General features: G+C 63.9%; 213 protein-coding genes, 2 tRNA genes and 2 pseudogenes (2 of these 217 only partly in view). 112 read left to right on the top strand and 105 right to left on the bottom strand.

Annotated features, from left to right (window positions below; all coding sequences use genetic code 11):
• Positions 1-735 carry the 5' portion of a helix-turn-helix transcriptional regulator gene (locus ABIA96_RS06220; protein WP_354136137.1) on the bottom strand. Its footprint begins 105 nt before the window's first position, so the window shows 735 of its 840 coding nt (coding positions 1-735); it begins with the start codon at positions 733-735; its stop codon lies beyond the left edge, outside the window.
• A 9-nt stretch (positions 736-744) separates the two neighbouring features.
• Complete coding sequence (locus ABIA96_RS06215) at positions 745-1,323, bottom strand: methylated-DNA--[protein]-cysteine S-methyltransferase (protein ID WP_354136136.1); 579 nt, start codon at positions 1,321-1,323, stop codon at positions 745-747.
• Positions 1,324-1,502: 179 nt separating this feature from the next.
• Between ABIA96_RS06215 and ABIA96_RS06210 the strand changes: the two genes are divergently transcribed.
• A tRNA-Gly gene (locus tag ABIA96_RS06210) sits at positions 1,503-1,576 on the top strand.
• 37 nt (positions 1,577-1,613) lie between these two features.
• Positions 1,614-2,039 (top strand): ribose 5-phosphate isomerase B, encoded by a 426-nt coding sequence (rpiB, locus tag ABIA96_RS06205; RefSeq protein ID WP_354136135.1) that lies wholly within the window; start codon positions 1,614-1,616, stop codon positions 2,037-2,039.
• 9 nt (positions 2,040-2,048) lie between these two features.
• On the opposite strand, the gene ABIA96_RS06200 is transcribed toward rpiB, so the two are convergent.
• Positions 2,049-3,041, bottom strand: a complete 993-nt coding sequence (locus tag ABIA96_RS06200) for an alpha/beta fold hydrolase (protein ID WP_354136134.1) — start codon at positions 3,039-3,041, stop codon at positions 2,049-2,051.
• 172 nt (positions 3,042-3,213) lie between these two features.
• Between ABIA96_RS06200 and ABIA96_RS06195 the strand changes: the two genes are divergently transcribed.
• The 11 genes from ABIA96_RS06195 (at position 3,214) to ABIA96_RS06145 (ending at position 13,607) form a co-directional block, all read left to right on the top strand.
• Positions 3,214-3,795 (top strand): helix-turn-helix domain-containing protein, encoded by a 582-nt coding sequence (locus tag ABIA96_RS06195; RefSeq protein WP_354136133.1) that lies wholly within the window; start codon positions 3,214-3,216, stop codon positions 3,793-3,795.
• Positions 3,795-4,307, top strand: coding sequence for a GNAT family N-acetyltransferase (locus ABIA96_RS06190; RefSeq protein ID WP_354136132.1), 513 nt, complete (start codon positions 3,795-3,797; stop codon positions 4,305-4,307). The genes ABIA96_RS06195 and ABIA96_RS06190 overlap by 1 nt, the downstream gene beginning before the upstream one ends.
• A gap of 2 nt (positions 4,308-4,309) precedes the next feature.
• Entirely contained in the window at positions 4,310-4,774 is a 465-nt protein-coding gene (locus ABIA96_RS06185) for a GNAT family N-acetyltransferase (protein WP_354136427.1), read from the top strand.
• A gap of 86 nt (positions 4,775-4,860) precedes the next feature.
• The gene (locus ABIA96_RS06180) at positions 4,861-5,904 is read left to right on the top strand and encodes a LacI family DNA-binding transcriptional regulator (RefSeq protein ID WP_354136131.1); all 1,044 of its coding nucleotides are present in this window, start codon (positions 4,861-4,863) and stop codon (positions 5,902-5,904) included.
• A gap of 145 nt (positions 5,905-6,049) precedes the next feature.
• Positions 6,050-7,504, top strand: a complete 1,455-nt coding sequence (gene xylB / locus ABIA96_RS06175) for a xylulokinase (RefSeq protein WP_354136426.1) — start codon at positions 6,050-6,052, stop codon at positions 7,502-7,504.
• Positions 7,505-8,827 carry a xylose isomerase gene (gene xylA / locus ABIA96_RS06170; RefSeq protein WP_354136130.1) on the top strand — a complete coding sequence of 441 codons (1,323 nt, stop codon included), beginning with the start codon at positions 7,505-7,507 and terminating at the stop codon, positions 8,825-8,827.
• Between the two features lie 8 nt (positions 8,828-8,835).
• A complete protein-coding gene (locus ABIA96_RS06165) occupies positions 8,836-9,594 on the top strand; it encodes an ATP-binding cassette domain-containing protein (RefSeq protein ID WP_354136129.1) in 759 nt (252 codons plus the stop codon).
• Positions 9,594-10,664, top strand: coding sequence for an ABC transporter permease (locus ABIA96_RS06160; protein WP_354136128.1), 1,071 nt, complete (start codon positions 9,594-9,596; stop codon positions 10,662-10,664). The genes ABIA96_RS06165 and ABIA96_RS06160 overlap by 1 nt, the downstream gene beginning before the upstream one ends.
• A 93-nt stretch (positions 10,665-10,757) precedes the next feature.
• The gene (locus tag ABIA96_RS06155; RefSeq protein ID WP_354136127.1) at positions 10,758-11,690 is read left to right on the top strand and encodes a sugar-binding protein; all 933 of its coding nucleotides are present in this window, start codon (positions 10,758-10,760) and stop codon (positions 11,688-11,690) included.
• A gap of 87 nt (positions 11,691-11,777) precedes the next feature.
• On the top strand, positions 11,778-12,758 hold the full coding sequence (locus tag ABIA96_RS06150; RefSeq protein WP_354136126.1) for an aldo/keto reductase: 981 nt from the start codon (positions 11,778-11,780) through the stop codon (positions 12,756-12,758).
• A 3-nt stretch (positions 12,759-12,761) separates the two neighbouring features.
• A complete protein-coding gene (locus tag ABIA96_RS06145) occupies positions 12,762-13,607 on the top strand; it encodes an amidohydrolase family protein (RefSeq protein WP_354136125.1) in 846 nt (281 codons plus the stop codon).
• Between the two features lie 64 nt (positions 13,608-13,671).
• Here the strand turns inward: ABIA96_RS06145 and ABIA96_RS06140 are convergent, their stop codons facing one another.
• The 3 genes from ABIA96_RS06140 to ABIA96_RS06130 form a co-directional block, all read right to left on the bottom strand.
• A complete protein-coding gene (locus ABIA96_RS06140) occupies positions 13,672-14,037 on the bottom strand; it encodes a nuclear transport factor 2 family protein (protein ID WP_354136124.1) in 366 nt (121 codons plus the stop codon).
• Positions 14,038-14,149: 112 nt separating this feature from the next.
• Positions 14,150-14,500 carry a RidA family protein gene (locus tag ABIA96_RS06135; protein WP_354136123.1) on the bottom strand — a complete coding sequence of 117 codons (351 nt, stop codon included), beginning with the start codon at positions 14,498-14,500 and terminating at the stop codon, positions 14,150-14,152.
• Between the two features lie 104 nt (positions 14,501-14,604).
• On the bottom strand, positions 14,605-16,275 hold the full coding sequence (locus tag ABIA96_RS06130; RefSeq protein ID WP_354136122.1) for an FAD-binding dehydrogenase: 1,671 nt from the start codon (positions 16,273-16,275) through the stop codon (positions 14,605-14,607).
• Between the two features lie 249 nt (positions 16,276-16,524).
• Here ABIA96_RS06130 and ABIA96_RS06125 point away from each other — a divergent pair, with 249 nt between their 5' ends.
• The 5 genes from ABIA96_RS06125 (at position 16,525) to ABIA96_RS06105 (ending at position 21,274) form a co-directional block, all read left to right on the top strand.
• Positions 16,525-16,995 (top strand): hypothetical protein, encoded by a 471-nt coding sequence (locus ABIA96_RS06125; RefSeq protein WP_354136121.1) that lies wholly within the window; start codon positions 16,525-16,527, stop codon positions 16,993-16,995.
• Between the two features lie 197 nt (positions 16,996-17,192).
• Entirely contained in the window at positions 17,193-17,387 is a 195-nt protein-coding gene (locus ABIA96_RS06120) for a hypothetical protein (protein WP_354136120.1), read from the top strand.
• Between the two features lie 24 nt (positions 17,388-17,411).
• On the top strand, positions 17,412-18,002 hold the full coding sequence (locus ABIA96_RS06115) for an SCO family protein (protein ID WP_354136119.1): 591 nt from the start codon (positions 17,412-17,414) through the stop codon (positions 18,000-18,002).
• Positions 18,003-18,498: 496 nt separating this feature from the next.
• A complete protein-coding gene (locus ABIA96_RS06110) occupies positions 18,499-19,446 on the top strand; it encodes an ABC transporter substrate-binding protein (RefSeq protein WP_354136118.1) in 948 nt (315 codons plus the stop codon).
• Positions 19,447-19,630: 184 nt separating this feature from the next.
• Positions 19,631-21,274 carry a lysine--tRNA ligase gene (locus ABIA96_RS06105; protein ID WP_354136117.1) on the top strand — a complete coding sequence of 548 codons (1,644 nt, stop codon included), beginning with the start codon at positions 19,631-19,633 and terminating at the stop codon, positions 21,272-21,274.
• Positions 21,275-21,399: 125 nt separating this feature from the next.
• Here the strand turns inward: ABIA96_RS06105 and ABIA96_RS06100 are convergent, their stop codons facing one another.
• Complete coding sequence (locus ABIA96_RS06100; protein WP_354136116.1) at positions 21,400-22,053, bottom strand: S24 family peptidase; 654 nt, start codon at positions 22,051-22,053, stop codon at positions 21,400-21,402.
• A gap of 181 nt (positions 22,054-22,234) precedes the next feature.
• Between ABIA96_RS06100 and ABIA96_RS06095 the strand changes: the two genes are divergently transcribed.
• A complete protein-coding gene (locus ABIA96_RS06095) occupies positions 22,235-22,579 on the top strand; it encodes a DUF952 domain-containing protein (protein ID WP_354136115.1) in 345 nt (114 codons plus the stop codon).
• The gene (locus tag ABIA96_RS06090) at positions 22,576-23,673 is read left to right on the top strand and encodes a quinone-dependent dihydroorotate dehydrogenase (RefSeq protein ID WP_354136114.1); all 1,098 of its coding nucleotides are present in this window, start codon (positions 22,576-22,578) and stop codon (positions 23,671-23,673) included. Before ABIA96_RS06095 ends, ABIA96_RS06090 begins: the two co-directional genes overlap by 4 nt.
• Before the next feature lie 88 nt (positions 23,674-23,761).
• Here ABIA96_RS06090 and ABIA96_RS06085 read toward each other — a convergent pair whose 3' ends face one another.
• From ABIA96_RS06085 to ABIA96_RS06070, 4 genes are all read right to left on the bottom strand, one after another.
• Positions 23,762-25,087, bottom strand: a complete 1,326-nt coding sequence (locus ABIA96_RS06085) for an MATE family efflux transporter (protein WP_354136113.1) — start codon at positions 25,085-25,087, stop codon at positions 23,762-23,764.
• Positions 25,088-25,167: 80 nt separating this feature from the next.
• Positions 25,168-25,470 (bottom strand): DUF6460 domain-containing protein, encoded by a 303-nt coding sequence (locus tag ABIA96_RS06080; protein ID WP_354136112.1) that lies wholly within the window; start codon positions 25,468-25,470, stop codon positions 25,168-25,170.
• A gap of 283 nt (positions 25,471-25,753) precedes the next feature.
• Positions 25,754-27,415 (bottom strand): cisplatin damage response ATP-dependent DNA ligase, encoded by a 1,662-nt coding sequence (locus ABIA96_RS06075; protein WP_354136111.1) that lies wholly within the window; start codon positions 27,413-27,415, stop codon positions 25,754-25,756.
• Positions 27,412-28,449 (bottom strand): ligase-associated DNA damage response exonuclease, encoded by a 1,038-nt coding sequence (locus ABIA96_RS06070; RefSeq protein ID WP_354136110.1) that lies wholly within the window; start codon positions 28,447-28,449, stop codon positions 27,412-27,414. Before ABIA96_RS06070 ends, ABIA96_RS06075 begins: the two co-directional genes overlap by 4 nt.
• A gap of 64 nt (positions 28,450-28,513) precedes the next feature.
• Between ABIA96_RS06070 and ABIA96_RS06065 the strand changes: the two genes are divergently transcribed.
• The 4 genes from ABIA96_RS06065 to pdeM all read left to right on the top strand — a co-directional run bounded on the left by ABIA96_RS06065 (position 28,514) and on the right by pdeM (position 34,205).
• Positions 28,514-29,440 carry a class I SAM-dependent DNA methyltransferase gene (locus tag ABIA96_RS06065; RefSeq protein ID WP_354136109.1) on the top strand — a complete coding sequence of 309 codons (927 nt, stop codon included), beginning with the start codon at positions 28,514-28,516 and terminating at the stop codon, positions 29,438-29,440.
• Positions 29,441-29,557: 117 nt separating this feature from the next.
• Complete coding sequence (locus tag ABIA96_RS06060) at positions 29,558-30,787, top strand: ABC transporter substrate-binding protein (protein ID WP_354136108.1); 1,230 nt, start codon at positions 29,558-29,560, stop codon at positions 30,785-30,787.
• A gap of 98 nt (positions 30,788-30,885) precedes the next feature.
• On the top strand, positions 30,886-33,480 hold the full coding sequence (locus ABIA96_RS06055) for a ligase-associated DNA damage response DEXH box helicase (protein ID WP_354136425.1): 2,595 nt from the start codon (positions 30,886-30,888) through the stop codon (positions 33,478-33,480).
• Between the two features lie 53 nt (positions 33,481-33,533).
• Positions 33,534-34,205: a ligase-associated DNA damage response endonuclease PdeM gene (gene pdeM / locus ABIA96_RS06050; RefSeq protein ID WP_354136107.1), complete on the top strand. Its 672-nt coding sequence runs from the start codon at positions 33,534-33,536 to the stop codon at positions 34,203-34,205.
• Positions 34,206-34,342: 137 nt separating this feature from the next.
• Here pdeM and ABIA96_RS06045 read toward each other — a convergent pair whose 3' ends face one another.
• Positions 34,343-35,206: a LysR family transcriptional regulator gene (locus ABIA96_RS06045; protein WP_354136106.1), complete on the bottom strand. Its 864-nt coding sequence runs from the start codon at positions 35,204-35,206 to the stop codon at positions 34,343-34,345.
• 94 nt (positions 35,207-35,300) lie between these two features.
• On the opposite strand from ABIA96_RS06045, the gene ABIA96_RS06040 reads away from it, so the two are divergent.
• Positions 35,301-36,209 carry a DMT family transporter gene (locus ABIA96_RS06040; protein WP_354136105.1) on the top strand — a complete coding sequence of 303 codons (909 nt, stop codon included), beginning with the start codon at positions 35,301-35,303 and terminating at the stop codon, positions 36,207-36,209.
• Positions 36,210-36,221: 12 nt separating this feature from the next.
• The gene (locus tag ABIA96_RS06035) at positions 36,222-36,995 is read left to right on the top strand and encodes an MBL fold metallo-hydrolase (RefSeq protein WP_354136104.1); all 774 of its coding nucleotides are present in this window, start codon (positions 36,222-36,224) and stop codon (positions 36,993-36,995) included.
• A gap of 83 nt (positions 36,996-37,078) precedes the next feature.
• On the opposite strand, the gene ABIA96_RS06030 is transcribed toward ABIA96_RS06035, so the two are convergent.
• On the bottom strand, positions 37,079-40,594 hold the full coding sequence (locus ABIA96_RS06030) for a tetratricopeptide repeat protein (protein WP_354136103.1): 3,516 nt from the start codon (positions 40,592-40,594) through the stop codon (positions 37,079-37,081).
• A 369-nt stretch (positions 40,595-40,963) separates the two neighbouring features.
• Entirely contained in the window at positions 40,964-41,563 is a 600-nt protein-coding gene (locus ABIA96_RS06025; RefSeq protein WP_354136102.1) for a PadR family transcriptional regulator, read from the bottom strand.
• Between the two features lie 202 nt (positions 41,564-41,765).
• Between ABIA96_RS06025 and ABIA96_RS06020 the strand changes: the two genes are divergently transcribed.
• The 4 genes from ABIA96_RS06020 to ABIA96_RS06005 all read left to right on the top strand — a co-directional run bounded on the left by ABIA96_RS06020 (position 41,766) and on the right by ABIA96_RS06005 (position 47,613).
• On the top strand, positions 41,766-42,161 hold the full coding sequence (locus ABIA96_RS06020; protein ID WP_354136101.1) for a nuclear transport factor 2-like protein: 396 nt from the start codon (positions 41,766-41,768) through the stop codon (positions 42,159-42,161).
• Positions 42,162-42,197: 36 nt separating this feature from the next.
• Positions 42,198-43,988 (top strand): acyl-CoA dehydrogenase C-terminal domain-containing protein, encoded by a 1,791-nt coding sequence (locus tag ABIA96_RS06015; protein WP_354136100.1) that lies wholly within the window; start codon positions 42,198-42,200, stop codon positions 43,986-43,988.
• A 48-nt stretch (positions 43,989-44,036) separates the two neighbouring features.
• The gene (locus tag ABIA96_RS06010; protein ID WP_354136099.1) at positions 44,037-45,245 is read left to right on the top strand and encodes an acetyl-CoA C-acetyltransferase; all 1,209 of its coding nucleotides are present in this window, start codon (positions 44,037-44,039) and stop codon (positions 45,243-45,245) included.
• A 154-nt stretch (positions 45,246-45,399) separates the two neighbouring features.
• A complete protein-coding gene (locus ABIA96_RS06005) occupies positions 45,400-47,613 on the top strand; it encodes an FAD-dependent oxidoreductase (protein ID WP_354136098.1) in 2,214 nt (737 codons plus the stop codon).
• An 89-nt stretch (positions 47,614-47,702) separates the two neighbouring features.
• Here the strand turns inward: ABIA96_RS06005 and gstA are convergent, their stop codons facing one another.
• Positions 47,703-48,317, bottom strand: coding sequence for a glutathione transferase GstA (gene gstA / locus ABIA96_RS06000; RefSeq protein ID WP_354136097.1), 615 nt, complete (start codon positions 48,315-48,317; stop codon positions 47,703-47,705).
• A 127-nt stretch (positions 48,318-48,444) separates the two neighbouring features.
• Between gstA and ABIA96_RS05995 the strand changes: the two genes are divergently transcribed.
• From ABIA96_RS05995 to ABIA96_RS05985, 3 genes are all read left to right on the top strand, one after another.
• A complete protein-coding gene (locus ABIA96_RS05995) occupies positions 48,445-48,942 on the top strand; it encodes a MarR family winged helix-turn-helix transcriptional regulator (RefSeq protein ID WP_354136096.1) in 498 nt (165 codons plus the stop codon).
• A gap of 98 nt (positions 48,943-49,040) precedes the next feature.
• Entirely contained in the window at positions 49,041-50,411 is a 1,371-nt protein-coding gene (locus tag ABIA96_RS05990) for a glutamate--cysteine ligase (RefSeq protein WP_354136095.1), read from the top strand.
• A 112-nt stretch (positions 50,412-50,523) separates the two neighbouring features.
• Positions 50,524-51,102 carry a PAN domain-containing protein gene (locus tag ABIA96_RS05985; RefSeq protein WP_354136094.1) on the top strand — a complete coding sequence of 193 codons (579 nt, stop codon included), beginning with the start codon at positions 50,524-50,526 and terminating at the stop codon, positions 51,100-51,102.
• Between the two features lie 17 nt (positions 51,103-51,119).
• On the opposite strand, the gene ABIA96_RS05980 is transcribed toward ABIA96_RS05985, so the two are convergent.
• The 4 genes from ABIA96_RS05980 to ABIA96_RS05965 form a co-directional block, all read right to left on the bottom strand.
• Complete coding sequence (locus ABIA96_RS05980) at positions 51,120-51,686, bottom strand: nucleotidyltransferase family protein (protein WP_354136093.1); 567 nt, start codon at positions 51,684-51,686, stop codon at positions 51,120-51,122.
• A 13-nt stretch (positions 51,687-51,699) separates the two neighbouring features.
• Positions 51,700-52,476, bottom strand: coding sequence for a signal peptidase I (gene lepB / locus ABIA96_RS05975; protein WP_354136092.1), 777 nt, complete (start codon positions 52,474-52,476; stop codon positions 51,700-51,702).
• Positions 52,473-53,900 (bottom strand): metalloprotease TldD, encoded by a 1,428-nt coding sequence (tldD, locus tag ABIA96_RS05970; protein WP_354136091.1) that lies wholly within the window; start codon positions 53,898-53,900, stop codon positions 52,473-52,475. The genes lepB and tldD overlap by 4 nt, the downstream gene beginning before the upstream one ends.
• 99 nt (positions 53,901-53,999) lie before the next feature.
• Positions 54,000-54,533 carry an invasion associated locus B family protein gene (locus tag ABIA96_RS05965; protein WP_354136090.1) on the bottom strand — a complete coding sequence of 178 codons (534 nt, stop codon included), beginning with the start codon at positions 54,531-54,533 and terminating at the stop codon, positions 54,000-54,002.
• A gap of 446 nt (positions 54,534-54,979) precedes the next feature.
• On the opposite strand from ABIA96_RS05965, the gene coxB reads away from it, so the two are divergent.
• The 9 genes from coxB to ABIA96_RS05920 all read left to right on the top strand — a co-directional run bounded on the left by coxB (position 54,980) and on the right by ABIA96_RS05920 (position 62,078).
• Positions 54,980-55,834, top strand: coding sequence for a cytochrome c oxidase subunit II (gene coxB, locus ABIA96_RS05960; RefSeq protein ID WP_354136089.1), 855 nt, complete (start codon positions 54,980-54,982; stop codon positions 55,832-55,834).
• 87 nt (positions 55,835-55,921) lie between these two features.
• Entirely contained in the window at positions 55,922-57,547 is a 1,626-nt protein-coding gene (gene ctaD / locus ABIA96_RS05955) for a cytochrome c oxidase subunit I (protein WP_354136088.1), read from the top strand.
• Between the two features lie 66 nt (positions 57,548-57,613).
• Entirely contained in the window at positions 57,614-58,558 is a 945-nt protein-coding gene (locus ABIA96_RS05950; RefSeq protein WP_354136087.1) for a heme o synthase, read from the top strand.
• Between the two features lie 7 nt (positions 58,559-58,565).
• On the top strand, positions 58,566-58,730 hold the full coding sequence (locus tag ABIA96_RS05945; RefSeq protein ID WP_148754405.1) for a cytochrome c oxidase system small membrane protein: 165 nt from the start codon (positions 58,566-58,568) through the stop codon (positions 58,728-58,730).
• Positions 58,731-58,735: 5 nt separating this feature from the next.
• Entirely contained in the window at positions 58,736-59,383 is a 648-nt protein-coding gene (locus ABIA96_RS05940; protein ID WP_354136086.1) for a cytochrome c oxidase assembly protein, read from the top strand.
• A gap of 64 nt (positions 59,384-59,447) precedes the next feature.
• Positions 59,448-60,344: a cytochrome c oxidase subunit 3 gene (locus ABIA96_RS05935; RefSeq protein ID WP_354136085.1), complete on the top strand. Its 897-nt coding sequence runs from the start codon at positions 59,448-59,450 to the stop codon at positions 60,342-60,344.
• Between the two features lie 97 nt (positions 60,345-60,441).
• Positions 60,442-60,843 (top strand): DUF983 domain-containing protein, encoded by a 402-nt coding sequence (locus ABIA96_RS05930; protein WP_354136084.1) that lies wholly within the window; start codon positions 60,442-60,444, stop codon positions 60,841-60,843.
• On the top strand, positions 60,840-61,604 hold the full coding sequence (locus ABIA96_RS05925; RefSeq protein WP_354136083.1) for an SURF1 family protein: 765 nt from the start codon (positions 60,840-60,842) through the stop codon (positions 61,602-61,604). The genes ABIA96_RS05930 and ABIA96_RS05925 overlap by 4 nt, the downstream gene beginning before the upstream one ends.
• 108 nt (positions 61,605-61,712) lie before the next feature.
• Positions 61,713-62,078 (top strand): nuclear transport factor 2 family protein, encoded by a 366-nt coding sequence (locus tag ABIA96_RS05920; RefSeq protein WP_354136082.1) that lies wholly within the window; start codon positions 61,713-61,715, stop codon positions 62,076-62,078.
• Here the strand turns inward: ABIA96_RS05920 and ABIA96_RS05915 are convergent.
• Positions 62,075-63,406 carry a histidine kinase gene (locus ABIA96_RS05915; protein WP_354136081.1) on the bottom strand — a complete coding sequence of 444 codons (1,332 nt, stop codon included), beginning with the start codon at positions 63,404-63,406 and terminating at the stop codon, positions 62,075-62,077. The genes ABIA96_RS05920 and ABIA96_RS05915 overlap by 4 nt on opposite strands.
• A gap of 87 nt (positions 63,407-63,493) precedes the next feature.
• Between ABIA96_RS05915 and ABIA96_RS05910 the strand changes: the two genes are divergently transcribed.
• The 5 genes from ABIA96_RS05910 (at position 63,494) to ABIA96_RS05890 (ending at position 68,778) form a co-directional block, all read left to right on the top strand.
• On the top strand, positions 63,494-64,135 hold the full coding sequence (locus tag ABIA96_RS05910) for a response regulator transcription factor (protein WP_354136080.1): 642 nt from the start codon (positions 63,494-63,496) through the stop codon (positions 64,133-64,135).
• A gap of 525 nt (positions 64,136-64,660) precedes the next feature.
• Positions 64,661-66,079 (top strand): threonine synthase, encoded by a 1,419-nt coding sequence (gene thrC, locus ABIA96_RS05905; RefSeq protein ID WP_354136079.1) that lies wholly within the window; start codon positions 64,661-64,663, stop codon positions 66,077-66,079.
• Complete coding sequence (locus tag ABIA96_RS05900; protein WP_354136078.1) at positions 66,076-67,365, top strand: M16 family metallopeptidase; 1,290 nt, start codon at positions 66,076-66,078, stop codon at positions 67,363-67,365. Before thrC ends, ABIA96_RS05900 begins: the two co-directional genes overlap by 4 nt.
• A gap of 39 nt (positions 67,366-67,404) precedes the next feature.
• Entirely contained in the window at positions 67,405-67,992 is a 588-nt protein-coding gene (locus tag ABIA96_RS05895) for a GNAT family N-acetyltransferase (protein WP_354136077.1), read from the top strand.
• A 132-nt stretch (positions 67,993-68,124) separates the two neighbouring features.
• Positions 68,125-68,778 (top strand): hypothetical protein, encoded by a 654-nt coding sequence (locus tag ABIA96_RS05890; protein WP_354136076.1) that lies wholly within the window; start codon positions 68,125-68,127, stop codon positions 68,776-68,778.
• 104 nt (positions 68,779-68,882) lie between these two features.
• Here the strand turns inward: ABIA96_RS05890 and ABIA96_RS05885 are convergent, their stop codons facing one another.
• The 5 genes from ABIA96_RS05885 to ABIA96_RS05865 all read right to left on the bottom strand — a co-directional run bounded on the left by ABIA96_RS05885 (position 68,883) and on the right by ABIA96_RS05865 (position 71,520).
• Complete coding sequence (locus tag ABIA96_RS05885) at positions 68,883-69,368, bottom strand: F0F1 ATP synthase subunit B family protein (RefSeq protein WP_354136075.1); 486 nt, start codon at positions 69,366-69,368, stop codon at positions 68,883-68,885.
• A gap of 5 nt (positions 69,369-69,373) precedes the next feature.
• Positions 69,374-69,937, bottom strand: coding sequence for a F0F1 ATP synthase subunit B (locus tag ABIA96_RS05880; protein ID WP_354136074.1), 564 nt, complete (start codon positions 69,935-69,937; stop codon positions 69,374-69,376).
• Positions 69,938-69,999: 62 nt separating this feature from the next.
• Positions 70,000-70,230, bottom strand: coding sequence for a F0F1 ATP synthase subunit C (locus ABIA96_RS05875; RefSeq protein ID WP_200457466.1), 231 nt, complete (start codon positions 70,228-70,230; stop codon positions 70,000-70,002).
• Positions 70,231-70,283: 53 nt separating this feature from the next.
• Complete coding sequence (locus ABIA96_RS05870) at positions 70,284-71,033, bottom strand: F0F1 ATP synthase subunit A (protein WP_354136073.1); 750 nt, start codon at positions 71,031-71,033, stop codon at positions 70,284-70,286.
• 112 nt (positions 71,034-71,145) lie between these two features.
• Positions 71,146-71,520 (bottom strand): AtpZ/AtpI family protein, encoded by a 375-nt coding sequence (locus ABIA96_RS05865; RefSeq protein ID WP_354136072.1) that lies wholly within the window; start codon positions 71,518-71,520, stop codon positions 71,146-71,148.
• A 385-nt stretch (positions 71,521-71,905) separates the two neighbouring features.
• Here ABIA96_RS05865 and ABIA96_RS05860 point away from each other — a divergent pair, with 385 nt between their 5' ends.
• Both ABIA96_RS05860 and ABIA96_RS05855 read left to right on the top strand, forming a co-directional pair.
• Positions 71,906-72,424 carry a hypothetical protein gene (locus ABIA96_RS05860; RefSeq protein WP_354136071.1) on the top strand — a complete coding sequence of 173 codons (519 nt, stop codon included), beginning with the start codon at positions 71,906-71,908 and terminating at the stop codon, positions 72,422-72,424.
• A gap of 150 nt (positions 72,425-72,574) precedes the next feature.
• A complete protein-coding gene (locus tag ABIA96_RS05855) occupies positions 72,575-73,048 on the top strand; it encodes a secondary thiamine-phosphate synthase enzyme YjbQ (RefSeq protein WP_354136070.1) in 474 nt (157 codons plus the stop codon).
• A gap of 65 nt (positions 73,049-73,113) precedes the next feature.
• Here the strand turns inward: ABIA96_RS05855 and ABIA96_RS05850 are convergent, their stop codons facing one another.
• Positions 73,114-74,799 (bottom strand): MFS transporter, encoded by a 1,686-nt coding sequence (locus ABIA96_RS05850; protein WP_354136069.1) that lies wholly within the window; start codon positions 74,797-74,799, stop codon positions 73,114-73,116.
• Positions 74,800-75,103: 304 nt separating this feature from the next.
• Between ABIA96_RS05850 and ABIA96_RS05845 the strand changes: the two genes are divergently transcribed.
• From ABIA96_RS05845 to ABIA96_RS05835, 3 genes are all read left to right on the top strand, one after another.
• Positions 75,104-75,775 carry a response regulator gene (locus ABIA96_RS05845; protein ID WP_354136068.1) on the top strand — a complete coding sequence of 224 codons (672 nt, stop codon included), beginning with the start codon at positions 75,104-75,106 and terminating at the stop codon, positions 75,773-75,775.
• A 1,198-nt stretch (positions 75,776-76,973) separates the two neighbouring features.
• A complete protein-coding gene (locus ABIA96_RS05840) occupies positions 76,974-78,005 on the top strand; it encodes an alpha/beta fold hydrolase (RefSeq protein ID WP_354136067.1) in 1,032 nt (343 codons plus the stop codon).
• A 71-nt stretch (positions 78,006-78,076) separates the two neighbouring features.
• On the top strand, positions 78,077-78,628 hold the full coding sequence (locus ABIA96_RS05835; RefSeq protein ID WP_354136066.1) for a cytochrome P460 family protein: 552 nt from the start codon (positions 78,077-78,079) through the stop codon (positions 78,626-78,628).
• A 59-nt stretch (positions 78,629-78,687) separates the two neighbouring features.
• Here ABIA96_RS05835 and ABIA96_RS05830 read toward each other — a convergent pair whose 3' ends face one another.
• From ABIA96_RS05830 to ABIA96_RS05805, 6 genes are all read right to left on the bottom strand, one after another.
• Entirely contained in the window at positions 78,688-82,197 is a 3,510-nt protein-coding gene (locus ABIA96_RS05830) for a PAS domain-containing hybrid sensor histidine kinase/response regulator (RefSeq protein ID WP_354136065.1), read from the bottom strand.
• Between the two features lie 423 nt (positions 82,198-82,620).
• Positions 82,621-83,850, bottom strand: coding sequence for a 5-aminolevulinate synthase (hemA, locus tag ABIA96_RS05825; RefSeq protein ID WP_354136064.1), 1,230 nt, complete (start codon positions 83,848-83,850; stop codon positions 82,621-82,623).
• 215 nt (positions 83,851-84,065) lie between these two features.
• Positions 84,066-85,127 (bottom strand): MBL fold metallo-hydrolase, encoded by a 1,062-nt coding sequence (locus tag ABIA96_RS05820; protein WP_354136063.1) that lies wholly within the window; start codon positions 85,125-85,127, stop codon positions 84,066-84,068.
• Positions 85,128-85,270: 143 nt separating this feature from the next.
• Positions 85,271-87,424, bottom strand: coding sequence for a methyl-accepting chemotaxis protein (locus tag ABIA96_RS05815; RefSeq protein ID WP_354136062.1), 2,154 nt, complete (start codon positions 87,422-87,424; stop codon positions 85,271-85,273).
• A 168-nt stretch (positions 87,425-87,592) separates the two neighbouring features.
• Entirely contained in the window at positions 87,593-88,315 is a 723-nt protein-coding gene (locus ABIA96_RS05810; protein WP_354136061.1) for an outer membrane protein, read from the bottom strand.
• 224 nt (positions 88,316-88,539) lie between these two features.
• Positions 88,540-88,860 (bottom strand): hypothetical protein, encoded by a 321-nt coding sequence (locus tag ABIA96_RS05805; protein WP_354136060.1) that lies wholly within the window; start codon positions 88,858-88,860, stop codon positions 88,540-88,542.
• A gap of 191 nt (positions 88,861-89,051) precedes the next feature.
• Here ABIA96_RS05805 and ABIA96_RS05800 point away from each other — a divergent pair, with 191 nt between their 5' ends.
• Positions 89,052-89,336 carry a hypothetical protein gene (locus ABIA96_RS05800; protein WP_354136059.1) on the top strand — a complete coding sequence of 95 codons (285 nt, stop codon included), beginning with the start codon at positions 89,052-89,054 and terminating at the stop codon, positions 89,334-89,336.
• A 17-nt stretch (positions 89,337-89,353) separates the two neighbouring features.
• On the opposite strand, the gene ABIA96_RS05795 is transcribed toward ABIA96_RS05800, so the two are convergent.
• The 3 genes from ABIA96_RS05795 to ABIA96_RS05785 all read right to left on the bottom strand — a co-directional run bounded on the left by ABIA96_RS05795 (position 89,354) and on the right by ABIA96_RS05785 (position 90,765).
• Positions 89,354-90,289 carry an AEC family transporter gene (locus ABIA96_RS05795; protein WP_354136058.1) on the bottom strand — a complete coding sequence of 312 codons (936 nt, stop codon included), beginning with the start codon at positions 90,287-90,289 and terminating at the stop codon, positions 89,354-89,356.
• Between the two features lie 105 nt (positions 90,290-90,394).
• Positions 90,395-90,604, bottom strand: coding sequence for a hypothetical protein (locus ABIA96_RS05790; RefSeq protein WP_354136057.1), 210 nt, complete (start codon positions 90,602-90,604; stop codon positions 90,395-90,397).
• The gene (locus ABIA96_RS05785) at positions 90,601-90,765 is read right to left on the bottom strand and encodes a hypothetical protein (RefSeq protein WP_354136056.1); all 165 of its coding nucleotides are present in this window, start codon (positions 90,763-90,765) and stop codon (positions 90,601-90,603) included. The genes ABIA96_RS05790 and ABIA96_RS05785 overlap by 4 nt, the downstream gene beginning before the upstream one ends.
• 369 nt (positions 90,766-91,134) lie before the next feature.
• Between ABIA96_RS05785 and ABIA96_RS05780 the strand changes: the two genes are divergently transcribed.
• Entirely contained in the window at positions 91,135-91,404 is a 270-nt protein-coding gene (locus ABIA96_RS05780) for a hypothetical protein (protein ID WP_354136055.1), read from the top strand.
• 144 nt (positions 91,405-91,548) lie between these two features.
• On the opposite strand, the gene ABIA96_RS05775 is transcribed toward ABIA96_RS05780, so the two are convergent.
• The gene (locus ABIA96_RS05775) at positions 91,549-93,099 is read right to left on the bottom strand and encodes a winged helix-turn-helix domain-containing protein (RefSeq protein ID WP_354136054.1); all 1,551 of its coding nucleotides are present in this window, start codon (positions 93,097-93,099) and stop codon (positions 91,549-91,551) included.
• Positions 93,100-93,232: 133 nt separating this feature from the next.
• Here ABIA96_RS05775 and mddA point away from each other — a divergent pair, with 133 nt between their 5' ends.
• Both mddA and ABIA96_RS05765 read left to right on the top strand, forming a co-directional pair.
• The gene (mddA, locus tag ABIA96_RS05770; protein WP_354136053.1) at positions 93,233-94,021 is read left to right on the top strand and encodes a methanethiol S-methyltransferase; all 789 of its coding nucleotides are present in this window, start codon (positions 93,233-93,235) and stop codon (positions 94,019-94,021) included.
• A gap of 106 nt (positions 94,022-94,127) precedes the next feature.
• Positions 94,128-94,550 carry a GFA family protein gene (locus ABIA96_RS05765; RefSeq protein WP_354136052.1) on the top strand — a complete coding sequence of 141 codons (423 nt, stop codon included), beginning with the start codon at positions 94,128-94,130 and terminating at the stop codon, positions 94,548-94,550.
• A 48-nt stretch (positions 94,551-94,598) separates the two neighbouring features.
• Here ABIA96_RS05765 and ABIA96_RS05760 read toward each other — a convergent pair whose 3' ends face one another.
• Together ABIA96_RS05760 and ABIA96_RS05755 are read right to left on the bottom strand one after the other, a co-directional pair.
• Positions 94,599-96,158, bottom strand: coding sequence for a winged helix-turn-helix domain-containing protein (locus ABIA96_RS05760; protein WP_354136051.1), 1,560 nt, complete (start codon positions 96,156-96,158; stop codon positions 94,599-94,601).
• Between the two features lie 220 nt (positions 96,159-96,378).
• Complete coding sequence (locus ABIA96_RS05755; RefSeq protein ID WP_354136050.1) at positions 96,379-96,786, bottom strand: BA14K family protein; 408 nt, start codon at positions 96,784-96,786, stop codon at positions 96,379-96,381.
• A gap of 346 nt (positions 96,787-97,132) precedes the next feature.
• Between ABIA96_RS05755 and pcaB the strand changes: the two genes are divergently transcribed.
• From pcaB to ABIA96_RS05740, 3 genes are all read left to right on the top strand, one after another.
• Entirely contained in the window at positions 97,133-98,494 is a 1,362-nt protein-coding gene (gene pcaB, locus ABIA96_RS05750) for a 3-carboxy-cis,cis-muconate cycloisomerase (protein WP_354136049.1), read from the top strand.
• Positions 98,495-98,606: 112 nt separating this feature from the next.
• Positions 98,607-99,863: an aminopeptidase gene (locus ABIA96_RS05745; protein WP_354136048.1), complete on the top strand. Its 1,257-nt coding sequence runs from the start codon at positions 98,607-98,609 to the stop codon at positions 99,861-99,863.
• A 392-nt stretch (positions 99,864-100,255) separates the two neighbouring features.
• A complete protein-coding gene (locus tag ABIA96_RS05740; RefSeq protein WP_354136047.1) occupies positions 100,256-100,711 on the top strand; it encodes a cupin domain-containing protein in 456 nt (151 codons plus the stop codon).
• A gap of 75 nt (positions 100,712-100,786) precedes the next feature.
• On the opposite strand, the gene ABIA96_RS05735 is transcribed toward ABIA96_RS05740, so the two are convergent.
• From ABIA96_RS05735 to ABIA96_RS05695, 9 genes are all read right to left on the bottom strand, one after another.
• Entirely contained in the window at positions 100,787-101,839 is a 1,053-nt protein-coding gene (locus tag ABIA96_RS05735) for an amidohydrolase family protein (RefSeq protein ID WP_354136046.1), read from the bottom strand.
• A 111-nt stretch (positions 101,840-101,950) separates the two neighbouring features.
• Positions 101,951-102,472, bottom strand: a complete 522-nt coding sequence (locus ABIA96_RS05730) for a hypothetical protein (RefSeq protein WP_354136045.1) — start codon at positions 102,470-102,472, stop codon at positions 101,951-101,953.
• A 65-nt stretch (positions 102,473-102,537) separates the two neighbouring features.
• Positions 102,538-103,350, bottom strand: coding sequence for an MBL fold metallo-hydrolase (locus tag ABIA96_RS05725; RefSeq protein ID WP_354136044.1), 813 nt, complete (start codon positions 103,348-103,350; stop codon positions 102,538-102,540).
• A gap of 60 nt (positions 103,351-103,410) precedes the next feature.
• On the bottom strand, positions 103,411-103,815 hold the full coding sequence (locus ABIA96_RS05720) for a type II toxin-antitoxin system VapC family toxin (protein WP_354136043.1): 405 nt from the start codon (positions 103,813-103,815) through the stop codon (positions 103,411-103,413).
• On the bottom strand, positions 103,812-104,066 hold the full coding sequence (locus ABIA96_RS05715; RefSeq protein ID WP_354136042.1) for an AbrB/MazE/SpoVT family DNA-binding domain-containing protein: 255 nt from the start codon (positions 104,064-104,066) through the stop codon (positions 103,812-103,814). The genes ABIA96_RS05720 and ABIA96_RS05715 overlap by 4 nt, the downstream gene beginning before the upstream one ends.
• An 80-nt stretch (positions 104,067-104,146) precedes the next feature.
• Positions 104,147-105,673 (bottom strand): permease, encoded by a 1,527-nt coding sequence (locus tag ABIA96_RS05710; protein ID WP_354136041.1) that lies wholly within the window; start codon positions 105,671-105,673, stop codon positions 104,147-104,149.
• Complete coding sequence (locus ABIA96_RS05705) at positions 105,670-106,419, bottom strand: ABC transporter ATP-binding protein (protein ID WP_354136424.1); 750 nt, start codon at positions 106,417-106,419, stop codon at positions 105,670-105,672. Before ABIA96_RS05705 ends, ABIA96_RS05710 begins: the two co-directional genes overlap by 4 nt.
• Before the next feature lie 127 nt (positions 106,420-106,546).
• On the bottom strand, positions 106,547-107,671 hold the full coding sequence (locus tag ABIA96_RS05700; protein ID WP_354136423.1) for a lysozyme inhibitor LprI family protein: 1,125 nt from the start codon (positions 107,669-107,671) through the stop codon (positions 106,547-106,549).
• A gap of 86 nt (positions 107,672-107,757) precedes the next feature.
• Complete coding sequence (locus ABIA96_RS05695) at positions 107,758-108,510, bottom strand: transglutaminase-like cysteine peptidase (RefSeq protein WP_354136040.1); 753 nt, start codon at positions 108,508-108,510, stop codon at positions 107,758-107,760.
• A 617-nt stretch (positions 108,511-109,127) separates the two neighbouring features.
• Between ABIA96_RS05695 and ABIA96_RS05690 the strand changes: the two genes are divergently transcribed.
• The 11 genes and pseudogenes from ABIA96_RS05690 (at position 109,128) to ABIA96_RS05640 (ending at position 126,298) form a co-directional block, all read left to right on the top strand.
• Complete coding sequence (locus ABIA96_RS05690) at positions 109,128-115,424, top strand: VCBS domain-containing protein (RefSeq protein WP_502918800.1); 6,297 nt, start codon at positions 109,128-109,130, stop codon at positions 115,422-115,424.
• A gap of 76 nt (positions 115,425-115,500) precedes the next feature.
• The gene (locus ABIA96_RS05685) at positions 115,501-117,735 is read left to right on the top strand and encodes a CHASE2 domain-containing protein (protein ID WP_354136038.1); all 2,235 of its coding nucleotides are present in this window, start codon (positions 115,501-115,503) and stop codon (positions 117,733-117,735) included.
• Between the two features lie 15 nt (positions 117,736-117,750).
• Positions 117,751-118,056, top strand: a pseudogene (locus ABIA96_RS05680) (oligopeptide/dipeptide ABC transporter ATP-binding protein); the annotation flags it as partial.
• Positions 118,053-118,250, top strand: a complete 198-nt coding sequence (locus tag ABIA96_RS05675; protein WP_254134802.1) for a hypothetical protein — start codon at positions 118,053-118,055, stop codon at positions 118,248-118,250. The pseudogene ABIA96_RS05680 and the gene ABIA96_RS05675, both read left to right, overlap by 4 nt.
• Positions 118,247-119,662: an amidase gene (locus ABIA96_RS05670; RefSeq protein WP_354136037.1), complete on the top strand. Its 1,416-nt coding sequence runs from the start codon at positions 118,247-118,249 to the stop codon at positions 119,660-119,662. The genes ABIA96_RS05675 and ABIA96_RS05670 overlap by 4 nt, the downstream gene beginning before the upstream one ends.
• A gap of 204 nt (positions 119,663-119,866) precedes the next feature.
• Positions 119,867-120,136: a GlsB/YeaQ/YmgE family stress response membrane protein gene (locus tag ABIA96_RS05665; RefSeq protein WP_354136036.1), complete on the top strand. Its 270-nt coding sequence runs from the start codon at positions 119,867-119,869 to the stop codon at positions 120,134-120,136.
• Positions 120,137-120,417: 281 nt separating this feature from the next.
• Positions 120,418-122,166, top strand: coding sequence for a type I secretion system permease/ATPase (locus ABIA96_RS05660; protein WP_354136035.1), 1,749 nt, complete (start codon positions 120,418-120,420; stop codon positions 122,164-122,166).
• Positions 122,163-123,497 carry an HlyD family type I secretion periplasmic adaptor subunit gene (locus ABIA96_RS05655; RefSeq protein ID WP_354136034.1) on the top strand — a complete coding sequence of 445 codons (1,335 nt, stop codon included), beginning with the start codon at positions 122,163-122,165 and terminating at the stop codon, positions 123,495-123,497. Before ABIA96_RS05660 ends, ABIA96_RS05655 begins: the two co-directional genes overlap by 4 nt.
• 206 nt (positions 123,498-123,703) lie before the next feature.
• Positions 123,704-125,173 (top strand): AMP nucleosidase, encoded by a 1,470-nt coding sequence (locus ABIA96_RS05650; RefSeq protein ID WP_354136033.1) that lies wholly within the window; start codon positions 123,704-123,706, stop codon positions 125,171-125,173.
• Between the two features lie 143 nt (positions 125,174-125,316).
• Positions 125,317-125,937: a tetratricopeptide repeat protein gene (locus tag ABIA96_RS05645; protein ID WP_354136032.1), complete on the top strand. Its 621-nt coding sequence runs from the start codon at positions 125,317-125,319 to the stop codon at positions 125,935-125,937.
• An 85-nt stretch (positions 125,938-126,022) separates the two neighbouring features.
• On the top strand, positions 126,023-126,298 hold the full coding sequence (locus ABIA96_RS05640) for a DUF1488 family protein (RefSeq protein WP_354136031.1): 276 nt from the start codon (positions 126,023-126,025) through the stop codon (positions 126,296-126,298).
• 222 nt (positions 126,299-126,520) lie between these two features.
• Here the strand turns inward: ABIA96_RS05640 and ABIA96_RS05635 are convergent, their stop codons facing one another.
• Positions 126,521-127,003 (bottom strand): CinA family protein, encoded by a 483-nt coding sequence (locus tag ABIA96_RS05635; protein ID WP_354136030.1) that lies wholly within the window; start codon positions 127,001-127,003, stop codon positions 126,521-126,523.
• A 168-nt stretch (positions 127,004-127,171) separates the two neighbouring features.
• On the opposite strand from ABIA96_RS05635, the gene ABIA96_RS05630 reads away from it, so the two are divergent.
• From ABIA96_RS05630 to ABIA96_RS05620, 3 genes are read left to right on the top strand one after another with little or no spacing between them, the layout of a single operon-like run.
• Positions 127,172-128,230: an amidohydrolase family protein gene (locus ABIA96_RS05630; protein ID WP_354136029.1), complete on the top strand. Its 1,059-nt coding sequence runs from the start codon at positions 127,172-127,174 to the stop codon at positions 128,228-128,230.
• Between the two features lie 24 nt (positions 128,231-128,254).
• Entirely contained in the window at positions 128,255-129,364 is a 1,110-nt protein-coding gene (locus ABIA96_RS05625) for an amidohydrolase family protein (RefSeq protein ID WP_354136028.1), read from the top strand.
• Positions 129,364-129,777, top strand: a complete 414-nt coding sequence (locus ABIA96_RS05620) for a Rieske (2Fe-2S) protein (RefSeq protein ID WP_354136027.1) — start codon at positions 129,364-129,366, stop codon at positions 129,775-129,777. The genes ABIA96_RS05625 and ABIA96_RS05620 overlap by 1 nt, the downstream gene beginning before the upstream one ends.
• Before the next feature lie 117 nt (positions 129,778-129,894).
• Here the strand turns inward: ABIA96_RS05620 and ABIA96_RS05615 are convergent, their stop codons facing one another.
• Together ABIA96_RS05615 and ABIA96_RS05610 are read right to left on the bottom strand one after the other, a co-directional pair.
• The gene (locus tag ABIA96_RS05615; RefSeq protein WP_354136026.1) at positions 129,895-131,241 is read right to left on the bottom strand and encodes an MFS transporter; all 1,347 of its coding nucleotides are present in this window, start codon (positions 131,239-131,241) and stop codon (positions 129,895-129,897) included.
• A gap of 144 nt (positions 131,242-131,385) precedes the next feature.
• Positions 131,386-132,285, bottom strand: coding sequence for a transcriptional regulator GcvA (locus ABIA96_RS05610; protein ID WP_354136025.1), 900 nt, complete (start codon positions 132,283-132,285; stop codon positions 131,386-131,388).
• Positions 132,286-132,395: 110 nt separating this feature from the next.
• Between ABIA96_RS05610 and ABIA96_RS05605 the strand changes: the two genes are divergently transcribed.
• The gene (locus ABIA96_RS05605; protein WP_354136024.1) at positions 132,396-132,599 is read left to right on the top strand and encodes a DUF1127 domain-containing protein; all 204 of its coding nucleotides are present in this window, start codon (positions 132,396-132,398) and stop codon (positions 132,597-132,599) included.
• 69 nt (positions 132,600-132,668) lie between these two features.
• The gene (locus ABIA96_RS05600) at positions 132,669-133,292 is read left to right on the top strand and encodes a GNAT family N-acetyltransferase (RefSeq protein WP_354136023.1); all 624 of its coding nucleotides are present in this window, start codon (positions 132,669-132,671) and stop codon (positions 133,290-133,292) included.
• A gap of 140 nt (positions 133,293-133,432) precedes the next feature.
• Here ABIA96_RS05600 and ABIA96_RS05595 read toward each other — a convergent pair whose 3' ends face one another.
• A complete protein-coding gene (locus ABIA96_RS05595) occupies positions 133,433-134,263 on the bottom strand; it encodes an enoyl-CoA hydratase (protein WP_354136022.1) in 831 nt (276 codons plus the stop codon).
• 122 nt (positions 134,264-134,385) lie between these two features.
• A complete protein-coding gene (locus ABIA96_RS05590; RefSeq protein ID WP_354136021.1) occupies positions 134,386-135,087 on the bottom strand; it encodes an SDR family NAD(P)-dependent oxidoreductase in 702 nt (233 codons plus the stop codon).
• 220 nt (positions 135,088-135,307) lie between these two features.
• Between ABIA96_RS05590 and ABIA96_RS05585 the strand changes: the two genes are divergently transcribed.
• On the top strand, positions 135,308-137,092 hold the full coding sequence (locus ABIA96_RS05585) for an acyl-CoA dehydrogenase family protein (protein ID WP_354136422.1): 1,785 nt from the start codon (positions 135,308-135,310) through the stop codon (positions 137,090-137,092).
• 44 nt (positions 137,093-137,136) lie between these two features.
• The gene (locus ABIA96_RS05580) at positions 137,137-138,225 is read left to right on the top strand and encodes a Zn-dependent alcohol dehydrogenase (protein WP_354136020.1); all 1,089 of its coding nucleotides are present in this window, start codon (positions 137,137-137,139) and stop codon (positions 138,223-138,225) included.
• A gap of 18 nt (positions 138,226-138,243) precedes the next feature.
• Here the strand turns inward: ABIA96_RS05580 and ABIA96_RS05575 are convergent, their stop codons facing one another.
• The 3 genes from ABIA96_RS05575 to mbfA all read right to left on the bottom strand — a co-directional run bounded on the left by ABIA96_RS05575 (position 138,244) and on the right by mbfA (position 141,262).
• Entirely contained in the window at positions 138,244-138,597 is a 354-nt protein-coding gene (locus tag ABIA96_RS05575; RefSeq protein WP_354136019.1) for a nuclear transport factor 2 family protein, read from the bottom strand.
• Positions 138,598-138,724: 127 nt separating this feature from the next.
• A complete protein-coding gene (locus tag ABIA96_RS05570) occupies positions 138,725-140,197 on the bottom strand; it encodes an amidase (protein ID WP_354136018.1) in 1,473 nt (490 codons plus the stop codon).
• Between the two features lie 93 nt (positions 140,198-140,290).
• A complete protein-coding gene (mbfA, locus tag ABIA96_RS05565) occupies positions 140,291-141,262 on the bottom strand; it encodes an iron exporter MbfA (protein WP_354136017.1) in 972 nt (323 codons plus the stop codon).
• A 159-nt stretch (positions 141,263-141,421) separates the two neighbouring features.
• On the opposite strand from mbfA, the gene ABIA96_RS05560 reads away from it, so the two are divergent.
• Positions 141,422-142,144 (top strand): hypothetical protein, encoded by a 723-nt coding sequence (locus tag ABIA96_RS05560; protein ID WP_354136016.1) that lies wholly within the window; start codon positions 141,422-141,424, stop codon positions 142,142-142,144.
• 69 nt (positions 142,145-142,213) lie between these two features.
• On the opposite strand, the gene ABIA96_RS05555 is transcribed toward ABIA96_RS05560, so the two are convergent.
• The 6 genes from ABIA96_RS05555 to ABIA96_RS05530 form a co-directional block, all read right to left on the bottom strand.
• Positions 142,214-142,567 carry a hypothetical protein gene (locus ABIA96_RS05555; RefSeq protein WP_354136015.1) on the bottom strand — a complete coding sequence of 118 codons (354 nt, stop codon included), beginning with the start codon at positions 142,565-142,567 and terminating at the stop codon, positions 142,214-142,216.
• A gap of 89 nt (positions 142,568-142,656) precedes the next feature.
• Complete coding sequence (locus tag ABIA96_RS05550) at positions 142,657-143,814, bottom strand: alpha/beta hydrolase (protein WP_354136014.1); 1,158 nt, start codon at positions 143,812-143,814, stop codon at positions 142,657-142,659.
• Between the two features lie 125 nt (positions 143,815-143,939).
• On the bottom strand, positions 143,940-144,806 hold the full coding sequence (locus ABIA96_RS05545; RefSeq protein ID WP_354136013.1) for an MBL fold metallo-hydrolase: 867 nt from the start codon (positions 144,804-144,806) through the stop codon (positions 143,940-143,942).
• A gap of 15 nt (positions 144,807-144,821) precedes the next feature.
• Positions 144,822-145,433 (bottom strand): glutathione S-transferase family protein, encoded by a 612-nt coding sequence (locus ABIA96_RS05540; protein WP_354136012.1) that lies wholly within the window; start codon positions 145,431-145,433, stop codon positions 144,822-144,824.
• 136 nt (positions 145,434-145,569) lie between these two features.
• Positions 145,570-146,412 (bottom strand): fumarylacetoacetate hydrolase family protein, encoded by an 843-nt coding sequence (locus tag ABIA96_RS05535; protein WP_354136011.1) that lies wholly within the window; start codon positions 146,410-146,412, stop codon positions 145,570-145,572.
• Between the two features lie 186 nt (positions 146,413-146,598).
• A complete protein-coding gene (locus tag ABIA96_RS05530; protein WP_354136010.1) occupies positions 146,599-147,459 on the bottom strand; it encodes an MBL fold metallo-hydrolase in 861 nt (286 codons plus the stop codon).
• A 133-nt stretch (positions 147,460-147,592) separates the two neighbouring features.
• Between ABIA96_RS05530 and ABIA96_RS05525 the strand changes: the two genes are divergently transcribed.
• Positions 147,593-148,024: a DUF3775 domain-containing protein gene (locus ABIA96_RS05525; RefSeq protein WP_354136009.1), complete on the top strand. Its 432-nt coding sequence runs from the start codon at positions 147,593-147,595 to the stop codon at positions 148,022-148,024.
• A 3-nt stretch (positions 148,025-148,027) separates the two neighbouring features.
• Here the strand turns inward: ABIA96_RS05525 and ABIA96_RS05520 are convergent, their stop codons facing one another.
• From ABIA96_RS05520 to ABIA96_RS05500, 5 genes are all read right to left on the bottom strand, one after another.
• On the bottom strand, positions 148,028-149,017 hold the full coding sequence (locus tag ABIA96_RS05520) for an NADPH:quinone reductase (protein ID WP_354136008.1): 990 nt from the start codon (positions 149,015-149,017) through the stop codon (positions 148,028-148,030).
• Positions 149,014-149,796 carry an SDR family oxidoreductase gene (locus tag ABIA96_RS05515; RefSeq protein WP_354136007.1) on the bottom strand — a complete coding sequence of 261 codons (783 nt, stop codon included), beginning with the start codon at positions 149,794-149,796 and terminating at the stop codon, positions 149,014-149,016. The genes ABIA96_RS05520 and ABIA96_RS05515 overlap by 4 nt, the downstream gene beginning before the upstream one ends.
• Before the next feature lie 126 nt (positions 149,797-149,922).
• Positions 149,923-150,435, bottom strand: a complete 513-nt coding sequence (locus ABIA96_RS05510) for a CvpA family protein (RefSeq protein WP_354136006.1) — start codon at positions 150,433-150,435, stop codon at positions 149,923-149,925.
• A gap of 178 nt (positions 150,436-150,613) precedes the next feature.
• On the bottom strand, positions 150,614-152,206 hold the full coding sequence (locus tag ABIA96_RS05505; protein ID WP_354136005.1) for a GMC family oxidoreductase: 1,593 nt from the start codon (positions 152,204-152,206) through the stop codon (positions 150,614-150,616).
• 114 nt (positions 152,207-152,320) lie between these two features.
• Positions 152,321-153,766: a coniferyl aldehyde dehydrogenase gene (locus ABIA96_RS05500; protein WP_354136004.1), complete on the bottom strand. Its 1,446-nt coding sequence runs from the start codon at positions 153,764-153,766 to the stop codon at positions 152,321-152,323.
• 309 nt (positions 153,767-154,075) lie between these two features.
• Between ABIA96_RS05500 and ABIA96_RS05495 the strand changes: the two genes are divergently transcribed.
• Positions 154,076-154,152 (top strand) — tRNA-Met (locus ABIA96_RS05495).
• 108 nt (positions 154,153-154,260) lie between these two features.
• On the opposite strand, the gene ABIA96_RS05490 is transcribed toward ABIA96_RS05495, so the two are convergent.
• From ABIA96_RS05490 to ABIA96_RS05475, 4 genes are all read right to left on the bottom strand, one after another.
• Positions 154,261-154,854, bottom strand: a complete 594-nt coding sequence (locus ABIA96_RS05490) for a DUF1349 domain-containing protein (RefSeq protein ID WP_354136003.1) — start codon at positions 154,852-154,854, stop codon at positions 154,261-154,263.
• Between the two features lie 141 nt (positions 154,855-154,995).
• Positions 154,996-155,913 carry a substrate-binding domain-containing protein gene (locus ABIA96_RS05485; RefSeq protein ID WP_502918802.1) on the bottom strand — a complete coding sequence of 306 codons (918 nt, stop codon included), beginning with the start codon at positions 155,911-155,913 and terminating at the stop codon, positions 154,996-154,998.
• Between the two features lie 37 nt (positions 155,914-155,950).
• A complete protein-coding gene (locus ABIA96_RS05480; protein WP_354136001.1) occupies positions 155,951-157,288 on the bottom strand; it encodes an ABC transporter permease in 1,338 nt (445 codons plus the stop codon).
• Positions 157,285-158,925: a sugar ABC transporter ATP-binding protein gene (locus ABIA96_RS05475; protein WP_354136000.1), complete on the bottom strand. Its 1,641-nt coding sequence runs from the start codon at positions 158,923-158,925 to the stop codon at positions 157,285-157,287. The genes ABIA96_RS05480 and ABIA96_RS05475 overlap by 4 nt, the downstream gene beginning before the upstream one ends.
• A gap of 169 nt (positions 158,926-159,094) precedes the next feature.
• Between ABIA96_RS05475 and ABIA96_RS05470 the strand changes: the two genes are divergently transcribed.
• Positions 159,095-159,808, top strand: a complete 714-nt coding sequence (locus ABIA96_RS05470; protein WP_354135999.1) for a GntR family transcriptional regulator — start codon at positions 159,095-159,097, stop codon at positions 159,806-159,808.
• Between the two features lie 318 nt (positions 159,809-160,126).
• Here the strand turns inward: ABIA96_RS05470 and ABIA96_RS05465 are convergent, their stop codons facing one another.
• Complete coding sequence (locus ABIA96_RS05465) at positions 160,127-160,798, bottom strand: transposase (protein ID WP_354135996.1); 672 nt, start codon at positions 160,796-160,798, stop codon at positions 160,127-160,129.
• A 54-nt stretch (positions 160,799-160,852) separates the two neighbouring features.
• Between ABIA96_RS05465 and ABIA96_RS05460 the strand changes: the two are divergent.
• The 3 genes and pseudogenes from ABIA96_RS05460 to ABIA96_RS05450 all read left to right on the top strand — a co-directional run.
• Positions 160,853-161,326: pseudogene (locus ABIA96_RS05460) on the top strand (beta-barrel domain-containing protein); the annotation flags it as partial.
• 258 nt (positions 161,327-161,584) lie between these two features.
• A complete protein-coding gene (locus tag ABIA96_RS05455) occupies positions 161,585-162,469 on the top strand; it encodes a hypothetical protein (protein ID WP_354135998.1) in 885 nt (294 codons plus the stop codon).
• A complete protein-coding gene (locus ABIA96_RS05450) occupies positions 162,432-163,193 on the top strand; it encodes a hypothetical protein (protein WP_354135997.1) in 762 nt (253 codons plus the stop codon). Before ABIA96_RS05455 ends, ABIA96_RS05450 begins: the two co-directional genes overlap by 38 nt.
• On the opposite strand, the gene ABIA96_RS05445 is transcribed toward ABIA96_RS05450, so the two are convergent.
• A complete protein-coding gene (locus tag ABIA96_RS05445; RefSeq protein ID WP_354135996.1) occupies positions 163,144-163,815 on the bottom strand; it encodes a transposase in 672 nt (223 codons plus the stop codon). The genes ABIA96_RS05450 and ABIA96_RS05445 overlap by 50 nt on opposite strands.
• A gap of 353 nt (positions 163,816-164,168) precedes the next feature.
• A complete protein-coding gene (locus tag ABIA96_RS05440; protein ID WP_354135995.1) occupies positions 164,169-164,669 on the bottom strand; it encodes a hypothetical protein in 501 nt (166 codons plus the stop codon).
• A 295-nt stretch (positions 164,670-164,964) separates the two neighbouring features.
• On the opposite strand from ABIA96_RS05440, the gene ABIA96_RS05435 reads away from it, so the two are divergent.
• From ABIA96_RS05435 to ABIA96_RS05425, 3 genes are all read left to right on the top strand, one after another.
• Positions 164,965-168,012 (top strand): ATP-binding protein, encoded by a 3,048-nt coding sequence (locus tag ABIA96_RS05435; RefSeq protein WP_354135994.1) that lies wholly within the window; start codon positions 164,965-164,967, stop codon positions 168,010-168,012.
• A gap of 273 nt (positions 168,013-168,285) precedes the next feature.
• Complete coding sequence (locus ABIA96_RS05430; RefSeq protein ID WP_354135993.1) at positions 168,286-169,479, top strand: OpgC domain-containing protein; 1,194 nt, start codon at positions 168,286-168,288, stop codon at positions 169,477-169,479.
• A gap of 12 nt (positions 169,480-169,491) precedes the next feature.
• Complete coding sequence (locus ABIA96_RS05425) at positions 169,492-169,980, top strand: DUF2059 domain-containing protein (protein WP_354135992.1); 489 nt, start codon at positions 169,492-169,494, stop codon at positions 169,978-169,980.
• 10 nt (positions 169,981-169,990) lie between these two features.
• Here ABIA96_RS05425 and ABIA96_RS05420 read toward each other — a convergent pair whose 3' ends face one another.
• From ABIA96_RS05420 to ABIA96_RS05395, 6 genes are all read right to left on the bottom strand, one after another.
• Complete coding sequence (locus ABIA96_RS05420) at positions 169,991-171,487, bottom strand: sugar ABC transporter ATP-binding protein (protein WP_354135991.1); 1,497 nt, start codon at positions 171,485-171,487, stop codon at positions 169,991-169,993.
• Positions 171,484-172,581 carry a hypothetical protein gene (locus ABIA96_RS05415; RefSeq protein WP_354136421.1) on the bottom strand — a complete coding sequence of 366 codons (1,098 nt, stop codon included), beginning with the start codon at positions 172,579-172,581 and terminating at the stop codon, positions 171,484-171,486. The genes ABIA96_RS05420 and ABIA96_RS05415 overlap by 4 nt, the downstream gene beginning before the upstream one ends.
• On the bottom strand, positions 172,578-174,701 hold the full coding sequence (locus tag ABIA96_RS05410; protein WP_354135990.1) for an ABC transporter permease: 2,124 nt from the start codon (positions 174,699-174,701) through the stop codon (positions 172,578-172,580). The genes ABIA96_RS05415 and ABIA96_RS05410 overlap by 4 nt, the downstream gene beginning before the upstream one ends.
• Positions 174,702-174,778: 77 nt before the next feature.
• A complete protein-coding gene (locus ABIA96_RS05405; RefSeq protein ID WP_354135989.1) occupies positions 174,779-175,795 on the bottom strand; it encodes a sugar ABC transporter substrate-binding protein in 1,017 nt (338 codons plus the stop codon).
• A 40-nt stretch (positions 175,796-175,835) separates the two neighbouring features.
• Complete coding sequence (locus tag ABIA96_RS05400) at positions 175,836-176,807, bottom strand: ABC transporter permease (RefSeq protein WP_354135988.1); 972 nt, start codon at positions 176,805-176,807, stop codon at positions 175,836-175,838.
• Between the two features lie 41 nt (positions 176,808-176,848).
• A complete protein-coding gene (locus ABIA96_RS05395) occupies positions 176,849-178,744 on the bottom strand; it encodes an AMP-binding protein (protein WP_354135987.1) in 1,896 nt (631 codons plus the stop codon).
• Positions 178,745-179,012: 268 nt separating this feature from the next.
• Between ABIA96_RS05395 and ABIA96_RS05390 the strand changes: the two genes are divergently transcribed.
• The gene (locus ABIA96_RS05390; RefSeq protein ID WP_354135986.1) at positions 179,013-179,957 is read left to right on the top strand and encodes a helix-turn-helix domain-containing protein; all 945 of its coding nucleotides are present in this window, start codon (positions 179,013-179,015) and stop codon (positions 179,955-179,957) included.
• Positions 179,958-180,001: 44 nt separating this feature from the next.
• Here ABIA96_RS05390 and ABIA96_RS05385 read toward each other — a convergent pair whose 3' ends face one another.
• Positions 180,002-181,207: an ABC transporter substrate-binding protein gene (locus ABIA96_RS05385; protein ID WP_354136420.1), complete on the bottom strand. Its 1,206-nt coding sequence runs from the start codon at positions 181,205-181,207 to the stop codon at positions 180,002-180,004.
• Positions 181,208-181,370: 163 nt separating this feature from the next.
• Here ABIA96_RS05385 and ABIA96_RS05380 point away from each other — a divergent pair, with 163 nt between their 5' ends.
• The 3 genes from ABIA96_RS05380 to ABIA96_RS05370 all read left to right on the top strand — a co-directional run bounded on the left by ABIA96_RS05380 (position 181,371) and on the right by ABIA96_RS05370 (position 184,844).
• Complete coding sequence (locus ABIA96_RS05380; RefSeq protein WP_354135985.1) at positions 181,371-182,138, top strand: FadR/GntR family transcriptional regulator; 768 nt, start codon at positions 181,371-181,373, stop codon at positions 182,136-182,138.
• A gap of 69 nt (positions 182,139-182,207) precedes the next feature.
• Positions 182,208-183,821, top strand: a complete 1,614-nt coding sequence (locus tag ABIA96_RS05375; protein ID WP_354135984.1) for an acyl-CoA synthetase — start codon at positions 182,208-182,210, stop codon at positions 183,819-183,821.
• 15 nt (positions 183,822-183,836) lie between these two features.
• Entirely contained in the window at positions 183,837-184,844 is a 1,008-nt protein-coding gene (locus ABIA96_RS05370; protein WP_354135983.1) for a zinc-dependent alcohol dehydrogenase family protein, read from the top strand.
• A 12-nt stretch (positions 184,845-184,856) separates the two neighbouring features.
• Here ABIA96_RS05370 and ABIA96_RS05365 read toward each other — a convergent pair whose 3' ends face one another.
• A complete protein-coding gene (locus ABIA96_RS05365; RefSeq protein WP_354135982.1) occupies positions 184,857-186,056 on the bottom strand; it encodes an MFS transporter in 1,200 nt (399 codons plus the stop codon).
• Between the two features lie 183 nt (positions 186,057-186,239).
• Between ABIA96_RS05365 and ABIA96_RS05360 the strand changes: the two genes are divergently transcribed.
• From ABIA96_RS05360 to ABIA96_RS05350, 3 genes are all read left to right on the top strand, one after another.
• The gene (locus ABIA96_RS05360) at positions 186,240-187,043 is read left to right on the top strand and encodes an MBL fold metallo-hydrolase (RefSeq protein WP_354135981.1); all 804 of its coding nucleotides are present in this window, start codon (positions 186,240-186,242) and stop codon (positions 187,041-187,043) included.
• A 150-nt stretch (positions 187,044-187,193) separates the two neighbouring features.
• Complete coding sequence (locus ABIA96_RS05355; RefSeq protein WP_354135980.1) at positions 187,194-188,213, top strand: alpha/beta fold hydrolase; 1,020 nt, start codon at positions 187,194-187,196, stop codon at positions 188,211-188,213.
• 15 nt (positions 188,214-188,228) lie between these two features.
• Positions 188,229-189,176 (top strand): fatty acid desaturase, encoded by a 948-nt coding sequence (locus tag ABIA96_RS05350; RefSeq protein ID WP_354135979.1) that lies wholly within the window; start codon positions 188,229-188,231, stop codon positions 189,174-189,176.
• Between the two features lie 56 nt (positions 189,177-189,232).
• Here the strand turns inward: ABIA96_RS05350 and ABIA96_RS05345 are convergent, their stop codons facing one another.
• Positions 189,233-189,469: a hypothetical protein gene (locus tag ABIA96_RS05345; RefSeq protein ID WP_354135978.1), complete on the bottom strand. Its 237-nt coding sequence runs from the start codon at positions 189,467-189,469 to the stop codon at positions 189,233-189,235.
• A gap of 137 nt (positions 189,470-189,606) precedes the next feature.
• Positions 189,607-190,587: a helix-turn-helix transcriptional regulator gene (locus ABIA96_RS05340; protein ID WP_354135977.1), complete on the bottom strand. Its 981-nt coding sequence runs from the start codon at positions 190,585-190,587 to the stop codon at positions 189,607-189,609.
• 88 nt (positions 190,588-190,675) lie between these two features.
• On the opposite strand from ABIA96_RS05340, the gene ABIA96_RS05335 reads away from it, so the two are divergent.
• Positions 190,676-191,320, top strand: a complete 645-nt coding sequence (locus ABIA96_RS05335) for a glutathione S-transferase family protein (protein WP_354135976.1) — start codon at positions 190,676-190,678, stop codon at positions 191,318-191,320.
• 17 nt (positions 191,321-191,337) lie between these two features.
• Positions 191,338-191,772, top strand: a complete 435-nt coding sequence (locus ABIA96_RS05330) for a DUF6157 family protein (RefSeq protein WP_354135975.1) — start codon at positions 191,338-191,340, stop codon at positions 191,770-191,772.
• 3 nt (positions 191,773-191,775) lie between these two features.
• On the opposite strand, the gene ABIA96_RS05325 is transcribed toward ABIA96_RS05330, so the two are convergent.
• The 4 genes from ABIA96_RS05325 to ABIA96_RS05310 all read right to left on the bottom strand — a co-directional run bounded on the left by ABIA96_RS05325 (position 191,776) and on the right by ABIA96_RS05310 (position 195,599).
• Positions 191,776-192,561, bottom strand: a complete 786-nt coding sequence (locus ABIA96_RS05325) for an enoyl-CoA hydratase/isomerase family protein (protein WP_354135974.1) — start codon at positions 192,559-192,561, stop codon at positions 191,776-191,778.
• 12 nt (positions 192,562-192,573) lie between these two features.
• Positions 192,574-193,683, bottom strand: a complete 1,110-nt coding sequence (locus ABIA96_RS05320; RefSeq protein WP_354135973.1) for a cyclic nucleotide-gated ion channel — start codon at positions 193,681-193,683, stop codon at positions 192,574-192,576.
• Between the two features lie 135 nt (positions 193,684-193,818).
• The gene (locus ABIA96_RS05315) at positions 193,819-194,037 is read right to left on the bottom strand and encodes a hypothetical protein (RefSeq protein ID WP_354135972.1); all 219 of its coding nucleotides are present in this window, start codon (positions 194,035-194,037) and stop codon (positions 193,819-193,821) included.
• 116 nt (positions 194,038-194,153) lie between these two features.
• The gene (locus tag ABIA96_RS05310; protein ID WP_354135971.1) at positions 194,154-195,599 is read right to left on the bottom strand and encodes a TAXI family TRAP transporter solute-binding subunit; all 1,446 of its coding nucleotides are present in this window, start codon (positions 195,597-195,599) and stop codon (positions 194,154-194,156) included.
• A 403-nt stretch (positions 195,600-196,002) separates the two neighbouring features.
• Between ABIA96_RS05310 and ABIA96_RS05305 the strand changes: the two genes are divergently transcribed.
• Both ABIA96_RS05305 and ABIA96_RS05300 read left to right on the top strand, forming a co-directional pair.
• Positions 196,003-196,350, top strand: a complete 348-nt coding sequence (locus ABIA96_RS05305) for a DUF3307 domain-containing protein (RefSeq protein WP_354136419.1) — start codon at positions 196,003-196,005, stop codon at positions 196,348-196,350.
• A gap of 144 nt (positions 196,351-196,494) precedes the next feature.
• Positions 196,495-196,893: a hypothetical protein gene (locus ABIA96_RS05300; RefSeq protein ID WP_354135970.1), complete on the top strand. Its 399-nt coding sequence runs from the start codon at positions 196,495-196,497 to the stop codon at positions 196,891-196,893.
• On the opposite strand, the gene ABIA96_RS05295 is transcribed toward ABIA96_RS05300, so the two are convergent.
• Positions 196,890-197,213 (bottom strand): YkgJ family cysteine cluster protein, encoded by a 324-nt coding sequence (locus ABIA96_RS05295; protein WP_354135969.1) that lies wholly within the window; start codon positions 197,211-197,213, stop codon positions 196,890-196,892. The two genes, ABIA96_RS05300 and ABIA96_RS05295, sit on opposite strands and share 4 nt — an antisense overlap.
• An 18-nt stretch (positions 197,214-197,231) precedes the next feature.
• Positions 197,232-197,930, bottom strand: a complete 699-nt coding sequence (locus ABIA96_RS05290; protein WP_027530661.1) for a helix-turn-helix transcriptional regulator — start codon at positions 197,928-197,930, stop codon at positions 197,232-197,234.
• Between the two features lie 112 nt (positions 197,931-198,042).
• Here ABIA96_RS05290 and ABIA96_RS05285 point away from each other — a divergent pair, with 112 nt between their 5' ends.
• Entirely contained in the window at positions 198,043-198,306 is a 264-nt protein-coding gene (locus ABIA96_RS05285) for a hypothetical protein (RefSeq protein ID WP_354135968.1), read from the top strand.
• A 38-nt stretch (positions 198,307-198,344) separates the two neighbouring features.
• Positions 198,345-199,073 (top strand): glutathione S-transferase family protein, encoded by a 729-nt coding sequence (locus ABIA96_RS05280; protein WP_354135967.1) that lies wholly within the window; start codon positions 198,345-198,347, stop codon positions 199,071-199,073.
• A 77-nt stretch (positions 199,074-199,150) separates the two neighbouring features.
• Here the strand turns inward: ABIA96_RS05280 and ABIA96_RS05275 are convergent, their stop codons facing one another.
• The 9 genes from ABIA96_RS05275 to ABIA96_RS05235 form a co-directional block, all read right to left on the bottom strand.
• Positions 199,151-200,302: an ABC transporter substrate-binding protein gene (locus ABIA96_RS05275; protein WP_354135966.1), complete on the bottom strand. Its 1,152-nt coding sequence runs from the start codon at positions 200,300-200,302 to the stop codon at positions 199,151-199,153.
• 90 nt (positions 200,303-200,392) lie between these two features.
• A complete protein-coding gene (locus ABIA96_RS05270; RefSeq protein ID WP_354135965.1) occupies positions 200,393-200,812 on the bottom strand; it encodes an acyl-CoA thioesterase in 420 nt (139 codons plus the stop codon).
• Between the two features lie 13 nt (positions 200,813-200,825).
• A complete protein-coding gene (locus ABIA96_RS05265) occupies positions 200,826-201,587 on the bottom strand; it encodes an SDR family NAD(P)-dependent oxidoreductase (protein ID WP_092230819.1) in 762 nt (253 codons plus the stop codon).
• Between the two features lie 22 nt (positions 201,588-201,609).
• Positions 201,610-203,493: a feruloyl-CoA synthase gene (locus ABIA96_RS05260; RefSeq protein ID WP_354135964.1), complete on the bottom strand. Its 1,884-nt coding sequence runs from the start codon at positions 203,491-203,493 to the stop codon at positions 201,610-201,612.
• Positions 203,490-204,299 (bottom strand): crotonase/enoyl-CoA hydratase family protein, encoded by an 810-nt coding sequence (locus tag ABIA96_RS05255; protein WP_354135963.1) that lies wholly within the window; start codon positions 204,297-204,299, stop codon positions 203,490-203,492. Before ABIA96_RS05255 ends, ABIA96_RS05260 begins: the two co-directional genes overlap by 4 nt.
• 134 nt (positions 204,300-204,433) lie before the next feature.
• A complete protein-coding gene (locus ABIA96_RS05250; RefSeq protein ID WP_354135962.1) occupies positions 204,434-204,895 on the bottom strand; it encodes a DUF3237 domain-containing protein in 462 nt (153 codons plus the stop codon).
• An 11-nt stretch (positions 204,896-204,906) separates the two neighbouring features.
• Positions 204,907-206,226: a TRAP transporter large permease gene (locus ABIA96_RS05245; protein WP_354135961.1), complete on the bottom strand. Its 1,320-nt coding sequence runs from the start codon at positions 206,224-206,226 to the stop codon at positions 204,907-204,909.
• 2 nt (positions 206,227-206,228) lie between these two features.
• Entirely contained in the window at positions 206,229-206,738 is a 510-nt protein-coding gene (locus ABIA96_RS05240) for a TRAP transporter small permease (RefSeq protein WP_354135960.1), read from the bottom strand.
• Between the two features lie 253 nt (positions 206,739-206,991).
• Positions 206,992-208,008, bottom strand: a complete 1,017-nt coding sequence (locus ABIA96_RS05235; RefSeq protein ID WP_354135959.1) for a TRAP transporter substrate-binding protein — start codon at positions 208,006-208,008, stop codon at positions 206,992-206,994.
• 261 nt (positions 208,009-208,269) lie between these two features.
• On the opposite strand from ABIA96_RS05235, the gene pobA reads away from it, so the two are divergent.
• Positions 208,270-209,439, top strand: a complete 1,170-nt coding sequence (gene pobA, locus ABIA96_RS05230; protein ID WP_354135958.1) for a 4-hydroxybenzoate 3-monooxygenase — start codon at positions 208,270-208,272, stop codon at positions 209,437-209,439.
• 230 nt (positions 209,440-209,669) lie between these two features.
• Positions 209,670-210,089 carry a PaaI family thioesterase gene (locus tag ABIA96_RS05225; RefSeq protein WP_354135957.1) on the top strand — a complete coding sequence of 140 codons (420 nt, stop codon included), beginning with the start codon at positions 209,670-209,672 and terminating at the stop codon, positions 210,087-210,089.
• Between the two features lie 2 nt (positions 210,090-210,091).
• Here the strand turns inward: ABIA96_RS05225 and ABIA96_RS05220 are convergent, their stop codons facing one another.
• Positions 210,092-210,976 (bottom strand): LysR family transcriptional regulator, encoded by an 885-nt coding sequence (locus ABIA96_RS05220; protein ID WP_354135956.1) that lies wholly within the window; start codon positions 210,974-210,976, stop codon positions 210,092-210,094.
• 123 nt (positions 210,977-211,099) lie between these two features.
• Here ABIA96_RS05220 and ABIA96_RS05215 point away from each other — a divergent pair, with 123 nt between their 5' ends.
• On the top strand, positions 211,100-211,729 hold the full coding sequence (locus tag ABIA96_RS05215; protein ID WP_354135955.1) for a pyridoxamine 5'-phosphate oxidase family protein: 630 nt from the start codon (positions 211,100-211,102) through the stop codon (positions 211,727-211,729).
• Here ABIA96_RS05215 and ABIA96_RS05210 read toward each other — a convergent pair.
• Complete coding sequence (locus ABIA96_RS05210; protein ID WP_354135954.1) at positions 211,726-212,811, bottom strand: AbrB family transcriptional regulator; 1,086 nt, start codon at positions 212,809-212,811, stop codon at positions 211,726-211,728. The two genes, ABIA96_RS05215 and ABIA96_RS05210, sit on opposite strands and share 4 nt — an antisense overlap.
• 100 nt (positions 212,812-212,911) lie before the next feature.
• Positions 212,912-213,208, bottom strand: coding sequence for a PsiF family protein (locus ABIA96_RS05205; protein ID WP_354135953.1), 297 nt, complete (start codon positions 213,206-213,208; stop codon positions 212,912-212,914).
• 187 nt (positions 213,209-213,395) lie between these two features.
• On the opposite strand from ABIA96_RS05205, the gene ABIA96_RS05200 reads away from it, so the two are divergent.
• On the top strand, positions 213,396-213,893 hold the full coding sequence (locus tag ABIA96_RS05200) for a hypothetical protein (RefSeq protein WP_354135952.1): 498 nt from the start codon (positions 213,396-213,398) through the stop codon (positions 213,891-213,893).
• 50 nt (positions 213,894-213,943) lie between these two features.
• Here the strand turns inward: ABIA96_RS05200 and ABIA96_RS05195 are convergent, their stop codons facing one another.
• Positions 213,944-214,492: a TetR/AcrR family transcriptional regulator gene (locus ABIA96_RS05195; RefSeq protein WP_354135951.1), complete on the bottom strand. Its 549-nt coding sequence runs from the start codon at positions 214,490-214,492 to the stop codon at positions 213,944-213,946.
• A 107-nt stretch (positions 214,493-214,599) separates the two neighbouring features.
• On the opposite strand from ABIA96_RS05195, the gene ABIA96_RS05190 reads away from it, so the two are divergent.
• From ABIA96_RS05190 to ABIA96_RS05180, 3 genes are all read left to right on the top strand, one after another.
• Complete coding sequence (locus tag ABIA96_RS05190; RefSeq protein ID WP_354135950.1) at positions 214,600-215,028, top strand: acyl-CoA thioesterase; 429 nt, start codon at positions 214,600-214,602, stop codon at positions 215,026-215,028.
• Positions 215,029-215,031: 3 nt separating this feature from the next.
• On the top strand, positions 215,032-215,475 hold the full coding sequence (locus ABIA96_RS05185) for a PaaI family thioesterase (protein ID WP_354135949.1): 444 nt from the start codon (positions 215,032-215,034) through the stop codon (positions 215,473-215,475).
• Positions 215,476-215,548: 73 nt separating this feature from the next.
• Positions 215,549-216,208, top strand: a complete 660-nt coding sequence (locus ABIA96_RS05180) for a DsbA family protein (protein ID WP_354135948.1) — start codon at positions 215,549-215,551, stop codon at positions 216,206-216,208.
• A 79-nt stretch (positions 216,209-216,287) separates the two neighbouring features.
• Here the strand turns inward: ABIA96_RS05180 and ABIA96_RS05175 are convergent, their stop codons facing one another.
• The 3 genes from ABIA96_RS05175 to ABIA96_RS05165 all read right to left on the bottom strand — a co-directional run bounded on the left by ABIA96_RS05175 (position 216,288) and on the right by ABIA96_RS05165 (position 218,639).
• Positions 216,288-216,494: a hypothetical protein gene (locus tag ABIA96_RS05175; protein WP_354135947.1), complete on the bottom strand. Its 207-nt coding sequence runs from the start codon at positions 216,492-216,494 to the stop codon at positions 216,288-216,290.
• A gap of 82 nt (positions 216,495-216,576) precedes the next feature.
• Positions 216,577-217,647 carry a carboxylesterase family protein gene (locus tag ABIA96_RS05170; RefSeq protein ID WP_354135946.1) on the bottom strand — a complete coding sequence of 357 codons (1,071 nt, stop codon included), beginning with the start codon at positions 217,645-217,647 and terminating at the stop codon, positions 216,577-216,579.
• Between the two features lie 20 nt (positions 217,648-217,667).
• On the bottom strand, positions 217,668-218,639 hold the full coding sequence (locus ABIA96_RS05165) for a S1C family serine protease (protein WP_354135945.1): 972 nt from the start codon (positions 218,637-218,639) through the stop codon (positions 217,668-217,670).
• 297 nt (positions 218,640-218,936) lie between these two features.
• Here ABIA96_RS05165 and ABIA96_RS05160 point away from each other — a divergent pair, with 297 nt between their 5' ends.
• The 5 genes from ABIA96_RS05160 to ABIA96_RS05140 all read left to right on the top strand — a co-directional run.
• Complete coding sequence (locus ABIA96_RS05160; protein WP_354135944.1) at positions 218,937-220,355, top strand: M20 family metallopeptidase; 1,419 nt, start codon at positions 218,937-218,939, stop codon at positions 220,353-220,355.
• A 260-nt stretch (positions 220,356-220,615) separates the two neighbouring features.
• Positions 220,616-222,406 (top strand): peptide ABC transporter substrate-binding protein, encoded by a 1,791-nt coding sequence (locus tag ABIA96_RS05155; RefSeq protein WP_354135943.1) that lies wholly within the window; start codon positions 220,616-220,618, stop codon positions 222,404-222,406.
• A 29-nt stretch (positions 222,407-222,435) separates the two neighbouring features.
• Positions 222,436-223,395 (top strand): ABC transporter permease, encoded by a 960-nt coding sequence (locus ABIA96_RS05150; RefSeq protein ID WP_354135942.1) that lies wholly within the window; start codon positions 222,436-222,438, stop codon positions 223,393-223,395.
• The gene (locus ABIA96_RS05145) at positions 223,361-224,278 is read left to right on the top strand and encodes an ABC transporter permease (RefSeq protein WP_354135941.1); all 918 of its coding nucleotides are present in this window, start codon (positions 223,361-223,363) and stop codon (positions 224,276-224,278) included. Before ABIA96_RS05150 ends, ABIA96_RS05145 begins: the two co-directional genes overlap by 35 nt.
• Positions 224,278-225,202, top strand: the 5' portion of a protein-coding gene (locus ABIA96_RS05140; RefSeq protein WP_354135940.1) for an ABC transporter ATP-binding protein. 71 nt of this gene lie beyond the right edge of the window; only the first 925 of its 996 coding nucleotides appear in the window; the start codon lies at positions 224,278-224,280; the stop codon falls past the right edge of the window. Before ABIA96_RS05145 ends, ABIA96_RS05140 begins: the two co-directional genes overlap by 1 nt.

Below are 225,202 nucleotides of genomic sequence, written 5' to 3'. Positions count from 1 at the left end.
GTTGGAGAGATCGCCGAAGCCGACGTCATAGGCGATGTCGGTGACGGCGACGTCGTCGTCAGCGAGCAGGCGCACTGCGTGCCGCAGCCGCGAGCGTACCAGATATTGATGCGGGGTCACGCCGAGCACGTTGGAAAACAGCCGCAGGAAATGAAATGGGCTCAAATCTGCCAGGCGTGCAGCCTGTTCGAGATCGATCTCGGCATGCGAGTTGTCGTCGATCCACAACGCGGCCTCGACCGCGCGGCGACGATCGCGCGCTGTCGGCGCACCCCGCTTGCGCGGCTTGCCCGAGGCAAGTTCGACAAAACGGCCGGCGAGGATCTGGCCGGCCTCGTCGAGGCCCAACTCGCTGTTGCCATCTGCCGCCGTCTGCGCGAGTTCGCCCAGCACCATCAGCTCGGGCAGTGGCGGCGTCGCGCCGACCCGCCAGACGTCGTGCCGCCCGCCCAGCGCCTCGACCAAATCCTCGCTGAAGAAAAAGGACAGGCAGACGTCGCCGCAGACATGTTCGTGCGTGCAGGTGTATTCGTCGCCGGGCGCGCCGACCAGCAGCGAGCCCGCCACCAGCTCGAAGAAGCCGGCACGGCAATGGCAGCCAAAGCTGCCCGAACGGACATAGGCGATGGAATGGCCGGTGCGGCACTCCGCAAACGGCTTGTCGCCCGGTCCCGCGTCGCAGCGAAACTCGGAGACCGTCATCGTTTGTGACGTCAGCAGCGTGGTCGCATCCATCCAGGCTATTTAGGAGGGCGAGCGCGGCGGGGCAACGGGCAGCAGCACCTCGAACAGTGTCTTGCTGGTGATCGGGTGGGCGCCTTCGAGCGCCAGCAACCGCCGCTTGGAGATCACTCCGCCATAGGGCGAGATCGGGTCGGCATAGTTGCCGGCCTCCAGCACCCGGTGGCAGGGCACGATGATCATGTAGGGATTTCGCGAAATCGCTTGCGCCACCGAATGCGCGGCGCCCGACGCACCCAGCGCCTTGGCGATCTCGTGATAGGTGCGCGTCTCCCCGCGCGGGATGGTGCAGGAATATTCGTAAACCCGCCGGTTGAAGGCGGGGACGCCGTCGGCATCGAGGCTGACGTCGGAAAAATCAGGGTCGTTGCCCTGCAGCAAGGTCACGATGCCCTCAATCGCAAGCTCGGTGTTGAGCGAGACCGCCTGCTCGCGCGCCTCGGGATGGACCTGAAAGATCCGGCGGCGGGTGTCGATCTCCCGCGCCTCTGGCAATTGCACGGCCACCACGCCCGAATTGCTCCAGACGATTCCGCAACGGCCTACGGCCGTGTCGAATATCGCGTAAGCACGCCCCACCATGCGCACGCCCCCAACTCACCGCACGTTTCTCAATCCCGGCAGCGATCATAACACCGCCACAATTCGGCGCACCTGGAATCTTACCGAGACGTTAACAACCGTCCGGCCTGACGCGCCAAAGCGCTTGGCGCCGGACACCGTCTCGGCTAATCAGGACGGGCGTCGGCTACCGCGCATCCGCGGGCGTAGTTCAATGGTAGAACGGCAGCTTCCCAAGCTGCATACGAGGGTTCGATTCCCTTCGCCCGCTCCAAATCTCTGCATAGCATAGAGCACCCCGAGGCATGGACATGCTCGATACCGTCGCCATTGCCTGTGATCACGGGGGCTTTGCCCTCAAGGAAGTCCTGAAAGTCGCTTTGCCAGATGTGAAATGGCTGGATCTCGGCACGGATAGCGCCGAGTCCGTCGACTATCCCGATTTCGCCGGCAAGCTGGCCGATGCCGTCAAGGACGGCAAGGCCGCGCGCGGCATTCTCATCTGCGGGTCGGGCATCGGCATCTCGATCGCCGCCAACCGCCATGCGCACGTCCGTTGCGCACTTGTCCACGATGTCACCGGCGCGCGGCTGTGCCGCCAGCACAATGATGCGAATGTCCTGGCGCTGGGCGGACGGATGATCGGCGAAGCTGTTGCGAAGGAATGCGTCGAAGCGTTCCTGAGCACGACCTTCGACGGCGGTCGCCATCAAAAGCGCATCGACAAGCTGGGATAGCGACCGTCCTCAGTTCGGCAGGGCCCGCAAGAATTCGACGAGCGCCGCGTTCACCTCGGCCGGCCGCTCCTGCTGCGTCCAGTGTCCGCAGCCTGGCAGCATCTTGATCTCGCGCAGCTGCGGCACAGACTGCTTCATGTTGGCGATCTGCTCGGCGGCGCCGGGGAAGGCGACGACCATGTCGTGATCGCCGGCGATGTAGAGCGAGGGTACGACCACCTTCACGCCCTCGAACGCTCCCATCAGCTCCCAGTTGTGATCGATGTTGCGGTAGTAATTGAGCGGTCCGCGGAAACCGCTGCGGGCGAATTCGCCGCCGTAATAATCGAGGTCGGCGGCGCTCAGCCATGACGGCAAGGGCACTTGCACCTTCGGCAACATGCCGTCCTTGCGCGAGACCATGCCGACGCCGACGGTTCTGCCGGCGCGCTCGGCATTGGCGCGGATCGCTGCCGCCCCCTCGCCGGAACCGCCGAACAGCATGGCCCCGAGAGTTTTCCGCGGGTCCGCCTCGAATTCAGCTTCGGCTGCGCCCGGCTCCTGGAAGTATAGTTGATAGAACAGTGCGTCCTCCGTCTGCGGCATCACGCTGGTCGGCCGCACCGGGCTTCGCTGGCGATAGGGCACGCTGAGGATGGCGGCGGCGCGGAACCGATCGGGCCGCAGACGCGCTGTGTGCCAGGCAATCGTCGCACCCCAATCGTGGCCGACGATGACGGCGTCCTTTTCCGCGTAGGCGTCGAGCACGCCGACGAGATCGCCGACCATGTGCAAGATCGTGTACTGGTCGATCGCCTCGGGCTTGTCGCTCTTGCCGTAGCCGCGCATGTCGGGCGCGACGGCGTGGTAGCCGGCCGTGGCCAGCGCTTCGAGCTGATGACGCCAGGAATACCAGCCCTCGGGAAAGCCGTGGCAGAACAGCACCAGCGGGCCCTCGCCCTGTTCGGCGACGTTGAGGTTGATGCCGTTGGTCTTGATGATCCGTTGCGTCGGTCCGCTCATGTCATCGCCTCCCGGTGCATTGTCGTTGGACGCATCCTAAACGTTGCTGCCCGCCGCGCAAAGATTCCAATATATTAGCCTCTCGCTTCCGGCACGTCCCGCTTCGTCGGCCTAAGCTCTTCCAGTCCGGCGGATGTGGTCCATGCGTCGGGCAATGTTCGGATCAGAGACCATGGACCAGCAAAAACTCGACAGGGCGATCGGTCGCCGATTGAAGATACTGAGGACACAGGCCGGCATGACCTTGAACGAACTCGCTAGCCGCTCGGGTGTCAGCCGGGCCATGATCGGGCGGGTGGAACGGGCGCAGAGCAGTGCCACTGCGGCGTTGCTCAACAAGCTCTGCGCGGCGCTCGATGTCTCGCTGAGCGACGTGGTCGCGCTCTCGGAGAAGCCGCCCGAGCGGCTGACGCGGCTGGCCGACCAGCCGCAATGGCGCGATCCCGACAGCGGTTACCGGCGGCGTCATGCCTCGCCGGCCGATGCGGCGAGCGGCATCGAGATCATCGTCGTCGATCTGCCGGCCGGCGCGCGCGTGTCCTACAGCCCCTGGGGCCGCAACGCATTCACCCAGCAGCTTCTGATGCTGGAAGGGACGGTCTGCGTACATATCGATGCCAAGACCGTGCGGCTGCGCGATGGCGACTGCCTCGACTTCGACGTCATGCGCGCGGTGACCTTCGAGAACGAAACCAAACAGGATGCCCGCTACGTCATCATCACGCGGCGCGGCAGCTCTTACGGGAAGATGTGATGTCGCTGATCGTACGGGACGCTACGCTCGAAGATGCCGGGGATATCCTCGCCATCTACAATTTCGCTGCGATCAACACCACGGCGGTCTGGACCGACGGGCCGGCCGATCTCGACTCGCGGCGCGACTGGATCCGCGCCCGGCAGCAGGCGGGCTATCCCGTGCTGGTCGCGATGAAGGGCAGGGACGTCGTCGGCTTCGCTTCCTTCGGCGATTTCCGTCCCTTTCCCGGCTACCGCCACACCGTGGAGAATTCGGTCTATGTCGACGAGCGGCATCATCGCGCAGGCATCGGCCGCAGCCTGGTGGCCGCGCTGATCGAGCGCGCCACGGCGCTGAACAAGCACGCCATGATCGCCGGGATCGAGGCCCTCAATGCCGGTTCGATCGGCCTGCACGCCTCGCTCGGTTTTACCGAGGTCGCCCGCATGCCGGAGGTCGGCTGCAAGTTCGGCCGCTGGCTCGATCTCGTCTTCATGCAGAAGCAGCTTGCAAGTGACGTGAGACCATGACGATGCAGATCCGCACCGGAGACACTTTTGACCCGAGCGTAGTCGCGCTGCTCGATCATCACGTCACGGCGGCGCGAGCGCAGACCGCGCCGGGCAGTGCGCATGCGCTCGATCTCGCCGGCCTTCGCGCCAGCGATGTCGCGTTCTGGACCGGCTGGGACGGCGAGATGCTGGTCGCGACCGGTGCGCTGAAGACGCTCTCGGCTGACCACGGCGAGGTGAAGTCGATGCACACCCTCCAGACCACGCGCCGCCGCGGCTTTGGGGGTCTGATGCTCCGCCACATCATCGCCGAGGCGCGCAAGCGCGACATCGAGCGGCTGAGTCTCGAGACCGGCTCGTGGGGCTATTTCAGGCCGGCGCATGCGCTCTATCAGGCGCATGGCTTCGTGCCTTGCGGCCCGTTCGAGGGCTATGGCGAGGACCCCAACAGCCTGTTCCTGACACTCGATCTGAGCGGCCGCTAAGGCGAGGCGCAACCGGCGCTCGAAAATATCGTCTTGCCCCTCAAAATGAGTTGCGTACCTCAAAAAACCTCTGCTAGCCTTCAGGCATGGCCGAAGAGACCGTCTCCGCCGCGTTGACGCTGAAGGACATCGCCCGCGAGGCCGGTGTCAGCCTGGCTACTGTCGATCGCGTCCTGCACAACCGCCCCGGCGTGCGGTCGGATACGGTCCGGCGCGTCAAGGAGACGATCGCGCGCAACGCCTTCCAGCCGCATGTGGCCGCCGCCGAACTTGCCCGCGGCCGCGCCCGCCGGTTTGCCTTCGTCATGCCGACGGGGGCGAACCCGTTCATGCAGCAGATCGAGGCCTATCTCGGCGAGATGTCGGCCTGGCTTGCGGCCCGCCGTCTCAACGTCGAGATGGTCAATACGGATGTGTTTGATCCGTCCGTGCTCGCGGCATCGCTCGAGACGCTCGCGGGCAACTACGACGGCGTTGCCGTGGTGGCGCTGGATCATCCCGGCGTTCGCGCTGCGATCAACGATCTGGTCGAGGCCGGCACCAAAGTGGTGACGTTGGTCTCGGACGTGCCGTCATCGCGCCGCCATCATTATGTCGGCATCGACAACATCGCCGCGGGGCGCACCGCCGGCGCGCTGGTCGGGCGGCTGGTTGGCGAAAAGCCTGGCAAGGTCGCCATCATCGCGGGATCGCAGGGCCTGCGCGACCATGCCGAGCGCATTTTTGGCTTCAATCAGGTGATGGCGTCGGAATTTTCGCACCTCGACATACTGCCTCTGCTCGAGGGGCGCGACGAGGACGACCGCTCCGAGCAGCTGATATCGCGGCTACTCGGCAAGCATCCTGACATCATCAGCCTCTATAATGTCGGCGCCGGCACGCAAGGCGTTGCCAAGGCCCTGACCGAGGCCGGCCGCGAGAAGCAGATCGTGTTCATCGCCCACGATCTCACGGCGATGACGCGAAAATTGTTGCTGCAGGGTACGCTGGATGTCGCGATCTCGCAGAACCCGGGGCACGAGGCGCGCGCCGCCGTGCGCGTGCTGCTGTCGCTTGCGCGTAACGAGCCGATCTTGAGCGAACAGGAGAATATTCGCATCGACATCTTGATGCGGGACAATCTGCCGTAGCCGCAAGGCGCGCGGTGCCTTGTGTTTTGAAGTGAGTGATTGCGGAAAGCGCGACGTCAGTTCGTGCACCGCGGCAGCGTGATCCGGAAAAGTGTGCAGCGGTTTTCCCAGCGGATCACGTTCAAACGAAGAGGGAGGGATGAGTTTGTATCTCGGAATAGACATCGGCACGTCCGGTGTGAAAGCGGTGCTTGTGAACGAGGCTGGCGCGGTTGTCGCGACGGCCGCGCGCGAGCTTGCGCTGTCGCATCCGCAGCCGCTGTGGTCCGAGCAGGATCCGGATGCCTGGGTCGAGGTTGCCATCGGCGCCGTCGACGATCTCGCCGCCACCCATCCGCGTGATGTTGCCGGCGTGCGCGGCATCGGGCTGTCAGGCCAGATGCATGGCGCGACGCTGCTCGGGGCCGACGGACGCCCGCTGCGGCCGGCGATCCTCTGGAACGATGGCCGCTCGCATGCCGAATGCGTCGAGCTCGAGCGCCGCTGCCCCGCGCTGCACGCCATCGCCGGCAATCTGGCGATGCCCGGCTTCACCGCACCAAAGCTGCTCTGGGTGGCGCGGCACGAGCCAGGCATCTTTGAACGCGTCGCAAAGGTGCTGCTGCCAAAAGCCTATGTGCGCTATCGGCTCACCGGTGAGATGGTCGAGGACATGTCGGACGCCGCGGGAACGTTGTGGCTCGATGTCGGCCGGCGCAACTGGTCGGAGGAACTGCTCAAGGCCACCGGGCTCGATCTGCATCACATGCCGCGCCTCGTCGAAGGCAGCGAGATGAGCGCGTTGCTTGCGCCTGAATTCGCGCAACGCTGGGGCATGGCGAAGGACGTCGTGGTCGCCGGCGGCGCCGGTGACAACGCCGCGAGCGCGATCGGGCTCGGCGCAATCGCGCCCGGCGATGCGTTTTTGTCGCTCGGCACTTCCGGCGTGGTCTTCCGCGTCACCGATCGCTTTGCGCCGGCGCCGGCTGCGGCGGTGCATGCGTTCTGCCACGCGCTTCCGGGTCTCTGGCACCAGATGGGCGTGATGCTGTCGGCGGCGGCCTCGCTGGCATGGCTCTCGGGCGTCATGGAGACGCCCGCCGCAACGCTGCTCGCGCCGCTCGGCGAACGCGTCGACGGACCGAGCCCAATAAAATTCCTGCCCTATCTCGACGGCGAACGCACGCCGCACAACGATGCCGCCGCGAGCGGCGCTTTCGTCGGCCTGCGCGGTACGACCGGTCGGAGCCAGATCGTGCAGGCCGTGCTCGAAGGCGTCGCCTTCGCCGCGCGCGACAATCTGGCGGCGCTGAGCGCGGCTGGCGGAGCAATCGCCGAGCTCGATTTGGTTGGCGGCGGCTCGCGCTCGCCACTGTGGGCGCAGATCTGCGCCGACGTGCTCGGAATTCCCGTGCACCGCGTCGAGGAGGGCGAGGTCGGTGCGGCGCTTGGCGCTGCGCGGCTCGGCCGGCTTGCGGCCACCGGCGAAGATCCCGCGCAAATCTGCACCCGGCCCCGACGGCTCGCCAGTTTCGTGCCCCGCGCCGCCGCGGCGTCCGCCTACGACGAGGCCTATCGCCGCTGGCGTGAACTTTATCCCGCATTGAAGGAGAGTCTTTAAGTGAACGCGCCAGCTAAATTCTTCGATGCAAGCACGCCCGTGGCCTTTGCCGGCAAGAATGCGGGAAATGCGCCCGCCTTCCGCTGGTACGACAAGGACCGCATGGTTCACGGCCGCAGGCTGGAAGATCATTTGCGCTTTGCGGTCTGCTACTGGCATTCGTTCTGCTGGCCAGGCGCCGATCCCTTTGGCGGCGAGACGTTTCTGCGGCCCTGGCACCACGGCTCCGATCCGATGGCGATGGCGCGCGCCAAGGCCGATGTCGCCTTCGAGCTGTTCCGCCTGCTGGATGTGCCCTTCTTCACCTTCCACGACGTCGACGCGGCGCCGGAAGGTGCGTCGCTCAGCGAATCCGTCGCCAATCTCAACGCCATCGCCGATCTCTTTGAAGCGAAGATGGCCTCGGCCAAGGTCCGCCTGCTCTGGGGCACCGCCAATTTGTTCACGCATCGCCGCTACATGGCGGGCGCCGCGACCAATCCGGACCCCGAAATATTCACCTATGCAGCCGGCCAGGTCCGCGCCGCGCTGGAGGTGACGCACCGGCTCGGCGGTCAGAATTATGTGCTGTGGGGCGGCCGCGAGGGCTACGAGACGTTGCTCAACACCGATCTCAAGCGCGAACTCGACCAGCTCGGTCGCTTCGTGTCGCTCGTGGTCGAGCACAAGCACAAGATCGGCTTCAAGGGCCCGATCCTGATCGAGCCGAAGCCGAAGGAGCCGACCAAGCATCAATATGATTTCGACGTCGCCACCTGTTACGGCTTCCTCGCGCGCTACGACCTGCTCAAGGACGTCAAGCTCAACATCGAGCAAAACCACGCCATTCTCGCTGGGCACTCCTTCCATCACGAGGTCGCGCTCGCCGAGGCGCTCGGCGTGTTCGGCTCGCTCGACATCAACCGCGGCGACGATCTGCTCGGCTGGGACACCGACCAGTTCGCGATGAACGTGGGTGAGCTGGCGCTGGTGTTCCACGAGATCCTGAACCGCGGCGGCTTCACCTCGGGCGGGCTCAATTTCGACGCCAAGATCCGCCGCCAATCGATCGATCCTGACGATCTCATCCATGCTCATGTCGGCTCGATGGACGCCTGTGCGCGGGCGTTCCTCGCTGCCGCCGACATGGTCGATGCCGGCGCCCTTACGGCGCCGCTCGCCGAGCGCTACGGTGGATGGGCAGGCGCCGAGGGCCATGCCATTCTCGCCGGCCAGCGCTCGCTCGCCGATCTTTCCGATCGCGCGCTGGGCCCCGGCTTCGACCCGCAGCCGCGCTCGGGACGGCAGGAATATCTGGAATCGCTCGTCAACCGTTACGTCTGAGGTCGCTGATGCCAAGTGCTGACACAACACCGGTCCTCGAACTCTCCGGCATCGGCAAGGAGTTCGGTGCCATCCGCGCGCTGCATGGCGTCGATATGCATGTCCACCCGGGCGAAGTGGTCGGCCTGATGGGCGACAACGGCGCCGGCAAGTCGACGCTGGTCAAGATTATCGCCGGCAATTTCCGTCCCAGCCATGGCGAGATCCGCTTTGCCGGCAACGCCGTCAACTTCAGCCGGCCCATCGATGCCCGCGGGGTCGGGATCGAGGTCGTCTATCAGGATCTCGCGCTGGCCGACAATCTGACCGCTGCCGCCAATGTGTTTCTCGGCCGCGAGCTGAAGCGCAAATTCGGACCCATCGGTTTGCTCGACCACAAGGCAATGGCATCGCGTGCGCTGGAGCTGTTCGGCGAGTTGCGCTCGGAGACGCGCCCCTACGATCTCGTCAAGCAGATGTCCGGCGGCCAGCGCCAGGCGGTCGCGATCGCGCGGACGCGGCTGTCAAACGCAAAACTCGTGATGATGGACGAGCCGACGGCCGCGATCTCCGTGCGCCAGGTCGAACAAGTCCTGAGCCTGATCCACCGCCTGAAAGAGCAGGGCGTCGCGGTGATGCTGATCTCCCACCGCATGCCCGACGTGTTCGCGGTGTGCGACCGCGTCATCGTCATGCGCCGCGGCGAGAAGCGGGCCGACAAGCCGATCCACGAGACGTCCCCCGAGGAAGTCACCGCCCTCATCACCGGCGCGAAGGAGGCGGCATAATGGCCATGCCCTTGGAATCCCCGATCACCTTCTCGAACATCAGCAAGGTGAAGTGGTGGCAGCGCGGCATCTTCGCCTCCCAGACCGGCTACGTCATATTGGCGCTCCTGGTGCTGATGGTCGTGATGCATTTTGCCAGCCCCTATTTCTTCACCGAGGGCAACATGCAGAACGTGGCGAAGAACTTTTCCTTCATCGCCATTGCCACGCTCGGAATCACTTTCGTCATCATCACCGGCGGCATTGATCTCTCCGTCGGCTCGATGATGTGTTTTTCCGCGATGATCACCTCTATGGTCATGGTCGAGCTGTCGGCGCCGGGATCGTCGTTCGTCCACTTGGCCGCCGACGGCAAGACCGCCGTCGCCAATGTGCCCGGATTGATCCTTGTGATCTCGGTGATTGCGGGGCTGTGCGCCGCGTTCATCGTCGGGCTCGTCAACGGCTTCTGCATTGCGGTGCTCGGGCTGTCGCCCTTCGTCACCACGCTCGGCATGCTCTCGATCGTGCGTGGGCTCGCCTATGTCGTCTCAAACGGCCGCGGCAGTTTTCCGGGCGGGCCGGACGCCGACTATTTCTACGCGCTGACCTCGGGTGACGTGTTCGGCGTGCCCGCACCCTTCATCTATCTTTTGATACTCGCCGCTGTGATGGCGGTTGTGCTGCACCACACCAGTTTCGGCCGCCATGTCTTCGCGCTCGGCGGCAATGAGAAGGCGGCGGAGCTGACCGGCATCCCGGTCGTGCGCGTGAAGATCGAGGTCTACGTGCTCTGTGCGCTCGCTGCCGGCCTGCAGGGCATCATCATCTCGGGCTGGCTGGGATCTGCGCCCGCGAACATGGCGACGTCCTACGAGCTCAACGTCATTGCCGCGGCGGTCATCGGCGGCGCCAATCTCGCCGGCGGCATCGGCGGTCCGCTCGGGGCCATCGTCGGCTGCGTGCTGCTCGAAGTGATCCGCAACGGCCTCGTGCTCGCGCAGGTCAACTCCTACTGGCAGCAGACGCTGGTGGGCGTGATCATCATCCTTGCCGTGCTGGTGGACCGCATCCGCTCGCGCATGACTTGACCAGTTACTCCGGAAGGACAACGAAAGATCGTCTATCCGCCTGCCGGGGCATCACATCACAAATGGATAGGCAACAAAGTGTGGAGGGAAGAAATGAAGAAGCTTCTGTTGGCCGGCGTGACCATCGCGATGATGGCAACCCCGGCATTTGCCCAGACCTACAAATTCGCTGTCGTGCCCAAGGCGATGAACAATCCGTTCTTCGACGTGGCGCGTGACGGCTGCATGAAGCGAGCCAAGGAACTCGGCAATGTCGAGTGCATCTACAAGGGGCCGATCGAGCACGAACCGGCGACGCAGGCGCAGATCATCCAGGACTTCATCACCCAGAAGGTGGATGGGATGGCGATCTCCGTCTCCGACGTCGCGGCGATGACCAAGTCGATCGAGGCGGCGACCGCTGCCGGCATCCCCGTCATCACGTTTGACGCGGACGCGCCGGGTTCCAAGCGGCTCTCCTATATCGGCACCAACAACAAGGACTTCGGCCTCGCGCTGGGCAAGCAGTTGCTCCAGCTGCGGCCCGAGGGCGGCAAGTACGCCATGGTCTCCGGCGGCCCGGGTGCGAAGAACCTTGCCGAACGCGTCGATGGTGTCCGCGAAGCGCTCAAGGGCTCGAAATGGGTCGAGGCCCAGGGTTCGCCGACCTTCTGCAACGACGATTCCGCGCTTGCGATTCAGCAGATGTCGGACCTTCGTACCGCGACGCCCGACCTCGCCGCGATCGTACCGGTCGGCGGCTGGCCGATGTTCGCGCCGGAAGGCTTCAAGGCTTTCGTCAACAAGAACAAGAAGGATATCGACTCAGGCAAGCTGACGCTCGTCGTCGCCGACACGCTCAAGATGCAGCTTGAGCTGCTGCGCGACGGCTACTCCAACGCGCTCACCGGCCAGCGTCCGTTCGAGATGGGCGAGAAGTCGATGGACACCCTGTTGGCGATCAAGAAGGGCCAGAAGGTGCCGGAAACGATCTACACCGGCCTCGACCTGGTGACGAAGGATAACGTCGCTAAACTGTTGAAGTAGGAGCGTTACCAGCCCAACGTTCCTGCGCTACACTCCCTCCTCCGCTCGCGGGGGAGGGAGTGCTGCTTTTGCGGGAAGGAGATTGCAATGAAGCGTACGCGGTTGGCTAACGGTCTCGATGTTACGGCAATCGGCCTCGGCTCGGCGCCGCTCGGCGGCCTGTTTTCGGCGGTCAGCGATGCCGATGCGGCAGCGACGCTTGCGGCCGGCTGGTCGGCCGGCATTCGCTTCTACGATACCGCGCCGCTCTATGGCTTTGGCCTGGCGGAACGGCGGCTGGGTGCCTTCCTGCGGCAGCAGCCGCGCGAGTCCTATGCGATCTCGACCAAGGTCGGCCGCCTCCTGCGCGCGCCTGATGGTGCAGCGGCCGAGGACGATCACTACAAGGGCGCGCCTGCGTTGCGGCCGCAATTCGATTTCAGCTATGACGGTGTGATGCGTTCGCTCGAGGAAAGTCTCGCCCGCCTCGGGCTGGATCGCGTCGACGTGCTGCTGGTGCACGATCCCGACGATCACTATGTCGCGGCCGTCAGCGGTGCCTTCCGCGCGCTGACGCGCTTGCGCGAGGACGGTACGGTCAAGGCGATCGGTTCCGGCATGAACCAGTCGGAGATGCTCACGCGTTTCGCCGAAGCTGTGCCGGTCGACTGCTTCCTGCTCGCCGGCCGCTATACGCTGCTCGACCAGGGCGCGCTGGACGCGCTGTTTCCGGTCTGTGCGACCAGGAACATCGGCATCCTGCTCGGCGGCATCTACAACAGCGGAATTCTCGCCAATCCGCACACGAGCGCGAAGTTCAACTATCAGGACGCCGACGCGGCACTCGTGGCGCGCGCGATCGCGCTCGACGAACTCTGCCGCAAGCACGGCACCGAGCTGAAGGCCGCCGCGCTCCAGTTCTGCATGGCCCATCCGGCCGTGACGGTCGCCGTGATGGGGGCGCGCAACGCCGCCGAAGTCGCCGACAACATCGCGATGTCGGAGCACGCGGTGCCGCAAGCCTTCTGGCAGGAGCTGCGCGCGCGAAACTTCGTCGACGCACGGGCGCCGCTGCCGGGCGGGGCGTGAGATATGGCCATCGATGCTCATCAGCATTTCTGGGATCCGGCCCGCGCCGACTATCCTTGGATGGATGCTTCCGAGCTCGCGCCGATCCGTCGCGCCTTCGGCCCCACCGATCTTGCGCCTCTGCTGACGGCGAACGGCATCGATGCAAGCATCGTGGTGCAATGCCGCTCCGCGCTCGCGGAGACGGAGGAATTTTTGCGGATCGCGCAGGCCACGCCTTCCGTCGTGGGTGTCGTCGGCTGGGCCGATCTGACCGATGCCGCGCTCGGCGACACGCTCGATCGCCTGCGGACCTTGCCGGGCGGCGCAAAACTGGTCGGTATCCGCCATCAGGTCCACGATGAGGCCGATCCCGACTGGCTGTTGCGCGCGGACGTCCGGCGCGGGCTGGCGGCGGTGTTCGCCCGCGATCTCGCCTACGACTTCCTCGTCCGTACCCGCGAACTCCCCGCCGCGATCGCAACCGCAAAAGCCTTTCCGCAGGCGCGCTTCGTGCTCGATCACGCCGCAAAACCGCCGATCGCCGATGGCGGCAGCATCGAATGGTCCGATCGCATCGCGGCGCTCGCGGCCTGCGGCAATGTCTGGTGCAAGATCTCGGGGCTCGCGACGGAGGCGAAGTGGACCGATTGGGACGCGGAGCGATTGTTTCCGTTCGTCCAGCACGTCGCGAATTGTTTTGGCGAGGATCGGCTGATCTTCGGCTCGGATTGGCCGGTGTGCCTGCTTGCCGGCAGCTACGGCGAGATCAAGGGCGCGCTGGAGGCGTGCCTGGCGAAGTTAGGTGCGAGCGTGCGTGAGAAGGCGTTTGGGGTGAATGCGAAGCGGGCGTATCGGTTGGCCACGTAAGTTGGCGCGAAGCGCCGGGTTGCCATCCTCCCCTGGAGGGCCCTCCAGGGGAGGATAAGGGTCCTCACGCCCCCGCAGGCACCTGATCCAGAAATCCCGTGATGCTCTTGATCCGCCCGTCCTTCAGCACGGCGAAATCGGTCCCCTTGATCGGGCTGTCGATGCCATCGGGGCCGAGGCCCCAGCTGAACCGGACATGGTCGCCGTAGCCGTTGGGCTCGCCGATCAGCCTGAACCTGAAGTCCGGAAAACGTTCCTGCACGCCGGCGATCAGCGCGTCGATGCCGTCGCGGCCGTCACCCTTCATCAGGGGGTCGACATAGCTCGCATCGGTCGTCCAGTTCTCGCTGAGCAATTCGCGCCGACGGCCGGTCGCGCGTTCGTTCCAGAGATCGATATAGCGGCGAGCGATGGTCATGTGGTCGGTCATGAGACTCTCCTTCGATAGCGCCGTATGGTTCGGCTGACCTGACTATCGAAGGTTCACGCACGCTGATCGATTACCTCTGAGGTCATCAGCGCGCGCGAATCTTTTGCGCGAATTACTTCGCAGCGATCACCATGATTTCGACGGTGTACTGGGGCGCGGCCAGCCTGGCTTCGACGGTGGCGCGGGCCGGGGTGTTGCCGGGCGACACCCAGCTGTCCCACACCGCGTTCATTTCCTGGAACGTCTTCATGTCGGTGATGTAGATGGTGGCCGACAGCAGCTTCGACTTGTCGGTGCCGGCCTTGGCGAGATGGCCGTCGATGGTCGCCAGGATGTCCTGGGTCTGCTTCGTCACGCTTTCGCCGGCCGCATTGTTGGCGACGACACCGGCGAGATAGACGGTGTTGCCGTGCACGACGACCTGGCTCATGCGCGGGCCGGGTTCAAAACGCTGAATGCTCATTTAGGGGATCTCCTGATGGGAATGGCGGCTCTGTCTAGCGCAGCAGCTTGCTATGTGCCACCCCACGCAACGCATGCGCGGGCGCTGATCGTCACATCCTTTGCTTATTCCGCCGCTTTCGCCGCGGCGCGGCCCGCATTGCGGCCCGAGAACAGGCAGCCGCCGAGAAAGGTGCCTTCCAGCGAGCGATAGCCGTGCACGCCGCCGCCGCCGAACCCGGCGGCTTCGCCGACCGCATAGAGCCCGGGGATGATCTGTCCATCTTCGCCGAACACGCGCGAATCGAGGTCGGTCTCGAAACCGCCCAGCGTCTTGCGGGTGAGGATGTTGAGCTTGACCGCAATCAGCGGCCCTTGCGCGGGATCGAAAATCCGATGCGGCGACGCCGTCCGGATCAATTTGTCGCCGATGTAGCGCCGCGCATTGTGGATGTTCATCACCTGCGCATCCTTGACGTAGGGATTGGCGATCTCGCGGTCGCGCGCCTCGATCTGCATCCTGATCTCGTCGAGCTTGAGCAGATCGTTGCCGGCGAGCTTGTTCATGGCGGCAACGAGGTCTTCGATCTTGTCGCGCACGATGAAGTCGGCACCGTGGCTCTTGAACGCTTCCACCGGCGCCGGCGCACCCTTGTTGATGGCGCGGCGCAGGGTCATGCGCCAGCTCTTGCCCGTCAGATCCGGATTCTGCTCCGATCCCGACAGCGCAAACTCCTTCTTGATGATGGCCTGCGTCAGGATGAACCAGGAATAATCATAGCCGGTCGACATGATGTATTTGAGCTGGCCGAGCGTGTCGGACCCCGGGAACAGCGGCGCCGGCAGCCGCGTGCCTGTTGCGTCGAACCACATCGAGGAGGGGCCGGGCAGGATGCGGATGCCGTGGCGCGGCCAGATCGGTGACCAGTTCCGGATGCCCTCTACATAGTGCCACATGCGGTCGCGGTTGATCAGCCGCGCGCCTGATTTCTCGGTGATGCCGATCATGCGGCCGTCGACATGCTCGGGCACGCCGGAGATCATGAACTTCGGCGGCTCACCGAGCCGCTTCGGCCAATTCGCCCGCACCAAATCGTGGTTGCCGCCGATGCCGCCGGACGCCACGATCACGGCCTGCGCCTTCAGCACGAACTCGCCGACGATGTTACGCGACGAACTCTTGCCGCGCGCGGCGCTGTCGGGCGCGAGAATGGCGCCGCTGACGCCGTCCACCGTGCCGTTGGTGATGGAGAGCGCATCGACGCGATGGCGGAACCTGAAGATCAGCCGGCCGCTCTTGGCCGCTTCGCGCGCGCGGCGCTCGAACGGCTCGACGATGCCGGGCCCGGTGCCCCAGGTGACGTGGAAGCGCGGCACCGAATTGCCGTGGCCCATCGCGTCATAGCCGCCACGTTCGGCCCAGCCGACCACGGGGAAGATACGATGGCCCATTGCGCGCAGCCAGTCGCGCTTCTCGCCGGCCGCGAACGCGACGTATGCCTCGGCCCATTTGCGCGGCCAGTGATCCTCGTCGCGGTCGAAGCCGGCGGTGCCGAGCCAGTCCTGCATCGCGAGGTCGAAGGAGTCCTTGATGCCGAGCCGGCGCTGCTCCGGCGAATCGACCAGGAACAATCCGCCGAACGACCAGAACGCCTGGCCGCCCAGCGATTGCTCCCCTTCCTGGTCGACCACGATCACACGCTTGCCGGCGTCGGCAATCTCGGTCGCCGCCACCAGTCCCGATAGTCCTCCGCCGACGACAATGACGTCAGCCTGCTCAGTCGAACGCTCGGCCATGAGTTCCCCCCTGTAGTTGCCCGGATTGAAGCCAGCGGTTGCAACTGAGATCAAGGGCTTGTCGCGTAAGACATCGTTAACTTGTTCCACTTTGGGATTGAGGCCGAGCGAGTGCAGCGCGGACGCAACACTGGATTTGAATTTGTTTTGAGCAAGCCGGCCTGCCTAGACAAAACCGCGGTTACGACCGACGCTAGGCGCGCATCACCACCTGACACACAGATTCGAAGTCGACTGGGGCGGGGGCCAATGAAGTTTCTGACGGGGTTGCTTGCGGCGGTTCTCTTGATCGCTTGCATGGGGGCGTCTCGCGCGGTGGTTCGGATCGCGGATGACCGCGGTGGCCGGATCGGAACCTACGTCGACAAATACCAGGACCTGCGCCAGTCCGGCGACACCGTCATCATCGACGGCCTTTGCGCCTCGGCCTGCACCATCGTCCTCGGCGCTATCCCGCACGATCGCATCTGCGTCACCTCGCACGCGACGCTCGGTTTCCACGCCGCCTGGGATTTCGGCAACAATGGCCGCGCCGTGACCAATGCCGAAGCGACCCACATGCTCTATGCGATGTATCCCTCGCAGGTGAAGCGCTGGATCTCGCAGCGCGGTGGCCTCACGCCGCACATGCTGTTCCTGAAGGGCAAGCAACTCCAGGCCATGTACAAACCTTGCTACATGGACGCGCAGGCCTCGGCGCTCAAGCCGCCGGCTAGGTAAGGTCGACTCCTTCGATTTCGGCAGACTTGCACCGCGGTGGCGGTGCTCTCCCTCTCCCGCAAGCGGGAGAGGTGACCTCACGGCGAGCTCGTGCTGCTAGAACGCTTCATCGTGATGGACACCCGCCCCGTTCCGCTTGCCCGGCCATTCCCGAGCGCCTATTTGAAAGGGAGGGAACCGTCGCCCCGATCGTTGTCATGGCTCAACCACTGCATCCGGCCCGTCAGCTACAGGACAATTCGCCCAATGCCGGCCGGATGCCGTCCGTGCTGCTGTGGGCCGGCGCTTGTGTCGGTGGGCTGATGGTGACCGGGGGGCTCGCGCTCTGGTTCCACTACGGCTCCCAGGTGTTCTTCGAAATGATCAGGACCGGCTTTGCCGCCTGTTTCTGACCCGCGACAGGAAGTTTTCTGCTCATGAGCTCCACTGCCCGTCCGCTGGTGATCGCGACCGCCTTCGCCTCGAGCCTCGTCGTCGGTCTGCTGGTGCTGTTCTGGGCCATGGGCGGGGTCAGCAAGGTGGCGCAGCCGGCTGCGATCGGCGGCCCGTTCCAACTCACCGACCAAGCCGGCAAGGCTTTCACCGACAAGGACCTCAAGGGCAAGCCGACCCTGATTTTCTTCGGTTACACCCATTGTCCTGATGTTTGCCCGACCTCGCTGTTCGAGATGTCGGAAGTGCTGCGCGCGATGGGCAAGGATGCCGACAAGGTCAACGCCGTCTTCATCTCGGTCGACCCGGAGCGCGATACCCCCGCGACGATGAAGGACTACCTCTCGAGCTTCGATCCGCATCTCGAAGGTCTCAGCGGCGATCCCGCCGAGACCGCCAAGGTGATCACCTCCTATCGGGTCTATGCCAAGAAGGTGCCGACCAAGGACGGCGACTACACCATGGACCACACCGCGCTGATCTACCTGATGGACCGCGACGGCCGTTTCGTCTCGCCGTTCAACCTGAAACGCAGCCCGGAAGAGGCCGCGACCGAGCTGAAGCGGTATCTCTAGGTTGAGTTGGGCGGATCGGTCGCGCCTCATTCTCGGTGCAACCTCGCCCGCTTGCGGGAGAGGTCGGCGCGACCGGGCGATGCGAAGCATCGTCCCGCGCGCCGGGTGAGGGTTTTCTCTCTTGGGGGCTCTCGCCCAGTGGAGACACCCTCTCCCCAGCCCTCCCCCGCAAGCGTAGGGCAATCGCATATGGCAGTTTGCGCGATCGCAGCGCGCGCCTCGTCCTTCGAGACGACCGCTTCGCGGTCTCCTCAGGATGAGGCTAAGTGGCATTGGTGCTGGTCGAAACGACGGCCGCACACTCGGTCCTCATCCTGAGGGCCCGCCAACGGCGGGCGTCTCGAAGGATGGCTACGGGGGGAATCGCTCCCATATGCGATTGCCCTGCCCGCAAGCGGGGGAGGGAGCGCACCCAGGCTGCAATCGGCACTCGCGTTCCCGGCCGGATGGTCTATAAGGCCTTCCGATCCCAGTGAAATTCATTAATTCTCGGTCGATGGCTCCATCGCAACAGGCGAAATCGTCCAAATCTGCCCGTGGCTTGCTGACGGGGCTGGCCGTCGCGGCGTGCCTGCTCGCGGGCCTGCCGGTCGCACGCGCGCAGGCCCCGGCCAAGCAGCCCCCCGCGGCGCCCCAAACAACACCTCAAGCGACGCCCCAGGCCGCGCCTCAAGCCGCCCCCCAGGCTGTGCCCGGCTTCTGGGACCCGCGGCGGCGCCCGGAGCGGCCCGACCTGTCGCGCCTGACCGTGATCCGTTTCCTGACCGAGACCGATTACCCGCCGTTCAACTACACCGGCGCGGACGGCAATCCGGCCGGCTTCAACGTCGATCTCGCCCGCTCGCTCTGCGAGGAGATCAAGGTCACCTGCACCGTGCAGATGCGCCGCTTCGAGACGCTGGTCGATGCGCTCACCTCGAACCGGGGCGACGCCATCATTGCCTCGATGGCGGTGAGCCCTCAGCTGCGCGCGCGCGTCGACTTCACCGATCCCTATTATCGCGTGCCGGCGCGTTTCGCTTCGCGCAAGGATGCGGTGATGCCGGAGATCCGTCCCGAATATCTCGAAGGCAAGAAGGTCGGCGTCATCGCCGGCTCCGCGCATGAGGCCTATCTGAAGGCGATGTTCACCGACGCCGAGCTGCACGGCTATCCCAACGACGATGCTTTGCGCGCCGCGCTCCGCAAGGGCGAGGTCGATTTCATCTTCGGCGACGCCATCTCGCTGGCGTTCTGGATCAACGGCACCGATTCCGGCGATTGCTGCGCCTTCTCCGGCGGTCCCTTCGTCGAGAGCCGCTTCTTCGGCGAGGGCATCGGCATCGCCGTGCGGAAGGGCAACGACGTGCTGCGCCAGGCCCTGAACTGGGCCCTGTTCCGCGTCTGGGAAAAAGGCCGCTACACGGATTTGTGGCTGCGGTATTTTTCGGTGAGCCCGTTCTAGATTCTTCGCTGCTCCCTCCGCCGTCATTGCGAGGAGCCCTTGCGACGAAGCAATCCAGAGTGTTTCCGCGGAGAGACTCTGGATTGCTTCGCTTCGCTCGCAATGACGGTGGGTGCGGCAACACCGTCCACAAAATTGCATTCTGCCCGGAAATCGCTATTTTCCGCGACCCGGAGGCCCCTTGATGTCCGTTATCGATCCCAACATGAGCCCGAGCGATCTTCGTGCGCTCGCCGAACAATCCAACGCCTGGCCGTTCGAGCAGGCGAAGGCCATTGTCGCGCGGCTGAAGAAAAGCCCGAAGGACGAGGTGTTGTTCGAAACCGGCTATGGGCCGTCCGGCCTGCCGCACATCGGCACGTTCGGCGAAGTCGCGCGCACCTCGATGGTGCGCCACGCGTTTCGCGTGCTGACCGAAGACAAGATCAAGACGCGCCTGCTCGCCTTCTCCGACGACATGGATGGCTTCCGCAAGGTGCCGGACAACGTGCCGAACAAGGATCTGCTGGCGCAATATCTGGGGCGGCCGCTCACCGCGGTGCCTGACCCCTTCTCGAACGAGCATCCGTCGTTTGGTGACGCCAACAATGCGCGCCTGCGCGCGTTCCTGGATCATTTCGGCTTCGACTACGAGTTCGCAAGCTCGACCGTCTATTACAAGTCAGGCCGCTTCGACGCGACGCTGCTCAAGATGTTGGCTGCCTACGACAAGGTGATGGACATCATCCTGCCGACGCTCGGGCCCGATCGCCGCGCGACTTATTCGCCGTTCCTGCCGATCAGCAAGACCACCGGGATCGTGCTGCAGGTGCCGATGATCCGTCGCGATATCGCCGCCGGCACGGTGACCTATGTCGATCCCGATACCAACCAGGAAATCGAGACGCCCGTCACCGGCGGCAACGTCAAGTGCCAGTGGAAGGCCGACTGGGCGATGCGCTGGGTTGCGCTCGGCGTCGACTACGAAATGGCCGGCAAGGATCTCATCGACTCCGTGAAGCTGTCCGGCGCGATCGCCAAGGCGCTCGGCGGCACGCCGCCTGAAGGGTTTAACTACGAGCTCTTCCTCGACGAGCAGGGCCAGAAGATATCGAAGTCGAAGGGCAACGGCCTCACCATCGACGAATGGCTGCGCTATGCCTCGCCTGAATCGCTGTCGCTGTTCATGTATCGCGAGCCGAAGGCGGCGAAGCGGCTGTTCTTCGACGTCATCCCGCGCCAAGTTGACGACTACCAGCAATTCTCAGACGGCTTTGCCAGGCAGGATGACAAGCAGCAGCTCGGTAATCCCGTCTGGCACATCCATTATGGCCATCCGCCGAAGGCTGACATGCCCGTGACGTTCCAGCTGCTGCTCACGCTGGTGTCGTCGTCGAATGCGGAAAACGCCGAGACGCTGTGGGGTTTCATCGGTCGCTATCGCCCCGGCGTGAGCCCGCAGACGCATCCGAAGCTGGATGCGATGGTCGGCTACGCCATCAACTATTACCGCGATTTCGTCGCGCCGACGAAGCAGTTCCGCCAACCGACCGACACCGAGCGCGCCGCGCTGCAGGATCTGCGCGAAGCGTTGTCGCAGTTGCCGGCGGACGCGTCAGCCGAAGACATCCAGAACATCGTCTACGAGATCGGCCGCCGCGAGCCGTTCCTCGATCAGGTCAAGAAGGGCAAGGACGGCCGCCCCGGCGTCACGCTCGACTGGTTCAACATGCTCTACCAGGTGCTGCTCGGCCAGGAGAAGGGCCCGCGCTTCGGCTCGTTCGTCGCGGTGTATGGCGTGCAGAACGCGGTCAACATGATCGACGGCGCGCTGGCACGGAGCGCGTAGCCGCATTCTCACGGTCATCACCCGCGAAAGCGGGTGATCCAGTATTCCAGAGGCCCCAATAATAGAATCGAGAGGCCGCGGCGTACTGGATTCCCCGCTTTCGCGGGGAATGACAGCGGAGCCCCTCACTGGCTCGCCCACATAATCCTTGCGATCCATGCGACGTCATCCGCTGCCAAATTGCGCTCAGCCTTGGTCGCATCGAGCGACAACAATTCCAGCACTCTCGCGGTGCGGCGCTTGAGCGTCGCGACCATCACTTCGCCCGGCTTCGTCTTCACCACCACGCGATCGCCTTTGCGGATCGGCGTGGCGGGTGAGACCAGGATGACATCGCCGTCGCGATAGGCCGGCATCAGCGCGTCGCCGGAAATCTGCAGCGCGAAGGCGCGATTGTCCTCGGCGCTCGGCAGCGCAATCTCGCTCCAGCCTTTGCCGGACGGAAAGCCGGATTCGTCGAACGCGCTGCTCAAGCTTGCTTGTGCGAAGCCGAGCAGCGGTACGGAGCGGCCGTCGCCGGAATCGTCGCCGATCAGCCTGGCAAAAATGTCGATCGACGTCTCGGCTGCCGCCAGCGCCTTCGCGATCGATTCGGTCGAGGGCCAGCGTTCGCGGCCGTCGGAGGTGACGCGCTTGGACTTGTTAAAGGTCGTGGGGTCGAGCCCGGCGCGCTTGGCAAGGCCGGACGGTGACAGCCCGGCGCGCGCCGCGAGACGATCCAGCGCGCCCCAGATCTGGTCGTGGGTTAGCATCCTCTGCGCTTTGGCCTGTCCGACCATGGAAGGTCCAGCCCGTCGCAACTCAGGAAAACTATCCTCAAATCAACCGGTTTTCCGTTTTTCGCGCAAGGGGCCACCGCTAAGTCTTGAGTTCGGAGGGGGCGGCCTTTACGGTCGCGCCGGGTTTTCAGACCCGTAAGAGACGAAAAAACCCAAGAGACTCAAAGGGCTCCGGTAAGCTTTGGTCAAGATCTACAAAATCTGTCCGGCCTCGGCCTGGCGCGAGGCGGAACGGCAGGGCGTGTACAGCGGCAGCGCGGATGACACGCGCGACGGCTTCATCCATTTCTCGACGGCCGCCCAGGTTCCCGAGACCTTGCGCAAGCACTATTTCGGCCAGCGCGCGCTGTTCCTGGTCGAGGTCGATGGTGACGCGCTCGGCAGCGAATTGCGCTGGGAGCGCTCGCGCAATGAGGAACTGTTTCCGCATCTCTATGGCGAACTCGATCTCGGCGCAGTGCTCTCGGTGGTGAACCTCAACATGCGCTCCGATGGCGGCCACGACACCCCGGAGCTTGCCCCGTGATCCGCGCGTTCGATGCATTCTCGCTGCCGGTGTTGCGCTGGCTCGATCCGGAGGATGCGCACCGCCTCGCGATCCAGGGCCTGCGCTTCCTGCCGCCGGTGAAGCCGCGCACCGACGACCCAAAACTCGCCGTGCGCGCCTTCGGGCTCAACTTTCCCAACCCGATCGGCATGGCCGCGGGCTTCGACAAGAGTGCCGAGGTGCCGGACGCACTGTTGCGGCTCGGCTTTGGCTTCGTTGAGATCGGCTCGGTGACGCCGAAACCGCAGGCCGGCAATCCGCGCCCGCGGCTGCTTCGCCTCGAGCGCGACGAAGCCGTCATCAACCGCATGGGCTTCAACAACGACGGCGCCGAGGTCGCGCTGCGCCGGCTTGCCGCGCGTGCGCAGCATGGCGGCATCGTGGGCGTCAATGTCGGCGCCAACAAGGACTCGCCGGACCGCGTCGCCGACTACATCAAGCTGATCGAGACCTTTGCGCCGGTCGCGAGCTATTTCACCGTCAACGTCTCCTCGCCGAACACGCCGGGCCTGCGCAACCTCCAGGAGGGCGCGCTGCTCGACGATCTGCTCGGACGCGTGATCGACGCGCGCGAGCGGGTGCGGCAGAAGGCAGGCGATACGCCGGTGCTGCTGAAGATCGCGCCGGATCTCAGCCTCGCCCAGCTCGACGATGTCGTGCAGGTCGCGCGTTCGCGCAAGGTCGACGGCATGATCGTGTCGAACACGACGATCTCGCGGCCGAGCACGCTACGCGAGGAACTGCGGTCGAAAGAGCAGGGCGGCCTGTCCGGCCGGCCGCTGTTTCGCTTGTCGACGCGCATGGTCGCGGAGACTTATGTGCGGGTCGAGGGCGCATTCCCGTTGGTCGGTGTCGGCGGCATCGATTCCGGTGGCGCCGCGCTGACGAAAATCCGCGCCGGCGCGAGCCTTGTTCAGCTGTACTCGTCGCTGGTCTACAAGGGCCTGGGCCTCGTCGACGAGATCAAGCGCGATCTGACTTCGACGCTGTTGCGCACGGGCCGGGATTCGCTGTCCGAGATCGTCGGCGCCGATGCGGCCACGCTGACGGCGGAAGACTGGCCGGGGATGTAAGCCCGCGTAGCCCGGATGGAGCGAAGCGCAATCCGGGAATCCCTCCGCAACCACGAAAGGCCCCGGATTACGCTGCGCTCCATCCGGGCTACGGCCTCGGGAACGTCGCCCTGAACAGCGCCGGAAATCTTGCGCCCTGCAATCCTCCGCGCGCGACGTAGAACGCGATCAGCGCGCACCACAATCCGGCATTGCCGAACGATTGCAGGCTCCACCAGACGCCCAAGAAGATCGCGAGCGAGGCCAGCATCAAATTGCGCATCTCGCGCGCCCAGGTGGCGCCGACATAGATGCCGTCGAAGCCGAAGGCGAACACGCCGGGGATCGGCGCCAGCACGATGAAGATGAGGAACTCGCGCGCGGCGAGGCGAACGTCCTCGCTTGCGGTCATGAAATTGATCAGGTTCGGCCCGAACAGCGCGAACAAGACCGCGACGACCGTTGCGAAGCCGAGGCCCCATAGCAGCACCAGCCGGGTCGAATCCGCAAAACCCTTGGCGTCCCGCGCGCCAAACGTGCGGCCGCAGAGCTGCTGCGCCGCGTTGGCAAGGCCGTCGAGGAAGAAGGCGCTGACCAGCAGGAAATTGTTGAGAACGGAATTCGCGGCCAGCGTGACGTCGCCGGCGCGTGCGCCCTTGGCGGTGAAGAACAGGAAGACGGTGATCAGCGCCGCGGTGCGGATCATGATGTCGGAATTGACAGCCAGCAGCCGCATCAGCTTTTCGCGGTCGAACAAAGTCGCGCTGGCGACGGCGAAGCCGCCACGCGCATAACGCCGACAGACGATGACGCCGAGCACGAAGCCAATGCCCTCCGAGAGCAGCGCGGCAATCGCCGCGCCCGCGATGCCGGTGTCGTAGACCAGCACCAGCAGAATCGTCGCCGCCATGTTGATGAGGTTGATGACGACCTGGAGCGCGAGCGCCGGATTGGCGCGGGCCTGTCCCACCAGCCAGCCGAGAATGACATAATTGGCCAATGTGAACGGCGACGACCAGATCCGGATCATGAAGTAGGTCTTGGCGGCGCGCGTCACGCCCTCACTGCCGCCCATCAGGTCGAACAGCGCGGCGGCCAGTGGCAATTGCAGTGCGATCAACCCGGCGCCGATCAGACCCGCGACGATGAAGCCGCGCACCAGGATCACGGTCTGCTCGCGGGCCTCGCCCGCGCCGAGCGCTTGTGCGGTGAAGGCGAGCGTGCTCATGCGCAGGAAGCCGAACAGCCAGAACAGGCAGTCGAAGATGACGGAGGCCATCGCGACGCCGCCGAGCAGCGCGGCATCGTCGAGCCGGCCGATCGCGGTGGTCGAGACCACGCCGATCAGCGGCGTGGTGAGGTTCGCGACCATCGCGGGACCAGCGATGGCGAAGACCTGGCGGGAGCCGACCTGGGGATGAACGGGAGCGTGCATCAGTTGCGTCTACCCGACCATGCGCCCGAATGCATCACCGCGACCGACATGACGTGCCTGCGCGGCTGCGCGCGAAGAACTTAGCGGCGCGGCGAGCCGAACACGCGCGACAGCAGCCAGATCGGGACTACGATGACAGCGCCGAGCAGGAAGTAGCGCCACAACCAGTTGACGGTATCGAAGCCGAGATCCCACAGCCGCCGGAACAGCAGGCGTATGCTGATGAGGATATTCCAGGGATCGAAGCCGATCGCCGCCAGCACGACGCCGACCAGGATCGAGAGCAGCACCAGGCGAAACGCGACCGCCAGCGGCGAGCCGCCGAGAAAGCGGTTCAGCCCATCGCTGCGGCCGGCCGGCAAATCTCTGACGTCGTGGGCCATCTCAAACTCCTTGGGCGGATTCGCCTCGATTATAGGTCACGGCGGGGGACATGGGGAACCCGTATCGGGCCGTCAATCAGCTTACCGCATTTTAATGCGGACAGCACATGCCGCGCGCCGGCCGTAACCTCTCCCGCTTGCGGGAGAGGTCGCGCCGAAGGCGCGGGTGAGGGTTCTCACCTCTGGGGGAAACCCACTGCGGAAATACTCTCTCCCCGGCCCTCTCCCGCAAGCGGGCGAGGGGGCGCACTGCCTTCGTGGACGTGATCGAACCACTTCGCCTTCACGCGTCGACCTCCTCCGCCTCCGCTTTCAGCATTTCTTCCAGCGTTTCCAGCCGGTCGGCCTCCCGCGGCGGCTTGTCCCAGCGGAGCCGGCTGATGCGGGGAAAGCGCATGGCGACGCCGGATTTATGTCGCGGCGAGCGCTGCAGCCCCTCGAAGGCGACCTCCAGCACCAGCCCCTTGTCGCCCTCGTGCACGACATGGCGGACGGGGCCGAACTTTTCCGTGGTGTTGCGGCGGACGAAGCGGTCGATCTGCAACAGCTCCTCGTCGGTGAAGCCGAAATAGGCTTTTCCGACCGGCACCAGCTCGTCGCCGTTTTCTGTCTCGGTCCAGACGCCAAAGGTGTAGTCGGAATAATAGGACGAACGCTTGCCGTGGCCGCGTTGCGCGTACATCAACACGGCATCGATGATGTGCGGGTCGCGCTTCCACTTCCACCACTGGCCCTTCGGCCGTCCCGGCAGATAGGGCGCATCGCGCCGCTTCAGCATCACGCCCTCCACGGCGTCGGCATCCTCGCCCGCGCCGGCGCTTGCGGGATCGGCGCGGGCGGCGGTGAGCGCGTCCCAGCTCGCGAAGGGAATTGTGGGCGAGAGGTCGATGCGGGGATCGTCGAGCTTCCTGATGAAGGTTTCGAGCCGCTCGCGCCGTTCCGCGAACGGCAGCTCGCGCAGATCGTTCTCATCAGCGCCGAGCAGATCGTAAGCGCGCAAGTGGATCGGAAACTCCTTGATCAGTTTTGGCGACACCGCCTTGCGGTTCAGGCGCTGTTGCAGAACATTGAAACTCTGCACGCGGCCTTCGCGCAGGATCAGCAACTCGCCGTCGATCGCGCCTGCTAGCCGCAGCGATGGCACGAGATCAGGAAAGCTGCCGGTGATGTCCTCGCCGGTGCGCGAATAGAGTCGCGCGGTGATCTGTCCGCGCTCGTCGCGACCCGCCACCGCCTGCACGCGGATGCCGTCCCATTTCCATTCGGCGACGTAGTCGGCGGGATTGAGCGAAGCGAAATCGCTGTCCTCGATCGCATGCGCAAGCATCACGGGGCGGAACGGCGCGGGATCGCGATTGACCGGTTTTTCGCCGCGGCCTTCCAGCCACGCGAACAGGTCGAGATAGGGCGGCGCGAGGCCCGGCCAGATCAGCTCGACCTCATGCGGGTCCTTGTCGCCAAGCGCGGCGGCCGCGGTCTTCGCCAGCCGCGCGGAGATGCCGATGCGCAACGCACCGGTGACGAGCTTGAGCAGCGCCCAGCGGCCGGTCTCGTCGAGCTCGTCGAGCCAGCGTTCGAGCTGTTTTGGCAGCTCGATCTTGCCGAGCGTGCGCAGCGTGGTGACGACTTCGGTGAGGGTCGGAGATGGTGGGTTGTTGTGGGCGGCCAGCGCCGTCTTTGGCCACATCAGCGCGACCGTCTCCGAGAGATCGCCGACGTAGTCGTAGGACAACCCGAACAGCACCTCATCTGTACGCGACGCGATCAAATCACGGATCAGCGCCGGCTTGGCGTGCTTGAAACTGAGCGCGCCTGTCAGCGCGGCGAGTGCGTAGCCGCGGTCGGGGTCGCCGACGTCGCGGAAATAGCCTGTGAGCAGCCGCAGCTTGTTGTTGCGGCCGGGCTCGTAGGCGAGGCGGTCGAGAAGTTCGGCGAAGCGGTTCATGCTTCGGCCTCGCCGTGAGGTGGCGTCTCGGCTTCCTCCTCCTCGCCATAGCCGACGAGATCGAGCGGTTGCGCCCGCAAGCCACGCGACTTGCACCAATGCACCAGCGCATCTTCCTGGCCGTGGGTGACCCAGATTTCGCCGGCGCCGGTAGCCGTGATCGTCGCGGTGAGGCCGTCCCAATCGGCGTGGTCGGAGATCACCAGCGGCAGTTCGATGCCACGCTGCCGCGCGCGGGCACGCACACGCATCCACCCCGATGCGAACGCGGTGACTGGATCGGGAAAGCGACGCGTCCAGATATCCGACGTTGCTGACGGTGGTGCCAGCGTGATGGTGCCGGCCAGCGACGCCTTCTTCATGCCCAGCACCGGCTTGAGCTCGCCAAGGTCGATGCCGCGGCTCTGATAGTACTCGGTGATCTCTTTCATCGCGCCATGCAGATAGATCGGCGCGTCATAGCCGGCCTGTCGCAGCAGCTTGATCACGCGCTGCGCCTTGCCGAGCGAATAGGCGCCGACGAGATGGGCGCGCTCGGGAAACAAGGCGACGGAGGCCAGCAGCTTCTTCACCTCGTCCGCGGCATCGCCATGCCGGAACACCGGCAGCCCAAACGTGGCCTCGGTGATGAAGACGTCGCATGGCACCAATTCGAACGGCGTGCAGGTGGGGTCGGGCGCGTCCTTGTAGTCACCGGAGGCAACGATGCAGGTGTCTTTGCAGGTCACCGCGATCTGCGCCGAGCCAAGCACGTGGCCGGCCGGGTGGAATTTCACACGGACGTCGCCGAGCCGGATCTCCTCGCCGTAACTGATCGCCTGCGTCGATCCGGCAAAATTCTCCCCGTAGCGCAGCCGCATCATGTCCAGCGTTTCCTGCGTCGCCAGCACCGCGCCATGGCCGGGGCGAGCGTGGTCGGAATGGCCGTGGGTGATCACGGCACGCTCCACGGGGCGGACGGGATCGATGTGGAAACCGCCGGGCTTGCAACACAGACCGGCAGCAGTTGGCAACAGGATGTCTTGCGGGCGCATGCCTGATATATAGGTTGTTTCACCGCATCTTCGAGTCACCAACCCCTTCGCTTCCTGGTTCCCAATGCCGCTCCGCCTGTTCCTGACCTCCGGCGATCTCATTGCCGACCGCCGTTTCGAGTTCGCGCGCGACCTCCAGCTCAAGGGCGATCTGCCCGCCGCCGCCGATCTCATCGAACAGGCGATCGAGCTCGCCCCCAATTTCACCTCGGCCTGGTTTACGCTCGGCGAAATCCGTCAGCAGCTCGGTGAGCGCGACAAGGCCATCGCGGCGTTTCGCAAATCGCGTGAGTCCGATCCCGACGACCAGCACGGCGCCCACCTCCATCTGATACGCCTTGGTGACGAGCGATTGTCCGAGATGCCCAAGGCCTATGTGCAGGCCCTGTTCGATCAATACGCGCCGCGCTTCGAGCACATCCTGATCAACGATCTCGACTACCGCGCGCCCTCCCTGATCTTCAAGGCGGTGGTGGCTGCACGCGTTGCCGCGAAGAAGCCTGCTTTCTTCAAACGCACCATCGATCTCGGCTGCGGTACCGGACTTGCGGCGGCGGCGTTTGCCAGGCAGGTCGACCATTTCATCGGCATCGATCTGTCGCCCGGCATGATCAAGGAGGCGCGCGCCACGGGTCTCTATGCCGAGCTCGAGATCGCCGACATGATCGAGGGCCTGCGCGCGAAGAGCGATGCGAGTGCGAACCTCGTCGTCGCCGCGGACGCGTTCGTCTATCTCTCCGATCTCGCGCCGGTGCTGTCAGAAGCAAAACGTGTGCTCGCATCCGGTGGCGTGCTCGCCTTCACGCTGGAGACGCATGACGGCGATGGCATCATGCTCGGTGACGGCCTGCGCTATGCCCATTCGGCGGAATATGTGCGCGGCGCCATCAGCAAAGCCGGCCTCAAGCTGCTGTCGCTGGAGCCGGCATCACCGCGCATCGAGAACAATGAGCCGGTGCGCGGCCTTGTTGTCGTCGCCGAGAAAACTTGAGTCTAGGCGCTAACACTCTGCAATTTGGGCGTCATTGCGTCGCAAAGCGACGAACTTCCTACTTGCGAGCCGTGCGACGAAGCCAGCACAATGCGCGCACCAGGGAGAGGAACAACAATGACAAAGAATCCATCGCGGCGCGATGTCAGCGCCGCCGCGCTCGCCACCATTGCCGCATCCGTTCTGCCAGCGCCCTATGTCCGGGCGGCGGAGAAGAAATACGATGCCGGCGCCAGCGACACCGAGATCAAGATCGGGCAGACCGTGCCGCATTCCGGCCCCGGCTCGCTCTACGGCGTGCTCGGGCGCGTCGGCGAGGCCTATTTCCAGATGCTCAACGAAGGTGGCGGCATCAACGGACGCAAGGTCACCTTCCTCACGCTCGACGACGCCTACAGCGCGCCGAAATGCGTCGAGGCGACGCGGCGGCTGGTCGAGCAGGAGGAAGTGCTCGCGCTTTATGGTTCGCTCGGCACGGCGCCACAGACCGCCGTGCACAAATACCTGAATTCCAAAGGCGTGCCCCAACTTCTGCTCAACACCGGCGCGTCGAAGTGGAATAACCCGAAAGAGTTCAAATGGACGATGGCGGGCCTGCCGCTGTATCCGACCGAGGCGCGCATCCTGGCGCGGCACGTCGTCGCCACGAAGCCGAATGCCAAGGTCGGCATCCTCTACCAGAACGACGATTTTGGCCGTGACTTCCTGGGTCCGTTCAAGAAGGTTCTGGCGGATGCCGGCGGCACCGCGCAGGTCATCATGGAGCAGACTTACGATCTCACCGATCCGACGGTCGATTCCCAGCTCATCAATCTCTCCAAGTCGGGCGCAGATGTTTTCTACAACATCTCCACCGGCAAGGCGACGTCGCAGTCGATCCGCAAAGTCGCCGAGCTCGGCTGGAAACCGCTGCAGCTGCTCTCGGCGGGCTCGACCGGCAAATCCATTCTCAGCGCCGCCGGCTTCGAGAATGCCAAGGACATCGTCGCGATCAGCTATGCGAAGGATGCCGGGCCGGGCCGTTGGGAAAAGGACCCGGGCCCCATGGCGTTCGAGGAGCTGCGTAAGAAATATCTGCCGAACGTCGCTCCCGATAACACGATCGCCTATGCCGGCTACGGCCAGGCCGTCACCATGGGCGAGATCCTGCGCCGCTGCGGCGATGATCTGACCCGGGCCAATGTGCTGAAGCAGGCCTCGACCCTCAACGGCTTCCACTCGCCCTTCTTCCTCGACGGCGTCACTTACAGCTACACACCTGACGACTACACGCCGATGAAGACGCTGTTCATCCAGGTCTTCAACGGCAAGGACTGGGAGGTCTCGGACAAGCCGGTGGTCGAGTAGTGCCGCAGGGTGGGCAAAGGCGCTCTTGCGCCGTGCCCACCCTGCGAGACCTTCTCACCCCCTCGACGAACCCGCCGGCACGGCTTACCTGTGATGCCGTGCCGCCCCGCATCCTCAAACTATCGGCCGAGAGGCCAGAGCTGCTGCTGCCCGACCGCTTCCAAAGGTGGTTCGCGGCCCGCGGCTGGTCGCCGCGCGAGCATCAGCTCGCGCTGCTGGAGAAGGCGCGCGAGGATCGGTCGGCCCTGTTGATCGCGCCGACCGGCGCCGGCAAGACGCTGGCGGGGTTTCTGCCGACGCTGGTGGAGCTGAGTTCTGCATCCACGGCTTCCGGGAAAACGGCTCCGGCGAAATCTGTCGTCTCCACCGGTCGCGCCGTGCAACGCAGCGGCGGCCTGCACACGCTCTACATCTCGCCATTGAAGGCGCTCGCCGTCGATATCGCGCGCAATCTGGAGCGGCCCGTCGCCGAGATGGGGCTGCCGATCAAGATCGAGACCCGCACCGGCGACACGCCGGTGTCGCGGCGCCAGCGCCAGCGGCGCTATCCGCCGGACATTCTGTTGACGACGCCGGAGCAGCTCGCGCTGCTGCTCTCGTCCGACGACGCGCCGTTCCTGTTCTCCTCCTTAAAACGAATTGTGCTCGACGAGCTGCACGCATTGGTAACCTCCAAGCGCGGCGACCTGCTGTCGCTCGGGTTGGCGCGGCTGTGGCGGTTGGCACCGCAGATGCGCGCGATCGGCTTGTCGGCGACCGTGGCCCAGCCGGAATCACTGGCGCGCTTTCTCGTGCCGCAACCCGGCGGTCAGGAAGCTGCCGCCGACATCGTTATTGCCGGCGGCGCGGCGCCGCCGCTGGTCGAGATGCTGGATACAAGCGAGCGGCTGCCCTGGGCCGGCCACAGCGCGCGTCACGCGCTTCCTGAAATCTACGAGCTGATCAAGGCGAACAAGACGACGCTGGTCTTCGTCAACACCCGCAGCCAGGCCGAGATGCTGTTCCAGAATCTCTGGAGCATGAACGACGATAACCTCGCGATCGCGCTGCATCACGGGTCGCTCGACGTCGCACAACGGCGCAAGGTCGAGGACGCGATGTCGGCGGGTAGATTGCGCGGCGTGGTGTGTACGTCCTCGCTCGACCTCGGCGTCGACTGGGGCGACGTCGACCTCGTCGTCAATATCGGCGCGCCCAAGGGCGCCTCGCGGCTGATGCAGCGCATCGGCCGTGCCAACCACCGCCTCGACGAGGCCTCGCGCGCGGTGCTGGTGCCGGCCAATCGCTTCGAGGTGCTGGAGTGCCGCGTCGCGATCGATGCCATCGCGGAGAATGCGCAGGACACGCCGCCGCTCCGCACTGGCGGCCTCGACGTGCTGGCCCAGCACGTGCTCGGTTGCGCCTGTGGCGAGCCGTTTTTCTCCGAAGAGCTCTACCACGAGGTGCGTACCGCCGCGCCGTACGCCGATCTCACGCGGCAGGATTTCGACGACGTCGTCGATTTCGTCGCCTCCGGAGGCTACGCGCTGAAGACCTATGAGCGCTTCGCGCGCATCAAGCAGGACAAGGAGGGACGCTGGCGCGTCGCCAATCCAAAGGTGCGGCAGAGCTATCGGATGAATGTCGGCACCATCGTCGAGGACGACATGCTGAAGGTGCGGCTGGTGCGCTCGCGCGGCGGCGGTCAAGGAAAAACAGGCGGCTCCACAGGCGTGATCGCGCGCGGCGGCCGATTGCTCGGCGAGATCGAGGAAGCCTTCATCGAGGGCCTGAGCCCGGGCGACACCTTCGTGTTCAGCGGCGAAGTCGTCCGCTACGAAACCCTGGTCGAGGACCAGGTCTATGTCTCGCGTGCGCATGACAAGGACCCGAAGGTGCCGTCCTATATGGGCGGCAAGTTTCCGCTCTCGACCTATCTCGCCGAACGCGTTCGCCGCCTGCTCGATGACAGCCGCGCGTGGAATGGTTTGCCGGAGCAGGTGCGCGACTGGCTGTCGCTGCAAAAGGACGTGTCGCGCGTGCCCGCGGTGCGCGAGCTGCTGGTGGAAAGCTTTCCGCGCGCCAACAAGCATTACATCGTCTGCTACCCCTTTGAAGGACGTCTCGCGCACCAGACCCTTGGCATGCTGCTGACACGCCGGCTGGAGCGCGCCCGCGCCCGGCCGCTCGGTTTCGTCGCCAACGAATATGCGGTCGCCATCTGGGCACTCGGCGACATGTCCTTCATGATTCGGAATGGCAAGCTCGATCTCAATGCGCTGTTCGACCCTGATATGCTCGGCGATGACCTCGAGGCCTGGCTCGCCGAATCCGCTCTGATGAAACGCACGTTCCGGAACTGCGCGATCATCTCCGGCCTGATCACGCGCCGGCATACCGGTGAAGAGAAGAGCCGCCGCCAGGTCCTGTTCTCGACCGATCTCGTCTACGACGTCCTGCGCAAGCACCAGGCTGATCACGTCCTGCTGCGCGCCGCGCGCGCCGATGCGGCCACCGGCCTGCTCGATTTGCGCCGCCTGAGCGACATGCTCACCCGCATCCAGGGCCGCATCACGCACCGGGAACTCGACCACGTCTCCCCGCTCGCGGTCCCCGTGATGCTGGAAATCGGCCGCGAGTCAGTTTATGGCGAAGCTGGCGACGAGCTATTGGGGGAGGCCGCCGACGAGCTCGTCAAAGAGGCGATGGGATAAGAGCGGGTTTTGACGTGACGGCTGGCGCGCAGGTTTCAGGGGATGTCGAGGACATGCGCGTTTCCACAGTCACCATTAGCGACGTGACCTTCGCCGCCGATCTCTCCGGCGCGCTGTTCTGGGAAGAACAGCGCCTGCTCGTCGTTTCCGATCTGCATCTCGAAAAGGGTTCCAGTTTCGCCATGCGCGGCGTGCTGCTGCCGCCTTACGACACGCTGGCGACGTTGAGCCGGCTCGCTGCTGTCATCTCCCGCCATAACCCCAAATCTGTCATCGCGCTCGGCGACAGTTTTCACGATCGCTCGGCGCATGAGCGCCTGTCGGCGGACGACCGCGATGCTGTCGCTGCGCTCCAGAGCGGTCGCGACTGGATCTGGATCTCCGGCAATCACGATCCGATGCTGCCGCGCGATCTCGGCGGCACCATCGCCGACGAAATCGCGATCGGCCCGATCACCTTCCGCCACGAGCCCACCGGGGCGCATGGCGAGATCGCCGGCCATCTCCATCCCAAGGCCCGCGTCTCCGCGCGCGGCCGTTCAATGGAGCGGCGTTGTTTCGCCAGTGACGGGATGCGCGCCGTGATGCCCGCTTTCGGCGCCTATGCCGGCGGGCTGAGCATCCGCGACGCCGCGTTCACAAAGATCTTTCCGAAGAACGGCTTTGTCGCGCATCTGCTCGGCGACCGCCGCGTGCACGCGATCGCCGCGTCAAGGTGTTACTAAGCCGCGCTCTCGTAGGGTGGGCAAAGCGTAGCGTGCCCACCACCTGCATCATTCGGGCAAAGATCGTGGGCACGGCGCTTCGCGCCTTTGCCCACCCTACGAGACCTTTCGTGTGGCAACCGCGGGCGATCACAAGCTCACGCCGCCTTGGCCTGTACGTCCTCGCAAAACTCCGCGAGCCGATCCGCCAGCCGCAGTGTCGCGGAGCTTGCGTTCGGCGTGGCCATCAGCGCCACCTCGGTGCGGTTGATCGGCGCAAAGCCGTCCTTGGCGGTCAGCACGCGATGGTCGGCCTGGATCGACATCTCCGACAGAATGCTCAGGCCCATGCCGGCGGCAACGGCGGCCTGGATGCCGGCGAGGCTCGATGACGAGTAAGACATGTGCCAGGCGCGGCCGGCGCTTTCCAGCGCGTGGATGGCGCCGGCGCGGTAGAGGCAGCCGAGCGGAAATCCGATCAGCGGCACCGATGAGGCGTTGACGTCGACCGGATGGCTCTTGCTGGTGACCCAGTGCACGCGCTCCGGCCACACCGCAATCGCGCCCTTCGCGCCGGCCTCGCGCTTGAACAGCGCAAGGTCGAGCTCGCCGCGTTCGAGATCGCGACTGAGGTTCTTGCTCTGGTCGGCGCGTACATCGAGCCGCAGATTCGGATGCGAGCGCGAGAACGCGCCCAGCAATTTTGCCAGCCGATACGCCGCAAAGTCCTCGGGAATGCCGAGCCGGATCGCGCCTTCGCCGTCGGGCTCGCGCAGCACATCGCGCGCCTCCTCGGCCAGAGTGAGCAGCCGCCGCGCATAGGACAGCAGCCGCTCTCCGGCTTCGGTCGGGCGGACGTCCTTGCCGTCGCGGTGCAACAGCACCTGCCCGACGTCCTCCTCCAGCCGCTTGATCTGCTGGCTGACGGTCGACTGCGTGCGGTGAACGCGCTCGCTGGCGCGGGTGAAGCCGCCGGCCTCGACCACTGAAACGAAGCTGCGCAGGAGCTCAAGATCGAGCACATCCGCCTCCATTCGAAAATCAACTGATTGCGAGTTAATCATTTAATTTCCAAATAGCAAGCCGTCTCCATACATCGAGGCTCAGGAGAATGCCATGTCCCTTGCCCCGTCGATGTCCGTCCCCAACAGCCGCTTCAACGCGCTGCCTTTTGCCATCGGCCTGTTTTGCCTGCTCTGGAGCTACGCCTTCGTCGCCGGCAAGATCGGCGTCACCCATTGCCCGCCGCTGATCCTGCTCGCGGCGCGGTTCTCTCTTGCCGGCATTCTGATCCTCGGCGCCACGCTGGTCCGTGGCGACTGGTCGTTGTCGTGGCGCGATGCCTTGATCTTCGCCGTGCTCGGCATTGCCAACAACGCGCTCTATCTCGGGCTCGGCTACACTGGTCTGCAATCGGTCTCCGCCGGCCTCGGCGGCCTGATCGTCTCGGCCAATCCGGTGTTCACGGCCGCGCTCGCGGCGTTATTCCTTGGCGAAGGCATGACCTGGCGCAAGGCGAGTGGCCTCCTGCTGGGAATCATCGGCGTGATGCTGATCGTCTGGCATCGCCTGTCAGTCGGCACCGATAGCCTGCACGGCATCATGTTCACGCTGGCCTCGCTCGCGTCCATCGTCGCCGGCACCATCCTGTTCAAGCTGCTCGCGCCCAGAGGTTCCCTGTGGATCGGCAATGGCGTGCAGAATCTCGCCGCCGGCATCGTGCTGACGCCGGTCGCGCTCACCTTTGCCGATGTTCATGCGATCGATTTCACTCCGAGCCTGATCGGCGCCTTCGCGTTTCTCGTGCTCGGTGGCTCGATCCTCGCCTATTGGCTCTGGTTTCATCTCCTGAAAGTGTGTGGCGCGACGGCTGCCAGTGCCTATCATTTCCTGATGCCGCCGCTCGGCATGCTGTTCGCGTATCTCGTGCTCGGCGAGCATGTCGAGATGCGCGACCTGCTCGGGATCATTCCGGTGGCGCTCGGCATTTACCTGGTGACGCGCCCGGCAAAGCCCGTCGCGTAGGAGGAGTTCCTTATGCCCATTTCCATCACCCTGATCGGCGGCCCCACTGCGCTGATCGAGATCGACGGCTTTCGCTTGCTCACCGATCCGACCTTCGATGCGCCCGGCGCTTATAAGTTGCCGCACGTGAAGCTGGAAAAGACCATCGGTCCCGCGGTGAAGGCCGATGCGATCGGCCCGATCGATGCCGTGCTGCTCAGCCACGACCAGCATTCGGACAATCTCGACAATTCCGGTCGCGAATATCTCCTCAAAGCAAAGCGTGCATTGACCACCGAGGCCGGCGCCAAGCGTCTTGGCGGCCATGTCGAGGGCCTCGCGCCCTGGGCGACCGCGCATCTGAAAGATGATGACGGCAACACGCTGACGATCACCGCGACTCCGGCACGTCATGGCCCGGCCGGCATCGAGCCGCTGTCGGGTGACGTGATCGGCTTCGTGGTGCAGTCGAGCCGGAAGGACACCAGCCCGGTCTATATCAGCGGCGACACCACCTGGTTCGACGGCGTCGCCGAGGTGGCGCGCCGCTTCAAATGCGGCGTGGTACTGCCGTTCGCGGGTGCTGCGCAAACGCGCGGCCCGTTCCATCTCACCATGGACACCAACGACACCATCGAGACCGCGCGTGCCTTCCCCAATGCGATGATCGTTCCCGTGCACACCGAAGGCTGGGCGCATTTCCGCCAGAACGGCGAGGATTTGCGCAAGACCTTTGATGTGCTGGGTTTCGGCACAAGGTTGCGACTGCTGGAGCCGGGCGTGCCGACGGTGGTTGAGGCGCCGTAGTCGCCACAGCCGTCATTGCGAGCTGCCGCGGAGAATGCGGCTGAAGTGGTTCAGGAGTTCGTAGATTGGCGCAACGGCCGCGATCAACGCGCGGCCGAAGCTGACTTCTTCGTCGCGACTGGCTTCGGCGCAGGTTTTGCGGCCGCCTGCGGTGCGCTGTCCCAGCCGCCGGCGGGCGACGTCACGTTGACGGCATCGTCGGGCTGCGGTTCGGCGCTGAAGGTCTGGATCGCGAGCTTGGCGGCGGCAAGCGACTGCGGGTCGAGGCGTTTTGCGACGTCGTCGCGCTTGGTCGCTGCGTCCGCGTCGCCCTGTCCGGCCGCCAGGGTGAACCATTTGTAGGATTCGGCGAGGTTCTGTTCCACGCCGATGCCGCGGGCATAGAGGATGCCGAGGTTGAACTGGCTGTCGGCGACGCCACGATCGGCGGCTTTGCGGAACCACTGCGCCGCGCTCTTGTAGTTGGCGCCGTGTCCGCCGCCATCGGCGTCGAGCACCGCGAGATTGTGCATCGCCTTGGCGTTGCCGCGCTCGGCGGCCTGCGTGTAGTAGCGGCGGGCGATGTCGGCGTCCTTCTTCACGCCAAGACCCTTTTCGTAGAGCGTGCCGAGGCGGAAGGTTGCGGGCACCACGCCGGCCTGCGCCGCGCGGTCGTACCATTTGGCGGCTTCGTCGTAATTCGCAGCCACGCCTTTGCCCTCGGCAAAGCGCACGCCGATCTCGTAGGCCGCTGTCGCATCGCCCTTCATCACGGCGGTGCGCAAGCTAGGGCCGGCGATACCGTCAGGCAGCTTCTCGCTTGGCGGGATCTGGACCGTGCCGATCCGTGCGCGGCTCGTGCCCGACAGGGCGCCGGTGACGTCGCTGGAGGCCGGGGTCGGCGCTGCTGCGGCGGGCGCGGGTGGAATTTCGACCGAGGCCGCGCTGCCGGAGTTCGTTGCGGGCGCCGGCGCGGCATTGTTCAGGGACTGCTTCCCGATCGGCGTCGGCGAGGTCATCGACGGCGTGACCTGTTCGGGCGCGGCGGGCTTGTTCTCGACCGGCGGCGACGCCTGCGGTGCGGGCTGGCTCGTAGTCTCCATCGCCTGCGGTGCCGGCGGCGGGCTGCCGCCTTCGAGCAGATTCATCGCCATCTTGAAGGTGCCGAGCACGATCACGACCACACTCGCGCCGACCAGCAACGAGCGGATCTTCGAGGTGATGGTCGAGGCGCCTTGCTGTGCTTGTGCCGGTGCCTGTCCTTGGCCCTTGGCGCGGGCCGCGATTGCGGCCTTGACGCCGCGGGCGGGCTTCTCCGGCGGTTGCGCGGCGGCAGCTTGCGCGGCGCGGCGCGCAGCGGCGATGAAGCTCGACGACGACACCGGTTCCTTCGGTGCGGCGGGGATCTCGCTGATCGCGCTTTCGGACGCGGCAATGCGCTCGGACGGCGTGGCAGGGCGGCCGTTCGGACGCGTGCCGGGCTCGAGCGGATGATCCGGCGGCAATTCGGGCGCCATCGCGGCGCGGGCGGGCGCGGTGTGCGGCTCGAGGATCTCGCTGATCGCGCGCGGCGGAACCGGCGCGGCCATCGGCATCGGCGGCGGCGCTGCGGGCGCGGCAGCATGGAATTCACGCGGCGCGGCCACGAAAGCGGAGTGCGCCGATTGCTGTGCGGCTGCCGGATTCGGCAGCTCGGGCTTCGGATCGTAGTTCGGCTGCTGCGGCTGCGGCCGTTGCTCGCGCGCCATCGGCGCCGGCTCGACCGGGGCGGCCATCGACATGGGCCCGGGCATCGCCTGCTGCATCGGCTGCGGCGCGGGGGCCGGCGGAGCAGTGCGAACCGCGCGCAGATCGCCCTCGATCATGGAAAGGCGATCGACGACATGGCCGAGCGTGTTGTGGACCGCTTCCAGCGAATCCTGCGTGCTGCGGTTGGTCTCGGCCTGGCTGAAGCGGATATCGGACAGCTCGCGCTTGACGAGGTCGGCTACGCCGGAATCGGACGGTGGCGCCGAATTGCGGCTCTCTGCGAGCGCGGAATAGGTCGCCTGCTGCCGCTCCAGATGCCGCAGGATGTCGTGCAGTCCGTCCTCGACACGGCCGAAGTTTCCGCCGCGCTGATCGGAATCGGAGGCGGCTTCGATCCGCTCCAGCAGATGGGAGACGCGCTGCTCGAGATGCGTGAAGGTCGAAGCCGAATCGTTGCCGACCTGCATGCGGTCGAAACGGTCGGACAGCGCGCGGATCGCGCCTTCCAGTTGTTCGGTGCTCTCGGCCGGTTGCGGCCGCTCGCGCGTTTCCAACGCGGCGGTGAGCGCGGCGATGCGCTGCTCCAGCACCGCAAAGCTGTCGCTTTGGCCGGACGAACGGTTGACCTGGTCGACCTTGGACGACAACAGCTGCACGTCCTCGGAAAGCCGTGCCAGCGCTTCGTTGGAGGCGACGTTCGAGACGATACCGCGCAATGCCGAGATCGCGCCCTCAAGCTGGCGTACCGTCGAGGGGTCGTCATTGGCGCGCAGGATCAGATCGAGCTTGGCGCCGAGATTGCGGATCGCCTCGTCATAGCCGGTGAGCTGCTCCGCCGGTGTCAGCGTGCGCAGCACCTGCTTGATGTCGGCGAGCGCGCGCTCGATGCCTGAGAGCACCTGGCCGTCGGTGCCATTGGAGCGGGTCTCGTCGATGCGACGATGCAGCGAACGGATTTCGTTTTCGATCGACTCGATCGCGCGGCGCGGCATCGCCTCGGTGATGGCGTTGCGGATCTCGGTGAGCTCGGAGCGGAAGCCGTTGATCGCCTGCTCGGTATTGTCAGGACGCTGCAGCGACTCGATCTGGCTGGTGATCTTGAGCAGATGGCGTTCGAGCGACGAAAAATCCGGCCCCGGCTGCTGCTGCGGCGGCGGCGCGTAGGCAGGCGCGGGCGGCGCCATCGGTGGCGTATATGGAGCTGCCGAGGGCGCGATCGACGGCGCGGCGCGCGGCGGCATCTGCCGCGGTGCGAATCCGTCAAGCTCGCTCTGTCGTGCGGTGATCTCGGCGACCGCGACGTCGAACGACGTGGGGCTTAGGGGAGGTGAGCTGCGATAGACCTGCGCGGCCGCGCGCTCGACCGCATCGGCCTGGCGCTGGCGCGTCTCGACCGGTGCCGGCCGCGGCGCTTGAGGCTGCTGCGGTTGGGACTGAACCTGCTGAGGCCGCGAGATCTGCGATAGGCGGGCATCGAGCCGCGAGATCGCGTCGTTGAGCTGGCGGGCAACGCCCTGCTCGCGCGACGTGTCTTGTCGTGATGCGTCCTGTCGTGAAGCATCCTGGCGGGGCGCGGCGGGCTTTGAAATCCGTTCGATCTGCTGGGTGATCGCGTCGAGCCGTTGATGGATGTCGGCGACTTCGCGGCTTTCCTGACTTGGTCCCTGGCTCGGCATCGGTGCCGAACGCGGATCGGGACGCTGGTCCTGGTGTTGATCGTAAGGGCCGCGAAAGTTCGGCGGGGCAGTCTCGCCGAGCGTGGAGTTCAGCCAATCATTGAGGGACATGCCGGCGCGATGCGCAGCAGCTTCGGCCCGCTCCCTGACGGATGGATCGATACCGTCAACACTCCACGATACGCGCGAATTCATGACTCTGTCCGGTTCCGACTCCGGCGCCCCACCCGGCGCCTCCAGTCTCCCCACGCGTGCCGGTTGCAAGACAATCGGATTTGGCGCGGGTCGTCTGCCTCGAAAACCGACTTTTGTCCGTTACGGTAAATAACGGGTTAAGGAACGCGTCGCGGGTGTCTTAAAGTTGGGCGGCGGGAACGGGGGGCGTTGTGGCGCTCGTCCGGTTGCCCAGCAACTGCTGTCATCGCCCGCGAAAGCGGGCGATCCAGTACGCCGCGGCGGCTCGATTCCAGCCGCGCCGCCTCGGAGTACTGGATGCCCCGCCTTCGCGGGGCATGACGCCGGTGGGTGTGGTCGCAGCCTCCTGTCCCGTCGGTCAGGCCAGCCTCAGCCCTTCTCGCGCTTGCCGTCGTCCAGCGGCACCACCGTGCCGGTCCCCTTGTCCTTGCCGCTCATCGCCGACAGCGCCTCGAGCGCTTCCTCGCAGAAATCGGCCACCATCTGCTCGTGCCGCGCGCCGAGGCGAAGCAGCAGCAGATTGCCGAGGTCGAGCACATCAGACGCAGTGCCTTCCGGGAATCGCTTTTTTAGTATCCTCTCGTAGTTCTCGTGCCGGTCGCGGTGATGCTCCAGGCGGTCCATCAGATCGGTGCGGATCGGCTCGATGTCGATGCTGTCGAGGGCGTGCAGCCGGACCAGCAAATCGTCCTTGATCGAGGGCGGTGTGCTCGGTCGCGCGGCCCAGTGCCGCAACGCTGTTCGGCCTTCCGGAGTGAGCGTATAGATGAGCTTATTGGGTTTGCCCGACTGGACGACCTCACGGCCCTGGATGTAGCCGCGGTCGCGCAATTTGGAGAGTTCGCGGTAGATTTGCTGGTGGTCAGCCTTCCAGAAGAAGCCGACCGAGGAGTCGAATGTCTTGGCGAGCTCGTAGCCCGTCATCGGACGTTCCGTCAGGCATGCGAGAATTGCGTCGCCCAGCGCCATGACAGGCCTCCTGTTCTCGACCTTGACCAATTGACTTGACTTTATGCGTATCGACGCATATGCGTCAATGTGCATATGAAGCGGCCGGGCGGGGGTTCAAGCCCGACCCGAAAACCCAGCGGAATCAACCTTCTCGCTACTGTGCATGGGGTTGTTTTCGCGTTTTTGCCAAGGCCTTTGATTTACGGGAGGCACCCTGACAATGACCGGCCTCGATTCCTGGTACGCCTTCATGAAGTCCCAAGACCGCGCTGAAGCCGGCAAGGCGCTGTGGGACCTGCTCCATCCCGATGCCGTCTTCGAAAGCCCGGTCGTGCACTCGCCGCAGCGCGGCCGCGACATCACCTCCAAATATCTCGCCAGCGCCGAGAAGGTGCTCGGCGGTCCCGGCTTCAGCTATGTCGGCGAATGGACGAGCGCCAACGGGGCCGTGCTCGAATTCAAGACCATGATCGACGGCATCGAGATCAACGGCGTCGACATCATCACGTTCGATGCCGAGGGACGCATCACCAACTTCAAGGTGATGGTGCGTCCGCTCAAAGCCATCAACATGCTGCATCGCCTGATGGCGGAGCAGCTCGCCGCCCAATCGTAGATTCCAATATTTCAGAGCCCATGCCGGGAGACCGCAATGCCGATCTACAAAGCCCCCGTCGAAGACGTGAACTTCCTGCTCAACGACGTCTTCCAGATCGACCGCTACGACAATCTCGCCGGCTTCTCCGATGCATCGAGCGATGTGCGCGAGGCGATCCTGGGCGAAGCCGCCAAGCTCGCCGAAGAGGTGCTCCAGCCGCTCAATCGCGTCGGTGATCTCGAAGGCTGCAAGCGCGCCGACGACGGCAGCGTCACCACGCCGAAGGGTTTCAAGGACGCCTTCAGGCAGGTCGCCGAGGGCGGCTGGCTTGGTCTGTCGGCGCCGACCGAGTTCGGCGGCCAGGGCCTGCCGGTGACGCTCTCGCAGGCGGTCAACGAATTCCAGATCTCCGCCAACATGGCATTCTCGATGTATGGCGGCCTCACCATGGGCGCGACCGCAGCTCTGATCGTTCATGGTTCGCCCGAGCAGAAGCAGACCTACGTGCCGAAGATGGTCGCCGGCGAATGGACCGGCACCATGAACCTCACCGAGCCGCAATGCGGCACCGATCTCGGCATGCTCCGCACCAAGGCGGTGCGCCAGCCAGACGGCAGCTTCAGGATCACGGGCACCAAGATCTTCATCTCGGCCGGCGAGCATGACCTTGCTCCGAACATCATCCACCTCGTGCTCGCCCGCATCGAGGGCGCGCCCGCCGGCATCAAGGGCGTCTCGCTGTTCGTGGTGCCGAAATTCCTGGTGAATGCCGACGGTTCGGTGGGTGCCCGCAACGGCGTGGTCTGCGGCTCGATCGAGCACAAGATGGGCATCCACGGCAATTCGACCTGCGTGATGAACTACGACAGCGCGACCGGCTGGCTGATTGGCGAAGAGAACAAGGGCATGCAGGGCATGTTCGTGATGATGAACGAGGCCCGCCTCGGCGTCGCGGTTCAGGGCCTCGCGCAGTCCGAGGTCGCCTATCAGAACGCGGTCGCCTACGCGCGCGAACGCATCCAGGGTCGCTCGCTGACCGGCGCGAAGTCACCGGACAAGCCGGCCGACCCGATCATCGTGCATCCCGATGTGCGCCGCACGCTGCTGTCGATCCGCGCCTTCAACGAGGCCGCGCGCGCCTTCGTGATGTGGACCGCGCTGAAGAGCGACGTCGCTCATCGCTCCGAGGACCCGAAGGACCGCCAGGCCGCCGACGATCACATGGGCCTGATGACGCCCGTGCTGAAGGGCTTCCTCACCGAGTACGGCTTCGCCAACGCGGTGCAGGCGCAGCAGATGTATGGCGGCCACGGCTACATCGCGGAGCAGGGCATGGAGCAGTTCGTGCGCGATGCGCGCATCGCCATGATCTATGAAGGCGCCAATGGCATCCAGGCGCTCGACCTGGTCGGCCGCAAGCTGCCGCGCGACGGCGGCCGCGCCATCATGGCGTTCTTCGGCGAGGTCATGGCCTTCGCCAAGGAGAACGGCGGCGACGAGGCGCTCAAGCCCTTCATCACCCCGCTCTCGGCCTCGCTCGGCCATCTCCAGCAGGCCACCACCTGGCTGATGCAGAACGCGATGGCGAAGCCGGACAATGCCGGCGCCGCCGCGACGGATTACCTGCATCTCTTCGGCTTCGTCGCGCTCGGTTACATGTGGGCCAAAATGGCCAAGGTGACGCAGGCCAAGATTGCCGCCAGCGAAGCGACGCCCTATCTCTCGACCAAGCTCGTGACCGGCCGCTTCTTCATGGAGCGGATGCTGCCGGAGACTGCGGCCAATCTCGCGCGCATCCAGTCCGGCTGCGCCACCATCATGGAACTGCCGGCGGAAGCATTCTGAAGCTGCATCCGCGCTGTCAAAATTCGAACTACAGATCAGGAGGGCGTCATGCCTGAGGCATTCATCTACGACCACGTTCGCACCCCCCGCGGCCGCGGCAAGGCGGACGGCGCGCTGCACGAAGTCACCGCGCTGGCGCTCGCCACCGTGCCGCTGAAGGCGCTGAAGGACCGCAACAACCTGCCCGAAGATTCCGTCGATGACGTCATTCTCGGCGTGGTCGATCCCGTTGGCGAGGCCGGCTCCGACATCGCGCGCTTCGCTGCGCTCAAGGCAGGTCTCGGCGAAGCCGTCCCCGGCGTGCAGATCAGCCGCTTCTGTGCTTCCGGCCTCGACGCCGTGAACTTTGCCGCCGCGCAAGTGATGAGCGGACAGCATGAGCTCGTGATCGGCGGCGGTGCCGAATCCATGAGCCGCGTCGGGATCGGCGCCTCCGGCGGTGCCTGGCCGATGGACCCGTCGATGGCGGTGCCGTCTTATTTCATGCCGCAGGGCGTTTCGGCAGATCTGATCGCCACCAAGTACGGCTTCTCGCGAGACGACGTCGATGCCTACGCCGTGCAGAGCCAGCAGCGTGCGGCGAAGTCCTGGGAGGAAGGCCGCTTCAATAAGTCGATCGTGCCGGTGAAGGACATCAACGGCCTCACGATCCTTGCCAAGGACGAGCACATGCGTCCCTCGACGACGATGCAGTCGCTGGCGCAGCTGCAGCCGTCGTTCACGATGATGGCGCAGATGGGCGGCTTTGACGGTGTCGCCGTGCAGTCGCATCCCGAGATCGAGCGCGTCAACTACGTGCACCACGCCGGCAACTCGTCAGGCATCGTCGACGGCGCCGGCGCCGTGCTGCTCGGCAGCAAAGAAGCGGCCAGCAAGTACGGTCTGAAGCCGCGCGCCAGGATCCGCGCGTTTGCGAATATCGGCTCCGAGCCGGCGATGATGCTGACCGGTCCGGTCGACGTGACGAAGAAGCTGTTCGAGCGCTCCGGCATGAAGAAGTCGGACATCGACCTGTTCGAGCTCAACGAAGCCTTTGCCTCCGTCGTGCTGCGCTACATCCAGGCCTTCGACATCGACAACGCCAAGATCAACGTCAATGGCGGCGCCATCGCGCTCGGCCATCCGCTTGGTGCGACCGGCGCGATGATTTTGGGCACCGTGCTCGACGAGCTCGAGCGCACCAACAAGTCCACCGCCCTGGTGACGCTGTGCATCGGCGGCGGCATGGGCACCGCGACCATCATCGAGCGCGTGTAACGAACTGCCGTAGGGTGGGCAAAGGCGCCCTTGCGCCGTGCCCACCATCACGCGCTCTGCAGGGAATGGTGGGCACGCTTCGCTTTGCCCACCCTACGAGATCCAGATTAACCGCCGCGCCTGGAATCGGCCGCGGCACCGAGGAGCAACCAACATGGCTTACAAGAACTTCAGGGTTGAAACCGATTCCGACGGCATCGCGCTCGTCACGTGGGACATCCCGGGCCGTTCGATGAACGTGCTCGACGAGACCTCGACCAGCGAGCTCGACGCGATCGTCAAGGGAACCACGGCCGACGCCGCGGTGAAGGGCGTCGTCATCACCTCCGCCAAGGACGCGTTCTGCGCCGGCGCCGACCTCTCCATGCTCGAAGGCATGAACCAGGCCTACGCAAAGGTCCTTGGGGAGCAGGGCGAGACCGCCGCGAACCAGATGCTGTTCGAACAGAGCCGCCGCTTCTCGCAGGTGCTGCGTGGAATCGAAACATCAGGCAAGCCGTGGGTGGCCGCGATCAACGGCCTCGCGCTCGGCGGTGGATTCGAGATCACGCTGTGCTGCCACTATCGCGTGGCGGCGGAAAATCCCAAGACGCGGCTCGGCCTGCCCGAGGTCAAGGTCGGCCTGTTCCCCGGCGCCGGTGGCACGCAGCGCGTGCCGCGCCTGGTGCCGCCGCAGGATGCGATGACCATCCTGCTCAAGGGCGACCCGGTTACGGTCGAGAAGGCCAAGGCGCTGAATTTGATTCACGCCATCGTTCCGGCTGCTGACCTGATCAAGGCTGCGAAGGACTGGATCAAGGGCGGCGGCAAGGCGGTCGCGCCCTGGGACGAGAAGGGCTTCAAGCTCCCGGGCGGTCCGGTGTTCTCCAAGGCCGGCATGATGATGTTCCCGGCCGGCAACGCCATTTATCGCCGCGAGACCTACGACAATTACCCGGCCGCGCGCGCGATCATGAGTTGCGTCTATGAAGGCCTCCAATTGCCGATCGACGCCGCGCTGCGCGTCGAGTCGCGCTATTTTACCTCGGTGCTACGCTCGAAGGAAGCGGCGGCGATGATCCGCAGCCTTTTCCTGTCGATGCAGGAGCTGAACAAGGGCGCGCGCCGTCCGAAGGACGTGCCCGCGACCAAAGTGAAGAAGATCGCCGTGATCGGCGCCGGCTTCATGGGTGCGAGCGTCGGCTACGTCTCGGCCCGCGCCGGCCTCGACGTCGTCCTGATCGACCGCGACCAGGAGAGCGCCGACAAGGGCAAGGCGCACGCGCAGAAGGTGATCGAGGACCAGATCAAGAAGGGCCGCGCCAAGCCGGTCGACGCCGAAGCGCTGCTCGCGCGCATCACGCCGACCGCGGACTATGCGGCGCTGAAGGACGTCGACCTCGTCATCGAGGCCGTGTTCGAGGATCGCAAGGTCAAGGCGGAGACCTTTGCCAAGGCGCAGGAGCATATGAAGCCGGATGTGATCTTCGCGTCGAACACCTCGACGCTTCCGATCACCTCGCTCGCGGAATCCTTCAAGGACCAGGGAAGATTCGTCGGCATCCACTTCTTCTCGCCGGTTGAGAAGATGATGCTGGTCGAGATCATCCAGGGCAAGAACACCGGCGATCTGGCGGTGGCCACCGCACTCGATTACGTCCGGCAGATCGGCAAGACGCCGATCGTTGTCAACGACAGCCGCGGCTTCTTCGCCAATCGCTGCGTCGGCCGCTACGTCGCCGAAGGCAACGAGATGTTCCTCGAAGGCGTGCCGCCGGCGATGATCGAGAACTGCGCCAAGATGGCCGGCATGCCGGTCGGCCCGCTCTCGCTCTCGGACGAAGTCGCGCTCGACCTCGGCCTCAAGATCATGAAGGCGACGGAAGCCGACCTCGGCCCCAACGCCATCAACCCAGATCAGAAGAAGCTGATGGTGGAGATGGTCGAGAAGCAGGGCCGCCTTGGCCGCAAGAACAGCAAGGGCTTCTACGACTATCCCGAGAAGGGCAAGGGTCAGAAGAGCCTGTGGCCGGGCCTCTCCGCGCTGCAGCCGAAGCAGCTCGATCCTGACACGCTCGACGTCGAGGAGTTGAAGCAGCGCTTCCTGGTGGTGCAGGCGGTGGAAGCCGCGCGCACGGTCGAGGATCACGTCATCACCGATCCGCGTGAGGCGGATGTCGGCTCGATCCTCGGCTTCGGCTTCGCGCCCTTCACCGGCGGCACGCTGTCCTACATCGACTTCATGGGCACGAAGAGATTCGTCGAACTCTGCCACAAGCTCGAGGCGAAATACGGCTCGCGCTTCACGCCGCCGAAGCTGCTGGAAGAAATGGCGGCCAAGGGCGAAACCTTTTACGGCCGCTTCGCGCCGAAGAAAGTGGCTGCCTAGTCCCCGCTCAAAACGCCTCACGCATTCGTGACAACAAGAAGGGCCGGATCACCTGATCCGGCCCTTTCGCTGTTCTCTGGGGTTCCGCGTCAGGCGGCCTGCGCAAGCCCTTCCTTCTTCAGGGCCTCCTGCACCTTCGGCCGCGCCGCGACGCGGGCTTTGTAGGCGGTGAGGTTTGGCATTGCCGAGAGGTCGAACTTCATCCGGTCGCCCCAGGTCAGCATCGTGAAGAGATAGCCGTCGGCGACCGAGAATTGCTTGCCCATGAGGTAGTCGCGGCCGGCGAGCTCGCTGTCGATGTGCTTCAGCTTGCCCATGACGCGGTCCTTGAAGAACGCCTTGGCCTCGTCGTTCAGCGCAGGCGCGAACAGCGGGCCGAAGCTCTTATGCACCTCGGAGGTGAGGAAGTTCAGCCATTCGAGCAGCTTGTAGCGCTCGGAACTGTCGCGTGCGGGCGCCAGCGCCTTGGCCGGGGCCTTGTCGGCGATCATCTGGACAATGACCGGGCCTTCGGTCACGATCTCGCCGCTGTCGAGGCCCAGCGCGGGGACCTGACCCTTCGGATTCACCTTCAGATAGTCTTCACCGTTTTCGAGCTTTTTGGCCCGGAGATCGACCTTGATCAGCTCATAGGGCAGGTCGGCCTCCAGGAGCGCGATATGGGGGGACAGCGAGCAGGCGCCGGGCGAGTAATACAGTTTCATGGAATTTTCCTCCTCTTGACGGTTGGCTGGGGTGAAAAAACACCTACATGCACCTGCATGCAATAGTCAAGATTGATGCAGGTGCATCGAGTGGAGTAAGAAGCGGGCGACGAGTTTGAGTGGGACCATGAAACGCAAGCCATCGACCGAGGCAACTTCTGCCTGGATCCGCCTGATGCGGGTGCAGAGCCGTGTGCTCGACTGCGTCGAGCAAGACTTGAAGAAGGCCGGGTTCCCGCCATTGGCATGGTACGACGCGCTGCTCGAATTGTCGCGCGCGCCGAGCGGAGAGCTGCGCCCGGTGGAACTTGAGCGGCAGATGCTGATCCCGCAATACTCCACCTCACGGCTGATCGACCGCTTGGTCGACGAGGGGCTCGCCTCCCGGCGCGAATGCAAGATCGACAAGCGCGGCCAGTTCGTCGAGATCACGGAGGCCGGCCGTGAATTGCAGAAGCGGATGTGGGGCGCCTACTCGGCTGCGATCGAGAAACATGTCGGCTCGAAACTATCCGATGCCGATGCCGTCAAGCTCAGCGGTCTGCTCGACCGGCTGGGCTGCTCGTGCGGTGAGATGAAGCTGCCGCCCGCCGTCAACGTCAACGAAACCTCGCCGTCGCGATGACCGCACGGCAACCAGCACGTCCGCGCGCCCGGTGGGTTCGCGGACCATTCCCGTCACCCGCGCGCATTCGATCGAAGCGCTTCTGATTAGAGTTTGATATGGCGCGAGACCAGATCGATATGACGCCGCTGCAATCCCGCGACGAGCTCGTTGCGTGGTTCGAGGCCGGCTGCAAGGACCCGTCCGAATTCCGCATGGGCACCGAGCACGAGAAGACGCCGTTCACGCTCGAAGGCCACCGCCCGGTGCCCTACGAAGGCGCGCGCGGCATCGGCGCGCTGCTCGAAGGCATGAAGCTCCTGCTCGGCTGGGAGCCGATCATGGAGAAGGGCAACATCATCGGTCTCTACGATGTCACCGGCGGCGGCGCGATCTCGCTCGAACCCGGCGGACAGTTCGAGCTCTCCGGCGCGCCGGTCGAGAACGTGCATCAGACCCAAAGCGAGCTGATGGCGCATTTGGCACAGGTGCAGGAGATCGCGACCCCGCTCGGTATCGGCTTTCTCGGGCTCGGTATGACGCCGTCCTGGTCGCGCGCCGACATCCCGGTGATGCCCAAGGGCCGCTACAAGATCATGACCAATTACATGCCGAAGGTCGGCCGGTACGGCCTCGACATGATGTACCGGACCTGCACGGTGCAGACCAACCTCGACTTCTCCTCCGAAGCCGACATGGTCAAGAAGCTGCGCGTCTCGCTGGCGCTCCAGCCGGTCGCGACCGCGCTGTTCGCCAACTCGCCCTTCACCGAAGGCAAGCCCAACGGCTTCCTCTCTTTCCGCTCCGAGATATGGCGCGACACCGACAATGCGCGCGCCGGCATGATGCCCTGGGCATTCGAGGACGGCATGGGTTTCGAGCGCTATGTCGACTATGCGCTCGACGTGCCCATGTATTTCGTCAAGCGCGATGACGATTACCTCGACGTGTCGGGCTCCTCGTTCCGTGCCTTCTTCGACGGCCGCAACAACAATTTGCCAGGCGAGCGCCCGACGCTGTCGGACTGGGCCAACCATCTCTCGACGATCTTCCCGGAGGTGCGGCTGAAGCGGTACCTCGAGATGCGCGGCTCCGATGGTGGCCCGTGGGGCCGTCTGCCTGCGCTGTCGGCGTTCTGGGCCGGGCTGCTCTATGATGACGTATCACTCGATGCCGCCTGGGACCTCGTGAAGCACTGGACCGCGCCGGAGCGGCAGGCCCTGCGCGACGACGTGCCGCGCTTCGGCTTCAAGGCCCGGATCAAGGACCGCTATCTGTTCGAGATCGCCAAGGAGTGCCTCGTTCTGGCGCATGCGGGCCTGCGTCGCCGCGGCCGCATCGACGCGATCGGCCGCGACGAAACGCGGCATCTGGAGCCGCTCGATCGCATCATCGATTCCGGCCGGACCCCAGCCGAGGAGATGCTCGAGAAGTTCAACGGCGCCTGGAAGGAATCGGTGGAACCGGCCTACGCGGAATACGCGTTCTAGTCCGATAGACCAACGATCAGGATTTAGGCCGTTCATCGCCCATACAGGTTTGCGGCGATCAAATGACCGGCCGAAAAACCTGAGCGCCGTCAATAACTCGAAAGCTGTTCCGATGGGGAAGGGCCGCCTGCCTGAGGCCGTCATGGCCAAGGTCTTGGCAAAGGTCTTGGCATGCGTCGTGCTGCTGTCACTCGCCTTTGCGAGCGGGCCTGCGCGCGCCCAGACGGCGTTCGACCGGCCCGGCGGCGACTATTTCAATACGCCGGTCACGTCAGGTGATCCCGAGGATTGTGCGCTGCTCTGCGAGCGCGATCGCCGCTGTCGGTCGTGGAGCTTCAGCTATCCCGACATCGACGGCGCGGCCGCAGTGTGCTGGCTCAAGAATACCGTGCCGCCGCGGGTGCCGGGGAGTTGCTGTATCTCCGGCGTGCGCGGCGCCGGCGTGATCGAGCCGCGCGTCGAGGGCGTCGAGAGTTCGATCGATCGCCCCGGCGGCGATCTGCGCAACTTCGGCCTCAAAGAAGGCGAAGGCGAGGACGTTTGCAAGGCCGCCTGCACCGCCGATAACAAGTGCCGTGCCTTCACCTATGCCCGTCCCGGCTATACCGGCCGCGAAGCGCGCTGCTTTCTGAAAAAGGACATTAAGCCGCCGCGGCGGAAGGCGGGGTTCACATCGGGTGTGGTGAGATAGGCATGGTGCGGTAGACTTCAATCCGTCGCGATGACCGTGATCTCCGGCCATAGCGACTTCCACCGCGCCGCCTTTGCCGCATAGTTTGCCGCAGAAAAATTCAACGCCGGATTGGGCCGCACGATCAATCTCTCGACGTCGTCGAACCCGTGCGGCGCGTAAACTTCAAGACCATCGTCTGTGCGTCTCACGCCCACTTGCGTACTCTGCGTGAGGAAACGGTCGATACCGTTGCTCGAGCACAACAGCGGTGGATAGGGCAGGCCATGCTTGTCCGGGTACCACAGATGCACCCGCGCCTGATTGCGAGCCTCGATCTTGACGCCGAGATGGTCGAGGCGCGTTTGCAGGTTGCGGATCACGGCGTCCTCCGCTTCCCAGGACATATCAGGATCGAAGTAGAAGACGTCGTAATCGGCGATGCCGTGATCGATGGCGCGGTGGGTGAGAACGTTCCACACCGTCTGCACCAGGCATCCCGAGACCAGCCACGCATCCGGGAGCGCGAGATGATGTAGTTCATCGAGGATCGCGGCGTTGACGGGATTTTGCAGGGCGACAGCGAGGAATTCGTCCTCACCCACCCCGCGATCGTCGTCAGTGCACGGCGGTGAAGAACCGCGCCATGCGGAATCCGGAGAGCCAGGTCCACACCGGCTGGCCGCGCATGCCGAGATCCCAGGAGCCGAGCACGGCATCGGCACGGCCGACAAGATTATCGACCGGCAGCAGGCCGACGCCGCCGGAGCGGAGCGGCACGCGGCTGTCGGCCGAGTTGTCGCGGTTGTCGCCGAGCACGAACAGATGTCCGGCCGGTACCGTCACTTCCTGCGTATTGTCGAGCGGACCGTTGTCGCGCATCTTGAAGATCAGGTGCTTGACGCCATTCGGCAGCGTCTCGACATAGCGGTAGGCGGGCTCGCTGCCGCCATTGTCATCCTCGGCGGCGCCAACGCCATCCGGCTTGAGTTCGGCGGGGCGATCGTTGACGAAGAGCTGCCCCTGTCGCATCTGGATGCGATCGCCGGGCAGGCCCACGACGCGCTTGACCCAGGCCTGGGAGCGGTCGCCGGGCCAGCGGAACACGACGACGTCGCCTTGCTTCGGCGTTTCCGCGAAGACGCGGCCGGTTTCCGGCAGGTTGATCTGAATCGGCAGCGACGAGGTGCCATAGCCATAGGGGAATTTCGAAGCCAGCAGGGCGTCGCCGATCAACAGCGTCGGCTCCATCGAGCCCGACGGCACGTAGAACGGTTCGGCCAGCGCGCCCTTGGCGATGAAGACGGCGGCGACAATGCCGGCGAGCTGCACGAGCTGACCGCCCCAGCCGCTGCTCTTCCGCTTGGTGCTGACAGTTACTTTTTCAACGCTCATGCGCCCGTTCCACCCACTGTAATGCGTTCCATCAGCAGCGACGGCTGGCCGACGCCGACCGGCACGCCCTGACCGTTCTTGCCGCAGGTGCCGATGCCGGTATCGAGCGCGAGATCGTTGCCGATCATGCGGATGCGATGCAGGTCAGTCGGCCCGTTGCCGATCAGCATGGCGCCCTTTAGCGGTGCGCCGATCTTGCCGTTCTCGATCTTGTAGGCCTCGGTGCACTGGAAGACGTATTTGCCCGAGGTGATGTCGACCTGCCCGCCGCCGAAATTCGCGGCAAACACGCCGTTCTTCACGGACGCAAGAATCTCGGCCGGATCGCGGTTGCCTGCGAGCATGTAGGTGTTGGTCATGCGCGGCATCGGCACATGGGCATAGCCCTGGCGGCGGCCGTTGCCGGTCGGCTTCATGTTCATCAGCCGCGCGTTCTGGCGGTCTTGCATGTAGCCGACCAGGATGCCGTCCTCGATCAGCACGGTGCGATTGGTCGGCGTGCCCTCGTCGTCGATCGACAGCGAGCCGCGGCGCGAGGCAATGGTGCCGTCGTCGACCACGGTGACGCCCTTGGCCGCGACCTGCTGGCCCATCAGGCCAGCGAAGGCAGACGTCTTCTTGCGGTTGAAGTCGCCCTCGAGGCCGTGGCCGACTGCTTCATGCAGCATCACGCCGGGCCAGCCGGCGCCGAGCACGACGTCCATCTCGCCTGCCGGAGCGGGAATCGATTCCAGATTGACCAGGGCCTCGCGCAGCGCGCCGTCGGCGGCGTCGCGCCAGTTCTTGCTCTCGATGAATTCGGCATAGCCGGCGCGGCCGCCGTAGCCCTTGCTGCCGCTTTCCTGGCGGTCGCCCTGGCCGGCGACCACGGAGACGTTGACGCGCACCAGCGGGCGGATGTCGCGATAGCTCTCCCCGTCCGGGCGCAGGATCTCGACGACCTGCCAGGTCGCACCCAGGCTGACACTGACCTGCCGCACCCGCGGATCCTTGTCGCGCAGATAGGCGTCGATTTCGGCGAGCAGCTTGACCTTGGTCTCGAAGCCCGGCGCGTCCAGCGGATTGTCGTCATTATAAAGTCGCACGTTGGTATGCGCTGGCGGGGCGGCAAAGCTGCCGGAATAGCCGCCGCGGACGGCTGCGACCGCATCAGCGGCGCGAATCAGCGCCGGCAGCGATACGTCGGAGGAATGCGCGTAGCCGACCGCGTCGTCCTTCACCGCACGCAGGCCAAATCCTTGCGAGGTGTCGTAGGTCGCCTGCTTCAGCCGCCCATTGTCGAACATCAGCGCTTCGGTCTGGCTGTATTCCAGGAACAATTCGCCGTCGTCGGCACCGGCAAGCCCGCGCGCGAGCTCGTGGCGAACCTGGTCGCGGTCGAGATTGGCGCGGTCGAGCAGGGAGGTTGTGGCTGGGTTGGTCATGCGTCCGTCCATTATCGGAAGATGTGGGGCAAGATAATGGTTTCAGAACGGTTCCGCGAGGGCGCGAAGCCTCACATTACGGAAACAATAGGTCCAGCCTCACGGCAGCTTGTCGTAGCCCTCGCCGAGGCCGTTCAGGCTGAGCGGAAAGCCGATGCCTTCCTCAGGGGTCTCGAAGATGATGAAGGTCGCGGTCTTGGCGCTGCGGAGCTGGCCGAGCAGCTTGTCGTCCATGACGACCTCGGCGACGCAGCCATTGGGCAGGCAGCGGACGAAGCCGGCGCGGCCGACGTCCTGGTTGTCGAGCTTGAGCCCGAGGCCGGAGGGCAGGAGGACGCCCAAGGGGGCGACCACGCGCATCAGGCGGCTCTTCTGGTCGGCAGTCTTGAGCACGATCACGGTGAGGCCGGCGTTGGAACGGTCTTCCGCCACCACGCTCTGGATCAGGGCGCATTGCTCGGCCTGGGCCCCTGGCGGGGTGTCGCAGCGGATCTGCCAGTCGCCATGGACGGAGCGCACCGCGCCCTGCGCATGGGCGATACCTGGCAAGGCAAGGAGAAGGGCAGCAGCCAGGAGGCCGACCAGCGCCTTGAGGCCGTCAGCCGGCCTTGCCATGCATCTCGAAAGCCCCATCGGGGTCGGTCCCTCTGCTCGCCTCGGTCGCTTGCGCTGGTGGACTGATACGGGAATGACGGCGTCTTGAAGGCAATTCACAAGCAAATTCCGCGCCGCCTCGGCCGCCATTGCCGCCACGAATCAGGTTCCTGCGCGGCGCTGCGCCTGTGCCTACAGCGGGCAATTCAGCTGTCAAGCTGCGGCATCCCGGGAAGCGGCATTTTTGTCTGATCTTGCTGGGAAATATCTTGCGGGTGATGGCAGACAGACCGGGCTCAAGACTGCATTGCGATAGATCAAGAATTATGGTTTGAGAGGCTTGATTTCGGCGTTCTAGCGATCTGGCCCGATTCCTCTTAGAGGTATTCTTGAGTGGCGGTTTGTCAGACGGGCGGATCGGATAAGCATTTCCCGGAAATAGGGGAATGCACCTGGGGTGATTTCGTTAGGGGAGCGCGAGCGGCATGAGGATGTCGAAGAGTCGGGTGGGCCGGCATTTGCTGGGATTGGCCACCGTCGCCTTGGCGGCGATTGGCATCACGCTGGCGACGGGCGGCGCGGCATTTGCCGAGCTTGGGCAGCCTGAGCCGTGGGAATGGCACCTTCAGGCCTCCGGGTCTCCGGTGATGGACAATATCGTCTGGTTCCACGACTTCTTGTCCGTGCTCATTATCGTGATCACGCTGTTCGTGCTGGGGCTGCTCGTTGCCGTGGTCGTGAAGTTCAACTCGAAGGCCAATCCGGTGCCGTCGCGGACCACCCACAACACACTGATCGAAGTGGTGTGGACCCTGGTGCCGGTGCTGATTCTGGTCGGCATCGCGGTGCCGTCGTTCCGCCTGCTGTTCCTCGAACTCGATGTGCCGAAGGCGGATCTGACCATCAAGGCGACCGGCAAGCAGTGGTACTGGTCTTATGCCTATCCTGACAATGGCAAGTTCGAGTTCGACTCGCTGCTGGCCCAGGACAAGCAGCCTCGCCTGCTCGGCGTCGACAACGAGATGGTCGTCCCGGTCAACAAGGTGATTCGCGTTCAGGTCACCGGCGCTGACGTCATTCATGCCTTCGCGCTTCCGGCTTTCGGCGTCAAAATCGACGCCATTCCGGGGCGGTTGAACGAGACCTGGTTCAAGGCGACCAAGACCGGCATGTTCTACGGCCAGTGCTCGGAGCTCTGCGGCAAGGACCATGCCTTTATGCCGATCGCGATTCGCGTGGTGAACGATCAGGAGTTCGCCTCCTGGGTTGAATCGGCGAAGAAGAAATTTGCGAGCGGCGGCACCAGCACTTTCGCCTCCGCGGCCGGCCCGACGCAGTAAGCGCCGGGCGACGGTTTGAGGGACTGAAAGCGACATAAAGGGCGGGACCTCCAAAGGTCCGAATGGGACGCAAGGCAGGATTTGAAAATGGCAACCAGCGCAGCGGCACACGGCGATCACGCGCAAGACCACGGACATGACGAGCATGCCCATCCGACCGGATGGCGCCGCTATGTCTATTCGACCAACCACAAGGACATCGGCACGATGTACCTGATCTTCGCGGTCATCGCCGGCGTCATCGGTGCCGCGATGTCGATCGCGATCCGTGCCGAGTTGATGTATCCGGGCGTGCAGATATTCCACGAGACGCACACCTATAACGTATTCGTGACCTCTCACGGCCTGATCATGATCTTCTTCATGGTCATGCCCGCGATGATCGGCGGGTTCGGCAACTGGTTCGTGCCGCTGATGATCGGCGCGCCGGACATGGCGTTCCCGCGCATGAACAACATCTCGTTCTGGCTGCTGCCGGCCTCTTTCGCGCTGCTGCTGATCTCGTCCTTCGTCGAGGGAGAGCCGGGCGCCAACGGCGTCGGGACCGGCTGGACCATGTACGTACCGCTGTCGAGCTCCGGCCATCCGGGACCGGCCGTCGACTTCGCGATCCTGTCGCTGCATCTTGCCGGCGCCTCGTCGATCCTCGGCGCCATCAACTTCATCACCACGATCTTCAACATGCGCGCGCCGGGCATGACCCTGCACAAGATGCCGCTGTTCGTGTGGTCGATCCTGGTGACGGTGTTCCTGCTGCTGCTGTCGCTGCCGGTGCTCGCCGGTGCGATCACGATGCTGCTCACCGACCGCAACTTCGGCACCTCATTCTTCGCGCCCGATGGCGGTGGTGACCCCGTGCTGTTCCAGCACCTGTTCTGGTTCTTCGGTCACCCCGAGGTGTACATCCTGATCCTGCCGGGCTTCGGCATGGTCAGCCAGATCGTCTCGACCTTCTCGCGCAAGCCCGTGTTCGGCTATCTCGGCATGGCCTACGCCATGGTCGCGATCGGCGGCATCGGCTTCGTGGTGTGGGCGCATCACATGTACACGGTCGGCATGTCCTCGGCGACGCAGGCCTATTTCGTCGCTGCCACCATGGTGATCGCGGTTCCGACCGGCGTGAAGATCTTCTCCTGGATCGCCACGATGTGGGGCGGCTCGATCGACTTCCGCGCGCCGATGATCTGGGCGGTGGGCTTCATCTTCCTGTTCACCGTCGGTGGCGTCACCGGCGTCGTGCTGGCGAATGCCGGCGTCGACCGCGTGCTCCAGGAGACCTACTATGTCGTCGCGCACTTCCACTACGTGCTGTCGCTCGGCGCGGTGTTCGCAATCTTCGCCGGTTGGTACTACTGGTTCCCGAAGATGACGGGCTACATGTACAGCGAGACGCTGGCCAAGGCGCATTTCTGGTTTACCTTCGTCGGCGTCAACCTGGTGTTCTTCCCGCAGCACTTCCTCGGCCTGTCGGGCATGCCGCGCCGCTATGTCGATTATCCGGACGCGTTCGCGGGCTGGAACCTAGTCTCGTCGATCGGCTCCTACATCTCCGGCTTCGGCGTCCTGATCTTCCTCTATTGCGTGTTCGACGCCTTCATGAAGAAGGTCCCGGCGGGCGACAATCCCTGGGGTGCAGGCGCCACCACGCTGGAGTGGACGCTGTCCTCGCCGCCGCCCTTCCACCAGTTCGAGGTGCTGCCTCGCGTGCAGTAAGCCACACACGACTCCCGCGGCGCCCGAGCCGGGCGCCGCGGCTCTATAACGAAGCGAGTTAAATTAGTGTCCGTCCTCGACCACAATGCCATCGACATCAATCCCCGCATCTCCGAAGCGGAGGTTGGTGATTACCTCGCGCTGCTCAAGCCGCGGGTGATGTCGCTCGTGATCTTCACCGCGCTGGTCGGAATGGCGATGGCTCCGGGGCACTTCCATTGGGTGCTCGCGATCACCTCGCTGCTCTGCATCGCCGTCGGTGCCGGCGCATCCGGTGCGCTCAATATGGCGCTCGAAGGCGACATCGACGCCAAGATGTCGCGCACCGCGAACCGTCCGATCCCGCGCGGCCGCATCACCCGGCCCGAGGCGATGGCGTTCGGCATGACGCTCGCCTTCTTCTCGGTGATGACGCTCGGCATCCTCGTCAACTGGATCGCGGGCGCGCTGCTCGCCTTCACCATCTTCTTCTACGTCGTGATCTACACGATGGGCCTGAAGCGCTGGACCGCGCAGAACATCGTGATTGGCGGCGCCGCCGGTGCGCTGCCGCCAGTGGTGGCCTGGGCCTCCGTGACCGGCACGGTCGACGTCGAGCCGCTGCTGCTGTTCGCCATCATCTTCTTCTGGACGCCGCCGCATTTTTGGGCGCTGGCGCTGTTCCGCTCCGACGACTACGCCCGCGCCGGCATTCCGATGCTGCCCAATGTCGCCGGTCCTGATGCGACCCGTCTCCAGATCCTGCTCTACACCATCGTGCTGATCGCGGTTGCCGCCGCGCCCTGGGCGCTCGGTTATTTCGATGCTGTCTACGGCATCGTCTCGCTGATCCTCGGTGCCGGCATGCTGGTGCTCGCGATCAACGTCTATATACGCCGCGAACGCAGCCAATCGCTGCGCGCGACCCGCAAGCTGTTTGCCTTCTCGATCCTGTATCTGTTCGCGCTGTTCGCGACCTTGCTGGCCGAGGTCGTGTTTCGGGCGCTCGCTCCGATGGTCGGGGGCGCATGAGGCAGGAATGGCAGACAAACCCGAGCCAGATGGAATCGTCCTCACCGAGGCGCAGAAGAAGAGCCGTCGTCAGCGCTCGATCGCAATCGCGCTCGCGCTCGGTGTGCTCGTCATCCTTTTCTTCGCCGTCACCATGGTCAAGGGGCCGGCGGTTCTAGTTCGGCCGATGTAGGAAACATGGATCAGAAGCCGACTGTATCGCAGGACGTGACCCCAAAGGCGGTGCGCCGTGGTTTGGGCCGCGATGCGCTGGTCGCGTCGATCTGCGGCGGCGTGGTCGCGCTGATGGTCGGCGCGTCCTACGCAGCAGTCCCGTTCTACAACTGGTTCTGCCGCGCCACCGGCTTCAACGGCACGACCCAGGTCGCGACCTCGGCGCCAGCGTCCGGTCCGATCGCGCGCAGGATCACGGTGCGGTTCGATTCCAACGTCGCGCCCGGCCTGCCCTGGAAGTTCGAGCCGGAGCAGACCGAGGTCGAGGTCAAGATCGGCCAGGTCACCACCATCTATTACACCGTGACCAACCAGGCCGCGCGCACCACCTCGGGCCAGGCCGCCTACAACGTCGCGCCGCTGACGGTCGGGTCCTATTTCGAGAAGATCAACTGCTTCTGCTTCACCGAGCAGACCATGGCGCCGGGCGAGAAGCGCGAGATGCCCGTGGTGTTCTACGTCGATCCGTCGATCGTCGATGATCACGACAATGACGGGCTCAGCACGATCACGCTGTCGTACACGTTCTATCCGGTGAAAGATCCGGTGGTGAAGCCGCTCGCATCCGGCGATGACGATAAACGCAAGGGAAATCTCCAACCGCCCGGTTGACGCTCAGGGGTTGGAGTAAGGGGATAAGTGCCGGACAGGCACGGGATTGAGGAGAGAGACCGCAATGGCTACCGCGCAAGGCAAGCATCACGACTACCATCTGGTCGATCCCTCTCCATGGCCGGTGGTCGGGTCCATCTCGGCCTTCATCATGGCGGTCGGCGCGATCACCTGGATGCATCACATGCTCTCGGCAGCGCCGATCATCTTCGGTGTCGGAGTCATCGGCGTGCTCTACACCATGGCGAGCTGGTGGGGCGACGTGATCAAGGAAGCCCAATACAAGGGCGACCACACCCGTGTCGTGCAGATCAGCCACCGCTACGGCATGATCCTGTTTATCGCCTCCGAGGTGATGTTCTTCGTTGCCTGGTTCTGGGCCTATTTCAACGCCGCACTGTTCCCGGCCGACGCCGTCCACGCCACCCGCGACGCCGTGTTCGGCTGCGGCCTTGGCACTGCGGCCGGCGCGTGCACCGTGCCGGGCACCTGGCCGCCCCATGGCATCGAGACCTTCGATCCCTGGCATCTGCCGCTCCTCAACACGTTGATCCTGCTCACCTCCGGCACCACGGTGACCTGGGCCCACCACGCACTGCTTGAAGGCGATCGCAAGGGCCTGAAATACGGGCTGATCCTCACCGTCATCCTGGGCGCGCTCTTCACCTGCGTGCAGGCCTATGAGTACAGCCACGCGGCGTTCTCCTTTGCCGGCAACGTCTACGGCGGGACCTTCTTCATGGCGACCGGCTTCCACGGTTTCCACGTGCTGGTCGGCACGATCTTCCTGATCGTGTGCCTTGCGCGCGCCTATGCCGGCCACTTCACGCCGACGCAGCATCTCGGCTTCGAGTTCGCCGCCTGGTACTGGCACTTCGTCGACGTGGTGTGGCTGTTCCTGTTCCTGTGCATCTATGTCTGGGGCCACGGCGCCGAGACCATGGCCCACGCCGCGCACTGAGCCGCGGTCAATCGATCTGGAAAGGGCGGCCGCGGGGCCGCTCTTTTGCTTTCCGGTGGCCGGAGACCCGACTGAAACTGTGATAGACTTGCGGATCATGAACGAAACTGCCGGCACCCCTGAATCCCAGCCCACCGTCCTGCAAAGCGCACTACGCGGGCTCGCCTGCAAATGTCCGCGCTGCGGTGAGGGCAAGCTCTATGCGGGCTTCCTGACGCTCGCGCCGTCCTGTGACCGCTGCGGCCTCGACTACGCCTTCATCGACGCCGGCGACGGTCCGGCGATCTTCATCATCATGCTGGCCGGCGCGATCGTGGTCGGCTGCGCGCTCATCGTCGAGGTCAAATATCAGCCACCATACTGGCTGCATGCGGTGCTGTGGCTGCCGTTGATCCTCGCGACCACGCTTCTCCCACTACGCTCCATGAAATCGCTGCTGATCGCGCTGCAATTCCACCACAAGGCCGCACCTGGCCGGCTGGTCGACCGCTCGAAATGAGCGAGACTGCGCGCACGCCTCGCGTGGCCGGCTTCGCGCTGTTCACGCTTCTGCTGACCGCGGCCTTCGTCGCGCTCGGTGTCTGGCAATTGCAGCGCCGCACCGCCAAGCACGAACTGATTGCCGCACTTACCGTGCGCCTTGCGGAGGCACCGGTCGCGCTGCCGCCGCCTGCGCAATGGGCGGCGCTGAGCCCTGCGCGCGATGAATTCCGCCGCGTTAGCTTCACGGCAACTTACGCTGCCGCGCCGGATGCGATGGTCTATTCGTCCGGCTCCGCCGTGCGCAAGGATGCCTCCGGCCCCGGCACCTGGGCCTTCGTGCCGGCGCGGCTGCCGAGCGGCGAGACCGTCGTGATCGATGCGGGCTTCGTCGAGAACACGATGCAGGAGCGCAGCGTCGAGGATCGCGCCGTGAAGAAGCTCGTCACCGGCGCGCCGGTCGCGCTCACCGGCTATCTGCGCTTTCCGGAAGGGGCGGGATGGTTCACGCCGGCCGAGAACCGGGACAAGCGGCTATGGTTCGTGCGCGATCATCTCGCGATTGCAACCGCGCTTCATTGGGGCACGACCGCGCCGTTCTATGTCGATCTTGAACAGCCGATGCCCGAGAACGGCATTCCGCGCCCGGGGCCGCTGGATGTGCACCTGAAAGACGACCATCTGCAATACGCCATCACATGGTTCACGCTTGCCGGCGCGGTGCTGGTCGCATTCGGCGTCTGGCTGCGGGGACGGCGCCAAAGCGACCCGAGTCCGTAGGTTCCTGGTGGGAACCCGGAATCGCCCGGTCTTTATTATTCAGCGCATATTCACGAGGATGATCTTAAGCCGCATCTGAATTTTTCCGCGGCAATCAGGATTTCTGGCGTGCGCGATTTCGATCAGATGGGACTTGTTGTCGATTGGGTGGATGCCTGCCGCAAGGGCGACCTCGCGACCCTGCTCGACCTCTATGCCGACGATGCCGAGCTGGAATGCACATGCAACGGCACAAATCTCTATCGCGGCCGGCACGAGCTTGAAACTTATTGGGGACCGAAACTCAGCGCCTTCTCCTCGGCAGGCTTCGGCCTGGAGGAAATCCATCCCGCGCAGAACGGCATCGATCTCGAATATTCCGTCGCCGGCGCGCTGCGCATCCGCGCCTCGTTTCGCTTCAGCCCTGAAGGCAAGATCCATAGCACCCAGTGCGAGCCGGCACTGCAGGGCTCGCACGATTGCGGTGCGTGCTAGCTGGAAATCGGGACTTCCCCGAGCGGCAGGCGGCAGCGCACATAGGTTCGTTCGTCCGCCCGCAGCAGTGACAGCGATCCGCTGAGCGCGCGCACGCGTTCATGCATGCCGGTCAAGCCGCGGCCGAAGACGTTGTCGGCGGGAAAGCCGCTGCCATCGTCGGAGACTTCGACCGCGAGTACATCGCCGGCAATCGCCGCCTCCACATGGGCGTTGCGTGCTCCGGCGTGGCGCAGCACGTTGGTCAAGGTCTCCTGGATGACGCGGTAGACGGTTTGGGCCAACGGCCCGTCGATCCCGTTGAGATCAGGATCGATCGTCGCGGTGAGCCCGATATGCGGCGCCTGCCTGCGGAAATTGCCAAGCAACGTCTGCACGCTGGCCTCGAGCCCCAATTCCTCGATGTAGAGCGGTCGCAGCCGGTCGAGGATGCGGCGGTTGGTTTGCTGGAGCGCCTCGACCGATCGCATCATCTCCTGCACCGAATTGCCGGGATTTCCCGTCTGCGGCGAGGCCTCGCTCAGCGCGATCGTGCCGGCGCGGATGCTGAACAGCAGCGGGCCAAGCTCGTCATGGAGCTCGCGGGCGAGATCGCGCCGCTCGTTGTCCTGGAGCGACACCAGCCGATGCAACAGGTCGCGATTGTCCTGGTTCAATTGCGCGAGCGTGGATGCCAGCGCGTTGGCTTCCTCGCAGCTCCGCCGGATTTCCGGCGGGCCCGCGACCGGAATCGGGGTCGCGTAATCGCCCCGCCGGATCCGGGTGAGGCCTGCGCCGAGAGCCTGCAGGGGCTGCAGCGCGGATCTCGCGAAGAGATAGGCGATCGTTCCGGTCAGCACCATCAGCACCGCGATGAGGCTCGTCAGTGCCAGAAAGCCGATCCATTTTTCGAACAGGTCGGCCGACAGATCGGGCACGAACACGATGTCGCCGACGCGCCTGCTGTCGATGGTGACGGGGAATGCGATATGCAGGGCGGGGATGGTGAGGAGATTGACGAACCATCTCGGCGGGCTATGCGGGCCCCGCAGAGGCCTCGGCGCAAACGGGGGAGAACCGGCTTCCACCGAATGGAATTGGATATCCGACGATGCGCCCAGCATCCGGACAAAGTCGTCGAGAGTCCTGCGCGGGTTGTCTGACGACCGCAGGGCGCTGTTGAGGGCCTCGGCGACCGCCTGGGTCGATCGCTGCGCCGGCTCGCTCTCTTCGGCGAGTTGGCCGGTTGTGAAAAGGTGCAGGAGAATGCCGCCCATCAGCAGAGCCGCAATGAAACTCATGCCGAGCGGGAGAAACAGCTGGGTCCTGAACGAAAGTCGATGCCACATTAGGTCAATTCTAACGCGCATTGGCGGGATTTTCTCTTTCCATTTGTTCCCGCCGGTCTATGAGTCCAGAAAACAAGAGAGCGCGCGATGCAAGATACCAAGCCAGCGACGAGGGTCCTGATTGTCGACGACCATCCAGTGGTGCTGTCCGGTTGCCGCACCCTTTTTGCGTCGGACCATTCGATCCGGATCGAGGAGGCGACCGACGCGAAATCAGGCCATCGCGCCTATGTCAGCAAGCGGCCCGACGTGACCGTGATCGACATCAGCCTGCCTGACGTCTCCGGCTTCGAGCTGATGCGCCGGATCCGCAAGGACGACCCGGATGCCAAGATCATCATGTTCAGCATGAACGATGATCCGGCCTTCGTGGTGCGCGCGGTCGAACTCGGGGCGCAAGGCTATGTCTCCAAGGGCGACGATCCCCGGATTCTGCTCAAGGCGGTGCGCAAGGTGGTTGCAGGCGACAATTTCATCTCGCCGCAGCTCGCGGAGGCCGTGACTTTCTCGGGCGCCGCGATCAAGGCCAATCCGGCCTCGCAGATGACGCCGCGGGAGCTTGAAATTCTTCGCCTGCTTGGACGCGGTAACAAGATCGTCGAGGTCGCCGAGGCGCTCGGTATTTCCTACAAGACGGTCGCCAACACCACGTCCCTGCTCAAGCAGAAGCTCGGCGCCAAGAACCACTCCGACCTGATCCGGATCGCGGTGGAAATCGGGATGAATTGATCCGTCAGGGACCGAACCGGCTGCTCCAGGATGCAGCCAGTTCGGCCGACGGATCGGCGCCGCCGCGCGTCCGGGCAATGTGTGGACGACGGCTGATGCGATCCGCGGACACAATGGGCCGGGGCGGCGTTCGTTCCTTATCCGGCGCATCGATTCGGGAAAAACAGGCAACAGGGCCGGGCACCCGGCACTGCGATCGTCGGCACCGTCGGGGCAAATCGGGAAAAACAGGAACATTCGGCGTCGTGTGGCGTTTTTCTTCTTGACGATCCCGTGACAGGTGACGATAGCTCGAACGAACGATTTCTGGGGCGGCGCCCCACGACGGAAAACCGGGTCTGCACACATCAACGACAGACCTTCCAAGAGAGGGCTGCGGCATCGCCGCAGCCCTTTTTCGTTGGGCATGGTGCGGCCTCGCAAAACACTCTATGGTGCCGGAATCTCTTGGTTGTGACCTAGGAATATCGTGAAATCAAAGGCTTAAGGATCGGATTCAGGCCGGACCAGCCTTTGGAGGGCAGTTTGACTCGTTATATCTCGACCCGGGGCGAGGCCCCCGAGCTTGGCTTCTGCGACGTGATGCTGACCGGGCTTGCCCGCGACGGCGGCCTGTATGTGCCGGTGACCTGGCCGCAGCTTTCGGCCGAGACCATCGCAGGCTTCTTCGGTCGCCCCTATTGGGAGGTCGCGGTCGAAATCATTCGCCCGTTCGTTGGCGGCGAGATCTCGGACGCCGAGCTCGGCCGCATGGCGAACGAGGCCTATGCCACCTTTCGTCATCCGGCCGTGGTGCCGCTGCGCCAGATGTCGCCGCATCAATTCGTGCTGGAGTTGTTCCACGGCCCGACGCTCGCCTTCAAGGACGTGGCGATGCAGCTGATCTCGCGGCTGATGGACCATGTGCTGGCCAAGCGCGGCCAGCGCACCACCATCGTGGTCGCGACCTCCGGCGACACCGGCGGCGCCGCGGTCGATGCTTTCGCGGGTCTGGAGAATGTCGACCTCATCGTGCTGTTCCCGCACGGCCGCGTCTCCGAGGTGCAGCAGCGCATGATGACGACGACGGGCGCCGCCAATGTCCACGCGCTCGCCATCGAAGGCAATTTCGACGACTGCCAGGCGCTGGTGAAGGGGATGTTCAACAACCATCGCTTCCGCGATGCGACCTCGCTGTCCGGCGTCAATTCCATCAACTGGGCGCGCATCGTCGCGCAAGTGGTCTATTATTTCACCTCCGCAGTCGCCGCCGGCGCACCGGCGCGCGCGGTGGATTTCATCGTGCCGACCGGAAATTTCGGCGATATTTTTGCGGGCTACGTCGCCAAGCGCATGGGCCTTCCCGTGCGAACCCTGCGCATTGCCGCGAACGTCAATGACATTCTCGCCCGGACGCTCAAGACCGGCATCTACGAGGTGCGCGAGGTGCACGCGACCGCCTCGCCCTCGATGGACATCCAGATCTCCTCGAATTTCGAGCGGCTGCTGTTCGAAGCGAGCAAGCGCGATGCGGCCGGCGTGCGCCGGCTGATGGATTCGCTGAAGCAGTCGGGCCGCTTCGTGCTGCCGGATGCGACGCTGGCCGCGATCCGCGAAGAATTCGACGCCGGCCGCGCCGATGAGACCGAAACCGCGGCTGCGATCCGCGCCGCCTGGCGCGAGGCCGGCGAGCTCGTCGATCCCCATACCGCCGTGGCGCTTGCGGTCGCCGATCGCGACACGACCGACACGACCGTGCCCAACATCGTGCTCTCGACCGCGCATCCGGCGAAATTCCCTGATGCCGTGGATGCGGCCTGCGGCCAGCGGCCGCAACTGCCGGCATGGCTCGACGGTCTCATGACCAAATCCGAACACATGAAGGTGGTGAAGAACGATCAGAGCGAGGTCGAGCGGTTCGTGCTGTCGGTCAGCCGCGCCGCAAAACAGGGAGTTGCCGGATGAGCGTCGAGATTTCCAAGCTTGCGTCCGGCCTGACCGTCGTCACCGACAACATGCCTCACCTCGAGACCGCCGCACTCGGCGTCTGGGCCGGCGTCGGCGGCCGCGACGAGAAGCCGAACGAGCATGGCATCTCGCACCTGCTCGAGCACATGGCGTTCAAGGGCACGACCGGGCGCTCCTCGCGCGAGATCGTCGAGGAGATCGAGGCGGTCGGCGGCGACCTCAATGCCGGCACCTCGACCGAAACCACCTCCTATTATGCCCGGGTGATGAAGGCCGACGTGCCGCTGGCGCTCGACGTGCTCGCCGACATCCTGGCCAACCCCGCCTTCGAGCCCGAAGAGCTCGAGCGCGAGAAGAACGTCATCGTGCAGGAGATCGGCGCGGCCCAGGACACGCCCGACGACGTCGTGTTCGAGCATCTCAACGAGCTCTGCTATCCCGACCAGCCGATGGGCCGGTCGCTGCTCGGCACCGCCAAGACGCTGAAGAGCTTCAACCGCGACTCGCTGCGCGACTATCTCTCGACGCATTACCGCGGCCCCGACATGGTGGTGGCGGCGGCCGGTGCCGTCGATCACAAGCAGGTCGTCGCCGAGGTCGAAAAGCGATTTGCGAGTTTCGAGGGAACGCCGGGGCCGAAGCCGCAGGTTGCGATGTTCGGCAAGGGCGGCGCCAAGGTCGTGCATCGTGAGCTCGAGCAGGCGCATCTGACGCTGGCGCTCGAAGGCGTGCCGCAGACCGATTTGTCGCTGTTCTCGCTCCAGGTCTTCACCAACATCCTCGGCGGCGGAATGTCGTCGCGGCTGTTCCAGGAGGTGCGCGAAAAGCGCGGCCTCTGCTATTCGATCTACTCGTTCCACGCGCCCTATACCGACACCGGCTTCTTCGGCCTCTACACCGGGACTGATCCCGCCGACGCGCCGGAGATGATGGAGGTCGTCATCGACGTCATGAATGATTCGGTCGAGACCCTGACAGAGGCCGAGATCGCCCGCGCCAAGGCGCAGATGAAGGCGGGCCTTCTGATGGCGCTGGAGAGCTGCTCGTCGCGTGCCGAGCAGCTCGCCCGGCACGTGCTGGCCTATGGCCGGCCGCAGACGGTGCAGGAGCTGGTGGCCCGGATCGACGCCGTCAGTGTGGAATCGACCCGCGACGCGGCGCGTGCACTGCTTTCGCGCAGCCGCCCTGCAGTGGTTGCATTGGGCAGCGGCAGGGGTCTGGACACGGCGGTGTCTTTTGCGGAAGGATTGACCCGGGCGCGCGCCAAGGCGCGGCTGCACTAGGAGCCGCGCAACGGACGCCCTGCCCCGGGAAGCATCACCATGGCCCTCTTTCGCCTGCCATCCAGTGGACCTGCTGCTCTCGCCCCCCGCGGCAACGGGCTGTTGCTGCGGGCGCCGCAGATGTCGGACTTTTTGCAGTGGGCGCATCTGCGCGAGACCAGCCGTGATTACCTGACACCGTGGGAGCCGATCTGGCCGTCGGACGATTTGACCCGGTCCGGCTTCCGCCGCCGCCTGCGCCGCTATTCCGAGGATATCGCCGCGGACCGCTCCTATCCTTTTTTGATCTTCCGCGAGCTTGACGGCGCCATGATCGGCGGCATTACGCTGGCCAATGTCCGGCGCGGCATCGTCCAGGCCGGCACTATCGGCTACTGGGTCGGCCAGCCGCAGGCCCATCGCGGCTACATGACGGCGGCGCTCAGGGTGCTGCTGCCGACGCTGTTTGGCGAGCTCAATCTGCACCGGGTCGAGGCCGCCTGCATCCCCACCAATGCGCCGTCGATCCGGGTGCTGGAGAAGTGCGGCTTCTCGCGCGAGGGACTGGCGCGCCGCTATCTCTGCATCAACGGGATCTGGCAGGACCATCTGCTGTTCGGCCTGCTGCATGAGGATTTCCGCGGCTGAGCCGGGCGCCTGTTTGTGCGAAAGTCAGGTTTGTCCCGCCTTGTTTTCCTGCCTTGGGATCGCCGATTTTGGCGATATAAACCGCATCGAGCCGGCGATCGGCCGGGACGTTGTCATGGAGTATTGCCGTTCATGAATGAGCTTCGATCATTGCGGAATGCGCTGCGGCGGGGTCCGGTGATCGCGCTGGCGCTGTCGGTGTCATTCGCATCCATCTCGCCGGTCGCGGCGCAGTCGCTGACCGACCGCTTCAAGAGCCTGTTCGGCGGCAAGTCCGACGAGCCGGCTCAGCCCAAGCCGGCGCCCGCGCCGGGCCAACCGGCGGCCGATGACGAGATCGATTGCCCGCAGGTCACGGTGCGCGCTGGAGCGTCCACCTACGGGGTTGGGGCGACAGGCAAGCCGGCCGTCGGCAACGACGTGCGCTTCCAGGCCTCGATCACCAAGATGGCGCGCGAATGCGCCCGCAACGGCAGTGAGATCACCGCCCGCGTCGGCATCCAGGGCCGCGTCATCGCGGGCCCCGCCGGCTCGCCTGCCACGGTCGAGGTCCCCTTGCGCATCGCCGTGGTGCAGGGCGGCGTCGGCGAGAAGGTGATCGCTTCGAAGGCCTACCGGACTACGGTCGAGATGTCGGAGGGCGGCAGCGTGCCGTTCACCTTCGTTGCCGAGGACCTGTCCTATCCGGTGCCCTCGGCCGCAGTCGCCGATTCCTACATCTTCTATGTCGGCTTCGACCCGCAGGCACTGTCGCCCGAGCCGAAGGCGCGAAAGAAGAAGAAGTAAGGCGCCGCAAACTCAGCTGTCCGGCTCGTTTGGGGCGACAGCATCGGTCCCAACAAAAAAGCCGGCGCTCAGCGCCGGCTTTTTGATTGATGAGGCGTCTGCCCTCAGTTCAGCTTCTGCCGAACCTCGGTGATGCCCTTGGCGAGCAGGTCGTCGGCGACCTGGCCCTTGACCGACTGCGACAGGATCGTGGAGGCGGCCTGGACGGCGGCTTCCGCGGCTGCGGCGCGGACATCGGCGACCGCCTGGGCCTCGGCAAGCGCGATCTTGCTCTCCGCGGTCTTGGTGCGGCGGGCGACGAAGTCTTCCATCTTCGCCTTGGCGTCGGCTGCGATGCGCTCGGCTTCGGCCTTGGCGTTGGCGACGATGTCGGCGGCTTCGCGCTCGGCCTGGGCGCTGCGCGCCTTGTAGTCGGCGAGCACCTTGGCGGCTTCCTGCTTGAGGCGCGTCGCATCGTCGAGTTCGGCCTTGATGCGGTCGGCGCGATGGTCGAGCGCGGCCATCGCCTTCTTGAAGACCCCGAGATAGCCGAATCCGGCCATCAGGATCACGAAGGCGACGGCGACCCAGAATTCAGGTTCGAAGAACATATCGACTAACCCTTCAAGGACGCATCAACGGCGGCACTGACCGACGCCGTATCCGGAACGACGCCGGTGAGCTGCTGCACGATGGTGCCCGCCGCATCGGCTGCGATGCCGCGGACGTTGCTCATGGCGGTCTCGCGGGTCGAGGCGATGGTCTTCTCCGCTTCGGCGAGCTTGGCCGTCAGTTGCCCTTCCAGCGTTTTGCGCTCGGCATCCGCCTGCGCATTCGCCTTATCGCGGGATTCGTTGCCGATGGCCTGCGCCCGCGAGCGCGCCGAAGCGAGTTCGCCTTCATAGGCCTTCAGCGCCGCGTCGGACTGGTCCTTCAGCTTCTGCGCCTCGGCGAGGTCACCCTCGATCTTGTTCTGACGCGCTTCGATCGCACCGCCGACCTTCGGCAGAGCGAGCTTGGACACGATCACGTAAAGCACGACGAAGAAGATCGCGAGCGACACCAGCTGCGAAGCAAAAGTGCTGCTCTCGAACGGCGGAAAACCGCCACCGTGACCACCTTCGGTCTCGGTGTGGGCGCCCGCCGCCGGACTTTTCGCCCCGCCATGACTCTCAGCCATGGAGTACTCCTGTTGCTGTCATGCGCGCCGCTTCGGTCGAAGCGGCGCGAAACACGTCGTCCTCAGAGCGGAACGAACAGCAGCAGCAGTGCGATCAGCAGCGAGAAAATGCCGAGCGCTTCGGTCACGGCGAAGCCGAAGATCAGGTTGCCGAACTGGCCCTGAGCAGCCGACGGATTGCGAACGGCTGCGGCGAGGTAGTTGCCGAAGATCACGCCCACGCCGACGCCCGCGCCACCCATGCCGATGCATGCGATGCCCGCGCCGATAAGTTTTGCTGATGCCGGATCCATTTTAGACTCCTTGGAAGAAAGATTGGGTTTTGGGTGGAAATTCCCCGGACCGCTTAGTGTCCCGGATGAATGGCGTCGTTGAGGTAGATGCAGGCCAGGATCGCAAACACATAGGCTTGCAGGAACGCGACCAGGATCTCGAGAGCGTACAGCGCGATCGTGAGCGCCAGCGGCAGCACACCGCCGACCCAGCCGAGAGCGCCGAGCGAGAAGCCGAGCATGGCGACGAAGCCCGCAAACACCTTCAGCGCGATGTGGCCGGCCAGCATGTTGGCGAACAGACGGACGCTGTGGGAGACCGGGCGCAGGAAGAACGACAGGACCTCGATGAACATCACCAGCGGCAGGATGTAGATGGGGACGCCGTGGGGCACGAAAATGCTGAAGAATTTCAGGCCGTTCTTATAGACGCCGTAAATCAGGACCGTGAAGAAAACCAGCAAGGCGAGCGCCGCGGTGACGATCAGATGGCTCGCGATCGTGAAAGTATAGGGGATGACACCCACGAGGTTCGAGACGCAGAGGAACATGAACAGCGAGAAGATCAGCGGGAAGAACTTCATGCCTTCCGCGCCGGCCGTCGAACGGATGGTCGAGGCGACGAATTCGTAGGAGATCTCGGCGACCGACTGGAGGCGCCCGGGAACCAGCTGCGTGCCGCTGGCAAGCATCAGGATCGAGATGATCGCCACCGCCACCAGCATGTAGAGCGACGAATTGGTGAAGGCGATCGTGTGATTGCCGATATGGCCCAGCGTGAAGAAAGGCTCGATGTTGAACTGGTGGATCGGATCGATTTTCATCGGCGCGGCATCTCTTGGTCTGCCGGGCTAGCCGGCGTGTCTCGGTCTGCCGGTGCGGGCCGGCCCGCACCGGCGAAGCCGGCGCGATCAATTCCTCTCCTCGTCGGATCGGCTAGGAATCACCGCGCTTGTTCTGACCCGCGCCCGCCGTTCTCACCACATTCACCACACCGGCCACGAAGCCCAGCAGCATGAACACGATAAATCCGAAAGGCGACGTCGACAGCAAGCGGTCGAAACCCCAACCAATCCCCGCTCCGACAACGACACCGGCGACCAACTCCGAGGATAACCGAAAACCAAGCGCCATCGCCGAGGCTCTGGCCGCTCCGTCTCCACTGTCACCTGTGGGTTGCTCGGTCTTGATGTGGCGGCCGCGAAATTCCGACAACCGCTGATCAAGACTTCCGAGCCGTTCGGAAAGCGCAGCTTCCTCGGGCGATCTATCGCGATCTCCATTCTCGCCGTGTCCCGTGTCTTGAGCCATGCCACGAAGACCAGAAACGCCACGGTTGAATGGAAATTGCGCCCGCCACCCTCAAAAGCCGCGCGGACCATACTGACCGCTCATAATCAAGTCAAGCCAAGTCACGATCGCGTCGTGTTCGATTATCTATTTGATTTAATTGATGATATTCTCTTCTGCGTCGGCGCTGCACACAGCGTGACGCCGCACCGCAGCAGCTCTCCGCGCGATCCGCCGATGTGGCCGACATTTCGCCGCGGCTTTCGGGATCAAAGGGACGGTCGCCACCGTTGATTTCGCAGATGCGGTTTTTGGCGGCGGATTCGCGCGGGCGAGCGGTGCGCCGTCGCCCGCCGGAGTGTAGAATTCGAGGGTGTGCCAGCTGCGCGGCTTGGCGGAGAGTGCGATGAGACCGGCGAAATCATCCACAACATCATGGTGTGCTGCGGCGATCGTTGCGCTGACGACGGTCTGCGGCAGCCCGGTTGCCGCGCAATCGGCGCCCGACGGCGAAAACGGCCGTTACAGCATGACGCCGATCCCCGAGGGCGTGCTGCGGCTCGACACCCGCACCGGCACGGTCTCGACCTGCACCAGGAACGGCGCCGGTTGGGCCTGCTACGCCGTGCCCGACGAGCGCTCCGCGCTCGATGCCGAGATCGGCCGGCTCCAGGCCGAGGTCGAGAAGCTGAAAGGGCAGATCGCCACTGGGCCGACCGTCTCCGGCAAGATCGACCAGGCGCTGCCGAAATCAGCCCCCCTGAAGAAAGGCGAGCCAAAGGTCGCCGAAGGCGACCGCAAGCTCGAGATTCCGCTGCCGAGCGACCAGGACATGGACCGGTTGATGTCGTTTCTGGAAAAGGCGTGGCGCCGGCTGATCGACATGGCCAACCGCGTGCAGAAGGACGTGTCGGGGAAGATTTGAGGACCCGTTCGCGCTATTCACACGTTGAGCTGCCGTAGGGTGGGCAAAGGCGCAAAGCGCCGTGCCCACCACCTGATAATGTTGTGCGGATTGGTGGGCACGCTCCGCTTTGCCCACCCTACGGCAGCTTTCGAGTTGAGAGACCTTTGAATGACATCACGCAGATCGCTGACGCGCTCAGCGCCATCGTCGGTGCAGGCCACCACCATCGTATCATCGCTGCTCACCGTGCAGACGCCGGGCCGCGGCTTCACCGATCTCACCAGCGAGGTTGCGAAATTCGTCGCTGCGGCCCACGCGGGCGAGGGTGCGTTGACGCTGTTCGTCCGCCACACCTCAGCCTCGCTGACGATCCAGGAAAACGCCGATCCCTCCGTGCTCGTCGATCTCACCACCGCGCTGTCGCGCCTCGCGCTGGAGCATGCGCCATGGACGCATGATACCGAGGGGCCCGACGATATGCCCGCGCACGTCAAGACGATGTTGACGCAGACGTCGCTGCATGTGCCCGTGCTGAACGGCAAGCTCGCGCTCGGCACCTGGCAGGGGATCTATCTGATCGAGCACCGCGTGCGCCCGCACCGCCGCGAGGTGGTGCTGCAATTCATCGGCGGCAATCAGTAGGGGCTCAAAAGCAAACCGGCCGCGAATCGCTCCGCGGCCGGTTCTGTCGAGGTCTTGTGACGACATCAGATCCTGGTGATGTCGACATCCTTGGTTTCCGGGACGAAGATCAGGCCGACGATGAAGGTCATCGACGCGATCGCAATCGGGTACCAGAGACCCGCGTAGATATTGCCCGTCGCGGCAACCAGCGCGACTGCGATCGGCGGCAGCAGACCGCCGAACCAGCCGTTGCCGATATGATAGGGCAGCGACATGGAGGTGTAGCGGATCCGCGTCGGAAACAGCTCGACGAGGGCGGCGGCGATCGGGCCGTACACCATGGTCACGAGGATCGCGAGGTAGGTCAGGACGAGGATCAGCAGCGGCATGTTGATCGCGGCCGGATCAGCGCCCTTGACGGGGTAGCCGGCTTCGCCGACCGCAGCAGTCACGGCGGTGGTGAAAGCCGTGCGAGCAGCCGCGAAGGCCTTGGGATCGACGCCGTTGCCGTTCACAGAGTCAAACGACTTGTTGCCGACGACGACCTTGGCAAGGCTGCCGGGCGCGCCGGACTCCAGCTTGAAGTTCACCGACGACGCGATCATCGCGTTGCGGGCGACGTCGCAGGAACTGGTGAACACCCTGCCGCCGACGGGGTCGAACAGCACGTTGCAGTCCTTCGGGTCGGCGACCACGGACACGGGCGCACTCGCCAGCGCCTTCTCGAGCGCCGGATTGGCGGCGGACGTCAGCAGGCTGAAGGCGAAATGATACGTCAATGCGCCGAGCAGACAGCCAGCCAGGATGATCGGCTTGCGGCCGATCTTGTCCGAAAGCCAGCCGAAGAACAGGAAGCCGACGGTCGCGATTGCGAGCGCAATAATGAGCGCGATGTCAGCCGAGTTCGCCGGGACCTTGAGCGTGTTGACGAGGAATACGCGCGCGTAGAACTGCCCGCCGTACCAGATCACGGCCTGACCGGCGGTGAGGCCGAGCAGGGCGATCAGCGCGATCCTTCCGTTCTGCCAATTGCCGAAAGATTCCGACAGAGGCGCCTTGGAGCCTTTGCCCTCGTCCTTCATCTTCTGGAACAGCGGCGATTCGGACAGTTGCATGCGGATCCAGATCGAGATGCCGAGCAGCAGGATCGAGAGCAGATAGGGGATACGCCAGCCGCCCGAGAGGCTCGAATCGCCGAATGCGTCGGCGCTCATGCTGTTGCGGACGATGTAGACAACGAGCAGGGACAGGAACAGCCCGATCGTCGCGGTGGTCTGAATCCAGGAGGTGTAAAATCCGCGACGGCCTTGCGGCGCGTGCTCGGCGACGTAAGTCGCGGCGCCACCGTACTCGCCGCCCAGCGCGAGGCCTTGCAGCAGACGCAGGCCGATCAGGATCGTCGGAGCCAGCCAGCCGATCGTTTGGTAACCCGGCGTCAGGCCGACCAGGAAGGTCGACAGGCCCATGATGGAGATGGTGACGAGGAAGGTATATTTGCGGCCGACCAGATCGCCGACCCGGCCAAACACCAGTGCGCCGAGGGGGCGAACCAGGAAGCCCGCGGAGAAGGTCAGGAGCGCGAAGATGAACTGCGTGTTGGCGTCGAACGCCGAGTAGAACGCCTTGCCGATCTGAGCTGCGGTCCAGCCGTACAGATAGAAATCGTACCATTCGAATACGGTACCGAGTGACGATGCGAAGATCACCTTCTTCTCTTCGCCGGTCATTGCCCGCGCCCCGGCGCTGCCGGCGGCCGCTGCCATTGTCATAGGTGCTCACTCCCCGAATTTCGTTTCCTCGCGCCCCGGCTGTCCGGGCGTGCCGGATCAACCTGGTCTTGCCCCAAGGTAACATCGGCGTGAAACCAAGCAAAATACGACTTTTAGCCTTGCGTCCTGACACGCACCTGACGGCGTGGCTGTACAGTGCAAGCGCCGCGGCGCATGGCTGTGGGATTAACCCCTTTCCCGCAAAGGAATAATGCGCCCTTGCATGCCACGGCCGGTCGGGAAAGAATTGACCATTGGGCCGGGCCGGACTACTGGCCCGGTGACGAACCACAGCAAGAGATCGATGAGCGCTCCCTCCACCCATCTCGTCATTGCCGATGACCACCCGCTGTTCCGCGATGCACTGCGGCAGGCGGTGGCCGGCGTCCTGAGCACGGCGAAGATCGACGAGGCGGGGTCGTTCGAGGATCTGACCAAGCTGCTGGAGCAGACGTCGGACGTCGATCTGGTCCTGCTCGACCTCTCGATGCCCGGCATCTCCGGCTTCTCCGGCCTGATCTATCTGCGCGCGCAATATCCGGCGATCCCGGTCGTGATCGTTTCGGCCTCCGACGACAGCGCCACGATCCGCCGCTCGCTCGATTTCGGCGCCTCCGGCTTCATTCCCAAGCGATTCGGCGTCGAGACGCTGCGTGATGCCATCCTCAAGGTCATGGAGGGGGACGTCTGGGTTCCCGCCGACACCGACCTGACGGCCGCCGCCGACCCCGACATGACGCGCCTGCGCGACCGCCTGGTGACGCTGACGCCGCAGCAGGTGAGGGTGTTGATGATGCTGTCGGAAGGATTGCTGAACAAGCAGATCGCCTATGAGCTCGGCGTCTCCGAGGCGACCATCAAGGCGCACGTCTCGGCCATCCTGCAAAAGCTCGGCGTCGAAAGCCGCACCCAGGCCGTGATCGCCGCCGCCAAAATCGCCGGCGGCCAGTGGAGGCAAGGCACCCCGACAGGGTAAGGCGCTTGCTCATTACCGCGCGGATCTCTGACCTTTAGGGCAAAGATGGCTTGCTCAGAGCATCGCCGGTTTTGACGCTTCGCAGACTTTGCGTCGCGGTTGGAGCATTAGCGGACTTCAAGCGCGCACCCTTCAAGTGTCGTTGCCCACAAGCCCTCGGGTTGTTCGTCGCTCGAAACAGCGATGGCTCGGTCAACAGGCATAGCCAAAAATATTCCACTTTACCGAAATTCGGATTTATCGTATGTATCGCCCATCCTGATCCGGCGAAAAGGGGCGGTCGTACGTCGTCACGAGCCGCGGATCGGGTTGCGGTGGACGCGAGCAGCGCCGTCGCGGATGTGAGTGCAGGGCAGGGCGATGGATTGAGCCGAACCCCGTGAGCGACTTGCAAGCCGCGTTGTACGAACGGCGCTCGATGCCTGCGAGGCCTTATGGCCGAGCGGGAAGTCCGCGTACGGCAAAACCGTGTGGTCCCGGCCGTCGTCGCTACGGCCAAGTCTTGCGGATGCGGCATTGGCGCCAACCGGCGCGGTGTCGGTAACTTCCGTCGGGCGAGGGAGGCCAGAAGGAATTCGGCTCCCGGGAGAGCACGGCATAAGCCGTCCAACCATCGCGCAGGGAAGGCCGTGTGTTCGGCTTCACCTGTATGCCGCTGTGCAATTCTTTTGCGCACCACGCGCACAGCGGACCGTGGGTGCCAGCCGGCACCCGGCCTTCCCTGCGCCCTTTCCTTGGAGAGGGCGTGACGAGGAGAGCAAAACTCGGGCGGTTTGCGCCGCGAGAAGGCGAAGATGTGTCTGCGAGATGAAATGCGAGCTGGAGGAGCGACGTTGTTGCCTCATACTCCGTCATTGCGAGCGGAGCGAAGCAATCCAGAGTCTTTCCGCGGAGGGATTCTGGATTGCTTCGCTCCGCTCGCAATGACGACGTTCTGACAGCGCCGGCCGCCAAATTCACAATGCCTTGCGTTGACGCGAGTTCCCAAAGCCCTAAGCGGGCCGTGCTAACAGGCAATCCGGTTTCATGGCGGCCTCACAACTTCTCACAAGTCCAAACGGGCCTTCGACCGCTGGCGCTGATAGTCAGTTGCGTGACCGCCAAGAGAGCTTGAGCCAAACGGAAAACAGCGCCCGGACACAGGGTCGCCGCCGATCGGATTGGGCGCCGCCGACAACCATTAACAAGGACCAGGACCATGACCCAGATCATCGACCAGCATCGCCGCCAGTTTCTCGGCGTCGCAGCCGGGACCGTCGCGGTGGGCCTCGGCGTGATCGACCTCGCGCGCGCCGAAACGGAAGCGCCACGGCCGGCCACAACCAACGCCTCCTTCGGCACGATCAAGCAGATCAATGCCGGTGTGCTGAACGTCGGCTACGCGGAAACCGGTTCCGCGACCGGCCCGGTGGCGATCCTGCTCCACGGCTGGCCCTACGACATTCACAGCTTCGTCGACGTCGCGCCGATCCTGGCGCAGGCCGGCTATCGCGTCATCATCCCCTATTTGCGCGGCTATGGTTCGACGCACTTCCTCGCCAGCGAGACGTTGCGCAACGGCGAGCCGGCCGCGCTGGCCGTCGACATCATCGCGCTGATGGATGCGCTCGACATCAAGAAGGCGGTCGTCGCCGGATTCGACTGGGGCGCACGCACCGCCGATATCATCGCAGCGCTATGGCCGGAGCGCTGCCGCGCGCTGGTGTCGGTGAGCGGCTATCTGATCTCCAGTCAGGCATCAGGAAGCGCGCCGCTGCCGCCGGCGGCCGAGCTGCAATGGTGGTACCAGTTCTATTTCGCGACCGAGCGGGGCCGCGCGGGCTACGAGAAGTACACGCGTGATTTCGCAAAGCTGATCTGGAAGCTGGCCTCGCCGCAGTGGAAGTTCGACGACGCCACCTTCGATCGCAGTGCGAAGGCCTTCGAGAACAAGGATCATGTCGCGATCACGATCCACAATTACCGCTGGCGGCTCGGGCTCGCCAAAGGCGAGGCGAAATACGAGGAGATCGAGAAGAAGCTCGCGGCTACACCGGTCATCGACGTGCCGACGATCACGATGGAGGGCGATGCGAACGGCGCGCCGCACCCCGATTCCAGCGCTTACGCCAAGCGGTTCTCCGGCCGTTATGACTATCGCCTGATCACCGGCGGCATCGGTCACAATTTGCCGCAGGAAGCACCGCGAGCCTTTGCCAAGGCCGTCATCGATGCTGATGGTGCCGCCTGAGCGCTCGTTCAAGGCCCCGGTCCGGCGCAGCTGGACCGGGATGTGCCGTGATCCCAGCTTGAAGAAACGTCATGCCATCAATCTTCTCTGAAAAGAAAAAACCTTCCACCACCACAGTCATCACGCTGGTCGTGCTCCTCCTCGTCGTTCTCCTGACCGGCGTGCCGTATCTGGTCTCGATCGCGTTTGCCGAAGGGCCTGCGGCAGATGCCTCGCCGATCTTCGGCGTCACGATTCCCGTGGGCTACAAGCAGTGGGAGCTGATCGCGCCGGCCGAAGAGGCCGCGCCGCTGAATGAGCTGCGCGCCGTCGTCGGCAACCAGATCGCAATCGATGCCTATCATGACGGCAAGCTTCCGTTCCCTGACGGCACCATTCTGGTGAAGCGCGCCTGGAAGCGCACGCAGTCTCCCGACTTCGCCACCGCGACAATTCCGGGCGCCGCCACCACGGTACAGGTCATGGTCAAGGATTCCAGGAAATATGCCGCCACCGGCGGCTGGGGCTTTGGCCGCTTCATCAACGGCAAACCGGTGGACGAGGCGCAGCACCGCACCTGCTTTGCCTGCCATGAGGCCCGCGCCAAGGGCCATGACGACGTCTTTACGCGGCTTGCGCCCTGAGACGTTCCGGAGGTGACCTACGCTCAGCGCCGCGACGGATGACTGACCGGCTGCACGTCCTATTCCGCGGCGACCATCTGCTGCGTCCGCCATTGCCCGAGCAAGGCGCGCAACGACGCCGGCTTCACGGGCTTGTTCAGCACCGCGATCTTTTCGTCGCGCGCAGCACTCTGCACTGCGGGGCTGCGATCGGCGGTGATCAGGATCGCGGGGATGGTGTCGCCGAAGCGGCGGCGAATGTCGCGGATGGCGGCGATGCCATTGCCGCGGTCGAGATGGTAGTCGACGAGCAGCCCGGTGACGCGTCGGCCGGCGGCTTCGATCGCGGTGATGGCACCTTCGGGATCGGCGACCGCGATCACCTCCGCGTCCCAGGCTTTCAACAGTGTCCGCATGCCGTCGAGGATCGCGGCGTCGTTCTCGATGCAGACGATCAGCGCGCCGGAGATCGGCGCGCGCGCCAGCGGCGTTGCGCTGGTCACCGCCGCGGTGAGGGTCACAGCCTTCGCCGTCGGGACCGTCACGGAGAACAGCGAGCCGCCGCCGGCATTGGCGTCGATGGCGATGGCGTGGTTGAGCACGCGCGCCAGCCGCTCGACGATCGAGAGTCCCAGCCCCAGCCCGCGCGCGATCCGCGCGCCTTGCTCGAGGCGGTGAAATTCCTTGAAGATTTCGCCGCGCTTGACCGCGGGGATGCCGACGCCGGTATCGTAGACGCAGATCTTGAGCGACGGGCCCTGGCGGCGGCAACCGACCAGCACGCGCCCGCGCGGGGTGTATTTGATCGCGTTCGAGATCAGGTTCTGGAGCAGGCGCCGCAGCAGCAGCCGGTCAGACTCGATCGGCAGCGAGCAGGGCACAAAGGTGAGATCGAGGCCCTTTGCGCGCGCGATCGGCGCGAACTCGATCTCCAGGGAGCGCATCAGATCGGCCATCTTGAAGCTCGAGATCGAGGTCGTCATCGCGCCGGCGTCGAGCCTGGAGATGTCGAGCAGCGCGCCGAGGATTTCCTCGATGGCCTGCAGCGATTCGTCGATGTTCTCGACCAGCCGGGTCTCCTCGCCGTTGTGCCGGCGCTCGACCAGGCTCGTGACATAGAGCCGCGCCGCGTTCAGCGGCTGGAGAATGTCGTGGCTGGCCGCCGCAAGGAAGCGCGTCTTGGAGATGCTGGCGTCCTCCGCGCTGCTCTTGGCGAGCGCCAGCTCCGAGTTCAACCGGGTCAACTCCTCGGTCCGGTCGCGCACGCGCTTTTCCAGCGTCGCATTGGCGCGCTCCAGCGCTTCCGCCGCCTCGAAGGTCGGGGTGACGTCGGTGAAGGTGATGACGAAGCCGCCGCCGGGCATGCGGTTGGTGAGCACCTCGATCACTATGTGTCGTTCCGGCAGGCGTTCGAGATAGGGCTCACTGTCCGTGGTGTAGGCCACGAGCCGCTGCTCGATCATCGCCTCGCGGTCAGCCTGATTGGCGGGATCGCTGACGCCCATGAACTCCAGGATCTCGCGGAGCGGCGTACCGAACTGGATGAAATGCGGAGGCACGTTGAGGAGATCGCCGAACTGCCGGTTGGAGCAGATCAGCTGCAGATCGGCGTCGAACACCGCGATGCCCTGGCGCACATGATTGAGCGCGGTCTGAAGAATCTCGCGGTTAAAATGCAGCGCCGCATGGGAATCATCGAGCAGTTTCAGGGCGGCCTTCGCGGACACGGTTCGCTTGCGCAGCAGCAGCGACATCACCAGACGGGAGGACGCAGTCCCGATCGACGAGGCGATCAGGTGCTCGGCGTGCTGCAGCAGTTCAAAATCGGCCGGTGCGCCGGACTCCAGCCGCATATTGCGCCGTGCCGAGAAGGCTTCGAAGGAATGCCGGGCGCGATCGGGCCCGAGATATTGTGCGACCGTGCTCTGGATGTCCTGCACCGTGATGGTGGTGCGCCAGCGCCGAAAGTTCGGGGCGATCGGCGCGAGCGTGTTGGGCACGAACAGATCGGCCTGCACCAGCTCGATGGAAGACGGCCGGCGCGCCAGCGACAACAGCACGTAGGTGAGGATGTTGAGCGAGAGCGACCAGACGACGCCATGCATCAGCGGCGGCAGGTCGGCGCCGAACAGCGCCTGCGGCCGCAGCGCCTCGATCCCGAACGGGCCGTGCTGGAGCAGCAGGATTCCAGCCGTCGAGGAATCCATGAAGCTCGGAATGAACAGCGTGTAGAGCCACACCGCGAATCCGACCATCATGCCGCCGATGGCGCCGCGCGCGGTGGCGCGCCGCCACAACAGGCCGCCGAAGAAGGCGGGCGCGAGCTGCGCGATGGCGGCAAAGGACAACAGGCCGATCGCCGCGAGCTGGGTGTTGCCGAGCGCGCGATAATAGAAATAGGCCATCACCATGATGGCGAAGATCGCAAGCCGCCGCGAGCGCAGCAGGAAGTCGCCGAAATCGGTGGCGCCGGCGCGACCTTCGGGCCGTCGCTGCAGCACCAGCGGCACCACGAGGTCGTTCGAGACCATGATGGAGAGTGCGACGCATTCGACGATCACCATCGCGGTCGCTGCCGACAGGCCGCCGACGAAGACGGCGACGCTGAGAAGGCCCGCGCCGCCCTCCATCGGCAGCGCCAGCACGTACATATCGGGGTCGACCGCGCCGAACGGGAAACTCACGAGGCCGGCGAGCGCGATCGGGATCACGAATACATTGATGGCGACCAGATAGAGCGGGAACAGCCAGCGGGCGCGGCTGACCTCGGAATCCGAGGAATTTTCCACCACGCTGACGTGAAACTGGCGCGGCAGCAGCATGATCGCGCACAGCGACAGCAGCGTCATGGTCAGGAAGTTGCCGATCGACGGCGAATAGTCGATGGCGCGCACCGCTTCCGGCGTCTTCATCGCGCGGACGATCAATTCGTGCGGCGAGAACATCCAGAAGGTGACGAAAATGCCGGCGGCGAGGAACGCGACCAGCTTGATGATGGATTCGGTCGCGACCGCCAGCATCAGGCCGTGCTGATGCTCGGTGGCGTCGGCCTGCCGCGTGCCGAACAGCACCGCGAAGGCTGCCATCGCCAGCGTCACCATCAGCGCCATGTCGCCGAGGATCGGGATGTGGGAGAACGCCTGGTCCTCGCTCAAGATGACTTCGAGCGAGGAGGCGACCGCCTTGAGCTGGAGTGCGATGTAGGGCACCGAGCCGATGATCGCGATCAGCGCCACGGTCGCCGCCACTGCCTGGCTCTTGCCGTAGCGCGCGCCGATGAAGTCGGCGATCGAGGTGATGTTGTGCGCTTTGGCAAGCTGGATCACGCGGCGGAGCACGCCCGCGCCGAGGCCGATCATCAGGATCGGGCCGATATAGATCGCGAGGAAGTCGGTCGAGGTGCGGGTGGCAAAGCCGACCGAGCCGAAGAAGGTCCAGGAGGTGCAGTAGATCGCCAGCGATAGCGGATAGATCAGCCCCGGCGCGCGGCCGCGGCCGGCCGGCGAGCGGCGATCCCCGTGGCTCGCCACCAGGAACAGAAAACCGATATAGCCGAAGGCGGCAGCGATCACGCCCCAGTCGTGCAGCATGGCGAGCGTGCTTCTCCCTGGGCGCGAGGACCGCGCCCGCTCTCATTTTCCCCGCAAATCTAGCGCGTTGGGCGGAAGGAGGCGACAGCGAAATGGTCGGCCGGGGCCGGAACTGGGGTTGTCGTTAAGGTGTGGGGCAAGCTGCCCGCTCTCCCTCGCCCCGCGCTTGCGGCAGGGCAATCGCAGATGGACAAACGTAGCGAGGAGTTCGCCCGCAGCCATCCTTCGAGACGCCCGCCTTCGGCGGGCCCTCAGGATGAGGGCAGAGGATGCCGTAGCAGTTTCACCAGCGCTGCTACCGCGAAGCCTCATCCTGAGGAGACCGCGAAGCGGTCGTCTCGAAGGACGAGGCGCTTGCTCAGGCCTATCCGAAACATCATATGCGATTGCCCTGCCGCTTGCGGGGAGAGGCGAAAGAAAAGCCTACTCCGCCGCCAGCGACTTTTCGCGCAGCGACAGGCCGAGTCGGTCCCATACCTGCAACAGCGCTTCGGCGAGCTGATCGATCAGGCCGTCATCATGATAGGGCGAGGGCGTGATGCGCAGGCGCTCGGTGCCCTTGGCGACGGTCGGATAGTTGATCGGCTGGATGTAGATATTGTGCTCTTCGAGCAGCAGGTCGGAGGCCTGCTTGCACTTCTCGGCGTCGCCGATGAACAGCGGCACGATGTGTGTGTCGTTCGACATGACCGGCAGGCCGGCGGCATTGAGGATCGCCTTGACGCGGGCGGCACGGTCCTGGTGGCGCTCGCGCTCCCAGCTCGAGGTCTTCAGGTGCTTGATCGCGGCGGTCGCGGCCGAGCAGATCGCCGGCGGCAGCGCGGTGGTGAAGATGAAGCCCGGCGCGTAGGAGCGCACGGCGTCGATGATATGGCCGTTGGCGGCGATATAGCCGCCGAGGCAGCCAAACGCTTTCGCCAGCGTGCCTTCGAGAATGTCGATGCGATGCATCACACCATCACGCTCGGCAATGCCGCCGCCGCGCGGACCGTACATGCCGACAGCGTGGACCTCGTCGACATAGGTCATCGCGCCATACTTCTCGGCAAGATCGCAGATTTTGGCGAGCGGTGCGACGTCGCCGTCCATGGAATAGAGGCTCTCGCAGGCGATCAGCTTCGGCCTGTTCGCACCGGCAGCCTTCAGCAGCGCTTCGAGATCGGCGAGATCGTTGTGGCGGAACACTTGCCGCTCGCAGCCGGACTGGCGGATGCCCTCGATCATCGAATTGTGGTTGAGCTCGTCCGACAGGATCAGGCAGTTCGGAATCAGCTTTGCGATGGTGGCGATGCCGGTCTGGTTCGAGACATAGCCGGAAGTGAACAACAGCGCGGCTTCCTTGCCGTGGAGGTCGGCGAGCTCGGCCTCGAGCTGCACCAGCGGATGATGCGTGCCGGCGATGTTGCGGGTGCCACCCGCGCCGGTGCCGACGCGCGTCGCGGTCTCGACCATGGCGCCGACCACCTTCGGGTGCTGGCCCATGCCGAGGTAATCGTTGGAGCACCAGATCACGACGTCGCGCTTGCCCTTCGGCGCGTGCCAGACCGCGTGCGGGAACCGGCCGGCGATGCGCTCCAGATCGGCGAACACGCGATAGCGGCGCTCGGTGTGGAGACGATCGAGGGCGGAATTGAAAAACTCGGCGTAATCCATCGGTGCAACCTGAGACGGAACTGACCAAAAGGGCGCATCTGTTTAGAGCTTTTCCAGCTCCAATGTCTATGCGCTATCCCACATTTGGGCCTGCAGGGCATTTGGGCAAAATGCCCTATCGTGCAATTTGAAACTTGATCCCGATCAAGTTCGCGCGACTTATAATGCTGCCCTGCACCATCTGCTGAAGTGCCGGTCTTAACCGGCGCTGGCCTTCACGTCGTCCTGAACTGCAGCACACCGTCTTTGGTCTCGGCCGTCAGCCGGCCCTCGACGATCATATAGTTGACGTGGGCGACCAGCTCGCCGGCGGCAAAGCCCATCTGGTGTTCGTCCAGCACGTGCTTGTTGAACACGACGGGCACCAGCGCGCGCGAGGTCTGCGGCACCTCGCGGCAGGCTTCCGCGATCAGGCGGCAGCGTTCCTCGTGGTGGTCGGCGAGCTGCTTGATGCGGGTCTTGAGTCCGTAGAACGGTACGCCGTGGCCGGGCAGCACCAGGAGATCATAGGGCAAAGTGGTGGTGAGGCTCGCGAGCGAGGCCAGATATTCGCCGAGCGAATTCTGGTCGGGCTCCACCGCCCACACGCTGACGTTCGGCGAGATCTTGCTCAGGACCTGGTCGGCGGAGAGGAACAGCTTGTCGTCGGCGCAATACAGCATCACCTGATCGAGCGCATGCCCGCCGCCGGTGATCACCTTGAAGCGGCGCGTGCCGATCACGACCTCGTCGCCATGCGAGATGCGGCGATAGGACGGCGGCAGCACCGAGACGCGCTTGAGATAATCCTGGCCGCGGCCGAGCAGCTTTTCGGTGAGGGACTCATCCATGCCGTGGCGGCGGAAGAACAGGCGTTGCGCCTCGCGCCGCTCTTCGGTGCCGCGGTTCTGGTGATAAACCGATTGCAGATATTCGACCTGCGACATCACCAGCGGGCAGTTGAACCGCTCGACGATCCAGCCCGCGAGGCCGACATGATCCGGGTGCGAGTGGGTGACGATGAGGCGCGTGATGTTGACGCCCTTCAACGGCCCTTCGAACAGTTTTGTCCAGGCCTCGATCGTCTCCTCATTGCCGAAGCCGGCATCGACCATCGCGTAGCCGTCGCCGTCGGCGAGCAGATAGATGTTCACGTGGTTGAGGCGGAACGGCAGCTTCAGCCGCGCCCACAATACGCCCGGCCTGATCTCCACGACCTCTTCGGGGCCGGGATGCTGGTCCCAGGGATAGCGCAGGGCCTCGGCCGAGGACTGCACGGTGTCGGTTTTTGCGTTCATGGTACCGGCTTAAACCCAGCGCGGGCGGGGCGCCAGCCGAAAAAGGACGGGCCGTGGTCTCCGCATGGCGGTCATACCGGCCGTATTCCGTAGCCCGGATTGCGCTTCGCTCCATCCGGGCTACAGGCTGCTGAGCCGCGCCCTTATGCCGCCCGCATGTTGTTGAGGAACGCGTCGATCTCTCCGCGCAGCATGTCGGCCTCGCGGCGGAGTGCGTCCGAGGCGCCCAGCACTTCGTTGGCCGCGGCTCCCGCCTCGGCCGAAGCGGTGGAGACGCCGACGATGTTGCTGGAGACCTCGCTGGTGCCGCCGGCCGCATGCTGGATGTTGCGGGCGATCTCGCGGGTGGCTGCACCCTGTTCCTCGACCGCAGCCGCGATCGTGGTGGTGACGTTGTCGATCTCGCCGATGATCCGGCCAATGCCCTGGATGGCGCCGACGGCAGAGGTCGTGACCTGCTGCATGCTGGCAATCTGAGTTCGGATCTCTTCCGTTGCCTTCGCCGTCTGGCTGGCGAGGCTCTTCACCTCGGAGGCAACCACCGCAAAGCCGCGGCCGGCCTCGCCCGCGCGCGCTGCTTCGATGGTGGCGTTGAGCGCGAGCAGATTGGTTTGCGACGCAATCGTCTGGATCAGGTCGACCACGACGCTGATGCGGCTCGCACTATCGGCAAGGCTCTGCACCGTGGTGTCGGTGGCGCCGGCCTCGTCGACCGCCTTCTTGGCGATCGCGGCCGAGGTGACGACCTGCTTGCTGATCTCCTCGATCGAGGAGGACAGCTGCTCGGTGCCGGATGACACGGTCTGCACGTTGACCGAAGTCTCCTCGGCGGCGGAAGCGACTGCGTTCACCAGCGCATTGGACTGGTCAGCGGTGGTCGACATGCTCTGTGCGGTCGACTGCATCGAATTGGCCGATTGCGCGAGATTGTCGAGCGCGGTGCGCACCGTACCCTCGAACTCCGCGATCTTCGCTTCCATATGCGCGGCACGCTCCGCCTTGACGACACGATCCTTGTCCTGCTCGCTCGTGAGCGCCCGGGCTTCGATCATGCTGTCACGGAACACCGTCAGCGTTTCCTTCATCGCGCCGATCTCGTCGTTTTGCCGGGAGCGGACGATCTCGGTGTCGAGGTCGCCGGCCGAGAGAAGCTGCATGGCGCGCTGAAGCTCACGGATGCGGCGCAGGATGTTGCGGCCGACATAGAGCCAGACGAACAGCGCCGAGCCGATCAAGGTGAGCCCGCCCAGGGCCAGCATTGCGGTCGTGGCGAGCGAGATCTCCTGACGCGCCTGGAAGGTCGACGCGTTGGTCTCCTTCTGCACGCCGTCGACGAGCTGCTGCACGCTGATGCCGAGACCGACGTTGAGCTTGCGCGTTTCGTCCAGAATGGTCTGGCCGTAGTCGATGGAGTCGAGCTCCTTCTGGCGGATCTTGAACACGCCGGTCTTGCCCTCGCCGAAGGCGAACAGCTTCTGCACGGTGTCGCGCACGGCCTGCATCGAGGGAATGTTCGGGATATCCTCGAGGTTGGACTTGACGCGGTCGCGGGTCGTCTTGAATTCCTTCTCGATCGCCTCGAGCGTGTCGCTGCTGTTGGCGGATAGCGCCGCCATCATGTCGGCGGCCATCAGATTGCCATTGGCGGAGACGGTCGAGACCTGGGAGACGGTGCGGGCAGCTTCGGTCGCATCATCGGCCGACACTTCCGCGGCACCAAGGATTGCGTTGAGGCGGGTCTGCGCATCCAGCATGGCCGGGCCGGCGGCGCCGACGAAGGAGAGCTGGGCCTTGCGCAGCGCTTCATACTGCTTGTCGTGCAGCGCGCCGGTGTCGAGCCGTTCGCGGGCCGCCGAGACCAGGCTCTGCGTGGCCTCGTCGATGCTCTTGGCGGTGTCTCGGAGCGCGCTCGCAGTCTGCTGATCGGCGCCGAGCTCGATGATCTCGCCGAGCTTGGCCATCGCGAGCTGCTGGATGTCCTTCACGTTCTTGGTGCGCTCGTTCAGCGCATCATCTGTGGGTGAAGCGAGCAGGCCCGGTCCCTGCGCTGCGAGCGTCGCACTTTGCGAGGCGAGCTGAAGGCTGGCGGAGAGGCGCGGGATGTCGCGGCCGCTCAGGTCCATCATGGTCGAGCCGAGATGCTTGAACACGAAGCCGGCACCGCCTGCGATCACGAAGCCCATGCCGGCGATCACGGCGAAGGCCGCAATCAGGCTGCCGCGCAGGCCCCATTTCGGCATTTTGAAACGCGGCTTGAGACGGCCAAGGATACGGCCAACGCCCAGACGGATCGCCATCGAAATTCCCCCACACCCGTAATCTTATGTTTTCGCCGCGGAGTATCCCCTGAGCGGGTTAAAAAATCGCAAGTTGCACAATCGCTTGGCAAGTTCCGCAGAGCGAAAAAGAAAGGGCCGGCAAAACGATGCCGGCCCTTGATTGCGCTGTGATTTTTTCAGGCGCGATCAGTAGCGCGCGACGACCGGGCTGGCCCAGTTGAAGCGGTAGTTGACGCCCGCCTTGAAGGTGTGGTCGTCGGTGGTGAAGTTGCCGGTGCCGACCAGCGGACCTGCGGTGAAGTGCGAGTCGCCGAAATTGTAGTACTGGTACTCGGCCTTGGCCGACCAGTTCGGCGCGAACATGTATTCGAGGCCGGCGCCGACGGTGTAACCGTTGCGGTGATCGCCCGCGATGATGAAGCCGGTCGGCGTGCCGCCGATCGTCACCTTCTCGTTGTTGTCCGAATAGGCGTAGCCGCCCTTCACGTAGAGCAGGCCCGGGCCCCAGGTGTAGCCGACGCGACCGGTGATCGAGCCGAGGCCGCGCTGGTCGTTGGTATAAGCCACGCCGCCCGGAAACACCGCACCGACATTGCCGGAGAGCCAGGAATACTGGCCTTCCACGCCGACGACGAAATTCGGGTTGAACTGCCAGTCTGCACCGGCCTGCAGACCACCGAGGAAACGGCCGTTGCCGTTGTTGCCGGTGGAGAGGCCGTTGAAATTGTTGTCGCTCGAGAACGCGCCGCCGACATGCGCGCCGATATAGAAGCCGGTCCAGTTGTAGATCGGCGCGGCATAGGCCGGTGCCTTGTTGTAATAGGGACGGGCGCCGAGATCGGCACCGAGGGCCGGCGCAGCCGCGCTCAATGCGAGCAGCGCAACAGTCGTAAGCAGAATCTTCTTCATAGTCTCGAACTCCAACACTAAGGTCCCCGGCAGGCGCGCCGTCCGCGCCGCGTTGGTTTTGCAGATAGCTCGCTTTTGATGAAAATGCTGTCACATGCATGGCACAGCGGCGTCCAACCTAACTTATTGGGCTGCAAATGATTTTCGTGATTAATGGCGGCTTAAGAAGCGGTGAAGGAAGGCTTAATTCGAGAGCCGCCTGGTAACCTGCGCGACCCTACGCGTTAACCAAGACGCCGCCGCACCTCGTCGCGCATCTGCGCGCGGAAGGCGGCGCGCTTCGCGGGCCGGTCTTCCTCGCGCACGTCGTGGCGATCGAAGACGTCGAACTTCTCCAGGATCGGATAGCGCTCGCTCGCCATCGCAAGCACGCGCAGCACCTTGGTCGCGGCCAGCGTCGGCCCGCTCACCTCCCAGCGCCGGATCGTGTCAGCACCGCCGTTCTCCGGTAAGGCACACAGTTTTGCCATGTCGGCCGCGGTGAGCCTGCGCTCGATGGCGTCGGAGAGGTCGGCGCGGAGTTGCTTCAGTTCGGGGCCGGTCATGCTGCTCGCGTCCAGGGAAGTCACTGAAGGCAATGCACTAACGCTGATTCGGGTCGATCCGAAGGCGCCGAACATACGCGCCGCGCTCCGGCACCTTCGCCCGCACATGGAGTTACGAACGTGTGCCTATGGAAATCGTCCGTTCAATGGACACATAGCACGAGGGGCGCCTTGCAACGAAGGGATCAGCCATGACAAGCGTCAAACTCGTCATTGCCGCACTCATCACGACCGGACTGCTTGCCGCACCGTTTGCGGCTGAAGCGAAGAAGGTGCGGTCGAGCCGACATCACAGCGCGCCCGTGATGGCCCCGACCTATCGCGGCGCCGGGGTTCCGGTGGCGCAGCCGAGGACGTCTTACGGGTCGTCCGGACAGACGGTCGGCACGGTGACGGCGCCATCGATCGGTACCTATAATTGGCCGTCGGTCGGTGTGACCAATTCGGTCCCGACCTGGAGCAACACGACGAGGTAGAGGCGCGCCCGTGATCGTCAGCGTGTGCCGGTCGCGAGGCCGGAGAGCAGGTAAAGCGCGATCAGCAAGGTCGCGACCGACAGCATCGTCGTGACCGAGACCGTGGCAGCGACCAGCTTCTCCTCGACCTTATGTTCGTGCGCCAGCACATACACGGTCTTCGCTTTCGGCACGGCCGCGCAGATGACAGCGGCGATCGTGTAGAGCGGGTTGAGGCCCAGGACTGCACAGAGCCCGTAGACGATCAGCGGCATCACCACCAGCTTCACGGCCGCGAGCGCAAACGATGTTCCTAGGTTCGATCTCAGGCCTTCGACCGAGAGGCCGAGGCCGATGGCAAAGAGCGCGCAGGGCGTGAGCGCCGCGGCGATCATGTTCAGATAGGCCGCGACGGCTGCCGGAATCGGCAAGCCCGTGATCGCCCAGACGAGGCCAATGAGCGTCGACAGCACCATCGGATTGAGCAGTATCTGCTTCCCCAGCCGCGCCGATCGCGCAGACCCGCGTGCATCCCTTTCGAGCAGGATCACCGTGATCGGAAACATCACGGCGGCAACGAACACCGTCGCTATTGCGGCCGGCAAGACGGCGGGCTGGCCGTAGATCGCATGCAGGATCGGCAGCGCAACGAAGCCGGTATTGGTCATCGCCGCGGCCATGCCATGGATCGTGCTGCTGGCGAGATCATGCTTGCCACCCGCGCGGACCGCCAGGAACACCAGCGCAAAGCAGATCAGGGACCCGCCGCCGAATGCGAGCAGGAAGCGCCACTCCAGCAGATTGCGTGCCGGCTCCTGCGCGATCGTGACGATCAGCAGCGCCGGCATCGCGACGTTATAGGCGAAATGCACGAGGGCATCGGCAAGCGAACGGGAAAGATAGCCGAGGCCCCCGGCCAGCCATCCGGTGACGATGATCGCAAACACGGGAAGAACGAGGCTGGCGACCTCCATCCGACGTCCCCCTTTGCCAGGCAGCTACATGGCCCCACCCTAGCTTGGAGATGCGTCGTCGTCACGGTTCAACCGGATTGCGGTTCCGATCAGGGCCTTGCGACCTCAGGCACCCCGGCCATCGTGTTTGCCGATCACGCAGCGCCATGCCGCCAAACGCTCGGCGGGATGTTGGTTCATCCAATCTGCGAGTTGTGGCGCGCCCATCAGGCAGGATTGTACGGATACCTCGGCGAAGTCTGATGTGGTGACGATCTGCTCATGGCAATTGGCCGGAGAGGCGAGACTGCAGAGAACGGCAATGATCTTGATCACGCGAGGTTACTCCGGTCGCCGTGCCGCGTGCTGGCTGCGGTCTGTCCTTCGTTCGCCGGATCGTTCGGCGGGAAGATGCTGTCGTAGATCGCGCGTGCTTCCTCGATGAGACGAATGCGCTCGCGCTCGGATTTCGAAACAAACTGAATTACCTGGCCCATGTCGGCCTCCAACTAGATGGGAATGCATCATCAGATGATGGCAATCATTCCAATCTAAGGTGGGATGTCTGTTGCGACTTTGCCGCTGTGCAGACGCTCACGAATGATAAAAAGCCCGTGATGACTTCGTTCCCGAGATAGGAAAGGGATGCCGGCGCAGCGCGCGCCTCGCGATGCCGATGGGCGAGTGCATCTCTCTTCGGTTGGAGACGCTCGTCGCGGTTTCGTGATGGACTGTCAGAGCCTGCCGCATGACCGTGTTGCGGCACGTTTTCGTTTGCTTGGAGTTGTATAGCTGCTCAGTGCGCGAGCGGTTGGATTTGGCGAGCGACCGACGCGACTGAGGAACCGCGCCCGAAGGGATCACTCATGACAAGATTAACGCGCTACACTGCTGCACTTATCGTTCTCGGATTGGCGACATCGCCATTCGCCGCCAGCGCTCAAACGTCTGGGGTAGGCACACCAGGCAATACGAACGGACGCTCTGGAGCACCGGCACAGCAGGGCACCTATGGAAGCTCCGGACACACGGTCGGGACGGTCACCGCGCCATCGGTCGGAACGTCCAACCAACCCTCCGTCGGTGTAACCAATTCAGTCCCCACCTGGAACAACACCAATCCTCCGGCCAAGTAGCGATTGCTACGCCCACTCTTACGGCACGCTCGGTTCCGGCGTGCCAGCGGTCGTCGCCGCAAGCTCCGTCATTGCGAGCGCAGCAGATTGCTCTCGATCACGATCGAGAACGAGAGTGGGGCAGCACGAGCGATCAGTCATCTTTCAGCCCAATCCCGCGCGCCGAAATCCTTCCAGATAGTGCTCGCGATCCGCATCGTTCGCCCATGGCAGCTGCGTTGCGATCCAGTCCAGTGAGATCTTGGGCTGGGTGCGGCGGAGCTCCCCCAGCGCCATATCCGCCAGCGCGCCGTCGCCGGTCATGCCGGCGGACACCGCGAGCACGCGATAGGCCCCGGTGAGATCGCCGCGGTGGCGGATCGCCTCGCGTGCCAGCGCGATCGCCTCATCATATTGCCGCTCGGTGAAGCGTGCATAGCCGGCGATGCCGTAATAGATCGCCAGCGACGGATCGCGCGGCGACAGCCTGATCGCCTTTTGCGCCGCCTCGAATGAATCGCCGGGGCGCCCGGCATAGGACAGCGCCAGCGCGTAATAGCCCTGCGCCAGCGAGAAGTTCGGATTGAGCGCGAGCGCCTGCTCGAACTCGGAGAGCGCGTCCGCAAGCCGGCTGGTCGAGAAGCAGACGCTGCCGAGCGCGGCATGGGCCCAGGCATTCTCATGGTCGCAGCGCATCGCGGCGAGCGCGGCGTTCTCCGCGATCGGCGCCGTCGTGGCGAGCTCCGCCCAGCCCAGATGCACGCCGAACATGTGGCTCGCCGCCAGCACCGCCAGCGCCTGGCCGTAATCCGGATCGATCGCGATCGCGCGCTCGAGCAGCTTCTGCGCCGCGGCGTGGTCCTGCGGCGTGATCCGCCAGTAATGCGACAGCGCCTGCATCAGCAGGTCCCAGGCATCCAGGCTCGATGGTGGCTTGCGATGCGTACGAAAATTCTCCGCGGCGTGGATCTGCGGCTCGATCGCCGCGACGATCCGCTCGGTGATCTCGTCCTGCACGGCGAAGACGTCGACCAGGTCGCGGTCGTAGCGCTCGGCCCAGAGATGGCCGCCGGTGGTGGCGTCGTTGAGCTGCGCGGTGATGCGCACGCGGTTGTCCACCTTGCGCACGCTGCCCTCGACGATGTAGCGGACGCCGAGCTCTTCCGCGATCTGCTTGAGATGGACCGCACGCCCCTTGTAGGTGAAGGACGAGTTGCGGGCGATCACGATGAACCAGCGCTGCTTCGACAGCGCGGTGAGAATATCCTCGCTGATGCCGTCGCCGAAATATTCCTGGGCGGGATCGCCGCTCATGTTTTCGAAGGCGAGAACGGCGATGCCGGGGCGATCGGTCGCGGCGCGTGAGGACCCCGGCGCGACCTCGGCCGGAACAGATTTGGCTGACACTTCATCCCGGACGTCGCCGACGAAACGGAAACCCTTGCGTGGAATCGTCTTGATCAGCCGCTGTGTCGCGCCGTCGTCGCCGAGCGCCTTGCGCGCGGCATTGATCCGGCTGTTCAGCGCGGAATCCGAGACGATGCGGTCGCTCCAGATATGGCTGATCAAATCGTCCTTGCTGACGACGCGGGCGCGCTCCGCGACGAGGTAGAGCAGCAGATCGAACACCTGCGGCTGCATCGGCACGGTCGTCCCGGCGCAGGTCAGTTCGCGCAGGTCGCCGTCGAGCACGTTGTTTTCAAAGAGAAATCGCACGTTTCTGTCGTCTCAAGCAAAAATCAAAGTCGTCTCAGGCGAAAATCAACCGTCCGCGAAAGTCTTCCGGCCTCCGATCCTGCATGGTGCTGAGACCAAACAGTGCCAATGCCTCGGCACAACGGAGCTTTCTATGACCCAACTCGATCATCAGGTTCATTCCATTGGCCCGGAGATTACGGGCTCACGCATTTTCAAGTTCATCGCCTTTCTTTACGGAATTGCGGCGTATCTCGTGTTTTTCGTTACGATTGTCTACGCCATCGGCTTTGTGATGGGGCTGGTGGTGCCGAAGACCATCGACACCGGAACCGACACGCCGACCGCCGAAGCCGTGATCATCAATCTGCTGCTGATGACGCTGTTCGCCGTTCAACACAGCGTGATGGCGCGCCAGCGCTTCAAGGTGTGGTGGACGCAACTCGTCCCCAAGCCGGTCGAACGCTCGACCTACGTGCTGTTCGCGAGCCTGTCATTGCTCCTCCTGTTCTGGCAGTGGCGTCCATTGCCGTCGGTCGTATGGGACGTCGCCAATCCGGATCTTGCCGTGACGCTGGTCACGCTGTCGTTGGCGGGCTGGGTCCTCGTGTTCACCTCGACCTTCATCATCAACCATTTTGAACTGTTCGGATTGCATCAGGTGACCAACCATCTCGTCGGCAAGGAGGCCGCGCCGCCGCGGTTCAAGACGCCGCTGCTCTACAAATTCGTCCGTCATCCGATCTATCTCGGCTTCATCATCGCCTTCTGGGCGGCCCCGACCATGACCGCAGGCCATCTGCTGTTCGCGGCCGTGACCACGGCCTATATCTTCGTCGGCATCGCGCTGGAGGAGCACGATCTCGTCGATCTTTTCGGCGACGAATACCGGCAGTACAAACAACGGGTGTCGATGCTTATTCCCTGGCGCCGGTCAGTCTAGCCGCCGCGCGCTCCGTCGCGCGTCCGCCAATCGGAGGACGCGCGACGGGTCTTCATTTGCGACCCAAGGATTTCAATCCCAATTTCCATCTCAGGAGACAACCAAGATGAAACATGTTGGACACTGCTTTTGCGGCGCCGTCACGATCGAGGTCACGGGCGAACCAGCCGCGATGGGCTATTGCCATTGCCGTTCCTGCCGCTCGTGGTCGGGCGGACCGGTGAACGCCTTCAGCCTGTGGAAGCCGGAGGCGGTGCGCGTCACCGAAGGCGCCCAGAACGTCGAGACCTTCGTCAAGACGCCGCTCAGCCAGCGCAAATATTGCAAGAAGTGCGGCGGTCATCTCATGACCAATCACCCGCCGCTCGATTTGATCGACGTCTTCACCGCGACCATCCCGACGCTCGCCTTCACGCCCGGCGTCCACGTCAACTATTCCGAGACGGTGCTGCCGATGCGCGACGGCCTGCCCAAGCTGAAGGACTTTCCCGCCGAGTTCGGCGGCAGCGGCGAGATGATGCAGGAATAGCTTGACGAGGTTCTCCCTCTCTCCGCAAGCGGGGATGGGGAGAGTTCGCTACCTCATCCCCGCGCGCCGAAATCCTTCGAGATAATGCGCGCGGTCCTCTTCCCGCAGCATCGGCAGCTCCCGCCTGATCCATGCGAGCGAGATGCCGGGCTGGGTGCGGCGCAATCCTTCCAGCGCGGAAGCGGCAAGTGCGGGATCACCTGACATGCCGGCGGCCGCCGTCAGCACGCGATGCGCGCCGACGAAATCGGCCCGTTGCCGCATCGATTCCCGCGCCAGCTGCATGGCGTCCTCGTAATTGTGCCCGATGAACTGGGCGTAGCCGGCAACGCCGCAATAGATCGCGGCGAGCGGATCGCGCGGGCTGAGCTTAAGCGCGCGGTGTGCAGCGGCATCGCCGTCCTGCCACCGCCCGGCGTAGCACAGCGTCACGCCGTAGAAGGCGTGCGCCATCGCGAAGTTCGGATTGAGGGTCAGCGCCAGTTCGAATTCCGCCAGCGCGTCGTCGAAGCGACGGCGGAAAACATAAGTATAGGCGAGGCCGTGATGGGCCCAGGCATCGTCGCGATCGGCTTCCACCGCGGCAAGTGCGGCTGCTTCCGCGACAGGGACAGTCGCGGCCATATCGGCCCAGCCCATATGCGCACCAAAAATGTGGCTGGTGGCGAGCAGGCCCAGCGCCTTGCCATAGGCGGGGTCGATGGCGATCGCCTGCTCCAGCAGCGCCTGCGCCGACGCATTGTCCTCGCGCGTGATGCGCCAGTAATGCGACAGCGCGCGCATCAGGAAGTCCCAGGCGTCGAGACTGCCGGGCGGCTTCTGCTGGGCGCGAAAACTCTCGGCGGCATAGAGCTGCGGCTCGATCGCGGCGACGATGGCGTCGGTGATCTCGTCCTGCACGGCAAAGATGTCGGCGAGATCGCGATCGTAACGCTCGGCCCAGAGATGGCCGCCGGTCGAAACGTCGTTGAGCTGGGCGGAGATGCGCACGCGATCGCCGCTGCGCCGTACGCTGCCTTCGAGCACATAGCGCACGCCAAGCTCGCGCGCGATCTCGTTCAGATGCACGGCACGACCTTTGTAGACAAAGGAGGAGTTGCGCGCGATGACGAAGAACCAGCGCAGTTTCGACAGCGCGGTGATGATGTCTTCGCTGATGCCGTCGGAGAAATAGTCCTGCTCGCGGTCGCCGCTCATATTGGTGAAGGGCAGTACGGCGATCGCGGGTCGATCGGGCAGCGCAAGCGCGGCCTGCGACGCTGTGACGCTGCGGCGGGGCTCGAGGGCCGCCGTCGCTGATTTGGTCTCGACATCCCCGACGAAGCGAAAGCCTTTTCGCGCGATGGTGCGGATCAAGGCCTGGTTCGCGCCGCTGTCGCCGATCGCCTTGCGCGCGGCATTGATCCGGCTGGTCAATGTCGATTCGGAGACGCTGCGGCCGTGCCAGATCTTGTCGATCAACTCATCCTTGCTGACCACCCGGTCGCGGTTTTCCATGAGATGGACGACGAGATCGAAAACCTGAGGTTCCACGGAAATGGGAACCTGCTCGCGGCTTAGTTCGCGCAAGTCGGTATCGAGAAGGTGGTCCTGGAACAGAAACCGCACGTCGAAAACTCAGACCTCACAGCGACTTCAGGCAATGATGAAATCAAAATCGATTTCGACTTGAAGTCTGTGAGTCAGACCAAAGCTCAGCCAGGTTCACTGCAATCGCCGGATGGCTGCCATGCCAATTGTGCGGAGGAATGCAACCAGAGTTTGAATGTGACGGCTTTGGTCAGATTGTCGCGGCACCCGGGCGATATTCGGATGCCGCGGCTGAGCATCACGGGCAGGGATGGCGCCGGCCGTCGTTGCCGCGGTACATGCCGGTGTTCGGATTGTAGGATTTGTAGCGCTGCATACAATATTGGATGTCGCCCTCCGGCGGCGTCCCATAGCCTGCGGGCGGCGGCGGATAGCTCGGCCCGTAATAATAAGGTGAGCCGTAATAATAGGGCGCAGCGACCGCGCCGCCGATGATTGCACCGGCTGCCAGCCCGCCGACGAACGCGCCACCGCCCCAGCCAAAGCCGCGATGTCCGTACCAACGCACCTGTTCGATCTGGCCGGGCGCCGATTGCGCCATCGCGAGCGGCTGGCCGATCGGCGCCGCCGATGCCGCGGTCCATGACGCTATCGACAGTGCTGCCAGCAGACAAGCTCCAGCAACGAAGCGAAACGATTTCAACATTGAGGTCTCCTCGTCATGCGGCGGCTCTCGCGCCGCGTGACAAGTGATAATGCAGTCGGAGCAGCGCGCTGAATTAAAGTTTGGACAGGATGGTGGCCGCCGTCATTGCGAGCGGCTTGTCCGCCACAGCTCGAAGAGCGACGGCGGAAGCGAAGCAATCCAGAGTCCTTCCGCGGAGAGAATCTGGATTGCTTCGTCGCTGCGCTCCTCGCAATGACGGCGTTGAGAGAGCGTACGACGTCTCCCGGATCACGTGGGCTGTGCGTTGAACAGTGAATGTTGATTGCTCGGCTCAATATCCCGCGTAAGCTACCCCACACATAACAACAGCCGCAAAGAAACGCCCATGCCCGCCTTTCCCGCCTCTACCACCGTGCTCGATTCCATGCTGTTTCGCGATGCCTTCGGTACGCCTGCGATGCGCGCGGTGTTTTCCGACGTCGCGCTGGTCGCGCGCTATGCCGAGGTCGAAGTGGCGCTGGCGAAGGCGGAGGCGAGATGCGGTGTGATCCCGCAAGAGGCCGCCGATGAGATCGCGGCGCGGACCGATGTCGCCGCATTCGATTTCGAGCTGCTGCGGCAGGAGACCGACATCGTCGGCTATCCGATCCTGCCGCTGGTGCACCAGATGGTGAAGCAATGCGGCGACGCCGGCCGCTACGTGCATTGGGGCGCGACCACGCAGGACATCATGGATACCGCCGTGGTGCTGCAACTGCGGGCCGGGTTCGAGATCATCGAACGCGATATCGCCGGGCTGCGAAAAATCCTCGCTGACCTCTCGCGGCGTCATCGCGACACGCCGATGGCCGGACGGACCCATCTCCAGCAGGCGCTGCCGGTGACGTTCGGCTACAAGACCGCGATCTGGCTCGCGATGTTCGATCGCCACGCCGAGCGTCTCGCGCAATTGAGGCCGCGCGTCCTGGTCGGGCAATTCGCCGGCGCGGCCGGCACGCTGGCCTCGCTCGGCGACAAGGGGTTCGAGGTGCAGGAGGCTCTCTGCGCCGAGCTGAAGCTCGGCGTTCCCGCCTCGACCTGGCACGTCGCGCGCGACGGCTTTGCCGAGGCTGTCAATTTTCTCGCGCTCGTCACCGGCTCGCTCGGCAAGATCGCGCTCGACATCATGATCATGGCCTCGACCGAATTCGCGGAGGTCTACGAGCCCTTCGTCAAGGGGCGCGGTGCGTCTTCGACCATGCCGCAGAAGCGCAATCCGATCTCTTCGGAACTGATGCTCGCCGCGTCCAAGGCAGTGCGACAGCAGGCAGGCCTGATGCTCGATGCCATGGTGCAGGATTTCGAGCGTGCTACCGGTCCGTGGCACGCCGAATGGATGGCGATCCCCGAAAGTTTCGTGCTGACCGCAGGCGCACTGCACCAGGCGAAATTCGCGCTCGCGGGCCTCATCGTGGACGAGGCCAAGATGAACGACAACCTCGCCCTTAGTCGCGGTCTGATTGTGGCCGAAGCGGTCATGATGGGGCTCGCGCCGCAGGTTGGCCGGCAGGATGCGCACGACATGGTCTACGACGCCTGCCGGCTCGCCAACGAGAAGGGCATCAGCCTCGCCGACGCGCTGTCGGCCGATCCGCGCGTGTCCGCCCGAATCGATCGTGCAACCATCGAGGCCCTCACCTCACCGAAAAATTACCTCGGTCTTGCGCCGGCCATGGTCGATCGGGTGCTGAAATCGGCAACGCGCTGAAAACCAAACTACGCGAAACTACGTATCTTTCGCAGGCAGCAAGACGCTCGTACACTTGTGTCCTGCGATGCTAGACTTAGATTGAACGAAAGATTCCGACAGAGGACCCGGCATGACCGATCAACGCAATTCCGCCACTCCCATCGATCCCGTGAAACTCGACCGCTTGGCCGAGGTGGCGGTGAAGGTGGGATTGGGCTTGCGGCCGGGACAGGACCTTTTGCTGACGGCGCCCGCGATCGCGCTGCCGCTGGTGCGCCGGATCGCTGCGCACGCCTACAAGGCCGGTGCCGGCATCGTCACGCCGATCCTCTCCGACGAGGAGATGACGCTGGCGCGTTATCGCCACGGCCACGATAACAGTTTCGATCGCGCCGCCAACTGGCTCTACGAGGGCATGGCGCAGGCGTTCTCGAACAACACCGCGCGTCTCGCGATCGTTGGCGACAATCCGATGCTGCTGTCGGGCGAAGATGCGTCCAAGGTCGCGCGCGCCAGCAAGGCCAATTCCATCGCCTATCAACCTGCGTTGGAAAAGATCGTCAATTTCGACACCAACTGGAACATCATCGCCTATCCGAGCCCGTCCTGGGCGAAGCAGGTCTTCCCGAACGATTCCGAAGAGGTCGCGGTCGGCAAGCTCGCGGACGCGATCTTCGCAGCGTCGCGCGTCGATCGCGAGGACGCGCCGGCCAATTGGGCAAGCCACAATGCCGTGCTGCGCGAGCGCACCAACTGGCTCAACGGCCAGCGTTTCCGCGCACTGCAATATTCGGGGCCCGGCACCGACCTCACCATCGGACTTGCCGACGGCCATGAATGGGAAGGCGGCGCCTCGTTTGCCAAGAACGGAATCAGCTGCAACGCCAACATCCCGACCGAAGAGGTCTTCACTACGCCGCATTGCCGGCGGGTCTACGGTCATGTCGTGAGCTCGAAGCCGCTGTCGTACCAGGGCACGCTGATCGAAAACATCGCGGTGCGCTTCGAGGACGGCAGGATCGTCGATGCCAAGGCCTCGCGCGGTGCGGAAGTGCTGAACAAGGTGCTCGACACCGATGAGGGTTCGCGCAGGCTCGGCGAGGTGGCGCTTGTGCCGCATTCTTCACCGATCTCGCAGAGCGGGCTCTTGTTCTACAACACGCTGTTCGACGAGAACGCGGCGTCCCACATCGCGCTCGGCCAATGCTACTCGAAGTGCTTCATCAACGGCGCGCAGCTCACCCCACAGCAGATCGCCGCGCAAGGCGGCAACCAGAGCCTGATCCATATCGACTGGATGATCGGCTCGGCCGAGACCGACATCGACGGCATTCTGGCCGACGGCAGCAAGGTGCCGGTGTTCCGCAAGGGCGAGTGGGCGAAGTAGCGCCGGATCGCGCCCGGGTACTCTTCACCTCTCCCCGCTGGGGAGAGGTGAACTACTGCACGAGGGCTCCTCGTCCGGCGCGAACGAGACATCGAGGCTGCCGAGTCAGGCGACGACCTCGTCTTGGGCTGTCAGAACCTCCGGGGTCAGGGGCATCGATGGGGCTCCTTCTCAGTCGTTTCGCGCACTTTGTCGCACCCTGGAAAAGATGGGTTCATGTGCGCGAATTTGCAGGGAAATCTCGACGTTAACCGCTTCGCATCTGCAACTTGCGGCTGATTGTCGGGGCCTGCGTAAGAAAGAATTAAAAACCGGCTACTAGCGTTCCCGACATCATTCGAAACAAACCGGGATTAAGCCCGGTTAATCATATTTTACTCTTGGGGAAGCAGATGTCGCGGGCATTGATTGAAGTCGGTAGTTGCAATGTGGATCTGGAGCTGCGGCCGATCGAGCCGGCATGGGTCATCGAGGGCAATCCGGTCTCGCGTTCGCACATTCTCTCGACCAGCTCGGATGGCACCTCGTCGACCATCATCTGGTCCTGCACCGAAGGCCGCTTCAACTGGTACTATGATTTCGACGAGACGATCATGATTCTGGAAGGATCGATCGTGCTCGAAAGCGATGGCATGCCGCCGAAGCGCTACGGTGTCGGCGACGTCATCTTCTTCCGCGACGGCGCGCATGCCAAATGGCATGTCGAGGGCCACGTCAAGAAGATCGCCTTCTGCCGCAAGACCAATCCGGCCGTCATCGGCTTCATGGTCCGCGTCGTCAACAAGCTGAAGCGGATGTTCCTCTCGCCCGGCGAACGCCGTCCCGCGACCCTCATGGGTGCCGGCTAAATCCTTATTACGGACGCTTCCCAGCGGCCACGACGGAAGAGGGGGCGGGACCAACATCCCGCCCCCTCTTTCGCGTCATGACGGCAGTTCGAGTCGGTAAAAATCGGTGGCGGTCTGCGAGAACAGCGCCGTCTTCTCCGCGTCGCTCAGGGGCGACGCGATGCGCTTGAAGGCGTTGAAGATCACCTGGTAGCTGCACTGGCCCTTGTCCGGCGGGAAATTGCTTTCGAACATCGCGCGGCTCGCGCCGAACGCCTCGATGCAGGTTTCGACATAAGGCTTCCACGCCGCGGCAAGCTCCTCGGATGACGGCGGCTTGGCGCGCAGATGGAAGTCGTAGCCGAGCAGGCACATCGCGAGCCCGCCGAGCTTCACCACGACATTCTCGCACTTCGCGAGCTCCTGGATCGAGGCGCGCCACTGCGGAAACACCTCTTCGCGCCGTCCTGCAAACCGGCCGACGCCGGCCGGGCCGCCGCAATGATCGAGCACGATTCTGGTGTCGGGGAAGGCGCGCGCCAGCTCGGTCAACTCGCCGATCTGCGGATGAAACAGCCAGGCATCGAAGCTGAGGTTCAAGGGCGCAAGGCAGGCAAAGCCCTTGCGGAAGGCCGGGTCCTGCAACAGACCCTTCGGCCTGTTCGCATACATGCCGGCGACAATTGGGTCCTCGTCCCAGGCCGAGGAATGCCGGATGCCGCGGAAGCGGCCGTTGCCGGCGGCGATCTCCGCCTCCAGCACCGGCTTGGCGGCGTCGCCGAGCAGCAGGTTCACATGGCTGACGATGCCGGCGCAGATCGCGGCCTTGCCGTAACCACCGCTTGCGCTCATCGCAGCGACGCCGTTCGCGAACTCGACCTCACCCACGGGCCGGAACGCCTCGGGCCCGTGGGCGCGATACATCGAGCGGCAATCGACATAGACGGTCGCGATGATGTTGTGGCCGGACGCGATGTCATCAGACATCTCCTCGATCAGATAGCGATGGCCGCGATTCCAGAGATGATGATGGGGATCGACGATCGGCCGTGATGGATCGATGATCTCTTCCCGATATTGCGCGAGCCAGTCCTCACGCGGTTCGACGAATAGCCCGCTGGTGTTGGCGGGCAGACCGCTTGCAGCCATCGACGTTCGCTCCCTCTGCTTTTTATCGCGGGAGCTTAGCACCTCATCTCGTCACGCAGCAGCGCGCCTTGCGCAACCGCGTCCTCCGTCGCGAGCGCAGCGGGGTTGCCGTCAGCCCTTGCGCCGCGTCGCCCTCACATTGACCGCCAGCCGCCAATCGGCAGCAGTGGCGGGTTTGACCTCGCCGAGCCAGTGAAAGGAATCGTCTGTGATTTCAACAAAGCTCCAGCGCGTCAGCTCGCCGGCTTCGGTCGTGCCTTCTTGCACAATATCCTCGCCGCGTGGACGGCCGATCTGCTGACGGAACACCGAGCGCGCCGGATCGAACCAGGAAATCCGCCACGCGGAAATGGAGGGATCGTAGACCCGCAGCGTCGTGCCGTACCAGTTGCCGGCGACCGGAAACGCCGGCGCGCCCGCGGGACGAGGAATGATCCAGACGTCCTGGACAGCGCGACCTTCCAGCACCCAGCCGAAATGGATTTCGCCGGGTGCACCATGTTTCGTTCCATCGGCGCCGTGGGCCGTGATCTCGGCATCCCAATCACCGACGAAGCGGCCGTAGAGCCGAAGCGCCACCGCGTGCTCGGGGTTGGGTCCATCCGCGTGTAACAATCTCGCAAAGTCAGTCATGTCGATCTCCTGTTGTCTGGAGATCAGCACGATTGGCCGACAGCCGACTTGGAGAAAATTGCGCGTCAGACCCCGTCGAGGATGATCACCGTCGGCGTTGACGGCAGCGTGTCCCGCGATATCCGCAACGAACGTTCGGTGCGGCGGTCGATCTCGAATTGCTGGCCGATGCGGCGCATGAACTCGTCGAGCGGGGTGGCGAAGCGGTGCATCGGTAGCACCACGGAGGCGCGCAGCCGCCTGGTGATCTCCGAGACGCCGTCGAGCGACATCGTGTAAGTACCATCAATCGGCACCATCACGATGTCGAGCCGCCCGATCTGGGCGAAATGGCTGTCGTCGAGCTTGTGGTGCAAATGGCCGAGATGGCCGATGCAGAGGCCCGCGACCTCGAAGATGAAGATCGAATTACCGTCGCGGATCATGTCCGCGCCGGAATCGTCGCCGAAATAGCGGCGGATGTCGGTCGTGACGTTGCGGATGAAGGTGTCGTCGATTCGTTCCGACACGACGGCCGGCTTGCCGTCCTCGCCCCAGCCGTGCAGCACATGGGGAATGCGCTTGTCGGGATTGAGAGTATAGTGAGTGCTGTGGGCTCGGTTCATGGTGACGACGTCAGGCAGCCGGCCGATCTGATAAGCGCCGCTATAGTCGGTCGCGATGCGCACGCCGCCCGGCGTGTCGATGAAATAGGTGGAGTGGCCGGCATAGGTGATCTCGACCTCGGCCGCGGTCGCCGCCTGCCGGAATGCGACCGGCAACGCGCGAGGCGCGGCGTTCGCCATCGCAAGGCATTCGCTGCGCTGAGGCTGCTGGGCGAGGGCAGGTGTCGCCAGGCAACCAAGAAACGCAAACGCCGTCAGCAATAATCGAGGCATCAGAAGACCGTCCGCCACTTGTCGACGATCTCACGAGTGTATCTACGAACTATCCTCGCGTCATGCAGTACTAGCTAACCGCGCCATTCCGCCGCTTGCTTCGATTAGTCTAACGGCCTTTTTATCGAACGACACGAAGATCTCGGCTCCAAGCCAGCTGCCCTCGTGGGCGATAACTCCGTCGGCGAAATCGCCGCCGGCATCGAGAAGCGCTAACCCAGCTTCCGCGACGGGCCGATTGACGACCACATTGGAGGCATTGATCACGTGGCGGATCGAAGCCGCGATATTCACAGCGGAAGTTTTGTAGCCTCGCGAGAGGACCCAGACCAATTCGCACAATGCGGAGATCGAGATCGCTACTACCTCTGCTTTCTTGAGCAGGGCTTCAGCCGCCTTGCTCTGTTCCGCATCATCCCCGACCAGAACCCGTACCAGGACATTGGTATCGGCTGTTATCTTCATCGCTTTCCGGCCCAGCCGTCAGCAATGATCTCGTTCATCTCCTCGATCGACAGCGACCGACCGTTCGTTTTTCCTTTCAGGAAGCCGAAGGCGTCCGCGATCTTTCCGGTGGGCTGAGCCGCTTTCACCTCGACCCTGCCTCCAGGAAGCTTCTCGATGGAAATCTTGTCACCAGGATGCACGCCGAGGTGCTCCAGCAGATCCTTGCGCAGCGTGACTTGCCCTTTTGCCGTAACGGTTAGCGTGCCCATCTTTGGCCCTCCGATGCTCGGCCCGAATGTAAGGCAAAATAACCTTACTTTCAAGGATCCAACAAATCCGGGAACCGGGTTCACTCCCTGCGCGGGCTGAACTTCCAGGTGATCGCCACCAGGCCCGCGGTGATCAGGCCGCTGGCGATACCGGCGATTGGCAGCGTCAGCAGCAGCGCGGCGGTAGCGGCCCAGCCGATCGAGGAGAAGGCTTCGGCAAAGGTGGCGAGCCGCGACGAGGTCTGACGGCGGCGAAATTGGCTGCGGCGGGCCTGGACGCGGAACCAGAGCTGGATCGCGGTGGCGGAGGCGGCACTGATGATGACCGTGGCTGCCGTGATCGCAGCCTGGAACGGCGAGGCGAAAACCAGCGCCGCAACCAGCGGGCTGAAGATGACGGCGATCGCGATCAGCACCACCTCGATCTTGGCACGGATGACGCGGGAGGGCGTCAGCGGCGCGGTCGCGACCAGATCGGGCGCGTCCTCGCCGGAGATCGTCAACCAGGCGAGCCCACCTGCAAGCTGACCCGCGGCCATCACGATGACGGGCGAGATCAGCGTCAGCGCGACAGAGCTGTCGGCAAAGCTGCGCCACAGCAGCAGCGCCGGTGGCACCAGGTAGAGCAGCTGCATCAGGGTCTGCGAGATCAGCCAGGGATCGCGACAGAGCAGCACGAACTCTTTGCGTCGTAGCGCCTGCTGCCGCGATCCGCCGCGGAACGGTCGCTCCTTCGCGCGCTTGCGGCCGGAAGTGCCGTAGGCAGCGGCGTCGATCGCGGTATCGGCGAAGTGGCCCGAGAAGATCGCCATGACACATCCGAGTAGCACCAGCCCGAGTGCGAGGAGCAGCAGCAGCACCCCGCTGTCGCCCATGGTCGCCTTCGCCGGCCACCACCAGATGCTGTCAACGTCGGGCGCGTTGGCGGCCAGGGTGCCCGATGTCAGGATGGTGAAGCGTGACAGCGTGCCGTAGGAGATGATCGCCGCGACCTGGAGCGCGATCACGAAGCCCGCGCCGATGATCGCGGCCAGGATCTGTGCCACGAAGCGTGTCCGCGCCGGGCCGATGAGGCGAAACAGGAGGATGGTGATGGCAATCGCGATCGCCGCGGCCGACAGGCCCATGGCGATGACCACGCCGAAGGCCGCAAGCCACCGTGCGCCGCCGCCGATCACCAGCACGTCGATGAAGGGCGTCGAGAACAACAGCGCCATCACCGTGACGGTGACCGCGATGGCGGCGATGCGTACCGAGAACAGATTGGCCAGCGTTGCCGGCGAGGACATGATGAGGTCGAGATCGGCGCGGGCGTAAAACACCCGCGTCACCGATTCGATCGCCTGCGACAGCATCAACGTCCAGGCGAGAAGGATCGTCGCCGAGATCACGATCAGCGAGGATTTGTCGAGCGGCAGTTGCAGATTGGCGAAGCGGCCGATCACCGCCCAGGCCGGCACATGCAGCAGCGCGGCGAAGAACAGCAGGCCGATCACGGCGGCACGGCCGCGCCTGCGCCGGCCGCCTGTCATCATGGCGAACCATTCGCGCCAGGCGAGCCGAAGCTCGTGACGGGCAAACCACGAAAGCGCGGTTGCCGAGCTCATGCGGCTTCCCGGATCGTCACCAATGCTATGAAGAGATCTTCGAGGCTGGTGTCGGCATGGCCGTTCTGCTGACGCAACTCGGTCAACGTGCCCTCGGCAACCAGGCGGCCCGAGGCGATCACGCCGATGCGATCGGCCATGCGTTCCGCGACCTCGAGAATATGCGTGGTCATGATGATGGTGCAGCCGGCCTGAACGCGCTCGTTCAACAGGCCCTTCACATGGCGGGCGGAAACGGCGTCGAGCCCGGTCAGCGGCTCGTCGAGAATGATGAGGCGGGGATCGTGCACCAGCGCGCCGGCAAGAGCCACCTTCTGGCGCATGCCCTTGGAGAAACCTTCGCAGCGTTCGTGCCGGTGCGGCTCGAGCCCGAGCGAACTCAGGAGTTCCTCGGCGACCGGTTCCGAGACGGACGGCGCGATGCCCCAGAGACCGGCGACGAATTCGAGATATTCGAGCGGGGTCAGCTTGTCATAGATCATGGGCTCGTCGGAGACCCACGCCATCACCTGCTTGGCGCCGACGGGGTTTTGAAGCGCATCGATGCCGAAGATCGAAACGCCGCCGTCATCGGGCCGCAGCAGGCCTGCAACCATGCGCAAAGTGGTGGTCTTGCCGGCGCCGTTGGGGCCGACCAGCGCATAGAATTCGCCGGCATGAATGGTGAGATCGAGTCTATCGACCGCCAAACGGTCAAAACGCTTCGTTAACCCTCGGACTTCGAGCGCCGATCTGTCCGGCTTCATCACGGCCACACCATCCGTTTTTGCATTGGTCGCGACCATGACCTGAAGATGTTTCGGCACGGTGAATCGCGCTGCCGCAAATGCGGCCATCTGGAAATGGGTGGGCCGTGGTGCTCCGTAAAGAGCCCTACGACCCTCCGCCTGCGGTGCCCGAGTTCACCGGCGCCAGCTCGTCTTCGCGGCAACGCCAGCCATCGGCGGCTTTCACGAAAGCAAACGTCCGCTGGATCCTCAGGCGGCGCGTGACATTGAAGGCTGCTGCGGAGCGCTCCCTGTTGGCGGCTCCCGGTTGCGGACGGCCGGTGCTGAGGTCCCAGCAGGAGCCGGTGCAGGTGGAGGCGACCTTGCTGCAGGCGGTGAAGGGCGCCAGCACGACCATCTCGATCTCGCCGGTGACCTGCGCCTCCTGATCGGTCACATGGCTGTCGAGCGCGTAGACGCGGTTGATGCGGAGGAAATTGCCGCACGAATTGGCGGCGTGAATGCGTGCGGCGCAGAAATCGACGGCGTCGGTGTCTGGCTCCCTGGCCGCGACCTGCCGGCCGAACACCTTCTTGGGATCGCCCTTGGCGGCCGCGATCTCGTCGGTCTTCCGCTTTAGATAGTCGGCGAGGCAATCTTCCGCGGAGCCGAGCTCCTGAGGCGGCACGTTCTCCTTGCCGACCAGATTGCATTTGCGATCGCGTTCTCTCGTCCAGCGGCCGTATTCGGCGAACGCAAAACGTGCCCCGGTCGGGTCCAGTCTGCCGATCAGGCCGAGCACCTGGCTGTTGAGCTCGGTCTCGGTGAGCGCCAGTGACGGGTCTGCGCAAATCAGCGCGCCGGCCGCGGTGTTGGCCGCGAGACAGTCGAAATCGGGATCTCGCACGATTGCGGTGCGATCCTCGGTCACCCTGAGAAGGCAAGCCTTCACCCGGTCGAAATCCTCATAGCGGATCGCGGTCTGGCCAATGATGCCGCAGCCGAGATTGCGTTGGCGGATCCAGATCGCGTTTTCTTCGATACCAGGCAGGCGATCGGGCAGGCGGGCGAGCCGCGCCTCGACGGCGGTAGAGAGCTTCTCGGCGGCGGCCGACAGCTCGGCATCACCGCAGAACAATTGATTGCCGGGGTCGCGGATCTGCCGGCAGTTGTTCTTGGCGAACAGCGGTAGCCCGTCGGCAACGGAGCGTTCGGATGTGCCGGGTTGCGCGAAGCCTGGTGCCACCGGTAATGCCAGCAGCGCAAGCACAGTCATCACGATCAACCGCATCCCCATTGTCCCCAGCGTGGCCATGGCCATGCTAGCGTCCCGGATCGCGCGGCGAAACGGATTTGTGGCGGATGGTTACACCCGGATCAGCGCGCGTCAGTCTCGGCCGACACCATCGACACAAGCTGGCCCTCGCCCCGCACGGGTTCGCTGGCATATTTCAGCACGGCGGATTGGTAGAGCACATACAGCGGCTGGTAGTTGCGCGCGTCGTCATCTTCGACCATCGCCATGCGGCGGTTGTCCAGCATCAGCCAGTGGCCGTCGAGCCTTGCCGAGGCAACCGCGTGGCCTTCGCCGCTGCGGGTGTCGCGCACCACGACGAGGCGGAGGTCCTCCGCGGCGATCCCGGCAAGCCGCAAGGCAGCCAGCTTGGCGATGGCGTAATCCTCGCAATCGCCGGCGCCGCGCTCGAAGGTCGCGAGCGGCGAGCTCCAGATGTCTTCGGCGCCGTCATTTTCGGCGCGGATGGCGAGGTTGATGGCACGGTTGGCCTCGCCGAGCAGCGCCCGGCCGTCGCGGGTGCGGGCCTGGTCGACGATGGCGAGCAATCTCAGCGCCGCGGGCGAGGCGCAATTGTCGCGGTCGCCATCGCACAGTGCGAGTTGCACCATGTCGTCGTCGAGCTTCTCCTTCAGCCCGAACCATTTCTGCCGCAGGCCACCGTTGGACATGGCGAAGGCGAACACGCCGAACGGCTCGGCCGATTTTCGTACGAGCACGCCTGCACCCGGCGACAGCAATGTGCCGGCACGAAGATCGGCGGCCGATCCGAACAGGATCAACCCGCACAGGACAAGGATCGCGCGCCAGGCGCGCGGGCGAGCAGCGGTCTCCATCTGACATCCCCTTATCCGCTTCGCCAGGTCCCCCTCGACCTCAACGTGCCGGGCTTGTTGCTTTCGCGGAGATAGTGCGAGGCAGGCCGTTTTGTTCTGCTTAACGTGCTTGGGCGGGGCCCCAAATCCGTGGGGCAGGCTGAACCGGGCCCGGCCAGATTGCGTAAAATTTTACGATTCGCCGGTTAGGACGGGCCTCACTGCCGCGAAATAGAATCAATTGCAGGCAGAAATTGTGAGCGTTCCGATTCTTCGCCTATGGCTAATGACCCGCTATTTCACGAGTTCTGTTAATTGGGTCACAGATTTAACTCCGTATTTGCCGCAGGATATTGAGGGGCTCTACGAAGAAGAGATGACACAAGTATCCGCCGTCAAATCCGTGCGGCTGATTACTTTGGATGACTTAAAATGTGCGCAATAATCCGGATTCGACTGAAAAATATTCGAAAAGATACTTCCCCTCATCTATGGATGTCGCTGTAGGCATAGTCGTGGGCGGCCAGGTGATGCGAAATCACACAAGCAATAGATGGTTTCGCTAAGGACTTGGTAATGCTATGCAAGCTTAGGCGGTCGATACTTACTTAGATTTTAACCCTTTTTACGGTGCCCGGTTGAATTACGCTGGCAAATTTGACGCCGCGCTCTCTTTGGATGGCCAATCGAATGGCCAGGGTTCCCGTTCGCCCGCCTACGACCATGTCGATTCCTTTACCGCCAAGGCACATGGCCATGTGCCCGAAGGCGCGGTCGTCATTGCCGACCCCAATCTGATTTTCAACGGCGAGCTCAAACGCACAGGTCTCGATCTCGTGCTGTCTCACGACGGCCATGAGTTCGTCGTTCACGATTATTTCAGGGGCGACAAGCGCGCGGCGATTGCCTCGCCGGACGGCGCCCATCTCACCGGCGACATCGTCAGCGCGCTCACGGGTTACGTCCAGTATGCGCAGGCCGCGCCCGGCGCCGATGCGGCGCAAGTCATCGGCCACGTCACCAAGCTGACCGGCAGCGCGACCGCGATCCGCAACGGCGTCTCGGTCATCCTGAACAACGGCGACAACGTCGAGAAGGGCGACGTGGTCTCGACCGGCTCGGATTCGACGCTCGGCGTCACCTTCATCGACGGTACCGTGTTCGGCCTGTCCTCCAACGCGCGGATGGTGCTGAACGAGATGGTCTACGACCCCAACGGGTCGAACAATTCCTCGCTGCTCAGCCTGGTCGCGGGCACCATCACCTTTGTCGCCGGCGAGACCGCCAAGCACGGTGACATGAAGATCGACACGCCGGTCGCCACCATGGGCATCCGTGGCACGGCCGTGCTGACCGAGATCAATTTCGTCGTTCCAGCGGGCGGCGGCGATCCGCAGCCGCAGGCGAACTTCCAGGTGCTGGTCGAGCCGAACGGTACCACCGGCTCCTACATCCTGTTCGACAAGCTGACGCTGCTGCCGATCGCGACGGTCAACCAGGCCGGCCAGATGGTCCAGATCAGCGGTGGCAACGTCTCGATCACCAATGGGCTGCTGTCGCCGGACGTGCAGAAGCTGATCACGGACGTGTTCACGCTGAAGTTCACGGACAACAACACCAACACCAAGTTGACCACGAACTTCACCGACACCATCACGCAGAACGGCAACATCGTCCTGATCAAGACGGACACTGGTGCGACCGCGACCGCGACCTTCACCAACACCGCCACCAATGGCAACGGCTCGGGGCAGGGCGGGCCGGACAAGGGGGGCGACCGTTTTCCCGGCGCGCCGCTGTCGCGCAGCCTCGATCTCGACGGCAACGTCACCTCGGCGTTCAAGCTGAACGAGCACGCGAACACGACCGCCGACCACGCTGACACGACCGGCGACACCGTCGGTGCTGACACGGTGTCCGGCCGGATTACTTTCGCCGATCAGAATCTCGGCGACCGGCCGACGGTTTCGGTGAACCTCGCTGAAGCGCCCAACTTTGCCTACCAGAACGCTGGCCAGCAGGATGTCACCGGCTCGCTCACCGCGCTGCAGAAGCAGGACATCGCGGCGACGCAGATCCATATCAGCGTCGTCGCCGACGGGGCCAACAACAACAACGGTTCGGCGGTCTGGACCTACACGATCCCCGATCACGTCTTCGACTTCCTGGCGGCTGGAGAAACGTTGACGCTGACCTACATGGTCCGCATCGACAACAATTTCTCGGTCAACCCCGAAACCGCGTTCATCCCGATCACCATCACGATCACCGGCACCAACGACAAGCCCGTGATCGCCACCAGCGTTCCGACCATCACCTTTGCCGGCGGCACCAGCATCCCGGGCGGCCCGCTCGACACCGAGGCGCCGACGTCGGGTACGCTGACCTTCACCGATGTCGATCTCACCGACACGCACACCGTGTCGGTGTCCAAATTCAGCGCGGCCCTGCCCGGCGGTACCGTCCCCAAGGCGATCTCCGACTTCCTCGCGAGTGCCTTGCTGGTTTCGATCTCATCCGGTCACGACAGCACGGGGACCGGCACGGGATCGATCAACTGGTCGCTGAAGGATATCCCGGTCTACCTCGCCGACTTCATCCCGAAGGGCGAAGTGCTGACGCTGATCTACACCGTGACGGTCAAGGATTCGCAAGGCGCGACCTCGGACCAGACCGTTACGGTCACGATCACCGGCACCGATGCACCTGCCGTGGTGTGGATCGCGACGAACACGCCGGGAGCTCCTTCCGGCGGCTTCTGGAAGGACGGCGCGAACTGGGAAACCGGCAACGCACCGACGATCAACGACGACGTCATCGTCATCACCGATCAGCTGCACGGGCTGACGCCGTCCTATCCCGTTACGATCGACGCAGCCGCATACGCCAATTCGCTGACGATGAACGACTTCGACACCAACGCCGGCCACACGGCCCCGGAGGTGATCAACAAGAGCTCGTTGACGATCGCCACGACGCTCACGCTGGGTGCCGATTCAAAGTTCACCAATCTGACGACTGGCAGCATATCGGTTGGCGGCAAGGCCGAGTTTTCGGGCACGAGCGTGCTCACGAATGCCGGGTATCTGACGCTCGACGCTGGTGGCGATTTCACCAGCGGGACGTCGATCACCAATTCCGGCACGATCGAGCTGTTCGGCGGTACGTTGACGACGCTGACCGAAATCCACAATGCCGGCGGCACCCTCAAGGTGGATGGCGGCGCGACGCTGATTGTCGACGCTACGACGGTCGACGGCGGCACGGTCACAATTCTCGGCACGCTGGAGCTCGATGGCACCAGCCTGATCGAGAACGGCGCGCTGAACAATTCCGGCACGGTCAACGTCAAGGGTACGACGGAATTCGCGCACGAGACCGTCGTCAATTCATCCCTGAGCACGATCGAAGTGTGGGCGAACGGCGCCCTGACAATCGACAAGAGCTCAGGCGTCACCAACAGGGGCGACGTCAAGGTCGATGCGACCGGCAAGCTGATTGTCAACAGCGCCACGCTAGATGGCGGTGCGCTCACCAGCGGTCCCGGCGTGACGGTGCTCGGAGATGAAGCGCCGCAGGCCGGCGAGATCACCGTGATTACCGGTGTCACGGGAATCGGCACCGTCACGAATAACGGCGAGCTCGACCTCACCGGCAACGCCGTGCTCAGCAACGGCATCCTGAAGAACAACGGCACCCTCAATGTCAGCGGCACGGGCAACGCGTTAAGCGGCGAGACCGTCACCAATGCCGGAACCCTCGAGGTGCTCACAGGCGCGCTCGCCATCGGTCCGGGGTCTACGGTCGGCAATTCCGGCGGCAACGTCATTGTCGATGCCGCCTTGACCCTGGCCGGCGCCACGATCAGCGGCGGCGCCGTCAAGGGCGCCGGCAGCATCGACGTGACCTCCGCCAGCAAGATCGACGGCGGCGCGACCCTGAGCACGAGCACAGTTATTGTTGACGCCCAGCTGACGCTGGACGGCATCACTGTCTCGGGCTCGGTCATCACCGACAATGCCGGCATCGAGCTCGACAACACCGTCAAGCTCCAGGGCGGCGCCAGGATCCAGGGCGCGTCAGCAGACGCCAAGGGCGAGATTGCCAACAACGGCACGCTGGAGATCGCCGGCGCTGCGACGCTGCTCAACGACGTCGTGACCAATAACGGTACGGTGAAGGTCGACGGCGGCCAGACGCTGACATTGTCGAGCACCGAGATCGACGGTGGCACGCTGACGATTGCCGGCACGCTGGAATCGACCGGGACGAGCGCGATTATCGGCGCCAACATTGCCAATGACGGCACGGTGTCGGTCACCAGCGGCGTGCTGACGATCGACGCGGATGCTCTTCATACCATCACCAACGACGATCTGATCGAGGTGATCAACGGCGCCGGGCTCGATATCTCCGGCGGGCTGACGATCGCCAACAAGGGCGGGACGATCACGGTCGACGGCGCCTCGAAACTCTATCTGTCGGATGTGACGATCAACGACGGCAGTCTGGATAATTCCGGCAATCTGTACGCGGTCTCCGGTCTCAACACGATCACGGCTAGCGTCGCCAATACCGGGACCATCGAGGTGCAGGCCGGCACGCTCGACCTGGCCGGCGGCATCACCGGCGCCGGCAAAGTGATCGTCGACCACGACGCGACGCTGGAGTTTTCGGGCGCGACCGGTTCGATCCACATCGTCAATTCCGGCTCGATCATCGGCGCCGGAAGCGATGCGGCGATCCACATCCAGCAGGACACGGCCGGCTCGGTAATCGACAATGATGGCACGATCGGGCCCGACGCCGCCAGCGTGACCTCGACGACCTATGCGATCGTCGAGACCGGCGGGGCGATCACGATCAACAACACTGGCCATATCAACGGCAACATCTCGGTTGCCACCGCGACCTTCAACAACGAGGCCTACGGCACCTGGACGGTCGCTGGCACCAGCGTGTTCGGTACCGGGTCTTCGATCGTCAACGACGGCACCATCGATCTGCATGACGGGGCTTCGATTTCCGCGGGCGGCCTCGGCCTCGCGAATCACAACGAGATCGACAGCTGGGGCGCGGCGTCCGTCTCGGGCACCATCGCCAATACGGGCACCATCGAGGTCCATGACGGGCACTTGACCCTGTTCGGGTCGCTGTCCGGCTCCGGCTCGGTCACCGTCGATGTTGGCGCGACGCTGGAGATCGAGGGCACGGTATCGCAGACGATCACGCTCGCTGGCGATGGCGCCCACCTTCAGATTGACACATCGACGTTCGGCGGATCGATCGCGGCGTTGTCCGCCACCGACACGATCGACCTGTCGACCATCAAATACGGGCTCGGCACCAGCGCGGTTTACGTTGCCAACGCCGATGCCTCAACTGGCGGTGTGCTGACCGTCACCGACGCCGATGGCCATACCATCAGCCTGAAGCTGTCCGGCGCCGACTACAGCAGCGCCCATTTCGCCGGCAGCGATGATGGCAGCGGCCACACGTTGATCACGATCAACGCGAACGACGATGCGCCGGCCTTCACTGCAACCGGTGCAACGCTGACAGCCGGCTTCTCCGAGCTCGCCGACACCACCGGCGCTTCCATGACGTACGATCCGGCGCCGGCCGCGACCGGCTCGATCGCCTTCACCGACATCGATCTGACCGACCGGCCGACGGCAACGATCACCCACCAGGACGTGACCTGGCTCGACCATTCCACGCAACTGACGCTGACACCAGCCGAGCTCTCCGCGCTGGAAGCCGCGCTGTTGCTGCAGCAGACCGGCAAGAACAACGGCACTGTCGGCTGGAGCTATTCGATCGCCGACGGCACGCTGGATTTCCTCGGCCAGGACCAGACCGCGAAGGTTGTCTCGACTATCACGCTCGACGACCACCAGGGTCAGAAGACGACGGCCGATGTCACGATCACGATCACCGGCAAGAACGACGCGCCGACGCTGGCCGCGGTGAGCACGGGTCCGCTCACCGATACCGCCGCGAACGACAGCTTTCCGCACATCACGGGCACGCTGGTCGGGAGCGATGCCGACCATGGCGAGACGGCAACGCTGCACTATGCCGTGCTCGATGGGACGACCGCAGTGGCAACGCTCGCGGGCCATTACGGCTCGCTGACGGTCAACTCCAATGGCACCTACGACTATTTGCCCGATGCCACCGCGATCAACGCGCTGTCGGCCGGCTCTTATGTCGATACTTTCACGGTGCAGACCAAGGACGCGCATGGCGCGACCGGCACGGCGACACTCACGGTGGACGTGACCGGCGCGAACGACGCGCCGGTGATCAACGTCGACCAGATCAGTGTCACGCAGCATAGCGATGAGCAGGTGATCGTACACGGTCTGTCAGTCACCGATGCCGATGCTGCCGCCAATGAAACATTCACGCTCGCCGCGAGCACCGCTGCCTCGGGTAGCAACGTGAGCCCGTCATCGGCGACCGGTTCTCTGGCCCATATCAATTCGACGTTGCAGACGATGACCTACAACGAAGGCAGCGGAGAGCCTTCCACGGACAAGGTCACGCTCACCGTGACCGACGGCCACAATGCGTCCGATACGGTCAACCTGATTTTCAATCTCGCCGAAAGCTCGAACGATCATATGAGGCTCGCCGGCACGACCGGCAAGGACGTGTTCTTCGGGACCAGCTATCAGGAACAATTCGTGTTCGCGGCCAATTCGAACCACGACACGATCGTGAATTTCACGCCAAATCAGGATCACATCGACCTGACCGCCGTCGTGGCGACCGATATCGACGCTGCATGGATCGCGCACCACGTGGCGGCTTCGCCGACCAATCCCGCGGATAGCCTGATCACGATCGATGCCGCTGACACGATCCTCCTGAAGGGCGTCCACGCCGCCAATCTCCACGCGAGCGACTTCATCGTTCATCCCGGATAATTGCTCGGCCGACGCCGATCGTCTGCACGTGCGTTCGGCGCTGCCATTGGCCGGCAATGCGTGATATTCAATCGACATGAAGCGTCTCAGAATCCTGCGCCGGTGGTTGGCGCGAAAGTTCGGCTTGGCGCGGCTGCTGTGCCTTGCGCTGTTGGTCGTATTCGCCGGCTTGCGCGTCTGGGATCCGCCGCCGGTGCAGGAATTGCGGCTGCGCACCTTCGACCTGTTCCAGCTGGTCGACCCCCGTCACAAGACGGTGCGGCCGGTCACCATCGTCGACATCGACGACAGGAGCCTCGCCAAGTTTGGCCAATGGCCGTGGTCGCGGACGCGGATCGCGGACATGATCATCAACCTCACCAACAATGGCGCGGTGGCGATCGGCTTCGACGTGGTGTTCTCGGAGCCGGATCGGCTCAATCCGGATCTGGTCGCCAACCAGATGCGCTATCTGGACGACGCCACGCGGATGAAGCTGCGCGAACTGCCGAGCAACGACCAGATCCTCTCGGACGCGATCAAGCGCTCACACGTCGTGCTCGGCGAAACCGGGCTGCCCGAGGTCGAGTCGGAGCTGGACAAGACGCTCCCCTTCACCGGTGTCGCGACGGTCGGCGAGGAGGGCGCCGAAAAATTCTTGTTTGAATTCCCCGGCCTGTTGCGCAACGTGCCAGTGATCGAGAAGGTCGCCGCCGGTCGTGGCTTGTTCTCCATCAAGACCGAGCGCGACGGCTTCATCCGCCGCGTGCCGATGATCATGCGCGCCCAGGGCAACATCATGCCCTCGCTCAGCCTCGAGATCCTGCGGGTCGTCACGGGAACGCCAACGCTGCTGGTTCGCACCGACAAGACCGGCATCCGCGCCATCCGCCTCAAGGGCGTCGAGATCCCGACCGACAAGAACGGCCAGCTCTGGGTGCATTACGCCCGCCGCGATCCTTCGATCTATGTTTCTGCAGCGGACGTGCTCGACAACACCGTGCCGCCGGGCAGGATCGCCGGCAAGCTGGTGCTGATCGGCACCTCCGCGGCCGGGCTGAACGACCTCAAGACCACGCCGGTGTCCTCGACCATGCCGGGCGTCGAGATTCACGCCCAGATACTCGAAAGCGTGCTGAGCGGCGGCGCGGTGATCTCGCAGCCGAATTATGCGCTCGGCATCGAGCTGCTGGCCGCGCTGATCATCGGCCTTCTCGTCATCATCTTCACGCCGAATCTCGGGCCGGTGCGGCTCGTGCTCGCGGGCGCGATGTTTGCCGCGGTCCTGATCGGCACGTCCTGGTTCTTCTATTGGCGGTACCGCTATCTCATCGACTTCACCTATCCGCTGCTCTCGACCACCGCGATCTACCTGACGTTCATCTTCGCGAGCTTCGTGCGCGAGCAGCGGCAGCGCGTGCAGATCCGTGGCATATTCGCGCAGTATATGTCGCCGGTGTTGGTCGAGCAGCTCGCGCAATCACCTGAGAAGGTCGTGCTGGGCGGCGAGGAGCGCGAGCTCACGATCATGTTTTCCGACGTACGCGGGTTCACCTCTATCTCGGAAAGTTACAAGCACGATCCTCAAGGCTTGATCACGCTGATGAACCGCTTCCTGACGCCGCTGACCGACGTGATCATCGAAGAGAAGGGTTACGTCGATAAATACATGGGCGACGCCATCATGGCATTCTGGAATGCGCCGCTCGACGATGCCGAGCACCAGGTCAACGCCTGCGAGGCCGCGATCCGGATGCTCGAGAAGATCGACGTGGTCAACAAGGAGCGCGAGCAGGAAGCCGCCGATGGCGGTCACGTCTATATTCCGCTCAACGTGGGCATCGGTCTCAACACCGGCATCGGCGTGGTCGGCAACATGGGCTCAGATCTGAAGAAGAACTATTCGGTGCTCGGCGACAGCGTGAACCTGGCGTCACGCCTCGAAGGCCAGACCAAGGAATACGGCTTTCCGATCATCGTCGGCTCCCGCACCGCGCTCGCCGCCAAGGACAAGTTCGCGATCCTCGAGCTCGACTTCATCATGGTCAAGGGCAAGAGCGAGCCGGAGGTGATCTATGCCATCGCAGGCCGCGAGGACGTGATGCAGTCGGGCGCGTTCCAGCGCCTGCGCAACATCACCATCGAGATGCTCGGCTGCTACCGCAACCGCGACTGGCAGGGCGCGCAGGATGCCATCGAGCGCGGCCGCCGCAGCGAGGATGCCGATACGCTGGAAAAGCTGCTCAAGCTGTACGAAGCGCGCATCAAGGATCTCAAAATCGATCCCCCGCCGGAAGGCTGGACGGGCGCGTATGCGCTGCTGACGAAGTAGGGGAAGGGCCGGCAAAGGGGCCCGGTCGATCAGGTCTCGGAGCAGCCCGCGCATCCCTATCCGCGCGCGCTTCTTGCTGCGATGCCGTCCTCGGATCCCGATAGCCGCACCGAAAAGCCGCCGATTTCGGGCGATCCGCCCAATCCGATCGAGCCGCCCTCGGGCCGCCGATTCCACACCCGTTGTCCGTTTGCGGAGCCGCTCTGCGCAAACGCGACACCAAAGCTCATAGCGCTCGATAATATAGGCCACGAGGCCGCGTGCTACATGGCCATACCGGGTTCAGGCCATAGCCGTTCGCCGGGAGAGGAAACCGCATGACGAGACCAACGACAAAAGAAATCCAGGCGACGGCGCAAGTTGCCGGTGTTCCCGTGAACGACGAGATCGCGACGCGTATCTCCAACTCCATCGGGCCTGCGTTCGAAGGCTTTGCGGCCATTGCCGGCACGTTGCCGTTCGACCTCGAGCCCGCGCTCTATCCGCTCGCGCAGACGCAGAAGGTGTCGAAATGAGCTCTGAGCCTGCATTGATGAGCCTCACCGAGGTCGCGCGTGCGATCGCGATGAAGCAGATGTCCTCGCATGAGGTGACGCGCGCGCTGCTGCATCGCATCGCGCGGTGGCAGCCGCATCTCAATGCCTTCATGTCGATCGAGTCGGAATCCGCCCTGAAGGCGGCCGATGTCGCCGATGCCGAACTCGCCAAGGGCAAGGTGCGGGGGCCGCTGCATGGCGTGCCGCTCGCCCACAAGGATATGTATTACGACGCCGGCCACGTCGCGACCTGCGGCTCGCTGATCCGCCGCGATTTCGTGCCGACCGTCACCTCCACGGCCTTGCAGCGGCTGAAGGACGCCGGTCAGGTCCGGCTTGGTACGCTGCATCTGGCCGAGTTCGCCTATGGCCCGACCGGCCATAACGATCATTACGGTCCGGTGCGCAATCCCTGGAATGTCGCGCATATCACTGGCGGCTCGTCGTCAGGCTCGGGCTCGTCGGTCGCGGCGCGGCTGACCTATGCGGCGCTGGGCTCGGACACCGGCGGCTCGATCCGTATGCCGGCGCATTTCTGCGGCGTCACCGGCCTGAAGACCACGGTGGGTCGCGTCAGCCGCGCCGGCGCGATGCCGCTGTCGCAATCGCTCGATACCGTCGGCCCGCTCGCGCGCACCGCGGAAGATTGCGCGCTGCTGCTGGCGCTGATGGCTGGTCCCGATCCCGAGGATTCGACCACGAGTCACGAGCCGCTGTCGGACTATGTCGCGGCGACCAGGGGCTCGCTCAAGGGGCTCAAGATCGGCGTGCCTGCCTCCTTCTATGTCGACGATCTCGACAGCGAGGTCGCGCGCGTGCTGGACGAGACCATCGCGGTGCTCAGGCGCGAGGGCGCCGACATCGTCCCAGTCGAGCTGCCGAATCAGCGGCAATTGTCCTCGGCAAGCCAGCTCGTGCTGGCGGCGGAAGCTGCCGCCTTCCACAAGCGCTGGATGATCGAGCGACCGCAGGATTATGGCTCGCAGGTGCTGATGCGGCTTCAGAACGGCCTCGCCGTTCCCGCGATCACCTATCTGGAGGCGATGCGCTGGCGCGGCCCGGCACTCGCCGCGCACAATGCGGCGACAGCCGGCGTCGACGCGATCATCGCGCCGGCCTCGCCCGTGCCGGCGCCGACGATCGAGGAGAGCGACGTCGGCGGCGGACCGAACGCACCGGCACTGTTGCAGCGGCTGACGCTGTTCACCCGCCCGGTGAATTTCCTCGGCCTGCCGTCACTGACCGTGCCGTCGGGCTTCACCAGGGGTGGCCTGCCGGTCGGCATGCAGCTGATCGGCCGCTCCTTCGATGAAGCGACGTTGCTGACCATCGGCGCCGCCTTCCAGCGCGCGACTGACTACCATGCCCAGGTCCCGAAACTTCCATCATGACAAAACTCGTCGAGATATCAGGCCTCAAGATCGCCGAGCCGCGTTGTCCGGAGCAGCTGCCGCCAACCCCGCTCTACTGTGCATGGGGTTGTTTTCGACTTTTTTGTCGGTGCAGGCGCAACCCGATCGCCGGGAACCGCATTCAGACCCCGTTCATCCCGGTTCCCGTCCCATGCGGGCCGCTAAAGGAGAGGGATCTGACCTATGTACATTTCGAATGAAGGCCTGCTCGTCATCCTGTTCGTCGGCCTGATCGCCGGCTGGCTGGCCGGCAAGGTGGTGCGGGGGGCCGGGTTCGGCATTATCGGCGACATCGTGATCGGCATCGCCGGCGCCTTTATCGCGAGTTTCCTGTTCCCGAAGCTCGGCATTCATATCGGCGCCGGGCTGATTTCGGAGATCATCTATTCCGCCATCGGCGCCATCATCCTGTTGCTGGTGGTGCGGCTGGTGCGCGGCGGCGGCCGGTTCTAGCAGCCGCAGGTCGATCGGAACCTTTTCGCCTCTCCCCAACCTTGACCAACCTTGGGGAGAGGCGCTTGTGTTTGCTATAAAAAGCCGCAAAGACTGTGAAATACCGGACTTGCACATCTGGCCTTCCGGGGTAGATGTGGCGTGCTCCGGATTAATTCGTTTGCGTTGCACGCGGGGGAGAACCCGAAATTAATCCGAGGTGCGTACGCCTCGATTTGCCTTCGTAATCAGGGCTTTGGAAACCAGGGGGTTTTGCCCCTTACCCGAAAGAGATCAGACTGATGGCAGCCGTTCCCGGCCTCCGCCGTTCAGAGCTCGGTGACGCGCTACGTGCCTGCCGCACGGCGTTCGTTGGCCTCGGCTTCATGAGCTGCATGATCAACCTGCTCTATCTGACCGGGTCGCTCTTCATGCTGGAGGTCTACGACCGGGTGCTGCCGAGCCGCAGCATCCCCACCCTCGTCGGCCTGATCGTCCTCGCCAGCGGCCTCTATATGGCACAGGGCGTGCTCGACATGATCCGCAACCGCATCCTGGGGCGGGTCGGCACCGCGCTCGACGAGGCCCTCAACAAGCGCGTGTTCGACACCATCGTGCGCCTGCCGCTGCTGGTCGGCAGCCGCAACGAAGGTCTGCAGCCGCTGCGCGATCTCGACAATGTCCGCTCCTTCCTCGGCGGCATGGGCCCGAGCGCGTTCTTCGACCTGCCCTGGCTGCCGCTCTATCTCGGCATCTGCTTCGCCTTCCACGTCTGGATCGGTATCACCGCGCTGGTTGGCGCCGTCATTCTGGTCGGGCTGACGCTGGTCACCGAATTCCTGTCCCGCCAGCCGGCGAAGGACGCGATGGGCCTTGCCGCGCAGCGCAACGACATCGCCCAGTCCAGCCGCCGCAATGCCGAAGTGCTGGTGTCGATGGGTATGGCCGGCCGGCTGAACGCGCGCTGGAGCGAGGCCAACGAAAAATACCTCGCCGGCAATCAGCGCGCCAGCGACGTCGCCGGCGGCCTCGGCGCGATCGCAAAAGTGCTGCGCATGATGCTGCAATCCGCGGTGCTCGCTGTCGGCGCCACGCTCGTCATTCGCCAGGAGGCCACCGCCGGCATCATCATTGCGGGCTCGATCCTCTCGGCCCGCGCGCTGGCGCCGGTCGATCTCGCGATCGCCCATTGGAAATCCTTTGTCGCGGCACGCCAGAGCTGGCATCGCCTCAGCCGCCTGCTGGAACAGATGCCGGCACAGGCGACGCCGACCCAGTTGCAGGCGCCCGGCAGCCGGCTCTCGGTCGAAAGCGTCGCCATGGTGGCGCCGGGTGACCAGCGCCTCATCGTCCAGGACGTCAACTTTGCGCTCGAAGCCGGCAGCGCCCTCGGCGTGATCGGACCCAGCGGCTCCGGCAAGTCCTCGCTGATCCGCGCGCTGGTCGGCGTCTGGCAGCCCGTTCGCGGCAAGGTGCGGCTCGACGGCGCGGCGCTCGACCAGTGGGCGTCCGACGTGCTCGGCCGCTACATCGGTTATCTGCCGCAGGACGTCGAATTGTTCGGTGGCACCATCGCGCAGAACATCAGCCGCTTCGATCCGGAGGCTACTTCCGACGGCATCATCTCCGCGGCCAAGGAAGCCGGCGTGCACGAGATGATCATCAAGATGCGCGAGGGCTATAACACGCAAGTCGGCGAGCAGGGCGGCTCGCTCTCCGCAGGCCAGGCCCAGCGCGTGGCGCTGGCGCGCGCGCTCTACGGCAATCCGTTCCTGATCGTGCTGGACGAGCCCAATTCCAATCTCGATACCGAAGGCGACGAGGCGCTGACCCGCGCGATCCGCAGCGCGCGCGAGCGCGGCGCCATCGTCATCGTGGTGGCGCACCGGCCCATCGGCGTCGAGGCGGTCGACCAGATCCTGGTGCTCCGCGACGGCCGCATGCAGGCCTTCGGTCCGAAGGAACAGGTGCTCGCCCAGGTGCTGCAGCCCCGCGTCGCGCCGCCGGCGCCGATCAAGATCGTCAGCGAAGGCGGAGTGGCCAAACCATGAGCACGATGACGGTTGGCGGCACAAAGCCCGCCGCGAAGCGGACCGTGCGGGATTCGATCCGGTTTCACCTGCTCCTGGGCCTCGGGATCGTGCTGTTTCTGGCCGTCGGCCTCGGCGGCTGGGCTTCGACGGTGCTGATTTCGGGCGCGCTGATCGCGCCGGGCCAGATCGTGGTCGAATCCAACGTCAAGAAAGTGCAGCATCCGACCGGCGGCGTGGTCGGCGAGGTGCGCGCCCGCGACGGCGACGTGGTCAAGGCCGGCGATATCGTGGTGCGGCTCGACGACACCGTCACCAAGGCCAATCTTGCCATCGTCACCAAGAATCTCGACGCTGCGCTGGCGCGCGCGGCACGGCTTCAGGCCGAGCAGCGCGGTCTCGACAAGATCGAATTCCCGCAGATGCTGCTCGATCGTATCGGCGATCCCGACGTCAGGACGCTGCTCGACAGCGAAAGCAAGCTGTTCGACGTCCGCGTCAACGGCCGTGCCGGCCAGAAGGCGCAGCTTCGCGAGCGCATCCAGCAGCTCAACGAGGAGATCGAGGGGCTGGTCGCGCAGGAGAAAGCCAAGGACAAGGAAATCGTGCTGGTGCAGCAGGAACTCACCGGTGTGCGCGATCTCTATGACAAACACCTGGTGCAGATCTCGCGCCTGACGACGCTTGAGCGCGACAGCGCCCGCCTCAACGGCGAGCGCGCGCAGTACGTCGCCTCGCGGGCGCAGGCCAAGGGCAAGATCACCGAGACCGAGCTTCAGATCATCCAGGTCGACAAGGACATGGTGAGCGAGGTCTCCAAGGATTTGCGCGAAACCAATGACAAGAGCGGCGAGCTGATCGAGCGCAAGGTCGCGGCCGAAGACCAGCTTCGCCGCGTCGATATCCGTGCGCCGCAGGACGGCATGGTGCTGCAATCGACGGTGCACACCGTCGGCGGTGTCGTCACGGCCGGCGACACGTTGATGCTGATCGTGCCGCAGACCGATGACCTCCAGGTCGAGGCCAAGGTCAATCCGGTCGATATCGACAAGCTGCAGATCGGCCAGAAGACGCTGCTGCGTCTCTCTGCCTTCAACCAGCGCACCACGCCCGAACTCAACGGCGTCGTCACCCGCGTCTCGCCTGACGTCACCACCGACCAGCGGACCGGCCAGAGCTACTATACGATCCGCGTGTCGATGCCCGCCGAAGAGGTCGCGCGTCTCGGCGATTCCAAGTTGATCCCCGGCATGCCGGCGGAAGCCTTCGTCCAGACCGGCGACCGCACCATGCTATCTTACCTGATGAAGCCGTTGCACGACCAGTTCATGCGGGCCTTCCGGGAGAAGTGAGGCGCGAAAGCGTGTCATCCCGGAGCGCGCCTGGCCCCGGTCATGACGGTCTCGTAGCAAGGGTGGGCAAAGGCGCAACGCGCCGTGCCCACCATTCCTTGCACAACTCGGCGACGAAGATGGTGGGCAAGCTCTGCTTTGCCCACCTTACGGCACCCTCTTCTTTGCTATAGTTCGACTCAGGTCCAACAACCCGGCGTCGAGCAATGCAGACCCCGCCCTCCATCGCCACAAAATCCTTCTCCGACGCGGGCCTCGCCGTCGCCCGTCTCGAAGAAATCTACGAGCGCAACACCAAATTCCTGCGCGACCGGTTCGAGGCCTATGTCTCGGGCGAGGCGATCACAACGCGAGTGCGGGCCTACTACCCCTTCGTCCGCCTCACCACCGCAACGCATGCGCGGCTGGATTCGCGCCTCGCCTACGGCTTCGTCGCGGGTCCCGGCGTGCATGAGACCAGTGTCACGCGGCCCGATCTGTTCCGCGCCTATCTCATCGAGCAGATCGGCCTCCTGATCCAGAACCACGGCGTTCCCGTCGAGATCGGCGAGTCCAACGAGCCGATCCCGATTCACTTCGCCTATCGTCGCGACATCAACATCGAGGCCGTCATCACCACCAGTGAGAATTCGTTGGTCACCAGGTCGCTGCGCGATGCGTTCGACGTACCTGATCTCGCCACCATGGACGACGCGATCGCCGACGGCACGTTCGAGCTTCGGGCGGGGGCGCCTGACCCGCTGTCGCTGTTCCGCGCCGCGCGCGTCGATTACTCGCTGCGCCGGCTCTATCACTACACCGGCACCGATCCCGAGCATTTCCAGAACTTTGTGATCTTCACCAACTACCAGTTCTATGTCGATGCCTTTGCGCAGCTCTGCCAGCAGCGGCTCCAGGCGAGCGAGGCGGGCCTCGAAGCCTTCGTCGCACCCGGCAATGTGATCACGCGCAGCGGCGGTGCGACGACCGGGGATGTGCCCGCGCGCATCCCGCAGATGCCGGCCTTTCATCTGGTCATGCCCGGCTATCGCGGCATCTCCCTGATCAATATCGGCACCGGTCCGTCCAACGCGCGCAACGTCACCGATCACGTTGCGGTACTGCGGCCGCATGCCTGGCTGATGCTCGGGCATTGCGCCGGCCTGCGCAACACGCAGCGGCTCGGCGACTACGTGCTTGCGCATGGCTATGTGCGCGAGGACCACGTGCTCGATCGCGAACTGCCGCTGTGGGTGCCGATCCCGGCGCTGGCCGAGATGCAGGTCGCGCTGGAGCAGGCGGTCGAGGACGTCACCGGCCTCGAGGGATTCGAGCTCAAGCGCCTGATGCGCACGGGTACGGTCGCCAGCGTCGACAACCGCAACTGGGAAATCTCCGGGCCCGAGGTCATTCGCCGCATGTCGCAATCGCGTGCGGTCGCGCTCGACATGGAATCGGCTGCGATCGCCGCCAATGGTTATCGCTTCCGCGTGCCCTATGGCACGCTGCTCTGCGTCTCCGACAAGCCGCTGCATGGTGAGATCAAGCTCGCTGGCATGGCCAGCGAATTCTACCGCCGCCGCGTCGGTCAGCATCTCGAAATCGGCCTGAAAGCACTGGAGCGGCTCAAGCAACAGGAATCCGAGCGGCTGCATTCGCGAAAACTCCGCAGCTTTGCCGAAGTGGCGTTCCAGTAGCGCGCCTATTCCCGGCGACCGCAAGGACAGGAGAACTGTCGTACGACGTTGACGTTTCGGTGAGCACCGCGCTCCGGAATATCTCGGCGAAAGAGGGGTTATCATCTCGTCCGGGGCCCCGTGGATCGAGACAGGAGACAGAAATGATCGCAACGATGATCAGGCCCGTCACGCTGGGAATGTTTGCGGCGCTGCTGGTTTCCCCTGTGCATGCTGCAGGGGGAGGTGGCGGCGGCGGTGGTGGAGGCGGTGGCGGTGGCGGTGGCCCCGATCCCTTTGGCAGCACCTATTCAACGCCCAGCACCGCCCAGCCGGCCTATCCGAAGCGTTCGGGAACGAAGGCCGGACAGAAGGGCAAGAAGCCAAACAACCAGTCCAGCATTGACGATCCCGCATTCGCGGCCGGCTACCGCGTAGCCTACGACACCATCTACGAGCGCAACGACTACACCACCGCGATCGCGCAATTGAAGTCGCTTGGCCATGACGACCATCCGAACGTCGCCAACCTCATCGGCTACTCCTACCGTAAGCTCGGCGACTACGAGCAGTCGCGCGTCTGGTACGAACACGCACTGAAGATCGATCCGAACCATGTCCTGACCTGGCAATATTATGGTCTATGGCAGCTCGAGCGGGGCAATCGCGAGCAGGCGCTCTATCATCTGAGCCGGATTGCAGCCATCTGCGGAACGGATTGCGAAGAGTACAAATCGTTGGCCGCCGCGCTGGAGAAGCCGACTGGGACTGCGCTCGTCTACTAGGGGGCGCTGCTCGTCTTGCGGCCAAGGTGACAAGCCGCCGGATTTTTTGCATTGTCCCGTTCGGGGGTGCGAACGGGACAATTGGATGCCGCTGGCGCGCGACAGGATCATCGGCCATGACCTCGAACGGTTGGCCTTTCGCTTCACTATGCTGACCGACGGCGAAATCGTGCAGTGCCAGATCAGCGACGCCGCGATGGACGAACTCGCGGGCATGCAGGGCACCGAGAGCAGCGCGCGACAGGCGCAGTTCACGTCGCTGCGCGAGAGCATCGAACGAATCGCGTCGGACCTCTACGACGAGGCGCCACGGTTCAAAGGCTATGTGGTGCGGATCTTTATTCGGCATTTGGGAAGGTGAGTAGATCGGCTGCCGCGGACACAAATCTCTCGCCGTCACTCCCGCGCAACGGCGTAGCCGTTGTCGCTGGAGGTGGCCGCTTCTTCAGCGCCCCTCGAAGGGCGACGGACCGGCTGCATCTCGGCCGTTCATCCTTCGAGGCTCCCCAGGTGGCGCTGTTGCGCCACGTGTCTCGCACCTCAGGATGACGGTACTAAAAGTGTGAGCTGCCGGCAATGCAGCTCACCCCTCCAGCTTCTTCAGCAACAGCCCCAGCGCCGTCGCAGCGAACACCTGCATGTTCGCGAGCCGATCATTGCTCCCCGTTTCCAGCGTCATCACCTCCGCTGCGGACCCCGCGACCGCCATGCAGCTATGGCCGGCTGCGTCGCCGTAACGGTTGCCGGTCGGGCCGGCTGCGCCGGTCTCGGACAGGGCCCAGTCGGAGCTGAAGCGGCCACGCATCTGCTCTGCCAAGAGCTTGGCATAAGGTTCCGACGACGAGCGAAAGCCCTTCATTCCTTCGTCCGAAATATCCATCAGCACACGCCTGGCGTCGCGGGTGTAGACCACCGCACCACCGAGGAAATAGGCGGAGGCGCCGGGCACCGCGAGCAGGCTCGCCGCGATCAGGCCGCCGGTCGAGGATTCCGCGACCGCAACGGTCTCTTTGCGGGCGATCAGTTTTGCCGCGACCTGTTCCGCAATGCCGACAAGCTCTTTCATCCCTAACACCCCTTATTCCTGCGCAACCGAGCTCGGCCTTCCTAGCATATGACAGAAGCCTTGGCCGAGTTGCGGGCGAAGGGCAGGCCTGCTTGAATGGGGACAAGATGGAGTGGCAAGCGCCCCCCGCGACAAGACAAGACGAGGAAACGTGAGAAGGGAGACGTCATGGCGTCCCTGATCGCCGGTGGGGTGGATTGCGATGTGCATCCGGCCGTGCCGCATCTGGCCAGCCTGCTGCCGTACCTGAACGACTATTGGCGCGATCAGGTGACGACGCGCGGCATGGTCGATCTCGTCTCGCAATCCTATCCGAAGAACTCGCCGATCGTGGCGCGGCCCGATTGGCGCCCCGAGAATGGCAAGCCGGGCGAGAGCCTGCAGGACATGCAGCGCCATGTGCTCGATCCCTTCCAGCTCACGCATGCCATCTGCAATCCGCTCTATGGCGTGCAGATGGTGTTTTCGGAAGATTTGCAGGCTGCCTTCTGCCGCGCGCTGAATGAATGGCTCGCGAAAGAATGGCTCGATCGCGATTCCCGGCTGCGCGGCTCGATCGTAATCCCGACGCAAAGCGTCGAGAAAGCCGTTGCCGAGATCGAGCGCTGCGCCCAGGACAGGCGCTTCGTGCAGGTGCTGATGCTTGTCATGGGCGACACGCCGCTCGGCAAGCGCGCGCTGTGGCCGATCTATGAGGCCGCGGAACGGCACGATCTGCCGGTCGGCATCCACGCCGGTTCCGCCTATCACAATCCGCCGACCGCGGTGGGGTGGGGATCCTATCACATCGAGGATTATGTCGGTCAGGCCCAGGCGTTCCAGGCCCAGCTCACCAGCCTGATTGTCGAGGGCGTGTTCGCCAAATATCCACGGCTGAAAATAGTGATGCTGGAATCCGGCGTCTCCTGGATATCTCCTTTTCTCTGGCGCCTGCACAAGTTCTGGCGCGGAGTGCGGATGGAGACGCCGTGGGTCGATCGCGCGCCGCTTGAAATTGTGCGCAGCAACATCCGCTTCTCGTTACAACCATTTGATGCACCGCCGGACGAAGCGACATTAATTCGCCTGTTTGATCATATGCAGTCCGACGAATTGGTCCTATTCTCGACGGACTATCCGCACTGGCAGTTCGACGGCCTGGACGCGCTGCCTCAAGGTCTGTCCCCCGATCTCGTGCGCAAGATCATGATTGACAATCCGCATGCAACCTATCCCCGCCTGACTTAGCCCGCTGCCAAAGGAGGCAAGGCGATGAATATCCAGTTCCGCGAAGGCACCGAAGCCGCTTCTCCATTGACGACCAAGACCGCGATTGCGGATTGCGACATCCATCCGGCGCGCGCCACGCGCACCGAGCTTTATCCCTATCTCGCCAAACGTTGGCAGCATCATCTCGAGATTTACGGCGTCCATGCCTATCAGGGCATGATGGAAGGCCCGCCCTATCCGAAAGCCCAGCCCAACGCCTCGCGCCGCGACGCCTATCCGCCAGAAGGCGGAGCGCAGGGCTCCTCGCTCTCCTTCATGCAGAAGCAGCTGCTCGATCCCAACAATGTGCAACTCGGCGTGCTCAATCCGCTCAACACCGGGCAGGGCATCCGCAATCACGAGCTCTCGGCTGCGCTCTGCTCGGCCATCAACGACTGGCAGATCGACAAATGGACCAGCAAGGACAAGCGGCTGAAAGCGTCCATTGTCGTCGGCAATGAGGACGGGCTGTCGGCTGCTGCCGAAATCCGCGAGCGCGCCGGCGACAAGAACTTTGTCCAGGTGCTGCTGCTTAGTCGCAATGTCGAGCCGCTGGGCCAGCGCCGTTATTGGCCGATCTATCAGGCCGCGGAAGAAGCGGAGTTGCCGGTGGGCGTGCACGCCTTCGGCTTCGGCGGCAACCCGATCACACCGTCGGGCTGGCCTTCCTATTACATCGAGGAGATGGTGGGCCATTCGCAGTGCCAGCAATCGGCGCTGGCGAGTCTGGTGCTCGAAGGCGTGTTCGAGCGCTTCCCGAAGCTGAAGATGGTGATGATCGAGGCTGGCTTCGGCTGGGCGCCGTCGCTGGCGTGGCGGCTCGACAAGGTCTGGCAGCGTCTGCGCAGCGAGGTGCCCCACGTGAAGCGGCCGCCGTCCGAATATATCCGCGAGCAGGTCTGGTGGACGACGCAGCCGATGGAAGATCCGGAGCGGCGTGAGGATCTGTTTGACGTCATCAACTGGATCGGCTGGGACCGGTTATTGTTCGCGACCGACTATCCGCATTGGGACTACGACGAGCCGTCGCGCGTGCTGCCGGTTGGTGTCAGCGAGGCCAATCGCGAGGCGTTTTACCTTGGCAATGCGAAGAAGCTGTACGGAATAGCTTGATGGCGCGGCATGTGATTGCCGCGGTCGATGAGTTGCCGCCGGGCACGCGAAAATTCCTGGAGATCGATGGCCGGCCGATTGCGGTCTTCAACATCAAGGGCGAGTATTTCGGCCTGATGAATCGCTGTCCGCATCAGGGCGCGGCGCTGTGCGAGGGGCCGCTGATCGGGCTCGCGCAATCGAGCGACCCCGGCGAGATCGAATACACAAAACTCGGCGAGATTATCCGCTGCCCCTGGCACGGCTGGGAGTTCGACATCCGCACCGGCCAGTCCTATTGCGATCCCCGCCGCTTCCGCGTGAAGGCGTATGCGGCCCATGTAGAGCCGGGTGCGAGCGTGGTGAAGGGGCCGTATGTCGCCGAGACGATCCCGGTGAAGATCGAGAGCGACTACGTGGTGGTGGAGTTGTAAGCCCCACTCGTCATTCCGGGGCGGTCCGTAGGACCGAGCCCGGAATCCATCGTGCGACAGGAATGCTGAGAGAAATGGCTTCCGGGCTCACCTATTCGAGGCGGCCCGGATTGACCGTCAATGCCCCGCGACCGGCTCGGCCGCCGTATCATACGTCGTCACCGCCTTGCCGCCGCCGCGATAAACGACGAGCGCGGCGATGATGCCGAGCGCCGCGCCGAACATGAGCCAGTACGCCGGCGAGGCCCTGTCGCCGTTGGTCATGCTGATCAGTTTGGTTGCGACAATGGGCGTGGACGTGCCGAAGATGCCTGCAGCCAACGCGAAAGCGATCGAGAAGCAGGTGGTACGAACATGTGCCGGTACGATCTCGACCAGACACCCCAGCATCGTGCCGCTGTAAACGCCAAAGTAGAACGAGAACATCATCTGGACTGCCAGCAACTTTCCAAGGGTGGGGGCTGCCGCGAGCCAGGAAAGTGCCGGGTAAGCAGTCAGGAACGTCAGGCCTGCGATCACCAGCAGCACAGGCTTGCGGCCGATTCGGTCGGATACCGCGCCGCCGACCGGATTCCAGATGAAATTGGTCACCGCAACGAGAAGAGTCACGAGCAATGTCCCTGTCGGCGAAAGGTTGAGCTGCTTGCCGAAACCGGGGGCATACACCGTGATGAAGTAGAAGGTCGTCGTGGTCAGCACCGCGATCATCATGCCGAGAATGACAATGCGCCAGTTCGCGATCGCCGAAGCGAATACCTCGCTCGCGCTCGGATGTTTCTTCATGGCGAGGAAGGCCGGCGTTTCCTCAAGCGATCGCCGCAACATGAAAATGACCGGGATAATGATGCAGCCGATAAAGAACGGGATGCGCCACTTCGCGATTCCTCCGATGGAATCCAGGAACGTGTCGCTGGGAATGGCTTCTCTCAGGATAAAGCCGATGACCGCTGCGACAAAGATCGCGACCTGCTGACTGGAAGACTGGAACGAGGTGTAAAAGCCGCGATTGCCAGGCGTCGCGATCTCGGAAAGATAAACTGAGACGCCGCCCAGTTCCACGCCAGCGGAGAACCCCTGTATCAACCGGCCAATCAGGACAATCACCGGGGCGGCAACACCGATCGCCGCGTAAGACGGGCAGAAGGCGATCACCACGGTACCGAGCGCCATGAGCGCGAGGGTGACGATCAGCCCCTGGCGACGGCCAATGCGGTCGATATAGGCGCCGAGTACGATTGCGCCGACCGGACGCATCAGCGCACCGAGCCAGAACACGCCATACGCATTGAGCAGTGCCGCGGTGTCGTCGGCGGCGGGGAAAAACGCCTTTGCGATATCCTGCGCATAGAAGCCGAACAGGAAGAAGTCGAACTGCTCGAGGAAGTTGCCGCTCGTTGCGCGCAGGATCGCGCCGATGCGTGACTTGATGGCGGGCGGATTGGTTGATGCGGCTGGTCCAGCCATTGACGTTGCTCCCGTGGAAGACGTTGCCGAACCGGAACTCATTTTCGCGGCGAGGCGACAGATTATTGCTGCGACAATCTGTCTAACCCCTCTCGCGCGGGGCTTTGCGAGTCAACCCATTTCACTGGAGAAGCTGATGATTTTTCAGGCTTTATTCTGTGTTGCGGCGATCATCCATTGGCGGAACGCAGTGAGCTTCGGCGCTTCGCGGCGGCCATCCGGCGAGACCAAATAGAAGCCGGCATCGGCCGGAAGCGCGATCCTGAAGGGGACCACGAGCCGGCCCTTGGCGACGTCGTCGCGAACGTAGGAAGTCCGCCCCATCGCTACGCCGATGCCGTCGATCGCGGCCTGGATGGTCATGAAGATCATGTCGAAGGTGATGCCGGGCTGCCTGGCGATGTCGGCCGGCAGGCCCGCCGCCGTCAGCCACAGCCGCCAGTCGTCGCTGTTGGCGTTGGATGTGTGCAGCAGCGGATAGCCGCGGAGATCCTCCGGTTGGCGCAGCGGCTTGTCGCCACGCAGCAGCGAGGGACTGCACACCGGAAACAGCTCGTCCGCCATCAGCCAGTCGGCGCGCACGCCCGGCCATTGACCGCGGCCGTACCGGATTGCGGCGTCGACATCGTCGCGCTGGAAATCGACCAGGCTGGCCGAGGTGGTGATGCGGACGTCGATGCCGGGATGCGCCTCCTGGAAATCGGTCAGCCGCGGCAGCAGCCATTTTGCCGCGAGCGAGGCGAGGGTCGAGACCGTCAGCACCTTGTCGTCGTCCTTGCGCAGCAGCCGGTCGGTGGCAAGGCGGAGGTCGTTGAAGGCGGCGCGGATGCCCGGAAGGTAGTCGCGTGCCTCCGGCGTCAGCGCCAGCGCGCGGTTCTGCCGGATGAACAGGCGGATGCCGAGTTCCTCCTCGAGGCGGCGGATCTGATGGCTGATCGCGGTCTGCGTCACGTTCAGCTCACTCGCCGCCAGCGTGAAGCTGAGATGGCGCGCGGCGGCCTCAAACGCCCGCAATCCGTTCAGGGAGGGCAATCTGGCAGTCATTTGGCAGCATGATGCATGAGGTTATTTCATGCGAAGAGGTACAAATTGTCGTTTGTCGCAGTGCACTGAGAAGCAGATATTAGCGGTCAAGTTAGCTCAAGGAGCTGAAGATGTCTACTTTGACCCATAATTCGATGACAAATGATCATGCGCCGGGCCTGATCAGCCAGGTCGGCGAGACCCTCCATGTCTGGCATGAGCGCTATCGGACTCGTCGCGAGTTGACCAACTGGACTGCCCGCGATCTCCACGACGTTGGCCTGTCCTGGAGCGATGTCGCCTTTGAGGCTGAGAAACCCTTCTGGCGGGCCTGATTGGCCGCCAGGCCGGCGCCGCCTGATCACAGGGGCGCCGGCGGTCCCTCTTTCTCTCGAGCACGTGTCATGAGCACCCTTCGCCTGGAAGATCTGAAGCAATATTCGGACGTGCTGCGCACCCGGCAGGGTGAGGCCCTCAATGTGCGCTTCGTCGAGCCGCGCGACACCGACGAGCTTCAGCACTATTTCCGTTCGCTCTCCACCCGCTCCCGCTACAACCGTTTCTTCGGCGCGATCAGCGAGTTGCCCAAGGGGCTGCTGAACGACTTCCTCCAGATTGGCGAGCGAGAGCGTTTCACCGTGGTCGCGACCATGATGGTCGACGGTTTCGAGACCATTGTCGCCGAGGCGCGCTATGCTCTCCACGAGGAGACCTCGACGCTCGAGTTCGGCCTGTCGGTCGACGACCGCTGGCAGGGCCACGGCATTGCCACTGCGCTTCTGAAGAATCTCGAATGTCGCGCCGCCGCACTTGGCGCGGAGCACGTTTTCGGCGACACGCTGCGCTCCAACCAGACCATGATTTCGCTCGCGCGCAAATCCGGATTCACCTTCGTCAACAATCCGGACGACTGGAAGCTGGTGCGCTTCGACAAGGAGATCCACGTCGCGCCGAAGGACATTCCCTGCGCCAGCTGGCGTCTCGCCGCCCTTTCCCGTCAGGCCGATAGCCCCTCAGCCTTGGCCTGACACCACTCCACGCCCGGCTCAGGTTGCAAACCAGAGCCGGGCGTTTTTTTGTAGCCCGGATGGAGCGCTGCGTAATCCGGCATTCGTGCCATACGCGCAGGCGCCCAGGATTCCGCTGCGCTCCATCCGGGCTACGACCCCTACTTCCCGGTGAACACCGCCTTGCGCTTCTCGATGAAGGCCTGCACCGCCTCTTTGTGATCGGCGGTTGTGGTCAGGCGGACCAGCCGCTCGGCCTCGTGGTCGCGGGCGGTCTCGAAGTCGAATTGCAGGGCTTCGTCGAGATTGTCCTTCATGTAGCGCAGCGCGAGCCGCGGGCCTTCGGCGAGCGACTTTGCGAGTGCGAAGGCCTCGGCCTGCAATTTGTCATCGGGCACAACGCGGTTGACGAGGCCGATGGCTTCGGCACGCGCTGCGTCGACCCGATCGCCGGTGAACAGCAGCTCGCGCGCCCGCGCGGTACCGACGAGCCGCGTCAATAGCCAGGCGATGCCGTAATCGCCGGAGAGCGCGATGCGCGCGTAGCCGGTGGCGACGAAGGCCGATTGCGCGGCGATGCGGATGTCGCAGGCCATGGCGAGGGCAAGCCCAGCGCCGACCGCAGGGCCGGGGAGGGCAGCGATGGTCGGCTTGCGCACCGACACCAGCGCGCCCGTGAGCAGCCGTTGCCGCTCCTGGAGATCGGCGACGCGGTCCTGCAGCGACATCTCCAGCTTTTTGGGGTCGCGATGCGCGCCCATGCCCTTGACGTTGCCGCCGGCGCAGAACGCTTCTCCGGCGCCGGTGATCAAGAGCGCGCCGACCTTGGGATCCTCGCCGCAGCTGCGGATCATCGTGCGCAGCGCCGGCGTCAGCGTGTCCGACAGCGAGTTGCGCGCATCAGGCCGGTTCAGCGTGATGACAGCGACGCGGTCGCGGATCACGCAGAGCAGTTCATGGGTGCCGGTGTCGATGGCGGTTTCCGTGGTCATTGTCGCTCCCTGGTCTTGTAGGGTGGGCAAAGCGAAGCGTGCCCACCATTGTTTCCGCGCTGCTGATGGTGGGCACGGCGCTGTGCGCCTCTGCCCACCCTATGGCGCCTAATTCTATCGCCTCAAAACTTCTCCACCCAGGGCCGCAGCTCCAACTCCCAGCTCCAGGCGCTGCGCGGCTGCTGCAGCACGTTCCAATAGCTCTCGGCAATCGCGTCGGGATCGAGCATCGAATCTGGCTTGTCCGCTGGATCGGTCCGCACAGCACTCCGGATGCCGCCGTCGATGACGAAATGCGCGACATGGATGCCTTGCGGCGACAGTTCGCGGGCCATGCTCTGCGCGAGCCCGCGCAGCGCGAACTTTCCCATCGCGAACGGGGCGGATTGCGCGTAGCCCTTGACGCTGGCAGAGGCGCCAGTGAACAGGATCGCGCCATGCTTGTTCGGCACCATGCGTTTTGCGGCCTGCTGCGCCACCAGGAAGCCGCCATAGGCACTGACCGCGATGGCGTTTGCGACGTCAGCCGGCACGAGTTCGACGAACGGTCCGCGCGCGCGGCCGCTGGCGTTGTAGACGACGAGATCAGGCGCGCCGATCTCGCGCTCGACCAGGCCGAACAGGCGCTCGACCTCATCCGGCTCGGTGGCGTTGCAGGCATAGGCCTTGGCGCCGGTCTGGCTGCAGAGCGCGCCGAGCTTCTCGATCTTGCGCGCGGCCAGCGCGACGCGGATGCCCTGCGCGGCCAGCAGCCGCGCCAGCGAGGCGCTCAGGCCTTCGCCGGCGCCGACGATGAGGGCGATCTTGTATTTCGGGTGTTCCATGGCGTGATCTCTCGGGGACGGGACGCCGCTGATCTATGCACGGTCCGCGCTGACAACCAGTCGGGCTGATCACATTCCGCAGAGCGAATTGCTCCTTCACGGCGATCATGCCTCCCTGACAATTTGCGGCTTTATCGCCTCTCACGATGGGAGCATGATCGACATCATCCCAAGCGGCAAGCGTTAAGAATGCCGCCGGACGGAAACGATGAGGACGATCATGCACAAGCCGGTCACAGCGCAGCCAGAAGATCTCGCGGCCGCACCATCCGGCCTGCTGGCGCCCGATACGTCAGGCATGAATTTCTACCGCGCCGATCAGGCGCTGACGGATCTGTTGCGCATCCATCTGCCGGACGCGCTGTTTCGCCACATCGAGCCGCATCTCGACCGCCTCGGTGAATTGGCCGGCGGCCATCTCGACGACTGCGCGCGGCTTGCCGACCGGCACACGCCGGTGCTGCACCAGCGCGACAAATTCGGCCGCGATGTACAGTGGATCGAATATCACCCGGCCTATCGCGAGCTGGAGAACGCCGCGTTCGGTGAGTTCGGCATCCACGCGCTGTCGATCCGCAAGGGCATCATGGGCTGGCCGGACAAATATCCGGTCGTCGCCAAGCACGCCTTCACGTTCCTGTTCAACCAGACCGAATTCGGCATGGGCTGCCCGATCAACGTCACCGACGGCTGCGCAAAGCTGCTTTCGAATTTTGGCAGCGATGCGCTGAAGGCCAAATATCTGGACGGCCTGACCCAGACCGACATGAGCAAGCTGACCCAGGGCGGCCAGTTCATGACCGAGAAGGAGGGCGGCTCCGACGTCGGCACGCTGACCTCGCGCGCCGTGCAGGAGGGCGACCATTGGCGCCTCAGCGGCGAGAAATGGTTCTGCTCGAATGCCGATGCGAAAGTCGTGATGCTGCTTGCGCGCCCGGAAGGCGCCGGCTCCGGCACGCGTGGCGTCGGCTTGTTCCTGATGCCGCGCTTCCTCGACGACGGTTCGCAAAACCACTACCGGATCGTGCGTCTGAAGGACAAGCTCGGCACCCGCTCGATGGCCTCGGGCGAGATCAAGCTCGAAGGCGCGATCGCCTATGCCGTCGGCAAGCTCGACCGCGGTTTTGTGCAGATGGCCGAGATGGTGAACTCGTCGCGGCTCTCCAACGGCGTCAAATCGACCGCGCTGATGCGCCGCGCCTATCATGATGCGATGACGGTGGCGAAGAATCGCGTCGTGTTCGGCAGCCGCATCATCGACCTGCCGCTCGGCCGCCGCCAGATGCTGAAGATCATGCTGCCGGTCGAGCAGGCGCTGTCGATGAGTTTCCTCACCGCCGACGCGCTCGATCGCGCCGAGGCCGGCAGCCAGGATGCGGCGGCGCTGCTGCGCATCCTCACCCCGACCTTGAAATTCCGTGCCACGCGCGATGCGCGAAAAGTCTGTGGCGATGCGCTCGAGATGCGCGGCGGCATCGGCTATATCGAGGAATTTGCGACGGCGCGCCTGCTGCGCGATGCCCATCTCGGCTCTGTCTGGGAAGGCACCGGCAACATCGTCGCGATCGATGCACTGAGGCGCGCCGTTGGCCGTCACGGCGCCGAAACCGCGCTTTCGGCCGATCTGCACGCGCGTCTCGATGACAGCGGCTCCGTGCCGCAGTCCTGGCGCGACAAGTTGCGCGGCCTCGTCGATCGCGCCGTCGGCTTTGCGCGCGAGGTCGCGAGCAAGGCCGACAACGAAGCCGATGCGCGGCGCGCGACGAGCCTGCTCTATCATGTCGCAAGCGCGGTCGCACTCGCCTGGGAAGCGCACCGCATCCACGAGATGCGCGGCGATGCGCGCCGGCTGCTGCTGTCGCGGCTGGTGATCGATCACCGGGTCTCGCCAAGCGATCCGTTCCGGCTGACGGAAAATGCCGCGCAAGCGAAGATCGCAGCACTTCTGCTCGGCGATCGCGATGCCGGTATGAGCGAGGTTGGCGAACTGGTTCTGGCGGCGTAGGCTGCGCGCCACGATCAAACAAAAAACGCGATAGGGAGTGCCCGATGAAGGCCGCCGTCCTTTATGAAGTCAACAAGCCGCTGGTCATCGAGGATGTCAGCCTGCCGAAGCCCGGCCCGCGCGAAGTCCTGATCCGCACGTCGGTGGCCGGGCTCTGCCACTCCGACCTGCACTTCATGGAAGGTCTTTATCCGCATCCGCTGCCCGCGGTGCTCGGGCATGAATCCGCAGGGATCGTCGAGCAGGTCGGCTCCGACGTCACTTACGTGAAGCCGGGCGACCACGTCGTCACTTGCCTATCCGTGTTTTGCGGCACCTGCGACAATTGCACCACCGGCCGCACCGTGCTGTGCACCGACACCACCGTAAAACTGCTGCCGGGCGCCTCCAACCGGATGCAATGGTCGAAGCCTGAGAAGCTGCACCAGTTCCTCAACCTCTCGTCCTTCGCGGAGCAGATGCTGGTGCACGAGAACGCCATCGTCAAAATCCGGAAAGAGATGCCGCTCGACCTCGCCGCGCTGATCGGCTGCGGCGTCATCACCGGCTATGGCGCGGTGGTGAACACGGCGAAGGTGACGGCCGGTGAGACCGTCGCCGTGATCGGCTGCGGCGGCGTCGGCATGGCTGCGATCAACGGCGCGCAGATCGCCGGCGCCGGCCGCATCATCGCCATCGACACCAATCCGGCAAAGCTCCAGCTTGCGACCAAGCTGGGTGCAACCGACATCATCAATCCCGCCGATGGAGATGTGGTGAAGCAGGTCCGCGACCTCACCAATGGCGGCGTGCATCATTCCTTCGAGGTGCTCGGTCGCAAGGAAACCGCCGAGCAGGCCTTCGGCATGCTCGCCTCGGGCGGCACCGCCACCATCGTCGGCATGATCCCGTTCGGCCAGAAAATCGAGCTGCACGGTTTCGATTTCCTGCGGGAGCGCCGGATCCAGGGCTCGTCGATGGGCTCCAACCATTTTCGGGTGGACATGCCACGCCTGATCGACTTCTACCTGCGCGGCCGCCTTCACCTGGAAGACTGGATCTCGGCGAAACTGAAGCTGTCGGAGATCAACGAGGGCTTTGCCAGCATGAAAGCGGGCAAGACGCTGCGCAGCGTGATTGTGTTTGATAGTTGACGGAAGGCTACATGCCAACTATCGCGACACGTGCGCCGACACCGCCAGCCACTTGCCGTTCTTCTTCGCCCAGCAATCGGTATAGCGGCCCGATGCCTGCTGGCCGTCGGCGGTGGTGTAGCTGGTTGCGCCGTGGATGATGGCGAAGTCGCCCATGATGCGGATGATGACGTCGCGCTCCTTCAAGTTCCGGATCGCGATCGGCCGGGCCGTCTGCTCCAGGAAAGCGGTGCGGTCGACAAGCGTCTTGTCGGGATTGGAGCAGTAAAACTCCGGCGCCAGGATTTCGTCGAAACGCTTGACGTCGCAATTCTGCACGGAGGCGACATAGTCGCGGTTGAGTGCGGTGAGCTGTTCGAGGTCCTGGCTCATGATGCCTCTCTCCCTTCTGTGTTATTTTGCTCCGTCATTGCGAGGAGCAGAGCGACGAAGCAATCCAGAGTTTTTCCGCGGTGACAGTCTGGATTGCTTCGCTGCGCTCGCAATGACGAGGCCTCATTCAATCATCGAACATCTTCGGCGGCACGAATCCGCCGAATTCACGCTCGATCAGCTCGGCCAGTTTCAGCGGCGTGCGGTCTTCCAGCCATGGGCCGACGATCTGGACGCCGACCGGCAGTCCGTCCGGCGCAAAGCCAGTCGGGATCGCGGTCGCGGGCAGGCCGGGGAGCGTGGCGACGCCGGGCCAGGCGAGCTGGTCGGGATAGACGTGCTCCTTGCCGTCGATCTTGATCCGGCGGGTTTCCTGGTCCGGGGAATGGTCGTGCGGATAGGCCGGCGTCGGCATGATGGGGCAAATCACCGCGTCATAAGTCTTGAACAGCTCGCGCCACTGCGCGCGCAGTCGCGTGCGCCCGGCGTTCGCCACCACCCAGTCGCGATGGCTCAGCGCGACGCCACGGAGCCGCTCGGCAGCAAGGCTGGTGTCGCTTTCGGGAAGCGCCGCCGCGGCCGCCTTGGCGCCGGCATAGACGTCAGGCGCGAAACCTGCGGCCAGGAACGAGATCAGCATGCGCATATAGAGCCGCGACGATGCCGCGAAATCCGGCAGCAGCGGACTGCTCCGTTCGATCTTCACGCCAGCCCTGGCGAGGTTGTCAGCGAGCTTGTTGATGGTACTGCGCACGGCGGTGTCGGTCGGCAGCAACGGATCGGTGTCGATGACCAGCACGCGAAAGTCTTTGAATGCGGTATGACGCGCGGCGGGGAGATCGAGCTTGTAGGCGATGCCAGCCTCGATCGGATCGGGCCCGGCCATGACGTCAAGCAGCAGCGAGAGGTCGGCGGCGCTTCGCGCCATCGGACCTATCACCGAGAGGTCACGCTCGAACGGCAAAGGCGGCGCCGGCGGTGCCACGTGGCCACGCATGGCGACGAGATTGAAAGTCGGCTTGTGGGCGTAGACGCCGCAATGGAAGGCCGGCACGCGCAGTGAGCCGCCGATGTCGGAGCCGATCGACAGCGGGCCATAGCCCGCAGCAAGCGCCGCAGATGAACCGCCGGAGGAGCCGCCGGGCGTCCGGCCGAGATCATAGGGATTATTCGTGGTGCCGTAGACGTCGTTGTAGCTCTGCCAGTCGGCGAGCGCGAGCGGCACGTTGGTCTTGCCGAGAATGATGGTGCCGGCGTCCTTTACCCGCGTCACGGGCAGCGAATCTTCCTTGGCAATGAAGTCCTTTTGCGCAGGATTGCCCCAGGTCGTCGGCAGGCCGGCGATGTTGTAGGATTCCTTTACGGTCATCGGCAGGCCGAGCAACGGCCTCCGCTCGCCGCGGGCCAGTGCTGCGTCAGCTGTGCGCGCGGCGTCGAGAGCCCGGTCGAAATCCCGAACGCAGATCGCGTTGACTTTGCTGTCGTGACGTTCGATGCGGTCGATCGCATCCTGCGTGAGCTCGACCGCGGAGACCTTCTTCGCCGTCAATGCGGCCGACAGCTCGACCGCGCTCTTGTAACCCCATTCCGATTTCGCCACGACATGCTCCTGCGCTTCACTGGAGGGATGATGCGCAGTTTGGCTGAACGCCGCAACCGCCGTTTGATCGCGATTGCCATGCGTGATGCGGAGTTACGCCGCCCCGATCAATATCCCCACCGCCAGCACGATCGCGCCGCCGAGTACGATCTGGAACACGGCCTGCAGGAACGGCGTATCCATGTAGCGCGAGCGGATGAAGGCGATCGCCCATAGTTCGAAGAACACGACGACGCCCGCGATTCCCGTGGCGACCCAGAACGCGTTGGCCCAGCTGTCGGGCACGAGAAAGGGTATGGTGTGGCCGAGCCCGCCGAGCGTCGTCATCGCGCCGCAGGTGATGCCGCGCAGCCAGGGCGAGCCGCGCCCGGTGAGCGAACCGTCGTCTGACAGCGCTTCCGCAAAGCCCATGCTGATGCCGGCGCCGATCGAGGCAGCGAGGCCCACCAGAAATGTCTGCCAGTTCTGGTGCGTGGCGAAGGCCGCTGCGAATAGCGGCGCCAGCGTCGAGACCGATCCGTCCATCAGGCCGGCGAGGCCCGGCTGCACATATTGCAGCACGAACATCCGTCGCCGCGTGCGGTCTTCTTCCGCGCGCACATCGGGCTTCAAAATCTCGTCGGTGAGCGCGACCGCGCGATTCTCATGGTGCTTCTCTTCCTCGGCGAGATCGCCGAGCAGGCGGCGCACGCCGACATCCTCGGCCCGCTCGGCGGCACGCGCGTAAAAACGCTCGGCCTCGAGCTCCATGGTCTCGACCTCTTTGCGGATCGTGTCGAGCGGCAGGTTCTTGGTCAGCCAGATCGGGCGCCGGCGCAGAAAGCCTTTGACGTCCTCGCGGCGGATCGGCGGCAAATGCGGGCCGAAACGCTCTTCGTAAAGCTGGAGCAGGCGATGCCGGTGGCCACGCTCTTCCTCCGCCATCTCCTCAAAGATCTTGGCCGTATCCGGATAACGTTCCCGGAGGTCCTCGGCGAAGCTCATGTAAATGCGGCTGTCCTGCTCCTCGGAGGAGATCGCGACCGCAAGCACCTCGCGCTCAGTCAAATCGGCAAAACTCTTCACGGCGGTCCTGGATCAGTAGTTTAGAATTGTTCTAATCTATAAAGAGGCCGTTCCTTGAGGTCAATTCCAAGGCACGATTTTTCAGTTCCTGCGCGAGGGAACCCGCTACCGCTCCCGGTCGTTTCTGAACCGGGAAATTTCGGCATCGATGGGGCTTTCATGGGCAAGGTCAAATTCCGTTTGAACGATCCGCGGCTGGCGCCGCGGCGAACCAAGCTTGAAATCCCCGGATGGGCTGGCAAACGCGCGCCGCGGGCCGATGGCTCCCGCGAGCAGGTCTGGCATTGCGTGCCGTTTTCCGAGGGCGCGCAATACGGCATCGAGCTGTTCTATCCCTATGATTTTGAGCTCCATGTCAGCACCAGGGAGGGGCGTCTGGTTCTCGAAGCCGATTGGGGCGATCCGCCGGACAGCGGCGTGCAGTGGCCGCCGTTTCGCAATTTTGGCGATGTTTTTTACACCTATCAGATCCTGCTCGACCTGAAGGTCGAAAAGGGAATGGCGATCCGGACCGAACCGCATCCGCGGTTCTATACGGATCGCACCGATACAGTGCCGATTGCGGTGCCGGCACTGGTTCGCAACTGGTGGCCCATGCTGTTCTTCACCGTGTTCAAGGCGCCAGCCGAAGGCCGCACTCACATCTTCAGGCCCAACGAGCCGTTTGCGCAGATCATCGTGATTCCGGAGGAGGCCAACTTCGAACTCGAGCAGATGGATGTAGAGGAGGCGTCAGAGCGCGAGCTACAGGCAAGGCGAATTTACAACAGCCGCCCGACGCTTTCCGCTGGGACCGAATGGACATCGTCGACGGATACGGTTTTCGACGGCACCTATCGGCATTTGCATCGCGCAGCCAAAGAGAACGCGCGGGACGAGTAGACTCATTGTGATTGCGCATCGCCGATAAGAAAGCAGGGCCCGCGGGCCCTGATTTCCGTTCCGTGTCGCTTAGTAGCCGCGATAGAAGCTGTGGTGGTGGTGGTGATGGTGATGGTGGTGGTGATGGCGGTACCGCCGCGGCACCACGACCACCCGCGGTGCATAGCGACGGTAGAAACTATGATGATGATGGTGGTGGTGATGATGGTGGTAGAACTGCGCGAGCTGAACGTTTTCCGGCGGAGGGATCGGCGCGGCTTCATCGACGGCCTGCAGCGTCGCGGCTGCGTTCGGTATCGGTTGCAGCAACTCCGCGAACGAGCTTGCCTTCAGGATGTCTGTCGGGGCAGGCGTAGCTTGGACGGAACCCGCGGCGCTGAGGGCCGCTACAGCGCCCAATAGCCCGGCAATCTTCTTTTCCATAGAAGTTCTCCATAACTCCGGACGCAACGCCGGCATCCCGCAACGCCAGCCATTGCCGAATGTTCCCGGCCACGGAGTCTGGAGCTTAATTAGTGGCCGTCGCGGGTTCCGGTCGCCGCCAGGAAGTCGAGCAACAGCCGGCTGACCGCGGCGGGCTGCTCCTGCTGCACCCAATGGCCGGCGCCGTCGACGAGATGGCAGCCGAGCATCTTAGTGCAACCGTGCCCCTGCATCGCCTCGAACACACCGGGGCGCTGATAGGTGCCCCAATCCTGCTTGCCGGAGATGAAGCAGGAGGGCACGTCGATGCTGCGCCCCGAGAACAGCTGCATCTCGTTGTTGAGCGTGCCTGACGTGCCGTAGCGGTACCATTGCAGCCCACCCTGGAATCCGGTGCGGCCATACTCGGCGCTGTAAAAAGCGAGGTCGCTGTCCGACAGCCATTGATTGGCAGCGATTGCGGCGGGCGAGGGCATCTCCTTCGCGACCGTCTCGGCCATGGTCTCGCCGGCGTCCATCACGTAATAGGTCGGCAGCTTTGCGAGTTCGCCCGCCGACCACGACTTGAGCGGAGTGGGCTTGTTGTCGATCCAATCCGCGCTCTTGTGATGATAATAGGCGCGCAGGAAATCATGCACGCCCTGCGGGGCGTGCTGCATGTCGGCGTTGGCGGCGCGCGTCGCATAGTACCATTGATAGTGAATTCGCGGACGCGGCAGTGCGGCGAGTTCGCGATGCACGGGGTCTTCGACCACGGGCTTCGCCGCGTCATCGACGGTGTTGAACGGCAGCGGCGGCGCTCCGCCGAATGGCGCACTCATCAACGTCACCGAACGAAAGACATCGGGCCGGATCAGCGCGCACCAGGCCGCGACCGGGCTGCCGAAATCGTGCCCGGCCAGATCGACCTGCTTGTAGCCGAACGCCGACACCAGGGCGAGCGCGTCGCGAACGAGGTTGAGGAGAGAGAACGGCGTGAGATCGCCGTCATAATCCGCGGTCCATCCCGTGGTGCGGCCATAGCCGCGCTGGTCCGGCGCGAGCACGTGATAGCCGGCAGCAGCCAGCGCCGGCATCACCTTGCGCCAGGAGAAAGCGAGCTCGGGAAACCCGTGCAGCAGCAGGATGCAGGGACGGCCTTTGGTCTCGAAGCCGGCCTCGAGCACATGCATGCGCAAGCCGTTGATCCCGTCGACATAACGCGAGCGGATGCCGGCGGGGAGAGGGATGTCGGGGAGTGATGTCAATGCTGTCTCCACACGGGTAGAATTGTAGGGTGGGCAAAGGCGCGCTTGCGCGCCGTGCCCACCATCTTTTCCTGCTGGCCCGAGATGGTGGGCACGCTTCGCTTTGCCCACCCTACGGCATCCCGCTAAGCGGCTTCACACACGAACCCGCTGCCCTTGCGCCTGATTTTCCCCACCGACGGCGAGGGGAAATGCGCTGTGCAGCACAGGGTATCGGTGTCGCAATAGCGTTCCAGGAAGCCGCGGCGCGTCGTTGCCGCCTGCGCCTGATCGACGTCGAACTTGACCGACATCTCCGGGTAAAGCGTCTGGATTGGCGAATGCATAAGATCGCCGCTGAAGACAGCGTCGTCCTTGCCGCGGCCGAAGGTGAAGGCGACATGGCCGGGCGTATGGCCCGGCGTCGGCAGAATACGGACGTGATCGCCGATCTGGTGGTCGTTGCCGACGATCTCATGCCGCTTGGCTTCGACCACCGGCAGCACGCTATCGGCGAAGGGGGCGACCTCCGCCTTCGCATTCTGTTCGGTCCAGTAGTCGAACTCCTGCTTGGCGAACACATAGCGCGCCTTGGGGAAGGTCGGCACCCAGCGTCCGTTCTCGATCCGCGTATTCCAGCCGACGTGATCGACATGGAGATGCGTGCACATCACGAAGTCGATGTCTTCGACCGAGAAGCCCGCGCCGGCGAGACCGCGCAGATAGGTGTCGTCGGTCTTCATGTTCCACTTCGGTCGCGGACGCGGCTTGTCATTGCCGATGCAGCTATCGACCAGGATGGTGTGATGCGGGGTCTTGATCACGTAGGACTGGAAGCAAAGGATCAGGACGTCCTCGTCATCCAGCGCCTTCGCCTTTTTCATCCACGGGCGGTTCTCGGCGAGAACGTCCGCCGTGAGTCCGGGCAACAAATCCAGCGCCGGCAGGAAGGTGGTTTCCTGCTCGATGATTCGATGGATGGTAAGATCGCCGGCCGAGTATTTCAGACTCATGAGAACTCCCGCGGTTTATGCAGCCGGCGGCACCGAGATCTTCACGGAGGGCCGCTCCAGCATCTTCTGATGGAAGGCGTCGAGTTTCGGATAGGCCTTGCGCCAGCCGCAATCGGCGAAGCGGAAGTCGGCATAGCCGAGCACGCAAACGAGGCCGATCTGCGAGATGTCGAACGGGCCGTTCAGAACCTCAGGCATGTTTTCGAAGCGCGCCATGCCGGTCCAGGCCCGGTTCCAGTGGTCGTCCGACCACGCCTGCCATTGCAGGCCCTGCGGCCGCACCATCTTCTCGTAGCGGCACAGCAGCATGGAATCGAGCATGCCGTTGATCAGGGAGTGATTGGTCTTGGCTTTCCAGCGCCGCGGACCGTAATCCGGGATCAGGCTGCCGCCGGCCATCTCGTTGAGATATTCGACGATGACATAGGAATCCAGGATGACGTCGCCGTCATCGGTGATCAGCACCGGCAGCTTCTTCAGCGGCGTAATGCGCGAATAGTCCTCGTTGACCGTGCCGGGCGCGACGGTTGCGGGCGTGAACTCGATCTTGTCGATCAGCCCAAGCTCGATCGCAACAATGCGCACCTTGCGGGCGAAGGGCGAGGCGGCGGAGAAGGAGAGCTTCATGGGAATATCCTGCGGGGTGACCGGCAATTGATTTTCGTCATTGCGCGCGAAGCGAAGCAATCCAGGCTGTCTCCGTGGAAATAGTCTGGATTGCTTCGTCGCTTCGCTCCTCGCAGTGACGGCGGTGATCGCGGCCTTAAGCCGCAACGATCTCCTGGCGCTGATCGCCGAGGCCTTCGATGCCGAGCGTGACGATGTCGCCGACATTGAGGAAGGTCGGCGGCTTCATGCCGAGGCCGACGCCGGGCGGGGTGCCGGTGGTGATGATGTCGCCCGGCAGCAGCGTCATGAACTGCGAGACATAGGAGATGCACTTGGCCATCGAGAAGATCATGGTCTTGGTCGAGCCGGTCTGGCGGCGCTGACCGTTGACGTCGAGCCACATCGACAGGTTCTGCACGTCCTTGATTTCGTCCTTGGTGGCGAGCCAGGGGCCGACCGGGCCGAACGTGTCGTGCGACTTGCCCTTCGTCCACTGGCCGAGGCGTTCGGTCTGGAAATTGCGCTCGGAGACGTCGTTGCAGACGCAATAGCCGGCGACATAGTTCAGCGCATCGGCTTCCGAGACGTATTTTGCCTGAGTGCCGATGATGGCGGCGATCTCGACTTCCCAGTCGAGCTTGGTCGAGCCGCGCGGCTTCTCGACCTTATCGTTCGGGCCTGACAGCGAGGTGTTGGCCTTCATGAAGATGATCGGCTCGGTCGGAATGGCGGCGCCGGTCTCCTTGGCGTGGTCGCTGTAATTGAGGCCGATCGCGACGAATTTCGAGATGCCGGTGACGGGCGCGCCGAACCGCGGCTTGCCCGAGACGGCGGGCAGAGAGGCCGGGTCGATGGCGCCGAGCTTCTTCAGAGAGTCCGGCGAATAGGCCTCGCCGGAGAGGTCCTTCACATGCGCCGACAGGTCGCGCAACTGGCCGGATTTGTCGATCAGGCCGGGCTTTTCCGCACCCTTTTCGCCGTAACGAACAAGCTTCATTCTCGTTTCTCCCTTGGATGGACTGATCGGTTAAATAGCTTCATGGAACAGGGCGGCGGGAAATTCAACCGCTCAAAAGGAGCGCATTGCAGCCCTTCCTTGCAGGGTGGGCAAAGGCGCGCTTGCACCGTGCCCACCAACTTCGTCTCATGGCCCGTGACGGTGGGCGCGCTTCGCTTTCCCACCCTACGATTGCGATGATTGCAGCGCGACAAACCTGAACGCATTTCCCTCGCGCCGAATATGCCCGGCTGAAAAATGTCCGCCGATCACCAGCGTCGGGGTATCGGCAAACCGGCCGAATAGCGCTGCCCGCGTCGCGGCCGATTGGGCCTGGTCCGAATCCGCGGTGGAGGACCAGCCGAGATGCGCCATCTGGCAGGGGTGATGGGCGACGTCGCCGGTCAGCAGCCCCTGTTCGCCGTCCGACCGGATCAGGATGCTCATATGGCCGGGGCTGTGGCCGGGCGTCGGGATCATGCTGATTTCGTCGTTGAGCCGGTGATCGCTCGGGATCAGATCGGCGCGGCCGGCATCGACGATCGGCTTCACGGAATCGTTAAATACGGCCTGCTTGTCCGGCTCGGTCGAATGTTTCCGCCAATGCTCGTATTCGGTGCGGCCGAACACGTAACGCGCCCTGGGGAAGGCCGGCACCCATTTGCCGTTGGCAAGCTTCGTATTCCAGCCGACATGATCGACATGAAGATGCGTGCACAGCACGGTGTCGACGCTGTCAGGGGCGAAGCCCGCTGCCGTCATCATCTCCAGGAATGGCGTGTTGCGGTTATTCCAGGTCGGGACGTTGCGGCCCTGCTTGTCGTTGCCGAGGCCGGTATCGACCACGATCCGGCGCGACGGCGTCTCCACCACCAGCGAATGGATCGACATTTTCAGCCGGCCTTCCTCGGTGGCGAAATGCGGGATCAGCCACGGCAGTTTCTGGATTTCGTCGTTGCTCGCCAAAGGCAGGATGAAGCGGGTCGAGCCGACCGTCTCCAATTCGACCACCTTGGTGATTTTGACCTTGCCGACCTTCCACTGCATCGGGCGTGCCCCCCATTTTCTTGCTTTCGCGAAAGATGCGGCCTTCCGCCGTCGAACGCAATGGATCATCTGTCGTGATGTTGCGTTATCGCAGGAACCAAAACCAGCCGGACGACCGGCCGAGGGAGCGCCGATGCCAGAGCTTGCGATTTCCGCCGACAAGGTCGCCTTCATCATCGAGAAGGCGCGCGAATTCGACGTCAAGGAGGCGGACTCCGATCCGGATTCCGGCTCCAACGCCGCCGACGACGGTGAGACCGACGTGCTGGAGGACAATTCGTCCGATCCGGTTGCAGCCGAGCTCGCGGGCTTCATCCAGGCGATGAACGAGGACGAGCAGCTCGATCTGGTCACGCTGATGTGGCTCGGTCGCGGCGACGGCACCGTGGATGAGTGGGGCGATCTGCGTGCCCGCGCCGCCGAGGCGCGCGCCGAATACAAAGCGCCCCGGCGCGAAGCGGTGCATTATCTGCTGGGTGAGCCGATGCTGGGTGATCTGCTCGCCGACGGCATGGATGAACTCGGCATCGACTGGACCGACGAGCGGACCACGCCGGTGTCGTAACCCTTAACGCGCGCAGTCGACGATCACGGTGCCGAGCTTGTCACCCTTCTCGACGGCGAGATGCGCCTGCGCCGTATCGGACAGCGCGAACTGCGCCGCGACGTTGTGGATGCGCGGACCCGCCGCGAGCCATTTCGAAATGTCGGCCTGCGCCGCGGCGAGCAGCGCCGATGGCAGTGCGAACAACACCAGCGCGCGGAGCGAGATGCACTTTTCCATCAGCTCGCGCATCGGGACAACAGGCGTGCGGTTGCCGTTGGTGGCGTAGACCGCCATGGTGGAATTCATCGCCATCAATTTCAGCGTCGTCGCGATGTTGCCGCCGAAATCGACATCGACCACGCGGTCAACGCCGCGTCCGCCGCTGAAGGCCATCGCCTTGGCGACGACGTCCTCGTCTTTATAATTGACCACGAGATCCGCGCCGGCGTGCCGCGCCTGCTCGCCCTTCATCGCCGAGCTGACGGTCGCGATCACCTGCGCACCGCCCCATTTGGCGAGCTGCACGGCATAATGCCCGACCGCGCCGGCACCGCCGGTAACGAGCACGGTCTTGCCGACGACTGGTCCGTCCGCAAACAGCGAGCACCACGCGGTCATCGCGGGAATGCCGAGCGTCGCGCCTTCCGCAAAGGAGAGATTGTCCGGAAGCGGCGTCGCCAGTGGCTCGGCGAGCGCAATGTATTCAGCAGCCGTGCCGAAGGCGCGGCCGTTGCGCTGGCCGTTGAACAGCCAGACGCGGTCGCCAATCTTGAAGCGCGTCACGCCATCGCCGATCTGATCGACAAAGCCCGCGCCGTCACTGTTCGGAATCACGCGCTCGTAATCCATCGCGCGGTAGCTGCCGCCGCGCCGGCCGACATCGGCCGGGTTGACGCCGGAGGCTTCCAGGCGAATGCGAACTTCGCCTGGGCCCGCGACCGGCGTCGCCATCTCACCATAGGTGAGAACGTCGACGGCCGGCCCTGTTTGCTCGTACCAGACCGCTCTCACAGCGTGCCCGGGAAGGCACCACCGTCGAGCAGGAGGTTCTGGCCGGTGATGAAGCCGGCCCTGGCGCCGCACAGGAAAGCGCAGGCATAGCCGAACTCGTCGGGATCGCCGAAGCGGCCCGCGGGATTGAGCTTGGCGCGCTCGGCCAGAACCTGGTCCGGCGTGATGCCGCGCTTCTCGGATTCGCCCTTCGCGGTACTGCGCAGACGATCCGTCTCGAACGGGCCCGGCAGCAGGCCGTTGATGGTGACGTTGTTGATCACGGTCTTGCGCGACAGGCCGGCGATGAAGCCGGTGAGGCCGGCGCGCGCGCCGTTGGAGAGGCCGAGGATGTCGATCGGCGCCTTCACCGCGGCCGAGGTGATGTTGACGATGCGGCCGAACTTGCGCGCCATCATGCCGTCCACTGTCGACTTGATCAGCTCGATCGGCGTGAGCATGTTGGCGTCGATCGCCTTGATCCAGTCGTCGCGGGTCCAGTTGCGGAAATCGCCGGGCGGCGGGCCGCCGGCGTTGTTGATAAGAATGTCCGGCTCGGGGCAGGCCTTGAGCACGGCCTCGCGCCCCGCGGGCGTCGTGATGTCGCCGACGATCTCGGTGACCTTCACGCTTGGATAGGCCTTGCGGATGTCGTCGGCCGTCTTTTTCAGCGCATCGGCGCCGCGTGCGGTCAGCGTGACGTCAACGCCGGCCTCGGCCAGCGAGATGGCGCAAGCGCGCCCCAAGCCCTTGCTGGATGCGCAGACGATGGCGCGGCGACCTTTGATCCCAAGATCCACAGTTTCACTCCCGTAATGTCAGGCAGGTTTTTGGATGGGCGGCACTCTAGCCAAGAGTTGTGCCGCTGATAAGGGACGGAGCCGCGTCAAAATGCATGGCGCGCGGCAGGGCGATGCAAATGCGGACTAGATGCGCCGCTCCTGCTTGAGGCGGTCGATCGCGGCGGCGACCTCCGGCGGCAAGGACTTGAAGCCCATCTGCCCGACCGCCGAGAACAGCGGCCGCAACTGCGAGCCGGCGAGGAAGGGCGGCTGGCGGTTGGCCGGCACGATCTGGTCGAACACCAGCACCAGCGTGGTGGCGACGAGGCCAACCCTGATGGCGCCGAGCGCGGCGCCGCCAAGCCGGTCGCCGATCCCGGCCTCGCGGACCGTGTCGTCCAGCACGAAACGGCCGATATATCCCAGCAACATGCCGACCACCACGAAGATGCCGAAGAACCAGATCCAGTTCTGGAACAGCGGTGCATTCGGATTGCCTGTAACTTGTGGCACGACCATCGGCATCAGCGAAACCGCGATGGGGGCGGCGAGGAGATACGCGAGGATGGTCATGGCGCTGCGGAGCAGGCCGGTCCTGAAGCCGAAGCCGATCGCGACGACAAGCGCGGCATAGACGGCGAGATCGAAACTGTTCATGAGCGAAACCCTGCCGATGGAACGAATGAACGGCGAACCGGTCATTCGGTTTCAGATCGCTAAAATCGTCTGTATTCTTTTTTTGGCTTCAGCAGCTCAGGATTGCGTCCATTCAGGACTATTCGACGCCGGTAAAGAAATCCTCTCCCCCGTCAGAACGGGGAGAGAGGGAGAAGAGCTATCGCATCTCCGCCCGGATCATATCCGCCGCCTTCTCCCCGATCATGATGGTCGGCGCATTGGTGTTGCCGCCGATCAGCGTCGGCATGATCGAGGCGTCGACGATGCGCAGGCCGTCCACGCCGTGCACCCTCAGCTTCGGATCGACCACGGCCATCGCATCGGCGCCCATCTTGCAGGTGCCGACCGGATGATAGACGGTGTCGACGCGGTTGCGCAGGATGGCGCGGATGTCGTCGTCCGTTCGCACGTCGGACGTGAACATGTCCTTCTTCTGCAGCGCGCGCATCGCGGGCGTCTCCATCAGCCGCCGTGTGGTCTTGAAGCCGGCGACCATCGTCTCGAGATCTTCCGCCTCGCCGAGAAAGTTCGGATCGATCATGGGGGCTGCGAGCGGATCGGCGTTTTTCAGCCAGACGCTGCCGCGGCTCTTCGGCCGTAGCAGGCAGACATGGCATGAGAAGCCTGCCTCCTTGTGCTTCTTGCGGCCGTGGTCGTCGAGCATCGCGATGATGAAGTGCAGCTGGATGTCCGGCACGTCGAGGTCGGGGCTGCTCTTCAGGAAGCCGCCACACTCGGCAAAATTGGTAGTCATCAGGCCACGTCGCTCCCGGCGGTAGCGCTGGATGGCGCGGAGCAGGGATGGCACCCGGCCAAGCGAGGCGTGAACGAAATGCGGATAGTCGGAGGCGTAGACGAACACGAAATCCGGATGGTCCTGCAGATTGCGCCCGACGCCCGGCAGATGATGCGCGACGCCGATGCCGTGCTTGCCAAGCGCCTCGCCATCGCCGATGCCCGACAGCATCAGCAATTGCGGTGACTGGAAGGCGCCGCCGGCGAGGATCACCTCGCGGCGGGCGCGCAGCTGTTTCGTCCGCTTGCCTTGCAGATATTCGATGCCGACCGCACGCCCACCTTCGAACAGGATTTTCGTGGCATGCGCCCCCGTCTCGACGCCCAGATTGGCGCGCTTGTCCATGTGGGGCTGCAGATAGGCGCGCGCCGCGCTCCAGCGCTCGCCCTTGTGCTGCGTCACCTGGTAGCTGCCGAGCCCTTCGTGGTCGGCTTCATTGAAGTCGTCGCGGATGCGAAACTGCGCCTCGCGCGCGGCCTGATGGAAGATGTCATGGATCGGATTGTCCGAGCGCAGCCTGTTGACATGCAGCGGGCCGCCCTTGCCGTGATACTCCCCGTCGAAATCGGTGTTGTTCTCCGAGCGCTTGAAATAGGGCAGCACGTCCGCGTACGACCAGCCTTCATTGCCGAGCGAGGCCCAGTGGTCGTAGTCCCATTTATGGCCGCGGATGTAGACCATGGCGTTGATCGCCGAGGAGCCGCCGAGGCCCTTGCCGCGCGGCTGATAGCCGATACGGCCGTTCAATCCCTTCTGCGGCACGGTATCGAAGGCCCAATTGGCCGCCTTGTATGGCAAAGCGAGCCCGAACGGCGTGGTGATCCGCCAATTGTCGTTGCGTCCACCGGCATCGAGCAGGGCCACGGATGTCGCCGCATCCTCCGTCAACCGCCCCGCCAGCGCGCAACCGCCGGAGCCCGCGCCCACGACGATGAAATCGAATGTGTCAGTCATTGATGCTTCCCCCATTGTATTTTTCTTGTCGTCATTGCGAGCGCAGCGAAGCAATCCAGAATCCCTCTGCGGTGACAGTCTGGATTGCTTCGCTGCGCTCGCAATGACGGATAGCTACGACATGAACCGCATCATCTTCTCCAGCCGCGCGATCTTGCCGCCATAGGGCGGATAGAGATCGGCGAGGCGGTTGAACTTGGAGCGATAAAACACCGGCTTCAGCTTGCTGAACGTCTTGAAACCCCATTCGCCGTGATAGGCGCCGGTGCCGGATGCGCCGACACCGCCCATCGGCTGGTTGGCTTGCGCGAAGTGAAACAGGCAGTCGTTGATGGTGACGCCGCCGGAGATTGTGCGCGCCAGCACCTCGTCGCGCGCGTCGTTATCCCTGCCGAACCAGTACAGCGCCAGCGGCCGGTCGCGGCGGTTGATGAAGGCGATGGCGTCTGCCAGGTCGCGAATGCCGAGCACCGGCAGCACGGGACCAAAGATCTCCTCCTGCATCACCGCCATGTCTTTGGTCGCGCCGACGATCAGCGTCGGCGGGAATTTGCGGTGCGCCTTCCAGTTCGGATCGTTCGCCTTCGCCGGTTGCAGGATCTTTGCGCCGCGCTGCGCGGCGTCGGCGACCAGCCCTTCGAGTCGCGCATAGTGACGATCGGAGATGATTGAGGTGTAGTCCTTGTTGGCGGGATCGGTGCCGAACATGCGCCGCATCTGCGCACGCACCTTCTCAGTGAAGGCCTGCAACGCGCCGTCCGGCACCAGCACATAGTCCGGCGCGATGCAGGTCTGCCCGGCATTAAGCAGTTTTCCGTAGGCGATGCGTTCGGCCGCCTCGTCGAGGTCGGCGGAGGCATCGATGATCGCCGGCGACTTGCCGCCGAGCTCCAGCGTGACAGGCGTCAGATTGCGCCCCGCCGCCTCCGCGACCAGCCGCCCGATCCGGGTCGAGCCGGTAAAGACGAGATGATCGAACGGCAAACTTGCAAAACCCTTTGCGATCTCGTCCTCGACGCCGGTGACGAGCAGCTCGGTGGCGTCGAATTTTTGCGCGACCGTCTCCTTCAACAACGCCGAGAAGTGCGGGACGAGCTCACTCGGCTTGATGATGACGCGGTTGCCGGCGGCGATGGCGCCGATGGCGGGCGCGAGCGTCAGCTGCAGCGGATAATTCCAGGGCGCGATGATGCCGACGACGCCGAGCGGCTGCGGCATCAGCCGGTTGCGCGCGGGCAGGAATTGCAGCGCCGTCGCGATGCGCTGCGGCGCCATCCAGCTCTTCAGATGTTTTGTCGCATGCCGGATCTCGGAGAACACCATCATCGTCTCGGCGATATTGGTCTCGACCGCCGAGCGGTGACCGAAATCGGCCGAGATCGCCTGCCGAAAACGCTCCTCGTTATCAGCGACCACGGCGCGCAATCGCGCCAGCCGGTCGAGCCGCCCGGCGCAATCGGGCGCTGGCTCGGCCCGCGAGCGCGCGACCATGGCCTGGAAGCTGTCGTTGAGCGCCGCCAGCGGGGCGCTCGTCAGGGGGCGATCCAAGGTATTGTTCATGGCGGTCCTCCCCAAATCGGCGTTTCGCCTCTGTTTTATTGCCGCAAGCTGGCGGTTTGTGGAACTTCTGGCAAGTGTGTGGCAAATCGGCCGGAATCCGCGCCATGACCTGTCATAAAGTCGAAAAAAACGTCCCGTCAGCCCTTTCCAAAGGCGGTCCGGGTTGGTACATACCCCTCGCACCCGACGGGCTTTGCCCCGGGATTGCCTTCCAAGGAAGCCTTCGGGACGGGAGAAGCAAGCCACGCCAACGGCGTCGGCCCTGATCCATCGTCCCCGGCATTTAAGCGAAGGTGCGCAACGGTTTAACGCGGGGTGGAGCAGCCCGGTAGCTCGTCAGGCTCATAACCTGAAGGTCATAGGTTCAAATCCTATCCCCGCAACCAGATTCGGAACGACCGGTTCCGATACGAAAATGGCCCGCTTGAAGCGGGCCATTTCTGTTTGCGGGGCAGGCGCCGTCCGCCTCTGCTGTGCCGTTGCGTGGATCTGTTCTAGCTGAGATCGTGCAGATCCTTGCCGAGCGGCGGCTTCAGGGAAAATCTCGTGAACGTGACCTGCAAGCCCTCTCGTTCGGGTGTGCAAGCCATAGGTCCGACGAAGTAGGATTGCGCCGTGGTGAAGGGAGCCAATCGGACGAGTGGCCAGATTTTGCCGTCGGCCGACGCCTGCAATCGAACAACACCGTCCGCGACGGTGACGCGCATCCAGAAATCACCAGCATCGTGCTCATAGGGGGCGGTTGCCCAATCCGACTGCACGTTGGTCACTACGCTCGAAAGCATGGCGCGCCCGTCCGAAAACTCGATTCCGGCTTTGACCCAGTGCTCCGCGTCGATGCGCACCATGATGCCGGCTTGATCGTAAAGTTGTTGAAAATCGCTCTGGACGCGCAACTCGGCAGTAAACGCCTCCGCGGTCCGAAAACCCAGAAAGTGGCCACTGTCGCGGCAGAACCCATAGTGAGTTCTTTGCCAGAAATCGGTGGCCTTGTCGGTGACGATCTCGAGGCTGTCGCCCTGCGCGGTCCACCGTTTCGGTTCATTCAGCCAAACACCATCCTGTCTGGCAAAGACGGCAACGTTCATATCAAACCTCGGGGAAAGTGGCCGATCGCACCGGAAGCCGATCCGGAACGGTAAGACGGCTGCGCGGCGAACGGAGAGCCCGGTGCGAGATTTGACGCACCGGGCTCTCGCGAACGCTAGTTCGGCATAGCAAAGGCAGAGCTATCCATTCTTCTTCAGGATTTCCGAAGCGTTCTCCTTGGTGATCAGCATCGTCGGCAAGGTGATGACTGGCTCGAGCTTCTCGCCCTTGAGCAGCTTTGCCGCCTGCCTCAATCCTTCCGCGCCGGGCGTTGCGTAGAGGAACGTCGCGGTGAGCTGGCCCTTGGAGACCCAGGTGACGCCTTCGTCCGGCAATCCGTCGATGCCGATGATGAACTTGATGTCCTTGTCGCGGCCTGCGTCCTTGGCGGCGAGATAAGCGCCGTAGGCCATCGGATCGTTATGGCCGTAGACCATGTCGATCTTCTCGTTGTTGCGAAGCGCCGTGGTCATGATGTCGTAGGCCTTGTCCTGCTTCCAGTCGCCCGACTGGTTGTTGAGCAGATACTTGATGCCAGGCTCCTTGTCGGTGAGGGCATGGAAGCCGTCGTGCCGGTCATGCGCGGGTTGGGTGCCCATGCCGCCCCAGATTTCGACGACGTTGCCGGCCGCCTTGCCCGGACCGCCGAGCAGCTTCACCGCGTGCGCGCCGGCCGCCTTGCCGATCGCGACGTTGTCGCCGCCGATGAACTGGGTGATGCGCTTGGTGTCGACGTTGCGGTCGAGCACGATGACCGGAATCTTGGCGTCGATCGCCTTTTCGACCACGCCGGTCAGGCCGGCTGATTCCTTGGGCGAGATCAGAAGCACGTTGACCTGCTGTACGATCAAATTGTCGCAATCGGCGACCTGCTTCTCGGTCTTGTCCTGGCCATCTGTAATGATGAGGTCGATATCCGGATGGTTCTTTGCCTCGGCCTGGATGTCCTTGTTGAACTGCACGCGCCACGGCTCCAGCGTGGTGCACTGGCTGAAGCCGACTTTCGACTTGCCGGCAGCCTTTGCAGGTGTCCAACCTGCCGGCAGATAGATGGTCATTGCGGCACCCGCCGCGGTGGTCGACAATTTCAGGAATTCACGACGCTTCATCGAGATCCTCCCTTGCGAGTTGAGCCTTTGCGGCGCTTGGCAGCCGATGGGTCTCGGCTGTTTTCGGATCGGCCTGTGCCTCGCCGGATCGGCGGAACCGCCATCGCGCGACGAGCTGGCCGAGATTCTGTTCCTGCACCAGCACGGTGCAGACGATGATCAACCCCTTCATCACCAGCTGGACGTTGGAGTCGATGTTCTGAAGCTGCAGGATGTCGGAGAGCAGGCCGAAGATCAGGACGCCGACAAAGGTGCCGGCGAGGCCGCCACGGCCGCCCATCAGGCTGGTGCCGCCGATCACGACGGCGGCGATCGCGTCGAGCTCGAGGCCGGTGCCTGCGTCGGGCTTGCCCTGCCGGTACTGCGCGACGAACAGCACGCCGGCGATTCCCGCGAGAAGGCCCGACAACAGGTAGGCCGTGAGCTGCACCTGTGCGACCTTGATGCCGGAAAGCTTTGCGGCTTCGACGTTGCCGCCGATCGCGTAAGCATAACGACCGAAGGGGGTGAAGCGCAGGATCGCGCCGAACAGGCAGATGGCTGCAAGGAAGAAGACGCTCGGAACAGGCAATACGCCCCACAGCATCGAGCGCAGCAGCTCGAAGGCCTCGGTCGCATTGGTGCCGGTGTAGACCGGTACCACGGCGTTGTCGGACCCGGCCGTCAATCGCGCGATGCCGAGTGCACTGACCATCATCGCCAGCGTTGCGATGAAGGGCTGCAGCCGGCCGGCGACGATGAGAAGTCCGTTGATGCCGCCGAGCAGCATCGCGAGGCAGGGCGCGATCAGCAGGACACCGAGAACGCCGAATTTGGCTGGCACCTGGTTCGTCGTCCACCATCCGATCGCGATCGCGGCGACAAGGCCGAGCAATCCCGGAATGCCCGTGCCCTGCCAGCGTGTCAGCGAGATCTCGCGTCGCCGTCCGGCGCTGACATCGCGGCCACGCGCGAGGCCGGCGAGCACGAAGCGCGCAGCAAGTGCCACGGCAGCGCCGCCGACGAGGATCGCGGCCGGCACGCCCATCGCGGACGCCGAAGTCCAGCCGGGCTTGGTCAGCAGCATCGCGCAGATCACCGTCGAGAAGCCCATCACCGAGCCGACCGACAGATCGATGCCGCCGAGCAGGATGACCATGGTCATTCCGGTCGCGACCAGTCCGGTGATCGAGACCTGGCGCAGCACGTCGGTCAGGTTGCCGTAGGACAGGAAGATGTTGTGGCCGGATGACGTGTGCGGCGAGATGAGCGCGCCGATCAGGCAGATCAGCAGGAGGCCCCAATAGAGCTTGGTGCGCGAGAGCAGGCGGAATATGGCCTTCATGATGCGGCGTCCTGCGACCAATTCGCCATCCCCGGTGCTGCAAGACGCATCACCGTCTCTTGCGTCGCGTTCTCGCGTGCGAGGATGCCGGTCTGCCGTCCCTCGCACATGACGAGGATGCGGTCGGACAGCAGCAGCAGCTCGGGCATCTCCGAGGTGACCACGATGATGCCGAGCCCTTGCCCGGCGAGATCGAAGATCAACCGGTAGATCTCCAGTTTGGCGCCGATGTCGATACCGCGGGTTGGCTCGTCGAGCAGCAGGATGCGCGGTTCGGTCGCCAGCCATTTGCCGATCACGACCTTTTGCTGGTTGCCGCCGGACAGCGCGGCTGCTTCCTGGCCGATGCCGGTGCAGCGAACCGAGAGCCGCTTGACCATGTCGGCGGCGAGCGCGCGTTCGCGGGCGAACGCGCGCAGACCGAATCGTGAGAGCGCGCCGATCGAGGGCAGGGCGACATTGTCGCAGATCGAGGCGGCCAGATGCAGGCCGCGCTCCTTGCGATCCTCGCTGACGAGCGCGACGCCGAGATGGTAGGCGTCGGAGGGCGAGTTGATGTCGACCGCCGCACCGTCGATCGCGATGCTGCCGGTCCGCCAGCCGCGGGCCACGCCGAAGATCGACTCCAGGATCTCCGTCCGTCCGGACCCGAGCAAGCCGCCGACACCGAGAATCTCGCCGCGCTTCAGCTCGAAACTCACGCCGCCCAGCGTCCGCCGCCATCCGTGCGGACCGAGCGCATCAAGCGTCAGGTCCTGCACCGAGAGGACGACCGCGCCGTCCTGCGCCGTCGCGCCGCGCTCGCTCGCGGCCATCTCGCGGCCGACCATCGCCGATATGATGGCTCCGCGCGAGAGTTCATCAATTCCTGCCGTCACCACGCACCGGCCGTCGCGCAGCACGGTGACGCGGTCGGCAAGCTCCAGCACCTCCTCGATACGATGCGATGTGTAGATGATCGCGACGCCTTCGCGCGCGAGCTGGCGCACGATCTTGAACAGCGTGTCGCATTCCGACGACGATAGCGCCGAGGTCGGCTCGTCCATGATGAGGATGCGCGCATTGAGCGACAGCGCCTTGGCGATCTCGACGAGCTGCTGTTCGCCGACGCGCAAGCCGGCAATCCTGGTGTCCGGCGCGATGGTTACGCCGAGGCGCGCCAGCAGGCGCTCGGCCGCCCTGCCCATCCGGCGCCGGTCGATCAACACGCCGCCGATCAGCGGCTCTCGGCCAAGGAAGATATTGTCGGCGACACTCAGCTCGGGAACGAGGTTGAGCTCCTGGTGGATGATGGCGACGCCGGCCTCTTCAGCATCGCGCACGCCGCTGAAGGACGCAGCATGGCCCTCGACCAGAATGGTGCCGTCGTAGCTCGTGTGCACACCGGCGAGGATCTTCATCAGAGTGCTCTTGCCGGCACCGTTCTCGCCCATCAGCGCGTGCACTTCGCCGTGGCGCAGATCGAAGCTGACGTCGTGGAGCGCCTTCACGCCGGCAAACGATTTGGAGACCCGCTCCGCGCAGAGCACGGCGAGTCCGCCCTGGACGCCGGCACGGCTGCCAAGCTCGACCACGCGAGAGGAGCGCGGCGCACCGCGCTCGCCGTCTGCCCCGAGCGCGCCGAAGCGTGTCTCCATTGGATTTTCCTCCCGGCGTGCCGTCGGTCCTTGAAGACATCGAGCCGCAGGTGATCGTTTTGCTTATTGACTGATATGCTAGTTATATCAGTTGATGCTCGTCAAGCCTTTTGGCCGCACGATTGGCGTCGCGGCATCGAAATGTGTAGATCGGCCGGGGGAACACAGCATGCATTCAATCGGCGGGTTCAGTGGCGGCGCGAAGCCAGCGCGCGGACGCAGCGCAGGTGGATCGAAAGTCGATCAGGCCTATCTTGCGCTGAAGCACGCCATCGTCTCCGGCACGCTCGCGCCTGAAACGCCGATCGACAAGAACGAGTGGTGCGCGCTCTTCGAAGTGTCGAAGCTGTCGATCACGACGGCGATCAACAGGCTCGCCTTCGAAGGACTCGTCGTGGTCGAGCCGCAGCGCGGCTCCTACGTCGCCAGGATTCATCTCGAGGACGTGCGGCAGTGGATGCTGATGCGTCGCGCGCTCGAGGTCGAGGTCGTCGGCGTCTGCGCGGCCGGCATGTCTGACGATGCGATCGGCGCGCTCAGCCGGAATCTCGCCTATCAAACAGCTGCGATCGCGAGCGGAGACCTCGAAGGCTTCCACGAGCTCGATACCAGGTTTCATCACCAGATGACCGAAAGTCCGAGCCTCGCGCGCGTCGGCGAAGTTCTCGATCCGATCCGAACTCATCTTGAACGTGTTCGCCGCACGCTGCTGCCCGAGCCGGGCCGGCTCAAAGGAACTTACATGGAGCACGAGGCGATCTACCGCAGGATTGCAGATCGCGATCCGGACGGGGCCAGAGGCGAGATGGCGAACCATCTCGATCGCGTCGCGCGCGAGCTGCATGCCTTCGTGGAGAAGCATCCCGGCTTCTTCGAGAGCTAGGAATTACGATGACGATGCCGCACTTACATCCGTTGCCAGATTACGTGCACTGGCACCGCAATTCCAAAACAAGAACCCCCCTAGGGGGGCTCTGTCAGGCGCCGACGGGTGGGGCAGGAGGCGCCGAAGCCTCCCAATATGGTTGTGCGTCCCTCTGGGCGATTTAGCGCTCAATCGGAATGTAGACTTCAAAAGTCGGCACTTGTGTATCGGACAGCTCGGACAGTGCCTTCTTTGAAGGGCGCCGAATGATGTCAACGCTTTCAGGTGTGCCGTTGGTGCCGCCATACCAACCGCGGAATTACGGTGACAGTGCACTTAACTGTCGCGATCCTCGCGCGGCTTGGGCCCCCGCTTGGCTGGCTTGAGAACGCGCTTAGTCTTCCGCTCCATCATATCCAGGAACTTCGGATTGCCGAGCGGGCGGCCGATTGTTTCGGCGCCGCGCAGCTGCTCGATCATGCCGGCCTCGCTCTCCTCGGACAGAAAATGCGAAAAGTCCGGATAGCGTTCGCGGATCGGCGCGATCGCTGTGATGCCGTCGTCGCGGCCCCCGACATGTGCACGGACGCTGGACCACCGCCAGTCACGCGCCCGTGCGACGAGCCGCGCCCGCACCGGATTGAGGGAGACGTAGCGCAGCGCAGCAGCGAGGTGCGCCTCGTCCATCGCCACGCAACCAAAACGGCCTTGCCAGAAATGGCCTGTGCGCTTGCGGCGCGCGTGGAGGATGCCGGCGTAGCGCCGATGCACGGGAGCCAGCGCGCGGCGTAACCCGTCGGCGTCGGACGGGACAAGGATCAGGTGCACATGGTTCGGCATCAGGCACCAGGCCCACACCTCGACCCCGGCCGCGTGGCAGCTCGCCGCGAGCAGATCGCAATAGAGCGCGTAGTCGTCATCGCCGAAGAACGTGCGCGCGCCGCCATTGCCGCGCTGGGTGATATGGTGGGGGTAACCGGGAATGACGACGCGGGCGAGACGGGCCATACCGCAGCATGACTGAAAGTCCGGAAGGCGTCAATTAAAATGCACTGTCACCGTAATTCCGTGGGCGGCGTGGTCTCGCCGGCGCAGCAGTTAATGATGATCGTACCGCGCGGCTCCAGCATCGAAGTCGAGGCCATGATCTCCAATCGCGATATCGGTTTCGTCGAGGCCGGGCAGGACGCCGAGATCAAGATCGATACGTTCAATTTCACTCGCTACGGCTTATTGCACGGCAAAGTCACCAGCATCTCGCGCGATGCGATCGTCAAGGACAAGCCGCAGGACCGGACCGGCGCCTCGAAGCAGGGCGGCGCGCTGTCGGAATCAAGCGAGCCCGCGGGCCAGGAGCTGCTCTACACCACGCGCGTGTCGCTTGAAGACACGCTGATGCAGGTCGAGAACAAAATGGTCAACCTCGCGGCGGGCATGGCGGTGACGGTCGAGGTCAAGACGGGACAGCGGCGGATCATCGAATACGTGATGTCGCCGTTGCTGCGGTACAAGCAGGAAAGTTTGAGGGAACGATGATGCTGGCCTGCCATCATACGAATGCGAACCGTGCAGCACGTGGATTGTCGATCGTGCTCCAATCTCTCTTTCCTCGTATTCCGCGTAATTCCGCTTGCAACTACAGAGAGAGAAGTTAGCCTATAACTCTAATCGTGATCGTCGTCTGGGGGAGAGACATTCACAGTGAAGCTGGCAATGAAATGTAGGGATTTCGCGAAACCCTGCTGGCTCTATTCTGTCGGGGTTCTCCGTTGCGTCGCTCACGCGGCGCTTTGCATGAACAGAAGTTCTCTTGGCATTCTTGCGGTGGTCCCATTCTCTTTATATTCTTTAACGGCCGTAGCGCAGGACTGGGATCATTTACCTGATGGGCGCGTGATAATTGAAATAAAGAATAAAAAACTAGCCTTTCCTTCTGTGGGCTTCGATGTTGATCATGTCAGATTCGACGAGGATAGCCTTCAGGATCGCGCTACGTTACGTGAAGTAATCGCATCACCGAACAAGGCAAGAGAGATATTCCGTCGAAGAAGGAACGTTGGAGTCTCGATTTGGGTCGCGCCGAATGAAAGCCGCTTTCTGAACCAGTTTGATCGAGCTGGAATTCAGAATCTGTATCTCTGGTTCAACGTTGGAGAAGACCAACAGCTGTGTCGACTAACAACGGAAGAATTCAATCATGTTGGGGCCGCTCAGCGTAGAAAGCCGCAGTCTGGTTCTAGCCCGTGGGAAGTATCACGAATCAAAGATACGCTCTTCTATTCCTATGTCGGGCCAGAATTGAAGTTGGCTTGGCCAGGACTCAAGGACATCTCCTGCAATTCGCTTTCGTACTGCGGGGTGAACATCTGTTTAACTCCAGAACTGAGCTTCTCGTACGGCTTTGGAAGCAAAGCTATAGCGCAAGATCGATGGGTGGAGCTGTCGCGACAGGTCGACGCCATTCTTTCGAATATCGTGGGTGAGTCCAGCAAAGACAAAGGAGGCGGTCGTGACTTTCGCAATCACGGATCAATCAACGATCAACGCCATCAGGACCGCTTACAACAATCAGCAGTGGTCTCTAGCCTACGACCTTGTCTTTCAGGCGATTACCGATACGACGGTCACCGAGGTGGAGGGGGTGCAATCGACATTGACATCGCCATCATCGGGCGTTGATCCGGCAGTGTGGCTCTGGGTCTCAGGCGCTAGGTACGTCAATTCGGCTACCGGTGCCTTCGCGAATTACATCCGGCAATATACTGCGGAGCAGTATTTCTTACGAACGGGAGAGGCGCTTGATATTTCAACAAATCCGTCCGGAGAGCTTCAAAAGGCGTCGAACCTTATAGCGCAGCGGTTTATCCTTACTCTTTTTGGCGTTCCGCTCCCGCCAAATCCGACGAACCCACTACCACCGATTTTGGATCTCTCGCCAGGGTCCTTAGTGTTGCCTGATCTCCATCAAGTCGGCCTCGTTGATGCGGGCGCCGCAGCGGCAGCGGTATTCCCTGACGTAAATTATTCGCCTTGGGCTGGTACGGTGCTTTTTAGTCAACTGGGTGATAACTCCTTCTTTAAGGATTGGGTCCTCACCACGGATGCCACCAATGGTTACAAGAAGGAGGCTGGCACGTATGACCTCGCATCAGTCGCCAAGGTGACTACCGATCTTTACACCTTCGGCTTTGAACTCAGAGCGCTTGCTACAGATCTAAGCACGGTTCTGAATGTTCTGGCATTGGGAACGTCGTCGTCGGGCGATGCCGCCTCCGCGACCAACGCGTTCTTTAGTGAGACTTATGGCGTTCCGTTGGGTGCACTGGACATTGGGAATTACGGTGACAGTGCACTTAACTGTCGCGATCCTCGCGCGGCTTGGGCCCCCGCTTGGCTGGCTTGAGAACGCGCTTAGTCTTCCGCTCCATCATATCCAGGAACTTCGGATTGCCGAGCGGGCGGCCGATTGTTTCGGCGCCGCGCAGCTGCTCGATCATGCCGGCCTCGCTCTCCTCGGACAGAAAATGCGAAAAGTCCGGATAGCGTTCGCGGATCGGCGCGATCGCTGTGATGCCGTCGTCGCGGCCCCCGACATGTGCACGGACGCTGGACCACCGCCAGTCACGCGCCCGTGCGACGAGCCGCGCCCGCACCGGATTGAGGGAGACGTAGCGCAGCGCAGCAGCGAGGTGCGCCTCGTCCATCGCCACGCAACCAAAACGGCCTTGCCAGAAATGGCCTGTGCGCTTGCGGCGCGCGTGGAGGATGCCGGCGTAGCGCCGATGCACGGGAGCCAGCGCGCGGCGTAACCCGTCGGCGTCGGACGGGACAAGGATCAGGTGCACATGGTTCGGCATCAGGCACCAGGCCCACACCTCGACCCCGGCCGCGTGGCAGCTCGCCGCGAGCAGATCGCAATAGAGCGCGTAGTCGTCATCGCCGAAGAACGTGCGCGCGCCGCCATTGCCGCGCTGGGTGATATGGTGGGGGTAACCGGGAATGACGACGCGGGCGAGACGGGCCATACCGCAGCATGACTGAAAGTCCGGAAGGCGTCAATTAAAATGCACTGTCACCGTAATTCCGTAATTCCGCTAATTCAGAACTGGCTGACCTCGATCGTGCCTTCGGCCTCCAGCAATCCAACCGGCATCGGCCGCTCCTCCCAATGAGCCCGCAGCCGCAAGGTGACTCGCAACCCAGTCAGACGTAGCGAACCGTCTTCGTGCGACAGGCCCATGACGGGAGAAGGTGCGGAGACACACCGCCGCAGCGCTGGCTTGGTGCGCTTGCAGCCCGCTCAACAAAAAGCGCGAGCCGGCGAATGCCGGCCCGCGCCGTTCAGATCAGATGATGGTGCGGCGACCCAGCCCCGGGATCAGCCCTTGGCCGGCTTGTGCGGACAGACCATCGTCAGGTTGAGCAGCTTCGGCGTCTTGCTACTCCCCTCGTAGTCCCACTCCAGCCGAATCTCATGCCGGTCGGCATTGCGATCGGTCGGCTCGTGCGTGATGATGTTGGTCTTCATCGGAATCGGCGGCTCCGAATTGAAGCATTTGCGGACGCAGGCATCGAGCAGCGCGCATCGGGTCAGCGGGACGACGTTGGGCTCGTCCTTGGATAGGGGCGTGGTATTCGGCTGGTTGGTGAGGTCGAGACGAGCGCGACCCTTTTCCTTCTGCCAGTGCTTCGCGCTGCCCTGCGGCCACTTGCTCTTCGGCGTCAAAATCAGGTGATACTGGCCGTATTCGAGCGTAGGCACGTGAATATTTTCCGACGCTTTGAGCTTTTTGACGCTCTTCTTCATATTCTCCATTGGAAAGTAATTCGCGTTCATCAAGTCCTTAAATGGCCGGCCCGTATAAACTCTCATGCCCATGTGTTTGCCCCTTAATGAGTCCCTTGGCTTCCCCGGGAAATATGCCGCTCTGCGAAACTGCCGGTTGGAACGAGAGCCTGGCGGCCCGCGATTCGAAGCCCCTTTTTCCGCGCGACATCAAGCAGGCTACCATCTGTGGCTGTGAATCGTCCAGATTACCAACCGTGTCGGCAGCGCTCTGCCGAAGATGGACCGCCTGCCCCGTTGCTAAGCAAGGTTCGATAAGCGATCCTGTTGCGAACCGCGCGCGGAGGCCCGATCGACAGTGCCGTTGGAATCACTTGAGAGCACGGGAATGCATTGCGCCGCATGTCAGTCGGCGATCGACCCGGGCGACAGCCGGTGCCCCAAATGCGGGGCGGCCGTCCGGCGCTCCGATCCCGACAGCGAACGTCGCTTCGTCACAATTCTCCGTGCCGATGTGATCGATTCCACCGGGCTCGTCGCCGAGCTCGATCCGGAGGAGGCGGTCTCGCGCCTCGAGCCTGCGCTGGCCGCCATGCGCGGCGCGGTACGACAATTCGGCGGCATCGTCAGCAAGGAGCTCGGTGACGGGCTCTCCGCTGTGTTCGGCGCCCCGATCGCGGACGACAATCATGCGCCCCTGGCGTGCCATGCCGCGATCGAACTGGTCCGGCGCGTCGCCAGCCTCGGTGATCCCGGGCTTCAGGTTCGGGTCGGCCTCCACTCCGGCCATGTCGTTGCCTACATGGTCGCCAGCGAGTTCTCCAAGGTCTACGAGATCGGCGGTGCCGCCCAGCATCTGGCCGCGCGGCTGGAGCAGGTGGCCGCAGCTAACCAGATCTACGTCTCGGAAGCCTGTCAGCAACTCGCCGACGGACATGTCCGGTTCGAGCACCTCGGCGGTCAATCCCTGCGCGGCTTCAGCCAGCCTGTGCCGGTCTACCGGATCGTGGGTGCGAGCGATCTGTCGAGCTGGCGGGTGCGGCGCGCCCGCAGCGTCTCCCGATTCGTCGATCGCACGACCGAGCGGGCCCTGCTGGATCGCGCGGCCGGGCAGGCCAGGGCCGGCCGGCAAACGGTCCTGCTGCTGGGCGATGCGGGCATCGGCAAATCGCGGCTGGCGCATGAATTCGCCCAGAAGCTCAAGGCCGAAGGTTGGCGATTGATCGACGCCGAGTGCAGCCCGAATCTGCAGGGCGCGCCCTTCAGCACGCTTAAGCGGATCCTGCTGTCGGCCATGGATGCAGCCGCAAGAGACCCCGGCAATCCCGGAGATCCCCGAGCGGACCTGCCCATGATCCAGCAGAGCGCTCTCGATGCAGTGCTCGATCTGCCGATCTCGAACCCGCAATGGGACGAGCTCGAGCCTCATGCACGGGGACGCGTGATCTCCGATGCAAGCTGCGCCATCATCCAGAACCTGGCCAGCCGCCGGCCGACGATTCTCCTTTTGGAGGATCTCCACTGGATCGACCGGGCCAGCGACGTCGTCGTTGCCGCGATTGCCTCGCTGGGGGTGCCCGATCTCCTCGTGCTGCTCACTTCCCGCCCGAACGGCATGCCGGTCTGGATTGCGCGCTGCCACGCCGAAATCGTTGCGATACGGCCGCTCGACGACGATTCGGGGCTGGCCATGCTGTCCGACATGCTCGGATCCTCCGAGGCCAATACCGATCTGAAGAGCCGGATCATTTCCCATACGGCCAGCGTGCCGCTGTTCATCGAGGAGGTCTGCCGCGGGCTGAGGGACAGCGGTACGTTGCGCGGCGCGTGGGGCGACCTCGCTCTGGTGCGCCCGATCGACGAGCTCGGTATTCCCACCAGCATTCAGGGCGTGATCGCGGCGCGCCTCGACCGTGTGTCGAAGCAGGAACGGTCCGTCCTGCAGGTCGCAGCCGCGCTGGGGGCGCGGTCGAGCGAGGCCACGCTGCAGAAGATTGCGATCCTGCCCGAAGACGCCCTGCGTGGCTGCCTCGTCTCGCTCGATCGTGCCGAGCTGCTGGTCCGGATCGACAGCGAATTGGAGGATTCGCTGGAGTTTCGCCATGAGATGGTTCGCCAGGTGACCTACGATTCGATGGTCGAGAAGGCGCGCGAGGACATCCATGCGCGCATTCTTGCCGCACTCGAAGGCAGCGGGGCCGAGGATCCCGACAAGCTCTGCTATCACGCCACGCGGGCGAAGAGTTGGGACAAGGCGTTCAGCTACGGCCGGGCCTCGGCGCGAAAATGCCTGGCGCGGTCGGCATTCATCGATGCCGCGGACTATTTCGAGACCGCGATGCGATCGCTCGACATGACGCCGGAAAATCCCGGACGGGAAGCCAAGGCCGTGGATATTCGTATCGAGGCGCGCGCGGCGTTCATCGGGTCCGGCCATATTTCCGAATGGCTGAATCTCGGCAGGGAGGCCCAGCGTCGCGCCGATGCGATCAACGACATCGGCCGGAAGGTGGCCGCCATGACGGTCACGGCGGCGGCGCAGAACTTCTATGGTACGCCGGCCGAAGCGGTGACCAGCGGTGAGGACGTCGTGCGCCTCGCGGAGCAGTGGGGCAATTTGGGCTGGCTCAACGGGGCGCAATACGGCCTCGGCCAGGTGTATTTCCTGGCCGGACGCTATCGTGAAGCCGATCCCCTGTTTGAACGGGTCTGCGCCCAGTTGATGGGGCCGGAGGCGAGCGCGCCGTTCGGAACGACGCGGGAATACGCGTTGTTGCTCGGCTGCATGATGGGCAGCATCAACCACGCCGTCATGGGCGAGCTCGATGCTGCGGAACGGCTCCAGCGGCATGCCGACGCGATCGCGGAAGAGACCAACCGCCCGTATGACCGCGTCGCTGCGGCCTATAGCGGCGGTTGGCTGAAGCTCGGCCGCAACGATCCGGCTGCGGGCGCGGCCATCCTCGAAGGGGGGTTTGTGCTGGCGCAGAAACACGGCATCCGGCTGTTCGTGCCGGTGGTCGCCTGCCATCTCGGCATCGCCTATCTGGAGCAGGGATTGTTCGACCGGGCGCGCCGCATGCTGGCCGAGGCGCGCGAAGAGGCGCGCAACGTCGGCTATACCTCGGCGGTGCTGCGCTCCTCGATCTACCTCGCGCTGGCGACCAACCAGCTCGGCGATGTCCATGCGGCCCAGAACATGCTGCGCGAAGCGCGCAACACCGCGCGTCAGCAGGGCTTCTCCGGCCTCGAGGCCGAGGCCCTGTTTGGCGAGGCTGTGGTGACGCCGCCCTCGAGCGGGGAGAACCAGACCATCATCCTCTCCGCGCTGCGCGCCGCGATCGCGATCGCCTCCGAGAGCGGTGCGAAGCCGCTGCTGCAGAAGGCCGAGGCGATGCTGGACGGCATGCTCGCCGAGGGCGATCAGCTCACCTGAGCCTCGGTCGCGACATCAGGGGTGTTTGCCCGACGGGTCAAATAAATTTCGCAGGCGATGCAAGCACTTGGCTACTGTGCATGGAGTTGTTTTTGCGCTCTTTGCGCGAGGTGGCCCGCGCGTTGTGATGACAAGTCCCTTGCGCGGCTGCCAAGGTCGGCTACCGTCGGGCCCTCTAGCCGTAGGGTTAGGTGACGATTTGATTGACCTTTTTTAGCATCCGATTTCATCGGCGCCGCGACGGCGCGACGCCCACCGGACGAGGCGGGGCCCATGATCATACGGGACCATGCAGCACTCTTGGCGCCGGTCGAGCGCGATTTGCGGCTCGACCTCTTCCGCGGCATCGGCCTATGGATGATCTTTCTCGATCACATCCCGCATGACGTCGTGGCCTGGCTGACGCTGCGCAATTACGGCTTCAGCGATGCCGCCGAGTTCTTCGTCTTCATCTCCGGCTATCTGGTCGGCTGGATCTACGGGCCGATCGTCGCCGGCGGCTGGTTCCTCGCCGCGCTGAAGCGGCTGTGGCGGCGGGCGGCGGAAATGTATGTCGCCCACATCATGCTGTTCCTGCTGTTCACGGCGCAGATAGCCCGCACCGCGCGCCGCTTCGACAATCCGATGTACGAGCACGAGTTCAACGTCTTCAATTTCCTGGCGCATCCGGACGAGCTGATCGGGCAGGCGATCCTGCTGAAGTACAAGCCGGTCAATCTCGACGTGCTGCCGCTCTACATCACGCTGGTGTTCGCCGCGCCCTTCATCGTCTGGTGCCTCGTGCGTCGGCCGAACCTGACCCTGGCGGCCTCCGCGGTGCTCTATGTGCTGTCGCGCTGGTTCGACTGGAACGTCGCGTCCTATCCGCCGGGCACGACCTGGTATTTCAACCCGTTCTGCTGGCAGCTGATGTTCGTGTTTGCCGCCTGGTGCGGCGTCGGCCAGATCGAGAAGATCGGCACATGGGTTTGGTCGAGGGCGGCGATGGCGCTGGCTGCGGCCTGGCTCATCTTCGCCTTCCTGATCGTGATGACCTGGCACGTCCAGGCGCTGGAGGCCATGATCCCGAAATGGATGATCAAGGCGATCTATCCGATCGACAAGACCGACCTCGACATGCTGCGCTTCACGCATTTCCTGGCGCTGGCGCTCTGGGTGACGCATTTCGTCTCGCGCAGATGGAAGGCGCTGCATACCGCGTGGCTGCGTCCCGTCATCCTCTGCGGCCAGCATTCGCTGCCGATCTTCTGCCTGGGCGTGTTCCTGTCGTTCTCCGCGCATTGGATCCTGACGCAATATACCAAGGGTACATGGGAGCAGCTCGCGGTCTCGCTCCTCGGCATCGTCATCATGATCGGCGCCGCCTGGCTGCTCGATCGCGCCGAGCGGGTACCGAACCTGTTTCTGAAAGTGTCGGAGATCGACGACCCCGAACCTGCCGCCGAGAGCGCGCCGGCGGGCCGTTGAATGGAGAGGCCCATGTCCAGACGCTTGCTGACGATCGCCGGCATTCTCCTGGTCCTCGTTGCCGGCGCATCTGCGCAAGCGCCGTCGCCCGAGGCGATGATGGCGGCGCGAAAGCTCGTGGCCACGCTGAAGATCGCCGATCAATATCGCGCGCTGCTGCCGCAGCTGCTGCTCAAGCTGCGGCCGGTGGTGGCGCAGGACAGGCCGGAGATCGAGCACGACTATGATGCGATGACCGCACCGGGTGCCGGGATCTATGCGCCATTCTTTACCGCGATGGTCGACCAGATCGCCGCCGTTTATGCCGCGAGCTTCACCCTGGACGAACTCCGCCAGATCGAGGCGTTCTACGCCCAGCCCGCCGGACAGAAGCTTCTGGCGCAGTCCGATGCGCTTGCGCAAGCGAGCGCGCAGATCGGCCTGGACGCCAGCCAGAAGGCCGCCGACCAACTGAAGCAGCGCCTGATCGAAGCGCTGCGCCAGAAGGGACATAAACTGTAAGTCGCAGCGTTCAGTGGATCGCGGCGTACATGATCTTCTCCTCCGTCGCCTCCAGCGCGGAGAACTCTTCCACGACCTTGCCCTGGCGCGAGACCAAGATGCGGTCGGAGAGCGCCATGATCTCGGGCAGATAAGACGAGATCACCACGACCGCCTTGCCCTCGTCGGCGAGGCGGTTGATCAGCTCGTGGATCTCGACGATGGCGCCGACGTCGACGCCGCGCGTCGGCTCGTCGAAAATGATCAGGTCAGGCTCCTGCACCAGCGACTTGGCGATCACGACCTTTTGCTGATTGCCGCCGGACAGCTCGACCACCTTGCCGTCGTCGCCGATGGCGCGAACCTTGAGCTTCTCGATCCAGGTCTTTCCGATCGCATCGGTCTCTCGCCGCGACAGCATCATGCGCCCCCGCGGAAACTTCGATAGCAGCCCAAGATAGATGTTGCGTGCGATCGAGGACGTCTCGAAGAAGCCCTCGACCTTGCGGTCCTCGGTGACATAGGCAATGCCGGCCTTGACCGCCGGCGCCGGCACCCGGTAGCGCACCGGCTGGTCGTGCAGCAGGATCTCGCCGCCGTGGAAGAAGTCGCGCTTGAGCACGCCGGCGACGATCTTGAAGGTCTCGGTGCGACCCGCACCGACGAGGCCGAACACGCCGGTGATCTGTCCTGCGAATACCGACAGCGAGTTGTTCTTTACCATTGGCGCCATCTTCAAGTTCTGCACCGTGAGCACGCGCGCGCCGACTGGGCGAACGCTGCTTTTTCGCGCGCCATAGAGCGTGTTGGAGAGGTCGCGCCCGACCATGGCCTGCACGATCGCGGCGCGGTCGAACTTGGCGACATCATCGGTCACGACATGCTTGCCGTCACGCAGCACCGTGATGCGGTCCGCGAGCAGCAGAGCCTCTTCCAAGGCGTGCGAGATGAAGACGATCGAAACGCCGCGCTTCTTGAGATCGCGGACGAGGTCGAAGAAGTATTTTTTCTCCTCCGGCGTCAGCGATGCGGTCGGCTCGTCGAAGATGATGACCTTGGCACGGTGCAGGACCGCGCGTGCGATCTCGACCATCTGCTTCTTGGCCGCGCCCAGGCCGCTGACGGTCGCAGTCGGCGTGACGTCGAAATTGAGCGATTGCAGGAACTGCTGCGCGGCGATGTAGATGCCGCGAAGTCGGTTGTAAAATTTCTCCTGGCCGAGAAACAGGTTCTGCGCGACCGTCATGGTCGGCACCAGGCTGTTCTCCTGGAATACCATGGCGATGCCGAGATTGCGCGCCTCCAGTGGCGTCTTCGGCGCGACGTCGGCGCCGTCGACCGTCATGGTCCCCGACGTCAGCGTCACCACGCCCGCCATCACCTTGGTGAGGGTCGACTTGCCGGCACCGTTCTCACCGACCAGCGCGTGGATCTCGCCGCGGCGGAGGTCGAAATCGACCCCGTCGATAGCGGGCACGCCGGCGTAGAGTTTTGTGGCCTTGCGCAGCGAGAGTGCAATGTCGCTCATGGGCGAAACTCCTCGGCAAGGCCAGCAAGGGGCAGTTTCAGGACGCGGCCCGGTCCCTTGGCGATCAGGACGAGGTCGCCACCCATCTCGATGGCCGCAACGACGCCGTGATTGATTCCGTCGACCCGGCTGTGAAGCGAATAGAGCGGCTGGCCGTCCGCATCGAGGCGGATGACGAGGCCGTAGGAACGCGGCGGCGCCCACGGCTTGATGACGCCCATGGTCTTGATGTGCGCGCCCTGCATCGGCTCCTTGAACGAACGCCCGGAGCGCAAGCGCGGCGCGACCCAATAGGCCGGATCGATCTCGGCCATCATGCGGCGTCGATAGCCGGGCTCGCGCAACACGAATTCGACAAGCTGGGTCCGTGCGGCGAAGGCGGTGAGCCAGTAACCGCCGCCAGAGGCCTTCGACAGCCGCGACGGATAGACGGGGAGGTGACCGAGCACGACCTTTGGTGATGCGCCGGGGGCAACGAGAACGAGGCGATGGCGCCAGCTCTCGCTGACCAGCAGGGCGTTGCCATGCGCGCAGGCGCCGAAAGCGTAGCCGAGCCCCTGGGCCAATCGCGTCACAGTCTTGGTGCCGGGATCGAGCTTGAACGTCCGGCCGGTCCGATTGAGCTCCAGCAAGTCACGTGCCCAATCGTCGACACCGCATGTCGCCGAGCCGTCGGTTGCGATGAGCGTGTTGTCGTCCGCCAGCGATAGCGCGTTGATGGCGTTGAAAGCCGCATCGGCGAAGGTCACGCTCGGCTGCTCGGCCGAAGGGCCTGCATAAACGCGTACCTCGCGTCCCCCGAGCGCGACGGCAAGGCCGCCGCCGGGAAGGGCAGTGAGAGCCGATATCGGCCGCTCGAAGCTGCGCACCTCCGATGCCGTGCCGCCGCTCAGGCACATCAGGCGCTGACCATCCGCGATGAAGAGGTTGCTCCCATCGGTAGCAAGGTCTTCCGGCTCCTCGCATGTCAGCAAGGTCTCGGCCGATTCCAGTTTCTGGTTTGGCTTCAATGCGCCGTCGAAGGACGGCACGGTGATAGTGGCGTCGCCGCGTCCGAGAAAGCGGTTGGCGAACTCCTTGACGGCCGCGATCACGACTGCTTCCCCCATCGTTTCTCATACTGGACGAAGTTCGGATCGGCGTTGTCGAGCTTGTAGCGGCCAATCCGGTTGTTGAGGATGCCGCCCAGATAGAGATAGCCGCGATGCTCGCGCATCGAGGTGATCATCGGATGGTTTTCACCGTGCAGATCCCAGAACGATTCGACGATCTTGCCCTGCTCATTGAACTTGACCACGCAGCCCGTGTTGATGTTGGGGAACAGCCACTCGTCGACAGGAACGCGCTTGGCCATGCGACGGCGGAAGCCCGGCATCTTCCAGGCGAGGTCGAGCGATGGGCTGCGCATGCCGACCAGCGCCAACCAGTAATTGCCGTCGGAGGCGAGATTGATATTGTCCGGGTAGCCGGGCAGATTGTCCATGACGACCTCGACCGCGCCCTTCTTCGGTCCCGCAAACCAATACCGCTTGATCGAGCAACCAAAGGTTTCGGCGAACAAGATCGACTGGCCGTCGCTGGCGACGCAGATGCCGTTCGGGAATTTGAGGCCGCGTAGCTCGGTACGTGTCGTGCCGGTCTTGGTGTCGTAGGAGATGATGCGACCGTTGCCGCGCGCTTCCAGTCCGTCGATCGGCCACTCGTCCATCTCGTAACGCACCGTCGCCTCGGAGAAGAAGATCAGGCCGTCGTCGGTGATGTCGAGGTCGTCGGCGAGTCGCAGCCGGCTGTCGTCGTTGACCGAGCGCATGCTGCGGTTGGTCTCGTCGGTCGCCTTCTCCACCGTGCCGTCGGGCGAGATGCGATAGAGCCCCATGCCGCCGATGCAGACGTAGAGATTGTCCTCGCGATCGAAGGCCATGCCGAGCGGCTGGCCGCCGATATGGGCGAACACTTCCATTTTCTGATAGTCGGGTGCGAGGAAGCGAATGATGTCGCCGTGGCGCGAACCGGCATAGAGATTGTCGTGGCGATCGAGAATGACGTCTTCCGGCGCCTCGATACGGCCGAGGCCGATCGACTCGACGTTGCGCAATTTGTCGTTCTGCTCGAACGGGCCGCCTTGGCCAATCTCCGTGGAGGGCGGCGGCGGCAGCTCGTGGTAGGTCGGCGCGACGTAGACCTTGCTGATGATGCGAGTCCGGTTCTTCTGCCAGCGGATGTCGACCATGGCGGCGACGAGCAGGATGCCCGCGAGCGCCATTCGGTTGACGCCGCCGCGCGCGTTCATGGTCGTCAGGCCATTGGTGATCATGAGCACGATCAGCACCCCGACCGCCGATTTGGCGACCGAGCCCTTGCCGCCGCCGAGTGTGATCCCGCCCAGCACCGTTGCGGTCACCACGATCACCTCAAGCCCGACGCCGATGTCACCACCGACCGTTCCGAGCCGGGACGCGAAGAACAGCGCACCGATGCTGGTCAGCACGCCGCTCGCGACATAGCAGAGCGCAATCGTTCGTCGAACGGGAATGCCGGAATTATACGCCGAGCGGCGCGAGCCGCCGATTGCGGTGATGTGCCAGCCCGGCCGCAGCCGGGTCATGAAGATATGGCCGAAGATCGCGATGACGACATAGAAGAGGGCCACGGTCGGAACGCCGAAGATGCTGCCTGCGCCGATGAAATCCCAGGATGGTATGTCGGGGAAGGCCGAGGCGATAGCGTTGGAGTAGCGCTGGATCAGGAGATCGTAGGCCGAGCGGTAGATGATCAGCGTGATCAGCGTCGTGATGAAGGCCCGAAGCCGTAGATAGCCGATCAGGAAGCCGTTGACGGCGCCGAGCAGCGCGCCACAAAGCAGGGTGGCGGCCACCACTGCCGGGACCGGCCAGCCCAACACGTCGAGACAATAAAGCGCGCAGAAATCGGTGAGCGCGAACATCGACCCCACCGACAGATCGATGCCGCCGACGATGACGACCAGCGCTAGCCCGAGCGCGATGAAGCCGATCTCTCCAGCCTGGCGTGCGGTATCGGCAAGGCTCGCGGGCGACAGGAAGTTGTCGATGGACCGGCTGAGCGCGAAGCCAATGATGAGGAGAAGGATCACCGGGATCGCCGTCTCGGTCCATCGCTTGGACAGGATCTCGCCGAGCAGATGATCGGGCCAGTAGCGGTAACGCAGGCTCGTCAGGGTGTCGCGCATTGGCATTCCAAGACCTTGCAAATTCTAGAGCGACGCCCCGGGCGCGAAGCAGCCCGGGACGTTTGGGCCTGGTGTCGTGAGAATTATTTCTTGAGATCGCTGAGATTCCAGCAGGACATCGGGCTGTCGGCGTTCTCCTTGGTGATCGGAATCAGCGTGGTGTATTCCGAGCCCTTGACCGAGCCGGGCTTGACGCCCGACGACAGCAGCCATTTGATCGTACCGGCCATCTGTGCGGCCTGGGTCGGCACGTCGTAGCTCATGTCGAGGTCGAACGCGCCGGACTTCACGAGCTCACAGGCGCCCTTGCGTTCGCCGCCGCCCGAGGTGGCGAGGAACACCTTGCCGGTGAGACCCGCTTCCTTGACGGCCGCCGCGGTGCCTATGTCCATGCCGTCCCAGAAGCCGACGATGCCGCAAAGATCGGGGTTCTGCTTCAGTACCGTCTGCGTGATTGCCTTCGCCTTGGCTGCGTCCCAATCAGCCGCCTGGCTCGAGACCACCTTGACCTCGGGATGCTTGGCAAGCACGTTCTCGACGCCTTTGAGCGTATAGGCGCTCGCGGCCGCCGACAGTGCACCCTGGATGATCGCGATCTTGTTCGACTTGCCTTCGCAGGCCTTGACCACGCCTTCGGTCTGGCGCTCACCGATCTCGATCCAATTAGCACCGACGAAGGCGGAGCTGCGATAGGCCGAGCCCATGTTGATCTGGATGACGTAGATGCCTTCGTTCTCGGCACGCTGGAGCAGCTTGGCGTAGGTCTGCACGTCCGGATTATGGACCACGATGACCGCCGGCTTTTCCGAGATCAGCGAGGTCACGGCCTGAGCGCCGGCATTGGTGTTCCAATTGGCATCGCGGATCACGAACTTGACGCCGAACGGCTCGAGCTCCTTCTTCAACCCGGCATACCAGCCCTCGGTGAGGTCGAAGTTCATGGCGACCGGGACGTAGGCCACGGTCTTGCCGGCGAGCGCTTCCTTGAACGGCTTCTGGAACGGCTCGTCCAGGCCCTGCTGGGCGAGAGCTGGGCCGGTGAGTACCGCGAGAGCCAGTGCGGCCACAGTCGCCCTTGTCGGGTTGCCAAAATTCTTCATTGCTTCCTCCTTGGTTGTGATTGTCATTGTTGTCAGTCGTTCAGATGTCGCCTTGCTGTGCCGTTTCTTCGTTGCGCGGATTCAGGAAAGAGTCCGTGATGACGGCGAGCAGCAGGACCACGCCCTTGATCAGATTTTGGCCGGCGTAGGAGATGTCCATGATAGTCATGCCGTTGAGCATGGTGCCGATGAGCAGTGTGCCGATAATGACGTTCAGCACGCCGCCACGGCCGCCTGACAATCCGATGCCGCCCAGCACGACCACCAGGATCACGTCGTAAATCAGCGTCGAGTTGAAGACGCGGGTCGGCATCGAATTGACCGAAGCGGCCATCACGAGACCGGCGAAGCAGCCGATCAGGGCCGCGATCACAAATTGCAGCACGACGATCGGGCGGGACGGAATGCCGGTGACGCGCGCGGCGTAAGGGTTATCGCCGATCGCGTAGATATAAGCGCCCCAGCGGGTCTGGCGCAGCAGAAAGGCCACCACGATACAGGCGATCGCGAACATCACGATCGAGGTGGGAATGCCGAGAATGGTGCCCTGTCCGAGCCGCTCGAAGCCGTTCATGCCCGCGCTCCATTGCACGACGTCAAGTTGGAACAGAGCAGCTTGCCCGAGACCGGCAAGCAAGAGTCCTGTTGCCAGCGTCGCAAACAGCGAGGGCACCTCGGCATAGGCGATCAGCCAGCCATTGACGAGCCCGAAGGCGACCGTGAGCAGCACCGCGGTCAGCAGCGAGAACGGCAGCGAATGGCCGTTCTGCACCATCTGAAGGACGAGTCCTGGGGGCACCGCGAGGGCCGCGATCAGCGAGATGTCGATGCCGCGGCCGATCACGACGATTGCCATGGCGAGGCCAAGGATGCCGAGCACCGCCACGTTCTGAAGCAGCGTCAGCATGTTATCGGCGGTTAGGAAGCCATTCAGGAAGATCGAGAACACGAGGAACAGCAGCGCGAAGACGGCGAAGACGATCTCCTGCTGATTGAACCGAAAGCGCTTCATCCCCTTATTGCCTTTCTTCGATGTCGGCCTCTGCGGGTCCGTTATGACGATCGGGTCTCTATGCGGTAGGTCTGCGGAAGCGGGGTCAGGCTTTCCGTGAGTGCCTTCACCCGGTCCTGGTCATTGGAGCCGATCGAGATGTGGACCAGCGTATTCAACCTGGTGTCTTTGTCGACGAGAATGTCTGCCGCGGTGTCCGGACCGAAGATGCGATCGATCTCGGTTCGGACTTTTTCCTGCACAGCGAGGTCGCGAAGCGTGGGCTTGAAGATCTTGCCAACCGCGGTGACGGGGAGGGTCTCGAGCAGCACGACACGCTTCGGCCGGGCGGGAGGCTCATTGACATTGCGTTCGAGATGCTCGCGCAGTTGCGGCAGGTCGATTGTCTGTCCCGGCGACGGCACCACGAAGAGGATGGGAACTTCGCCGGCATAGGCGTCCGGCATGCCGACGGCCGAGCTCATCTGCACGCCGGGGAAGGCATTCGCGACGTCCTCGATCGCGGCCGGGTCGATGTTGTGACCGCTGCGGACGATCAGATCCTTCTCGCGGCCCGTGAGCACCAGTCGCTGGTCCAGGGTGAGGTAGCCGACATCACCGGTGACGATCCAGTGGTCGTCGGTGAGCACGCCCTTGTTGTGCTGGGGATCGACGTAGCCGGGAAACACTTGCGGTCCCCTGACAAGGACAAGGCCGCTGGTGAGCGGCGGGCATTCCGTCTTGAGATCGGCATCCTCAAGCGCGACGATTTTGGTCTGCGCAAACGGCGCTCTGAAGCCGACGCTGCCTTGCACGGGTGTGCCGCGGCCGGGATTGAACGCGATGGCCGCCGCGGTCTCCGTCATGCCGTAGGTCTCGAACAGCGTGATCCCGGTCCGGGCCTGAAACCGCTCGCTGACGGCCTTGGGCGCCACGGCTCCGCCGGTGAGGGCCATGCGAACGGAGCTGACATCGGAAGATCCAATCGGCACCTCGGCGAGAGCCGCAATCGAGGTCGGCACGCCGCTGACGATGGTCGCATGAAACCGCTCGACGGTGTGCCAATAGTCGCGGATCGCATCCGGACTTCTGAGGCTGTAGGGCGAGGGAATGATCACGTGGCCACCGGCCGCCAGTATGGACAGGCCGAGTGTCATCGTGCCGCCGACGTGAAACAGCGGGAAGCCGTTGACGGCGACGTCCAGCTCATCCAGTCCATGAACCTGCGCAAAGCTCCAGGCCGCATGAATCTGGTTTCCATGCGTCAGGCGGACGAGTTTGGGTCGTCCGGTGGTCCCGCCGGTGTGGAACAGCGCGCAGACCGTGTCGCGATCCTGCGATGGCACGAAGTCCAGGCTGTCGCGCATGTTCGCGACCGCCTCGTTGAAGCTCGTGGCGCCGCCGGTCAGGCGGCCGTTCGCCCCGATCACGAAGATCGTCTTGAGCGATGCGGCGCGGCTCGCGACATTGACCGCCTTGGTCCAGATCGCGCGATCGGCCGCTTCCGAGGCAACGACCAGAACGGTTGCGTTCTGCGCTTCGAGCAGATCGGCAATCGCATCTTCGTTCAGGAGATAGTTGATCGAGCTGGCAACGCCCGCGATCTGGGCACCGAGCAATGCCGGGAAGAGCTGCGGCAAGATAGGGCAGAGGAATGCGACAGTCCCGCCATTCCCATTGATGCCGTGCGACCGGAAAAGGTTGGCCGCGCGCGTGATCTCCGCGAGCAACTGCCGATGCGTCAGCGTGACGTCGCCGGGCTCGCGCGAGCCTTTGGTCAGGATCGTCAGCGCAGGCCGGTCGGGATGAAGGCGCGCCGTGGCTTCGAAGAGATCATGCAGATTGCGGGCAGGGATGAGGGAGTCGTACGACTGCCTTTCCAGCGCCTCGATATCGGCGATTGTTTGAATCGGCTGCATGAACCGCGTCGTGATCGGCGAGGACAGGGGCGTGCTCACGAACACCGCCATTCGAGCGGCACGGCGGAGTGTGCAGCAGCTGATCTGTCCTGATGCAAGCGAACGTTTCCTGCCTGGCTCGTTGACCTATTTTTGTTCTTCATAGGCCACACGCCCGGACCCCGCTTGCTCCGGAGCGCAAAGCTTTTGCTTGTCCGCGCAAACCGGTCTTGCGTGTAGGCGGCGGCCATCTAGAATCTCGGCGGCGGGCCAGCTTGTGCGATGCACAAACGGCGTTCATTCTGGTTGCGCGACGGGTGGGCGGACGATGAACCTGATATTCACGACCGACGATTTGGAGCCGTCCAAGCGCTACGCGGCGTGGCAAGGTGCCATTTGCGATGTCTACGTCCATGTCGACGTCAATGCCGAGGAGCGATCCGACTATCACGGCTTCATCCGCGAGGCGCATTTCGGTGCCGTCACGATGACGGACGTGCTGCTGTCGGAGCAGCGTATCTCGCGGCGCGAGCGGCATATCGCGAAGCTCGACAAGGATTGCTACTACGTCGAATTCGTCCAGCAGGGCCGCATCAACGTGCTTCAGGCCGGCCAGACGTTGCTTTCGAACCCCGGCGTGGGCGCGATTTTTTCGGCGTCTGAAGCTTATGATCTCGAATGCGTCGGCAGGGTCCGCTCGCTCTATCTCGAAATCCCCCGCACGGAATTTTCGGCCCGCTTCAGCGAGGGGCGCCTGCCTGTCGTCACGACCATGGCGACGAGCCGTGGTCTTGGACGGATTGCGGCCGAGTTCTGCGCGACGCTCGCTGCGGAAGGCGCATCGCTCGAGGAGACCGCAAGGACCCGCCTTGGTGGTGAGCTGATGGATGTGCTGGCGCTCGCGCTCGATATGGGCGACCGCGACGAGTTCTCGGAAGATGCGAGCGCGCAGCAGGCGCGTCTGCGCTCGGTCAAGGCCTGGATCGAAGCGCACCTCACCGATGCGGATTTGTCGCTGGAGAGGATCGCGAAGAGCAATGGCGTCTCGCTCAGGCATCTGCACTATCTCTTCCGGCTCACGGATGTCTCGGTGTCCGAATGGATTTTGGACCGACGGCTTCAGCGTTGCTATGACGTCTTGACGCGTCCCGAGTTGCGGTCCCTGTCGATCACCGAGGTCGCCTATCAGCTGGGCTTCAGCAGCTCGTCCTATTTCAGCACCGTGTTTCGCAAGAAGTTCGGGCATAGCCCGTCCGACTTGCGACGTCGCTAGAGGACCTGCAGCGCGAGGCGATGCAGGTCCGTCGTTGAGAAGTATTACTTCACCAGCGGGCAGCCGCCGTCCTTCAGCGGACGGAACGCCTGATCCGCCGGCACCTCGGCGAGCAGCTTGTAGTAATCCCATGGGCCCTTGGATTCCTCCGGCTTCTTCACCTGGAACAGGAACATGCTGTGCACCATGCGGCCGTCCTCGCGCAGCACGCCGTTGTTGGTGAAGGCATCTTTCACCGGCATTTCGCGCATCTTGGCCATCACAGTCTTGGTGTCCTTTGTGCCGGCGGCCTGCACGGCCTTGAGGTAATGCAGCGTCGCGCTGTAGGTGGCAGCCTGGTTCATCGTCGGCATGCGCTTGACGCGATCCATAAAGCGCTTGCCGAAGGCGCGGGTCGTGTCGTTGAGGTCCCAATAATAGGCCTCGGTGATGATCAGGCCTTGCGCAAGCTTGAGCCCGAGGCTGTGCACGTCGGAGATGAACATCACGATCGCAGCCAGGTTCTGGCCGCCGGCGACGATGCCGAACTCGCCGGCCTGCTTGATCGCGTTGATGGTGTCGCCGCCGCCATTGGCAAGCCCGATGATCTTGGCTTTGGAGGCCTGGGCCTGGAGCAGGAAGGACGAGAAGTCCGCCGTGTTGAGCGGATGCTTGACGCTGCCGAGCACCTTGCCGCCGGCCGCCCTCACGACATCGCCGGTGTCACGCTCGATGGAGTGGCCGAACACGTAGTCGGCGGTGAGAAAGAACCAGCTGTCGCCGCCGTTCTTGACGATGGCGCTGCCGACGGTGTGGGCGTTGGAGTAGGTGTCGTAGGTCCAGTGCGCGGTATAGGGCGAGCAGGATTTGCCGGTGATGTCGGAGCTCGCCGCATCCGTCACGATCATGATCTTCTCGTACTGCTTCGACAGCTCCATCACCGCAAGCGCGGTGGCCGAGGTCGGCAGGTCGATGATCATGTCGACGCCTTCGGTCTCCCACCATTTGCGGGCGATGGTGGAGGCGACGTCGGGCTTGTTGAGCACGTCGGCCGCGACCATGTCGATCGGCTTGCCGAACATCTGACCGCCGAAATCCTCGATCGCCATCTTGGTCGCCTCGACATTCCCCTGGCCGCCGATGTCGGAATAGACCGAGGAAAAGTCGGAGAGCACGCCGATCTTGAGCGGGGTCTGCTGGGCGGAGGCGGGGGCGATCAGGGCAGCCGATAGCAAGCCGGCCGCAGACACGAGTGCTGCGATAGGTCTCATGGACACGTTTCCTCCTGCGGGACTGTTCCGTCCCTTTGTCCGACAAAGTTAGAGCCGGGTTCCGCAGGAGTCAATTTGCTGCGTACGCGACATTTGTGACCGGGTTTGACGCGCTTCTCGGCCGATCCTACTATTTGTCGGACAACCACCATTGGGAGCTATCGTGCCAGTCTCGCCGCTCTTCCGTCCGATCGATGTCGCGCCGGCCTACCAGAAGGTGGCCGAGGCCATCGAGCGCGAGATCGTCAATGGCCGTATCAAGCCTGGCGATCCCATCGGCACCGAGCACGACCTCGTGCGGCAATTCGGCGTCAACCGCTCGACCATTCGCGAAGGCATCCGCGTGCTTGAGGAGGGCGGGCTGATCAGTCGCGATTCCTCGCGCCGCCTGCATGCCTGCCTGCCACGCTACAGCAAGCTCGCGAGCCGCCTCAGCCGCGCGCTGGTGCTACATGAGGTCACGTTTCGCGAGCTCTACGAGGCCTCGATGACGCTGGAGGTCGCCAGCATCGAAGGGGCAGTCGAGCGCGCGACGGAAGCGAATCTCGCCGAACTGGACGATAACCTCGCGCGCAGCGAGGCGGTGGTCAGCGATCCCGCGGCGCTCGCCGAATGCGATGCCGAATTCCACGTGCTGGTCGCAAAGGCGTCGCAGAACCGCGTGCTCCAGCTCGCGCGCGAGCCGGCAGCGCAGCTATTCTATCCGACCACCGAGATGATCGTGACGGGTGTGACCGAAGGCGGCCCACGCCTCGTCGCCGCGCACCGCCATCTGATCGATGCGATCCGTCGCCACGACCGCGAGGCCGGCGTGCTCTGGACGCGCCGGCATTTGCAGGACTGGCGGCGCGGTTTCGAGAAGATCGCCTCGCTCGATCGGTCCGTCGAGCACATGTACATGGAGCATGCGCAAGCCGCCCGGCATAGATGACGCAAGCAGACAAGACGCAAGATTTCAAACAAGAAACGTAGCAAATAAAGACATCACAGGGAGGGACACATGACCGGCGATATCGCAGCCACCATCTCGAAAGCGCGCGAGCATTCCATTGGCGATCTCTTGCGCCGCTCCGCGGGCCGCGAGCCGGCCAGGCTCGCCGTGAGTTGCGGCCGCGTGAGCTGGACCTTTGCCGAGATGGACGCGATCTGCAACCGGCTCGGCCGCGGCCTGCTCGGACTCGGCGTCAGGAAGGGCGATCGTCTCGCCGTGTTGTCGCGCAATTCACATGCCTTCGCGGCACTGCGCTTTGCGGTCGCGCGGATCGGCGCGGTGCTGGTGCCGATCAACTTCATGCTCAATCCGGATGAGATCAATTTCATCCTGAAGAGCTCTGGCGCAAAGCTGCTCGCGACGGGCCCCGATTTCGTCGAGCCCGCGCGGGCCGCGAGCGCCAAGGATTGCGCCGTCGAAAAGATAATCTGGCTGCCGGGCGAGGACCCCGCCTCGACACCCGCGGGCCTCACCACCTTCGACGATCTGCTTCATCTGGACGGCTCGTACCTCGAGGCGTCCGTCGACAGCCGCGATCTTGCGCAGATCGTCTACACCAGCGGCACCGAATCGCTGCCCAAGGGCGCAATGCTGACCCATGAAGCGGTGATGTGGCAGTATGTCAGCTGCATCATCGACGGCGGCATGAGTGCGGACGACAAGTTTTTGCACGCGCTGCCGCTCTATCATTGCGCGCAGCTCGACGTCTTCCTGGGGCCGCAAATCTATCTCGGCGCCTCCGGCGTCATCACGGGGAAGCCCACCGCGGACAACATTCTGGCGCTGATCCAGGCGCACAAGATCACGTCCTTCTTCGCGCCGCCGACGATCTGGATCGCGATGCTGCGCTCGCCGAACTTTGACAAGACCGATCTGTCGACGCTTCAGAAGGGCTACTACGGCGCGTCCATCATGCCGGTGGAGGTGCTGCTCGAACTCCAGCGTCGCCTGCCCAACGTCAAGTTCTGGAATTTCTACGGCCAGACCGAGATCGCGCCGCTCGCGACCGTGCTGCGGCCTGAGGACCAGCTGCGCAAGGCCGGCTCGGCCGGCAAGCCCGTGCTCAATGTCGAGACGCGCGTGGTCAACGTGTCGATGGAAAACGTCAAGGTCGGTGAAGTCGGCGAGATCGTGCACCGCTCGCCGCATTTGCTGTCCGGCTATTACAATGATCCGGTGAAGACCGCGGCGGCATTCACCGGCGGCTGGTTTCACTCCGGCGATCTCGCCACCGTCGATGACGAGGGCCACATCACCGTGGTCGATCGCGTCAAGGACATGATCAAAACCGGCGGCGAGAATGTCGCGAGCCGCGAGGTCGAGGAGATGGTCTATCGCATCCCCGCGGTCTCCGAGGTTGCCGTCGTCGGCCTGCCTGATCCGCGCTGGATCGAGGCGGTGACCGCCATTGTCGTGGTCAAGACCGGCGAGACGCTGGATGAAGAGGCCGTGGTGAAGCACTGCGCCGGCCAGATGGCGCATTTCAAGGTGCCCAAGCGCGTGATCTTCGTCGACAGCCTGCCGAAGAATCCCAGCGGCAAGCTGCTCAAGCGCGAACTGCGCCAGCGCTTCGTCGGCGGTGAGACGCTCGTCGAAGCCGTCCAGAAGAATTTTGGCACCTGAGGCGGAGCATTCGCCATGAAAGCCTGGCAGGTCACGCGCGACTGGTCGATCGAGGGGATGGAGCTGGCCGATTTGCCGGAGCCGACGCCCGGCCCCGGCCAGGTGGCAGTGCGAATGAAGGCGGCGTCGCTGAACTATCGCGACCTGCTCACGGTGCAAGGCAAGGGCGGCGTCACCAGGTTGCCGCTGATCCCGTTCTCGGACGGGGCGGGCGAGGTCATCGCAATTGGCAACGGCGTGACCCGCGTCGCGGTCGGCGATCGCGTCTGTCCGATGTTCTTCCAGTCCTGGATCGACGGGAAGGTGTCAGCGGCCGCTCGGCGCTATGCGCTCGGCGGCACGCGGTCCGGCGTGCTGCAGGAGATAATGCTGCTCGACGCCGAGGGCGTCAGCCGCATCCCGTCGCACCTCACCTTCCAGGACGCGGCGACGCTGCCATGTGCGGGACTCACCGCTTGGCGGGCGCTGTTCGAGGAGGCAAAAGTGCAGCCAGGCGATACCGTGCTGGTGCAGGGCACCGGCGGCGTGTCGATGTTCGCGCTGCAATTCGCAAAGCTCGCCGGCGCGAGCGTGATCGTGACGTCGTCGAGTGACGAGAAGCTCGAAAGAGCCAAAGCGCTCGGAGCCGATCACACTATCAACTATCGCTCGGTCCCCGAATGGGGCAAGGCGGCCGCGGAGTGGACCGGCGGTGGCGTCGACCACGTCGTCGAAGTCGGCGGCAAGGATACGTTCTCGCAATCGCTCGAGGCGGCGCGCGTCGGCGGCACCGTCCTCGTGATCGGCGTGCTCTCCGGCTTCTCGCAGCAGATCGCGATCCCGAGCCTGTTCTCCAAGAATTTGCATGTCATCGGCCTTTCCGTCGGCAGCCGCCGCATGTTCGAGGGGATGACCGCTGCGATCGGGCGCAACGCGATGAAGCCGGTGATCGACCGCGTGTTCGGGTTTGATGCGGTCCCAGATGCGTTGCGGCTGATGCAGCAGGGCGGGCACTTCGGCAAGATCGTCGTCGAGTTTCCCTGAAGGCTGTTCGCCTCAATACTTCTTCACGTGCGCGCCGAATGCCAGCCACAGTGCCATTGAGGCGAGGCCGAAGCAGCCGAGCAGCAGGAAGGTCGGACCGTAGCCGATCCATTGCGCGATCCAGCCGCCGAGCGCCGGGCTGAGGCTTGCGCCGACGCCCTGCACGGTGATCACAGCGCCCTGGCCGAGATTGATGCGGCCGGTGCCGTCGAGCGAGCGCGCGACCATGCCTGGGACCGCGACTGTCTGCAGCCCGGTGCCGATACCGTCGAGCACCTGGACCGGCACCACACCCCACCAACCGCTGAGAAAATACGCCAGCACACCGCGGATGGGCAGGAACATGAAGGAGACCAGGATCACCGGCCAGTAGTTGCGTTTCCCCGCGACTTGCATGCCGACCAGGGACGTCACGATCATCACGCCCTGCGCAATGACGACGATGGTCGCGACAAAGGTTGGACCATTGGCCTGGCCAGCGCTCACTGCGGCAAGGCCATAGAGCGGCACGATGGCGGCGTTGCCGAGATGGAAGACGGCCAATGCCAGCGCCAGCACCAGCAGCGGCTTGTGCTTGAGGAGAACGGAGAGACCTGCCGGCGGGTTCTTGCTCTCGTCTTCCTTGCTGCCGCGAGCCTGGCGGTCATCGATGGCCCTGGCCGGAATCATCAAGACGCAAGCGACCGCGACGGCGCCGAAGACGGCAGCCAAAACGAATACCCAGACGTAGCCGAATTTATAGCCGAGATAGCCTGAGAGGGCCGCGCCAACCATGTTGCCGGCGTGATTGAAGGCCTGATTGCGTCCGTTCAGCGCATTGAAACCCTTTTGCTTGGCGATGCCGAGCGAGATGCCGGTGACCGCGGGAACGATCGCAGCACTCGCCAGCGATTGCGCCACCTGCGAGAATGTCACCGCCCAGAAATTTTGCGAGATCAGGATGATGGCGGAGGCAAGCACAACACAGATGCCGGGGATGACCACCCATAGCCGCTTGTTGCGGCTGGAATCGATGAAGCCGCCGATCGGCGTCGTGACCAGCATGCCCGCGACATTGCCGATCGTCAGCGCCGTGCCGATCAATCCGGTTGCCCAGCCGCGCTCTTGCAGGAACACGCCGACGAAGGGCCCGATGCCCGACTGCATGTCGGCCATGAAGAAGTTGACGGCGTAGAGGGGCCAGAGACGGGGTGAGGACGGGCGCGATGTCATCGAGACGCTGAACGTGATGCTGCCGACCGACTGTGGTCTCGCGCAGGCGGAAATGGCCGGCCAAATATGCCGGGGCGGACTGAATGGTAACATGTGTTAGTCACGTTGGTTCCTCCGGACTTGCGATGGGAGGTCCGCGATGTCACCTGACATGTGTCCTATTCTCCTCTCCGGATCACAGCCATGCCCCTCTGGACCTGCGAAACCTGCGGCGCCCAATTCCCGGACAGCGGAACGCCACCTGCCTCGTGTCCGATCTGCGAAGACGAACGGCAGTATGTGAACTGGAAGGGCCAGACCTTCCTCACCCGCGAGACGCTCGCCGAGCGCCATCGTCTCGTCTGGCGCGACGATCTCGGCCTCACCGGCATTGCGCTCGAGCCGAGCTTTGCCATCGGCCAGCGCGCGCTGCTGGTCCCCGATGGCGGGGGATGCGTGATGTGGGACTGCATTCCGCTAGCAACATCGGAAGCGATCGCACATGTGCGCTCGCTCGGCGGCCTGACAGCGATTGCGATCTCGCACCCGCATTATTATGGCGCGCTCGCTGACTGGAGCGAAGCGTTTGGCGGTGTGCCGGTCTATCTTCACGCCGATGATCGCGAATGGGTGACGCGTCCGCATCCGTCGATCGTGCACTGGACTGGAGATCATCAGCGCATCTCCGATGACGTCTCGCTGCTGCGCACCGGCGGCCATTTTGCAGGCGCCACCATGTTGCATCATGCGCGCGGTGCGGACGGCAAGGGCGCGCTGCTGACCGGCGATATCGCGCAGGTGACGATGGACCGCCGCTTTCTCAGCTTCATGTACTCCTATCCGAACTACATGCCGCTCAACGCGGCTGCGGTGCGGCGGATCGCTGCGGCCGTCGAGCCGCTCGCCTTCGACCGCATCTATGGCGCCTGGTGGGGCCGCAACATCTCCTCCGGCGCCAAGGCTGCCTTTGCGGCGTCGGTGGAACGATACATCGCGGCGATCGCCTGACGGTCGGAATCCCATTGCCTCCTTCAAATAATTGTACTATTTGTACAGTTATTGAGTGCGACGCAACGATGCATTTGCTGGCCCGGCACGATCGATGCATCGTTGTTGCGGCGGGCGCGTTCTGCGGCCGCGTGAGCGGGAGTTGGATGCATGATCGGGCAGCGCGACTACGAGATATTTGAAGCCGGCGACGCCGAACTTCAATCCGGTGCCGTCTTCCCTGCGATGAAGCTTGCCTACGAGACCTATGGCACGCTGAGCCCGGCCAAAGACAATGTCATCTTGTATCCGACCTCGTTCAGCGCGCAGCATTTCGATACCGAATGGCTGATCGGTCCCGATGGCGTGCTCGATCCCACCCGCTATTTCATCATCATCCCGAACCTGTTCGGCAACGGCCTGTCGTCGTCCCCGTCGAACTCTGGCAACGGGCCGTTCCCGCAACTCACCTATCACGACGCCATCGCGGTCCAGCGGCGGCTGCTGAGCGAACGCTTCGGCATCACAAAACTCGCGCTGGTCTATGGCTGGTCGATGGGCGGTATGCAGACCTATCACTGGGCTGCGCTGCATCCCGAGATGGTCGAGCGTGCTGCGGTTGTCTGCGGCAGCGCGCGCTGCGCACCCTATAACCATGTTTTCCTCGAGAGCGTGAAGGCCGCGCTGACCGGCGATCCCGCCTTTCGCGATGGCCGCTTCGTCGAAAAGCCCGTCGCCGGCTATCGCGCCATGGGGCGCGTCTATGCCGGCTGGGCGATGTCGCACGGCTTCTATCGCGACGCGATGTGGCGGGAAGCGGGTTTTACCTCGCTGGAGGACTATCTCGTCCGCGCCTGGGATGCGGCGTTCGCCCGGCGCGACGCCAACGATCTGCTGGCGCAGGTCGGCATTTGGCAGCGCGGCGATATCAGCCGCTGCGCGGCCTTCGGCGGCGATCTCGATCGGGCGCTCGCCGCGATCAAGGCTCATGTCCTGCTGATGCCGGGCGCGACCGATCGCTATTTCGATGTCCGCGATAACGAAGATGAACTCGGCAAGCTGTTCAACGCAAAATCAGCGTTGCTGCATCCGATCCCGTCGCTGCACGGCCATCGCGCTGGTAACCCCGTCAACAATCCGCGCGACAAGGCCTTCCTCAAGGCCGAGATCGCAGCCCTTCTCAGCAAGTAATGCAGGCCTCCGACCATGACTGACGCGACTGTTTCAGAGCCCGGCCATCGCCTGAAGCCGCTGAACCCGGCCATGCTGCGCGAATTGTCGGCGCGTTCGAATCTCAGGGGCGCGGCGCAGAGCCTCGGTCACTACGGCCTGATCGTGCTGGTCGGTGTGCTGATCTGGGTGTTTTCTTCGCGCTACGGAGCCCTCTGGGCGCTGCCGCTCTTGGCGATGCAGGGCTATCTCGTCGCCTTCCTGTTCATGGCGGTGCATGAGACCGCGCACAAGACGGCGTTCAGGAGCCGCGGCCTCAATCTCGCGGTCGGCTATCTCTCGGCCTTCATCATCGGCCTTCCTTACGAATATTACTGCCTGTTCCACTGGGACCATCATCGCTACACCCAGGATCCGGAGAGGGACCCGGAGCTGATTGTCGGCGTCAAGCCGACATCCGATACGCAGCTTGCGATTGCCTATAGCGGCCTGCTTCAAGTCGCCGGGCGGCTCCGGCTGATGCTCAGCCATGCCGTCACCGGCAAGGTCGTCGTGTCCTGGATTCCCGAGAACAAGCGCGCCGTTATCGTCGCCGAGGCGCGCGCATATCTCGCGCTCTATGCGCTGCTGTTCGCACTCTCACTGTGGTTTTATTCAGCCTTGCTTCTGTGGGTCTGGATCGTGCCGCTGATCATCGGGCAATTCTTCTTGCGCCCTTATCTCTACGCTGAGCACACCGGCTGCGAGCGCACCCGCAGCGCCTTCCAGAACACCCGTACGACGTATACCGGCGCCGCCGTCAAATGGATTGCGTGGAACATGCCCTACCACGTCGAGCACCACGCCTATCCTTCGATCCCGTTTCACGCGCTGCCGAAGTTGAACGGCATCGTCGATGGTGAGATCGTCCATCGCGGCCGCGGCTATCTCAGGACGACGCGCGAGACCTGGGCGTGGTTTCGCCGGCATCGGAAGAGCGCTTAGCTCAACGCGAAGCTCCGGCCGCGGTGCGACCGGAGCTTTGTCGAGAAGGCGAGGTATCAGTAGATCCCGTAGGCGCAGACATTCACGACGCGGACGCGCATGCCGTGGCGGGTCTGGACGACGCGCTCCTGGTAGCAGTTGCTGACGCCGGTGTTGACGTAGAGACCGCCATAACCGAGGCCCCAGCCGGGACCCCAGTGGTGGAAGCCATGGGCCGACGCAGCGGTGGGCGCGAGAGCGGCAGCGCCGAGCGAACCGGCGGCGATCAGACCAAGAGCAAGCTTACGAAACATTTTCATTCTCCAGTGTGGCGCGAGGCCGTTGTTGTGTCCCTGCATCTCGGTCGAGCCGAAGCGTGATTGCGTTCACACGGAGGAGGGAGAATCGTGTTTCAGGATTGTTTCGTCGGTTGCTGCGAGATGCGCCGCCGTCAGGCTTTCCGCGCCGTACGATAGCGCGCGGCCATCGCCTGCGTCATCTCGGCCATCTTCTCGCGGAGGTCGGCGGGCTCCAACACCTCGACCTCGGAGCCGAGCCGCAGCAATTCGGCTGCGGCATGCCATGACGTCTTCCCGGTCGGCACCCTTGCGATGCGCCAGCCGTCGGCATCGATCGCCTCCTCGATCCGCGTGCGCGCTCTGACGTAAGGCTGGCTCAGCGCATCGAGCAGTTTTACGCCCAATGGCGATAGCCGCACGATCGCGACGTTCGGGTGCATCTCGGCCTCGAGACGCAGCGTCGCGTCCTGCCAATAGGCGGCGAGATCGAAATCGGCGGGGCGATCGAAGCGGTCGTCGAGCGCCGTGCAGTCGAGCACGCGCGCAATGCGATAGGTGCGCACCCTGCCGTCGACCTGGCCTGCGAGATACCAGCTGCCACCCTTCAGCACGAGGCCGAGCGGGGCGACACGGCGCTGCTTCTCAGCGCGCCAGCTCTGGTAGCGGATCTTTATCAATGTCCCGCGCAGAGCCGCGTCTGCAATTGCACGCAGATGTTTTGGCTCGTCCGTCTCGCCGAACCAGCCGGGCGCGTCGAGGTAAAAACGCTGCTGCATCCGGCCGGCGTCTTCACGCAGATTCGCGGGCAGCGCCACCATCAGCTTGTTCTGCGCGGCAATCATCGCGGCATCGAGCCCCAGCGCCGCCGCCGGGCCCGGCAATCCCGCCAGGAACAGCGCCTCCGCCTCGCTCTGCGACAAGCCGTTCAAGCGCACGCGATAGCCGTCGAGCAGGCGATAGCCGCCCTCCGCGCCGCGGTCTGCATAAACAGGGACGCCGGAGGCCGCGAGCGCGTCGATGTCGCGATAGATCGTGCGTACCGAGACTTCGCAGGCCTCTGCAAGTTCGGGCGCAGTGACCTGCCCCCTGGCCTGGAGGGTGGTGAGGATCGACAGCATCCGGCTCGCGCGCATGATCCCTTTAAACCATACCTGACACAGGATGTCAGGTATGGTCGGCTATAGATACGCCCATCGAGAGCTGGCCCAAGGGAAATCCGCCATGACCGATCCGAACCGCATCACGCTGTATTATTCGCCGCAGAGCCGGGCCACAGGCACGCGGGTGCTGCTGGAGGAGCTTGGTGCGCCCTATGACCTTCAGGTCCTCAACATGAAGGCCGGCGAGCAGCGGCAGCCGGCCTATCTCGCCATCAATCCGCTCGGCAAGGTGCCGGCGATCGGACATGGCGAAGTGCTCGTGACCGAGCAGGTCGCCATTTACATCTATCTCGCCGACCTGTTTCCGCAGGCCGGCCTTGCGCCCGCGCTCAGCGATCCGCTACGCGGTCCCTATTTGCGCTGGACTGCCTATTACGGCTCCTCCTTCGAGCCGGCCCTGATCGACAAATTCATGCAGCGCGAGCCCGCGCCGATCACGCAGTCACCCTACGCCGATTATGATACCATGCTGGGTGCGCTCGAGACGCAGCTCTCGAAAGGTCCATATCTGCTCGGTGAACGGATGACCGCCGCCGATATCCTGTGGGGCGTCGCGTTCAACTGGACCATGATGTTCGGCATCGTGCCGAAGAAAGATGTGTTCGTCCGCTACTGCGAGCGCATCACCTCGCGGCCGGCATTCCAGCGCATCAATGCGGCCGATGACCAGATGGCGGCGCAGCATGCTGCGGCTGCAGGCGAGTGAATGATCCGGGGTTGCTGATGACGAAGCCGATGCACACGACCAACTGCTTCAACACTTTCATCCGGGTTGCTGAAGACTGTTCTGCGCGTACTGGCGAGGAGCCGCCGCCGCGGGCAGGGCGGCCGACAGTAGCCGGCCTGCAATATGCGATGATCGTGAATGCACCGTATGCGCATACGTCCGACGACGTGATCTTCGCGACCTCAGCGCAAGGGCGAGAACTTGGAGCCAAGGCGACCAAGTCGGAAAGGAACGCTGCCCGCGCTGAATTCTTCTCGCGGGGACAGGCCTGCATGCGTGCCTCAGGTCTCGGCAAGCGCTACGGCTGGGGTGTGCACGCCGACCGTGAAGGCCGCGTCGCAATCTACGCAGCAGACAGCGAAAGCTATCAAGCGCTGTCGCACGATTCAAAGCTCACACAAACGCGCGCGATGCGGTCGAAGCGGGGCTGATCCTCAAAACCGCGGCGGCCGCTTCTCCGCGAACGCCTTGATGCCTTCCTTGATCTCGTCGCCGCGCATGCTGTCGCGGTGGCGCTGGTCGGCAGCAGGCTCGTCAAGTTCGCCGCGAGCAAATTCGTTGATCGCGCGCTTCATGCCGCGCATGGCGTTTGGTGCATTGCCGGCGAGGATTTTGGCGAGCTTGTCGACCTCCTCGTCCAGAAATTCCACTGCTACCATGGCGGTGAGATAGCCGATCCGCAGCATCTCCGGGGCGGTGATCTTCTGCGCGGTCAGAAACAGCTTCTTGGCGTTGTCGACGCCGAGCCGCGTCACGTAGCGTTTGATGCCGCTTCCGTAATAGTGCAGCCCGAGCCGCGCTGCCGGCATGAACATCTCCGCGGTGTCAACGCCGATACGGAAATCGCACGCGAGCGCGAGATCGGTCGAGCCACCATAGACGCCGCCATTGAGCCGGCAGATCGTAGGCACGCCGAGATCCTCCAGCCGGTTCACGACGATTTCGAAGGCCGAGCCTGCGCTCTGCTGCTCGTTTGTGCTCACCGCTCTCTCAGAGATCGAGTTGAGGTCATAGCCGGCTGAGAAGGCGCGTCCGGTACCCGTCAGCACCAGCACGCGGATATCGGGATCAGCCTCCACCCGGTCGAACAGCTTGACCAGTTCGCCGAGATCCTCCGCCTGGAGCCGGTTGAGATGCCCTGGCCGGTTTAAGCGGATCGTGGCACGCGCGCCACTGATTTCGAGCACGGGGCCACTGGCCGCGTCGGCTGTGTCCGACATTCTTGTCTCCATTTATTTGTTCTCTAGCGTGCGGCGTTTCGCTTCGGCATCGATGGTCTCGGCGAGATCAGGGTGCCGCGCCATCAGCACGCGGAAGTCGACGAGGTCGAGCACCAGCAGCCGTGAAACTTTCGTGGTCGAGACATTGGCGCCGCGCATGTTGTTGCCGAGCAGCGCCATCTCGCCGAAGAAGGCGCCCTCGCCGAGTTGGACCTTCTTGCCGGGGAGGTCGACCTCGACCGCGCCGGCTGCGATGAAATACATGCAGTCGCCCTGCGCACCCTTGCGGATGATCATGGTGCGCGCTGGCAGTTCCATGGTGCGCAGCATGTGGGTGACGTCGGCGATGGCTGCCGGTCCGAGCGCCGCGAAGAACGGCACCTTGCTGACGGATTCCCAGGTCTTGAGGAAATTGTCGCGCCGCGTCTCCGCCGCGAACCCGGTCGCCAGAATACCGGTCCAGAGGCCAAACACGCCGAGGCCGGAGATCATCACCATCGCCGCCACCATGCGGCCGAATGGCGTAACCGGCACGGCGTCGCCATAGCCTGTCGTGGTCAGCGTGACCACCGCCCACCACAGCGCGGCAGGGACGCTGCCGAACGTCTGCGGCTGCACGTCTCGTTCCAGGAAATATTCGGCGACGGAGGCCAGGAAGACCACCATCAGGAAGATCACGAGCACGCTGAGCAGCGGCCCCGACTCCAGCACGAGCACCCGGCGGAGCTGGCGCAGGCCGGGAATGCCCGGCACCACCTTCAGGACCCAAAGCACGCTCAGCAGCCAGGCCGTCTTGGGCTCGGCGCCGAGGATCAGGGCGACCGGCACGGCCAGCGCGCCCAATGCGTCGACCAGCCCGGCGGAGGAGGACATATAGAGCGCGAGCCGCTGCTGTCGCGCCATATGGCGCAGCCGGACCAGCCATTCGAACACGAAATAGACGAGGCTCGCCCACAGCAGGAAATCGACCCAGCGGTGCGCCGTCTCATAGGCAGGATCGAGCGTCAGCAGCACCATGCTGATCACGCCGACGGTCACGGCCACATAGGCCGCCTTGGTCATGTTGCGGCCGGCGGTCGCGGCCACGAACTGGGCCAGAGCGGGAAACATCGGCTTAGACATGCGGGATGGAGGCTCGGTCTTGGTGCTTGCCGTCCCGGGCCGGGACTTGGGTGCCAAAGTGCCCGCCCGCACCGGAGCCGTCAACGACGGGGAAAGCCTTCGGTTCAGGTGACCAATTTTGGGCAGTCTAAGCCGCTACTTGAAATGTGGAGGCTCGTCATAGCCGCGGCGGCTGCTCAAGAACAGCAGCATCATCAAGCCGATGCCGACGACCACGGAGAACCCGGCTCCCAGCGCCAGTGCCACATAACCTTCCGTCGGGATCGGGTCGCCCCCGACCGATAAAGCCGAATAAGCGAAGTAACCAACCGCAACCAGCATTCCCAGCAAGATGATGAGAAGGAGCATCCGCACGGCGCGTTCTCCGGTTGTACCGGGAGCCAACGGTTGCAACGGGGGACGGTTCCTGGGGCGGCGGCGTTTCGCCTAAAAGGGCGAACAACCGGGGTCCGGCGGGACGAATCGATAGGTCAGGCACTCTGAGCTGTCTTCACCACCACGATATTCGTATCATCGTGCTGAGGAGCGGCGGCGTCGCGGGAAACTTTATCGGCCTCGCCGCAATGGCGCTTGAGATAGTCACGTCGCATGTTGATCTCGTCGCGGACGAATTCGTAACCGAGCTTGAAAGTGTCCAGCCCGTCGGTACTGATCGTACCATCTCGCAAGCCGATGACGGCGCCGCGCAAAATGCCCTCCAGCTCGTCCTGAAGACATTCGATCTGATCCAGCGAATGGGCGTGCTCGATGCGTTCGCCGATGTCGAGGACGGCGGTAGAGAGCTCGCCGGCTTTCTCCGGCGCGATGCGGGTGATCTTGGCGTAGATCGCCGCGAAAATCGAGCCGATGACGCTGAGCGCGGCAGCGGCCAGATACATCATGTCGCTGTACTTATCCATGAACGACTTGGTGTCATCGTTGATGTAGTCGGCCGCGCCCTGGTGCGCCATTACGAAGGCGTCCTTTTCGACGGAGGCCGGCTCGATGTGGGTGGCGAAGCCGCTGTCGAGCCCGAGCGCGGATTTGTTCTCGTAGACGATGCGCGCGAGGTCGCCGGCGGTCGTTGCCGACATCTTGGATTGCGCGACCAGCAGCCATTCGAGCCCGAGCGTATCGAGATCGTCGTCGGGAATCTCGGGCGAAGCGGACAGCGTACCGGCCGTCAGCGTCTCCTCGGAAATGCCGGGGAATTTGCGCTCCAGCGCCTTGGCTTCATCGATCGCATTCAGTGTGAAGCCGCCACGCTTGGCAACCTGTTCATAGCCCTTGTCGCGTACGGCCTTCGAGGCATGGACGATAGCGATCACAGCGCCAAAACCGCTGGCCGGCGCGAACAGCTTGTCAAGTGTGGCGCCCTGCGGCGCCAGCTGGATTCTTGCAGCGTCTGGACCGTCGGGAATATCGAGAATGCTGCGGACGAAGGCCAGCGAGGACTCGCTCTCGGCGACGACCGCGACCTTCTTCTTTTTCAGCTCGGCGAGCGACTTGATCTTCTTGTTGCCGGGTCCGAGCAGGAGCACGAGATCGTGCTCGAGGATTGCGAGCGCTCGTGCGCGCAGCGGCACCTTGGCATCCGTACGCAGGACAGCAAGGTCGGCCTGCTTGCGGTCGAATTGCGCGATCGCCTTGGCGTTGTCGGCGTTGTTGACGACCTTGACCCTGAAGCGTGAGGCGTTGTTTTTAAGCAAGGTGGCGAGCTTGGTCGCGAACAGCGCCTCGTCGCTGTTGGGAGCGCCGACGGCAAAGATCAGCGTCTCCGAACTGTGCAGCAGGGCGCGGCCGGCCCAGACGGTGGCCAGCGACAGCAGCAGGGTCAGCACGACATACAGCAGGACCTGCTGCTGATTGGTTTTGATCACCTTCGGACGCCGCGGCGGCAGGGGCTCGGTCGACGAGGTCGGGCCTTCAGCACTCATGGCAGCACTCTGGCCTTATTTCTGGATGGCGGGCGGCACGGCCATCGCCGGCGGCACGCGCGGAAATTTCGTAAGCGTCTGAAAAAAGAACGATAATCCTCTACCTGAGGATGATAGCGCTCCAGCGAGAGAAAGCAAATTCCGCGCCGAAGGTAACCTTACCCAACCGATCCGTCGATTGGGCAGGCTATCACCGTTTAGCCACAGTTGGCGATTTTCCAGTTCCCCCCGGGCTGCATTCCGTCGCGGGAGATGTCATAAATCAGCGGTCCCGATGTTCTTTCGGGTCCAAGAAGAAGTTGCGCTGAACGCTCCATTTTTCTTTTCTGAGTCAACGAGGGCGTCAGCTTTGTCGTTTCCACCTCTGTCATCGGCGGTTCCGGTCGAAGCGCTCATTGGCTGGATGTTGCTGCTTACCTTCAAGCACATCATCGCCGATTTCGTGCTGCAGACCGCCTGGATGGCGCAAGGCAAGGACCAGAAGCACGGCTGGGCTTTGCCGCTTCTGGTGCATTGCCTGATTCATCTTGCGGTTGCGCTGCCGCTGATCCTGATCGTGGCGCCGAAATTCTGGTTCGTGGCGCTGATCGACTTCGTCATTCACATCACGATCGATCGCGCCAAGGGACTGGCCTCGGCCAAATTCGGGGTCAACCAGGAGCACCCCTGGTTCTGGACCCTGATCGGCGTCGACCAGGCGCTGCACCATCTGACCGGCTTCGGCCTCTCCATCTTCATGGCGGCGAACTAGAGCCGGCCATGACTGGCTAGCTGCTCGCCTGCACGCCCCACTGATCGCGGCCAGCGCGCAAGGACCCCGGATGACTACCGCCCAGGGTGGTTAACCTTTCATTAGAGAATTGCGCTGCATCTTCCGTGTCGAGGGAGAACTTAAATGTTTTCAAGCCGCGACGCTTATGAAAGCGATTTCTGCCCGGTCCGCGACGAACTCCTTGGCGAGATGTACCGCGCCAGCGAGAGTGGCCTGCCGAGGCTCGTTGAAAGTGTTTCCCCGGACGCACGCGCCATGCTGGCGCTGTTCTGCTATCGCCGCAGCCATCTGCATTCCCTGGCCGTCGCGATTGCAGCCAGCTGCAGCGAGCGCGACCTGATCGAGAACGGCGGTCGTGTCGGCTCGACGCTCTATGCGCTGTCGCGCGAGCGCTCGGCCAAATCGTCACCGTCGCTGTCGGGGGGCCGCAAGCCGATCACGCTGTCGACCAAGCCGCTCTCGGTGCTCGCACCGCTGGACGACGAAATCGACGACGAGATCAGCGAAGCCGTTCCCGCTTAAGCGGTCTCGATCAAAGGCAGTCCGAACTTCCGCCGCGCCATCGCGCATTCGGCGTCGCCGGGCATGCAGGTGCGACACACCTCCGGCCGCACCACATAGATGCCGCACGCGGTCGCCTTGCCGATCTCGCCCTGCAATGCCGAACAGCGATCGCCCTCGCAACGCATGCCGGATTGCCGCGCGTTGACGAGCGTCTCCGGAATAGCTGCAAGCTCCTCCTCGCTTTCGATCGAGAAGCGCGGCCAGTTCTGCGAATAGCCGCAGCAGGCGCCGCAGCTCTGGCAACAGGTCGACAGGTCGATCGCGGACGTTTCATCCATCAGCGTCATATATCCTTATTAGGTATCCTTGGGCGGGCCCCAGACCAGACTCTGCCGCCATTTGGCGCGCAGCACGTCGCGCCGCTCCGGATATCTTTCGTCGAGATAGGTCGCATCCACGACGCGGTCGGTGCGGAAGCTGCGGAAATCGCTGCGCAGCTCGCACCAGGCCGCGAGCAGGCGCACGGCTTCGAGATAGCCGACCGAGATCGGCCAGATCATGCGCTCGCTGGGGCGGCCCTGCTCGTCGCGATAGCGCAGCATGATCTTCTTGCCCTCGTGAATCTGGGTGCGCGTGCGCGCCATGTCCAGGCGGTCCGGCTCCCTGTTCCAGCTCGGCCGCGCACGACTCGCTGGCTCGAGCACGAAGGGGCGTAGGCGCTCAGGCACGGTATCGGCGATCTTGGCCATCAGGTCTTCGGCCGCGCGCGCCAGCGTGGAATCGGCATGGCCCGCGACCCATTGCGCGCCCAGCACCGCCGCCTCGATCTCGTCGGGTGTCAGCATCAAGGGCGGCAGGTCAAAACCCTTCTCGAGAATGTAGCCCATGCCGGCTTCGCCGCGGATCGGCACGCGCTGGCCCATCAGCGTTGCAATGTCGCGATAGATCGTGCGCTTCGAGGTCTCGAGCTCGGCCGCAATCGCGTCCGCCGTCAGCGGCTTACGGGTGCGCCTCAGCACCTGGATGATCTGAAACAGCCGGTCGGCGCGTCTCATGACAGTTCTCTCGTCGGGGGCGGATCAGAAGAGGGCGCGCGGCTGCTGACAGGATGTTGGCAGCAGGGCAGTTCTATACCGGGACAACACATCGACTGAAGAGGATTTGTCCATGTTCATCCCAACCCATCTCGGCCCGGCCGGTCCGTTGTGGCGTGCAGGCGCCTCGCTGCACGCCTGGAGCTTCAGCCGCCTGACGTTTTTCGATCTCACCGTCGTCGATCTCCGCGTTGCGCTCGCGACCATGGTGACACGTTCGCTGATCCGGGCTGCGGACGCGCTGGTCCGCCATGTGATGGGCCGCGCCTGGCGGGGAGCCCGTTTCGCAGAAGATATCACGGCTGCTGCCACCATGGTGGCAGCAGTCCGGCACTAGGTTCCGTCGACCCTTTCGGGAGGTTCAGGAGAGCTCCAATGATCACGCTTTATGGCTTTGGCACCGGCTTCGGCCTGCCGGAAATCAGCCCTTTCGTCACCAAGACGGAGGTGCAGCTCAAGATGGCGGGACTGCCCTACCGGAAGGAGCGCGCGATGCCGCCGGCTTCGCCGAAGGGCCAGCTGCCTTTCATCGACGACGGCGGCGAGGCGGTGGCCGATTCCACCTTCATCCGCGCCCATATCGAGCGCCGCTACGGCTTCGACTTCGACGCCGGCCTGTCCTTGCAGGAGCGCGCCCAGGCCTGGGCGTTCGAGCGCATGATCGAGCATCACGTCTATTGGTCGCTGGTCGGCGCGCGCTGGGTCGACGCTGCCAATTTCGCCAAGGGCCCGGCGCATTTCTTCGACGGCGCGCCCGAGCACAACCGCGAGAAGCTGCGCGAGGACGCGCAATTCCGCGTCGCCGAGAATTACCTTCTCTCCGGCCTCGGCCGCCACGCTCCCGATGACGATGTCGAACTCGCGGCCCGCTCGCTGTTTGCACTGTCGGTGCAGCTCGGCGACAAATCCTATCTGATGGGCAACAAGCCCAGCGGGGTCGACGCGACCGCGTTCGGCGCGCTGGCGGGCATCTTGACGCCATTCTTCGAATCCGGCCTGCGCGAGCGCGCGGAAGGATTTCCGAACCTCACCGCCTATGTCGACCGGATGATGGACACCTACTATCCGGAGTTCGCCTGGACGCCGCTGCGGCAGGCGGCCTGACGCAAACGCGCGAGAATCGCAAAAGAAAAGAGCCGGCCCGATGGGCCGGCTCTCATCGTCTTGGAAACCGCCGTTGCTTACTTCGCGAGCGTGTATTTGCCGTCCTTGACCGTGAGCAGGATGCGCGAGCGGTCGTCGAGGCCGTAGCGATCCTTTTCGGTGAAGTTGTAGACGCCCTGGCTCGCCGGGATCTCCCTTTCGGTCAGCCATGCCTGGCGGATGGCCTCCCGGAATTCGGGGGTACCGGGCTTGGCCGTCTTCAGTGCTGTCGGGATGATGCGCTTCAGGACCTCGAAGGCATCGTAGGAATGGCCGGCGAACTGGCTGCGGCTGCTCGGGCCATATTTGCCCTCATAGGCAGCGTTGAGCGCCAGGCCCGGCTTTTTGGTGAGCGCGCTGTCGGGTTGATCTTCCGGATCCATCACCGGGCCCGATGCCATGAGCACGCCCTCGGCGGCCTTACCCGCAATGCGGATGAAGTCCATGCTGGCCGCACCGTGGGTCTGGTAGATCAGGCCCTGATAGCCGCGCTCGCGCAACTCGGTCTGCGGCAATGCGGCGGCGGTGCCGGAAGCGCCGATCAGGATCGCGTCGGGATTGGCCGCGACGAGCTTCAGAACCTGTCCGGTGACGGATGTGTCGGGTCGCGCGAAGCGTTCCTCGTCGACCATGGTCATACCCATCGGCACGCCCTGGGACTTGAAGTCATTGAACCAGAGGTCGCCATAGGAATCGGAATAGCCGATATAGCCGACCGTCTTCACGTTGTGGGCCTTCATGTGCTGATAGAGCACCTTGCCCATGATCGGAATCGGCTGCGGCATCGACACCGACCACTTCGCGCGCTCGGGTGAGATAGGGAACGGCGCGAGGCCGAAATGCGGAATGCCGGCTTCGTTCGCCACGTTGGAGATCGCGATCGACGGCGGCGTCGTCGATGAGCCCATGATGATGTCGGCCTTGGACTCTGTGACGAAGCGGCGCGCGTTGGTGGTCGCGGTGGTCGGGTCGCCGCCGTCGTCGAGTACGATCACCTTCAGCGGCACACCCCCGATTTCCTTCGGCACGAATTCCAGCGCATTGCGCTCAGGAATGCCAAGGGCGGCGGCGGGACCCGTCGTGGTCACGCTGATGCCGATGGTGATTTCAGCAGTTTGGGCCAACGCGGGCAGGGCCGGCAGCGTAAGCGCAGCCGCGGCGATGGCGGCGGTCAGGTAAAAGCGTTTCATTGATTCCTCCCTTTTCATGTTTCTTTGAAAGCAGAAATTCGGAGCTATTTCAGCCCCGTCTTTTGGCGATGCGGCGTTTTAACTCCGGATCTAACTCCCTGTGAGTTTCGCTACCATTTCCGGCGGAAACGGTGCTGATTTCAGCTTGTCGGGGTTAACGGGATCGCGGCTGACCAGGACGCGGGTCTCAAAACCCTCGATCGCCAACGCCTCGCCCTTGTAGACGTTGTGCTTCACCTCGAAGCTCGAGCGCTTGATGCTCTCGATCTTCGTCTCGATGGTGATCCAGTCGCCATAGGTCGAGGGGATGTAGAATTTGGACCGCGTGTCGACCATGGGGATGCCCACCAGGCCGTATTTGCGGACCAGATCCTGCTTGGAGAACCCGGCGACCTCGAACAGGGTCGACGTCGAATCGTCGAACATCGCGAAATAACGCGGATAGTAGACGATGTTGGCGGGGTCGCAGTCACCCCACTGGATCTGGACGTCGCGCCGGTTCACGAACATGCGTTTGCGCGTCCTACTTCGGCGCCATGCGCAGTGAGCCGTCGAGGCGCACCACCTCGCCGTTGAGGTAGGAGTTCTCGACCATGTGCAGCGCGAGCGCGGCGAATTCGTCGGCGTGGCCAAGCCGGCGCGGGAAGGGAATCGCGGCGGCGAGCGAGTCCTGGGCTTCCTGCGGCAGGTTGGCGAGCAGGGGCGTAAGGAACAGGCCGGGCGCGATCGTCAGCACGCGAACGCCGAACTGGGCCAGTTCGCGCGCGATCGGCAACGTCATGCCGACGATGCCGCCCTTGGAGGCCGAATAGGCCGACTGGCCGATCTGGCCGTCATAGGCGGCGACGGAGGCCGTGTTGATGATGACGCCGCGCTCGCCGGTCGCCTGCGGCTCGAGCTTGGACATCTCCGTCGCGGCGAGGCGCAGCATATTGAAGGTGCCGATCAGATTGACCTTGATCACCTTGTCGAAATCGGCGAGCGCCATCGGGCCGTCGCGGCCGACGACGCGCTTCGCAACGCCGATGCCGGCGCAGTTGACCAGCACGCGCGCCGGACCGTGGGCTTTGGTTGCCTGCGCGATCGCGGCCTCAGCCGAGGCGGCATCGGAGACGTCGCAGGTCACAGCGACGCCCTTGATCTCGGCGGCAACAGTCTCTGCGAGCTTGGCATTGAGATCGCACACCGCGACCTTGGCGCCCTGCGCCGCGAGTTTTCGCGCGGTCGCCGCGCCAAGCCCCGATGCGCCGCCGGTGACGATGGCTGCCTGATCCTTCAACAACATGGCGTTCTCCTTCGATGATGTCTTAGCCGAGCGATATCACACGGTCAGATGGATTGGCAGCGTAGAGCTCCTCGACCAGAGCGTCACGATGATCGAGCACGGCGCGCTGGTTGATCGAGCCCTTGTCGGTGACCTCGCCCTTGTCGATCGACAGCGGCACGTCCAAAAGGATCGCGCGCGTGATCCGCGTCGAGGAGCCGGTGGCCGTAGAAAGGAAGCGCGTCAAGCGTTCGCGGATGGCTTCGCGCACCAGCCGGTCGCGTGCGGTCACGGTGAGATCGTCAGTGGGTAGCGTCGGGTTGATCAGCCGGCAGCCGTCGAGATCGAGCAGTACCAGCGCGGAGACCTCGTCGCGGTTGATCCCGGCGATGATCACGTCGCGCACCAGTGGCGCGCAGGCGGCAACGAAGCGCGCGCGCAAGGGGCCGACGCTGACCCAGGTCCCGCTGCCGAGCTTGAAATCCTCACCGATGCGGCCGTCGAAATCGAAGCCGGCGTTGAAATCATCGGGATCGACGGGCTTGAGAGCATCGCCGAGCTTGTAGAAGCCTTCTTCGTCGAACGATTTTGCGGTGATGTCGGGCTGGCGCCAGTAACCTGGCATCACGTTAGGCCCCTTGCAACGCACTTCCATCTTGCCGTTGTTCGGCACCAGCTTGGCGTCATTGCCCGACACCGGCAGTCCGACATGGCCGGAGCGGCTGGTGCGCGGATTGACCGACATGAAAAACGGCGCGGTCTCGGTCGCGCCGAGGCCGGTCAGCATCGGCACGCGATAGCCCTTTTCCTTGACCGCGAGCTCGTCGAGGCTGTTCCAGACGAAGGGTGACAGCGCCGCACCCGAGAAAAACATCGCGTGCAGCCGGTCGAAGAATTTTGCGCGCAGGCCCTGGTCGTCACGCAGATAAGGCAGTAGCGATTCATAGCCCTTGGGCACGTTGAAATAGACCGTCGGCGAAATCTCCTGGAGATTGCGCACGGTCTCCTCGATGCCACCGGGCATCGGCTTGCCGCCGTCGAGATACATCGAGCCGCCATTATAGAGCGTCAGCCCGATATTGTGGTTGCCGCCAAAGGTGTGATTCCAGGGCAACCAGTCGATGATGACGGGCGGCTCGTCCTTGAGGAAGGCGAGCGTCTCGCGCAGCATCACCTGGTTGGCGCAGATCATGCGCTGGGTGTTGATGACGGCCTTGGGATTGCCGGTCGAGCCCGACGTCAGCAGGAATTTTGCGATCGTGTCGGGGCCGATCCTGCCATGCACCTCGTCGAGGTCGCTGCGGATCGGCGTTGCCATGAGGTCGGCGAGCATCGTGACGTCGCGGCCCGGCACGTGGCCATAGGAGGCAGCGATCTCGGTGCCGAGCGAAACATTGGCGGACAGCGCATCCGAGAACTTGCCGGCGTCCTCGGCGAAGACCAGACCGGGCGTCAGCAGCTTCATCAGATAAGAGAGCTTGCCGTAGTCCTTCGACACCAGCGAATAGGCCGGCGATACCGGGCAGAACGGAATGCCGGCATAGAACGCGCCGAACGCCAGCAGCGCATGGTCGATCGAATTGCCGGACAGGATGACGACCGGCCGCTCCGCCGACAGCCCGCGCTGGAGCAAGCCCGAGGCAATGTGCCGGCTCGCGGCGAGCAGCTCGGCATAGGTGATCTTGCGCCAGCCGCGGCCGCCTTCGCGCTCCGCCATGAACACGCGGTCCGGCGTCGTCGTCGCCCAGTGATGCAGGCGGTCGGTGATGCGGACGGGATAGTCGCCGAGCGGCTGCTTCGGCCGCAGGTAGATCGTGCCATCGGCACGCCGCTCGATGTCGACGACGGGATCGCCGAACGAGATCGGCCGCAGCGGAGAAGTGCCCGCGCCGCGCTCTGTGCTGGAAGAGGACGGCTGGGCGCTCATGACTTTGGCTTTACCTTCGCGGTCTTATGCTCGAGGAATTCGCGGATCCTGCGCTTGGCTTCCTTGTCGCTCTGCGCCACCGTCGCCATCAGTGATTCCATCAATAGGCCGGTCTGCGGATTCGCTTCTGCGATCATCGGCAGTGCCTGGATCACGGCGAAATTCGTCAACGGCGCGTTGGATGCGATCTTGGTCGCAAGCTCCAGCGCCTTGGTGAGGCCGTTACCGGCCTCAGTGACATATTGTGCAAAGCCGTAGGAGGCGCCTTCGGTCGCGCTATAGACGCGGCCCGTCAGCATCATGTCCATCATACGGGCGACGCCGATCAGCCGCGGCAGCCGCACCGAGCCGCCGCCGCCGACGAAGATGCCGCGCTGCCCTTCCGGCAGCGCGAAATAAGCTGTGGGCTCGGCGACGCGTATGTGGGCGGAGCAAGCAAGTTCGAGCCCACCGCCGATCACCGCGCCCTTGAGCGCCGCGATGACGGGCACGCGACTGTACTGGATACGATCGAATACCCGGTGCCACATCTGCGAATGCAGCAGGCCGCCCGTGGCGTCGTGATCTTGCAGCTCGGACAGGTCGAGGCCGGACGAGAAATGGTCACCAATGCCGTGAATGACGACCGCGCCGATGTCCTCGGGCAGGGACGCAAAGCAATCGCCGATTTCGAGGATGATGCCGTCGTTGAGCGCATTGCGCTTGGCTGGCCGATTCAGACCTACGGTCAGAACCCGGCCCACCCTCTCGATCTGAAGCAGCCCGGAGGCGCCCGCGGCAGCGGTCTCGGCGTTTCCCTGTGTCATTTGCGTCCTTGTCAGAATAGTTATGTTGTATAACGAATTCTGGAGGAGTCAATATGGAGGAGGGCGGGATAGCCCTGCCGCAGAGACTGTCTGGATTGCTTCGCTTCGCTCGCAATGACGAGGCGGCGGTGCCCTCACACCACCTGATGCACGTCGATCACGACGCGGTCCGCATGCCGTGCCGCTGAGCCCACAAAAATGTGCTCCATCAGCCAGCGATACTTTTCGTGTCCCGTCTCGAACTTCGGCACGGTGCGGAAATAGATCAATTTGGGATCGACCGGCTCGCCGCGCTTGAGCTTTTGCAGCAGCTCGACCGCGCCGAAGCGCATGCCCTTGTTCTCGACATAGATCACGGCGCCGTCGTCGGTCGCGAAGGCGTATTTCGCCTCGAGATCGATCAGCTCGTTCGGGCGGATGGTCTGGAAGTCGGCGCCGAACGGGAGCACCTTGCCGGTGATCGCACCCATCACCTCGCCGCCGATGATCGGAATGATGCGGCGGACGCCGATGCCGGTCTCGCCGGCTGTGACGACGTCGCCGATCTCTGCGGTGATGGTGAAGACGTATTTTGTCTCGAGCGTCGGTGTGGTCATCACTTCACCTCTCAATGCGCCATCATCCGTGTCGGCAACCATGTCGCCAGCAGTGGGAAGGCGATCAGGATCACCAGGCGAACCAGATCCGTTGCCACAAACGGGATGACGCCCTTGAAGATGGTGGAGAAGGAGACGTCCTTCACCACGCTCTTGATGACGAAGACGTTCATGCCGACCGGCGGATGGATCAGGCCGAGCTCGACCGTCATGACGATGATAACGCCGAACCATATCGGGTCGAAGCCGAGGTGCATGATGACGGGGAAGACGATGGGTACGGTGAGGATGATCATCGCCATCGCGTCCATCAGGCAGCCGAGCACGAGATACATCACCATGATCAACGCCAGTACGCCGTAGGAGCCGAGGCCGAGGCCGGTCAAAAATTCCGTTACCTTCTGCGGGGTCTGCGTCACCGTGAGGAAATAGCCGAAGATCAGCGCGCCGATCAGCACGGTGAAGACGGCCGCTGCGGTGCGCGTTGCCTGAAGCAGCGACGTAAAAATCTTCTCGCGGTCGAGCCGGCCCGTCACCACGCCGATGATGAAGGCGCCCGTGGCGCCGACGCCGCCCGCCTCCGTCGGCGTGAAACGCGGCAGGAAGGGCAGCCCGTAGAGGCCGCCGATTACGAACACGAACAGCAGCACCGGCGCCCAGATGTCCTTCAGCCCGGCAAAGCGCTCGCGCCAGGGCAGCACCTTGCCCTTGGGCAGGAAGTCGGGGCGAAAATAGCCGATCAGGCCGATCGTGATCATGTACATGGTCATCGCCAGCAAGCCCGGAATGATGCCGGCGATGAAGAGCTTGCCGATGTCCTGCTCGGTGATGATGCCGTAGACCGCAAGCACGGTCGACGGCGGCAGCATCGCGCCCAGCGTGCCGCCAGCGGCGATCACGCCGGTCGCAAAGGACTGCGGATAGCCGAAGCGCCGCATCTCGGGATAGGCGACGGCGGAGAAGGTCGCGGCGGTCGCGACCGACGAGCCGCAGATCGCGGCGAAGCCGCCGCAGGCACCGACGGTGGCGATGCCAAGCCCGCCGCGCAGATGCCCGACAAAACCGTTGGCGGCACGGAACAACTCGCGGCTCATGCCGGAATTGCTGACGAAGGAGCCCATCAGCAGGAACATCGGAATGACGCCGAAGGTGTAGTCGGTGACCGTGCGCATCGAGGTCTGACCGACCAGTTTCAGTGCCGGCGTCGGACCGACCAGATAGGAGAAGCCGGTGACGCCGACGAGGCCCATGGCCATGCCGACGGGCACGCGCAGCAGCATCAGTGCGAACAGGGAAACGAAGCCGAGAACGGCGACGGCATCGGTGCTCATGATTACTCCGTCGCCTTCAGCTTGGGGTCGTGCATCTCTTCGGGATGGAAGATCAGCCGGTAAGTGCGGATCGCGATCAGCAGCACGGCCGAGACATCGCCGATCCAGGCGATCGCGAAGAACGGCCATGTCGGCATGTGCATGTCGAACGTCTGGACGTTGTCCTTGTAGGTGCCGCGGACCTTGTCGAACAGTGTCCAGGTCTGAACGGTGACGACGAACAGCAGCACCAGCGTCGCGAACACGTCGATCCAGCGCTGATAGCGCGGTCCGACATTGCCCCAGACCAGGTCGACCGTGATGTGCGTGCCGCGATAGGAGGTCGCGGCAATGCCCCAGAAAATGAGGATGCCGAGCAGCATGCGGCCGATGTCGAAGCTGTCGGGAATCGAATAGTTCAGCGTGTTGCGCAGCAGCACCGACAGGAAGATGTCGAGCGCGACGATGCCGACGAAGGCGGCCGCGATCCATTCGATCGAGTCGATGACGCGGTCCATCCAGGAGCGCTTCATGGAGAGAGGGTCCTTCCGACGAGTTCGAGGTGTGCCCGGGATGGAGCTGCGCTCCCTCCCCCGCCTGCGGGGGAGGCATAGGCGGCCCTCGGCCGCCGTTCTTGTAGACAACGCCGATGCGGAGCATCGGCTATGGGAGAGGGTGCTTCCACAATCGAGAACCCCCAAGAGGAGAGAGCCCTCACCCGGCGCTCCGCGCCGACCTCTCCCGCAAGCGGGAGAGGTGCGGCGAGTCCGCGGCCGCGTCTTGGCGTCACTCCGCCAGCGCGTTGTACTTCTTCAGCGACGCCTTCAACTCCGCGAGTGTGGCGTCGGGATCGACGCCGGCCCTCTTGGCACCATCACCCCAGGTCTTGACCAGCGGCTCGGCCGCCTTCTTCCAGGCGGCGGTCTGGTCCGGCGTCAGCTTGTAGACCTCGTGACCCTCTTCCGCCTTCACCTTGTCGATACCGGCATCCTCGAACTGGCCCCAATGCTCGCCGACCACGCCGGCCATCTCGGTCGTGCAGTTCTTGTCGATCGCGGCCTTCTGCTTGTCGGACATCGAATCGTACTTGTCCTTGTTCATCACGAACACGAAGGTCGTGGTGTAGAGCGGCGCTTCCATGTGGTACTTCGTCACCTTGTCGATGCCGAACAGCACCAGCGAGCCCCAGGGGAACGTGACGCCGTCGGCGACGCCGCGCTCGATGATGTCGCGCACCTCGGGTGCGGACGACTGCACGTTGGTGCCGCCGAGCGCGGTGACGAAATTCGCCATGGTGGCGTGAGCGGGGCGGATTTTCATGCCCTTCACGTCCTCCGGCATCACGATCTTCTTGGTGCGGGAGTGGAAGGAGGAGGGCGAGTGGACGAAGGCGAGACAGTATTTGACGTCCTTCATCTCCTTCGCGGCATATTTGCGATACCAGGCGTCCAGCCCCATCGAGCCGCCCTTGGCATCCGAAATCAGGAACGGCAATTCGCCGGCACCGATGATCGGGAAGCGGCCGGGCTGGTAGCCGGGATTGACGTAGGTGACGTCGGCAATGCCGTCGCGCGCCATGTCGTAATGGTCGAAAGCCTTGCCGAGCTGCTGGGCCGGAAACACCTTGCCCGTGATGGTGCCGCCGGAATCCTTGTTCACCGCGGCCACCCAGTCTTCCAAAGATTTTTGCAGCGGGTGCGATGCCGGTACCCAGTGCGAAACCTTCAAATCGAAGGTCTTGTCCTGCGCCAACGCAGGCGTCACGCTTGCTGCCAGCAGCAAAGCCAGACAGGCTTTCCTCATCACACGTCTCTCCCTCTTTGTGACGGCGGGCTTTAATGGCCCGGTCTCGTTATTTAACATGTTATCTAATTGGCCGCCGCGTTCAAGCCGGAACTGCCGCGGCGTGCCGCCGCGTCATCTACGTCAGCCATGTTTGCATGGATTTGTCGCGCTGCGGCGCACTCCCCTTTTGCCCGACCGTTATATGATATAATTATCGTGCGCGGGCGCCCGCGACAAGCGAGCCGCGACCAAAGCCTACAGGATCGGGAGGAGCAAGTATTGCGGACAAAAGTCGCAATCATTGGGGCCGGGCCGGCCGGATTGTTGCTTGGGCAACTTCTGCATCAATACGGCATCGAGAATGTCATTCTGGAGCGGCAAAGCCCGGATTACGTGCTGGGCCGCATCCGCGCCGGCCTCCTGGAGGAGGGGACGGTCGGGCTGCTTGATCAGATCGGCGCCGGCGTGCGGGCGCATGCCGAAGGCCTGTTGCATGAGGGCATTGAGCTTGCTTTTGCCGGCCGCCGACATCGCATCGACATGAAGGGCGCGACCGGCAAGACGGTCATGATCTACGGCCAGACCGAGGTTACGCTCGACCTGATGAATGTCCGCCAGGCGGCTGGCCTCACCACTGTCTACGAGGCCAAGGAGGTGCAGCCGCTTGATTTCGACGGCAGTCACCCGCGCGTAACCTGGGTCAAGGACGGTGTCACCCACACGCTCGACTGCGACTTCATCGCCGGCTGCGACGGCTTTCACGGCGTCAGCCGGGCCAGCGTCCCGGCCTCGGCAATCGAGGAGTTCGAGCGGGTCTATCCGTTCGGCTGGCTCGGCATCCTGTCCGAGACTTCACCCGTCAGCCACGAGTTGATCTACTCGAACCATGCGCGCGGCTTTGCGCTCTGCACCATGCGGTCGATGAAGCGCAGCCGGCACTATGTGCAGTGCTCGCTCGACGATCATGTCGACCAGTGGCCGGACAATCGCTTCTGGGACGAACTGAAGCGCCGGCTCGATCAGGAAGCCGCCGACAGACTCATCACCGGCCCCTCGATCGAGAAGAGCATCGCGCCCTTGCGCAGCTTCGTCGCCGAGCCGATGCGCTTCGGCAAGATGTTCCTGTGCGGCGATGCCGCCCACATCGTGCCGCCCACCGGGGCCAAGGGGCTGAATCTCGCCGCAAGCGACGCGCATTATCTCTCGAGCGCGCTCCGCGAGTTCTACGACGAGAAATCGAGCGCCGGCATCGATGCTTATTCGGCGAAGGCACTCGCGCGTGTCTGGAAATCGGTGCGCTTCTCCTGGTGGATGACCTCGATGCTGCACAAATTCCCTGACAACGGCAGCATCGGCGCGCGCATCCAGGTTGCCGAGCTCGACTACGTCACGCAGTCGCAGGCCGCGATGACGTCGCTGTCGGAGAATTATGTGGGGTTGCCATTTTAGACGGTACCGTAGGATGGGCAAAGCCTAGCGTGCCCACCGTTCTCTCGTGTACGGACGAGACGGTGGGCACGGCGCGCTGCGCCTTTGCCCACCCCACGGGATCTGTATTTGGGGCAACGCTATCCGTTTCAAACATCCACGCAAATCCCGTTTAAAACTTTGTAATTGATGCGTCCGTCACGTTCATCGCGTTCAATGGCGACAATCATTGCAATGGACACGGGACACGCATGACTACGACTGACATTCCTGACGGCTTCGAGCCGCTGTCCCGCAAGAGCCCGCTCACCGAACCCTGGGAGCCGCTCTACGCGAAGAAGACCGACAGAGCCGTGATCATCGGCCTGCGGCTTGCAAGGCCGCACACCAATGGCCGCGGCCTGATCCATGGCGGCCTGATCACCGCGCTTACTGACAACGCCATGGGCTATAGCTGTGCGCAAGCGACGAACTGGACCACCTCGTTCGTGACCGTCTCGCTCTCGATCGATTTCGTCGGCTCCGCCGGAATCGGCCAATGGTGCTCGATCGAGAGCGACGTAATCAAGACCGGCAAGACGATCTGCTTCGCGCAGAGCCTGATCAAGGCCGACGGCGTCGTGATCGCACGAGCCAGTGGCACATTCCGGGTGGTGCCGAAGAAGGGCTGAGCCTACCCGAACTTCCACTCCGCCGTCTCCACCACGAGATCGATGAACGCGCGCACCTTGGCCGAGAGCAGGCGCGAGGTCGGGTAGACGATGTGGATCGGCAGCGCGGGCTGCTCGTATTTCGCCAGTACAATTTTCAGCCGTCCGCGCTTCAGGCCCTCGGCGGCCTGATAGGCCAGCACGCCCGTGATGCCGCCGCCGGCCTCGGCATATTGCAAGGCGGCGTCGGCGCTGTTGCTGGTGAAGCGCGGGGACGGGGTCACCTCGATGTCGCGGCCGTCCTGCGCGAAGCGCCACGCCGTCGCGGGACCGAACAGGATGGTCTGATGCTCGGTCAGCGCCTCAGGCGTCTTCGGCTCGCCGTGGCGTTTCAGATAGCCCGGCGTCGCCACCGTGATCCGCCGCATCTCGCCGACCTGGCGCGCGACCAGCGAGGAGTCGGCGAGGTGGCCGATGCGGACGGCAGCATCGACGGCGTCCTCCACGAGGTTGACGAGGTTGTCCGACAGCCTGAGCTCGCAGGTGACCTCGGGATAGCGCTTGAGATAATCGGTCATGACCGGCCCGACATGTAGCCGGCCGAAGCCGACCGGGGCCGACACCACAAGACGTCCGCTGGGCCGGTTTCGCTCCTCCCGCGCCGAGCCGTCGGCCTCCTCGATATCGGCGAGGATCCGCCGGGCGCGTTCCAGATAGCGCGTGCCGACGTCGGTCAATCTCACCTGCCGGGTGGTCCGCTGCAGCAGCCGGGCGCCGAGATGGTCTTCAAGTGCCGCGATCAGCCGTGTCACCGCCGAGGGCGACAGCCGCAGCTTGCGCGCCGCCGGCGCAAAGCCGCGCAGATCGGCGACGGTGACGAAGACGTGCATGGCTTCAAGGCGGTCCATGAGAATTATTGCATATATTGCAACGATGAAGTGTCAATAGGTCCAATTGTTTTGATCACTGGAGGGGCCATTTTAACCCATGAAAGACGCACAGACGCGCCGGAATTTTCAGGAGACGTTCCGATGACTGCAGTTCGTACCTATGCCAGCGACGTGGCCTTTACCCCCGCGGTGAAGGCGATCCAGGCACGCAAGGGTTCGCGCGAGGCCTATGGCCGGGTCGAGCAGCGCGGCTGGCGCACCGAGGTCGATGAGAACCTCGAAGCGTTCCTCGCCGATGCCAACAGCTTCTATTTCGCCACCACCTCGGCTGACGGCCAGCCCTATATCCAGCATCGCGGCGGCCCGAAGGGGTTTCTTAAGGTGCTGGATAAGCAGACGCTCGCCTTCGCCGATTATGCCGGCAACCAGCAATATCTGACCCAGGGCAATCTCTCCGAGAATCCCAGGGCCTACATTTTCGTGATGGACTACGCCCATCGCCGCCGGGTGAAGATCTGGGGTGAGGCGCGGGTGGTCGAGGACGACGACGCGCTGACGGACGCACTGATGCCGAAGGGCTACCGTGCCCGGCCCGAGCAGGTGGTCGTGTTCAAGATCTCGGCCTGGGACACCAACTGCCCGCAGCACATTCCCCAGAAGTTCGACGCCGCGGATGTGGCGGCGGCGCTGGCTGCGAGGGACCAGCGGATCGCGGAGCTCGAGGCGCAGGTCGCGGCGCTGAAGGGGCAGGCTGCAGCAGAGGAGAGCTAATCGTCGACATCGTCCTGCGTGCGGCCGAACAGGTGCACGATGCCCGGCGTCGCGATCGTCACGAACACGAAGCGTGAGAGGTGATGGGCGCCGACGAAGATGGGGTCGATGTGCAGCGTCAGCGCCAGCGCCAGCATGGCGTCCATCGCGCCGGGCGCGAAGGCGACCACAACGTCGGAGAACTTCACCTGCGTGGTGAGCGCGGCGATGCCGACGAAGATCGCGGACACGGCGATGGCCACGGCAAATGAGCCCAGCGCCGCGTTGATGTGGCCGGTCAGCGTTTTGATCCGCATCCGGGCAAAACGGCTGCCGATCAGCGCGCCGATGCCGACCAGCGCGACGCCGCGCCCCCAGTTCGGCAGGCCGCCCTCGACCCAACCCGCGCCGTGCAGCAAGCTGGAAGCGATCATCGCGCCGAACATCCAGCTTGCCGGAAACTTGATCAGCCGCAGCATGAGCGATGCCGCCAGCGAAGCCGCGACCAGTTCAACAAAATCGATCGGTGACGCAATCGTCGTCGTCAGCGACGGCGCGACAGAGGGTGCGACGCCCGCGATCGCCAGCACCATCGGCAGCGCCGCGGTCAGGATGATCACGCGCATGGTCTGCACCACCGCGATGCCCGGCAGGTCGGCGCCGCGCTCAACCGCTAGAATGGTGATTTGCGACAGCGCACCGGGGCTGCCGGCGAGGAAAGCCGAGGTGCGGTCCCAGCCATGGACGCGCTGGAGGTAATAGCTCGAGCCGAAGGTCGAGCAGAAGGTGGCGAGCGCCAAGAGACCGATGGTCAGCGGATAAGCGCTGACCTGCTCGATCAAATGGCGCGAAACGACCGATCCGAGCGAAATGCCGAGCAGGACCAGTACGGTCTGAGTCAGGAGTGGCGGTACCGAGAGCTTGCGTCCGGCAATCGCGGCGACCCCGACCGCGATCATCGAGCCCGAGATCAACCCGCCCGGAAGGCCGGCTGCCAGGAAGGCCAGCCCGCCGGCCGCGCCGATGACGAGCGTTTCCGCGGTGCCCAAAACTTTGGCACGGCTCGGCCATTCGAACGGCAGGGAGGCGGTGATTTGCTTCACGCCGCCTTATCGCAAATCGGCGAGAGACGCACAATTGCGGGCTCATCATGCCGCAATGCGTGCGCCTCTCGCCAAAGGCAAGGGAAGGATTGTGAAGGATTTACTTCTTGTCGGCGGCAGGGGCAGGCATGGCGCCGCCCTTCGCGGTCTTGATGCACTCGGAACGGAATTTCTTGCGCTCCTTGCCGTGCAGGCCCTTGGCGTCCGCCTGCTTGGAGCATTCGAGCGATTCGGCCGAATGCTCCTTCGGCGCCTTCTTGTCGGTGGTCGTGGTTGCATCGGTCTTGGCGGCCGGGGCGGCGGTCTTGGCGGCGGGGGCGGCGGTCTGCGCGAAGGCGGTGCCGGTGGCGAACAAGGAAGCGATCGCGACGACGGCGAGGCGGGAGGCGAGGGTCATGATGCTGCTCTTCTTGCAAGAATTGCGGAGGGTTGCGAACGTCGCCCCGCCTTGCTGAACGCCGCATGAATGATCCTGAGCGGCGCGATCACTATATTTTGGCGCCGAGCAGCATCACTTCCTTGTCGGATGTCCCCAGCACGCTAGGATAGCAGTTCTCGTTTTGCTTTCCTGAGGGAGACCAAGGATGACCATTCAAGCTAGATTGTTGTGTGCAATTGCGGTGTCGGGCGTTGCCGCGCTGGTTGCGAGTGCACCGGCCCAGGCGTTGACCTCGCAGGAGTGCAGCGCGAAATATCAGGCTGCCAAGAAGGACGGGTCGCTCGGCACCACGAAGTGGAATGACTTCCGCAAGGCCCAGTGCGGCGCCGACGCGACGCCTGCCGCTGCGCCGACCGCGGCCGCCCCTGCTGCGCCTCCGCCTGCTGCCGAGCCGAAACAGGCCAAGAAGGAGGCAGCCCCCGCTGCTGCTCCGGCCCCGACCATGCCGATGGGCAATGCCGTCTTCCCGAACGCGGTCGACGCGAAATACGCCAAGGAGAGCGCCGGCAAGGCGCGCCTCCATACCTGCGTCGACCAGTACAACGCCAACAAGACCACCAACGGCAATGGCGGCATGAAGTGGATCGAGAAGGGCGGCGGCTATTACAGCGAATGCAACAAGAAGCTGAAGGGCGCCGCCTAAGGCTTCGAGATCACGCCGAGGCCGGGGCACCAAGCTCCGGCCTCTATGCTTCAGCCGAGCAATTTCTCGGCCGATTTCGCTACGAGCTGTGACCGCTTGCGTGGGCCGCGCTCGATGAACAAGAGGCTCTGGCCGAAGATGAAGCAGTAGAACAGGAAGGCCTGCGCTTCGGCCTCCTCGGTATCGAGACCAGTCGCGCGATAGAGCTCAACGACGTGCTGAAGCCGCGCCGCATCCACGCTCGCCACCGCCGCAGCCGCGCTCTCGTCGGAGCGCGCCCACTGCCGGATTGCAAGCTCGATCGCCATGCCCTCCGGATTGAGCCGCTCGGAATAGAGCTGGATCACTGCCCTCAGCCGCTCGCGGGGCTCCTGTCCGTCGAGGCTGGTCTGCTCTGCGATCGATGCCGAGCGTCCCTCCCGCCAGTGCACCAGCATGGCCTCGAGCAGCGCGGCGCGGTCGGCGAAGCGCCGGTAGAAGCCACCCTTGGTGACGCCCAAATTCTTGGCGAGCACCTCCACCCGCACCCCCTCGACGCCTGCGCGGGCGAGCTCGGTAAACCCTGCCTCGATCCAGACATCGCCCTTGCCGTCGTTCATGAAGGAAGCCTCACCGGTTCTTGATACGGTGCCGTATTGCTAACGTGTCCCCTGTCCGATACGCTACCGTATCAAGATAAAAGACAGACAACGGGCAGGGAACGGCGATGGAGTGCGAGGCGACCTATCGCGGCGCGGTCTATCCATGGCAGTGCGATCATGTCGGCCACATGAACATCATGTGGTATGTCGGCAAATTCGACGAGGCCAACTGGAATCTGTTCGCCCGGCTCGGTCTGACGCCGAGCTATCTGCGCTCCTCCGGCCGCGGCATGGCGGCGGTGCAGCAGAACATCACCTACAAGCGCGAGCTGCTCGCCGGCGACATCGTGGAGGTCCGCAGCCAACTGCTCAAGCTTCGCGAAAAATCGATCTGTTTCCAGCACGATATGACGAATGCCGAGACCGGCGAGATCGCCGCGTTTTGCGAAGCCACGGCCGTGCACATGGACCGCAGCTTGCGCAAATCCGCGCCCTTCGCCGACGCCATCCGGGAAACCGCGCTTAAGTATCTTGTCGAACCGGCCGAGGTCTGAGTCATGGCTGCGTTCGAGCCGAAAAACCCGGGCTATCGTGCGGCAGCCATCGCGATGTTCGAGGGACAGCCCGCGATGCGCACGCTCGGCATCGTGATCGTTCGCCTCGCCCCGGGCGAGGTCGAGCTGGCGATGCTGCATTCGCCTGAATTCACGCAGCAGAATGGCTTTGTCCATGCCGGCATCATCACTGCTGGGCTCGATAACGCCTGCGGTGTTGCTGCCTTCACGCTGATGCCGTCCGAGGCCGATATCCTCACCGTCGAGTTCAAGACCACGCTGCTCGCACCCGCCCGCGGCGAGCGCTTTGTTTTCAAGGCCGAGGTGGTCAAGCCCGGCCGCACGCTCACCTTCTGCGAGGCCAGGGCTTTTGCCGAGCACGATAGCAAGACCACGCTGATCGCCACCATGACCGGGACGCTGATGGCGATGACATCGCGCCCGTAACCCTCTATATGAACCGTAACAATTTCCGGCGCCGAACCCTATTTGCGGCGATGGGACCGAAACGGGACGAGATATGGCCGGATTCAAGAATAAGGGCATTCTGCCGACGCGCCGTGCTGCGTTGACGTTGATCGGGGCTGGCGTCCTCGCGGCTGGCGGTATGACCCTGGCGCGCGCGGCTGCCGATGATGACGAGGTGCTGACCGAAGCCAAGGTGCTGCGCGATCCCGACGTTCCCGTTGCCGGCAATCCCGATGGCAACATCAGCATCATCGAGTGGTCCGACTACAATTGTCCCTATTGCCGCAAGCTCGAACCCGAGCTGCGCCAGGTCATCCAGGACGACGGCAAGGTCAGGCTGGTTTTGAAAGATTGGCCGATCCTCGGGCCCGTCTCGGTGACCGCCGCCCGGATCGCGCTCGCCGCGAAGTACCAGGACAAGTACCACAAGGCCCATGACGCCATGATGGGTGTCAGCTCGCGCCTGACCGAGTCGCGCATCAACGAGCTGCTCGCGGCTGCCGGTGTCGACATGGACCGCCTCAAGAGCGACCTCACCGCGCACGGCAAGGACATCGACGCCATCCTCAAGCGCAACAACGAGCAGGCCGAGGCCTTCGGCTTTCGCGGCACGCCGTCTTTCATCGTCGGCAAGTACCGCGTGCCCGGCGTGCTCAGCATGGCCGAGTTCGAGCAGGTCATTTCCGATGCCCGCAAGGCCAAGATGAACTGACGCGCAGCAGCGTTCATCGCAGCCAACACAAAGGCGCCGCCGCAGATCGCGACGGCGCCTTATTCATTTGGGGGCCGGATTAGTTCGACGAGATCCGGACCCAATCCTTGTGCGCGCGGTCTTGCAGCGCATTCCAATCGGCCTTCGCGACATCCCAGTTCACGATGGTGCGATTAACGGTCGCGACCTCGCCATTCGCGACCGACGAGGTCTGCATGGAGTCATAGACATACACGCCGCAGCCGAGCAGCAGCGCACCCAAAATCATTCCGAAAAAAGTCTGCATGGCTAACCTCCGGTGACGGGCGGATAACGTCGGCCCGGAGTGATGGTTCCGCAGCAGTGCGGCGCAGGTAAGGACGGCTGGTTCATCCCCCATTCAGCCATTGCAGCAGCTCCGCATTGATCTCGCGCGGATAGGTGTGGCTGAGATCGTCGATCTCGCGATAGGTGACGTCGGCGCCCGCGGCTGTGAGTGCTCCCTGCGTCTGCCGCGCGGTCTGCACCGGAAACATCCAGTCGAGCTTGCCGTGGGTGATGAAGATCGGCAGGCCCTGCAGGCGCGTGGCGTCGGCCATCTCCGCCATCAGCGGATGGAAGGTCGCCGACACCGGTGCCAGATGAGTGAAGGGCGAAGCGCCGTCGAGCCCGCTGACATAGCAGAAGGTGCCGCCGTCGCTCATGCCGGTCAGCAGCATGCGTGAGGGATCGATCGTCCAGCGGCTGCGCACGGTTTCGAAGATGCGCATGAGATTGGGCGTGTCGGTGTCGTCGCCCATCAGCGCCCAGGTCTGCCCGGTCGCGGTCGGCGCCACCAGGATGGCGCCAACGCTGCGCGCATCGCGCAGCCAGTTCCACAGAAAACCGCGGCCGTTGCCGCTGCCGCCGTGCAGTGCCATCACCAGAGGCCATGAGCGGTCGGCCGAATAATATTCGGGGACATAGACAGAGAAGCCGCCGCGGCTGCCGGGTTCGTTGTGATCGTGGAAGATGCCGGTGTCCTCGCTGGCACCGACTTCCAGCCGCGCCAGCAGTTCCTCATTCTCGCGACTGGCGGTATTGAGGAAGAAGTTGCTGACCGGCGGAAACTGCAGCGACAGCGGATATAGAGCCTCCTGTGCGCGCGGCAGATGGCGCAGCGCGCGGAAGACCGCGACGAGATCACCATTGCCGCGTTCGACATCGCGGATACCGGCCAAGGCGGCGAGCGTCTCGTTGCAGGCGCGATCGAGCCGATCGCGCAGTCCAGCGAATTGCTCCGGCCATTCGCCGATCGCTGTATATGCCGCCTGTAGCGCATCGTCCGGCGCGCCGATTGTATTCATCACCGAGGCGAAGGCCGGCGGATGCAAATGCCGGGCGAAGTAGCCGAGCGCTTCCAGCGCATTGAGCAGCGGCGGCAGCACGGCCACGATGTCGTCAACGACGGCCTCGGTCATTGCCGCTTCCCTTGCTCGGATCAGTGCAGCTTCGGCGCTTTCAGAAGCTTGAAGCGGTCGGTCGACGTCACCGTGACGTCGAAGGTGACGCCCTCATGATGCACGGTGAGCGGCACGTCGACACCGGCGGCGCCGAGCCCCCACATCTTCTTGTAGAAGCCCGTCTGGCTCGTGACCTTCTCGCCGTCCACGGCGAGGATGACGTCGCCGGTCTTGAGCTCGGCGCGGGCGGCGGGACCGTTGGCCGAGATTCCGATCACCACCACGCGGTTGTCAATCTCGGTCGAATAGAGGCCGAGCCACGGGCGCGCCGGCTTGTTGACGCGGCCGAATTTGCGGAGATCGTCGAGGATCGGCTTCAACAGGTCGATCGGCACGATCATGTTGACGTGCTCGGCCTTGCCGTCGCGTTCACGCTCAAGCTGGAGCGAGCCGATGCCGATCAATTCGCCGCGCGCGTTGATCAGTCCGGTCCCGCCCCAATTTGGATGAGCGGGATAGGTGAACAAAGCCTCGTCGAGCAAATACTCCCAGTACCCCGCGAATTCCTGCTTGGCGACGATCCGGCTCGCGACCGATCGCGTTCGTCCCCCTGCGCCGCCAACCACGACGCGGTCGCCGAGCCGGGTCTCCGCCGCCGAGCCGAGCGGTAGCGGCTCGATGTCGAGTTGGCCGAGTGCCTGCACGAGGCCGAAGCCGGTGACGGCATCGAAGCCGAGCACGTGTCCCTCCACCACCCGCCCGTCGCCGAGATGGAGCCACACGGATTCTGCCTCGGTGATGAGATAGCCGACGGTGAGCACCAGCCCGTCTTCGATCACAACGCCGTTGCCGGCGCGCTCAGTGCCGAGCGTTTCGGCGCTGAAGGCGTCCGGCGGGATGATGGCGTGCAGGCCGACGACGGAGGCGAGCGCACGGTCGAGATCGAAGCCGTAGTCGCTCGCGCGCGGCTGATTGGCCGGCGGCACTCTCCATTCGGTCAAAGCGGGCATGGAGTCTCCTGATCTGCGAGCGCGGTCCCTTCGCCGCGAAATCAGGGCGTGCGAAGCACCGCTAATTTAGGCCGAGGGCGGCCGTCTTGAAAGCCTCGACCTCCAACTATTCCGGACGCTGTCGGCCCAATTCAGCGATCGTGACAGGAACTGCCGGTGCTCTTTGCGGTGGCAACGCGCCGGACCGGATTGGTCGCGCCGGCCGCATGGCTGATGACCGGCGAGCCGGTGGTCGTTTGCGGGTGAAGCTGCTAACCATTGCCGCTTCGTTTGACCAAGAGATCACGGACCGAAGCAATGGACAATCGCAGCGACATCTGGCGTGGCATCGACACGATCAAGGGACGTTTCATCGACCTTAGCGACAAGGTCTGGGGCATGCCCGAAGTCTGCTACACCGAGGCGCGTTCCGCCGCCGAGCATCTCACTGAGCTGCGCCACCAGGGTTTCCGAATCACCGAGAAGGTCGCGGGCATTCCGACCGCGGTGATGGGCGAATGGGGCGAGGGCGGTCCGGTCATCGCCTTCATGGGTGAATATGATGCCCTGCCGGGCCTGAGCCAGGAGGCCGGAATTGCCGAGCATCGTCCGGTCGAGACCGGCGGTCACGGCCATGGTTGCGGTCACAATCTGCTCGGTTCCGCGGCGCTGCTCGCTGCCACGGCCGTCAAGGACTGGCTCGCCGAGAACAAGGTGCCCGGTCGCGTGCGCTACTACGGCTGCCCGGCGGAAGAGGGCGGCGCGGCCAAGGCCTTCATGGTGCGCTCGGGCGCGTTCGAGGACGCCGATATCGCCATCACCTGGCATCCGCATAGTTTCTGGGAAGTCGCAGTGACGCCGTCGCTCGCCAACACCCGCGCCGACTTCATCTTCACCGGCCGTACCTCGCATGCGGCGGCTTCGCCCCATCTCGGCCGCTCCGCACTCGACGCGGTCGAGTTGATGAATGTCGGCGTGAATTATATGCGCGAGCACATGCCGAGCGATGCACGCGTGCATTATGCGCTGCTCGACACTGGCGGCATTGCGCCCAACGTGGTGCAGGCCCATGCCCGCGTGCGCTATTCCATTCGCGCCCGTGATCTCCCCGGCATGAACGAGCTGGTCGGGCGCGTCAGCAAGATCGCAGAGGGCGCGGCCTTGATGACCGAGACCAAGGTCGAGATGAAGATCATCTCCGCCGTCTCCAACATCCTGCCGAACACACCGTTGGAGCAGGCGCTGCATCGGGTCATGGAAGAGCTCGGGCCGCCGCATTTCGACGACGCCGACAAGAGTTTCGCGAGCGAGATTCGCGCAACCCTGACCGACAAGGACATTTCGTCGATCTACTATGCGATCGGCATGGAGCCGACCGATCGGCCGCTGGCCGACTTCCTCGTGCCGTTGGACGCCAAGCGCAACCCGCTGGTCGGCTCGACCGACGTGGGCGATGTCAGCTGGGTGGTGCCGACCGTGCAGGTTCACGCACCAACGGTTGCAATCGGTACGCCTTTCCACACCTGGCAGGTGGTGGCGCAGGGCAAGAGCCCGCATGCCCACAAGGCGATGGTGCAGGCGGCCAAGGCCATGGCCGGCCTCGGTATCAAGGCATTGATCGAACCGGAGCTGATCAAGGCCGCGAAGGCCGATCTCACGAAGCGGACCACCAAGACACCTTACGTCTGCCCGCTGCCGGACCACGTCGAGCCGCCGCTCGATATGTCCGTGGCATAGAATTCGTCTCGATACTTCGTCTGATCTGGAGAACAAATTTTTCGCAGTGCAACTTGGTTTCCCGCGGATTTTGACGTCGGAATGCCGAACCCTTGGGCTGCGGAACGAAGTTTTGCTCAACGGACAGCCAGAAGACCGTTTGCACACACACGGTCGCAGTTGACGTATGACCTATTCAGTGTGCCATCTACCGCCAGCCAAAACTCGGCGGCCGTCCCGCGGCCGCCTGCATCCAATACGGGAACCAGACGGGGACAACCATGCTGGACAAAGAACTGCGTTCGATGATCGGTGACGTGAAGGACGGGCGGATGGATCGCCGCGCCTTCATCAAGCGTTTGGCCGCCGTCGGCCTCACTGCCCCCATGGCGAACCAGATCCTCGCCATCGGCGGCGTTGCCATGGCCCAGAGCCCGTCTCCCTATCCGCCGACCAAGCGCGGCGGCGGCGGTCCGCTCAAGCTGCTGTGGTGGCAGGGGCCGACGCTGCTCAATCCGCATTTCGCCACCGGCACCAAGGATCAGGACGGTTCGCGCCTGTTCTACGAGCCGCTTGCGAGCTGGGACGTCGACGGTCATCTCAATCCGATCCTCGCCGCCGAAATCCCGTCGATCAAGAATGGCGGCCTGTCCGCCGATGCGAAGACCGTGATCTGGAAGCTCAAGCCCGGCGTCAAATGGCACGACGGCAAGCCCGTCACGGCCGACGATCTCGTGTTCAACTGGGAATATGCCAGCGACCCCGCCACCGCGGCGGTTTCGAGTGGTCCCTATAGCGACCTCACCGTCGAGAAGATCGACGACCTCAGCGTCCGCATCACCTTTAAGAACCCGACGCCGTTCTGGGCCAATGCCTTTGTCGGCGCCTATGGCTGCATCATCCCGAAGCATCTGTTCGCCGAGTTCAAGGGTGCGAAGTCCCGCGAGGCGCCGAATAATCTGAAGCCGGTCGGCACCGGCCCCTACAAATTCGTCGAGTTCAAGCCGGGCGATCTGGTGCGCGGCGAGATCAATCCTGACTATCACATGGCCAACCGCCCGTTCTTCGACAGCGTCGAAATGAAGGGCGGCGGTGACGCGGTTTCTGCGGCGCGCGCCGTGATCCAGACCGGCGAATATGATTTCGCCTGGAACATGCAGGTGGAAGACGAGGTTCTGCTGCGCCTGGAAAAGGGCGGCAAGGGCAAGACTCTCTACGCCGTCGGCGGCGACATCGAGTTCATCGCGATCAACTTCACCGATCCCAACACCGAGGTCGATGGCGAGCGTTCGTCGATGAAGACCAAGCATCCGAGCCTGTCGGACCCTGCGGTGCGCCAGGCGCTTGCACTGCTGGTGGATCGCGATTCCATCAAGAAGGCGATCTACGGGCGCGCCGGCCGCACCACCGCGAATTACCTCAATGGCCCCGACGACTTCGTGTCCAAGAACACCAAATGGGAATTCAGCGTCGAGAAGGCGATCGCGCTGCTCGAGCAGGCCGGATGGAAGGCCGGTGCCGACGGCATCCGCGAGAAGGATGGCAAGAAGCTGAAGTACGTGTACCAGACCTCGATCAACGGTCCGCGCCAGAAGACCCAGGCGATCGTCAAGCAGGCCTGCCAGAAGGCCGGCATCGACGTCGAGTTGAAATCGGTCGTGGCCTCGGTGTTCTTCTCCTCCGACGTCGCCAACCCCGACACCTATTCCAAGTTCTACGCCGACATCGAAATGTTCCAGATCCCGATGACGCAGCCCGATCCGGCCCTCCATATGCGCCGCTACCTTTCGCGCAACGTGGCCACCAAGGAGAACAAGTGGCAGGGCCAGAACTTCCCGCGCTGGGTCAACAAGGAGTTCGACGCCGCGATCGACGCTGCCGACGTCGAGATCGATCCGGTCAAGCGCGCAGCGCTCTACATCAAGTGCAACGATCTGATGTGGCAGGACACCGTCGTCATTCCCGTAATGCACCGTCTCGCCGTGGAGGCTGCCAGCAACTCGCTGCGGCCCACGCTGTCGGGCTGGGCCAACCAGACCGACAACATTCAGGATTGGTACCGCGAGGGCTGAGGACGGGCGTTTAGGCGGATTGTTCGCTCATGAGTCAGTACGTCCTGCGTCGTCTGATGATCGCGATTCCGAGCCTGCTCGGAATCTCGCTCGTCCTCTTCGTGGTCCTGGCGCTTGCGCCAGGCGACCCATTCAGCGAGCTTGCGACCAACCCGAACGTGCCGCCCGAAGTGCAAGCCGCGCTTCGGGCCAGGTTCGGCCTCGACGATCCGATCTACCTTCGCTATTTGCACTGGCTCAACGCCATGCTGCATGGCGACTGGGGCTTTTCCTTCGTCAGCCGGATGAACGTCGACACGCTGATCCTCCAACGCTTGCCGACCACGCTCTACGTGATCGGCTCGGCGCAGATCCTGGCGCTCCTGATCGCGATTCCCGTCGGCGTTTACGCGGCGACGAAGCCCTATTCGCTGTTCGACCGAATCGCGAACACGCTCGCCTTCGTCGGCTTCTCGCTGCCGACCTTCTTCACCGGCATCCTGTTCATCCTGATCTTCTCGGTCACGCTCGATTGGCTTCCCTTCGTCTACACCACCGACATCAAGGCCACCGGCATCCACTATGCGCTGGAAATGATCCGGCAGGCGGTCATGCCGGTGGCGGTGCTCGGCCTGTTCCAGGCCGCGTCGATGACGCGTTTCGTGCGCTCGGCGATGCTCGACGTGATCCGGCTCGACTACGTCACGACGGCGCGCGCCAAGGGCCTCGGACAGGCCAAGGTCATCGTCAAGCACGTGATGCGCAACGCCATGATCCCCGTCGTTACGCTGATTGCGCTGCAATTACCTGCCGTGTTCGGCGGCGCCATCGTCACCGAGCAGATCTTCCGTATCCCCGGCATTGGCTCGCTGTTGATCTCCTCCATCCTTTCCAACGACACGCCGGTGGTGATGGCCGTCACCTTTGTTTTCGCGTGCCTCGTGGTGCTGTTCAATCTCATCGCGGACGTCCTTTATGGCTGGCTTGACCCTCGCATCTCCCTCCGCTGAACGGCGCGTCTACTCGCCCTGGCGCGAGACGTGGCGGCGCTTCAGCCGTCACAAGCTTGCCGTCGTCAGCGCGTTCCTGCTTCTCGTTCTGATCCTTGCGGTGGTAGTTGGTCCCTTCATCTGGCGCGTCCAGATCAACGACATCGACATCGTTGCGGGCCTTCAGGGGCCGTCGCTGGCCCATCCCTTCGGCACCGACGATCTCGGTCAGGACATCCTGGCGCGCATGATCTATGGCGGACGTATCTCGCTTGCGGTCGGACTGGCCGCGATGCTGGTCTCGGTGTTCATCGGCACGCTGGTCGGTGCGCTCGCCGGCATGTCGCGCGGTGCGCTCGGGCACGGCTTGATGTGGCTCACCGACCTCTTTCTGTCGCTGCCGCAACTACCGTTGCTGCTGCTGCTGATCTACCTCTTCCGCGACGGCTTGAAGCAGGTGTTCGGCCCCGAGGGCGGCATCTTCATCCTGATCGTGCTTGTGATCGGCGGCCTGCGCTGGATGCCGGTGGCACGCCTCGTCCGCGCGCAGTTCCTGTCGATCCGCGAAAAGGAATTCGTCGAGGCCGCGCGTGCGCTCGGTGCGAGCCCGGTGCGGCAGGTGGTGAAGCACATCCTTCCCAATGCGCTCGGTCCAGTGATCATCGCCGGCACCATCGACGTTGCGGCCGCGATCATCGCGGAATCGACGCTCTCTTTCCTGGGCCTCGGCTTTCCGCCTGATACCCCGACCTGGGGTCGTCTGCTGTACGACGCCAAGGACTTTCTCGACATTGGCCCGCACTGGGCCTTGTTTCCGGGCGGCGCGATCTTCATCGCGGTGGTCGCCATCAATTTCATCGGCGACGGTCTGCGTGACGCGCTCGATGCGCGACGGGTGATCTGATGGCGCCGCTGCTCGAGATCAAAGGTCTCAAGACCCACTTCTCCACCGACGACGGCATCCTGCAGGCCGTCGACGGCGTCGACATCACCATCAACAAGGGTGAGACCCTCTGCGTCGTCGGCGAATCCGGCTGCGGCAAGACTGTCACCGCGATGTCGATCCTGAAGCTGATAGCGATGCCGCCGGGCCGCATCGCGGCCGGTGAGATCATCTTCGAGGGCCGCGATCTGGTGCCGCTGACGAGCAACCAGCTCGACGAGATCCGCGCCAAGGAGATCGGCTTCATCTTCCAGGAGCCGATGACCTCGCTCAATCCGGTGCTGACGGTCGGCGAGCAGATCGCCGAGAGCCTGCGCCGGCACGAAGCCGTGACCAGGAAGCAGGCGCTCGAGCGCACCATCGAGATGCTGAAGCTGGTCCAGATCCCCAACGCCGAAGGCCGTGTGCACAACTATCCGCACCAGTTCTCCGGCGGCATGCGCCAGCGCGTGATGATCGCAATGGCGCTGGCTTGCAAGCCCAAGCTGATCATCGCCGACGAGCCGACCACCGCGCTCGACGTCACCATCCAGGCGCAGATCCTCGACCTGCTCCAGGATATGAAGGACCGCTTCGGCATGGCTGTGATGCTGATCACCCATGCCATGGGCGTCGTCGCCGAGACGGCGCAGCGTGTCGTCGTGATGTATGCCGGCAAGGTGGTGGAGGAGGCTGATGTCGACGCTCTCTTTGCCGATCCGGGCCATCCCTACACGCAGGGCCTGATCCGCTCGATCCCGCGCATCGATCTCGACAGCGAGCACAAGACGCGGCTCGAGGCGATCGGCGGCTCGGTGCCGATCCTGATCAATCCGCCGGTCGGCTGCCGCTTCGCGCCGCGCTGCAAGTTTGCCATGGACGTCTGCACCGAGAAGGAGCCGCTGC

The organism is Bradyrhizobium sp. LB11.1, assembly GCF_040549385.1.
In the GTDB taxonomy this organism is placed as follows: domain Bacteria; phylum Pseudomonadota; class Alphaproteobacteria; order Rhizobiales; family Xanthobacteraceae; genus Bradyrhizobium.
Note: the sequence above shows the minus strand (reverse complement) of the source record. Positions and strands in the feature narration are given on the sequence as shown.

Excerpts from the sequence above, each read along its gene's own strand:
- ABIA96_RS05535 (WP_354136011.1), bottom strand. The coding sequence starts at position 146,412 with ATGAAGCTTGTTCGTTACGGCGAAAAGGGTGCGGAAAAGCCCGGCCTG.
- ABIA96_RS05985 (WP_354136094.1), top strand. The coding sequence starts at position 50,524 with ATGGGGAAGGGCCGCCTGCCTGAGGCCGTCATGGCCAAGGTCTTGGCA.
- ABIA96_RS05540 (WP_354136012.1), bottom strand. The coding sequence starts at position 145,433 with ATGAAGCTCTCCTTCTCCGCCGCCTCGCCCTTCGCCCGCAAGGTGCGC.
- ABIA96_RS05870 (WP_354136073.1), bottom strand. The coding sequence starts at position 71,033 with ATGAAAATCGATCCGATCCACCAGTTCAACATCGAGCCTTTCTTCACG.
- ABIA96_RS05150 (WP_354135942.1), top strand. The coding sequence starts at position 222,436 with ATGAGTCAGTACGTCCTGCGTCGTCTGATGATCGCGATTCCGAGCCTG.
- ABIA96_RS05850 (WP_354136069.1), bottom strand. The coding sequence starts at position 74,799 with ATGACAATGGCAGCGGCCGCCGGCAGCGCCGGGGCGCGGGCAATGACC.
- ABIA96_RS05705 (WP_354136424.1), bottom strand. The coding sequence starts at position 106,419 with ATGAAGCCGGACAGATCGGCGCTCGAAGTCCGAGGGTTAACGAAGCGT.
- ABIA96_RS05265 (WP_092230819.1), bottom strand. The coding sequence starts at position 201,587 with ATGTTGTTGAAGGATCAGGCAGCCATCGTCACCGGCGGCGCATCGGGG.
- ABIA96_RS06160 (WP_354136128.1), top strand. The coding sequence starts at position 9,594 with ATGGCCATGCCCTTGGAATCCCCGATCACCTTCTCGAACATCAGCAAG.
- ABIA96_RS05935 (WP_354136085.1), top strand. The coding sequence starts at position 59,448 with ATGGCTACCGCGCAAGGCAAGCATCACGACTACCATCTGGTCGATCCC.
- ABIA96_RS05875 (WP_200457466.1), bottom strand. The coding sequence starts at position 70,230 with ATGGATCCGGCATCAGCAAAACTTATCGGCGCGGGCATCGCATGCATC.
- ABIA96_RS06005 (WP_354136098.1), top strand. The coding sequence starts at position 45,400 with ATGGCTTACAAGAACTTCAGGGTTGAAACCGATTCCGACGGCATCGCG.
- ABIA96_RS05485 (WP_502918802.1), bottom strand. The coding sequence starts at position 155,913 with ATGACCATCTATCTGCCGGCAGGTTGGACACCTGCAAAGGCTGCCGGC.
- ABIA96_RS06150 (WP_354136126.1), top strand. The coding sequence starts at position 11,778 with ATGAAGCGTACGCGGTTGGCTAACGGTCTCGATGTTACGGCAATCGGC.
- ABIA96_RS05200 (WP_354135952.1), top strand. The coding sequence starts at position 213,396 with ATGACCATTCAAGCTAGATTGTTGTGTGCAATTGCGGTGTCGGGCGTT.
- ABIA96_RS05930 (WP_354136084.1), top strand. The coding sequence starts at position 60,442 with ATGAACGAAACTGCCGGCACCCCTGAATCCCAGCCCACCGTCCTGCAA.
- coxB (WP_354136089.1), top strand. The coding sequence starts at position 54,980 with ATGAGGATGTCGAAGAGTCGGGTGGGCCGGCATTTGCTGGGATTGGCC.
- ABIA96_RS06125 (WP_354136121.1), top strand. The coding sequence starts at position 16,525 with ATGAAGTTTCTGACGGGGTTGCTTGCGGCGGTTCTCTTGATCGCTTGC.
- ABIA96_RS06120 (WP_354136120.1), top strand. The coding sequence starts at position 17,193 with ATGGCTCAACCACTGCATCCGGCCCGTCAGCTACAGGACAATTCGCCC.
- ABIA96_RS05820 (WP_354136063.1), bottom strand. The coding sequence starts at position 85,127 with ATGAACGCAAAAACCGACACCGTGCAGTCCTCGGCCGAGGCCCTGCGC.
- ABIA96_RS05245 (WP_354135961.1), bottom strand. The coding sequence starts at position 206,226 with ATGAGCACCGATGCCGTCGCCGTTCTCGGCTTCGTTTCCCTGTTCGCA.
- ABIA96_RS05510 (WP_354136006.1), bottom strand. The coding sequence starts at position 150,435 with ATGAACAGTTTCGATCTCGCCGTCTATGCCGCGCTTGTCGTCGCGATC.
- ABIA96_RS05755 (WP_354136050.1), bottom strand. The coding sequence starts at position 96,786 with ATGTTGAAATCGTTTCGCTTCGTTGCTGGAGCTTGTCTGCTGGCAGCA.
- ABIA96_RS05900 (WP_354136078.1), top strand. The coding sequence starts at position 66,076 with ATGAGCGTCGAGATTTCCAAGCTTGCGTCCGGCCTGACCGTCGTCACC.
- ABIA96_RS06060 (WP_354136108.1), top strand. The coding sequence starts at position 29,558 with ATGACAAAGAATCCATCGCGGCGCGATGTCAGCGCCGCCGCGCTCGCC.
- ABIA96_RS05635 (WP_354136030.1), bottom strand. The coding sequence starts at position 127,003 with ATGAAAGAGCTTGTCGGCATTGCGGAACAGGTCGCGGCAAAACTGATC.
- ABIA96_RS05480 (WP_354136001.1), bottom strand. The coding sequence starts at position 157,288 with ATGAAGGCCATATTCCGCCTGCTCTCGCGCACCAAGCTCTATTGGGGC.
- ABIA96_RS06070 (WP_354136110.1), bottom strand. The coding sequence starts at position 28,449 with ATGCGCCCGCAAGACATCCTGTTGCCAACTGCTGCCGGTCTGTGTTGC.
- ABIA96_RS05590 (WP_354136021.1), bottom strand. The coding sequence starts at position 135,087 with ATGGAACACCCGAAATACAAGATCGCCCTCATCGTCGGCGCCGGCGAA.
- ABIA96_RS05325 (WP_354135974.1), bottom strand. The coding sequence starts at position 192,561 with ATGTCGGACACAGCCGACGCGGCCAGTGGCCCCGTGCTCGAAATCAGT.
- ABIA96_RS06130 (WP_354136122.1), bottom strand. The coding sequence starts at position 16,275 with ATGGCCGAGCGTTCGACTGAGCAGGCTGACGTCATTGTCGTCGGCGGA.
- ABIA96_RS06040 (WP_354136105.1), top strand. The coding sequence starts at position 35,301 with ATGTCCCTTGCCCCGTCGATGTCCGTCCCCAACAGCCGCTTCAACGCG.
- ABIA96_RS05715 (WP_354136042.1), bottom strand. The coding sequence starts at position 104,066 with ATGGGCACGCTAACCGTTACGGCAAAAGGGCAAGTCACGCTGCGCAAG.
- ABIA96_RS06100 (WP_354136116.1), bottom strand. The coding sequence starts at position 22,053 with ATGGTCGGACAGGCCAAAGCGCAGAGGATGCTAACCCACGACCAGATC.
- ABIA96_RS05855 (WP_354136070.1), top strand. The coding sequence starts at position 72,575 with ATGACATCACGCAGATCGCTGACGCGCTCAGCGCCATCGTCGGTGCAG.
- ABIA96_RS06030 (WP_354136103.1), bottom strand. The coding sequence starts at position 40,594 with ATGAATTCGCGCGTATCGTGGAGTGTTGACGGTATCGATCCATCCGTC.
- ABIA96_RS05530 (WP_354136010.1), bottom strand. The coding sequence starts at position 147,459 with ATGCAGTGGAAGGTCGGCAAGGTCAAAATCACCAAGGTGGTCGAATTG.
- ABIA96_RS05915 (WP_354136081.1), bottom strand. The coding sequence starts at position 63,406 with ATGTGGCATCGACTTTCGTTCAGGACCCAGCTGTTTCTCCCGCTCGGC.
- ABIA96_RS05815 (WP_354136062.1), bottom strand. The coding sequence starts at position 87,424 with ATGGCGATCCGTCTGGGCGTTGGCCGTATCCTTGGCCGTCTCAAGCCG.
- ABIA96_RS05350 (WP_354135979.1), top strand. The coding sequence starts at position 188,229 with ATGACTGACGCGACTGTTTCAGAGCCCGGCCATCGCCTGAAGCCGCTG.
- ABIA96_RS05885 (WP_354136075.1), bottom strand. The coding sequence starts at position 69,368 with ATGTTCTTCGAACCTGAATTCTGGGTCGCCGTCGCCTTCGTGATCCTG.
- ABIA96_RS05660 (WP_354136035.1), top strand. The coding sequence starts at position 120,418 with ATGGCAGCCGTTCCCGGCCTCCGCCGTTCAGAGCTCGGTGACGCGCTA.
- ctaD (WP_354136088.1), top strand. The coding sequence starts at position 55,922 with ATGGCAACCAGCGCAGCGGCACACGGCGATCACGCGCAAGACCACGGA.
- ABIA96_RS05240 (WP_354135960.1), bottom strand. The coding sequence starts at position 206,738 with ATGAAGCGCTCCTGGATGGACCGCGTCATCGACTCGATCGAATGGATC.
- ABIA96_RS05645 (WP_354136032.1), top strand. The coding sequence starts at position 125,317 with ATGATCGCAACGATGATCAGGCCCGTCACGCTGGGAATGTTTGCGGCG.
- ABIA96_RS05465 (WP_354135996.1), bottom strand. The coding sequence starts at position 160,798 with ATGGCCCGTCTCGCCCGCGTCGTCATTCCCGGTTACCCCCACCATATC.
- ABIA96_RS06190 (WP_354136132.1), top strand. The coding sequence starts at position 3,795 with ATGTCGCTGATCGTACGGGACGCTACGCTCGAAGATGCCGGGGATATC.
- ABIA96_RS05710 (WP_354136041.1), bottom strand. The coding sequence starts at position 105,673 with ATGAGCTCGGCAACCGCGCTTTCGTGGTTTGCCCGTCACGAGCTTCGG.
- ABIA96_RS05910 (WP_354136080.1), top strand. The coding sequence starts at position 63,494 with ATGCAAGATACCAAGCCAGCGACGAGGGTCCTGATTGTCGACGACCAT.
- ABIA96_RS06075 (WP_354136111.1), bottom strand. The coding sequence starts at position 27,415 with ATGAACCGCTTCGCCGAACTTCTCGACCGCCTCGCCTACGAGCCCGGC.
- ABIA96_RS05595 (WP_354136022.1), bottom strand. The coding sequence starts at position 134,263 with ATGACCACGGAAACCGCCATCGACACCGGCACCCATGAACTGCTCTGC.
- ABIA96_RS06185 (WP_354136427.1), top strand. The coding sequence starts at position 4,310 with ATGCAGATCCGCACCGGAGACACTTTTGACCCGAGCGTAGTCGCGCTG.
- ABIA96_RS05580 (WP_354136020.1), top strand. The coding sequence starts at position 137,137 with ATGAAGGCCGCCGTCCTTTATGAAGTCAACAAGCCGCTGGTCATCGAG.
- ABIA96_RS06215 (WP_354136136.1), bottom strand. The coding sequence starts at position 1,323 with ATGGTGGGGCGTGCTTACGCGATATTCGACACGGCCGTAGGCCGTTGC.
- ABIA96_RS06015 (WP_354136100.1), top strand. The coding sequence starts at position 42,198 with ATGCCGATCTACAAAGCCCCCGTCGAAGACGTGAACTTCCTGCTCAAC.
- ABIA96_RS05695 (WP_354136040.1), bottom strand. The coding sequence starts at position 108,510 with ATGGAGACCGCTGCTCGCCCGCGCGCCTGGCGCGCGATCCTTGTCCTG.
- ABIA96_RS05800 (WP_354136059.1), top strand. The coding sequence starts at position 89,052 with ATGACAAGCGTCAAACTCGTCATTGCCGCACTCATCACGACCGGACTG.
- ABIA96_RS05745 (WP_354136048.1), top strand. The coding sequence starts at position 98,607 with ATGACCGATCAACGCAATTCCGCCACTCCCATCGATCCCGTGAAACTC.
- ABIA96_RS05425 (WP_354135992.1), top strand. The coding sequence starts at position 169,492 with ATGTCCAGACGCTTGCTGACGATCGCCGGCATTCTCCTGGTCCTCGTT.
- ABIA96_RS06085 (WP_354136113.1), bottom strand. The coding sequence starts at position 25,087 with ATGCACGCTCCCGTTCATCCCCAGGTCGGCTCCCGCCAGGTCTTCGCC.
- ABIA96_RS05640 (WP_354136031.1), top strand. The coding sequence starts at position 126,023 with ATGCCGCTGGCGCGCGACAGGATCATCGGCCATGACCTCGAACGGTTG.
- ABIA96_RS06025 (WP_354136102.1), bottom strand. The coding sequence starts at position 41,563 with ATGGCGCTGGGCGACGCAATTCTCGCATGCCTGACGGAACGTCCGATG.
- ABIA96_RS05735 (WP_354136046.1), bottom strand. The coding sequence starts at position 101,839 with ATGGCTGCAAGCGGTCTGCCCGCCAACACCAGCGGGCTATTCGTCGAA.
- ABIA96_RS05585 (WP_354136422.1), top strand. The coding sequence starts at position 135,308 with ATGCACAAGCCGGTCACAGCGCAGCCAGAAGATCTCGCGGCCGCACCA.
- ABIA96_RS05805 (WP_354136060.1), bottom strand. The coding sequence starts at position 88,860 with ATGACCGGCCCCGAACTGAAGCAACTCCGCGCCGACCTCTCCGACGCC.
- ABIA96_RS05840 (WP_354136067.1), top strand. The coding sequence starts at position 76,974 with ATGACCCAGATCATCGACCAGCATCGCCGCCAGTTTCTCGGCGTCGCA.
- ABIA96_RS05575 (WP_354136019.1), bottom strand. The coding sequence starts at position 138,597 with ATGAGCCAGGACCTCGAACAGCTCACCGCACTCAACCGCGACTATGTC.
- ABIA96_RS05500 (WP_354136004.1), bottom strand. The coding sequence starts at position 153,766 with ATGAACAATACCTTGGATCGCCCCCTGACGAGCGCCCCGCTGGCGGCG.
- ABIA96_RS05785 (WP_354136056.1), bottom strand. The coding sequence starts at position 90,765 with ATGGGCCAGGTAATTCAGTTTGTTTCGAAATCCGAGCGCGAGCGCATT.
- ABIA96_RS06110 (WP_354136118.1), top strand. The coding sequence starts at position 18,499 with ATGGCTCCATCGCAACAGGCGAAATCGTCCAAATCTGCCCGTGGCTTG.
- ABIA96_RS05165 (WP_354135945.1), bottom strand. The coding sequence starts at position 218,639 with ATGCCCGCTTTGACCGAATGGAGAGTGCCGCCGGCCAATCAGCCGCGC.
- ABIA96_RS05780 (WP_354136055.1), top strand. The coding sequence starts at position 91,135 with ATGACAAGATTAACGCGCTACACTGCTGCACTTATCGTTCTCGGATTG.
- ABIA96_RS05560 (WP_354136016.1), top strand. The coding sequence starts at position 141,422 with ATGGGCAAGGTCAAATTCCGTTTGAACGATCCGCGGCTGGCGCCGCGG.
- ABIA96_RS06020 (WP_354136101.1), top strand. The coding sequence starts at position 41,766 with ATGACCGGCCTCGATTCCTGGTACGCCTTCATGAAGTCCCAAGACCGC.
- ABIA96_RS05505 (WP_354136005.1), bottom strand. The coding sequence starts at position 152,206 with ATGACTGACACATTCGATTTCATCGTCGTGGGCGCGGGCTCCGGCGGT.
- ABIA96_RS05810 (WP_354136061.1), bottom strand. The coding sequence starts at position 88,315 with ATGAAGAAGATTCTGCTTACGACTGTTGCGCTGCTCGCATTGAGCGCG.
- ABIA96_RS05305 (WP_354136419.1), top strand. The coding sequence starts at position 196,003 with ATGTTGCTGCTTACCTTCAAGCACATCATCGCCGATTTCGTGCTGCAG.
- ABIA96_RS05420 (WP_354135991.1), bottom strand. The coding sequence starts at position 171,487 with ATGAGCGACATTGCACTCTCGCTGCGCAAGGCCACAAAACTCTACGCC.
- ABIA96_RS05615 (WP_354136026.1), bottom strand. The coding sequence starts at position 131,241 with ATGGCTGGACCAGCCGCATCAACCAATCCGCCCGCCATCAAGTCACGC.
- gstA (WP_354136097.1), bottom strand. The coding sequence starts at position 48,317 with ATGAAACTGTATTACTCGCCCGGCGCCTGCTCGCTGTCCCCCCATATC.
- ABIA96_RS05435 (WP_354135994.1), top strand. The coding sequence starts at position 164,965 with ATGCATTGCGCCGCATGTCAGTCGGCGATCGACCCGGGCGACAGCCGG.
- ABIA96_RS05610 (WP_354136025.1), bottom strand. The coding sequence starts at position 132,285 with ATGACTGCCAGATTGCCCTCCCTGAACGGATTGCGGGCGTTTGAGGCC.
- ABIA96_RS05290 (WP_027530661.1), bottom strand. The coding sequence starts at position 197,930 with ATGAGACGCGCCGACCGGCTGTTTCAGATCATCCAGGTGCTGAGGCGC.
- ABIA96_RS06180 (WP_354136131.1), top strand. The coding sequence starts at position 4,861 with ATGGCCGAAGAGACCGTCTCCGCCGCGTTGACGCTGAAGGACATCGCC.
- tldD (WP_354136091.1), bottom strand. The coding sequence starts at position 53,900 with ATGACCAACCCAGCCACAACCTCCCTGCTCGACCGCGCCAATCTCGAC.
- ABIA96_RS05620 (WP_354136027.1), top strand. The coding sequence starts at position 129,364 with ATGGCGCGGCATGTGATTGCCGCGGTCGATGAGTTGCCGCCGGGCACG.
- ABIA96_RS05730 (WP_354136045.1), bottom strand. The coding sequence starts at position 102,472 with ATGACTGACTTTGCGAGATTGTTACACGCGGATGGACCCAACCCCGAG.
- ABIA96_RS06165 (WP_354136129.1), top strand. The coding sequence starts at position 8,836 with ATGCCAAGTGCTGACACAACACCGGTCCTCGAACTCTCCGGCATCGGC.
- ABIA96_RS05945 (WP_148754405.1), top strand. The coding sequence starts at position 58,566 with ATGGCAGACAAACCCGAGCCAGATGGAATCGTCCTCACCGAGGCGCAG.
- pcaB (WP_354136049.1), top strand. The coding sequence starts at position 97,133 with ATGCCCGCCTTTCCCGCCTCTACCACCGTGCTCGATTCCATGCTGTTT.
- ABIA96_RS05555 (WP_354136015.1), bottom strand. The coding sequence starts at position 142,567 with ATGGAAAAGAAGATTGCCGGGCTATTGGGCGCTGTAGCGGCCCTCAGC.
- ABIA96_RS05260 (WP_354135964.1), bottom strand. The coding sequence starts at position 203,493 with ATGAGCGCCCAGCCGTCCTCTTCCAGCACAGAGCGCGGCGCGGGCACT.
- ABIA96_RS05370 (WP_354135983.1), top strand. The coding sequence starts at position 183,837 with ATGAAAGCCTGGCAGGTCACGCGCGACTGGTCGATCGAGGGGATGGAG.
- pdeM (WP_354136107.1), top strand. The coding sequence starts at position 33,534 with ATGCGCGTTTCCACAGTCACCATTAGCGACGTGACCTTCGCCGCCGAT.
- ABIA96_RS05765 (WP_354136052.1), top strand. The coding sequence starts at position 94,128 with ATGAAACATGTTGGACACTGCTTTTGCGGCGCCGTCACGATCGAGGTC.
- ABIA96_RS05630 (WP_354136029.1), top strand. The coding sequence starts at position 127,172 with ATGGCGTCCCTGATCGCCGGTGGGGTGGATTGCGATGTGCATCCGGCC.
- ABIA96_RS05880 (WP_354136074.1), bottom strand. The coding sequence starts at position 69,937 with ATGGCTGAGAGTCATGGCGGGGCGAAAAGTCCGGCGGCGGGCGCCCAC.
- ABIA96_RS05220 (WP_354135956.1), bottom strand. The coding sequence starts at position 210,976 with ATGGACCGCCTTGAAGCCATGCACGTCTTCGTCACCGTCGCCGATCTG.
- ABIA96_RS05335 (WP_354135976.1), top strand. The coding sequence starts at position 190,676 with ATGACCGATCCGAACCGCATCACGCTGTATTATTCGCCGCAGAGCCGG.
- ABIA96_RS05345 (WP_354135978.1), bottom strand. The coding sequence starts at position 189,469 with ATGTTTCGTAAGCTTGCTCTTGGTCTGATCGCCGCCGGTTCGCTCGGC.
- ABIA96_RS05255 (WP_354135963.1), bottom strand. The coding sequence starts at position 204,299 with ATGACACAGGGAAACGCCGAGACCGCTGCCGCGGGCGCCTCCGGGCTG.
- ABIA96_RS05275 (WP_354135966.1), bottom strand. The coding sequence starts at position 200,302 with ATGAAACGCTTTTACCTGACCGCCGCCATCGCCGCGGCTGCGCTTACG.
- ABIA96_RS05410 (WP_354135990.1), bottom strand. The coding sequence starts at position 174,701 with ATGCCAATGCGCGACACCCTGACGAGCCTGCGTTACCGCTACTGGCCC.
- ABIA96_RS05375 (WP_354135984.1), top strand. The coding sequence starts at position 182,208 with ATGACCGGCGATATCGCAGCCACCATCTCGAAAGCGCGCGAGCATTCC.
- ABIA96_RS05175 (WP_354135947.1), bottom strand. The coding sequence starts at position 216,494 with ATGCAGACTTTTTTCGGAATGATTTTGGGTGCGCTGCTGCTCGGCTGC.
- ABIA96_RS05605 (WP_354136024.1), top strand. The coding sequence starts at position 132,396 with ATGTCTACTTTGACCCATAATTCGATGACAAATGATCATGCGCCGGGC.
- ABIA96_RS05365 (WP_354135982.1), bottom strand. The coding sequence starts at position 186,056 with ATGACATCGCGCCCGTCCTCACCCCGTCTCTGGCCCCTCTACGCCGTC.
- ABIA96_RS05665 (WP_354136036.1), top strand. The coding sequence starts at position 119,867 with ATGTACATTTCGAATGAAGGCCTGCTCGTCATCCTGTTCGTCGGCCTG.
- ABIA96_RS06135 (WP_354136123.1), bottom strand. The coding sequence starts at position 14,500 with ATGAGCATTCAGCGTTTTGAACCCGGCCCGCGCATGAGCCAGGTCGTC.
- ABIA96_RS06195 (WP_354136133.1), top strand. The coding sequence starts at position 3,214 with ATGGACCAGCAAAAACTCGACAGGGCGATCGGTCGCCGATTGAAGATA.
- ABIA96_RS05400 (WP_354135988.1), bottom strand. The coding sequence starts at position 176,807 with ATGAAGCGCTTTCGGTTCAATCAGCAGGAGATCGTCTTCGCCGTCTTC.
- ABIA96_RS05455 (WP_354135998.1), top strand. The coding sequence starts at position 161,585 with ATGAACAGAAGTTCTCTTGGCATTCTTGCGGTGGTCCCATTCTCTTTA.
- ABIA96_RS05795 (WP_354136058.1), bottom strand. The coding sequence starts at position 90,289 with ATGGAGGTCGCCAGCCTCGTTCTTCCCGTGTTTGCGATCATCGTCACC.
- ABIA96_RS05440 (WP_354135995.1), bottom strand. The coding sequence starts at position 164,669 with ATGGGCATGAGAGTTTATACGGGCCGGCCATTTAAGGACTTGATGAAC.
- ABIA96_RS05995 (WP_354136096.1), top strand. The coding sequence starts at position 48,445 with ATGAAACGCAAGCCATCGACCGAGGCAACTTCTGCCTGGATCCGCCTG.
- ABIA96_RS05180 (WP_354135948.1), top strand. The coding sequence starts at position 215,549 with ATGGCCGGATTCAAGAATAAGGGCATTCTGCCGACGCGCCGTGCTGCG.
- ABIA96_RS05215 (WP_354135955.1), top strand. The coding sequence starts at position 211,100 with ATGACTGCAGTTCGTACCTATGCCAGCGACGTGGCCTTTACCCCCGCG.
- ABIA96_RS05965 (WP_354136090.1), bottom strand. The coding sequence starts at position 54,533 with ATGGGGCTTTCGAGATGCATGGCAAGGCCGGCTGACGGCCTCAAGGCG.
- ABIA96_RS05835 (WP_354136066.1), top strand. The coding sequence starts at position 78,077 with ATGCCATCAATCTTCTCTGAAAAGAAAAAACCTTCCACCACCACAGTC.
- ABIA96_RS05740 (WP_354136047.1), top strand. The coding sequence starts at position 100,256 with ATGTCGCGGGCATTGATTGAAGTCGGTAGTTGCAATGTGGATCTGGAG.
- ABIA96_RS05600 (WP_354136023.1), top strand. The coding sequence starts at position 132,669 with ATGAGCACCCTTCGCCTGGAAGATCTGAAGCAATATTCGGACGTGCTG.
- ABIA96_RS05360 (WP_354135981.1), top strand. The coding sequence starts at position 186,240 with ATGCCCCTCTGGACCTGCGAAACCTGCGGCGCCCAATTCCCGGACAGC.
- ABIA96_RS05670 (WP_354136037.1), top strand. The coding sequence starts at position 118,247 with ATGAGCTCTGAGCCTGCATTGATGAGCCTCACCGAGGTCGCGCGTGCG.
- ABIA96_RS05990 (WP_354136095.1), top strand. The coding sequence starts at position 49,041 with ATGGCGCGAGACCAGATCGATATGACGCCGCTGCAATCCCGCGACGAG.
- ABIA96_RS05655 (WP_354136034.1), top strand. The coding sequence starts at position 122,163 with ATGAGCACGATGACGGTTGGCGGCACAAAGCCCGCCGCGAAGCGGACC.
- ABIA96_RS05170 (WP_354135946.1), bottom strand. The coding sequence starts at position 217,647 with ATGACCGAGGCCGTCGTTGACGACATCGTGGCCGTGCTGCCGCCGCTG.
- ABIA96_RS05475 (WP_354136000.1), bottom strand. The coding sequence starts at position 158,925 with ATGGAGACACGCTTCGGCGCGCTCGGGGCAGACGGCGAGCGCGGTGCG.
- ABIA96_RS05405 (WP_354135989.1), bottom strand. The coding sequence starts at position 175,795 with ATGAAGAATTTTGGCAACCCGACAAGGGCGACTGTGGCCGCACTGGCT.
- ABIA96_RS05925 (WP_354136083.1), top strand. The coding sequence starts at position 60,840 with ATGAGCGAGACTGCGCGCACGCCTCGCGTGGCCGGCTTCGCGCTGTTC.
- ABIA96_RS05700 (WP_354136423.1), bottom strand. The coding sequence starts at position 107,671 with ATGCGGTTGATCGTGATGACTGTGCTTGCGCTGCTGGCATTACCGGTG.
- hemA (WP_354136064.1), bottom strand. The coding sequence starts at position 83,850 with ATGGATTACGCCGAGTTTTTCAATTCCGCCCTCGATCGTCTCCACACC.
- ABIA96_RS05675 (WP_254134802.1), top strand. The coding sequence starts at position 118,053 with ATGACGAGACCAACGACAAAAGAAATCCAGGCGACGGCGCAAGTTGCC.
- ABIA96_RS05190 (WP_354135950.1), top strand. The coding sequence starts at position 214,600 with ATGGAGTGCGAGGCGACCTATCGCGGCGCGGTCTATCCATGGCAGTGC.
- ABIA96_RS06035 (WP_354136104.1), top strand. The coding sequence starts at position 36,222 with ATGCCCATTTCCATCACCCTGATCGGCGGCCCCACTGCGCTGATCGAG.
- ABIA96_RS05390 (WP_354135986.1), top strand. The coding sequence starts at position 179,013 with ATGAACCTGATATTCACGACCGACGATTTGGAGCCGTCCAAGCGCTAC.
- ABIA96_RS06145 (WP_354136125.1), top strand. The coding sequence starts at position 12,762 with ATGGCCATCGATGCTCATCAGCATTTCTGGGATCCGGCCCGCGCCGAC.
- ABIA96_RS05355 (WP_354135980.1), top strand. The coding sequence starts at position 187,194 with ATGATCGGGCAGCGCGACTACGAGATATTTGAAGCCGGCGACGCCGAA.
- ABIA96_RS05145 (WP_354135941.1), top strand. The coding sequence starts at position 223,361 with ATGGCTGGCTTGACCCTCGCATCTCCCTCCGCTGAACGGCGCGTCTAC.
- ABIA96_RS05890 (WP_354136076.1), top strand. The coding sequence starts at position 68,125 with ATGAATGAGCTTCGATCATTGCGGAATGCGCTGCGGCGGGGTCCGGTG.
- ABIA96_RS05280 (WP_354135967.1), top strand. The coding sequence starts at position 198,345 with ATGATCACGCTTTATGGCTTTGGCACCGGCTTCGGCCTGCCGGAAATC.
- lepB (WP_354136092.1), bottom strand. The coding sequence starts at position 52,476 with ATGAGCGTTGAAAAAGTAACTGTCAGCACCAAGCGGAAGAGCAGCGGC.
- ABIA96_RS05685 (WP_354136038.1), top strand. The coding sequence starts at position 115,501 with ATGAAGCGTCTCAGAATCCTGCGCCGGTGGTTGGCGCGAAAGTTCGGC.
- ABIA96_RS05310 (WP_354135971.1), bottom strand. The coding sequence starts at position 195,599 with ATGAGTGCTGAAGGCCCGACCTCGTCGACCGAGCCCCTGCCGCCGCGG.
- ABIA96_RS05525 (WP_354136009.1), top strand. The coding sequence starts at position 147,593 with ATGCCAGAGCTTGCGATTTCCGCCGACAAGGTCGCCTTCATCATCGAG.
- ABIA96_RS06105 (WP_354136117.1), top strand. The coding sequence starts at position 19,631 with ATGTCCGTTATCGATCCCAACATGAGCCCGAGCGATCTTCGTGCGCTC.
- ABIA96_RS05470 (WP_354135999.1), top strand. The coding sequence starts at position 159,095 with ATGCATTCAATCGGCGGGTTCAGTGGCGGCGCGAAGCCAGCGCGCGGA.
- mddA (WP_354136053.1), top strand. The coding sequence starts at position 93,233 with ATGACCCAACTCGATCATCAGGTTCATTCCATTGGCCCGGAGATTACG.
- ABIA96_RS05720 (WP_354136043.1), bottom strand. The coding sequence starts at position 103,815 with ATGAAGATAACAGCCGATACCAATGTCCTGGTACGGGTTCTGGTCGGG.
- ABIA96_RS05895 (WP_354136077.1), top strand. The coding sequence starts at position 67,405 with ATGGCCCTCTTTCGCCTGCCATCCAGTGGACCTGCTGCTCTCGCCCCC.
- ABIA96_RS05860 (WP_354136071.1), top strand. The coding sequence starts at position 71,906 with ATGAGACCGGCGAAATCATCCACAACATCATGGTGTGCTGCGGCGATC.
- ABIA96_RS05195 (WP_354135951.1), bottom strand. The coding sequence starts at position 214,492 with ATGAACGACGGCAAGGGCGATGTCTGGATCGAGGCAGGGTTTACCGAG.
- ABIA96_RS05445 (WP_354135996.1), bottom strand. The coding sequence starts at position 163,815 with ATGGCCCGTCTCGCCCGCGTCGTCATTCCCGGTTACCCCCACCATATC.
- ABIA96_RS05385 (WP_354136420.1), bottom strand. The coding sequence starts at position 181,207 with ATGAGACCTATCGCAGCACTCGTGTCTGCGGCCGGCTTGCTATCGGCT.
- rpiB (WP_354136135.1), top strand. The coding sequence starts at position 1,614 with ATGCTCGATACCGTCGCCATTGCCTGTGATCACGGGGGCTTTGCCCTC.
- ABIA96_RS05340 (WP_354135977.1), bottom strand. The coding sequence starts at position 190,587 with ATGCGCGCGAGCCGGATGCTGTCGATCCTCACCACCCTCCAGGCCAGG.
- ABIA96_RS05545 (WP_354136013.1), bottom strand. The coding sequence starts at position 144,806 with ATGAGTCTGAAATACTCGGCCGGCGATCTTACCATCCATCGAATCATC.
- ABIA96_RS06155 (WP_354136127.1), top strand. The coding sequence starts at position 10,758 with ATGAAGAAGCTTCTGTTGGCCGGCGTGACCATCGCGATGATGGCAACC.
- ABIA96_RS05845 (WP_354136068.1), top strand. The coding sequence starts at position 75,104 with ATGAGCGCTCCCTCCACCCATCTCGTCATTGCCGATGACCACCCGCTG.
- ABIA96_RS05160 (WP_354135944.1), top strand. The coding sequence starts at position 218,937 with ATGGACAATCGCAGCGACATCTGGCGTGGCATCGACACGATCAAGGGA.
- ABIA96_RS06065 (WP_354136109.1), top strand. The coding sequence starts at position 28,514 with ATGCCGCTCCGCCTGTTCCTGACCTCCGGCGATCTCATTGCCGACCGC.
- ABIA96_RS05285 (WP_354135968.1), top strand. The coding sequence starts at position 198,043 with ATGTTCATCCCAACCCATCTCGGCCCGGCCGGTCCGTTGTGGCGTGCA.
- ABIA96_RS05250 (WP_354135962.1), bottom strand. The coding sequence starts at position 204,895 with ATGACCACACCGACGCTCGAGACAAAATACGTCTTCACCATCACCGCA.
- ABIA96_RS05650 (WP_354136033.1), top strand. The coding sequence starts at position 123,704 with ATGCAGACCCCGCCCTCCATCGCCACAAAATCCTTCTCCGACGCGGGC.
- ABIA96_RS06010 (WP_354136099.1), top strand. The coding sequence starts at position 44,037 with ATGCCTGAGGCATTCATCTACGACCACGTTCGCACCCCCCGCGGCCGC.
- ABIA96_RS06140 (WP_354136124.1), bottom strand. The coding sequence starts at position 14,037 with ATGACCGACCACATGACCATCGCTCGCCGCTATATCGATCTCTGGAAC.
- ABIA96_RS05490 (WP_354136003.1), bottom strand. The coding sequence starts at position 154,854 with ATGAACGTTGCCGTCTTTGCCAGACAGGATGGTGTTTGGCTGAATGAA.
- ABIA96_RS05205 (WP_354135953.1), bottom strand. The coding sequence starts at position 213,208 with ATGACCCTCGCCTCCCGCCTCGCCGTCGTCGCGATCGCTTCCTTGTTC.
- ABIA96_RS06080 (WP_354136112.1), bottom strand. The coding sequence starts at position 25,470 with ATGGCCCACGACGTCAGAGATTTGCCGGCCGGCCGCAGCGATGGGCTG.
- ABIA96_RS05185 (WP_354135949.1), top strand. The coding sequence starts at position 215,032 with ATGGCTGCGTTCGAGCCGAAAAACCCGGGCTATCGTGCGGCAGCCATC.
- ABIA96_RS05725 (WP_354136044.1), bottom strand. The coding sequence starts at position 103,350 with ATGCCTCGATTATTGCTGACGGCGTTTGCGTTTCTTGGTTGCCTGGCG.
- ABIA96_RS05430 (WP_354135993.1), top strand. The coding sequence starts at position 168,286 with ATGATCATACGGGACCATGCAGCACTCTTGGCGCCGGTCGAGCGCGAT.
- ABIA96_RS06200 (WP_354136134.1), bottom strand. The coding sequence starts at position 3,041 with ATGAGCGGACCGACGCAACGGATCATCAAGACCAACGGCATCAACCTC.
- ABIA96_RS05865 (WP_354136072.1), bottom strand. The coding sequence starts at position 71,520 with ATGGCTCAAGACACGGGACACGGCGAGAATGGAGATCGCGATAGATCG.
- ABIA96_RS05295 (WP_354135969.1), bottom strand. The coding sequence starts at position 197,213 with ATGGATGAAACGTCCGCGATCGACCTGTCGACCTGTTGCCAGAGCTGC.
- ABIA96_RS05330 (WP_354135975.1), top strand. The coding sequence starts at position 191,338 with ATGACGAAGCCGATGCACACGACCAACTGCTTCAACACTTTCATCCGG.
- ABIA96_RS05300 (WP_354135970.1), top strand. The coding sequence starts at position 196,495 with ATGTTTTCAAGCCGCGACGCTTATGAAAGCGATTTCTGCCCGGTCCGC.
- ABIA96_RS05155 (WP_354135943.1), top strand. The coding sequence starts at position 220,616 with ATGCTGGACAAAGAACTGCGTTCGATGATCGGTGACGTGAAGGACGGG.
- ABIA96_RS05225 (WP_354135957.1), top strand. The coding sequence starts at position 209,670 with ATGACTACGACTGACATTCCTGACGGCTTCGAGCCGCTGTCCCGCAAG.
- ABIA96_RS06115 (WP_354136119.1), top strand. The coding sequence starts at position 17,412 with ATGAGCTCCACTGCCCGTCCGCTGGTGATCGCGACCGCCTTCGCCTCG.
- ABIA96_RS05270 (WP_354135965.1), bottom strand. The coding sequence starts at position 200,812 with ATGTTCGTGAACCGGCGCGACGTCCAGATCCAGTGGGGTGACTGCGAC.
- ABIA96_RS05940 (WP_354136086.1), top strand. The coding sequence starts at position 58,736 with ATGGATCAGAAGCCGACTGTATCGCAGGACGTGACCCCAAAGGCGGTG.
- ABIA96_RS05320 (WP_354135973.1), bottom strand. The coding sequence starts at position 193,683 with ATGTCTAAGCCGATGTTTCCCGCTCTGGCCCAGTTCGTGGCCGCGACC.
- ABIA96_RS05235 (WP_354135959.1), bottom strand. The coding sequence starts at position 208,008 with ATGAGGAAAGCCTGTCTGGCTTTGCTGCTGGCAGCAAGCGTGACGCCT.
- ABIA96_RS05830 (WP_354136065.1), bottom strand. The coding sequence starts at position 82,197 with ATGCTGCACGACTGGGGCGTGATCGCTGCCGCCTTCGGCTATATCGGT.
- ABIA96_RS05625 (WP_354136028.1), top strand. The coding sequence starts at position 128,255 with ATGAATATCCAGTTCCGCGAAGGCACCGAAGCCGCTTCTCCATTGACG.